The following is a 230686-nucleotide window of genomic DNA, read 5'->3' as shown; positions in this document are numbered from 1 at the left end:
GTCACTCATATTATAGTTTAAGGTATGGTACCATTGCGCCTGAAATGCTCTTAAAAATTGGGCATTATTATGGTGTAAAGGCTATGGCGTTAACCGATATTAATACGACTTCGGCTTGTTTGGATTTTGTGCGTTTATCTTCAAATTACGGAATAAAACCCATTATTGGTGTCGATTTTAGAAATGCAGCCAAACAGCATTTTGTGCTACTCGCTAAGAATAATAAAGGCTTTAAAAATATAAACGATTATTTGTCGAATCATTTGCATCATGATTTGTCTTTTTCAGAGCGGCCACCATCTGTTTCCGATGTTTTTGTTATTTATCCGTATCAAAATGCTATAGATGTTAAGGCTTTGAATAACAACGAATTTATAGGGGTTTCTGCAAAAGACCTGAATAGATTCAGGTTTTCAAAGTATGTAAACCATTTAAATAAAGTAGTAATTCTTGAAACATTATCTTTTAGGGATAAAAAGGATTTTAACACCCATCGCTTATTGCGAGCCATTGATAATAATACACTTTTAAGTAAACTTCCGTTAGATCAGCAAGGTTCTGTGCATGATATAATGAAACCACCTGACGCCATTATAAGGGCATTTAAGGATTTTCCTCAAATAATAACAAATACAGAAAGGTTGTTAGAGGCCTGCTGTATTGATTTCGATTTTTCACAGCAAACACCAAACAATCAGGAATCGTATACCGGAAATGTTTCTTTAGATTTCAGGTTGCTTAAAAAATTAACTTATGAAGGTGTGGCTTATCGATATGCTAAGGTGAATGATGCTTTGTTGGACCGTATCACTAAGGAGCTTAATATTATAAAAGAAAAAGGTTTTGTTTCTTATTTTTTAATCAATTGGAAAATTTTAAAGTACGCCCGAAGTAAAGGGTATTTTTATGTGGGGCGAGGTAGCGGCGCTAATAGTGTTGTCGCTTATTTGTTGCGTATTACCGATGTTGATCCTATTGAACTCGATTTGTATTTTGAGCGTTTTATTAATCTTTACAGAACCAATCCGCCCGATTTCGATCTCGATTTTTCCTGGACTGATAGAGATGATATTACCCATTTTATTTTTAAACGATTTAAGCACACGGCACTCATTACAGTTTATAATACATTTAAGCACAAAGCAGCTATACGCGAATTGGGTAAAGTGTTTGGTTTACCAAAGCACGAAATTGATGTCTTGGCTTCGGGGCGTTTTAATTATAATACTTTAGATGAGTTGTCGAAGCTGGTTATTGTTTATAGTGAGCGCATACAAGGTTTTCCCAATTACTTGGGGATTCATGCAGGGGGGATTATTATTTCAGAAAAACCAATTCATTATTATACGGCCACATTTATGCCGCCTAAAGGGTTTCCAACAACGCAATTTGATATGGTAGTTGCCGAAGATATAGGCTTGTATAAATTTGATATTTTGAGTCAGCGTGGCTTGGGTAAAATTAAAGACGCTGTAGAAATAATAAAGTATAACAACCCAGAGGATGCTCCTATAGATATTCATGATATTAAGCGGTTTAAAGAAGATGAAGCCATAAAATACTTGCTAAAAAATGCCAAAGTCATTGGTTGTTTTTACGTAGAGTCGCCAGCCATGCGTATGCTGTTAAAAAAACTTCAGGTCGATGATTATTTAGGGTTGGTGGCGGCGAGTTCGGTTATTAGGCCCGGGGTGGCAAAGTCTGGCATGATGCGCGAATACATTATGCGGTATCGATATCCCGATCGACGTCGCGATGCGCATCCGGTTTTACTCGAAATTATGCCCGAAACGTATGGGGTTATGGTATATCAGGAAGATGTTATTAAAGTGGCACATTATTTTGCAGGTTTAAATTTGGGTGAAGCCGATATGCTGCGTCGCGGGATGTCTGGTAAATTCAGGTCGAGAGACGCGTTTTTAAAAGTGAAAGATACCTTTTTTGAAAACTGTAAAAAATCGAATAAGGCGCTAAGTTTAACCAAAGAGATTTGGCGGCAAATTGAAAGTTTTGCGGGCTATGCGTTTGCCAAAGGGCACTCGGCGTCGTATGCGGTAGAAAGTTATCAGAGTTTGTTTCTTAAGGCGTGTTATCCTTTGGAGTATATGGTGGCTACTATAAACAATTATGGGGGATTTTATCAAACCGAATACTACGTGCATGAAGCCCGAATGCATGGCGGAATTATTGAAGCTCCTTGTGTAAATAGTAGTAGTGTTGATACTGTAATTAAAGGCAAGTCAATATACATCGGTTTTAAATTTTTACATGCTTTCGAGCATAAAATAGGGAGTAAAATTGTTAAAGATCGACAGGCAAACGGACTGTTTTTCGATTTAGACGACTTTATAGATCGGGTGGCTATTGGTATCGAGCAACTTATTATTTTAATTAAAATTAATGCCTTCCGTTTTACGGGAAAAAATAAAAAGGAATTGTTGTGGGAGGCCCATATGAAAGTGAGTAAAGCAATCGATAATGAGCATGAGATAACATTATTTAAGCCCAGACGAAAAGCATTTGTACTTCCCGAATTACGGCAAAGTCCGTTAGAAGATGCTTTCGACGAAATGGAACTTTTGGGGTATTCGTTATGTAGTCCGTTTGAGTTGCTATTGGAGCCATTAAGTCATCCTATGCGCGCGTTCGATTTAGTAAATAATATAGGTAGGGTTATTACTGTTCATGGGTATTTAGTAACCGTAAAACGCACCAGTACATCTAACAATAAAACGATGTATTTTGGAACCTTTTTAGATGTTGCGGGCGATTTTATAGATACGGTGCATTTTCCGCCGGTGGCAACAAAGTATCCATTTCGAGGTAAAGGTATTTACAGTATTACAGGAAAAGTGATGGAGGAGTTCGATTGTTTATCGGTTGAGGTGATTAAAATGGAACGCTTACCCATTATTGAAGATCCCAGATATTCAGACAAAAATATAAGTGCATGATAAATAACAGGTCAATTGTACATATGGATTTAGATACATTTTTTGTGTCTTGCGAACGTTTGTTAGACAGCAGGCTTATAGGAAAACCTGTACTTATTGGTGGGACATCCGATCGCGGTGTTGTAGCGTCTTGTAGTTATGAGGCGCGTAAATTTGGTATACATTCGGCCATGCCTATGCGTATGGCAAAGCAACTATGTCCTGAAGCTGTTATTTTAAGAGGAAACTCGGGGGTTTATACCAAATTTTCTAATGCCGTTACCGAGATTATTAAGGAATGTGTTCCTCTTTATGAGAAGTCTTCCATCGATGAATTTTATATCGATTTAACAGGAATGGATAAGTTTTTTGGTTGTCTTCAGTTGGCTTCCGAAATAAGATTAAGGATAATTAAGGAAACAGGTTTACCTATTTCTTTTGGGTTGTCGGCAAACAAAACGGTTTCTAAAATAGCAACGGGCGAAGCAAAGCCTAATAATCAAATTCAAATAGCTAATGGGCATGAAAAAGTGTTTCTTTCGCCGTTATCGGTAAAAAAAATTCCTATGGTAGGTAGTGTTACCTATAAGGCTATGTGCGATCTTGGGATAAAGCAAATACAAACCATTCAAAAAATGCCTATGGAAATGATGCATAAGGTGTTTGGTAAGAATGGTATTGTAATCTGGAAAAAAGCAAACGGAATTGATAATAGTCCCGTAGTTCAGTATCGCGAGAGAAAGTCTATCTCAACCGAAAGAACTTTCGATAAAGACACAACAGATATCAATAAACTTAAAAGTATCATTATCGCTATGGCCGAAAATTTAGCGTATCAATTACGTCGGGGTAATAAGTTAACGGCATGTATTACGTTTAAAATCAGGTATTCCGATTTTCAAACGTATACCCAGCAAAAACGTATTCCATACAGTTCGGCCGATCATCATATTATTCCTGTGGTTATGGAGCTTTATAATAAGTTATATCAGCGTCGGTTATTGGTGAGGTTAATAGGGGTTAAGTTTAGCCATTTGGTAGAAGGCGGGCATCAAATAGATTTGTTTGAAGACGACGATAAAACTATTAGACTATATCAGGCACTCGATAAAATGCGTGAGCGTTATGGCGACAGGGCTGTTATTAGAGCCTCTGGTATGGGGGCAAAAAGTATAAGCCGATGGAATCCTTTTAATGGCGATGCACCTCCTTTGTTAGCTAACAGGAGGCAATAGTTTTATGTGTGCTATTGAAGTTTTTTTAAAAAATCTAAAATAGATTCATTTTCGTTTAACTCTAGTTTTTTTCTAAGTCTGTGGCGTGCCACTTTTACAGAGCTTAAAGAAATGCCAAATAGGGTTGCCATATTTTGAGAGGTAAACTCCATTAAAATTAAAGCACATAATTTTATTTCTCTTTCGTTAAGCTGCGGATTATACGTTTTTAAGTTTTCAATAAAGCTGGGGTGAATTTGATTAAATAAAGAGTAAAAATGGTCCCATTCCTTGTCTAACATAAAACTATCATCAATATGGCTAATTAATTTTTTTAAGTTGTCCTTGTTTATATCTTTATGTCTAACCTCTTTTTTTAAGTTTTCCTTTATGTCGTTTAAAAGATCGTTTTTGTGAACTGTTCTTAGGGTGTTGTTTGTAAGTTCTTTTGTTTTGAATGCTAGCTCTCCTTCCAGCTTTTTTTGTTGTAATTCCTGGTGTTCTTTCTCTATTTCAAGAATTTTTATTTTGTTTTCAGCAATTTTATTTTGTTGCTGTTTAACTTCTTCAGCTCTTTGGTTTAGTAAAATGCTAAGATTTTCTTTTTGTTTATTAATTGAAGAGATACGCCAGGTAATTATAAAGTAAATAAGTACCATGGCGAAAATAATTATAACAATTTTAAACCACAGGCTTTCCCATAACGTAGGTAGTACTTTAATGTTTAAAAATATGGTGTGCTGTCCCCATTTACCGTTTTTATTGGCGCCTCTTAGCGCTAAAGTGTATTTTCCTGGTTTTAAATTAGAGAATGAAATTGACTGTTGCTCACCTATGGAGTGCCAGTAATTATCGAGTTCTTTTATTTTGTAAGCGTAATTTATTTCTTCATTAATAATAGGGTCGGCACACGCATATTTAATATTAAACATAATATTCTCGGGATCTATTTCGAGGATTTTATTTTTGTTGTTTTGATATTCAGCTAGGTGTGTTGATGATAATTCATGTATTGAATCTCGGTTAATAAGGTGTGCTGAGGTAAAGTTTATTTTAAAGTTTGTTGGTGTCGGGTTTAAGTCTTTAGGGCTAAAATATGAAAGACCGTAATTTCCCGCCATTAAAATTTGACCTTTATGGTCGGTAATGGCCGCGCCACCAGTAAACGGGTAAACACCATCGTTTTCTTCGAAGCTGGTTGCAGTCCCCGAAGAATCTATTTTTACAAGGCCTGAAAGCGTACTTAGCCAAATATTATTTAACTCGTCAGGAAATATACCTTGGGTAACCGATGCTTTCCCGTTTAATTCATCGAGTCTCTCAAAGTTATTATGGGTTCTATTGTATTTATTAACTCCATGGCCGTGAGTCCCTACTAAAATTGATAAATCATTACACTGGCCAATGGAAAGAATATGGTTATTGCTTATCGTGTTAGCGTTGGTTTTGTCATGAATATATTTGTGCTTTTTTGTGTATTTGGTATCATAATCATATTTGAACAATCCATTAATGGTACCAACCCACATATCATTATTTATGTCTTTAAAAATTGCTTTTGTGCTATTGGCTAAGATATTGGTTTGAGATACGGGGCTTAGTTCTTTTACGATATTTAAATCGCTATCGTAAATCGTAATTCCAACCCGGTTACCTACCCAAATGTTGCCATATCCATCTTCTTTAATGTTCCAAACTGAATTAAATTTTTTAGTGTCGTAATCGGTAATAAACTCATCCGAATTTAAATCGAGAATATTTAAACCGCCGCGAAATGTGCCAATCCATAGTCTGTGTTTTTTATCCTCGAAAAGTGATAATACAATATTACCGTTAAGCCCTGGTTTGTTGTTTGTTTGTTCGGTATAAGTTTTCGAGGTTTTTGTTCTAGGAGTATACCTAAGTAGTCCGTTCCGGCCCGCTGAAATCCAAAGATTATTATTGCTGTCTTCTAGAATAATAGAGCCCTGTTGGTCAACATGAGTAAACCCTAACGTTTCGGGAGGGATATTTTTAATGGCAAATTCGCTTTTAAATATAGAAACGCCACCGTGCACAGTACCTAACAATATATTATCGTTAAGTCCCTTTTTTACCGAAAGTATAGAATTGTCTGAAATAGATTTTGAACTATTATCTTGAATGAAATAACTAAATGAATCTGTTTCGTATTCGTATAAATTTAATCCGCCACCATCAGTACCTATCCAAAGATGGTCTTTACTGGGTAGTAAGGATAGTACTATATTATTGTTTATTGATTTATTAGTTTGGGCAGCATTATTATAATAGGTTATGTTTTTGTCGGATAAGTTGATTCTTATTAAACCTTGAATGTTAGATCCTATCCAAAGATTGTTTTTATAATCCTCGCACAAATCGTTAATGGCTTTTATATCGTATTCGGTTTCAGAGAACGCCAGAGAAATAGAATCGTCCTTTAATTTATAAATCGAACCTGTATTGGTGCCTAGCCAAAACGAATGGTCCTTGGCTTTTGATATTTTTGTTACATGCCCCACAAAACCATTCGGTGTTTTTAATGTTTCGAAACTATTTTCTATAATGTAATTTTCAGGATCATATAAAAAACGAGCTATAATGCCTTTTTTAGTGCTGAAATAAATCCAGTTGTCTTCAGCTTGAACAATACTCGTGATGTTTTGATTAACAATTTGGTTGTTTTTAATGAGGTATTCGCTTATTTTTTTAAAACTATTTTCGGATTTGTTAAAAACAAAAAGGCCATTTAGGGTGGCTGCCCAAACATGATCCGAGTTGTCTTCTAATAGTTGATTAATGGTGTTGTTAATACCTAAATCGTATGGAGTTGTGTTTTCTCCGTCAAATCGGTCTACAGCAATTTGACCACCAATCCATATAATGCCGTCTGAAGTCTGAAGTACATCAGAAATTCGACTATCGGATAATCCTTGTTTATGATTTAAATTTTTAAACTGCAACTGGTATTGTTGTGCACTAACAAAGGAGTTGTATACAAGGATTGTAAGTAAAATTCTAGTGAGGTATTTAATATGCATAGAGTAACCTAGTATTTTTTAAATATGATTTTCGAATTTCGAGGTTAAATGTCTTGAAGTCCCTGTAAAATATGAATAAAAAAATGTTTTACTTTTTACTGTGTAACCTTAATGTAATGCAAATGTAACCTTATTGTAACTAATTGTGCTAATTTTTTTTTGGTTTTTCATCTAGGTTTGAGGGGTTGTCGCTTGCGGCAAATTAATTGTATTTACCTAATGATGTATAATTAGTTGGCCGGAGCTTAAATCGAAAGGTAGTTAATAAACTATAACTGTAGCGATAGTAGGCTATTATCTGCTTTTTTGTTTAACATCTTTAAATAACTCCAATTAAATTTAAAACTATGGGAAAAACTAATGGACTAAAGTATAAGAATGCTTTAGTTTCAAAATTTGATTTAAGAACTGGCCTGGCTGGTGTCGCACTTTTATGTTGCGTAACACAAGGTTTTGCCGGTGGTTTATCTAATACTTATAAAGAAGGTATTAATAATGCTAAAGTGAGTGTCTTGCCTCAGGAAAAAATTGATATTCAAGGGGTTGTTAAAGACGAAAAGGGGATGCCTTTACTTGGAGCAAATGTTTTGGAAAAAGGCACAGTAAATGGTGTTCAAACCGATTTTGACGGAAACTTTTATTTAAGTGTTTCTAATGAAAAAGCAGTTTTGCAAGTGTCTTTCATGGGGTACAAAACACAGGAAATAGTTGTCGGAGATAAAACAACTTTTGAGGTTGTACTTGTAGAAGATACAGCGGCTTTAGAGGAAGTTGTTGTGGTTGGTTATGGTACGCAAAGCCGACGTACTGTGACGTCATCTGTAGCTTCTGTAGATGTAAGCGAAGCTGTAAAAGCACCTACATCATCAATCGCGCAATCTTTAGGTGGACGTGCTGCAGGTCTTAATGCGAATATCAATTCGGCGCAGCCTGGAGGTTCGGTAAATTTACAAATTCGTGGATCGGCAACGGGGCGTTCGCCATTAATTGTAATTGATGGGATGCCTACTTCTGGTTTTTCACCAACATCAGTTGGTCAATACGGAACAGGGTCTTTAGATGGTGTGTTATCGTCTCTAAACCCAAACGATATCGAGAGTATCGATATTTTAAAAGATGCTTCGGCAACATCTATTTACGGATCTAAAGCAGCGGGAGGTGTTATTTTAATAACTACTAAACGCGGTAAAAAAGGAGGAGAAGCCTTAACAGTAAATGTAAACGCTAGCTCTGGAGTACAGAATTTTTATAATCTTCCTGAAATGCTTAATGCGTTAGATTATATGAATGAAACGAATCGTGTTAACTATGAAAAATGGTTATATGATAGTAGGCAAAATATTTATGAACTTGTTCCAAAACCTAATGGCTGGACGAATCCAGGGGCTTACACGCCAATATACAGTAACGCTCAAATCGCCGAGTATGAAAATGGAACAAAACAAGGTACCGATTTCCTTGGTGCTGTATTGCAAACAGGGGCGGTAAATACCTATGATTTATCGGTTAGTGCTAGCCAAAAGAACACGCGTTTTTATTCTTCCTTTAGTGCATTTGATCAAAAAGGAGTTATCAAAAATAACGATTATTCAAAATATACAGGTCGTGTTAATGTCGATCAATCTTTTGGCGATAAAATGACTGGCGGCGTTACTATTAATTTCAGCCAAATTAATACTGATAACATTTCAATTGGTAATGGAGGAACAACCGAAAACAGTGGTATTCTTACCAGTGCATTACAATTCGATCCTACCTTGCCTATTAGAAACGAGGATGGTGGATATCAAGTAAATATCAGACAATCTAATTTTCCGAATCCGGTATCGTATTTAGATATAACCAATAAAACGAAAATGGAGCGTTTTTTCGCCAATGCTTATTTGGAATATAAATTTTTACCAGAATTATCGCTTCGCACCCAAGTTGGTTTTGATAGAAACCAAAGCGAAAGTTACGGTTATGTGCCTACTAGCACCATCGCAGGTTTAAGTTTTAATGGGCGTGCCGACAGAGCAGGTAATGAAAATACAAATAGACAATTTCAAGCTTTGTTAAACTATCGTGATACGTTTGGCGATAACCATCATGTTTCAGGGACTTTAGGTACAGAGTATATGAGTTATAAATGGGAAAATTTAGGTGTAAGAGCAACTAATTTTCCTTACGATGGCGTGTTATGGAATAATTTAGGCTTGGCAGCCGATCGTGCAAATGTTTGGTCTGGTGGTGGAAGTTCGGAGTTAATTTCGTTCTTCGCGAAAACCAGTTACGATTTCAATCTTAAATATTTTGTAAACGTAAATTTAAGGGTTGATGGATCTTCTAATTTTGCACCTAACCATCAATATGGGTTTTTCCCTGGAATTTCTGTGGGATGGGATGTAACACGTGAAGATTTTATGCAAGGATCAAGCAACTGGTTAAACCAATTAAAGCTTAGAGCGGGTTATGGTGAAACAGGGAACGATAATATCGGAACGGCCTTTTCAGATTATTATGCGCCAGGAGCGAATACTATGTGGGGTAATCAAATTATTTCAGGAGTTCAGTTAGCAGGCTTAGGTAACCCAGATTTAAAATGGGAGAAACAGGTTGATATAAACTTTGGTATCGATTTCTCGATGTTCGATAATCGTGTTTCCGGATCTATTGAATACTTTAACAGAGAAATTAGTCGTATTCTTGGACAAAAGGATTTATTAAGTTCTAATTCTATCGGCCAAGTAGCCTATAACCTAGATGCTAAAAAGCGTACTTACGGTACCGAATTAACATTAAACACCAGAAATGTTGAAACCAAAGATTTCAACTGGAATTCTACTGTAACTTTTACATACTATCGCGATCAATGGTTAAAACGTGATCCTAGTTTTGTTTTGGGAATCAACCAATCACCTAGACAGTATTTTGGTGAAATCTGGAGATATAAATCGGATGGTTTGGTTACTTTAAATACAACCGATGACCTAAACCAAATTCCAGGAACGGTTAAGATTTTAGACGTTAATGGATATTTATTAGATGCCGATGGAAATCGTGTGCTCGACGAAAACGATAAACCACAGTATTCAGGTGCTCCAGATGGAATTATTGATGCTGCCGATTTAGTAAAAGTAGGTGTAAACACGCCATACACAATTGGTTTTAACAATGTATTTAATTATAAAAATTTCGACTTATCTATTTATACCTATGGTGTGTTTAACCGATGGAAAGAAAATGCTACCGAAGTTAGTTATGGAGGGCCTGCCGTAAACAAAATGTTGGCAAATGCGTCCAATATGCAAACTAATATTTTAGACAGATATAACAGTGACAACAGAAGTGGAACTGGTGTGTCTTCTTTACAAAATTATGCGAAGTATGGTACTGGCGATTTCTTCTTAGAGGAAGCCTGGTTTGTACGTGTTAGAGATATTACTTTAGGGTATACATTACCATCAGATATCTTGAAAAAGATTCATATGAATAGGCTTAGAGTTTACGGTAATGTAATGAATCCATTCTTGTTTACACCTTACACAGGTATGGATCCAGAAACCGACGCCTACATTGGAGCATATCCAAATCAAAGAACATTTAGTTTAGGTTTACAACTAACATTCTAATTTAAAAATTCGAAGAAATGAAAATCAAATATATAATATATGGTCTTCTTGCAGTTTTTTTAGCGCAAAGTTGCGAGCTGGAACGCGAGGAGTATAATAAAATTACCCCAGATAACTTTTATAAAAATGAAGCAGATGCTGAGCTGGCAATCGCGGCATTATATTTTAATTCTATTACCAAAGTTGCTATCTGGAGTCCGGGGTTGTTTGTGCAAAATATTAACTCTGTAGTGATGACTGCCGACGTCGCCGCAGGTGATGTAATAAAATGTTCGTACGGTCCTAACCCTTGGGAGTTTTTAAGAACCCACCAGTGGACGCAAGAACAAGGTTATGGAACGAACCGATTATTTCGTTATTACAATCATATCTCGAATGCGCGTTTAGTTATTAAGCAACTTCAAGGTATGGACAATTTACCAGAAGCTAAAAAAAATGCTTTAGTGGCAGAAGCTAGCGTTATTGCTGGATGGAAAGCATTTTATTTATACAGTTGGTATGGTGCAGTACCATATCCAACCGATGATATGTTAGCAAACCCTCAGGAAATTGAATATCCCGAAAGACCATCTAACGAAGAGTTTGTTAGTATTATTGAGAATTTCCTTATTCAAGGTGAAAATTTACCTAAAGCCGATTTTGGTAGCAATTTCGGACGTGTAAATTCTGATATCGCCAACTTTGTTTTAATGAAATTATACATGTTAGAGGCTGGTCGAACCGGAGACACAAGTTTTTGGGTGAAAGCAAAAGAACGTGCCGAAATGATTATCAGCGGTGGTTCTTTCGAGCTATTAGAAAATTACAGCGATATTTTTACCGTAGCAAACAAAAGAAATAAGGAGATTGTGTTTGCTTCACCTTCTGATTATAGTTTTAATACGATGATGTATCACGCTGAAGCGTTACCAAATAACTACCCTAGTAAGATAGCGAGAGAAGCTGGTACTTGGGGAGGTTATAAAATTCTTTGGGATTTCTATGATACTTTCGATCAAAAAGATATGCGTTTATCTGGAATATCGGCAGCTTACACTACCGATTCTGGGGTAGAGGTAACCCGGGAAAATCCGGTGAGCAACAGACATGGTTTAGGTGATGGTGCTATTCCTGTGAAGTATGAAATAGATGATAATCAGGTTGGTTTCTTCCAAGGGCAAGATTTTATCGTATACCGTTATGCAGATGTATTATTGTCATTAGGTGAAATTTTAAATGAACTTGGACAAACCTCAAGTGTAAGTGCTCCTGCGGTTACTAAAGTAGATCAAGATGGAATTATGCAAACCAGCGATGGTGGTAACACGGCTTTATCGTTTGTTAATGCTGTAAGAGTAAGAGCTGGTTTACATCCTTGGAGTGGATTATCAAAAAGTCAATTACGAGATAGCATTTTAGCCGAGCGTTCACACGAATTATACTGTGAAGGAACCAGACGTGACGATTTAATCAGATATCAAAGAGTGACTGGTGGTACAGGTTACAAAAAATTTGATGACGATGTAAATAAAATGTTATTCCCGATTCCTGTCGGATTTATTAACGAATACAAGGGTAATTTAAAACAAAACCCAGGGTACTAATACTTGGTATATACCATAAAAATAAACCAAAGCATTTGCTTTGGTTTATTTCAATTTTAATAAGATTAAATAGTTTAACAAAAAAAGTAATGAAAAGAAATTTATTGACATATGTCAGAAAAGGTTTTTATACTTCATCATTGTGCTTAATGGCGATAGTAGCTCTTGGGTGTAGTAAAAATGAAGATACAGAAACCGACAATGGAGGCGAAGAACCGATAGCTGAATTGCCTGTAAAGACCTATATAAACAGCACCTTGTCTGATCCAGGTTCATACCGTTCAAATTTATCGGATGAGAGAAACTTAGTAATGGCTAAAGGAGAAATTGAAAGTTTCCAACTAGCCCTAGAGTTAGATCAGTTAGAAAAACTAGAATTTATTAAAACTAGTGCAAACAATTTATTAAATTTTACCATTAGTGAAGTGCTTTACTTTAATGGAGAAAGAGAAGTTATTGTTCCTATAGACGAACCAGAGTTTGCGCCTACTAATAAAGTGTTAACCCTTTTAGTAACATATGAGGCAAACCGAGACATCGATGCGGGAACCTATGTTGACGAGCTAACTATAAAATCGTACAGAGGTGAAAAAACCTTAACTTTTACAGTAGATGTGAAAGATGTTACCATTCCTGTAACGCCGTCAATTCCATTAGCTTTCGGTATTTATCAAAAAGTGTTAACCAATTCAACGAATATAGAAGAGATTTATAGCAAAAGAGAAGAATATTTCGAATTGTGTTTTAAAAATCGTTTATCGCCTTACCTTGTAAATTGGGGGCCACCGCATCGTCATCTAGATGTACAATCTACGCCTTATGACTGGAACGATCCTAGAACAGCAGAATATCTTAAAGATCCTCGATTTGCAGCCTTAGCTTTGCCATTTTATGATCGTACAGACCAGGAGTTATTAATGTTGTATAACGAAGTTGAAACTGCAGGACTTCTAGATAAGTCATATGTGTATTATTACGATGAACCAAGAAGCTATGAAGATCATGCTAAAGTTTTAGAATATGCAGAAAAGTTAGCTCAATTATCTCCGGAATTGAAAATACAATTACCTATTTTTTGCGGTATGACTGCTGAAAGCAATAATATTTTTGAGGTTTTTGATTACTATAAAGATTACCCTTTAATTATTAATACAGGATATTATCCTTTACAAAGTAGTGAATCAAGAGCCGCACAATGCCTTGCTAAAGAATATGAAAAGCAAGAATGGTGGACATACACTTGTTGTGGAGTTAAACCAGGTTTTACCTTTAACACCTCGCCAGTTGGAACCCGTTCTATGATGTGGAGAAGCTGGAAAGAACAAAGTAAAGGCTTTTTATACTGGGCCGTAAATAATTATGAAAGTATTGATCCCGATATTATTCCAACATGGACCAAACCAGGCGATGGTCATTTAGTGTATCGTGGTCATGAATTCGGTAAAGATTACCCAGTTGCAACTTTACGTTTAGAGCGTTTTAGAGATGGAGAGGAAGATTATGAGCTTCTTAAAATGATTGAAGAAAAATATGGTCGTGCAAAAGGGTTAGAATTGCTTAGTAAGGTATACAGAGGTCCTAATCAGCAGGTAGATAATGCAGCTGTAGTAGAGGCGTTCAGGGTAGAAATGCTAAACCTATTAGCGTCAAATTAAGTGAAGATGTATTTCCCTAGTTGTTATTAGTAGCTATTTATTTTAGCAGAGAAAAAAAGGTCGAAAACTAAAGTTTTCGACCTTTTTTTTCAGTTTAAATTATTAATAATCTGTATTAAATCTTCTGGGAACAACTATTTAAGGTATGTATGATATTGTTAAGATTGAAAGTCCATTTGGCATTGGAGAAAACCCTTTATTAAAATTGCTTCGGGAGGCTTTAATATGTATTCAGGTTTAATTCAATATGATTGTTTGTAATTGATTTATTGGGACGACACGGATTATTGTCACGAACTGTTTTATATCCTAAATGTCATTCTTAACATTCTTTGCTTGAAACATAAATTAATAGCAACTAAGTTTATTTAATGCTTCGTATTTGGTAAAATGAAAGTAACCCTTTTATAAAGCCAATGTTTTAAAGTTTTTTTATTAAAGATTTTTTAAGTGACTTATTAATAGTCTTTTGTGTTTTGTGTTTTTGTAAAAGTAACCCTTTTGTAATGCAAATGTAACCCTATTGTAACTTCTTTTTTAGGGTCTGCTTTTTACTTTTTAATAGGTTTGGAAACCAAATAATGTGCGGGCTTAGCAAAAAATTCAATCCCCGAATTTAAATGCTATTTAAACGCATATTATTTGAATACAGTTGAGTTATAGATTTTTTGAGTTAGTTAGGATGTCACATTTATGTAAATCTTCTTTTACATAAAGTGGCCATCCTTTCGAAAATAAGTAACGGAGCTGTAAACATATAATCACTAATTAATTTACTAACCTAAAAACAAAAAATTAAAATGAAAATGAGTAAATTTTATGCATTAAGCATTGCTGTATTATCAACATTATTTTCTTGCTCTAGCGGAGGAGATGAAGAGGAAAAAATTATGCCTATGGCTGATTTCGAATTTGTTGTAGACGGTGGAAAAGTTGAATTCGTAAACAATTCTGAAAATGCCGATATCTTTTTATGGCAGTTTGGAGATGCTTCGCAATCTCAAAGTGTATTAGATAACCCTTCATTTACTTATACACGTCCAGGAAGTTATGATGTAACAGTAACACTTACTGCTACCGACAGTGAAACAGGAGAAGTTAGCATGGTAGAAAAAGTAGTGTCTTTAGCTGATATTCCTGCATCTATTGCAATTGATGGAGATTTCACCGATTGGGCAGAAATTCCATTTGTAGATAATGTTACTGGAGGTGGAAGTTTACAAAAAATTAAAGTAAACGGTTCAGGAGACCTTATTAGTATTTATTTAGAAGGAACTTCTGATATGTCAATTTACATGCCAGAGTGGTTTATTAATACTGATGGAGACGTTGCAACTGGTCAGCAAATGGATACTAAATTTTATCCGGTTTCAGGATGGGATATTAAAGGAGCAAACCCTACAAGTGATTTTTTCCACTGGACTACAAAATGGAATTGGTTAGCTGACGCGCCGGCATGGTGGTTCGAATCTGAAATAGTTGATTTAGGTGGCGGTAAATTTGCTGTAGAAATGGGAATGTCTAAAGCTCATATTGAAGAATATGCTACGTTGTCTGGAAATGGCGTTTATATGGCTATTTATGATTGGGCTCAAGGATGGGCTTTAAAAGGGTCTATGCCGGAAAGAGAAAGTGGGCAGTCACCAATTTTCATAGAAATATACTAAAATCATAACTTGTTTAAAGATCAGCAATTGACTTTGAACAAGTTTTAGTTTAATTTTTACAATGTGAAAAACTAGATATCTTAAATGCAGGGTGTCTAGTTTTTTTATATACAATAGTTTTCGTTATTGGTAAGGTTAGTTTTAGTAAATGATTGGTTAGCGAAATAAACTAATAATTATTAAGGGTTTTTCTTTTTTAAAGCGTTATTAGAATGAAGGGTTTGCATATTGATTGATTTTTCCCCTTTTTGTGGTAAAAAAGAAGACATCTTAAAATTTTAAAATGGATAGATTTGTTAATTCATCAATTTAAATTCAAATAAAAAATAAAAAGTATCAAAAATATATTGTTATGAAGCGTAGAGAGTATCTTAAAACCATAGTGTTGGGTTCGGTATTACCAGTAGCCTTTTCAAGTTATGGTTTGTCGCCTTACATAGAAGAATTGTGGGATTCCAAAAAGAAAGTAAAATTTAAAAGTGAATGGGACAAATTTCAGGATATGAAATGGGCCGGGCCCGAGTATTGGGGTAACCGACTTCAGGACTGGGAATTACGAAATGGAGCCGTGGAGTGTGTGGTAGCAGGAAAAGAGCGCAACCTGCATTTGCTTACGGTAATGCATCAAAATGGCGATTCGGCTTTAGATCTAGAAGTTACCATCACTACAAAAGGCGATTTGCAAAAATACAAGAAGGGATGCGTAGGCATGCTTTTAGGAGCTAAGGGTAAATTTGAAGATTACCGCTCGGCAGCCGTATTTGGTAAAGGTCTTGAAATAGGTTTAAATCCTAAAGGACAGTTGCAGGTTGGCGACCAGGAAATAGAAACGCCGTTTTCAGCAATTCCAGAATCGTTTAAACTGGCAATAAAAACAAAACCAGCCAAAGGTGAAGTTCAGGAAATGGTTGTTAGAATTCTTAATCCTGAGAATAACAAAAAACTTTTTGAAAGCTCAAAACTTGATATTAAAAATGACGCCTTGGCAGGAACCTTTGCCTTATTGTCTAATATCGATTTAGGCTGGAAGGTAGAAGACCAATCTACTTGTGCTTTTAGCGATTGGAAAGTAGAAGGAGACGCGCTGCAAGAAAACGAAACGCAATTATTTGGTCCAATTTGTTTTGCGCAATACACATTAAATAAGGGAAAACTAAAATTAATGGCGCAATGTTCACCATTTGAAAATTTAAGTGGACATGCTGTGGCACTTGAAATTTTTAAAGCAGGTAAGTGGGAACGAATTTCCGCGGGTGAATTGGTAAACGATGGTCGTACTAAGCTTTTTGAAGTAAGCAAATGGACTGAGGAAAACGATATTCCTTATCGTGTTTGTGCCGAATTACCTCAGTCTAATGGAGTGAAACGCTATTATTATGAAGGAACAATAAAAGCCGAACCGAAAGACAAGGAAGACTTAAATGTCGCAATTCTAAACTGTAACATGCATTATGGATTTCCCGATCAGGATATTGTAGATAGTTTAAACGAATTGTCTTACGATATGTGTATGTTTTTAGGCGATCAGTTTTACGAAGGTACCGGAGGTTATGGTGTACAGTATGAAGGTGAATATGATAAGCGTTGTTTAGATTTCTTAAGAAAGTGGATGATGTTTGGCTGGTCGTACCGAGAAGTATTTCGTCATCATCCGTGTGGGGTTATTACCGACGACCACGATGTGTTTCATGGTAACCTTTGGGGATGCGGGGGAACACATGCCGATACCAGTTTAGGTTTTACATCGGCAGCTCAAGATACTGGTGGTTACAAAATGGATGCCGACTGGGTAAACATGGCACAATTCACACAAACAGGGCATCTTCCAGACCCTTATGATGCGACACCCGTAAAACAGGGAATTAACGTGTATTATACCGAGTGGAATTACGCAGGCGTAAGTTTTGCAATTTTAGAAGATAGAAAATTTAAATCGGCACCACTTAAGGTATTGCCTAAAGAAGCCGATGTGTTTAATGGCTTTATCAGAAACAATGAATTCGACATAAAAAAATATAAAGATCTGGATGCCGAATTGCTGGGAGAGCGCCAGGAAACCTTCTTAAAAAATTGGGTAGACGACTGGTCTAACGACACCAAAATGAAAGTTGTATTATCTCAAACCAATTTTGCTACTATAGCAACATTACCAAAAGGAGAAACCAGTGATTCAATTGTTCCGAAACTTACCATGCCAGAAATTGGAGAGTACGTTAAAGGAGACGATTTTACTGTGGATATGGATTCCAATGGCTGGCCACAAAAGAAGCGAAATGAAACACTGGAAATTATTCGCAAAGGCTTTGCATTTCATATAGCAGGAGACCAGCATTTAGGAACTTTTGTTCAATATGGTGTGGACGAACATGGCGATAGTGGTTTCGCGTTTACTGGACCGGCATTAAATAATTTATGGCCGCGTCGTTTTTGGCCAGAGGCGGGTGCAGGTAAACCACATTCTCCGGAGAAACCAGCTTTTGCAGGAGATCACGAAGATGGGTTTGGAAATAAAATTACTGTCCATGCGGTGGCTAATCCTTATAATAGTCATAAAGAACCAAAAATTTTACACGATCGATCGAATGGTTTTGGGTTAGTTTCCATAAACAAGAAAAACCGAACGATAACCAGTTCATGTTATAAAAGGTTTCACGATGTAAAGGAACCCGATGCACAATATCCAGGATGGCCGATAACGGTTACACAACAAGATCAGTTGTTTTCAAAAGCGAAATACATGCTTCCTGAGATAAAAATTGCGTCGGAAGTTCTGCCAGTGGTAAGAGTTTTAGATGAGCAGGGAGATTTAGTATATTCGTTACCGCTTTCAGAAAATAAGTTTATTCCTAAAGTTTATAAAAAAGGAAATTATAGTATAGAGTTTTTGGTTGAAAACGAAATTAAAAAGCAAATTAAAGCAGAAGCCACAACCGAGAATATTGGAGCTATTACTGTTTGGATTTAAAATGTTTTAACAATGAAATTAGTATCTAAATTAGGGGTGTTATTTTGCCTAGGTTTATCGTTTGCTGTATCAGCACAGCAAAAAAACACATCAAAACCCAATATCATTTTTATATTAACCGACGATTTAGGTTATGGTGATATTGGTGTGTTTTATCAAAATGAACGAAAAGCAAGAGATAATCGTGCAGAACCATGGACAAGCACACCTAATTTAGATCAAATGGCTCATGAGGGTGTTATGCTTACGCATCATTATGCTGCTGCACCGGTATGTGCTCCATCAAGAAGTTCATTATTAACAGGATTATCTCAAGGGCATGCCAATGTTCGAGACAATCAATTCGATAAAGCATTATCTGATAATTATACTATTGGAAATGTAACGCAAAAATTGGGCTACGCTACGGCTGCAATTGGTAAGTGGGGTTTGCAAGGTAGTCGAGAAGAAGGTTGGCCTAGCACTCCTAATAAGCGTGGTTTTGATTATTTTTATGGCTATATGCGTCATCGTGACGGACATGAGCATTACCCTGTTGAAGGTATTTATCGAGGGGCTAAAGAGGTTTGGGAAAATGAAACCGAAGTTTCAAAAGGATTGGATAAATGCTATACTACCGATTTATGGACGGCTGTTGCAAAAAAATGGATTGTAGAGCAGGCGAAAGCCGAAAAGCCTTTTTTTATGTTTTTAGCGTACGATACACCACATGCCGTATTAGAATTGCCAACACAGGAATATCCTATTGGCGGAGGTGTTGATGGAGGTGTACAATGGCTTGGAACATCTGGTAAAATGATTAATACAGCTTCGGGAAAACCAGATTCGTATATGCACCCAGATTATGCTAAGGCCACTTACGACGATGATCATAATGAGAACACTCCGGAAGTTGCATGGCCTGAAACTTATAAACGATATGCGACCAGTGTTAGGCGTATTGATAATGCGGTAGGTGATATCTTAAAATTGCTGAAAGACTTAGATATTGACGATAATACTATGGTTATTTTTACTTCCGATAATGGTCCGTCAGCAGAGTCGTATTTACCAAAAGGTTATGTAGCTAATACCCCAGATTTTTTCGATAGCTTTGGACCGTTCGATGGGCTAAAACGCGATGTGTTAGAAGGGGGAGAACGCCTGCCGTTAATAGCGCGTTGGCCGGGTAAAATACCTGCAAATTCCAAGGTAAAGACATCTAATATTTCTCACGATTGGTTGCCCACATTTACCGATGTGGCGGGCTGTAAAGCGCCGGCCATTAGTGATGGCGTTTCTTTGATGCCAGCTTTAACAGGAAAAGGAAAACAATTAGAAAGTTTAGTATATTCAGAATATGTTTTTCCTGGGAAAACACCAGGGTACGACGATTTTTCAATTAACAATCGGAATCGGAATCGTAATCAAATGCAAATGATTCGCTTTAATGACATGGTTGGGATTCGTTATGATATTCAATCGGCTGATGATGATTTCGAAATTTACGATGTGATAAACGATACCCATCAATCTCAAAACCTTGCTAAAGATGGTCATTTAGCCGATCTTCAAAAAAGAATGAAAGCCGAGGTATTGCGCATGCGTCGTACGAACCCTACTGCTAAAAGACCATATGACGAGGCTCCTGTGCCAGCACTTAAAAAAAGCGTATCCAAACTTGGATTTAAGTGGCAGGCCTTTACAGGTGATTATCCTTGGTTACCTAATTTATCAGTGATGAAACCTACCAAATCCGGAAAGGTTTCTAATTTAGAAAAAATTGATTTTCAGAAACGGGAGGAGAGCTTGTATTTAATTAACGGATATATAAATATACCAAACACCGGTACTTATACGTTTCACTTTAATACGGTACACAAGGCAGTCGTAAAACTACATAAAGCTTTATTGTTTGATGCCGATTATGGCTATCAATCAGGGGATGAAAAAAGTACAACGATGGTACTCGAAAAGGGAGTGCATCCGATTAAAATTTATTTAAGTAATCCCAACCAAGCTAAAATACCTTTTAGTTTAACCTGGAAATCCAACACTTCTAGAGTGTTTAATAGTAGTGATATTTACCGCTAGAATAGTTTTGTGACATAATTTATAAAAGGGTGCTATTGTTAAAAATAGTGCCCTTTTTTGTTTTTCTATTTAAAAATTACTTATTTTACAAACCAGAACAGAACAGAACGGATTATGGTTTTTGAATTTAATTTTAATAGTGATATTCCAAAATATCAGCAATTGGTAAACGCTGTAAACGATGCCCTGGCGAATAATAGCATTGGTAGCGGAGACCCTTTGCCTTCTGTTAATAGCATGGTTAAAGAGTATAGCTTGTCTAGAGATACCGTATTTAAGGCATATTCAATATTAAAAGAAAATGGTGTCATCGAATCTGTTCCAAACAAAGGGTATTTTGTCGCAAACGATACCAAAAAAGTGTTACTCGTTTTAGATACCTTCAAAGCATACAAAGAAGTGTTATATCACGCATTTGTAAATAATTTACCTAAAAACATTATTGTTGATGTGCAGTTTCATCATTATAAAATTAATAACCTCAAAACTATTTTAAATAATAGTAAAGGGAAGTATTACAAGTATGTGGTGATGGGGTTTGACAATAAAGGGGTAGCGCCAATTCTGGCAGATATTGAAAAAGACAAATTGCTACTAATAGACTGGAATATAAACGCCGATTCAGATTATAATTATGTCTTTCAGGATTTTGGACAAGCTTTTATGGAAGCTTTAAAACCTGCTCTACCGGCTTTAAAAAAATATAAGCGTTTAGTTTTTATTTATCCTTCTTTTACAAATCATCCTTACGAAACCGTAACCTATTTTAAAGCGTTTTCTGAGGCTAATAATTTAAATTTTAAAATTGTTACAGAAGCCGAAGCGTTTGTAGTGAAAAAAGGGGAAGCTTATGTTAGTGTGAGTGACCGTATTTTGGGAACATTCTTAGAACAGTGTAGGTTAAAAAACTATGAACCAGGTACCGATGCCGGCTTTTTGTCGTATAACGAAACGCCTATGAAGCCTTTTATATATAAAGGTATTTCGGTGATATCGACCAATTTTAAAGCTATGGGGGCAGCGGCGGCATCGTTTATTAATACGGATAAATCATTACAACTATATATACCAACACAATTAACATTAAGGGATTCGTTATAACATGTATTATTTAGGATTAGATATAGGAAGTTCGTCTATAAAGGCGGCTTTAGTAGATATAAGTTCAGGGAAGAGTATCGACGTTGTTCAGGAGCCAAAAGAAGAAATGAGCATGCATGCGGAAAAAAACGGCTGGGCGGAACAAGATCCCGACCATTGGTGGCAGCATGTCTGTAAAGCAATTTCACGTTTAAAGTCTGAAAACAAAATTGAAGCTAACCAAATAAAAGGTATTGGTATTTCTTATCAAATGCACGGTTTGGTAGTTGTTGATAAAGACGGTAAACCTTTGCGGAAAAGTATTATTTGGTGCGATAGTCGTGCCGTTGAAATAGGTAATAAGGCTTTCGAAACCATTGGAGAAGAAGTATGTACTAACAATTTATTAAACTCTCCAGCAAATTTTACGGCGTCTAAGTTGAAGTGGATTAAGGATAATGAACCAGATGTTTTTAGCAGAATACACAAGTTTATGCTTCCTGGAGATTATATCGCCTATAAATTTTCGAATATCATAAACACGACTATTTCAGGATTGTCTGAAGGCATTTTTTGGGATTTTAAAACCAATAGTATTGCCGATTTTCTTCTGGAGTATTATGGTGTTCATCAAGATATGGTGCCTGATATTGTTGCGACCTTTGGTTTGCAATCGGTGGTCGATAAGCAAGGCGCATTAGAAAGTGGGCTTATGGAAGGCACACCAATTTATTATCGTGCAGGCGATCAGCCAAACAATGCACTGTCTTTAAATGTATTTAATCCGGGAGAAGTCGCCTCAACAGGAGGAACGTCAGGTGTAGTATATGCTATTACCGATAGTTTATCGGTTAAAGAAAGTTCCCGCGTTAATAATTTTGCCCACGTAAATTATACTAAAAACGAGTCGGCCAGAATAGGAAAATTACTTTGTATAAACGGTGCCGGGATTCAGTATCGCTGGATGCTGAATAATTTGGCAGTGAATAATTATGAGGAGATGAATGTTTTGGCCTCCGAAATTCCAGTGGGATCCGATGGCGTTTGCTTAATTCCTTTTGGAAATGGAGCCGAACGCATGCTTAACAATAAAGATGTTGGTACGCGTATTTTAAATCTAAATTTAAACAACCACCATAAAGGGCATTTGTGTCGCGCAGCTCTCGAAGGCATTGCTTTTTCATTTGTGTACGGCATGGAAATTTTAACTTCCGATGGCATCAAACCCACCGTTATTCGTGCAGGAAATGATAATTTGTACCGTTCCGAAATCTTTGCCAATACCGTAGCAACTTTAATCCATCAGGATATTGAAATTTATAATACAACAGGAGCTATAGGAGCAGCTCGTGCCGCCGATTTGCATAAAGGCGATTTTGAAACTTTTGGAAAACGTATTATGGAAAACGATTATGTGATGACTTATAAACCATTAGAAAATAAAGCCGTTTACCAGGACGCTTATAACGCCTGGAAAAAAGAATTAGAAATAATATTACAAAACAAATAAACATTAAAAATCATGGCATTAATAGGAAATAAAGAATACTATAAAGGTATTCCAGAAATTAAATTCGAAGGCAAAGAATCAGATAACCCTTTGGCTTTTAAATACTACAATCCAGATCAGGTTGTTGCCGGGAAAACCATGAGAGACTGGTTTAAATTTTCGGTAGCTTACTGGCATACGTTCTGCGCAAAAGGAGGCGATCCATTTGGTACAGATACGATGCGTTTTGAATGGGATAAAGCTTCAGACCCTGTTCAGGCAGCAAAAGATAAAGCCGATGCAGCATTCGAATTTATTACAAAAATGGGATTCGGATATTATTGTTTTCATGATGTCGATCTGGTTAGTGAAGGAAATTCATTAGGCGAATTAGAAAGCCGGTTAGCAGTTATAACCGATTATTTAAAAGAGAAACAAGCAGCCTCAGGAGTTAAATTACTTTGGGGAACGGCGAACTGTTTTTCTAATCCGCGTTATATGAATGGTGCAGCAACCAACCCAGATTTTAATGTGGTAGCTCGTGCCGGTGGACAGGTGAAATTAGCCTTAGATGCTACTATCGCTTTAAATGGAGAGAATTATGTGTTCTGGGGCGGTCGTGAAGGTTATATGAGTTTGTTAAACACCGATATGGGCCGTGAGTTAGACCATATGGGACAGTTTTTAACCATGGCAAGAGATTATGCCAGAGCCCAAGGTTTTAAAGGAAACTTTTTTATCGAGCCAAAACCCATGGAGCCAATGAAGCATCAGTATGATTTTGATACCGCTACAGCGATTGGTTTTTTAAAGGAATACGGTTTAGATAAAGATTTCAAAATTAATATTGAAGTCAATCACGCAACTTTGGCGCAACATACCTTTCAACATGAAATAGAAGTGGCTGCAAAAGCAGGCATGTTAGGAAGTATGGATGCTAACCGTGGCGATTACCAAAATGGTTGGGATACCGATCAGTTTCCGAATAATGTTTTAGAAACAACTGAAGCTATGTTAGTGTTCTTAAAGGCTGGTGGTTTACAAGGTGGTGGTGTGAATTTTGATGCGAAAATCAGAAGAAATTCTACCGATTTAGAAGATGTCTTCCATGCACATATTGGAGGGGCAGATACGTTCGCAAGAGCTTTATTGACTGCTGATAAAATTATTACCTCGTCGCCTTATGAAAAATTGAGACAAGAACGTTATGCGTCGTTCGATTCTGGCAAAGGAAAAGCGTTTGAAGAAGGAAAATTAGATCTTCAGGATTTGTATCAAATCGCTCAGGACAATGGAGAATTGCAATTACAAAGTGGCAAGCAGGAATTGTTTGAAAATATACTTAATCAATATATTTAATGCATGTAGCTGAATGAAACTAAAAAAGACTGCCTATACAGCAGTCTTTTTTAGTTTAAAAGAAATCGGTATTTATATTTTAATTCGTAATTTTTTTCACTTCTTTTTCAACGGCATCATTTGCGTCGTTTATTGCTTTTTCAACACTTTTAGCAGCATCGTCTACCGTTTCTTCTGCTGATTTAGCTGTTTTACTAACGGCATCGCTGGTAGATTTAGCGGCATTATCAATGGCTTTTTCTGCATCGTCAATGGCATCGTTTACGGCGTCGTCAGCATCATCCAAAGCATCATTTACTGCATCAGTAGCGTCGTTTGCTCCTTCTTCAATAGCATCACCGGCATCATTGGCGCCTTCCTCAATGGCATCACCAGCATCGTTCATGGCGTCCTGAACATCGTCTGCTGCATCATCTAGAGCATCGCCAGCATTATCCATAACTTCTTCAAGTGATTCAGCTTTTTTTGTGTCTCTACAAGATGTAAAAACTAAGCATAGAGTTAGTAATAGCGCTGTAGTTAAAAATAATTTTTTCATTCGTTTTTAAATTTTATGTTAATGATTAGTTTGTTGACATTTAACTTAAAATTTATTTGGTGTACAGGGTAATTATTAATAAACGTCGTTTAAATATACGTATTATATACGAAAAATTATTAGTATTAAACTGAAAATAAGACTTATATGTTTAAATACTGTGTGATAGTATTTACGGCACCTTTGTGAGATTTAATAAACGTTGCATTTTTGGATCCTGCCAGTTCCCGATCTTTTTTGTTTTCTATTAAACGGGTTAAAATCGTGTTGAATTCTTGTTGATTTGAAATAGAAAACGTACCGCCATTCTCTATAAGGGCATTTGCTTCCGGGAATTTATCATAATGGTTTCCAATAATAATAGGCACACCGAAAACTGCAGGCTCTAAAGTGTTATGTAATCCCGTTGAACCGAGTGCACCTCCAACATAAGCGACATCGGCATAATTGTAAATTTTGGTTAATATTCCTATGGTGTCAACAATGAATACCTTAGCCGTATCTAAAGAAGCACTTTCTTTTTCTGAAAATAAAACACATTTAACCTTTAGTTTGTCTTTAAGATTAGCTATTTGGTTAGGTTTTATATTGTGCGGTGCTATTATAAATTTTATATCGTTTAAGGCATGTTTATTAATAAAATTGATAAATAAAGCCTCGCCTTCTGGCCATGTGCTACCAGCAACGACACAAAGTTTGTTTTGCTTGAATTGTTCGATGAAATTTAGCGTATTATCCATTTCCAATTGACTCGAAACGCGATCGAAACGCGTATCGCCGGAAACGGTAACATTATCGTAACCTATAGCGCGTAAAAGTGTTTTAGAGTTTTCGTTTTGAGTGAATATATGTTCGAATGAAAAAAGAGCATTTCTAAAGTGTTTACCATAAAAATTAAAGTAAGTTTGATTCGGTCTAAAGGCTGCAGAAATAAGTATTGACTTAAAGTTATGTTTTTTTATTTCACTTAAAAAATTAGGCCATATGTCGTACTTTACGAAAACTGTTAGTTCAGGTTTTATAAGGTCTATAAAACGCTTCGCATTGCGCTTTGAGTCTAAAGGAAGGTAAACAACAATATCAGCAATTGGCGAATTTTTTCTGATTTCATAACCAGAAGGCGAAAAAAAACTGAGGACTATTTTATGCGCCTTGTAATGCTCACGAAGTGCTTTGAATACGGGTAGTCCTTGCTCGTATTCGCCTAAAGAAGCACAATGAAACCACAGTGTTTTGTCGTTTGAGTATAGATTTTCTTTTAATACAGAAAAGGTTTCGCGACGCCCGACTACTCCTTTTTTTATTTTTTGATTAAAAGGCGCTATACATGGTAATACAGTTTCAGCTAATTTAATGCCAATATTATAAATAAAACCCAATGCTAAATTTGTTTGTCGCAAAAATACATTTCTTTAAACTAAATTCATTGGTTACCGAGCACTAATTTCGTAATTTCGTGACCTATTAACTAAGACTATAACATGTTTTAAAAAATAGAAGGGTTTATTTTTTAAAACTTGTATGCAGTCTCAATTTTTATAGATGAAAAGCATTCAAATGGTCGACCTTAAAGGTCAATATAATGAGATTAAAGAAGAGGTTAATTCTTCGATTCAGGAAGTTTTAGAAACCTCGGCATATATAAATGGACCTAAGGTTCATGAGTTTCAAAAGAATTTAGAGGATTATCTAGGAGTTAAGCATGTTATTCCCTGTGCTAATGGAACCGATGCGCTGCAAATAGCCATGATGGGTTTAGGGTTGCAACCGGGAGATGAAGTTATTACTGCCGATTTTACTTTTGCTGCAACAGTTGAAGTTATTGCTTTATTGCAGTTAACTCCTGTTTTAGTCGATGTTAATGAACATGATTTTAATATTAATATTGAAGCTGTAAAAAAAGCCATTACTCCAAGGACCAAGGCGATAGTTCCTGTGCATTTGTTTGGACAATGTGCCAACATGGAAGCCATAATGGAGATTGCTGAAACACACAATTTATTTGTTATTGAAGATAATGCGCAAGCTATTGGAGCTAATTACACATATAGTAATGGAACAAAAGCAAAAGCGGGTACGATAGGACATGTGGGAGCGACTTCGTTTTTTCCTTCTAAAAATTTAGGTTGTTATGGCGATGGCGGAGCTATTTTTACCAACGATGATGCTTTGGCTAATACCATTAGGGGTATTGTAAATCACGGTATGTACGTGCGTTATCATCATGACGTTGTTGGTGTGAATTCCAGATTAGATAGTATTCAGGCTGCGGTACTAAATGCGAAGTTACCTAATTTAGATACTTATAATAAAAAGCGACAAACAGCAGCAATAAAATATAATGCAGCTTTTGAAGGTATTAAGAATATAATTACTCCAAAATTATCAAACGGTTGTAATAATATTTGCGACACTTGCGATTGTCATGTGTTTCACCAGTATACACTACGATTAATAGATGTAGACCGCGATGCTTTGGTAAAGCATTTAAACGAAAAATCTATTCCTTGTGGGGTGTATTATCCAATTCCACTTCACAAGCAAAAAGCGTATGCCGACGATCGTTACAATGAAGCCGATTTTACTGTAACAAACCAATTGGTACAAGACGTGATTTCTTTACCAATGCACACCGAATTGGATGATGAACAAATAGCTTACATAACTTCAACAATAATAAACTACATTAATGAGTAAAATTTTAGTAACAGGTGGATTAGGTTTTATCGGATCGCACACCGTTGTAGAATTACAAAACGAAGGCTACGACGTTGTCATTATAGACGATTTATCGAATTCATCGGAAAATGTGCTTGATGGTATTACTGCCATAACAGGAAAAACTCCAGTTTTTGAAAAATTAGATTTAAAGGACAAAGCAGGAGTAGAAGCTTTTTTTGCAAAGCATAACGATGTAAAAGGGGTAATTCATTTTGCTGCAAGTAAAGCAGTAGGAGAGAGTGTTCAAGAGCCTTTATTGTATTACGAAAATAATATTGGTACTTTGGTTTATATTCTAAAAGAATTAAAAAAACTGCCATCCGCGTCGTTTATTTTTAGTTCGTCCTGTACAGTTTATGGTCAGGCTGACGAATTACCAATTACTGAAAACGCTCCTGTAAAACAAGCAGAGTCACCTTACGGAAATACTAAGCAAATAGGAGAGGAAATTATTAAAGATACCTGTAAAGTAACCCCATCTTTAAAAGCGATTGCTTTACGTTATTTCAATCCAGTTGGGGCACATGAGTCTGTTGAAATAGGAGAATTGCCAATAGGAGTACCACAAAATTTAGTGCCATTTATTACGCAAACCGCTATCGGTCTTCGTGAAGAGTTATCTGTTTTTGGAGATGATTATCCTACTCCTGACGGTACTTGTATTCGTGATTATATTCATGTGGTCGATTTAGCTAAAGCGCATGTTGTAGCTTTAAAACGTTTACTGGATGGTAAGAATAAGGAAAACTATGAAACCTTTAATTTAGGAACAGGAAAAGGTAGTTCTGTACTCGAAGTGGTTCAGGCTTTTGAGCGTGTTTCTGGTGAAAAATTAAAATACAAAATCGTTGGTAGACGTGAAGGTGATATTATTTCAGCTTATGCCGATACTAATAAAGCGAATAACGAATTGGGTTGGAAAACCGAATTAACACTTGACGATGCCATGCGTTCGGCTTGGAATTGGGAAAAAAAGGTTAGAGGAAAATAATTCAACCGTATAGAAAAAATAAAAAAGGCTGCTAGTTTTACTGGCAGCCTTTTTTTAATTTATTCGGTTTCTTTCTTTTTCTTCTTACTTAAACTTACAAATAGTAAAATAAACATTCCGGTGGTTACCGATACATCTGCCATATTGAAAATTCCTGTTCTAAATATGCCTCCTAAATCAATATAAAAAAAGTCGGTAACAGAACCATAAACAATACGGTCGTAAACATTCGCTATTCCGCCTCCAATAATGCTGGAAAAAGCAAATAATGACCAAGGGTCTATCGTTTTGTCTGTTAGGATATGACGCAGTACAAACCCTAAAACTACAATTGGTAAAATTAGTAATACTATAAGTCGAAGAGTTGGGTTTAAGTCACTCCCCATTCCTAAAAAAGCTCCTGTATTTTCAACATTCATCAAGATAAACATATCCTCTATTACAGGAATACGTTCGCCTATGCTAATTTCGGTTCTTGGTTCTATCGTTTCTCTTACAATAATTTTAGATACCTGATCGACCACTATGGTAATCGTGATAACTAAAAATATGTAAAGGGTACGTTTTGTGAATTTCATTTATATTGTGTTTATATATATGTATAAATGAATTATACGCTGGCCGATTCAGTTTCAGCAGCTCTGTCTATTTTTTTAACTAAACCTTGTAGCACTTTACCCGGACCAACTTCTGTAAACAATGAAGCGCCGTCGGCAATCATTTGTTGTACCGATTGTGTCCAGCGTACAGGAGCAGTTAATTGAGAAATTAAGTTCGCTTTGATAGCACTTTCATCAATAACGGCATTGGCAGTTACGTTTTGGTAAATCGGACAATTGGGTTTGCTAAACGTTGTATTTTCTATAGCAGCAGCTAATTCTTCACGAGCAGGCTCCATTAAAGGTGAATGAAAAGCTCCACCAACAGGTAATACCAAAGCACGACGTGCCCCTGCTTCTTTTAATGATTCACATGCTCTATTAATCGCTTCAATTTCACCCGAGATTACTAATTGTCCTGGGCAATTGTAATTTGCCGCAACTACTACGCCTTCAGTAGAAGCGCATACTTTTTCAACTACGTCATCTTCTAAACCAAGTACGGCTGCCATAGTACTAGGTTGTAATTCACAGGCTTTCTGCATAGCTAAAGCACGTTGAGAAACTAACTTTAATCCGTCTTCAAAATTTAAAGAACCATTGGCCACTAGTGCCGAAAATTCTCCTAACGAATGTCCTGCAACCATATCTGGTTTAAAGCTTTCACCTAAAGTTTTTGCTAAAATTACCGAGTGTAAAAAGATAGCGGGTTGTGTCACTTTTGTTTCCTTAAGGTCTTCGGCAGAACCTTCGAACATAATATCGGTTATGTTAAATCCGAGTATAGTGTTGGCTTTTTCGAATAATTCTTGTGCTAAAGGTGAGTTTTCATAAAGATCTAAACCCATTCCTGTAAATTGTGCTCCTTGACCTGGAAATATATAAGCTTTCATGTGCGTATTTTTAATTTTAGTGCTGCAAAAATAGTAATTATTAATTTAGTGGTTGTTTATGGTTTTAATAATTTTAGCAGGGTTACCAGCGATAACAACATCACTCGGGAAACTTTTAGTTACAACGGCTCCTGCTCCAACGACTACATTGTTTCCTAAGGTAACGCCAGGGCAAATAGTGCTGTTGCCTCCTATCCAAACATTATCGCCAATACTAATAGGTTTTGCTAGTTCTTTACCACTATTTCTGGCTTTATATTCAACGGGGTGGGTGGCAGTATATATTTGAACATTTGGAGCTATCATGCAGTTGTTGCCAATAGTTACCCTTGCAGCATCCAGGATACAGCAGTTAAAATTCATATACACATTTTCGCCTAGAATAATGTTTTTGCCGTAATCGCAAAAAAATGGCGGTTCTATATATAAATTATTACCTGGGGTTGTAAAGAGTTTGGTTAGTATTATTGAGCGCTCTTCAAAATGATCTTCATTAAGATTATTGAATTCTTGAAATAAAAGTCGTGCTCGGTATCTGGCTTCTGTTAATTCTGGATCCGAAGGCTTGTAAAGTTTGCCAGTTAGCATTTTTTCTTTTTCAGTACTCATAGACAAGTGTTACATATTTTTTACCGCAGCTTCTGCACAGCGTTCTCCATCCATGGCTGCTGAAACAATTCCCCCAGCATAACCACCACCTTCACCGCAAGGAAATAAGCCTTGAATTTGTGGGTGTTCTAAATTTTCATTTCTTGGGATACAAACAGGTGATGAGGTGCGAGATTCTACACCAACAATATTAGCTTCGGCCGTGTAATAGCCTTTCATTTTTTGTCCGAAAGACGAAAATCCTTTGCGTAAACGACTGCCAATTAATTTAGGTAATAAAGAATGTAGCGGCGATGTATTTAATCCGGGTTGGTAGGATGTAGGGTTTAAATCTTCCGAAAGTTTTCCTTCCACAAAATCGGTTAAACGTTGTGCAGGTGCGGTTTGACTTCGTCCACCCGCTGTAAAGGCCATACGTTCTAAATTCTTTTGGTATTCCAGACCTTTTAAAGGTCCGAATTTTTCATATTTGGGTAAGTCCCTATTAACGTCAATTTCAACAACAATCCCCGAATTAGCAAATAAGTTATTGCGTTTAGAAGGCGACATACCATTTACAACCACCTCGCCATTGGCTGTTGCTGCCGGAACAATAAATCCTCCTGGGCACATGCAAAATGAATATACACCACGACCATTAACTTGCTGTACCAAACTATAAGAAGCCGCTGGTAATAATTCGTGGCGTTCGCCACTGCAATGGTATTGAATGCTGTCTATAATGTGTTGTGGATGCTCAACGCGCACTCCCATGGCGAATGATTTAGCTTCTAAAGCTATTTCTTTTTTGTGGAGTAAGTAAAAAATATCCCTTGCCGAGTGCCCGGTAGCTAGAATGACCCGATTCGCTGCCATTTCATCATTACCATTTAATTGAATAGCTTGAATTGTATTGTTTTTAATGATGAAGTCTGTAACACGGGTTTCGAAATGAATTTCGCCACCAAATTTTAAAATGGTTTCGCGAATGTTTTGAACTACTTTAGGCAATTTGTTGGTTCCAATATGCGGATGCGCATCAACCAATATTTGATCGGTAGCGCCATGATAGACTAAGTTTTCAAAAATACGACGAACATCACCACGTTTTAAGCTACGAGTATAAAGTTTGCCGTCGCTGTAAGTGCCTGCTCCACCTTCGCCAAAGCAATAATTGGAATCTTCGTTTACAACATGCTGCTGATTTATGGCTCTTAAATCGCGTCGGCGATCCTGAACATTTTTACCACGCTCTAATACCACAGGTTTATAGCCAAGTTCTATGCAGCGTAATGCGGCATACATTCCTGCTGGACCAAAACCTATAATATGAATGGGTTTTGCTTTAGACACATCTTTGTAATCGAATTGATACTCTGACGATTTTGGTAAGGCTTCACGAATATAAACAGCTACTTTATAGTTAAAGATAATTTTTGGTTTACGCGCATCAATAGATTTACGTAATACTTTTACACCAGTAATATCACTTTTGTCGACAGCTAAAGCTTGCGCCGATTTTATAACCAAAATATCCTGTTGCTGTTCCTCCGAAAGGGGAACACGAAGTTGTATTTCTTTAACCATGCTGCGAAATTAGTGAAAATTGCTTTGCGTTTTTTAAAAAGGAATACATATAACCATTTAATGTAATCTAGATCTTCTCTTTTTTATAGTCGCTATATAGTTTAGATAGGCTTAAGGATTTTGCATAATCATCATGAATAATGAGCCTGTAGTTTAGAACTGTGGGTTTTAAGTTGGATAGATTTACAGGTTTAGAACCAGGGTAGGGGTAAACTGCATTTTGCATGCTGCGCTTTTTTCTTAAAATCCACCGATTGGTTTTACCAGGGTTTTTCGGATGGCAAAATATTGTTAATCCACTTGCCTGAGAATAATTTGTTAGTGATCCAGAAATATCCATCCAATTACCAGCTTTTATAGGTAGGTTTTTAGGCGCCACATGTTTATTATTACTTATAAACGATACGTTGTCTGGAAGTTTAATTCGTGTTGAAAATCCACCATAGCCCTTTTCGTTTTCAGAACCACCAATTCTGACATCAGGTACTAAAGCTGTGAGTTCAATTTTTATGTCAACTTTTCTATAGTTATCTTCTTTAGGAAAAACACGTATGGTTGTTGTTTCTTGAATAAAAGGTTTTTCATGTCCGTTGGCATCCAACCATAAATCGGAAGTCCAAAATACTTTTGCTTGTATCGCTTTCGCTGAATATTTTGTTGTAACTTCTTTTACAGTATCAACATCCCAGCTTATATGTTGTAACTCCCAACTATCACCAACAAGCTTATTTCCAATTAGTATTTGATGCCAAGCCCAGAAAATGCCACGATGGTGCGGGTGGTCTTCTGGAAAATCTTCTGTTAAAATGGTTCCATTTAGTGCGTAAAGCGGATGAATATAATTACAACGTTTGTAATTTCCATTAAGTGATGTTTCTGCAATTTGGTAATTTAAAATGGGCATATCATCTTGCGAGAAATAAACAACATCATTTTGTATGTTGATGTTTACTTGTTGCGCCACGCTATTTAATGCAAAAAGCAATAAAACATATAATATGTAAACCTTATTCGGCATGGTTACTAAATTAAAAAGGCTTTAACAAATTACATAAAATTACTGTAAGATGTTAACCCCTTTTATAAATTATAGTGCAAACGGAAATGCCTTTTTACTTTCTTTCGTAGGTTAAAAATGTAAAATCGAAATCGTTCTTTTCACTTTTTTCATGAAATTCATGAGCCGTTTCCTTCCAGATAGATTTATCAATTTCCGGGAAAAAGGTATCGGCGTCAAAAGTAGCATGAACCCGAGTTATTTCAATCTTATCTGCTACTTCCATAGCTTGTTTATAAATTTCACCACCACCAATTATGAAAGGTTGGTCGTCATTTTTGGATGCTGCAATAGCATCTTCAAGGGTGTTTACAACAATGACACCTTCAGGTGCTTTATAATCTTCTTGTCTTGTAATTACAACGTGCGTGCGGTTAGGTAATGGTTTAGGGAAACTTTCAAAAGTTTTTCGTCCCATTATTACATGGTGTCCGCTGGTTAAACTCTTAAAACGTTTTAAATCATCACTAATGTGCCAAATGAGTTTGTTGTCTTTTCCAATGGCATTGTTTTCGGCCGCAGCAACGATAATGGTTAGGTTGTCGCTTTTAGTAAATGTTGTATTTAGTTTTTTAAGTAAACTTTCATCTGAAGGTAAATCGGCTTTTAGCTTTTCAATCCGTTGGTTTTGTTTATCTACCAGTTTCGCAATTTGTTTTTCTTCCCATGCTTTATCCATAAATTTATGCGTCACAAAAACCGAAAACGCGTGATAGCATAAAAAGAAAGCCCAGATTACTATAGCTATTACAAACCAGTCGACTCCAAGAAACTTAAACTCTTCACCTATACCCATACCTATGTTGGCCACAATAAAAAAAACAGAAGCAATTAAGAAAATAACAAAGTGTCGATATAAAGCTTTTTTCTTTCTAACACGACGCTGCGCATTTTCAATGAGCTCTAATTGTTCCTTGTCTATCTGAGGAACTGATTTCTTTTTACCAAACATATTAGTGGGTTTTATACTGCGTAAAGTTAAAGTTTTTTGTTGATTTTCCTTTCATTTTATTAAGCATTAATTAATAGTAATAATGATTTGATTGTTATAAAAATTGATAAAATTGATGAGAAATTTGCATTGAAAAACTTACGATTACAAAAAATTGCTAAGGGATAAAATATGAGGTTTAAATTTTGATATAGTTATTATTATTAAATTGATAATTCTTTGCCTTAAAGCATGTTAGAATGTAACCTTTGTTAATTACTTTGCTATTTTTGTTTTAATAACAATTGATAAAACTTATATTATGGCTATTTCAAAACAGTATTTAAAAAGTAAACCAGTTTGTAAAGTTACATTTTCTATTCTAGCCGAAGATGCTAAAAAAGTTTCTCTTGTAGGGACCTTTAATGAATGGAATACAAAAGCAACACCACTTAAAAAATTAAAGAATGGAACTTTTAAAGGCGTGGTAGATTTAGATAAAGATAGTTCTTACGAATATAAATTCGTAGTTGATGGAGATTATATAAACGACGATGCAGCCGATGCTTATGTATGGAGCGATTATGCTGCGGCAGATAATAGTGTTGTTACTGTATAATAATCTCGATAATTAATAAAAATAGAAAAGGCTTTCTGTTTTTCAAAGAAAGCCTTAAAATTTTATAGTGTTTATACGGCAACCACGCCTTTTATGTGCGGATGTGGATTGTAATTTTCTAGCGTAAAATCTTCAAACTTAAAGTCGAAAATATCTTTTATTTCCGGGTTTAATGTCATTTTTGGTAATGGTCTGGGATCACGCGAGAGTTGTAATTCAAGCTGTTCCAAATGGTTGCTGTAAATATGTGCGTCTCCAAATGTGTGGATAAATTCTCCAGGTTGGTAACCACAAACCTGCGCCATCATCATAGTAAATAGTGCGTAGGACGCTATGTTAAAAGGAACACCTAAAAATATATCGGCACTACGTTGATATAGTTGACAAGATAACTTACCATCAGCGACATAAAATTGAAAAAAGGCATGACAAGGTGGTAAAGCGGCTTTTCCATTGGCTACATTTTCCTCAAAACTTTTAGATGTGTCTGGTAAAACAGAAGGGTTCCATGCCGAAACTAACATGCGTCGGCTATTTGGGTTATGCTTTAAAGTGTCAATAACTTCTTTTATTTGATCGATTTCATCACTATTCCAGTTACGCCATTGATGTCCGTAAACAGGGCCTAAATCGCCATTTTCATCTGCCCATTCATTCCAGATTCTAACGCCATTTTCGGTTAAATATTTAATGTTGGTATCTCCCTTTAAAAACCAAAGGAGTTCATATATTATCGATTTTAAATGTAGTTTTTTTGTGGTAACCATCGGAAAACCTTCATTTAAATCGAAACGCATCTGGTATCCGAAAACACTTTTTGTGCCTGTTCCTGTGCGGTCTCCTTTTTCATTGCCATGTTCTAAAACATGCTTAACTAAATCGTGATATTGTTTCATAATGAATCTGGTAAAAGAAAATAATCGAGAATAAAAAATGACTTATTTTCACGGCATAAAAATAGAAAAAAGCCAGCAGCTGAGGTGTTGAATTCCTTCAAATTTATACTAAAGTTATTAACTATATGTTGATGGTTCTTAACCAATAATCATTCCTGCAATTGTAGCCGATACTAAGGAAGCTATCGTTCCGCCAACTAACGCTTTCATGCCAAATTTAGAAAGGGTTTTGCGTTGCCCTGGAGCTAAGGAGCCAATGCCGCCAATTTGAATACCAATAGATGCAAAGTTTGCAAATCCGCATAGCATATAAGTCGCCATGATTATCGATTTCTCGTAGGTTAAATGTGTTGCGTTGCTTAATTCTTTTAAATCGCGAAGTTGAATATAGCCTATAAACTCACTTGCAGCTAATTTAATGCCTAACAATTGTCCCATGAGCATCATGTCTTCTTTTGCAACGCCAATGAGCCACATAAGTGGGGCAAATAAATAGCCTAAAATTAATTCAATAGATAAACTTTTGTAGCTGGTATTTTCAATGATCCACGAGTTAAAAGTTGTTACGTTTCCGAGCCAACCCAGTATCCCATTAAACATCGCGATAAACGCCACAAAAACCAGTAGCATAGCACCAACATTTACGGCTAATTTTAGCCCTTCGGTAGTACCATTGGCAATGGCATCTAAAAAGTTAGCGCCTATTTTTTCTTGAGAAACCGACACATCGGTATTCACTTCTTCGGTTTGTGGATATAATATTTTGGAAATTACGATGGCTCCTGGTGCTGCCATGACTGATGCCGCTAAAAGGTGTTTTGCATAAAATAAGCGCATGACTTCATCGTCCCCACCTAAAAAACCTATATAGGCCGCTAAAACAGCACCCGCAACAGTTGCCATGCCCCCAATCATAACCAAGAGCATTTCAGATTTATTCATTTTTTCTAAATAGGCCTTAATTAATAAGGGAGCTTCGGTTTGCCCTAAAAATATATTTCCGGCGACACTAAGGCTTTCTGCTCCAGAGATTTTTAATGCTTTTGAGAGTAACCAAGCCATGGCTTTTACAACGTTTTGAATAACCCCTAAATAGAATAAAACGGAAGTTAATGCTGAAAAGAAAATTATGGTTGGCAATACCTGAAACGCAAAAATAAAACCGAAGGTATCCATATCGACAACCAGGCCTTCAAATAAAAATTTACTACCGGCTTTAGTGAAGTCCAAAACTTCAACAAAAAGGCCACCTATAAATTCGAAAATAGCCTTTATAAATTCAACTTTTAATACACCAATAGCTATTAATAACTGAAATGCCAATCCTATACCAACAATTTTCCAGTTTATGGCTTTTCGATTACTGCTAAAAAGAAAGGCTATAAAAACTAAAGCCATCATGCCAAGAGCCCCGCGCCACAGGCTTTGTATTGAAAACCCTTGACTCGGAATAATTGCAACTTCAGTCGTTTCTTGAAGCCCTGTAATTAGTTCCTTATTCTTTGTTTCGGTACTATCCGAATTTGAAACAGCTGGGATATTGGCAGTATCAGATAGCTTAAATTCGGTATTTAAACTATTGGTTGTTGTATTTTTGTTTTGTACTAAAGCCGTTGAAGTTAGAAATGATAAGCATAAGGCAATAGACAAAAATACATGTTTCATAATGATTATATGTTAACCGGGGTTATTCCCTTTTCGATATTTCATCCCTTATATGTGCTGCTCGTTCGTAATCTTCATTAGCAACAGCTTCGTCTAATAAGGTTTGTAGTTCTTTAAGTGATTTTCCAGAAAAGTTTTCGCGCGGTGCCGAGCTTGACGATTCAACTTCATCCGCCAGAAGGTCGTCAACCAAAATACTGTCTTGTGTTTCGTCGTTTTCCTCGTCTTCCTTTTTAGGGTTAACTTTAAGATAGATGCCTGCTTTATCTAAAATATTTTTATAAGTAAAAATGGGGGCATCAAATCGTAAGGCTAAGGCAATGGCATCGCTCGTTCTGGCGTCAATGATTTCCTCTATATTATCTCTTTCTGAAATTAAGCTCGAATAAAAAACACCATCAACCAATTTATGAATAATAACCTGCTTGACCACGATATCGAATCGATCGGCAAAATTTTTAAACAAATCGTGAGTTAATGGTCTTGGTGGTCGAATTTCTTTTTCTAAAGCAATGGCAATGGACTGTGCTTCGAAGGCTCCAATTACAATTGGAAGTTTTCTGTCGCCGTCTACTTCGTTTAAAATCAATGCGTAAGCGCCATTTTGTGTTTGGCTATAAGAAATTCCTTTTATATTTAATCTTACTAAACTCATATGTTATATAAAACGCAAAGAACTGCTTAAATTAGGACTTTAGCAACTGCCGTGGATAGTTTTACTCGATATTTGAGTTTTGGCTGCCCCGGCTGGTCCTGATAAACAGGTTGAGTTCTTTGTTATTGCCCTGTGGATTTTCCTCAGGGTCATTTACCAAAAAGTGCCAATTTAAGCAGTTCTTTAGAACTATACAATTTATAAAAAATAATTTATTGTTGTGCTTTAAACGATTTTAATTTTTCTATAAGTTCTGGCACAACTTGAAAGGCATCGCCAACAACACCGTAGTCGGCAGCTTTAAAAAATGGTGCCTCTGGATCGGTATTAATAACCACTTTTACTTTTGATGCGTTTATACCTGCTAAATGCTGTATTGCTCCCGATATACCAATAGCAATATAAAGGTTAGACGCTACAGGCTTACCAGTTTGTCCAACGTGTTCGGCATGTGGTCTCCAGCCTAAATCCGATACTGGCTTAGAGCAAGCGGTAGCTGCCCCTAGCACCTCGGCTAATTCTTCAATCATTCCCCAGTTTTCTGGGCCTTTAAGTCCGCGTCCACCGGACACAACAATTTCGGCATCAGCAATACTTACTTTGTCGGAGGCTTTATCAACAGATTCTACCTTAATACCTAAATCGGTAATTGACGGAGAAAATGTTTCTTCTGAAGCTGCCCCTGAGTTTTCAATTAAGCCAAAAGCATTGTTGGAAACGCCTATGATTTTTACATCTGTATTTATTGAAATTTCTTCGAATGCTTTATTGGTAAAAGCACTTCGTTTAACGGTAAACGGAGAAGTACTGGATGGCGCTGCTATAACGTTTGACGCATAGCCCGCATTTAGATAGACAGCTAAAAGTGGTGCTAAATATTTACTGTTGGCACTCGAGCTTAAAACGACAACCTTGCTTTCTTCTTTTTCAGCAGCCTGATGAAGAACCTCGGCAAAGCCTTTAGCGTTAAATGTTGACAATTCACTACTGGTTACGGTTAGCACTTTATCTACACCATAATTGGACAAAGGTGAAGTGTCGTCTGCATTTATCGTGATGGCTGTAACCGTAGTCCCTAATTGTTCTGCTACCGCTTTTGCATACGAAGCCACTTCGAATGCTGTTTTTTTAAGTTTTCCTTGTTCTGATTCTGTATATACTAAAACTGACATATTTTTTTAAATTTAAAAATTACAACTAGCAAACTCGAGAGTATTCGGTTTTAATATTGTAATTGTGTTGTTGAAAAATTACGCTTAAATTACTTTCGCTTCGTTGTGAAGTAAGTTTATTAATTCGTCTAAATTATCTGGAGATACTAATTTAACAGCACCTTTAGGAGCTGGTTTCTCGAACTTCACCGAATTGGTTTCTGCGTTTGCAGCTACAGGCTCAGTTACAGTTAAAGGCTTTTGACGAGCCATCATAATGCCACGCATATTTGGTATACGTAAATCGCTTTCTTCAACGATACCTTTTTGTCCGCCAATAACTAAAGGAAGTGTGGTAGAGACCGTTTCTTTACCACCATCAATTTCTCGAACAGCGGTTACTGAGGTACCTTCAATTTCTAAATTTATGCAGTTGTTAACAAAGTTAGCATTAGTAAGCCCCGCAATCATGCCAGGAACCATGCCTCCATTATAATCAATAGATTCTCGACCAGCAATAACTAAATCGTAATTGCCGTCAGTTACAACTTGTGCTAGTTGTTTAGCTACTGAAAAACCATCGGTAGCTGGTGTGTTTACTCGAATAGCAGCATCGGCACCAATCGCAAGCGCTTTTCTAAGCGTTGGTTCGGTTTCCGGTCCGCCAACATTTACCACGGTTACATGTGCACTTTGCTTTTCTTTAAACCACATGGCTCGCGTTAAACCAAACTCATCGTTCGGATTAATTACAAACTGAACACCGTTGGTGTCAAATTTTGTGTCACCATCGGTAAAATTAATTTTAGAAGTTGTGTCTGGAACATGGCTAATGCATACTAATATTTTCATCCGTAAGTATTTTAGTTGTTTTTAAAAAAAGTCAGATGGAATTCGCCTGATATCAGAGCCGTTTTTAGTAACTTTCTGTTCTGGCGTCTTTCATAATAATTTCTATTTAATAAGTCTATTTTGGTTGCGGCTACGAAGTTAAATATTTTATTCTGAATATTTACTATGCACGCATAGTAAATTTTAAATAATTCTTTAATAAGAATATAGCATTTATTTCTATTTTTGTGACTCGAATTAAAATAGATTTAATGAAGACCATACAATTTAGAGAAGCTATTTGTGAAGCCATGAGTGAAGAAATGCGTCGTGATGAAAGCATTTACTTAATGGGTGAAGAAGTAGCAGAGTATAATGGTGCATACAAAGCATCAAAAGGAATGTTAGATGAATTTGGGCCGAAGCGTGTTATCGATACGCCTATTGCTGAACTTGGTTTTGCAGGTATTGCTGTAGGATCTACAATGACAGGTAATCGTCCTATTGTTGAGTATATGACGTTCAACTTTTCTCTTGTTGGAATTGATCAGATTATTAATAATGCAGCTAAAATCAGACAGATGTCTGGTGGACAGTTTAAATGTCCGATTGTTTTCCGTGGGCCAACCGCTTCGGCAGGACAATTAGGAGCAACGCATTCGCAAGCTTTCGAAAACTGGTTTGCAAATACACCTGGTTTAAAAGTAATCGTACCATCTACTCCTTATGATGCCAAAGGATTACTTAAAGCAGCTATTCGCGATGACGATCCTGTAATTTTCATGGAAAGTGAGCAAATGTACGGTGATAAAGGTGAAGTTCCTGAAGGGGAATACATTTTACCTATTGGTGTGGCCGATGTAAAACGTGAAGGTAGCGACGTTACTATTGTTTCTTTTGGTAAAATTATTAAAGAGGCATTTAAAGCTGCAGATGAATTACAGAAAGAAGGTATTTCTTGTGAAATTATCGATTTACGTACCGTTCGTCCTTTAGACAAAAAAGCTGTTTTAGAGTCGGTTAAAAAAACAAATCGATTGGTTATTTTAGAAGAAGCCTGGCCTTTTGCAAACGTTTCCTCTGAAATTACATATATTGTACAATCTGAAGCATTCGATTATTTAGATGCTCCAATCGTAAAAATCAATACAGCCGATACGCCAGCCCCATATTCACCGGTGTTATTAGAAGAATGGCTTCCTAATAGTAACGATGTAATTAAGGCGGTTAAAAAAGTATTGTATAAATAAAATATTATTTTTTGCGTTATATAAACTTCATCGGCAAACATGTTGATGAAGTTTTTTTTATTATGAACTTAAGACTACTTTTTATATATTTTTTCTTGGGAATGATTACGGCCTTTGCTCAAACAAAGGTTAGCGGGTATGTATTCGATGAGTACGAGCAGCCGGTTTCATTTGCCAATGTTATATTTCAAGGTTCTACAAAAGGCACCATTACCGACGAAAATGGTAAATTTTATTTAGAATCCGATGATACATACAATGAACTCACAGTGTCTTTTATCGGGTATCAAACCTTAGTTATTCCTCTGGAAAAAAAAGTAAGTTATAATTTAAAGTTCATCCTAAAAGAAGAAGCTGCTCAACTCGATCAGGTAGTCATTATCTCTGGCAAGCAGTCTAAAAAGAACAATCCAGCTATCGATATTCTTCGAAAAATTTGGGAGCATAAACGCAAAAACGGTTTGCGACTTTACAACCAATATCAATACGATAAATACGAAAAAGTAGAGTTTGATATCAATACCATAGACAGTGCTTTAATAAAAAGCAGATTGTTTAGAGGTATGGAGTTTGTGTTTGATGAGGTTGATACTTCAAATGTAACAGGAAAAACATACTTGCCCATTTTTATCAATGAAGCCGTTTCGACTGTTTATGGTGATAACTTAATTGGCAAAGAAAAAGAAGTATTAAACGGAAATAAAAATTCTGGATTTAGCGATAATCAGGTAATTATAGATTTTGTAGACGACCTGTATTCCGATTATAATATTTACGACAACTACATGAAGTTTTTCGATAAAAGCTTCGTTAGTCCTTTGTCCAGAACGGGCATAAGTACCTATAATTACGTATTAAACGATAGCAGCTTTATTGATAACAAATGGTGTTACAACATTATTTATTACCCGAGGCGCAAAAATGAATTAACTTTTAAAGGAGATTTCTGGGTTGCCGATACTACATATGCGATTAAATCTATAAACCTACAAGCTTCTAAAAGTGCCAATATAAACTGGGTAAAAGATATTTATATAGAGCAGGAGTTTGAAGTTGTAAACGACTCTATTTTTCTTGTAAAGCGTGATTATATGATGTCAGATTTCGCCTTTAAGAAAAAAGAAAAGGCTCGAGGCGTTTACGGTAAGCGCACGACTTTATTCAATAATTACAAGTTTGATATTGAAAAAGAGAAAAAGTTTTACGAAGCCGAAGTTTTCGATTACGATCAAGAGGTGTATTATCGCGATGATGCCTTTTGGGAAGAAAACCGAATGGAGGCATTAAACAAAGATGAAAAAGGGGTTTATAAAATGTTGGATACCCTTAAAACTGTTAAAAAGTTTAAAAACCTATATAATCTAGGAAGTATTTTAACCTCAGGATATATTGAGTTTAATTCGTTGCCCTTGGATTACGGGCCTATTTTTTCATCTTTTGGCTATAACGAAGTAGAAGGCATTCGCATGCGAACAGGTGGGCGAACCTATTTTGGTAGAAATGATATGTGGCGTCTAGAGGGGTACTTGGCATATGGGTTTAAAGACGATAAGTTTAAATATGGGATTTCAGGTAAATGGTTATTAGATAAGAAAAACCGATTTATTATCTCTGCAGGAAACAGGCGAGACGTAGAGCAAATAGGTGTTAATTTAACCACCAATACCGACGTTTTGGGACGAAGTTTTGCCTCATCAGGGCTTATTACTACCGGACCCAATGATAAATTGACCGATGTTAATTTAACCAGTTTGTATATTGAAACCGAGCCGATCCGAAATGTGGTTTTTAAAATTGGAGGAAATTATAGAACGCTGGAATCGGCATCTCCAACATTCAGTTTAGATTACAATACACCCGAAGGTGTGGCTTCCGAAATAAAACAATTTGAATCCACGTTTTCGGTGTCATATTTCCCGAAAAGGAAAATGACAGGCTACGGCGTTGAACGTCTTCATGCCAACGATGATTATGCCAGTTTGTTTGCGCAAATTACGCGAGGAGATAAGGACTTTTTGAATAGTGATTTCGATTATACAAAACTTCAGTTTTCATATACTCAGCCATGGCAAATAGGAGGCTTTGGTAGATTAACAACGGTTGTTGAAGCTGGTAAAACAATAGGAGAAGTTCCTTTAGGGTTACTAAGTGTTGTACCTGGAAATCAATCGTATTTTTCAATTTACAATACTTTTTCTCAGTTAGATTTTTACGAATTTGTAACCGATACTTACGCGTCTTTTCATGTAGAACATAATTTTAATGGTCGATTATTTTCAAGAATTCCATTTCTGAGAAAATTAAATTTACGTGAAATTGTTGGGTTTAGAAGTGCTTGGGGTGACATCTCTGATGAAAACGTTGCATTAAATACAACCAGTAATCCAAATACAATTCCATTGGTAGCTCCAAACAACGAAATATATTATGAATACAGCGTCGGTATAGGAAATATTTTTAAAGTTTTTAGAATTGATTTCAATTTTAGAGGTAATTATTTAGATAATCCTGATGCCAGACCCTTTGGTGTAACTGGTACTTTTGGTTTTCAGTTTTAAAACCTAGAGTTTAAAAGCATCAATAAATATATTTTTAGTAATTTTTGGTGGTAAAAATATAAAAATCACAGAAAAAAGGCCATTAACAATTATTTAAGCCTAGCAATTTGCTTAAATGTTTTTCGTGATATAGTTTTGTTCTTCTGAATGAAAAAAGCAATTTTTAAATATTTACTTTTTCTACTGGTATTCGTCTTAAACGGATTTAATCAGGCACAAGCTGATGTAATTTCTTTAGATGAGAGTTCGTTATATACTAATTACTGCCATGCGAACCAAGTTATTTCGGGTAATCCATTAAATATATCTTACGCAAGTACAGATGGGGTATTGGATTTAAAAGTAACCGAGATAGAAATTGAAGAAAGTGAAGAGTCAATTTCAAAAAAAGTCGTTCAAGATAAAGGGTTTAACGTATTTTACCTGACTGCAGAACGTCTTTTCAAAATTAGTAACAAAAGCCTTATATCTGCTGGGCTTTTTTGTAACACGCTTTTTAGCAAGCGTCACATCTTATTCCAAGTTTTTAGAATTTAGAATTAATCGAGGCAGTAAATAAAACTGTCTTGTTATCGGCATGCTTATGCCTATTAAGTCTTTTTCAATTTGAAAAAGAATAGTTATTGGTATTTCTATATCCATAAAATAAGCAAACCAAATTATTTATTATACCGAATCCTCCGGAACAACATACTGCAAGGTGTTTTGTTGTTCTAGCTATGGAGAATTCCATTCTTATTAAACCCTATAAAATGACACGAAAGTTATTGCTTGTAACTGGCTTATGTGCTGTGTTGCTATCTGTTAGTTGTGAATCTAAACAAAAGAAAAAGGAAAAAGAAGTTGCGTTTTTAGTAACTAACCCCATAGTAATTGATACTACAATTACGAAAGATTATGTCTGTCAAATTCACTCCATAAGGCATATTGAATTAAGAGCCTTGGAAAAAGGATATTTAAAAGGAATACATGTTGATGAAGGACAGATGGTAAAAAAAGGACAAAAAATGTTCGATATTATGCCTAACGTTTATCAGGCCGACTTGCAAAAAGCAAAAGCGGAAGCCGAAGTTGCTGAAATTGAATATAAAAACACAACAATGCTTGCCGAGAATAATGTTGTTTCTGCCAACGAGTTAAGCATGAGTAAAGCGAATTTTGATAAAGCTAAAGCCGAAGTCGCCTTGGCGGAAACCCATTTAAGTTTTACTAAAATTCGTGCACCTTTCGATGGTATCATGGATCATTTGCATGTACGTGAAGGCAGTTTGTTGGATGAAGGAGAATTATTAACTTCTTTATCTGATAATAGTAAAATGTGGGTGTATTTTAATGTACCCGAATCAGAGTATTTGGATTATATTACTAATAGGTCCAAAGAAAGCGCTAAAGAAGTAACTCTTTTGATGGCTAATAACAAGCCTTTCCCACACGAAGGTATTGTGGAAACTATTGAAGCAGAGTTTAATAATGAAACAGGAAACATTGAATTTCGAGCCACATTTGATAACCCAGAAGGAATATTAAGACATGGTGAAACAGGCAGTATACTCATGAAAGTGCCTTATAAAGATGCTTTAATTATTCCGCAAAAGGCTACTTTCGAAATTTTAGATAAAAAATATGTTTTTGTTATTGACAAAAACCATGTTGTAAGGCAACGTGAAATTACCGTAGAAGCCGAATTACCACATCTGTTTATTGTTCAAAATGGATTGTCAGCTAATGATCAAGTTCTTCTTGAAGGCATTAGAATGGTAAAAAATGGCGAAAAAATTCATACTAAGTTCGAAAACCCTAAACAGGTAATGGCAAGTCTAAATATGTATGCCGAGTAATTTTTAAATTCTTACAACATTATGTTTAGTAAATTTATAAAAAGACCGGTATTGGCTATCGTCATTTCGGTTATAATAGTTTTTACAGGATTACTAGCTATTAAGCAGTTACCCATTTCACAATTTCCTCAAATTGCTCCAACCACGGTAAATATTTTTATCGCTTACCCTGGGTCTAGTGCCGATGTATTAGTGAACTCCACACTCATTCCCTTAGAAACCGCGATTAATGGGGTGCAAGGTATGCGCTATATTGCTTCCGATGCTACAAGTGCGGGTGAAGGAACACTTCGCGTGATTTTTGAACCGGGTACCGACCCGAATCAGGCCGTAGTTAGAGTAAAAACAAGGGTAGATCAAGTTATGCCATTATTGCCAGAATTAGTGCAACGCGAAGGTGTTATCATTACTCCTGTGCAACCAAGCATGCTTATGTATGTTAACTTGTTTAGTAAGCAAAAAGACAATGACGAGAAGTTTCTTTATAATTATGCCTACACTAAAATTATTCCTGAAATACAGCGTATTAACGGTATTGCAAGTGCTAAAATTTTAGGGAGTAGAAAGTACGCGATGCGTGTTTGGTTGAAACCAGATCGTATGCGTGCTTATAATATTTCAGCAGAAGAAGTGCTGGAAGCCATGCAAGATCAAAGTATTTTAGCTAGGCCTGGGCGTTTAGGTCGAAGCTCGGGGATCGCCTCTCAATCGCTTGAGTATGTGTTAACATACGAAAATCGATATAACGAACCTCAACAATATAAGGACATTATAATTCGCGCAAATGAAGAAGGCGAAACTTTAACCTTGGCCGATATTGCCGATGTTAAATTAGGAAGTGAGTTTTTCGATATTTATTCGAATTTAGATGGCCATCCTTCGGCATCCATTGTTTTAAAACAAACCTTTGGCAGTAACGGTAACGATGTTATTGATGCTGTAAAAGACAAACTAAAAGAATTAGAAGAAGATTTGCCACCTGGAATTGATTATAAAATTAGCTACGATGTTTCGAATTTCTTGGACGCATCGATAGAGCAAGTGCTTCATACATTACGTGATGCCTTTATTTTAGTGGCTATTGTGGTGTTTTTGTTTTTAGGAGATTTACGTTCCACATTAATTCCTATTATAGCTGTTCCCGTGTCATTAATTGGAGCCTTTTTTGTTATGCAACTATTTGGACTCTCAATAAACCTAATTACGCTATTCGCCTTAGTATTAGCAATTGGAATTGTGGTCGACGATGCGATTGTGGTCGTGGAAGCGGTCCATTTAAAAATGGAGGAAGAACACCTTACGCCATATCAGGCTTCTTATAAAGCCTTAAGTGAAATTGGAGGGGCAATTGTAGCAATTACTTTAGTCATGGTATCGGTATTTTTGCCCATATCATTCATGAATGGGCCAGTTGGGGTGTTCTATCGTCAGTTTTCAATTACTATGGCTGGATCCATCATAATTTCAGCTGTTGTGGCTTTAATATTAACACCGGTATTGTGTGCTATGATGTTGAAAAATAACCACGGGAAACCAAGAAAATCTCCGATTGATAAATTTATAGATTGGTTTAACAGAGGCTTTGAAAAACTAACAGGACGTTACGTTAAGGTATTAAATAAAATTGTAGCAAGACGCGTGGTAACCTTCGGTATGTTAATTGCTTTTTGTGCGGGTATTTTCTTTACTAATAAAACCTTGCCAGCAGGATTTATTCCTAGTGAAGATCAGGGGATGATTTATGCCATTATTCAAACGCCTCCTGGGGCAACTTTGGAGCGTACCAATGAAGTAGCCAAAAAACTTCAAAAAATATGTGAAGAAACTGAAGGAGTAGAGTCTGTTTCATCTTTAGCAGGTTATGAGATTATGACCGAGGGTCGCGGATCTAATGCGGGTACTTGTTTAATTAATTTGAAGCCATGGCGTGAGCGTCATCATTCAGTTCATGAAATTATGGAAGAATTAGAGGAAGAAACCAGAGATTTAGGAGCGGTGATAGAGTATTTCGAGCCGCCGGCAGTTCCTGGTTTTGGGTCTTCAGGTGGATTTTCCATGCGTTTGTTAGATAAAACCAATTCTACCGACTATCATGAATTTGAAAGGATTAATAATACATTTTTAGAAGCTTTATCTGAACGCAAGGAATTAAATGGATTGTTTACATTCTATTCGGCAAATTATCCACAATACCATCTAAAAATAGACAATAAAAAAGCCATGCAAAAAGGAGTAACCATTGGTAAGGCCATGGAAAACCTAAATATTTTAATTGGTAGTACCTACGAGCAAGGATTTATTCGTTTTGGTCGCTTTTTTAAAGTTTATACACAAGCTGCTCCAGAATATCGAAGAATTCCATCCGATTTAGAAAAGCTTTACGTAAAAAATGAAGAAGGTGATATGGTGCCTTATTCAGCCTTTATGACTTTAGAAAAACAATTAGGTCCTAACGAAATTACTCGTTATAATTTATACAATTCAGCAGCTATTCGTGGATTGCCAGCAAAGGGTTACACTAGTGGAGATGCCATAAAAGCTATAAAAGAAGTTGCCGAAGAAGTTTTACCTCGTGGCTATGATGTTGCTTGGGAAGGTTTAACCTACGATGAAGCAAATCGCGGAAACGAATCAGTTTACATTTTTGCTATTGTATTAATATTTGTGTATTTCGTACTTGCGGCACAATACGAAAGTTTTTTATTGCCTCTGGCAGTTATCTTATCCTTACCAGTCGGTATTTTCGGCTCATTCTTACTTCTTAAAGGTATGGGGCTGGCAAACGACGTGTATGCTCAAATTGGACTTATTATGCTGGTTGGGTTGCTCGGTAAAAACGCGGTGTTAATTGTAGAGTTTGCTGTACAGAGACGACGTGAAGGGGCCACTATTTTAGATGTAGCAATTGATGGGGCGAAAGCCCGTTTTCGTCCTATTTTAATGACTTCTTTTGCGTTCATCGCGGGCTTAATTCCATTAGTTATTGCCACAGGAGCCGGAGCTATTGGTAATCGCACCATCGGAGGCTCTGCTATGGGAGGAATGATTTTAGGAACGGTTTTCGGAGTAATTATTATCCCTGGCCTCTATTTCATTTTTGGAACTATGGCTGATGGTAAGAGTTTGATTAAAGATGAGGATACCTCTACCATTACCGAAGAATTTATGAAATACAGTGAAAGCGAAAGTAAATTGAAAATACAACTTCGTAAAATGAATTTATTGATTAAAAAATTAATGAAGCGATCAGATAACGAAGAATAAAAAAATAATAGATATGTTACATTATAAAAAAATAACATTAATCGGTGTAATCGTTTTAACTACTCTTTTTTCTTGTGTGCCTGCTATAGATGTGGTTAAAGGGCATAAAGATGTTCCGGAGCAATTTACAAATCAACCGGTCGATACTGTCAATACTGCCCAGATAAAATGGCAAGAGTATTTTATCGATCCGTATTTAAATGTTTTAATTGATACTGCTCTTAAAAATAATCAGGAGTTGAATATTACGTTGCAGGAAATAGACATTGCCCGTAATGAGGTTAGCGCTAAAAAGGGAGAATATTTGCCTTTTGTGAATTTTAATGCGGGTGCTGAAGTTGAAAAAGTGGGGCGCTATACGAGTCAGGGAGCCAACGATGCTACTACCGATATAAGACCAGGAGAAGAATTTCCTGAGCTTCTGCCAAATTTCGGATTAGCACTTCAGGCACGTTGGGAATTGGATGTCTGGAAAAAATTAAGAAACGCAAAGAAGGCTGCTTATAAGAGGTATATTGCTTCAGTAGAGGGGCGAAATTTTCTGGTAACCAATTTAATTTCAGAGATAGCGAAGTCGTATTATGAGTTATTAGCGTTAGATAATCAATTAAAGATTGTTGAAGAAAATATCAAAATTCAAACCAATGCCTTAAAAATTGTAAAACTACAAAAACAGGCAGCCCGCGTTACCGAGTTAGCAGTGAAACGCTTTGAGGCAGAGGTTATGCACACACAAAGTTTACAATTCGATATTAAACAGCAAATTGTAGAAACAGAAAATAATATTAACTTTTTGGTTGGTCGATTTCCGCAGCCAGTGTTACGAAGTTCAGAGTCTTTTTATGATTTAATACCTGAACATTTAGCAGTGGGTGTACCTACTCAATTGTTAGAAAACCGTCCGGATATTCGTCAGGCAGAAATGGAGCTCGAAGCAGCCAAGTTGGATGTAAAAGTGGCTAAAGCGAGGTTTTATCCATCACTTGGTATTTCGGCAGGTATATGTTTAGAGTCCTTTAAACCTTCATTATTAACCGAAACGCCAGAATCGTTATTGTATTCTATAGTAGGGGATATTGCGGGGCCGTTAATTAACAGAAATGAAATTAAAGCAGCCTATTATAATGCGAATGCCAAACAAGTACAAGCGGTTTTTAATTACGAGCGTGCCGTTTTAAATGCGTATCTGGAAGTGGTAAATCAGTTGTCTAAAATTGATAATCTTGATAAAAGTTACGCTTTAAAATCATCGAAAGTGGATGCACTTACCCGTTCAATTGATATTTCGAATACTTTGTTTAAATCGGCGCGTGCTGATTATTTAGAAGTGTTGCTGGTGCAACGCGAAGCATTAGAATCGAAGTTTGAAATGGTAGAAACTAAAAAAGAACAAATGAATGCCATGGTTAATATGTACCGTGCTCTCGGGGGTGGCTGGAATTAACCCTCCCTAATTGGTTAATAGTGTTTGATTGTAAACCCCAAAAAGCTTTTACTTTTTGGGGTTTTGTTATTTTTTAAGAAGAAATTTTTTTGGTTAAATAATATTCTACATTAATAATTTCTATAGAATTTGATACACCTAAATCTAATGATGCTTCTTCGTCGTAACTTAAAGTGCACGATGAGTTTGCATCGAGTTTATAACAATTATTAGGTGACTTTGAAGCATAATAATTCGATGAAAATTCTAATTCGGGAGTTTTCATGGTTATAACAGGAACACCTTCAACAGCAAAATCGTTATTGTTTATTAATTTTATTTCAAACTGTAACCGAGATGTGTTATTGCCTGTGTCTTTGGTATAAATAAAGCTAATAATTTCATAAGTAAAGTTATCTAAAATAGGAATGTCAATTTCTACAGGTTCAGGATCAGGAAAGTCGCAAGGGATTTCAATGGTACTTTCATAGCTATAGGATTGATTGTTAACGTAGTAATAATTTGTAATTTTTGCTTCTTTTGTACAGTCATCATCTTTCGCTCCACCACAATTTTGTAATAGAATAAAACAAGTGAAGATGAATAATAGTTTTAAAGGTTTAGTGTTCATATAATTTGGGATTTGTTTAATTAGATCTCAGATTTTCCTTAAAACTATCGAAATCCGATTTATTTTCTGTTTTCGGAAAACTGTTGTTGGTCATATCGGTATCAGCAAATTCAAAATTTGGGTCTAAATTCAGGGATTTAACTTCTTTTTCTTTGACAAAGGTTTTAGTAACTTCGTATTCATTAAGACGCCAAATGTCGGCAGGTAGTTTTTCTATTTCAGAAGTTCCATCCGTATATATCCATTCAATGGTAACGGGCATGATTAGGCCTCCTATATTCTTTATAGTAACGTCGTAAATGTTTTTATTTTTAAGTTGTTTGCGCACTTCAGCATCATCAAGTCTGGATAAAAACCCTCCATATTCACCATCAGACGAATTTGTTACGGTAATAGTATCAGGTCCGTTCGAAAAGTCTTTTGCTTGTTCTGCGACACTGTTGCCTTCTATTTTAACCGATTTTTTCTTTTGTTGGTCTTCAATGTTTAGGTTTTCTTCATATACTTTGTACCATTTTACGTTGCTTAATTCCATGTCTACGTGGTCTGTAGTAAAAAACCAACCTCTAAAAAACCAATCTAAATCGGTTGCGGTAGCATCTCCAAGGGTTCTGAACAAATCACCAGGATTGGGGTGTTTGTATTTCCAGCGATTCGCATACTCTTTGAATGCCTGATCAAATAATTCTTTACCAATTATAGAATGGCGCAGCATTTGCAGTCCCACTGTAGGCTTTTGATAAAAGTTGTTTCCAAATTGCTTTAGTAATTCATTGTCGGAAGTTGTCATTATTGGGCGTAGAATATTTTTATCACCACTCATAAACGGTACAATACTTTTGGGTGTTGTATGGCTGAATTCTGGATAGCGTTCGGCTATGGTACGTTGGTGTAAAAAGGTATTTAAGCCTTCGTCCATCCACATCCATTTGCGCTCATCGCTGCTTACAATCATAGGGAACCAGATATGTCCAACTTCATGAACAATTGTTCCTATCATACCTTGTTTTGCGGCATCACTCATTTTACCATCTTTTGGTCGTCCACCATTAAAACTTATCATAGGGAATTCCATGCCCACATTAGAAGTGTTTACCGAAATAGCAACAGGGTACGGGTACTCGAAAGTAGCTTCGGAGTACACTTCTAAAGCATTTTTAACCGCCTTAGTCGATTCTTCGTGCCATACAGGAAGACCTTCTTTCGGGAAAAACGACATGGCCATAACCGTATGGGTTTCAAGTTTAACAGCCTGTGCATCCCACATAAATTTTCTGGAGGATGCAAAAGCAAAATCTCTAACATTTTTGGCTTTAAATTTCCATGTGATAGTTTTTGAACTCCTCTTTTTTTCATTGGCCTCGGCTTCACCTTTATTGATGATTAGAAGTGGTTTTTCAAATGATGATTTCGCTTTTTCTAACCTCTGGCGTTGTGTTTTTGTTAAAACATTTTCAGGGTTTTGAAGCTCTCCTGTTGCTGCAATAATATGATCGTCGGGAACGGTTATTTCAACATCGTAATCTCCAAATTCTAATGCGAATTCTCCAAGTCGCCTGAATTGCTGATTTTGCCAGCCTTCGGTATCGTTGTATACGGCCATTCTAGGAAACCAATGCGCGATTAAGTAAATAGAATTGTTGTCTTCGGGGAAGTATTCATAACCCTCGCGAGACAGTAAAAACATGCTTCTGTCGGTAATCGGGTAAGACCAACCTAAAGAAAAACTCATGGAATCCCCCGATTTTAAAGGTGTACTAAGAATAACTTTCATCATGGTGTTGTTAACCAATGCTTTTAAAGGATTTCCAGAAGCGTCGTTAATATATCGTATAGAATACCCGGCAGGAAAATCGATAGCTCTGGTAAGAAACTGCATTTGTCGGGCACTCATATTCTCCTGAATATTTCCTTTAATATCTCCAAAATCTGGATTTTCTTTTTTATTGATATTTTGCTCTAACTGAATCCATAAATAATTTAAGTCATCGGGTGAATTATTATGGTAGGTTATAGTTTCGTCGCCGGTAAGTACGTTAGTTTTTTCGTTAATGGTTGCTTTAATTTGGTAGTCTGCGCGTTGCTGCCAGTAGTCATGCCCCGGAGCACCACTCGCAGTTCGATAGGTGTTTGGCGGAGCTATCATATGATCAATAGGCTCAAATTTGCCTTGCCATGGTTTAGTTTGTGCATACGTACTAAAGATTGTACAAACTACACTTATTATTAAGTAATGTAAACGCATAATAATTTAAATTAGTCACAATGAAACTACAATATAATGAATTGTTTTAGTTGTTTAGTAATGATTTGAAAAGCAATTATTACAAAAATTTATAAACTATTATTATGAGATTATATTCATGAATAAAATATTGAATTCTATAAGAAAAAGAGTTCAAACGTTTTAGTTTAAATTATCATTATAAATACTAACGAATTGTTGCTTAATGCATCAGTGTTCAGTACATTTGCACGACTAAATACGAATTATAATGAGTAACGAGCAAGTAACATTTGATGTTTTAATTGAAATCCCTAAGGGAAGTAGAAATAAATACGAGTACGATTTTACATTACACAAAATCCGATTTGATCGCATGTTGTTTTCATCTATGATGTATCCTGGTGATTACGGTTTTATTCCAGAAACTTTAGCATTAGATCAAGATCCTTTAGATGTTTTAGTATTAGGACATCAGCCAACATATCCAATGGTGGTTATGGAAGTTAGACCAATTGGTGTGTTTTACATGACCGACGAAAAAGGGCCGGATGAAAAAGTTATTTGTGTACCTGTATCTGATCCGATTTGGAGTAAAAAGATGGATATCAGTGATTTAAATCCGCACAGATTAAAAGAAATTGAGCACTTTTTTCAGGTTTACAAAGATTTAGAAAAAAAGAAAGTAGATACAGGTGGATGGGGTAATGCCGAAGATGCCGTTAGAATTTATCACGAGTGTGTAAAACGTTACGAGGAAAGCGATCATAAGAAAAAGAGAACGTTTACTATCTAGTATTATTAGATTAATAATATTTCCTATCATTATATGAGCCATCTTTAATTAAAGGTGGCTTTTTTTATCACTTATATTTTCCTATTTTTAGCGGAATTAAAAATTTTTATTAACTAAAACCAACGAACTAATATGGAATTAATAGTGAACTTTCTACCGCTTTTTGGGGTATTGGCATTAGTATTTGTATTTATTAAAAGTGCCTGGGTCTCGAAACAGGATCAGGGCAATGAAAAAATGATTAAAATCGCCAAAAATATAGCCGATGGGGCTATGTCTTTTCTCAAAGCTGAATATAAAATATTATCAGTATTTGTTATTGCAGTTGCCATTTTGCTTTTCTTTAAAGGAAGCTCTGAAGAAGGCTCCAATGGCATGGTTGCAGTTTCATTTATTGTCGGAGCCATTTGCTCTGCTATGGCCGGTTTTATAGGTATGAAAGTAGCTACTAAAGCAAATGTAAGAACAACGAGTGCAGCAAGAACGTCCTTAGGTAAAGCGCTTGAAGTAGCCTTTGCAGGAGGTGCTGTAATGGGCTTAGGTGTAGTAGGGCTTGGTGTACTAGGATTAAGTGGCTTATTTTTGATTTACAGCGAAATGGGCTGGGGTATAAATGAAGTGCTTAATGTACTTTCAGGCTTTTCACTTGGAGCTTCATCTATCGCATTATTTGCGCGTGTTGGTGGAGGTATTTATACCAAAGCTGCCGATGTGGGCGCCGATTTAGTAGGTAAGGTTGAAGCTGGTATTCCAGAAGATCATCCTTTGAATCCTGCAACTATTGCCGATAATGTAGGTGATAATGTGGGTGATGTAGCTGGAATGGGGGCCGATTTATTCGAATCGTATGTAGGATCTATTATAGGTACTATGGTTCTTGGGGCTTTAATAACAACAACCGATTTTAATGGCCTTGGTGCTGTGTATTTACCTTTGGTATTGGCTGCTATTGGAATTTTAATGTCAATTATAGGGACCTTTTTTGTGAAAGTAAAAGAGGGAGGTAATCCACAATCAGCATTAAATATTGGTGAGTTTGGCTCTGCGGGCCTAATGGTTGTGGCGTCGTATTTTATAATTAATGCCCTTTTACCAGAATCGTATGTGTTTAAAGGTATAGAATATACAGCCATGGGTGTGTTTTGGGCTACTATCGCAGGATTAGTTGCTGGATTACTAGTAGGTAAAGTAACAGAGTATTATACAGGAACGGGTAAAAAACCAGTAAATTCTATTGTTAGGCAATCTGAAACAGGGTCGGCAACCAACATTATTGCTGGTTTAGGTATAGGTATGATGTCTACCATGATACCTATACTTTTAATTGCTGCAGCAATTTTAGTGGCACATTATTTTGCGGGGTTATATGGTATTGCTATTGCAGCCGTTGGTATGTTAGCCAATACAGGAATTCAGCTTGCAGTAGATGCATACGGGCCAATTTCAGATAATGCTGGAGGTATTGCCGAGATGGCTGAATTACCTAGCGAAGTACGTGAACGTACCGATAAATTAGATGCTGTGGGTAATACAACTGCAGCTATTGGAAAGGGATTTGCTATCGCTTCCGCAGCTTTAACGGCATTAGCTTTATTTGCGGCGTTTATGGAAACGGCAAATGTTACTGCTATCGATGTATCTCAGCCAGATATTATGGCGGGATTATTAGTTGGTGGTATGTTGCCATTTGTGTTTTCAGCGTTATCAATGAATGCTGTAGGGCGTGCGGCTATGGCTATGATTGAAGAGGTGCGTCGTCAGTTTAGAGATATTCCTCAATTGAAAGCGGCATTAGAAGTGATGCGTAAATACGATTCAGATATGACTAAGGCTTCTGAAGCTGATAGAAAAATATTTGATGAAGCCGATGGTTTGGCAGAATACGAAAAATGTGTGGCTATTTCAACCCAAGCCTCAATTAAAGAAATGGTTTTACCTGGTTTACTAGCTATTGCTGTACCTGTAGCTGTTGGTTTTATTGGAGGAGCCGAAATGCTTGGAGGTTTATTGGCAGGTGTAACCACTTGTGGTGTGCTTATGGCCATTTTCCAGTCCAATGCTGGTGGCGCATGGGATAATGCTAAAAAGACTATTGAAGAGCAAGGAAGAAAAGGAAGTGATGCACATAAGGCTGCTGTAGTAGGTGATACTGTAGGAGACCCGTTTAAAGATACATCTGGCCCGTCATTAAATATTTTATTAAAACTGATGAGTGTTGTTGCATTGGTTATTGCTCCTAGTATTGCGTTATCATTAGATGGTGATACCGCTTACGCTGAAAACCAATTAGATGCAGCAAAAGAAATAAATGTGAGTATGACGGATAACGAAGATGGTACTGTTAAAGCTATAGTAACTACTGTGTCGACTTCAAATGGTGAAACATCGACAACTTATGAAACTTTCGAAGGAAGTGAAGCTCAGGTTCAAGCCAGTATCGACGAGTTATCTAATAATGAAGCACAAGCTATTCATGTAAAAAAAATAAGTAAAGAGATTGAAATTGAAGCTGAAGGTTAATTTGTAATCTTAATTATATAAAAAAAAGCCACACCTTTTTAGGTGTGGCTTTTTTTTATATATTTTCACCTTAAGAATTGGTGAGTTTTAACGTTTTCTGGGTATGTCGATGTTAATCTCTTTTATGTCTGTATCAGTAACTTCAACGCCTAATAAATGTTTGCTGAAATAGTCGGCTTTTAACCAAAAGAAATATTCATACATATAGCTAAAGCCATGACGCTGTCCTGGCATAATCATAAAATCGAATCTTTTATTTGCTTTTATTAAAGCATCAGCAACACGAATGGTCGAGGCGGGGTGTACATTATTGTCAATATCACCTGTTACAAGCATGAGTTTACCCTTAAGATTTCTGGCCAACGACTGATTTTTGTCTATGTCGTATTTAAAAGAAATGTTGTCGCCTTTTCCTTTTACTTCTTTAATACCATGATGCGTTTCACTCCACCAACTGTTGTAAATGGTGTTGTCGTGATTACCTGCAGAAGATACAGCTACTTTAAAAAAGTCAGGGTATACCAGCATGGCAGCAGTAGACATAAATCCACCTCCAGAGTGACCGTATATACCAACTTTGTCGATATCGATGTAGCTGTATTGGTCGGCTAACTGCTCGGCTACGTATTTCTTATCTTCCAAGCCATAATCTCTTAAATTGCCGTAACCATAGGTGTGATACCATTTTGAACGTGATGGGTGTCCACCACGATTTCCAACGGTAATTACAATAAACCCTACTTGAGCCATACGGTCGGTATTATGCATGCTAACTGAAAAAGATTTGTTTACTGCTTCGGTTTGAGGTCCTGGATAAACATATTCCAGAATTGGATAGGTTTTGGTTTCATCGAAATCGAAAGGTTTGTATATAACCCCGTATAAATCGGTAATGCCGTCGGCAGCTTTTACCTTAAAGGGCTCTGGGAATTTGTATCCTGAAGCCATAAGTTGCGATAAATCGGCTTCTTCTAAATTCAAAATAACCGATCCGTTACTATTTCTAAGTTCCGATTTTGGCACCGTATTTACCCTAGAGTAGTTGCTAACAAAGTATTGGTTAGATGCAGATAAGTCGATTTCTGTGTTATAGTCGCCTTCGTTTAAACATTTAAGGCCACTGCCGTTAAGATTTACTTTGTATAAATGTTCGTAGTAAGGATCTTCATCTTTATTGACTCCTGTGGCGGTAAAGAATATTTGACGCGTATTTTCATCAATTCCCAGGAAATTTTCAACATGAAATTCTCCTGTGGTTACTTGGTTTTTTAATTTACCGCTGGCATCATATAAATAAAAATGTGCCCATCCGTCACGTTCCGACCAGTGTAGTATTTCAGATTCGTTATTTAGTAAAACAATATCTTTTTTATCTACAAATGTGTTAAAATGATCTTCAATTAAGGTTTTTACTTCTCCTGTGTTTATATCGGCGACGTGAATGTCAAGCTTTTTTCGGTCGCGACTTACCGAACTAAAATAAATTTTATCTTTTTTAGATAACAATAATCGAGGTTTATGTTCCGATTTATCGTTCTTCTTGTATTTATGGGAATAAACGGCAAGGGTTTGCTGCGTCGTGCTATCGGTTTGTACTGTTGTAATATCTTTAGAAGCTATGTCGAAAATTAACAATTTGCTTTTATAAAATTCAGGCTCGCCAGCCATGTGATATTTGTAGGTTTCTAGTGTTGGTCGTCCTTTGGCAACCGAGTTGATTACCCATAAATCTTTTATGTGTCTGGAATCGTTTCTCTTGAAAATAAATTTTTTCGAGTTGTGCGACCAATAACCAGAAATAGCTTCCTTTTTGGTCGTGTCTGTTGGTTTTGTTGGATTGCTTTCTTCCTTGTCGCTGCCTCCATAACCATAATATCTAACACCATCGGTGGTCCACTGGTGTTCTACTACTGTCGTATCTTTTGGGTTTTTAACTATTTTTAGAAAGTTTTCTTTGTCCATCCAATACAAATTGTGGTTTTTTGAATATAAAACCACTGTACTATCCGGAGCGACATTAGCCCATTTTTTCCATGGTTCTTTTTTGTCTTTTTCGTTTTCTAAAATTGTTAAACCATTAGCTCCTAATTTGTATTCTAAATAGTATTTTTTCTTCTCCATTTTTGGAGCTTTCTTTATTTCTTTTTTAGATTTTAAAGAGTCTGTTTGCGTGGTGTCTGTGTTTTTTGTTTGTTTTTCCTCTTCAACAACTTCAACCTCTTCATTTGAGGTTATCTTGAAACGTATTGCAGTATCGTTGTCAACAAATTCAAAATTAAATCGAGGTAAATGCTTCGCATCGTAAGGGTCTTTTGTAATCTCGGTTAACCATTTGGCCATTTTAGCATTATCGAAGAGTTTCTTTTTGGTTTTTTTGTCGGCATCAACAATGTAATAATTTGAGCCTTCGGTTGTCTTGTATTGGTACCAAAAGCGATTGCCGTTCTCCAGCCAATGCGGGCTCACTTTTGTTGAATGTACCATTTTGGCAAGATTTCGTGGTGAAAACTTGGTGGCTAATTTGTAATTGGGCGTTGGAGTTATTTTTTCAGTCTGATCCTGAGCCCTAGCAATGTTTGCTATTAAAGCAAACAAAACCATTAGTGTAATTTTTTTCATGGGTTAAATTAATCGAGTGTTTAATAAGCCACGAAAATATTAATTCGCTAACGTTAAAAATGGTAATTAAATGTTAAAACCTTAATAGTTAGTAGATAATTGGTTTGAAGTGTTGTCTAAAATAAACCGTTTATTTCGGCATCAATAGTGTTTATAACATGCCCTAAGTCTTCAGGGTTCGATACAAAGTCTAATTTGTCGACATCAATTATTAATAATTTGCCTTTGTTATAACCGTGTATCCAGGCTTCATAGCGTTCGTTTAATCGACTTAAATAGTCAATGCTGATAGAGTTTTCGTATTCGCGACCACGTTTTTGGATTTGAGATACTAAATTAGGAATAGAGCTTCTTAAGTATATTAAAATATCGGGGCCCTGAACTAAGGATTCCATTAAATCGAAAAGCGAACGGTAATTTTCAAAATCACGATTTGTCATTAAGCCCATAGCATGAAGATTAGGCGCAAAAATATGTGCATCTTCGTATATGGTTCGGTCTTGTATAATATCTTTTCCGCTTTCACGAATTTGTAATATTTGACGGAAACGACTGTTTAAAAAGTATACTTGTAAGTTGAAACTCCAGCGTTCCATTTGGTTATAAAAATCGTCTAAATAGGGGTTGTCTACAACATCTTCTAGTTGTGCTTCCCAATGGTAGTGTTTTGCAAGTAATTTTGTAAGTGTGGTTTTTCCAGCGCCAATATTTCCGGCAATAGCTATATGCATAACTTTAGTTGATTTTTAAATGGTATTCGTGTAGGGTTTCGTTGTTGTAAATATACAAGGTTTCATTGGTTACATAAAACTCATTTATTAACAAATTTGGTAATTTAACAGGAATAATTTCATCTGATTCATGCTCCAAATAAAATAGAGCATTGTCTTTCTTTAAAGTTATATTTTCGTTGCTTTGTTGCAAGATACTGAAGCCTTGGTTGTTAATTTTTTTTATGAGGCTTCCAAAATAATTGTAAACATATAAATGCGCTTCGGTTAAAACCCAGCACGTATTGTAGTTGCTTTTAATATCTAAAACAGGACTTTGTATAGGAGTCGATTTTACGCGTGTTGTAAGTGTTTTATAATCGAATAATTCCAGCTGTTGCGTGTTTTGGTTAAATACCCATATCGTGTTATCGAAACCAGTTGAAACATGGGTAACATATTTTTGTTCTTTTAAACTATTAAAATCAATCTTGTATATTTCAGCCATACGATTATCAAGAATTATTACCGTATTGAAATCTTTGTAGAATAAGTTTATTTTTAAAGGATTAAATGTGTTCACAGAGGTAATGTTTCCTAACTGGAAATTATTATAGCCTACATCAATGCCTTTGGAGTTTTTAGCTTTTTTAAAAAGCACATTGTCATATATATAATAGGTGTCTTCAAAATTACTTACACCAATAAATCTGTCGGCTTCTAAAGGTATCTCTTTAATAAATGATGAATTAATAAATTCTTGTGAAAATGTCGATAGCGTTATAAAGGTGAGCAGGTATTTGAGGTGTTTCATTTAATGTTTATTGTTTAGTAGTTTGGTAAATATTACAATTGATGGCGCGTATTTACCATGTTTAATTTTGTGTGGAGAGTAAAAATACAAAAAAAGGTAAGTTTTTCTATAAATTATAACAGCTACTGGTTTGAAGATAAATAACTAGCCACATAGTTTAGGGATAATTTAACACAGTTCGATTAAACTTAATTCTATATTTAATGTCTTACTAAAAAACCTAATTCAATAGTAACGTATGAAAAAGAATCATTTAAAAATTATATTTCTTGGGTTGGCCTTAGTGTTCATGCAAAAGTCTATGGCGCAAAAAGATTTTCAAGCCATCGCTTATTATTCGTCCAGTACAAGTATAGATCCTACTCGTTTTGGTGATGGTAATATGGATCCGGAGCGACAAAAACGTATTGTAGAGCGCATGAAAAACATGCTAGATAAATCTTATACATTAATGTTTAATCAAACCGAATCTATGTATAGGCAGGTGGAAAATGAATCATCTGAAGGTAATCGTTGGCGGGGTATGATGAATAGTTTTAATAACGGCCCTAAATACAAGAATACAAAAGAAAATTTATTGGTTCAGGATCAAGAGTTTTTTGGAAAACAATTTTTGATAAAAGATGAATTGCCAAAATTGGAATGGAAAATGACCAATGAATCGAAGAAAATTGGCGATTATATATGTTTAAAAGCTACAGCAAAACGTATGATGCCTAACATCGGGTTCGAAAGTTTTAGAAGAAACTCTGAAGGTGAAGAGCCTAAAGAAATGAAGGAAGTTGAGGTTGAGGCGTGGTATACCTTGCAATTACCGGTAAATATGGGGCCAGGTGATTATTGGGGGTTACCAGGTTTAATTCTAGAAATAACAGAAGAGAATAAAACTTTATACTGCAATAAAATAGTAATGAATCCTCCGGAAGGAATAGATTTAGAAAAACCATCAAAGGGAAAAGAAATTACACGAGAAGAGTTTGATGCCTTAAAAATTAAGAAAACCGAAGAAATGAGGGCGCAATTTAGAGAGCGTCGTGGTGATCGCAGGTTTTAAGAGGTGAGGAATTGGGCAAAGTTGAAAAAAATGAATTTCTAAACTGTTGTTAATTATGGTTTTGAATATTTTTTTTAAAATGCATGAAATTTGTGTTGTTTAATATAATAATCTGTGATATATTTGCAGCCGGTTTTGGGAAGATACTCAAGCGGCCAACGAGGGCAGACTGTAAATCTGCTGACTATGTCTTCGCAGGTTCGAATCCTGCTCTTCCCACAAAACTGAAAAGCCTGCTCATGCAGGCTTTTTTATTTCAGTAAATTTAGATTTTTAATCCGTATAATAAAAAACGCCATCAGAATACTTCTAATGGCGTTTACATTTTTTTATGAAATTAAATTATAGGTTAAAAGCTTCTTTTATTTTATCCACATAATCTAATTTTTCCCAAGTAAATAACTCTACATCCAAAGTAACACTTTCGCCTGTTGGCTGCGAGAATGTTTTTGTTACGACCTCATTGGTGCGTCCCATGTGTCCGTAAGCAGCAGTTTCACTATATATAGGGTTTCTAAGTTTTAAGCGTTCTTCTATAGCGAAAGGTCTCATGTCGAAAATTTCAGAAACCTTTTCAGCAATTTCACCATCCGTCATGTTAAACGGGCAAGTGCCGTAGGTATTAATAAAAATACCCATTGGTTCAACCACACCAATCGCATAACTTACCTGAACTAAAATTTCATCGGCAACACCTGCAGCAACTAAATTTTTCGCAATATGGCGTGTTGCATATGCAGCACTACGGTCTACTTTGCTTGGGTCTTTTCCAGAAAAGGCTCCACCTCCGTGTGCGCCTTTACCGCCATAAGTGTCCACAATAATTTTACGTCCCGTAAGTCCGGTGTCTCCATGAGGGCCGCCAATTACAAATTTACCAGTCGGGTTAATATGGTATTTAATATCTTCATTAAATAATGCTTGAATTTGTTCTGGTAATTTAGCTACCACGCGAGGAATTAAAATGTCAACTATATCTTTTCTAATTTTCGCAAGCATGGTATCATCATCGGCAAAATCATCGTGCTGAGTGGAAACTACAATAGCATCAATGCGCTGTGGAATATTATCGTCACTATACTCTATGGTTACCTGACTTTTAGAGTCGGGTCTTAAATAAGTAATATCTTTATTTTCTCTCCGTAATTCAGAGAGTTCTTTTAAAATTCTATGCGATAAATCTAAAGCTAAAGGCATAAAATTTTCGGTTTCATTAGTAGCGTAACCGAACATCATGCCTTGGTCTCCTGCGCCTTGTTCTTCTTTTGAAGCGCGGTCTACACCTCTGTTAATATCATCAGATTGTTCGTGTATGGCCGAAAACACACCACATGAATTACCATCAAACATATATTCGCCTTTGGTGTAACCAATGTTATTAATGGTGTCTCTTGCGATTTTTTGAACATCTAAATAGGTATGCGATTTTACCTCGCCGGCTAAAACCACCTGACCTGTTGTAACTAGTGTTTCACATGCTACTTTAGATTCCTTATCGAAAGCTAAAAAATGATCGATTAAAGCATCACTAATTTGGTCTGCGACCTTATCTGGGTGCCCTTCAGAAACACTTTCCGAAGTAAATAAATATGCCATAAAACTGTTTTTATACTTAGATTTGACGGATAAACGTCGAAGGAAGTTTACACTGCCTTTAGCATTTTTCATGCCGTATGTTTAACGGCATCTCAAATACAACTTTGTTATATTTGAAAGAGGTTGCAATCAGTCAAATCTTTCCTCTGTTATTTTAGAGGGCAAAAGTAAAAAAAATAAAAAGTAATAAGGCCTTTGTTTTGTTTTTTTTAAGGATTTAATTGGTAGTTAAATAAAATTTTTAAATATTTGCTGCTTTAAGCATTATGAAAAACCAAATTTTAATTAGCATTTCTATTATTGTCATTGTGATTATTTCACAAGGATAGGAAGGCTATATTTAAAATGTTTATAAGAATATATAGAGCCTTCCAGAATTGGGAGGCTTTTTTTGTATGAATATTTAAATTTTTGAACATCATAAAAATTTCAGTCTAAACAACTGAAAAACAAATATTTATGTGTTTTTTGGTTGTAATGAATTTAACCTTAAAAATGAATGAAAATGAGATATAAAAACCTAAAGAGTTACTTTCGAAGCTTAGTTTTACGGGTGTATTATCTCTAAAATAAATCTTAAATATATAAAGTATCAAATATAATAAAGGATAGATTGTAGAATATCTTTAATAAAAATGAAAGAACTTAATAAATACAGTAAGCGACTTACACAGGATGAATCTCAACCAGCTTCTCAAGCCATGCTTTATGCAGTAGGATTGACCGATGAAGATATGAATAAAGCTCAAGTGGGTATTGCAAGTACCGGTTACGATGGTAACCCATGTAATATGCATTTAAATAATTTAGCTAAGGAGATTAAAATTGAATGTAATATTGCCGGATTAGTTGGTTTAGGGTTTAATACCATTGGTGTAAGCGACGGTATTTCTATGGGAACTTCAGGAATGAATTATTCTTTAGCTTCTCGCGATATCATTGCCGATTCTATTGAAACAGTTATGAATGCCCAAAGCTATGACGCATTAATCTCTGTGGTAGGTTGTGATAAAAATATGCCAGGTGCTATTATCGCTATGCTGCGATTAAACCGTCCGTCTATTATGATGTACGGCGGAACTATTGCCTCAGGAAACTACAAAGGAAGAAAATTAAATATTGTTTCTGCTTTTGAAGCTTTAGGACAGAAAGTTGCAGGTGAAATAGATGAAGAAGAATACCGTGAAATTATTAAACGCGCCATTCCTGGTGCAGGTGCTTGTGGAGGTATGTATACTGCTAATACTATGGCTTCGGCTATAGAATGTATGGGGCTTGCTTTACCTTACAATTCATCTATTCCAGCCGAAAATCCTAATAAATTATCGGAAAGTGAGCGAACAGCCATAGCAATTAAAAACCTACTAGAGCTAGATCTAAAACCATTAGATATTATTACAAAAGAATCTATTGAAAATGCCATTGCGATTGTAAATGCGTTAGGAGGTTCTACAAATGCTGTATTGCACTTCTTGGCTATAGCCCATGCGGCCGATATAGAATTTACTTTAGAGGATTTTCAACGTGTTAGCGACCGTACTCCTTTAATTGCCGATTTAAAGCCAAGTGGTAAGTATCTTATGGAAGATGTACATGGTGTAGGAGGAACGCCAGCGGTTATGAAATATTTATTGGATAACGGCTATTTACACGGTGACTGTATGACTGTTACAGGAAAAACATTGGCTGAAAATTTAAAGGACGTAGAGCCAATTTCTTTCGAAAATGATCAGGACGTTATTTATCCAAAAGATAAAGCTTTAAAATCCTCAGGGAACTTGCAAATCCTTTACGGAAATTTAGCCGAAGAAGGAGCCGTAGCAAAAATTTCTGGAAAGGAAGGTTTAGTTTTCGAAGGAAAAGCGGTTGTGTTTGATGGCGAGCAGGCAGCTAATACTGGAATTTCTAACGGAGAAGTAGAAAAAGGAGATGTGGTCGTTATTCGTTATGTAGGACCAAAAGGAGGGCCAGGTATGCCAGAAATGTTAAAGCCAACCTCTTTAATTATGGGAGCTGGTTTAGGGAAATCGGTGGCCTTAATTACCGATGGTCGTTTTTCTGGTGGAACTCACGGTTTTGTGGTTGGACATATTACTCCAGAGGCACAAACTGGAGGCACCATTGGATTAGTGCAAACTGGCGATAAAATAAGAATTAGTGCAGAAGACAACTCGATTAATGTGTTGATTTCTGAAGAAGAATTAGCAAAACGAAAAGCGGCTTGGGTTGCACCTGAATTAAAGCACAAGAAAGGAATATTATACAAATATGCAAGATCGGTAGCTTCGGCTTCAAAAGGCTGTGTAACCGATGCATTCTAGTTTCTGCAAAAGCGGAAATCTCATAAAATTTAATTGGGAATATGGATTCACAAATAATAAAACAAAATAAAACGGAAACAAGTAAAACCATGCGTATCTCAGGAAGCGAAGCCGTAGTACGAAGTTTAATCGCAGAAGGTGTTGATATTCTTTATGGGTACCCTGGTGGTGCTATCATGCCAGTTTACGATGAATTATTTAAGTTTCAAGATCAAATTCATCATGTATTAACGCGACACGAACAAGGGGCTGCGCATGCTGCTCAGGGGTATGCACGTATTTCGGGTAAAGTTGGTGTGGCCATGGCTACTTCAGGACCGGGAGCCACAAACTTAGTAACAGGTATTGCCGATGCACAAATAGATTCTACACCTTTGGTTTGTATTACAGGTCAGGTGTTTTCTCATTTATTAGGAAGCGATGCTTTTCAGGAAACCGATATTGTTGGTATCTCTACGCCGGTTACAAAATGGAATTGCCAGGTAACCAAAGCAGCCGATATTCCTAAGGCTTTGGCTAAGGCCTTTTATATTGCAAAAAGCGGACGCCCAGGGCCAGTACTTGTTGACATTACTAAAGATGCACAGATTGGCGAATTAGATTTTGAATACGAGCCATGTAAAGGTGTGCGTAGCTATATTCCAGTGCCAAAAACAAACCCTGATGATGTTAAGGCTGCGGCAGAGTTGATTAACTCAGCTAAAAAACCAATGATCGTTTGGGGGCAAGGTGTTATTTTAGGTCAGGCCGAAGAGGAGCTTAAAACGGTAATCGAAAAGGCCGGAATTCCTGCAGCTTGGACTATTTTAGGGGCTTCAGCGATTCCTACCTCACATCCTTTAAATATTGGAATGGTGGGAATGCACGGTAATTATGCGCCAAATAAATTAACCAACGAATGCGATGTACTTATTGCGATAGGAATGCGTTTTGATGACCGTGTAACTGGAAAATTAGATACCTATGCTACTCAAGCAAAAGTCATTCATTTTGATATAGATCCGGCCGAGATTGATAAAAATGTGAAAACCGATGTGGCTGTAGTTGGCGATTCTAAAGATAGTTTAGCACAGCTAATTCCACTATTGGAAGCTAAATCGCACGATGCTTGGTTACAAAAATTTAAAGACTTGTATGCTATTGAATTTGAAAAAGTAATTAAAGGTGATATTCACCCTGTTAAAGAAGGTTTAACCATGGGTGAAGTATTAAGACAGATAAATGAAGAAACTAAAGGTAAGGCAGCTATTGTTTCCGATGTTGGTCAGCACCAAATGATTGCTTGTCGCTATGCCGATTTTAATGTGACAAAAAGTAATATCACTTCAGGTGGATTGGGTACCATGGGATTTGCTTTGCCAGCAGCCATAGGTGCAAAAATGGGTGCGCCAGATCGTGAAGTTGTTGCTATTATTGGTGATGGAGGCTATCAAATGAATATTCAGGAGTTGGGTACTATTTTTCAAACCAAAGTTCCGGTGAAAATTGTGGTTTTAAATAATGAATTTTTAGGAATGGTGCGCCAGTGGCAACAATTATTTTTTGATAAACGTTACGCTTCAACCGAAATGACAAATCCTGATTTTGTAACCATAGCAAAAGGGTATCATATCGATGCAAAGCGTGTAACAAAACGTGAAGAATTGGCCGATGCTGTTAAAGAAATGATTGCTTCGAAAGACTCGTATTTCCTTGAAGTATGTGTAGAAAAAGAAGATAATGTATTCCCGATGGTGCCAACAGGAGCGTCGGTTTCAGATGTACGTTTAAGTTAAAAAGTGGTTAGACGTTAGAATTTGGAAAATTTAGCTAAAAAAATATAATAAAAGAATTATAACTAAAAGATGAAGATGCGTTTTTCTAAAATCTAATATCTTAATCTAATATCTTTAAAAAATGAACGAAGAAATAAAATCATATACCATATCACTATATACCGAAAATAACATCGGTCTATTAAATCGCGTTTCTGCTATTTTTCAGCGTAGACACATAAATATTGAAAGTTTAACTACCTCACAATCTGAAATCGATGATGTGTTTCGATTTGTAATTGTGGTGAATATGACAGAAGCTCAGGCAGCAAAAATTGTTAAACAATTTGAAAAGCAGGTTGAGGTTATTCGTGCCTATTATCATACCGATGAACAAACCATTTATACCGAGTCTTGTATGTTTAAGATTAAATCGGATTTATTGTTTGAAGAGCCTCAAATTCAAAATATTATAAAAGAAAGCAACTCAAGAATTGTAACCGTAAACAAAGAATTTTTTGTTTTAGAGAAATCGGGTAGACGACACGAAATTGAGGCGCTTCGCAGAGATTTAAATGTATTTGGAATTATGCAGTTTGTTCGCGCAGGTCGCATTGCTGTAACCAAAGACGAAATGAGAGTAACCGATATGCTATTAGCATTCAATAATCATAATAACTAGAAATTAAAAAATGGGAAATTATTTTAACACACTTTCGTTAAGAGATAAATTGGACCAATTATCGAAGTGTAGATTTATGGACTCTTCAGAATTTGAAGATGGTGTAAATGCATTAAAAGGCAAAAAAATTGTTATCGTTGGGTGTGGAGCGCAAGGATTAAACCAGGGATTAAATATGAGAGATTCTGGTTTGGATATTTCATATGCTTTAAGACCACAGGCCATTGCCGAAAAACGTAAATCTTACGTAAACGCAACCGATAACGGATTTAATGTAGGTACTTATGAAGAGTTAATTCCAACAGCAGATTTAGTATTAAATTTAACTCCAGATAAACAACATACTAATGTTGTAAAAGCGGTGATGCCTTTAATGAAAAAAGGAGCAACATTATCCTATTCTCACGGATTCAATATCGTTGAAGAAGGAACGCAAATTCGTGAAGATTTAACCGTAATCATGGTAGCGCCTAAGTGTCCAGGTTCAGAGGTTCGCGAAGAATATAAAAGAGGATTTGGTGTACCAACTTTAATTGCAGTGCACCCTGAAAATGACCCAGAAGGAAAAGGATGGGCACAAGCAAAAGCTTACGCAGCGGCAACAGGTGGAGACAGAGCTGGTGTCTTAGAATCATCATTCGTAGCTGAGGTGAAATCAGATTTAATGGGTGAGCAAACCATTTTGTGTGGGTTATTACAAACAGGATCGATTCTTTGTTTCGATAAAATGATTGAAAAAGGTATTGAACCAGGATACGCTTCAAAATTAATCCAGTACGGGTGGGAAACCATTACCGAAGGTCTTAAATATGGTGGTATCACTAACATGATGGACAGGCTTTCCAATCCAGCTAAAATTAAAGCGTTCGAACTTTCTGAAGAATTAAAAGATATTATGCGTCCTTTATTCCAAAAACATATGGACGACATTATGGAAGGTCGCTTTTCTAGTGGTATGATGGAAGATTGGGCTAATGGTGATGAGAAATTATTAACATGGAGAGCAGCAACTGCTGAAACAGCTTTTGAAAAAACTCCGGCTGGTGATGTTGAGATTTCTGAGCAAGAATTTTATGATAACGGTGTGTTAATGGTAGCTATGGTAAGAGCTGGTGTTGAGTTAGCTTTTGAAGCTATGACCGATTCTGGAATTATCGATGCATCGGCTTATTACGAGTCGTTACACGAAACGCCGCTTATTGCAAATACTATTGCCAGACGTAAATTATACGAAATGAACAGTGTGATTTCTGATACGGCTGAATACGGTTGTTATTTATTCGACCATGCATGTAAGCCATTATTAGCAGATTTCATGACTAAAATAGACACAGATGTTATTGGAAAAGCATATGCTACAGATAATGGTAAAGGTGTAGATAATGCTAAGTTAATTGCTGTTAATAAAGCCCTAAGAGAACACCCAGTAGAAAAAATTGGAGCTTTCTTAAGAGCATCGATGACGGCAATGAAGCCAATCGTTTAATTTAATTTGCGATAGCAAAACATTAAAGAAATTATATATGGAAAAGGGGAAAACCACATATTTTCCTAGTATAGATAATGTTAAAGTAGCTGCCGATACCATTAAACAGGTATCGGCAGTTACGCCTTTAGGCCCTGCCTTTAGGTATTCTAAACAATTCGATGCGAACATATTTTTGAAGCGTGAAGACCTTCAGCAGGTTCGTTCATATAAAATTAGGGGGGCTTACAATAAAATAAGCTCTTTAACCGAAGAAGAATCGGCTAATGGTGTGGTATGCGCCAGTGCTGGAAATCATGCGCAAGGGGTAGCATTGTCTTGTAAATTATTAAAAATTAAGGGAAGTATTTATATGCCTGCACCAACGCCTAATCAAAAGGTACAGCAGGTTAAAATGTTTGGCGAAGATTACATTGAAATCAAACTTATTGGTGATACATTCGATGATGCCAATAATGCAGCGATGAAAGAATGTGAAGAGCAACAAAAAACATTTATACATCCTTTTAACGATGAAAAAGTTATTGAGGGGCAGGCTACCATTGGCCTTGAAATTTTAGAGCAAACCACCGTGCCCATTGATTATGTTTTTATTGCTATAGGTGGTGGTGGATTAGCATCTGGACTTTCAACGGTGTTTAAAACTTTATCGCCGAATACCAAAATTATAGGGGTTGAACCCGAGGGCGCTCCTTCTATGAAAGTCTCTATTGAAAATGGTATTAATACTGAATTAGAAGAAATTGAAAAATTTATTGATGGAGCAGCTGTAAAGCGCGTAGGTGATTTAACCTTTGAAATCTGTAAAGCTAATTTACACGATGTTATTACAGTGCCGGAAGGTAAAGTTTGCGAAACCATTTTAGAGCTTTATAATAAGGATGCAATAGTTGTAGAGCCGGCTGGCGCACTAAGTATTTCTGCTTTAGATTTTTATGCTGAGCAGATTAAAGGTAAGAACGTAGTTTGTGTAGTGAGTGGAAGTAATAATGATATTACACGCACCGCTGAAATTAAAGAGCGAGCCTTGTTATATGCCAATTTAAAACATTATTTTATCGTGAAGTTTCCGCAGCGTGCCGGAGCACTGAGAGAATTTGTAGTTGATATTTTAGGGCCAAACGACGATATTACTTTTTTTCAATATGCGAAAAAAACCAATCGGGAAAACGGGTCTGCAGTTGTGGGTATTCAATTGAAATCCTCATCTGATCTGGAGCCTTTAATAGTCAAAATGAAGCAACGTAATTTCTTTGGAGATTATTTAAATAATAAACCTGATTTGTTTCAGTTTTTAGTGTAAAAAAAGAGCGGTTTTTAAACCGCTCTTTTTTTTAATGATTACTATTTACTAGATTTTCTATCGCTTCAATTTTAAATTTATCGATTTCTGCTGTTGTATGTTCTTTTTTAATTATTTCGAATAAACGCTCAACAATTTCGGGATGAGCTTCAGCAATATTGTTTTCTTCTTTAAGGTCGTTACTTAGATCGTATAATTCTACATCGGTATTTCCTTTTTTTATGTTTTTCCATATTAATTTCCAGTTACCTATTCTAATGGCAACTTGTCCATTATATTCTGGGAATTCCCAATATAGATAGTCGTGTTTCTTTTGATTTTTATTTTCAACAAGTGTGTTGTAAAAACTAATGCCATCTATGTTTTCAGGTGTTTTTATTTTTGCAATATCACAAAAAGTAGGTAGTACATCCCAGAATGCAGAAATATGATTTGATTTAGTGTTTGGGGTGATTTTTCCCGGCCAAGAAGCTATCATAGGAACCCGAATACCGCCTTCATAAAGAAAACCTTTCCCACGTCCGTATTCGCTGTTAAATGGTCTGGCACTATCAAACCAAGGTGAATCAGTCCCGCCATTATAGGTTGGCCCATTATCGGAAGTGAAAATGATTAACGTATTATCGTATTTCCCCGTTTCTTTTAAATGCGAAATAAGTTTACCTACATTTTCATCTAAATACGAAATCATGGCTGAGTAAGTTGCTTTAGGATATCTGTTAGGGAAATAACCTCTGTTTCCTACATACGGTTCTTCAGTTCCAAATTTCTTAACGTAATAATCTACCCAACGTTTTGGTGCTTGTAATGGCATATGCGGAATTGGTGATGCCCAATACATGAAAAAAGGTTCATCTTTTTTAACTGAATCCAAGAAGGAAATCATTTTGTTATAAGAAATATCAGGGGCATAAAATGGTTGTGTGTATTTATTGTAGCTGGCTTCATTATTTGGGTCGGCACCTTTGTCAAGTTTAGTGTTTGGAGCGACTGTATCATTAGCCAAGTGATATCGCTTTTCGTTTTCGTAAAGGTGTAGCGGTGTGTAGGTATGTGCTTGACGCTGACAATTATAACCGAAAAAATAATCGAATCCCATATTCGTTGGGATAGAATGTGTATGAGGGGCACCAAGTCCCCATTTGCCAAACATCCCGGTTTTATATCCTGCTTCTTGTAATAATGTGCCTAATGTAATAGTGTTTTCAGGTAATGGTCGTTGTCCCTCTAATGTAGAATCTGCAGCCACTTTTCGGTAATTCCAAACATCACCAGGTTCTCCGCGTTGCCATTCGTCGTTACCTCTAATATATGAATGTCCTAAATGGGTACCTGTTAATAACGATGAGCGAGCAGGGGCGCATACTGGAGCACCACTATAATGTTGGGTAAACAGCATTCCGTTTTTTGCCAGCAAATCAATGTTTGGTGTTTCGATATGCTCTTGCCCGTAGGCACCTAAATCTCCATAGCCAAGGTCGTCTGCCAGAATATAGATAATATTGGGAGGGGTTGTTTCAGCTTTTTTATCGTTAGTATTACAAGAAAATATAGTAAAAAGAGTTAGGAGATAAACGTTGAATTTTATCATAATAGAAAAAATTTGGTGTTAGAATTAGTTGGCTTGCAATATACAAGTAATTAAGATATTCTAACAACGAAATTAAATATATGTGGGGGTTGTTATTGTAGTTTTAACATTCGAAAACGATATAGCTATATGGTTTTTTTGAAGATTTAATTTTAATCTTAACTATAATTTATTTTTGGTAGGATATCGATTAAATCGAAATGGTTTTCGCTATTTTATAATTACCTTTAATCTAGTTTTTTAAACTAATAAAATTAGATTATGGAGACAAAAACAGCTGAAATTCCCGACAACTATAAAATCACAGGACTTACTCATCAAAACAGTTATTTGGTGTCAGGTGAACTTAAGGAATGGCATGGCGAAACTGCCGAAGTTTATTCCACGATTTCTTCAACCGAAACCTATAAACCCACACTTTTAGGTACTATACCTCAATTGGGTGAGGAGGAAGCTCAATCAGCCTTAAATTCTGCTTTGGAAGCATTTGATAAAGGTCAGGGACTTTGGCCAACCATGAAAGTTGAGGATAGAATCGTCTGTATGACCAAATTTGTAGAGCAGATGAAAACCAAGCGCGATGAAGTGGTTAAGCTTTTAATGTGGGAAATAGGTAAGAACCTTCCGGATTCGGAAAAGGAATTCGACCGAACCGTAGATTATATCTATGATACTATTGAAGCTTACAAGCAAATTGATAGAGACTCCGCGAAGTTTGAAAAAAATGATGGGGTCTATGCCCATATTCGTCGTGGACCACTAGGGGTTGTACTTTGTTTAGGCCCTTATAATTATCCTCTTAATGAAACCTTTTCTTTGCTTATACCTGCATTAATTATGGGGAATACCGTAATTTTTAAACCTGCAAAACACGGTGTGCTATTAATTTCGCCGTTACTGGAGGCTTTTCAAAGTAGTTTTCCCAAAGGAGTTGTGAATGTGGTTTACGGGCGTGGTCGTGTTTTGGCTACTCCAATCATGCAGTCAGGCAAAATAGATGTTTTGGCCTTAATTGGGAATAGTAAATCGGCAAATGCCTTACAGTCGCAACACCCTAAAGGTAACCGACTTCGTATGGTTTTAGGTCTGGAAGCCAAAAATCCAGCAATTATCTTACCAGATGCTGATTTAGACTTGGCAGTCGACGAATGTATTGCGGGCACACTATCGTTTAACGGGCAGCGTTGTACGGCGTTAAAAGTGATTTATGTACATGAATCTGTTGTAGAAGAATTTAATAGGCGTTTTTCATATAAAGTCGATCAATTAAAGTTTGGAAATCCATGGGAAGAAGGGGTTAAGTTAACCCCGTTACCCGAAGTTGATAAGCCAGCCTATATTCAAGAATTAATTGATGATGCTGTAGAAAAGGGTGCAGCAATTTTAAATGACAAAGGCGGAGAGGTTACTGAAAATTTTATTTACCCTGCAGTTTTATTTCCTGTAAGCAAAGAGATGCGCGTATTTCAGGAAGAGCAATTTGGACCGGTAATTCCAGTGGTGTCTTTTAAAGATATTGAAGAGCCATTAGATGATATGGCCGAGTCTAATTATGGACAGCAAGTAAGTTTGTTTGGAAAGAATGTACACACGTTAGCGCCATTAATTGATACCTTGGTGAATTTGGTGTGTCGGGTAAATCTTAATAGTTCTTGTCAGCGAGGGCCAGATGTTTATCCTTTTACAGGAAGAAAAGATTCTGCTTATGGAACATTGAGTGTTCATGATGCTTTACGCTCTTTTTCAATAAGAACTTTTGTGGCATCAAAGGATAACGCATACAACAAAGCGATTTTAAATGAACTTCTGGATAAAAAGGTGTCTAATTTTATTAGTACCGATTATATTCTGTAAAAGAGAGTCTATTAAGTTTAAGCACAACTTTAGTAAGTTCAATGAAAGAATTGTATTTATAATTTTTTCATTGAACAATTTTATACAAGAAATTTCGGTTATTTAACTATCTTCCGAAAGAAATATGTTTATAACTAAATTGAGATAAATTAAAACCCTAAAAATGAAATTGATTAAGTATTTTTTGGTTTCTGTATTATCAGTAACCGTGTTGGTATGTTGCAGAGGAAAAGAAGAAAGGAAAAAAGAAGGCTTTTCATATGAGGAAAAAACTGAAGAATCTAAAAAGTCAGTAGAGGAAGATGTCAATAATGTGGTGATTTCAGGTGATGATTTAATGAAGTTTGATAAATCTGAAATTCGAGTAAAAGCCGGTAAAAAAGTAAAATTGACACTTAGGCATACCGGTAAATTGGATAAAAATGTAATGGGGCATAATTTTGTGCTTTTAAAACAAGGTGCTGATTTAGAAGAATTTGCTATTGAGGCTTTAAATGCTAGAGCTACAGAGTATATTCCGGTAGATTATGAAGATCAGGTTATAGCCCATACAAAACTTATTGGTGGAGGAGAAACAACTACTATTGAATTTGAAGCTCCTGCTTCTGGAGAGTATGCTTTTTTATGCAGTTTTCCAGGGCATTACACGATGATGAATGGTAAATTTATTGTTGATTAACACTTTTACTTTTATTAAACATAGAGCCGTAAGTTATAATGACCAACCGGCTCTGTACTCTCTTTTTACAAATTGGTTGGCCTCATCGAAATTTGTTATTTTCATCTGTTCTCCATTCCATAACAGTCTTTTTCTACCAGGGTAATCAACCTTATTGTCTCCTTTAGGTTTGGTTAGCATATAACTTCTTATAGCTAAATTTCCCATTAAAACAGTTTCAGTAAGGGGGCCGGCATAATCGAACGAGGAGGTTAAAGCCTGGTGCTTTTCTTTTCCATAACCTTCTTTACAGGCTTCTATCCAGGCGGTATGATGACCATGTTCGGGTAAAATATTTGTTCCTAAATCATTTGGTGTTAAAACATCTCCATTATTTAAATAAACTTTTGGATTTCTTCCGTATGTTCCACAGGTCATAATGCCTTTGTCTCCTATCATAAGCACGCCATTGGAACTATTGTTTTCTCCAATAGGATGGTCTGCTGGTATGAGTTCAGGATGGAACGGTCTTAAGCCGCCGTCGGTCCATGTTAAAGTTACATCCGATTTATTTTTAGTGGTAGCAGAGAATTTTAATTGTGTTCTTGAAGACGGTGGACAGGATTCTGGATTATTTTCTGGTTCCCAAAGTTTTTTATAGATAGCCCCAACACTACTTTCTACTTCTGTAGGGTAGCCTAGTCCCAGGATTCTGTAAGGTGGATCCATTAAATGGCATCCCATATCTCCTAAAGCACCGGTGCCGAAATTCCACCATCCTCGCCATTTAAATGGATGATATGACGGATGGTAATCTACCCATTGGGCTGGACCAATCCAAGAATCCCAGTCTAAACTATTTAAAAGTGTGGGTTTCTCAGTTGGAGGCTCAATACCTTGTGGCCAAACCGGTCTGTCTGTCCAAGCCTGTACTTCACTAACGGTTCCAATAAGACCAGCGTCAAACCATTTTATCATTTGTTTTACACCATGGCCTGAAGCGCCCTGGTTTCCCATTTGGGATACAATTTTGTATCGGTTTGCTGCATTTGTAAGGGTGCGTGCTTCGTATATATTATGAGTTAATGGCTTTTGAACGTAAACGTGCTTGCCTAATTGCATTGCAGCCATGGCTATAACCGCATGCGTGTGATCGGGAGTTGAAATGGTTACCGCATCAAAATCGTTATTGTCTTCAAATAATTTTCGAAAATCTTTATATTTTGCAGCATTAGGAAACTTATCCATGAGTCTTTTAGACTGTCCCCAGTCTACATCACATATGGCTGTTATGTTGTTTTTATCATTGTTCCAAGAGTGGATAGCGTCGGTGTACCCTTTGCCACCACCACCAATTACCGCAATGTTTAACTTGTCGCTGGGGGCTGTAAAACCCTTGCCTAGAACACGTCGAGGTATAATAGTTATGCCTATTCCGGTTAAAGCGGTACGTTTTATAAAATGTCTACGGTTAATAGCGTTTTTATTATTTTTCATAAAATTTAGGCTTTTTGGTTTAAACTTATTAAGTCTTAAAAAAGTATTTAAAAATTATCAGAATCCTTGTAAACCGCTATAACTTTTAATTCTCCTTCTTTACCTTTCATGGAGTTTCCATGTTCCATACCTAGCACACCATTATACTTTTTAGAATGAATAAATTTGAACACATTTTTGTAATTGATTTCGCCAGTAGTAGGTTCTTTACGTCCCGGGTTATCACCTATTTGAAAATAGGCTATTTCGTCCCAGCATTGTTCAATATTCGGAATTAAATTTCCTTCTTGAATTTGCTGGTGATATATGTCAAAAAGAATTTTGCAAGCAGGAGAATCTACAGCTTTACAAATTTGATAGGCCTGAGGTGATTCGCTTAAAAATAGCCCTGGATGATTTCTGAAATTGAGAGGTTCTAAAACCATGGTTAAGTTGTGAGGTTCAAGAATATCTGAAGCTTGTTTTAAGCTTTCAATAACATTTTGCGTTTGGTAGCTCATGTTTTGTCTTAAATCTAAATGACCGGGAACTACTGTCATCCATTTGGCGTTTACCCGTTTAGCAACTTCAACAGATGTTTTAATGTCGTTTAAAAATTCTTCCCGCTTATCCAGATTGCCACTAGTAAGTGTAGGTTCTTTCCAGTAAATTTGATGCGCAACAAATACACCCATGGTGATATTTCGTTTGGTCATGGTGTTGGCCATTTTTTCTTGAGTGTCTTTCGATCGGTTTTTCATACCGTTATCTTCGAAAGCAGTAAAACCTTGATCGGCACAAAAATTTAATTGATCTACGGGGTTATTTCCGGCAAGATTTTGAAACATCCCCAGGTGTGGTGCGTATTTTAGTTTAAAATTATGGCTCCCGTTGTTGGTTTTGTTTGTTTCTGTAGCATGAAGACCTGTTAATCCTGCACCTAAAATGGATGTTGCCGTAGCTGTTTTTTTTATAAAATCTCTTCTTTCCATAAATTGCGATGTTTTAATAAAATGTCGTTTTTCCTGGAACAGGAATTGGGTAATTACCATCTGCATCTGGAACCACAGGCGGTGTAGTGCTGAAGTCTAATAAATCTTCATTTGGAACCAATTCTAAATTCGAATCCATGGCTTCATCCCATGTAATAAGTTTTCCCGAATAGGTTGCCATACGTCCCATTATAGCGGTCATGGTACTATTAGCTCCAATTTCAGCGTCATTAATTATTTCTCTTTTGTTTCTTATGGCGGCAAAAAGTCGATTGTGTTCTACCTGGTATGGGTTTTCATCATGCTCGCCATTATGTTTATAAATGGTATTCCCACCGTAATCTTTTAAAATAGCCGTGTTACCTCCTCCGGTATAAGAATTTCCTAGTGTGGCCTGAAATGTTTCTGAAACTTGGCTAAAACAACCAGGTTGATGTCTGCATTGGCTTGAAATTATGGCTCCGCTAGGATAGGTAAATTCAACGAAATGATGATCGAATATTTGACCGTGATCTTTTCCGTTTCTTACTTGTCGTCCTCCCATGCCTTGTGCTTTAATGGGATGTTCTCCTATAAACCAATTGGCTACGTCTATATTGTGAATGTGTTGTTCTAAAATATGATCGCCACATAACCAATTAAAATAATACCAATTTCTCATTTGATACTCCATTTCGGTCATGCCAGCTTGTCTGGGGCGAACCCATACACCTGCGCCGTTCCAATAAACTTGTCCGGAAAGAATATTTCCTAAGTCACCATTATTAATACGTTTTTTAACTTCTAAATATTCTGCTTGATAGCGGCGTTGTAAACCTACAACAACATTTAGTTTTTTGTCTTTAGCAAGTTTGGCTGCTTCCAATACCTTTTTTATCCCTGCAACATCTGTAGCTACAGGTTTTTCCATGAAAACATGTTTGCCTTGTTTAATGGCGTATTCAAAATGTAAAGGTCGGAATCCTGGAGGTGTTGTTAATATAACAACATCAGCTTCATCTATAGCTTTTTTATAAGAACCAAATCCTACAAACTTTTTATGAGGTTTTACTGCTAAACGGCTGTTATCGTAGATTTGAGACAAACTAGAAAGCGATTTTTCAATTTGATCTTCAAAAGCATCGGCCATAGCAACTAATTTTACATTGTCGTCGGCTTTAAGGGCTTGGACAGCCGCACCAGTGCCTCTTCCGCCACAACCAACAAGTGCAAGTTTTAAAGTTTTTTCTTTTTTAAGGTTTAAGTTTGCTGCAAGAACTGAAGTGCTAAGTAAAATACCGCCCGTTGCTAAAGAAGTTTCTTTAACAAAGTGTCGTCTGGAAATTTTTTTGTGTTGCATTATTGTGGTGTTATTTAGTTTGTTTTAAAAGTCGGGTATGGCTTTAAGCCAATAGGTTTTTATTTCTTCTTTTGAAGGTTGTATTTTAGGTCTAACAACTCTAAATCCTATAAAAGGTGCGTCGGTATGCCACCAGTTACTTTTAGGGATCTGTGGGTCTCTGCGTTTCCATTTTGGGTTTGATGCCTGTCTTGATGTACAACATATCTTGTCTGATGTATCTTTCCAAGAGCCCCCTCGCAATACTCGTGAATATAGTTTTGTAGGCTTATTCCAAGGGTTATCTTCTGTGGAGTTTTTATAATAATTTTCATCATATTGATCTAAAACCCATTCGGAAACGTTGCCAAGTAAATCATAAATACCTAAGTTGTTAGCCGATTTGCTACCAGTTTCATGATATTTTTCTTCACTATTACCGTCGTACCAGCTTATGTCGTTTAGGTTGTCTTTTTTGGTATTACTAGTTTTACAAACATACTCCCATTCGGCCTCTGTTGGTAATCTGTAAAATATACCTGTTTTGGAGGTAAGCCATTTACAAAACATTAAGGCGGCGTATTGGGTCATGTTTACCGCAGGGTGTGTGCCTTTCCCCATATTAAAACTCATATCTACATATGGCGGAGTGGCTCCTGAAATGGCGTCGATCCCTAAAGCTTCTAGTTTCGATTTGTCTTGAAATTGAGAATCTTCAAATGTGGCATAAACAAAAGCATCGTATTGCTCCCAGGTGATTTCATATTTGCCCATCCAAAGGTCATTAACGGAAACTTTGTGAACGGGTTGTTCGTCTAAATTGCCATTGGCATTTCCCATGTTGAATGTGCCACCAGAGACAGCAACTAGCTCTATGGCAATCTCTGTGCCTGGAACAGATTGAGAATAGCTTTGGAAAACTTCAGCTTGAGCAAAAAGATTATAATTCGAAGTCCAAACAAATAGTAAGATGATTAATAGCTGTTTCATAGGTTATAGTTCTAATAGCTCAATGTTTTTAAACTCTACTGGGTGACTTTCACTTTGTAAAGAGATATAACCTTTTTTGAGAGGTGTATTTTTTAGGGCGTTCCAGTAGTTTTTGTTGTAATCAACAGCACCGCCAATTTGTGGTTTTGTATATGACAAGACCTTTTCTCCGTTGATAAAATGCTTGATAATAGAGTCATTTCTGACTTCAATTTCTACCGTTACCCATTGGTCTCCATTATAGGTTTGAGAAGAAGAGTTGATACAATGTGGTGTGTATAAAGAATTGTCGATAACGACATGTGTTCCTGGTGTACATAGGTTACCTGTAGGGCGTTCACCTGCATCTAAACCGCCAAGAAGTTGCACTTCGATTGATACTGGAAAATCTTGATCGATACCAATATTTTTTGGGTCTTCACAATGAATCATAACGCCACTGTTCCTTTTCGCCCAACCCGCACCGCCTTGTAATTGTTCTCCGGTAAAGCGGTATTGCATTCTAAATTTATAGTTACTGAACGGTGTTTTGTAGTAAATGTGTCCAAATGCATTGTTAAAAGAATCATATACTTTGTAATTAACTTTCATGACGCCATCTTCAACAATAAAGGTGTTATTATAATTTTCTCCCAAGGGGTATCCTTTAATTTTTACTATCCAATCATTTAAGTCTTTGCCATTAAATAGGGGTTGCCATTTGTTAATCTGTTGTTTTGGTTTATAATGACAGTTTGTAATACTTACTATTATTGTTGTTAGCAATAACGTTTGTTTTAAGGTTTTTATGAAGTTCATTTGTTGTAATAGTGTTATAATGACCAACTGAAGCCATTGGTGAGTTCTTCTAAATCACTGCAGTAGAAGGTTCCCGGGATAGGGTCGTATGCGAGTACTTGCTCACCTATAAATTCGGAAGTTCGGTAGGCATTAATAGTCATGGATTTCAATGTATTTAGAAATTCAGATGTTGTAAATCCTAAAGCTTCAGGCTTGGCTTCGCGCTCTTGGTCGATCTCATCTTTTGTAAGTAAATATTCATTTAAAAGGACTTTGTAGTTTTCAATCTTGACTTCTTCTATAGAGGAAGTTTCACTGGGTTTTAATAAATGAATTATATGATTAAGTGCAGTGTTGAAATGGATTTGATTTTCTTCTGTAAAAACCTCCAAGATATATTTGTCTATAAACTCTGGAATATTAAGCTCTGATGCCGATGGTAAGCCTTTGGTTTTTGGTAAAATAATATCTGAAAATATAGTCAGCGCTGTTCCTTGTTCTTTACTTAAAAAAACAGGAATCCAGGATTTTACATCGGCAGTACAACTTTGTAATAAGTTGATAACGGTTGGTGTCACGGCAAAAAATGCGCTTGTTAATCCTATGTTTTTTAAAGCTTCTCTACGTTTCATAATATGGGATTAAAGTTTGTTTTTTTTATAGGCGTCGGCCGCATAGTTTGCTGCTCTTGCTGTAAAAGCCATATAGGTTAACGAAGGGTTTTGGCATCCGGCTGAGGTCATAAAAGCACCATCGGTAACAAATACGTTTTTGCAGGCATGTATCTGGTTGTGTTTGTTTAAAACTGAAGTTTTTGGGTCGTGACCCATACGGGCAGTTCCCATTTCGTGAATGCCAAGCCCCATGGCTCTTCCCTCTTTTTGATCATATCCTTGAACATCGTTATAGCCTGCAGCTTTTAAAATTTTTACAGCTTCATTTTTCATGTCTTCACGCATGGCTAGTTCGTTCTCGCCAAAATCTGCATCGAATGTAATTGTAGGAAGCCCCCATTCGTCCTTTTTATCGTAATTTAAATACATACGATTGTTATGGTTTGGAAGTGTTTCTCCAAATCCGATTAAGCCAACAGACCATGTTCCTGGTTTTAGGATTTCTTCTTTTAACTGTTCGCCGTATTTTATCTCTGAAACTAATTCGCTTAAACCGTTTCGCGACGCACCGCCTTGATAACCGTAGCCGCGCAAAAAATTAGACGTATTTGTTTTTCCTCCTATATTTCTGAATCGAGGAATATAAATACCATTAGGACGACGACCTTTATTGATTTTGTCTTCAAAACCTTTTACTGTCGCTCTGGCACCTACTCTAAAATGGTGGTCCATAATATTGTGGCCAAGTTCTCCACTGTCGTTTCCTAAACCGTTAGGGAATCGTTTTGATTTTGATTGTAACAAAATTGCTGCAGAAGCCATTGCGGAGGCACATAAAAAAATGATATTCGCTTTAAATATATGTGCTTCTTTAGTTTCGGCGTCAATAACTTTAACACCTGTGGCTTTACCTAAGTCATTATCGTAAATAACTTCACTAACAACAGAATTGGCTTTTAAGGTCATATTTCCTGTAGCTTCAGCTGTAGGTAGTGTTGATGAATTGCTACTAAAATATGCACCATAAGGACAACCACGCATACAACGACTTCGGTATTGACAAGTGGTTCGACCAAGACCAGGTTTCGTGCCTTCGGTGACATGGGCACAACGTCCTATAGTTAAAACACGATCGTCGAAGTGTTTGGCTATTTTTTCTTTTAAATCTTTTTCCACGCAATTGAGTTCCATAGGTTTTAAGAACTCACTATCTGGTAACTGTTTTAGTCCAAGTGCTTCGCCACTAACACCAATAAATTTTTCAATGTGGCTGTACCAGGGAGCAATGTCTTTGTAGCGTACAGGCCAATCTACACCATGTCCATCCTTTTTATTAGCTTCAAAATCAATATCGCTTAGTCTATAGCTTTGTCGTCCCCACATAATGGAGCGGCCACCAACGTGGTAACCTCTAATCCAATCGAAACGGCGATCTTCATTGTAAGGGTGCTTGAGGTCGTCAACAAAATAATGTTGTTGCGCTGTATACATGATATAATTGCCTGAACGTTTTTGTTTGTGCTTTCTTTTAAGCTGCTCTTGAGTAGGGGCACCTGCGTTAGGTAAATCCCAGGGGTCGAGGTGGGCTGTGTGGTAATCCGTTGGGTGATTAATCATTTTTCCACGCTCAAGAACTAGGGTTTTTAATCCGTTTTCGCAAAGTTCTTTAGCGGCCCATCCTCCAGATATTCCTGTTCCTACAACGATTGCGTCGTAAGATTCTCCGGAAGCATTTAAATTATTTAAGCTCATTATTGGTTTTAGTTGGAATTTGTTGAAGTGAAATTTTTATTTATAGGCAAAATAGTTATTTTGCACATAATTAATGTTCATTTTTTTTCAGTGAAAGTAAATATACAGGAAATAGCTCCATTTGAAGCTGAAGGTGTGGTGTATCATGCCGATACGTGTTTGCCTTTGGTTGACGCCGTAAATAGGAATAAATTAAAGTTTAAAGCTTTGGCAAGATATACCTATCCTGGCGATCGTTTAACTGAGGACACCTTAGGTTTGAATAGTGTAGGGTATTGGGATGCTAATGAGCCTCAGGATTGGGGTTTGGATTGGCATAGAAATGAGGGGGTTGAAATACATTTTTTAGAATCTGGTACTATGCCTTATTCTCAGGAAGGTAAAGATATGGTGTTGCGTCCCAATAGTTTAACGATTACCAGGCCTTGGGAAATGCATAAGGTTGGTAATCCGGAGATTGGTATGGGGAAATTTTATTGGGTCATTTTGGACTTAGGTGTTCGCAGGCCGCATCAAAAATGGGTTTGGCCAGACTGGATTGTGTTAGCACCAACTGATTTGGAGCGCTTAACTGCTATTTTACGTCAAAACGAAAAAATTCACTGGAAAGCCGATAGTAGAATTCGAGATTGTTTTAAGCAAATAAGTTATTTAGTTAACACTGATAATCAGGGTAGTAATGCTTCTTATTTGCGTTTGCAAATTAATTATTTGTTGGTTTTGTTGTTAGATCTATTAAATGCCGATGACGTTAAGTTAAATGATGAGCTAATTGATAGTTCTAGAAGTGTGCAGTTGTTTTTGGATGAACTGGAGAAAAATTTGTCCGATGATTGGACAATTGGTAAAATGGCCGAATCGGCAGGTGTGGGTTTAACCAGATTTACACATCACTGCAAGCGATTAACTAATTTAACACCAATGCGCTATTTGATGATGCGACGTTTAGAGTGGTCTAAAAAACTACTTGTGGAAAACGCAGGTTTAAGTGTTTCTCAAATTGCTTTTAGTTGTGGGTTTTCAACAAGTCAGTATTTTTCAACGGTATTTAAAAAGCATGAAAAATGCACGCCTCAGGAATATCGAGAAAATTATTTTAGAGTAAGTAATACGGCTTAAAGAAAGAAGACGTGTTGTTTTTTTAGTTGTATAAATTCTTTCACTGAATAAAAATAAACAGAAATTGGTTGTTGATTTTTTATTTTCACAATAATTAATGTAAATAACCAATGGATATAAATTTCTTAAAAGTACAAGCTACAGTCGTAATGTTATTAGCATTAAGTCTTTTTTCTTGTGGAGAGCTAAAGAAAAAAGAAGTAGCGAATAAAGAGCTGGATGCTTCGAGTGCAAATAATACTTCCTTTAAAATTTCTTTAGCACAGTGGTCCTTGCACAAAAAAATACATAGTAAAGAATTGAGTCCGTTCGATTTTGCCAAGGAAGCCAAGATATTGGGGTTTGAGGCTATTGAATATGTAAGTGCATTATATAATGGAGCAATCAAAGATATTGGTATGGATGCGGTAATTGACAGTCTCAAAACCGAAAGTGAAGCCCATGGTGTGAAAAATTTGCTGATCATGGTTGACGGTGAAGGGAATTTAGCTTCTAGTAGTGTCGAGGAACGTCATAAAGCAGTCGAAAATCATAAAAAATGGGTTGATGCCGCTGTTGCTTTGGGGTGCCATTCGATTAGAGTTAATGCTAAAGGTGATGGTGGTTACGAAGCTCAAAGGGAACAGGCCGTTTCAGGCTTAAGTCAATTAGCAACTTATGCAAAAGAAAAAAATATAAATGTTATTGTTGAAAACCATGGCGGTTTAACCTCGAACGGTAGTTGGTTGGCTGAGGTTATGTTAAAGATTAATATGTCTAATTGTGGAACCCTTCCAGATTTTGGGAATTTTTGCATGAAAGGTAATGTGCATAATTGTGAAGATGCATATGATAGATATAAAGGTGTTAAAGAATTAATGCCCTTTGCAAAAGCAGTAAGTGCCAAATCTTACGATTTTGATGCTAATGGAAATGAAACTAAAATTGATTTTGATAAAATGCTTAAGATTATAAAGGATGCTGGATATTCAGGCTATATAGGTGTTGAGTATGAAGGAAGTCGATTAAATGAAGTCGACGGTATATTAGCTACGAAAGCCTTGCTCGAAAAACTTATAAACAACTAACGCACCACGACTAAATAAGCATTGAATGAATACAATTAATAAAAACCGACTTTTTGTTGCTAGCTGTATCGCTTTAATAGTAACAGCCATGACTTTTGCTATTAGGGCAGGTATATTAAGTCAACTAGGAAGTAATTTTCAGTTAACAGATACGGAGTTAGGCTGGATAAATAGCATGGCTTTTTTGGGGTTTCCAATAGCTACAATTTTCGGAGGACTGGTATATAATTCTTTAGGAGCCCGAAAACTTATGGTTATCGCTTTTATATCGCATTTGTTAGGGCTTGTATTAACTATTCTTGCGGGAGGTTTCTGGACATTACTTATATCAACATTTTTTATTGGTTTTGCAAATGGATCCGTTGAAGCAGCCTGTAATCCTCTTATTGCAGATATGTTTACCACTAACCGTACAACTATGCTGAACAAATTTCATGTATGGTTTCCGGGAGGGATTGTGTTAGGTGCTTTGGTTTCAAAATTTATGACCGATTTGAATATGGGTTGGCAATACCAAATAGGAATTATGCTAATTCCAACCTTGCTTTATGGGCTTTTATTTTTCGGACAAACATTTCCTAAAAATGAAAATATGGTTTCTGACACAAAAGTCAACATTAAAAGCCTTTTGTCTCCATTGTTCCTTTTCATGGTGTTGTGCATGACGCTTACGGCTACCACCGAATTAGGGACACAACAATGGGTTGAAAAAATATTAGGCAATTCGGGAGCAAGCCCCATGCTTATATTAGCAATGGTAACTGGGTTAATGGCGGTAGGCCGTTATTTTGCAGGACCAGTAATTCATAAATTAAATCCACCTGGTGTATTATTAATGTCGGCGGTAATTTCAACGTTAGCTATATTTTTAATGAGTACGGCGACAGGAAGTATGGTGTATGTTGCAGCCATATTATTCGCGGTTGGAGTATGTTATTTTTGGCCAACCATGATTGGGTTTGTTAGTGAGTATATTCCAAAAACTGGTGCTTTAGGAATGTCGTTAATTGGGGGAGCAGGTATGTTCGCAACAAGCATCTGGCAACCGGTTATAGGCTCTTGGTTAGATAATGCCAAAGCAACCGCGTTAGAATCTGGGTTAGGATTAGATCAAGCCGAACTACTTGCGGGTCAGATAGCTTTAGGTAATATAGCGTATTTTCCAATGGGGTTAATTTTATTGTTTGGTATTTTATTTTTGAATCGAAAAAAATTGGAAAAGTTTAGAGTTTAATCGTGTTTTTTAAATAGTATAATTTAAAATAAATGTAGTGTGAGAAAATTAAGAATGGGAATGATTGGTGGCGGCCAGGGATCGTTCATAGGAGATGTGCATAGAAAAGCGGCTTCTATCGATGGGTTGATAGAATTGGTATGTGGGGCCTTTAGTAGTAATGCCGAAAAGTCGAAAGCTTCGGGAAAGGCTCTTTTTCTTCCTGATAATCGTTGCTATGGCAGTTTTCAGGAAATGATTTTAAAAGAAAAGGAACTTCCTGAAGATGAAAGAATGGATTTTGTTGCTATTGTCACCCCTAATCACATGCATTATCCACCAGCAGAAATGGCTTTAAAGCATGGTTTTCATGTGGTATGCGATAAGCCAATGACACTAACTTTAGATGAAGCATTTCAACTTAAAAGCATAGTAAACAAGAGCGGTAAGTTATTTGCACTAACTCATAATTATACCGGGCACCCGATGGTTAAACAAGCAAAAGCTATGATTGCCAACGGAGATTTAGGTGCCATTAGGAAAATACAAGTTCAATATTTACAAGGATGGTTATCTACCGCCTTGGAAAAATCAGACCATAAACAAGCAGCATGGCGAGTTGATCCCAAAAAATCTGGTATTGGAGGAGCTTTAGGTGATATTGGAACACATGCTGAAAATTTAGTAGAATACATTTCTGGTCTCAAAATAAATGAATTGGCTGCCGATCTTGGTCGTTTTGGTGAAGGTAGAGTTCTAGACGACGATGGTAATGTGCTTATCAGGATGGAAAATGGTGCGAAAGGCACTATGTCGTTTTCTCAAATTGCCTTAGGTGAAGAAAATAATTTAGCCATAAAGATTTATGGTGAAAAGGGGAGTTTAGAATGGCACCAGGAGAACCCTAACGAATTAATTACGCGATGGCTGGATAAACCTAAAAAAATCTTTACACCACAAGGATTTGATTTATACCCTGAAGCTGTTACAGCTTCAAGAATTCCGGCAGGACATCCAGAAGGGTATTTAGAGGCCTTTGCAAATATTTATAAAAACTTTGCAAACCATTTACAAGCATATTTAAAAGGAGAATCTGTTAATGCACCAGATTACCCTTCTGTGGATGATGGGGTGCGAGGAATGAAATTTATTTATGCCTCTGTTGAAAGTGACAAGAAAAATGCAGACTGGGTAATAATAGATTAAAAATCTACAGCAAAATGAAAACAATTAAAGGACCAGGAGTTTTTTTAGCACAATTTACGGGTAACGAATCGCCTTATGATAGTCTGGATGGTTTATGTCAATGGGCCGCTAATCTTGGATACAAAGGCATTCAGATTCCTACTTGGGAACCGAAACTCATCGACATAGATAAGGCTGCCGAAAGTCAAATGTATTGCGACGACCTAAAAGGTAAAATAAACGCTTATGGACTTGAAATTACAGAGCTTTCAACGCATTTACAAGGTCAGTTGGTCGCTGTAAATCCATGTTACGATGTTATGTTTGACAATTTTGCGCCAAAAGAAGTCAAAAACAATCCTAAAGCGAGAACCGAATGGGCTATAAATGTGGTTAAAAATGCTGGTACTGCAAGTAGAAGGTTAAACTTGAATTCTCACGCCACATTTTCGGGAGCTTTACTTTGGCACACCATGTATCCTTGGCCGCAAAGACCACACGGATTAGTCGAAAAGGGATTTGAAGCTTTGGCCAAGCGTTGGATGCCTATTTTAAATCATTTTGATGAACAAGGGGTCGATGTTTGTTATGAACTTCATCCAGGAGAGGATTTACATGACGGAGTTACTTTTGAGCGTTTTTTAGAGGCAACTAATAATCATAATCGCGTGAATATTCTTTACGACCCAAGTCATTTTGTTTTACAGCAATTGGATTATTTAGCTTTTATTGATTTCTATCACCAGCATATTAAAGCGTTTCATGTTAAAGATGCCGAGTTTAATAAAACAGGAAAGCAGGGCGTTTATGGTGGTTATTCAGATTGGATAGACAGAGCTGGGCGTTTCCGTTCTCTAGGTGATGGACAAACCGATTTTAAAGGGATTTTTTCAAAGTTAACGCAATATGGCTGCGATGTTTGGGCTGTTATGGAATGGGAGTGCTGTATAAAATCATCTGAACAAGGCGCTAAGGAAGGAGCAGCGTTTATTCAAAACCACATTATTGAAGCTGCAAAACGCAGTTTTGATGATTTTTCGGGAGGAGATGTAAATGAAGATAATTTAGATAACATTTTAGGACTTTAAATAGATGGTAAGGATGACAAAAATAAAGATATTAGTTTGGTTAGTGATGGGCTTAGTGGCCTGTAAGAATCAAAAAGATAATGAGGCTAAAATTCAAAACGAAGTCATGGGTGTGGTGATAGAACATGGAAAAGAATCATATCAAACGAGTAAGTGGGAAATTCTTTTTGATGGAACTTCGATGGATAGTTGGCGAGGGTATTTAATGGAACAGATGCCTGAGAGCTGGACTATTGAAGATGGAGCTATGGTTTTTATGCCTAAAAAAGGCGGAGGGAATATTATAACCAAAAAGAAGTATACCAATTTTGAATTATACTTAGAGTGGAAAATATCTGAAGGAGGAAATAGCGGTTTTTTTTGGGGAGTTTCTGAAGACGAGGCTTTTAATCAGCCATATCAAACAGGACCAGAAATACAGGTGTTAGATAATGAACGTCATCCAGATGCGTTTAAGAATCCTAAATTCCATCAAGCGGGGGCACTATACGATTTGGTTCAGCCTAAATATGATGTATGTAAACCAGCAGGTCAATGGAATGCCTGTGTATTAAAAATAGATTACAACGCTAATCATGGTTCGGTTACCTTAAATGGAAAGGAAATCGTTGAATTCCCACTGAAAGGAAAACCATGGGAAGATTTGGTTGAAAATTCTAAATTTAAAGGATGGGAAGGCTTTGGTGTTCATCATACAGGACATATTGGACTGCAAGATCACGGTGATAAAGTATGGTATAAAAACATAAAAATTAGAGCGCTTAATTAAATTATAAAAATTATAAACTAAAAAAAAGAAGAGGTTATCTAAAAAGGACAACTTTAGTCAACCTGAACTTGATTCAGGTTCTCATTAAATATGATACTTAACGATATGAAATTCTGAAATAAATTCAGACTGACACAAGTTTTGCGACTTTTTAGATAGCCTCTTTTTTTGTAATTGTATTACAGTAAATCGCTGCTCATACCTGGTTCTTGAGGAACTAAGTAACGACCATTTTCTATAATTGCAGGATGCTTGAATTTGCCGCGTAAATGCGGAATATGCTCTAATAAAACTACGGGAAGATTCAATGAAATATGGTTGAACAACACCATGTGCTGATGAATCTGTCCCATATCGCCAACATGTGGCACTACTGGAATATTGAATTTTTTAGATAATAAACTGATTAAAATAAATTCTGAAATTCCACCTACCCTAACAGCATCAACCTGATTAAAAGACATGCAGCCACTTTGTATAAAGTTTTTAAATATTATTTTATTAGGAACATGTTCACCTAAAGCGATTTTTACTTGAGTTTTATTGGCTAAGGTTACATGTGCTAAAACATCGTCGGGGTGTGTTGGTTCTTCTACCCAGTAAGGATTTAATTGGTTTAATTCAGTACAAATATCAATAGCTTGAGGCAAGGTCCATTGCTGGTTTGCATCGAACATAATCGTAGCAGCATCTCCAGCTGTTTTTCTTACCAATTCAGCGCGGCGTAAATCGCGTTGTGCTTCCTTTGATCCAACTTTCAATTTCATTGCAGTGAACCCTTGGTCCATGGCTTTTTTTATATTCTCGACTACTTTTTCATCGGAATAATTAAACCACCCAATCGATGTGTCGTAACCTGGATATCCAGTTTTTAATAGGCGACTTCTATCTTTAATACCTTTTTGTTGCTCATTTAAAAGTGTTAAGGCTTCTTCTTTAGGTAAAATATCCTCATAAAATGAAAAATCGAGGGTGTTGACAATGGCTTCAGGTGAAAGGTCTATTAATAATTTCCATAAAGGTACTTGTCTGGATTTAGCCCATAAGTCGAAACAGGCATTAACAACCGCTGCCAAAGCTAAATGTACTACGCCTTTATGAGGTCCTAACCACCTAAAGTTAGGGTCGTCGGCCATAGCTTTGTAATAGGAGCCAAAATCGGCCATCAATTCCTCTATATCTTTACCTTCAACGTGTTTTACCAAATAGTCTATGGCATCGCATACCAGTTTATTTCCTGTGCCTAAAGTAAAAGCAAGACCCGTACCTTTAATGTTAGTGTTTGTTTCAAGGTTACAGATGGCGTAAGCATAAATTGGGGTAAGGTGAACGGCATCTGATCCAGCTCCATTTTCAAGAGGGAATCTCGTGTCTGAGGATGTTCCTTTTATAATTTTAATAGTACTCATTTTAGGTTTATTCTTTTATTTTTTTAGGATGTGTTTGTTTAAAAACACAAACTTTTTACAATTCGTTAATTTATTTTATAGTTTCAAATAGAGTGCCGCCCGAAGCATTTGAGATGTAAGCCGCTTCAACTAATTTCATTGTATCCAGTGCTTTATTAATACTATGTGGCATTGTTGTGCTTTTATCAATGCAATAATTTTGAAGCGTTGCCATAGTACCTATAAAAGCATGAGGAAACCATTTGCCTTCTAATGCAAGTTCCTGCCAGCCTTTTTCAGGCTCAGAATTGAGATAATACTCAAATTTAGGAGGTTTCCCATTTGGGTAGTCTAGTGAAACGCCAATTTGGATATAAATAGCACCTTCGGTGCCTTCAATTTTGAGATAAGAAGCTTGGTGTTTTGTGTCGAAATCATGCCCGTGATTTGTTATTATTCGGGCTTGAACATTATTTGGGTAATCTAAAATAGCTGTGGTTCGCGTTGAAGCCAGCTCTTGCATTTTTGGGTGTTTTCTGGTGCTGGCATAAACTTTTTCTGGATTGCCTAAAAATCCGCGTATCAGGTCAAAATAATGAATGCTGTGATAAAGAATTTCAACGCGAGGTAAATCGAATAGGAAATCCCATAAATGCCAAGGCGTATTTACGTTAACCATGAGTTCCATATCGTAAACCGTCCCAAGTGAGCCTTCGTTTATTAAGTGTTTGGCTGCTATTATATAAGGCGCAAACTGCAATTGAAAATTTACGGCAGCTGTTATGTTTTTTGCTTCGCAAAGAGAATGAATTTCCTTAGCGTTTTTTAAGGTTTCTCCTAAAGGTTTTTGTAGCAGTACTGTAGCACCTTTTGGTAGCATTTTTAGTATTTCCAAGTACTTCGATGCAGGAATCGCTATGTCGAATATGGCATTATGCTTAACAGCATCGTTTATAGCATCATCGACTGAGAGGTAGGCCTGATTAACTATTTCAAATGAAGATTGCAGCTCTTTAGCTTTACTATTGTCAATATCAAATATCCCCAAGACTTTAAATCCTGCTATCTCGTAGGCAGGTAAATGAGCATCTTTAATAATACCTCCGGCTCCAATTATTACGATAGGGCGAGAAGTGGTTGGTATATTGATATGTTGTTTAATATTCATTGATTTTTTGTATTGGTTTCATTATGCGCCACTTTTCCAGAATTTTTTCCTGATCATCAACATGTTGGAATTTTGAAACGTAGTTTTGCCATTCTTTTTCTCTGGGTAATGAGCTCCATTGCTTAAAAGCAGTATCTGCATTAAATTTTTCAATTGTAGTCATAATCATGAATACACGATATTCATGAAGGAAAAGTTCCATGTTCAAAACCCCCATGGTGTCCATGTTTTTAATAATTTCCTGCCAAACAGCTTCAGGCTTATGTATGTTAATGTATTCCTTTAAAAGATAGGGGTCTTGCTTTAATTTTAGGGTAAATACAAATGTTTTATTTTTTGTTACCAGATCTTTATTTATATCTGTTTCCGGCTTTTTAAATATACATTTTAATGGACCAAATACATCCAAAAAATAAGGTTGTAAATCGTTTTTTTTTGTTGTTATTGAAGTATTAATTACAAACGTAACATTTTCTAGGCAATAAGCGTTCAGGTCGTTTTGATTACCTGACCATTTTTCAAATTTTTTTTGTGGAGAATATCCAGCGTAACAATATTTATTAGTCTGTATATCTGTCATTTTTAGAAAAATATTGTATATATAATTAACATGATAACGACTAACGTAATGGCGGAAATATTTACTACAGTTGATGGGTTCTTTATTTTCAAGTAAAATTCGCCAGATACATTTTGGTTCGAGGTGTCAAAATAGGAAACGATAAAATAGATTGCCGAAGAAATTACAAAAAACAAATAGGTTTGTCTTAACCAGTTTATTCCAAGTCCTTCTGAATTTGAAATAAAATTTGAGATACCATTAATAGTGGCGTATTTTTCAATTAAGAAAACGGCTCCAGCAAACAAACTTCCAATTAAAAGTGTAGCAAATGACGCATTGGCTGTTCCTTTTCGGTAAATAATACCCCAAAGAAAAACAGCTACGATTGATGGCGCAAAAATGCTAAACATTTGGTTTATGAGTTCGAATATGGCGCCTAGATTTCCTAAAAAAGGTGACCAAATTGTCGCAAGTGTAAGTACTGTTACGCCTGTAATTCTTCCGATTTTTATTTTGGTTTTATCGTTTAGTCCTGGTTTTATTTTTTCAAAAACATCGTATACAATTAGAGTCGAACAACTGTTAAGGGCGGCGGCCACACTACTCATTACGGCAGCTAGCAAGGCGGCAATCATAAGTCCTTTAAGACCTAAAGGCATTAATTCCATAATCATAATGGGTAATACGTTCTTGGTGTCGTCTCCAATTTGATCATGAAATAATGCAAAAGCCAAAATGCCAGGAACAATCATTAGAAAAACTGGTAGAATTTTCAGGAAACCCGCAAATATGGCTCCTAGTTTTGCCTGTTGTTCTGATTTTGCTCCTAAAGCGCGTTGCACAATAGTTTGATCTGTACACCAATACCATATACCTAAAATTAGATGACCTAGAAGAATATCACTAAACGTAAAACCAGTTTTTTCAGGATTAAAACCTACGGCGTTCCATCGGTCTGGATCTACAGCTTCCTTCAATGCTTCGTAGGAATGAATTCCGATTTCTGGTAGTTTTAATATGGCCAAAATCAGGATAATTAAAGATCCAAAAATTAAAATAATCGTTTGTACAGTTTCTGTGATTACTACGGAAGATAAGCCGCCAATAACCGTATAAATACCGGTTGCTATAGCTATAATAAGAATAGATATCCAAATATCAATTCCAAAGATATAATCAAAAACTACTGCCCCGGCATAAAAACTTACACCAATGTGCATAAAGAGAGCAGCTAGAATACTAAAAATAGCCAGAATAATACGAGAGCGTCCGTCATAACGTTTTTCAAGAAACTCGGGCAGGGTTGTTATTTTGGTTCTAAGGTAGAATGGAATAAATACAAAGGCTAAGATTAAAAGTTCAAACGCCGAAAACCATTCGAAATTTCCCCAAACTAAACCTTCTCTAAATCCTGATTCGGCAAAACCAACCAAGTGTACGGTCGAGATATTGGAAGCAAAGAGCGACGCGCCTATAACAGACCACGTTAAAGTTTTGCCAGCTAAAAAATAGCCTTCGCTAGTTTTCTTTTTTTTACGCGAATACCAAAGGCCTATAAGTACTATGCCTATTATGTAAACAACAATGACTAGTAAGTCGAATATATGGATAGAATTCATTTAATTTAAAGTTTATGATATTTTAATTTACCTTTTTCAGTAAGATGTGGCAATACAAGCTCCCAGACGTAAGTTGCTAACCTCGGATCTTGTTCTGAAGTGAATTTTGGAAATATTTCTTGTTGCGAATTCCAAAAGGTAATAAGAATGCGAATCGTATGTTGGAGCCTTAAATAATTTCCGGGAATGATTTCATCTTTTAGATAGCCATAGGATTTAAAACGTTTGTAAAAGTGCGTCATTTGCGTGCGTCTAACTCTTAATGTGGATTTTAAAAGGTTATTTATATTCGGAAAATTCCTAGAAATTTCTAAAACATCTAAATTGAAAAATAGGTACTTCGACTGAAATGTTTCTAAGTGTAAAAGAAGCTCATTAAATTGTAAAATAGGATCTTTAGATATGTCTTCTATTTCGTAAACGATAGAAATTTCGTTTCGCATGTTTTCATAAATAGCCAATAAGAGATCTTCTTTTGTTGGAAAATGATATTCGAGGTTTCCATGGCTAATACCTATTTTTTTAGCAATATCTCTACTTGTAACATTGCGGAGACCAAGCTCATTATAAAGTGAAATTGCTTGGTTTATGATTTTTTGTTTTGTATTCATCTATGTTTAGGTGGATTAGGCAAATATATAAAAAAAAATACACTATTTAGGGCATTTGCCCTAAATAGTGTATTGCGAATTTAAAAGAACCTAATGTAAATCGAAGTACAAAGACATCAATCTGCTATATAATTTGGGTTTGGGTAGGGCATTAATGCTTCCACATTTTTTCGCCATTCATGTAGAAGCGTTTTAAGCTCTTGCATTTTTTTCGGGTATCGATTTACAAGATTATGCTCTTCACTTAAGTCTTGTTTAACGTTATATAATTCAATATGCATATCTTCATAAAATTCAATCAATTTATAATCTCCAAGCCGAACTGCGCCAGAAGGCGTGCCTCCAAGACCTCCACTATAATGCGGGTAATGCCAAAAAATCGGCCTTTCATTGATTGGTTTTTTACTTAACAGCGGTTTCAAACTAACACCTTCTATATCATATGGTATCCTGTTTTTTATGTTAGCTAAATCTAACAGGGTGGGGTAGTAATCTATACCAGAAACAGGTGTTTCACATATTTGACCTTTATATTTTTTCCCATTCTTAATGATAAGAGGTACGCGTATGCCGCCTTCATATAAATATCCTTTACCGGCTTTTAAAGGTAAATTACTTGTTGGAATATTGTCCGTACGATTGCTTGTTGCCATGCCGCCATTATCGGATGTGAAAAGGACTATAGTATTTTCATCCAGTTGAAGTCGCTTTAAAGTTTCCAAAATACGCCCTACATTTTCATCCATACTTTCGACCATGGCTGCAAAATGTGGCATATTTTGTTGCTGTTTTACCCATGTTTTACCATTTTTAACAAATTCTTCATTGGATTTATTAATTGTATTTAACTTCTGTTGGTATTTTTTAACTTTATCGGGTTTTCCCTGCATAGGTAAATGCACCGTGTAAAACGACAAATAAGCGAAGAACGGCTGTTTCTTATTTTGCTCAATAAAATGAATAACCTCGTCAGTTAAACGATCGGTTAAATATTCGCCTTCATAACCATCCGTTAGCTCTGGGTTTTTATAAGGTGAAAAATAACCTGCTGCAGGATGTCCTGTTTTATTACCGCCAATATTGATGTCAAATCCTTGAAATTGAGGATAGTATTTTTGTTCTTCGGCTAAATGCCATTTACCTGCCATCATTGTTTTGTACCCCGCATCCTTTAAGCATTCAGCAAGGGTGTATTCGTTTAATTCGAGATGTGTAGCAAATGGGTGGGAGGTTAACATCTGATCTTTATGTGGACCATAATGTCTGTTTCCTGGAAGATAATCTGTAAGGTTTAATAGTGCAGGCGTTTTTCCTGTCAAAATTGAGGCTCGAGCAGGAGAGCATACGGGGCAAGCAGAATAGGCATTGTTAAAAACAATTCCGTTAGCTGCTAAATCATCGATATTTGGTGTTTCGTAAAAAGAGCTTCCCGAATATCCTAAATCGGCCCATCCTAAATCATCAACTAGAATAAATACAATATTAGGTTTGTTTGCATTTGAATTTTTATTCTTTTGAGAAAAGCAGGATAAGGCTATAAATACTGATATAGTTGCCAACGCTATGTTCTTTGTCATCATACTTGGGTGGTGTTAAATCAGTTTATTCCTTTATGGCTTTCGCTACTATTTCAGCTATAGCTAGATAGCCTTTTTTATTTGGATGAACGCCATCTTTTACAGTGAAAAATTCAGGCTTATGATTTAATGGTGTGTTTAAATCTATAAAGTTAACTTGCTCTTTTTTAGCCACTGCCCGAATGATGCTTATTAATTTTTGTAAACGTGGTTTTCTAATAGTTAAGCCTTGTATGCGTTCGTTATTTAACCCTGGCGTTTCCAATACCATGGGGGTTGGTGCACAAATATAAATTTCAGGGTGTGAAGGGATTTTTTTAAATTCATGAATCAAATCAACGTAATCTGACTCAAATTCATCGTTATGCTCCCAGCATACTCTTGAGCCACAGGTGCCCATACCACAAGTGTCGTTGGTTCCTAAACTTATAACAACAAGGTCTGGCTGTGACTCTCTTATGTTTTCCAGCTGTTGCCAAACATTAGGGCTGCCTTTTCGAATAAGCGTGCAACTGCTTACTCCAAAATTAATGACGTTATAATTTGTTCCAAGCAGAGACTGTAATTTGGATGGATAAGAATCCTGAATTGGGTTTTCGAGTCTGGCTCCAAACGTAATGCTATCGCCAATACAGGCTATCGTTTTAGTTTTTTGCGGAGAGCAAGCTAGGAGCAGAAAAGCTACTAAACCAACTGGTATATATAGTAAACGTATTTTAAACATGACTTAATATTTTAGTCGGTAAGGTGAAATATCTCAAATGATTTTATTAAAGGTTTATCTTGAGCTGCGGTTATTTTTAAACGTACTTGAGAGACATCTATGTCATCGAATTTATGAATAAATTTATGTCCGATACATGAGCCTTCGAAAATAGTTTTCCAACCTTGTTTTGTTCTTCCTTCCAAAATAAACTTTCTAACACGTTCACCCTGAGTAATATCTTCAGTAAGTACAATTTGATTGATCTTCTGTGTAGAAGGTAATTTTACTGTGAGTTTCGTTTTGTTTCCTGAAGTGCGCGCTATCGGATTTGAAAAATTGCGTTTAATGTTGTCACCGAATTCTTTAAGACGTTTTACATCTGGTTCAGGAACAAGACCGTTTGGATCTGGAGTTATTCCAAGAATTAATGAAGAGTTGTGTCCCACCGAATTGTAATACATGTGCATTAAATTTTTCAGAGGAAAAACGTGAGCTTCGTCGTTTGGTTCCCAAAACCACTCATGGCGACCATTGTAGCCTCTTAACGGCGCATCACTCATAGCAGGCATGTAAAATTTTCCATTAGAATCTCCTGTTTTTAATAACTGAAAGTTGTTTTTAAAAATAACTTCTTGATTCGTTGAATGTGAGTAAGGAAACGGATAGTTACCCCAACAAGGGTAGGGCACAGTGCCAGATTCACTACCACCCCAACGAATATCAGCTCTTTGCGTATTGTGATAAAAAACAATGCTCTTTTGATATTTTTCTGCAATTGGTAAAATATCAGCGCCGCCTTTTTCCGGCCCATGGGCGCCGCCATCGAACCATACGATAGCTAAATCGCCATAACGAGACATTAGTTCATCTACCATGCCTTCGCACATGCGGTTATAGTATTCTTGTCTGTTTTTGGCAAAATCGCTGTCTCCTTCTACCATAAAGTCGTGAATCCCAAAAAATGAATTCCAACGAATTCCAATGTATATTCCTGGTTTTACACCATATTTTCTGCATGATTCTACAAAATCCTTTACAATATCACCTTTGCCATCTCTCCATTTAACTGCTTTTAGTGAATAAGGGTTAACGTCGCTTTGGTAAAGGGCAAAACCTGTTTCGTGCGTAGCTGTTAAAATGGCAATTTTACACCCTGCATCTTTAACCGATTTTATCCATTGGTCTGTGTCTAGTTGTTCTGGATTAAAAACATTAATGTCTTCTATAGGTGTAATTCTGTTTTCTTTCTGGTTGTACTTCTTATTGTCGAAAACGTGAAGATCGTAATGAAATACAGCAACCAATTCAGAGTTTTGCCAGTCTAATTGTGCTTGAGTGGGAATTGGAACTTTATAATCGTTTTGAGCTAACATACTGCTCGCAAATAATAAAATAAAATAAATACCTAAGGATAATTTTTTAGCCATGATGAATTTGTTTCTAAAGTATATTTTTCAATTTGAGTTGTTCTAATTTTCTTTGAATTTCAGAATGTAACTTACGGTGCAATCACCTCCAAAAATGTTGGTGCCTGATGGCATATATACATATGCAGGTTGGTTATTTTGAAATAAAATTTGAGGGCGTTCAAATTTTGCATAAGTTCTGTTTTTTGGGCCATAATGCACGGCAACGTCTTTCATATTAATGTTGGTATATTGGTTTATACGATGAAATCCTTTTTCGTAATCGTTAAAATGAATGCCATCATCAGATTTCCAAAGAATACCACCACCAGATTCAATAATGCCATGGTTGTCTGTTGTAAGTAGGCAAAACTGATTATTGTACACAAAAGCGTAACCATCTTCAATAGATTGGTTGTTGGCTGTTACAGGAAAAGGCATTTGGATGTATGGGCCTGAAAGGTTTTCAGCAATCGCTAAGCCCATTTTGGCTTTTTCAGATTTAAAATATAAAAAATAGCCGCCGTTAGGGTGTTGCAGCAGCGTAGGGTTATTTACGCCGTTAGTTGCCTTATAATTCCAATATTCGGGGTTATTAGGTGTGTCAAGTATTTTACCATTATCTCCAACTTTTTTCCAAGGACCATTTAAACTTTTTGAAACCGCCATACAGATATATTGATTTGATGGATGTTTTTCAATTCCGGTATTTACAATATAAAGTAGAGCATATTGGTCGTTAATCTTTTTAATCGTTGGATTATGAGGTGCGTATATTTTTTTTATAGATTGAGTAGATTCAGTTATAATATTAATATCGCCTTCTACTACTATATCTGAAAATTTAAAAGGACCTTCGGGATTGTCTCCTATATAATGAGCAATTTCACTATGCGTACGCCAACCTGGATCTACATTTAGTTCGCATGGCCATCTTGCAACGAACAAATGAACATGACCGTCTTCATCCATAATAGGTGATGTACCCCAAATAGTATATCCTGGTTCATTAATGGCAGTACCAATAAACTCCCATTGGTCGGCGAAGGATGTCATATTCTGGCCGTATACCATGACTGTAGTGAATATTGTGGCTATAGCGATTAAGAATTGTTTCAATGTACTGTATTTTGATTTATGTTTTTTGTTTGATAAAGCATAAGACTTCTAATTATCAATATCTGTACCGTAAACTTGAATCTTTTTAAGATGAAGTGCGGCTGGATTTGATGAGGTAACCACTATTTTTATAAATCTGGTCTCTACCCCTGGTAATTCAATGCCAGCATTAAATTGGGTTACAGGCACCTCCCAGTGATAAAAGCTACCTTTTTTATCTTCAACTTTTTTCCAGTTATTCCCATCTTTAGAAATAAGAACACTAAAATTAAGATCCTTAGTTAAATAATGTTTCTGATTAAAAATATCGACCCCCTTAACAGTATAATTTTTCCCTAAGTCGACGACGGTATAAGACTCTTTTTCTTCTTTCGTATGAAATGCAAAAGGACTATTAAAAAGTTTGTTTGAAAACAATAAACTATGGAATTTCGAATCATCTTCATCAGATTGAGAGCTTAATGTAAATGTTGCATTGTTAGATATAATGTTACCGTATGAAGGATCTGAAAATAACGAATTAGAAAGCTCAGAGCCAAACATACCAGTAATAGTCTTTTTGCAGGTAAGTTCAATAATAATCGTTTCTTCCGTTTTATTTACTTCTGAAAGATTAAATACTATTTCCGATTTATTTTGGGTAAAACTTATTTCGCCTCCAGTTAACACCTTAGCTTTTTTAATTTTTGAAGCTATCCCTGGTAGTTTTAAAGAATTAAGCGATTTATTGGTAATATGTAAATAAATGGTTTTGTTTTGGTAGGTACTGCCTCCCCATTTTTGAGGATACCACGGTCCGCCTTTTGTATTGTAAATCGATTGTCCGTAGCTTTTCATCCATTTACCAACCTCTTCCAGGCGTTCTACTTCATCCTGATCAAAAGCACCATCCCATTTTGATCCCCAGCTGAGGAGCATGTTGCCGTTTCCGCAGGCTGTAGAGGTTATCATTTTAATGATATTTTCTTTCGATTTCGGTGGTGTATCAGAATACGACCAAGAATGCGTTAAGGTGATACAGCTTTCCCAAGGTCGTTCTTGATACATGCCTATTTTTTGTTCTGGTGTATCGAAATCGCCAGGTATGGAAGCACGGTTGTTAATAATTATGCCTGGTTGTAATTCGCGTATCATTCTGGTAAGCGCTTCAGAATCCCACATGTCTGCGGTAAACATTCCGCCCCACCAAGAGGCATCGAACCAAAAAACATCTACTTTTCCGTAGTTAGTGCATAATTCTCTAACCACATTAAACTGGTATTCTTTATACTTTTCATGAGTTGGTCCAGGTAACACTTTATCAACTTCAGGTTTTGGCCTGTAATAAGGCGCTTCATTTTGTCTAACAACTAAAGAGGTGTCAATTGGGGCGTAATCGGGGTGATACCAGTCACGTTGTGAATAGTAAATACCAAATTTCATATTGGCTTCATGACAAGCATCAGCTATTTCTTTTAAATAATCGCGCCCAAAAGGTGTGTTAGTCACTTTAAAATCGGAATATTTCGTGTCCCACATATGAAATCCGTCATGATGTTTTGCTATGGTAACAATGTATTTCATACCTGCATCTTTGGCAATTTGCACCCATTTTTTAGCATCAAAATTTTTAAATTCGAATTGTTCAGGATAGGTAACCCAAACCGAGTCTGCAATCGGGCCATGACCTCCGTCAGGAGCTTTTCGGGTATAGCACATGCCCCAACTAAGGTCTTTTTTAATGTATGTCGATAGGCCGAAATGAATAAACATACCATATCTAGCATCGTTAAACCATTTCATGTCTTTTTCTGAAGCAAAATTACTGGAGTTCCAATCTTTATCGCTAAAAAATTGAATGTGGTTCCATCTTGCGTTTTTATCGGTTTTTGTTCCTTTAATAGACCATTGTGCATGAATGTTGCCAGCGCAAAATAAAATAACTAGAGTAAGGAGGTTTAAATGTTTCAATATCATTATTTCTTTTGTTTTTCAGATTCACTTTCAGGTTGTAAATATACTAAAATTAAATATTTAGGGCTAATGCCCTAAATATTTAATTTTAGTATATGGTTTCATAAAAAAAACGAGCACCATGCCGTAGCAAATGGTGCTCGTTTAAGAAATTAACTCAACAAATACTTATGTTATGGAATTAGTTGCTACCTCCCCAATTAGGGTTTTGCACTAAGTTTGGATTTAAATTTAATTCTCTTAATGGTAATGGGAACAAATAATGCTTGGAAGCATCAAAATTTCTAACACTACTATCTTCGGCAATTATAAATCCATCTGCGTCTAAATTAACGTCGGTTCCAACGGTTAAATTAGGATAATCCGATTGCTGGAATTTAGCGCCTAAAACAGCATTAGCTAGTACGTTTTCGGCTGTTTTCCATCTAATTATGTCATTATATCTAAATCCTTCACCAGATAATTCTATACGACGCTCTCTTCTAATTTCTTCTTTCATGTCTAAATTATTAATGGTAACATGGTTGTTTGTTAAATGAACCATCCCAACTCGGTCTCGTAGTTTATTAATAGAAAAGTCAAGATCGCTGTCGCTAATACTTCCATCTAATTCGTACGCTGCTTCAGCGTAATTAAGTAATACTTCTGCCAATCTCATGATGATAACATCGGTGTAAACAAATGTTACAGTCTGTGCAATTGGGTCTCCAGGTTTTTTAGGCCAGTAACCGGTAGAGGTACGGGTTAAATCTGGAACTAATGGTGAGTTGTCGAAAGTAGTGTAAGGCTCCCAAATTACAGAAGTCATTCTAGGGTCTCTGTTTTCGAACTCCGTGGTTAAGGAACCATAACCTTGGAAAAGTGGTGATTGATCTATTGGTAATCCGTCGGTACATAAAAAAGCATCTGCTAAGTATTTGGTAGGGTCTTGAACCGCATCGATAACATGACCTCTTCCTCTTGGAGATACATTGGTGTAACTTTCGTCATAAGCGATAGAAATAATAACTTCATCATTATCTTGATTCGCATCAAAGAAAATTTCGTCCAAAGGCGATTGGAAAACCGAATAGTTGGCCTCGCTTATTACCGTTTGTGCTGCATTTTTGGCTTTTGTTAATAAAGTGTTAGCATCGCTTCCTGAGTTGTGGTATTTGGCATGAGTACCTTCGTACAGTCCTATTCTGCTTAACATGCCTAAGGCAGCACCTCTAGAAACTCTTCCAGCAGCATCTGTTGCATTTGGTAGGTTTGCAGCGGCAAATTCAATGTCTTCAACAACTTTATTAATTACTGTTGCTCTGGAATCTCTTTCTGGTTCAAGCTCTGAAAAATCTAAGGTTGTTTCAACTAAAGGTACGTCTCCGTAACGTTGTACCAGTAAAAAGTGAGCTAATCCTCGAAAATAACGTGCTTCTCCAATGTAACGGTTCTTAATGGTTTCTTCTACTGTTGAAGTCTCTGCACTTTCTATTAGAAAATTAGCACGTCTTATTATAGCGTAAGCACTGTTCCAAACACCATCGGTATTTGGGACGTCGTGAGCCCCTCTACTCACATTGCTGTTCGAAAAGTAATCTATAGAGTTTCCGTCTGTGATTGAAATTAGATTGTAAGCCGAATATAAATCGTTGGCTACAGCTTTAAAATCGTTTTCGGTTTTCCAGAATACCGATCCAGATAGTTCGTCTTGTGGATACTTGTCTAATATGTCGTCACAACCTACAATGGTCATGTTAAGCACAAGTATCGCTAATATATATTTAATTCTCATTTTTTTCATGTTTAATTATTAAAGTGAAACATTAATACCTAAAGAGTAACTTCTGTTTAATGGATATGCTCGTCCATTTAAAGAATTTATTTCTGGGTCGAATAAAATCAGGTTGGTTTTTTCCCAAAGATTTTCACCACTGAAATAAATTCTAAAAGATTTAAACCCTATTTTGCTTAAATGCTTTTCTGCAAGATTATAACCTACTTGTAGGTTTTTAAGTCGGATGTAAGACGCATCCTGCATCCAGAAATCAGAGAATCTAAAGTTAGTACCACGGGCTAGTGGTCTTGGGTACTTGGCATTAACGTTGTCTGGTGTCCAGTAGTCACCTAGTTCTGCAAATGCCCAGTTGTCCCATGGGTTTCTAAATGGACCAACAGCATCTGCATTTAAATAATAATTGCGTTTACCTACGCCTTGGAAGAATGCCGAAAAATCAAAGTTTTTCCATTCAGCACTAAAGTTAAACCCGTAAACATATCTAGGTTTTAAATCGCCAATATAAGCGATGTCGTCTGGGTTGTTCGATACTTGACCATCGCCATCAATGTCTACGTATTCGATGTCTCCAAGTTCTTCAACGCCATTATTAAATCTAACACCGTTGTCGAATTGTTCCTGAGTTCGGTATATGCCGTTTGTTCTAAATCCGAAGATACCGTTTGAAGGGTAACCTTGAAGGTTTCTAATGCCTGTACCTAGGTTAACTGTTTCCTGATCAAGAGAAACAATTTTATCGGTTTGATCGAAAATATTAGCACCAATACTATATTTAAGGCCAATACTTTCAACGGTATCTGTCCAAGAAATTTGAGCATCCCAACCTTTAGTTTCTAACTCACCGTTATTATTAGTAGGTACACCAATACCTATAATTGAAGGTACATCGATGTTAATTAACATGTTTTCATTACGCTTAACAAAATAGTTAAATTCACCTTGTAATCTGTTGCTTAAAAAGCCTAATTCAATTCCGTAGTTAAAAGATTTAACGGTTTCCCAAGTTCGATCTTGAGATGCTAATTGAGGGTTTCTGTAAATGGGTTGAATACCTCCACCATCGGGTAATAATAAATTTCCTGTTGGAGTAATGGTGTTAATATGATCGTAAAGACCAATACCACTTTGGTTACCAGTTTCACCATAAGATGCTTTTAATTTCAAATTAGAAATAGCCTTTATATTTTGCATGAAAGACTCGTTGCTTACACGCCATGCAGCCAATACCGAAGGGAAGAATCCCCATTTATTTTCATCTGAAAATCTAGAAGAACCATCTCTTCTAAACGTTCCTTCAACAATGTATTTATTGTCGAAACTATAAACAGCTCTACCAAATTGAGATAAAATTCCCCATTCTCCAATACCAAAACTGTTTTGTGCCGTGTCAGGATCACCTAAATTTAGGGCGGCAAGTTCGTTTCCGTTAATATTAAAGCGTTGTGTAGAATTAGTTTCGTTATACGATTCTTCAGCAGAAGCACCCACCAATACCTCGATATTGTGTTTGTTGAATGACTTTTTATATCTGGCAATGGCCTGGGTGGTGTAAAACCTGTTGTAGCCGTTATTTAAAATAACACGGGTTGGCTGGTTTACCCATCTGGGCACACCATTTGGATCGACGATATCTCCTTCGGTGTTGTGTTTGTAATAACCACGGCCGAACAAGGTTCCTTTTTGCCATTGAATATTGTAACCTAATAAGGTTTCAACCGAAAACTCCTTTGTAACGTTCCAGTTCAGGCCTAAGCGACCTTCCATTCTGTGGGTTTTGTCTTCGTCAAATCCAGCTTCCTGTAATAATTGCAGGGTATTTTGCTGAAATCTGTATCGAGAATAGTTGCCATTAGGGTCATAAATTTCTTGATTTCTACCTGCTTGAAAAACACTCTGTATTACACCGGCTTGAAGTGAAGATTGTAGGCGGTCGTTCGATGTTAAGCTAATATTGGTGTTTAATGTTAATTTTTCTGGAATTAGTTTATTGCTTAAATTAACTCTAAAGGTATAGCGGTCGAAGTTATCTGGTCCCCATTTAGAAAAGTAACCATCTTGGTCTAACCAAGAAGCAGAAATATTATAGGTGTTTTGTTCACTACCACCAGCAATACTTAAGGAATGGTTTTGTTGGAATCTTGAATTGTAAAAATGCTCAGTCCAATCGAAATCGCCTGTAAAGAAGAAATCTCTGGTGTTACTCGTATTTGCAACAGCAGATACATTCGGGTCGTTTAACGCATCAAGAACATACTGAGGATACAACGTACCACGGCCAGCATTAGCAAATGCCAGGTTTCCGTAAATAGCAGAATCAATTGGATCTAGCTGTTTAGGTACAATGGTGGGGGTTTGAATTGCAGAATTACCATTGTATGTAACTGTTGTTTTCCCTGTTTTTCCTTTTTTTGTGGTTATTAAAATAACACCGCCAGAAGCGCGCGAACCGTAAATAGCAGCCGAAGCACCATCCTTTAGAACAGAGATCGACTCAATATCATCTGGGTTAACATTATTCAGGTTTCCCGGAATACCATCTACAATTACTAAGGCGCCTCCTCCGTTTAAAGATGATAAGCCTCGAATGGTAATAGCCGAATTTGCACCAGGAGCACCTCCTTGTGCTTGTACGGTTACACCTGGAATTTGTCCTTGTAATGCAGCAGAAACATTTGTTACAGGTCTTGATTGTAACTTTTCTCCTGAAATTTGAGAAACGGCTCCAGTTACATTTGCTTTTTGCTGCGTACCGTAACCTACAACAACTACTTCGTCAAGTACTGCAGAATCTTCTTCTAATTTAATGTTGAATTGTGTTTGGTTTCCAATAGAAATTTCCTGGGTTTTAAAACCAATATAAGATACTACTAAAACCGCATTGGGATTAGATATTTGTAGGCTAAATCTACCATCAAAATCACTTTGAGCTCCATTTGTTGTTCCTTTTTCAAGTACAGTAGCACCTGGTAAAGGTTGGTTATTAATATCGGTAATTATACCTGATATGTTTAGTTTTTGAGTAGAAACTTTTGTCTGGTTTTGCGCTTTGGAAGCAAAAGGAATGTTGTTATTAGTTAAATTCTCAGTTAAAATATTTGGTTTAGTCGGGTCTGAGGTTGTATTTGCTCGTGTGTTAAATATGAGCGTAAAAACGAAAAGCGTGGTTAGCTTGATTTTTAAATGGTGCTTAAAAGCGCCATGAAAGCGTCTCTTGGTTAGAGGTTGTTTCATATTTTTGTTTTTAGTGGTTAGTAATTATTAGTTAAACGAAAGTTTGTTTTCATTTTTCATAAATTTTTAATCAATTGGTTTAGGGATTATAAAATTTCTTTGTTCATAGGCTTATTGTTTTTGTTAATATTTAAACTTTGTAAGTTATATCTTTCGGTAAAATGATTGTGAATTCTTTAAAAGGTTAATGTGTTTTACATATTCCTTTATTTACGATTTCCATAAAAATATTTACATTTTATACAGTTTAATTCTTTTATTATTTTTCTTTTAAGTCAATAATAATAGGTGATTCGGGGTAATTCTTAGTTGTTAAACTACATTACTTTAGCGGTATAAAAATTGCTTCTTAATCGGTTTTTGTAAAAATTTTCTATTGGTAAATATATTAAAAAAATAAAAAATTAGGGCGAAAGCCCTAATTTTTTATGCTGTACATATAATGATTGCACTTTTTGTAGTATCCAGGCTTAAATAAAATGAGCGAGCAATTCGATTATTGCTTTATAATTTTATAAAGGAGCCTCTTGGCAGCGTTAGAAGAATTAGAAAGTAACATTAGAAAATTATTAATTCTGATATTTTGATATTTAGGATATCAAAATTGTTAGATTTTGAGTAGATATTTAAAGTATTAATCAAAAGATTTTATTAAGGTTATTTTGTGTAATATTCAGTTAAAGTGTAATCCAAGGGGTTTGTTTTAAACAAAAAATACAATTCGGAGGTATTTTAATAATTTTTATCAAAACATTTTGCTTTTTACTGTTTGTCGTGTTTTAGTTTAAAAAAAATGTGTAATATTGCAGTATCTAGTTAACGAAAGGGGCTTAGGCCGACGATTTAGAGTTACTATTATGAAAACGGCAAATTATATTTTTACACAGTTTAATGTTCAATTATTGAGCATATTTTCTAACGCGTTTATTCCTGCACGTCGTTTTCGCCGCCCCTTGAGGGTCTAATTTTTTATTTTGAAGTGGGTGAGTCCTGCTTCCCCGAGCGAAAAGAATCCATATTATACATTATCAGATTGTAAATTCACTTTAACAGTTTAAGGTGTTTAGGCTAAAATCTATTAATTTTATTCGGATTCAAAAACAAGCAAAATTTTAAATCATAATATTTTATTTATAACCTAGATTGGTTTATGAAAAACATCGAGGTAGTAATTGCCAATAAATCACATGCTATATACGCAGAGGATATCTGCGAAACCATTGCAGAATCAGCAGCTGTTAGAGGTACTGGTATTGCACGACGTACGCCCGAATATATTACTAAAAAACTAGAGAATGGTAATGCTGTTATCGCTTTAGATGGTGATAAATTTGCTGGGTTTTGCTATATCGAACTTTGGGGACATGGTAAATTTGTAGCAAACTCAGGATTAATTGTACATCCAGACTACAGGAACATAGGTTTGGCCAAGAAAATAAAACATAAAATTTTTAAGCATTCTAGAACAAAATTTCCTGATGCCAAGGTATTTAGTATCACCACGGGGTTGGCGGTAATGAAAATGAATAGTGATTTGGGATACAAGCCTGTTCCATTTTCAGAATTAACCGATGATTCTACCTTTTGGGATGGTTGTCAAACCTGTAGAAATTATGACGTTTTAACACGTACCAACAGAAAAATGTGTTTGTGCACAGGTATGTTGTACGACCCCAAAGCAAAAGAAGAGAAAAACAAAAAAATTAAAGAGAAGGTTTTCAATAGACTAAAACATATTAAGGAAACCATGTTCTTAAAAAAAAAAGATCAAAAGTAATTTAACAGATGAAAAAATTAGTTATAGCCTATAGTGGCGGTTTAGATACATCGTATTGTGCAGTAAGTTTGTCAAAAGACTATGATGTACATGCGGTAAGCGTAAATACAGGTGGTTTTACGAAAACTGAAATCGATAAAATAGAAGCCAATGCTTATAAAATGGGGGTGTCAACATATAAAAATATTGATGCCGTAGCCACATTTTATCAAAAAGTGGTAAAGTATTTAATTTTTGGAAATGTGTTGAAAAACAATACCTATCCGTTATCTGTAAGTGCAGAACGTATTGTGCAGGCGATAGAAATTATTGAATACGCCAAAAGTATTGGTGCTGAATATATTGCTCACGGGAGTACAGGGGCAGGAAACGATCAGGTGCGTTTCGATATGATTTTCCAGACATTAGCTCCAGAAATTGAAATCATAACACCAATCAGGGATCAAAAATTAACAAGACAGGAAGAAATCGACTATTTAAAAGCGAATGGTATCGATATGCCTTGGGAAAAGGCCAAATATTCTATTAATAAAGGACTTTGGGGAACGAGTGTTGGTGGATCAGAAACCTTAACATCTGAAAAGCCATTACCAAGTGAAGCATATCCATCACAGTTAAAGCACACCGAAGAAGAAAAGGTAAAACTATCTTTTGAAAAAGGGGAACTTGTTGCTGTGAATGGTGTAGAAAATGACCCTGAAATTAACATTGAAACCCTGAATAATCTGGCTTCGGCGTATGCTATTGGTCGCGATATACATGTGGGCGATACTATAGTGGGTATTAAGGGACGCGTAGGTTTTGAGGCAGGGGGTGCTTTAATTACCTTAAAAGCACACCATCTTTTAGAGAAGCATACGTTAACAAAATGGCAGCTTCAGCATAAAGAATATATAGCTAGTTTTTACGGCATGCATTTACATGAAGGGCAATATTTAGACCCAGTAATGCGCGATATGGAAGCTTTTTTACAAAGTAGTCAGGACAAAGTTAGTGGCGATGTAACAGTAAGTTTAAAACCTTATCATTTTACGTTAGATGGTATTTCTTCAGAACACGATTTAATGCGTGCGAAATTTGGAAGTTACGGAGAAGAAAATAAAGGCTGGACCGCCGATGAGGCTAAAGGATTTATTAAAATCTTTGGTAACCAAAATAAAATTTATCAACAGGTAAACTCTTAGATTATGATTCAAGTTGGAATTATTGGTGGTGCAGGTTATACTGCAGGCGAGTTGATTCGATTAATAATCAATCATCCCCAAGCAGAACTTAACTTTGTATACAGTACCTCTAACGCTGGAAATAAAATAAGTAAAGTGCATCAAGATCTTGTAGGAACTTTAGATTTAGAGTTTACCGATACAATTAACCCAGAAGTTGATGTTTTATTTTTGTGTCTTGGGCATGGTAATTCGGTTAAGTTTTTATCAAATAATAGTTTTTCTGAAAGCACAAAAATTATCGATTTAGGAAACGATTTCAGATTAGAAGACGATAAAGTTTTTGAGGGTAAAACCTTTGTTTATGGATTACCAGAATTGCAAACAGAAACTATTCAAAAAGCTAATTATATTGCAAACCCAGGGTGTTTTGCTACGGCTATTCAATTAGGGTTGTTACCATTGGCAAATGCTGGATTGATTAAGAACGATGTGCATATTAATGCTGTTACTGGTGCCACGGGTGCAGGAACTTCATTATCGGCAACGACGCATTATACCTGGCGCGATAATAATTTTTCTTATTACAAGCCGTTTACGCATCAGCATTTAGGAGAGATTAACCAATCGGTAAAACAATTACAGAATGATTTTGATTCGGAAATTTTGTTTATGCCTAATCGCGGAAATTTTTCAAGAGGAATTTTTGCAACCCTATATACCGATTTTGAAGGTACAATTGAAGAAGCAAAAGCATTATACAAGGCATTTTATCAGGATGCGGAATTCACTTTCGTTTCCGATGATGCATTGCACCTAAAGCAAGTGGTAAATACCAATAAATGTTTAATACACTTGCATAAACATAACGGAAAGTTATTAATTACGAGTATTATCGATAATTTATTGAAAGGCGCTTCGGGGCAGGCAGTTCAGAATATGAATTTAATGTTTGGATTAAAAGAAACCACAGGCTTAAATTTAAAGGCGACTTATTTTTAGTAAAATACGACCTTTAAGCAATGCCATAAAATAAAAATAACAACTGATTACTATGAAAATAGCAGTAATAGGAATAGGTAATTTAGGTAGTTCGATTGCAAACGGCCTGATAAAAAATAATACATTTTCGTTGTTTTTAAGTAGCCGAAAAGCAAGTAGTCTTGAGGCATTTAAAAATATAGATAATGTGACTGTAACAAGCGATAATGCCTGGGCAGTTGAACAATCGGATATTGTTATTTTTGCACTACAGCCCAAACATATTGATAAAGTTCTACAAGATGTTTCAAGTAAGATTTCCGATAAGCATCTAATAATTTCGGTAGCTGCAGGTGTTGAAATTCCTAGAATTGAAGGGATTATTGGTAGTGATAAAAATATAATACGTGCCATGCCAAATACGGCGATTTCTATTGGAAAATCGATGACCTGCATTTCAGCAAATGATAAAGCCCAAGACAAAGTTAGTCTGGCACAGGATATTTTTAATCAGTTGGGAACGACCTTAGTTATTCCAGAGGAATTAATCCAGGCGGCAACGGTTATTTGTGCCAGTGGAATAGCTTTCTGGATGCGTTTAGTTCGAGCGACAACGCAAGGTGCTATTCAGTTAGGGTTTGAAGCTCATGAAGCGCATGAATTAGCGACACAAACCTGCTATGGGGCTGCTAGTTTATTAATTGAAAGTGGGAAACATCCCGAACAGGAAATCGATCGTGTTACCACACCTAGCGGATGTACTATTGAAGGTTTAAATGCGATGGAGCACAACGGATTGAGTTCGGCTTTAATTCAAGGCATTGTTGCTTCATTTGAAAAAATTAATCAGATTAAAAAAAATTAAAATGCCATTATTTGACGTTTATCCATTATACAATGTAACACCTGTTTCCGCAAACGGAATTCATGTTTACGATGAAAATAATACAGAATATTTAGACCTTTACGGAGGTCATGCGGTAATTTCTATAGGGCACGCGCATCCCAAATATGTTGAGGCCATAACCAATCAAGTGTCTGCTTTGGGATTTTATTCTAATGCCATTCAAAATCCGTTACAGGTTGAGTTGGCTGATAAATTGGAAGCCCTGTCAGGATGCGATGGTTACAACTTGTTTTTATGTAATTCGGGGGCAGAAGCCAACGAAAATGCTTTAAAAGTAGCTTCATTTAAAACAGATAAATCACGAGTTGTTGCTTTTAAAAATGGATTTCACGGACGGACATCGGCAGCGGTTGCTGCTACCGATAACCCTAATATTATTGCGCCGATAAATGCTCAGCAAAAAGTTACCATTTTAGAGTTTAATGATATTGAAGGTGTTAAAACTGAATTAGAAAAAGGCGATGTTTGTGCCGTAATTGTGGAATTTATTCAGGGTGTAGGTGGTTTAGATCAGGCTACAGCCGAATTTTATGAGCAAGTTGACGCACTCTGTAAAGCGAACAACACGTTTTTTATAGCCGATGAGGTCCAATCCGGTTATGGGCGCTCAGGTAAGTTTTTTGCATTTCAGCATTATAATGTAACTCCAGATGTCATTTCAATTGCAAAGGGTATGGGGAACGGTTTTCCTATTGGCGGAATTTTAATTCACCCAAGTATAGAAGCAAAATATGGTATGCTCGGAACAACCTTTGGAGGAAATCATTTAGCTTGTGCCGCAGGTTTGGCAGTTTTAAATACCATTGAAGATGAAAATCTAATCGATAATGTGAATAACGTTTCAGAATATTTTAATTCAATAGCTAAAACCATTCCGCAAATAAAAAATATAAAAGGCCGAGGTTTAATGCTAGGACTGGAATTCGATTTTGAAGTAGGCGATTTAAGAAAAAAATTAATTTACGACCATCATATTTTTACAGGTGGTGCTTCCAATAAAAAACTCTTGCGAATTTTACCACCTTTAACTATCGCTAAAGAGCATGTCGATCAGTTTTTTAAAGCTCTAAAAAAAGAATTGGAGGCTGTTGAGGTTTAAAGACTAATAAAATAACATGTCGTTTCAATAGAATTGGTAATGACATAAGAAAAATAAAAATGAACACCTTATTATCCATAGAAACAAGAAATGCCGTTTTACTTAAAATGGCAGCTTTGTTAGAGCGTGAAAGAAACACTTTAATCGAAATTAATAAAGGCGATTTAGAGGCTTATAATGGCGACGATATTTCTATGTACGATCGTTTAAAAGTAAACGATGCAAAAGTAGATGAAATGATTGCTTCGGTAAGGCATTTGGCGTCGCAGAACGATCCTGTTGGTGTTGAGCGTTTTAGTTTTAAACACGATAATGGTATGCAGGTGTATAACAAGACAGCCTCATTTGGGACGGTTCTTATTATTTACGAATCCCGACCGGACGTAACTGTTGAAGCTGCTGGAATTGCTTTTAAGTCGGGTAATAAAATTTTACTTAAAGGCGGAAAAGAATCCACCAATTCCAATTTAAAAATTGTGGACTTATGGCACGAAGCTTTAAAAGAGAACGGCGCCTCAACCGAGTGGGTAGAATATTTACAATTTAATCGTTCTGAAACGCAGGCATTTTTAGAGCAGCCCACACAAAAAGTCGATTTAATTGTGCCTCGTGGTGGCGAGCGTTTAATTGCTTTTGTAAAACAGCATGCTACCTGCCCTGTTATTATTAGTGGTCGTGGTAATAACTTTGTTTATGTACATAAAGAAGCCGATTTAGATATCGCTTTAAGTGTAATTATCAATGCTAAAACGGCTAAAATTTCAGCCTGTAATGCCTTGGATAAAGTATTAATTGACAAAAATCTTCCTAATAAAAAAGCTTTTATTAAAGCTTTAATTTCAAAATTAAAAGCGTTCGATGTTAAGATATTGGGCGATGAAAATATAGTTGCATTTGAAGGTGTAGAAGCCATAAGTAATGATGCTATTTGGTATGAAGAGTTTCTGGATTTTAAAATTGCCATGGCTGAAATCGATTCAACACAAGACGCTATTGCTATGATTAATAAATACTCTGGTGGGCATTCGTCTTCAATAATAACAACAAACGATACCGATGCTAAAATGTTTATGGAAAATGTTGATACAGCTGCGGTTTACCATAATGCCTCAACCCGATTTACCGATGGGGGGCAACTTGGTCTTGGTGGCGAATTAGCCATTAGCACCGATAAATTACACCAACGCGGGCCAATAGGCTTACAGCATTTGGTAACCAATAAGTGGTATGTATTTGGTAACGGACAAATTCGATGATGAAAAAAAAACGCATATTACTCAAAGTAGGATCGAACACCTTAACTAAGGAAACCGATAATATTTCGAGAGGTAAAATAGAAGATTTAGCACATCAAATTTCACAATTAAAAGACACCTGTGAATTTGTTATTGTAAGTTCTGGTGCTATTGCTGTGGCTAAGCAATTTGTAAAGTTGGAAAGCAAACAAAAAGATGTGTTTGTAAAACAGGCTTTGGCATCTATTGGTCAGCCACATCTTATTAGAATTTATCAAGAGATTTTTAGGGAATATGGCTTGTTAACATCGCAGTGTTTGTTAAGTTATTCCGATTTCGAAAAAAAAGAAAGCCGTACTAATATTGTCAATACCATTAATGTTCTGGTTAACAATAATTATATTCCAATCATAAACGAAAATGATACCGTTGCTACCGATGAAATTAAGTTTGGTGATAATGATAAGTTGGGAGCCTTAACGGCATCGCTTTTAAAAGCTGATTTATTCATTATCGCTACAAATACAAATGGTATTTATACGAAAGTATCTATGGAAAACGGAACGCCGGAAACTATTAAAGTTGTTGAGGATTTTGAAGCGTTACAGAGTGAAGTGGTCAATTCGAAATCATCGCACGGTAGCGGCGGCATGCAGTCTAAAATTGAAGCGGCAGATTTGGCCAAAAAAGCAAATATAGAAACCTGGATTGTTAATGGATTGGAAGATAATTTTATATTAAATGCTATGGAAAATAAAGTGCCGTTTACTAAAATAAAATAAATAGAAGCCTTGATAGGTATCAAAATCTTAATGGTTTATAACAATAGGAAATCAAAATTAAAACAATGAAACATTACACCTCCATACACGATATCGATAACATCAATTCTTGGATTGAGGAAGCGAAAGCGTTGAAATTAACACCGTTAAAACATTTAGAATTAGGACGTAATAAAACCCTTGGGTTGTTATTTTTTAATTCCAGCTTACGCACGAGGTTAAGTACTCAAAAAGCAGCTTTAAATTTAGGCATGAATCCTATAGTTATGAATGTTTCAGGTGATGCTTGGGGCATAGAATTTGGAGATGGTACAGTAATGAATGGCAATACTGCCGAGCACATTAAAGAAGCTGCCGCAGTAGTGTCGCAATATTGCGATATAATTGCCGTTAGGGCATTTCCAACTTTAACCGATAAAGTGAAGGATGAAAGTGAAGAGGTGTTAAATGCATTTAAAAAATATGCCTCTGTGCCACTTGTAAATATGGAAAGCGCAACTGGACATCCATTGCAGGGGTTAACCGATGCGATTACCATTTCAGAACATAAGCAAAAAGAAAGACCTAAAGTTGTGCTTAGTTGGGCACCGCATGTCAAGGCTCTGCCCCATGCCGTGGCGAACAGCTTTGCTCAGGCTATGCAAAAAATGGATGTCGATTTTGTGATTACAAACCCCGAAGGCTATAATTTATCGCCAGAAATAGTTGGTAGTACCCCTATAATTAATAATCAAGAGGAAGCTTTTAAAGACGCCGATTTTATCTATGTTAAAAACTGGAGTAGCTACGACGATTACGGTAAAGTAAATAATACCGACCCGAATTGGATGATTACCAAAGAAAAAATAGGAGATGCCAAGTTTATGCACTGTTTGCCGGTAAGACGCAATGTAATTGTTGAAGATGCGGTTCTTGATAGCGATAGTTCTATTGTTATTCAGCAAGCTAATAACAGAACTTATGCCGCACAATTAGTGCTTAAAAAAATATTAGAAAATGCCTAAAGAAAAATTATCCATAGTAAAAATAGGGGGGAATATTATTGAAGATGCTTCGGCCTTGCAAGCATTTTTAAAACTGTTTGCAAACCTAAAAGGAAAAAAAATATTAGTTCACGGTGGCGGAAAACGTGCGACGCATATCGCATCAAAATTGGGCATTGAATCGAAAATGGTAAATGGACGCCGCATTACTGATGCCGAAACCTTAGAAGTCATTACCATGGTTTATGGTGGTCTTGTAAATAAAAATGTCGTAGCCCGATTACAGGCGTTAAACATTAATGCAATTGGATTAACAGGTGCAGATGCCAATAGCATTACCTCTGATAGGCGTCCTGTAAAAGACATCGATTTCGGCTTTGTTGGCGACGTAAAATCGGTTGACTCGCATTCGGTGAATAAGTTAATTGAAGCCAATTTTACACCTGTATTTTGCGCCATTACCCACGATGGTAACGGTCAGTTATTAAACACAAATGCTGATACCATAACATCGCAAATAGCGATTGGTATGAGCGAATTATACGAAACTTCTATTTATTATTGTTTTGAACTTAATGGTGTTTTAGAAGACATAAACGATAAAAATTCAGTTATTAAACACATTGACACTAAATTATACAAAGCGCTTTTAGAGCAAGGTATCATTGCCGATGGTATGTTGCCAAAAATGGAAAATTGTTTCGACGCGTTAAATCATGGTGTTTCCAATATAAATATGGGAAATACATCTATGTTAACGCAGGAAAATGATAATTTTACAACCATAACTTTGTAATATGACTCCCCAGGAATTAAAAATAGATGCAATCAATCTGTTAAAACAGTTAATAGAAACTCAATCTTTTTCGTCGGAAGAAGATCAAACAGCATTACATATCGAAGCGTGGTTTAAAAATTATAATATTGATTATAAACGCACCCAAAACAATGTTTGGGCTGTTAATAAATATTTCGATGCCAGCAAACCAACTTTACTGTTAAATTCCCACCACGATACAGTAAAACCTAACAGTAAGTATACAAAAGACCCGTTTAAGGCCATTGTAGAAGATGGCAAATTGTACGGGTTGGGTAGTAATGATGCAGGCGGTTGCTTAGTGTCGTTAATAGCAACCTTTACCTATTTTTACAATACTGAAAACTTAAAATATAACTTAGTTATTGTTGCCTCTGCCGAAGAAGAAAGCAGTGGGCCAAACGGACTGAACAGTATGTTGCCTATTATTCCTAAAGTAGAAGTGGCTATAGTTGGTGAACCCACCTTGATGAATTTGGCAATAGCAGAAAAAGGGCTTGTAGTTTTTGATGCCGTGGTTGAGGGAACGCCCAGCCACGCAGCGCATCCTAACGATAATAATGCCATTTACAACACTATAGAAGTTTTAAAATGGTTTAAAGATTTTAAGTTCGAAAAAAGTTCTGAAGCTTTAGGCGATGTAAAATTAACCGTAACACAGATTAATGCTGGCTCGCAACATAATGTTGTGCCAGGTCATGTCGATTTGGTGGTTGATGTTCGGGTGAATGATGCTTACAGCAACGCCGAGATAGCAAAAATTTTACAGGATCAATCGCCTTGTGCCAGTATTAAGCCAAGAAGCTTACGATTAAATTCATCAAGTATTCCAGTAGATCATCCATTAGTAAAAGAAGGTGTTGCGATGGGAAGAACCACTTATGGGTCGCCGACCTTATCGGACCAGGCAGTATTAAGTTGTCCGTCGTTAAAATTAGGACCTGGCGATAGTACCCGTTCGCATTCTGCTGATGAATTTATTTATCTAAACGAAATTGAAGAAGGTATAGATATTTACATAGAATTGTTGAATAGGGTAATTGTTGAATAGAGTAATGAACCAAGAAGAAAATGTCAAGACAAATTAGTCTTTAATCTATAAGCGAAGCGGTCTTGATTCTTGCTTCAAATGTTTAAGAATTAAAAATTTACAGAAATGAAACTTTGGGATAAAGGCATATCAATCGATAAAAAAGTAGAACAATTTACCGTTGGAAACGACAGAGAAATCGATATTCATATTGCAAAATACGACGTTATAGCATCGAAAGCACATGCTAAAATGCTTCATAAAATAGGTATACTAACCACGATAGAATTGGAGCAACTCCTAGGTGGTTTGGAAGTATTGGCCAATGAAATTGAAGCCGGAGAGTTTGTTATAGATGACCAGTTTGAAGATGTACATTCTAAAATTGAATACGAATTAACTGCTACTTTGGGCGATGTTGGTAAAAAAATCCATACCGCGCGTTCCAGAAACGACCAAGTTTTAGTGGCATGTCATTTATATTATAAAGAGAATTTAAGCTTAGTTAGAGAAAAGGTTAAAACACTTTTCGATACCTTACTGAGTCAAGCCGAGGTTTATAAAGATAAAGTTTTACCGGGTTATACGCATTTACAGGTGGCCATGCCATCGTCCTTTGGTTTGTGGTTTTCGGCGTATGCAGAGCAAATGATAGACGATGTGTTTTTAATTGATGCCGCCATTAAAACGGTAGATCAAAATCCGTTAGGTTCGGCGGCAGGTTACGGAAGTTCATTTCCTATAGATCGAGAGTTTACTACTAAAGAAATGGATTTTGCGACGCTAAAATATAATGTGGTAGCAGCACAAATGGGTAGAGGCAAAAACGAGCGTACCATTTCGGTAGCATTGGGCAGTTTGGCTAATACTTTGGCTCGTTTTGCTATGGATACTTGTTTGTATATGAGTCAGAATTTCGGGTTTATTTCTTTTCCAGATGAATTAACAACAGGAAGTAGTATTATGCCACATAAAAAGAATCCGGATGTTTTTGAACTTATTAGAGGCAAATGCAATAAAATTCAGGCGTTACAAACCGAGATGGTTTTAATTACTAATAATTTACCAAGTGGTTATCACAGAGATTTTCAGTTATTAAAAGAAAATATGATTGCTGCTTTTGAAGAAATTAAAGATATTCTGGATATTTACAATTATTCCATTCAGCAAATCATTGTAAAAGATGTTGATATTAACGACGAGAAATACAAATATTTGTTCACAGTAGATAACATCAATACCCTCGTTGTTGAAGGTCAAACTTTTAGAGAAGCATACCAAAAAATAGGCGGACAGGTTCAAGATGGGACTTATGTGCCAGATACCTCAAAAAAGCATACCCACGTTGGTAGTATACATAATTTAAGTTTGGATAAAATTCAGGCGAAGTTTCCGAAGTAATTTTTAAAAGTCATATTAAGAGTAACGAAAAATCACATTAAGCAAAACGGGTTTGATGTGATTTTTTTTGTTTGAAATAAAAGGTTCATTCTTAAACTACTTTTCACTAGAATTTACTGTATTTAAATACTTTTTTTCCTTTCTATTTTCATTATAAAAAGAAAACGCAACTATGGCTATGCTTTATTTTCTAATTCATATAAAGAAAAAAAATCATCATTTTGTTTTGCAGTAATTTCTAATAAGAAATGGTACAATGTAAGTTTATGTTCGTTGTCTAAAACATTAACAACTTCAACATTACTTTTTAATTGAATAGAGAATTAGTGAAGTTTTCCAGGAAAGCCTATAAATTTTATTCTTTTATCGCATTTAAAAAATTAGTCATCAATATTTTATTTCAATATCCATTCTATAATTATATTTAAGCCTTGTCTTACATGAATTTAAAAAAATACTTTCAATAAGGTAGTAGTAATAATATTTAGAAATGTCGGGTTAATGTCGTTAATAATACCGTACATATTTTTTGAAAAGTTTCAAGTTCAATATAAATTGGTCATAAATAAAATTAGAATGGCAAAACTAAATTTTGGAAAAAAGTTAATTGAGGTAAGGACTTCAAAGGGATTGACTCAAGAAGAAGTCGCTGAAAAATGTAATGTCTCAGTTCGAACAATTCAGCGTATTGAATCGGGTATTGTAAAACCAAGAGCTTATACAATTAGAAAAATATCTAATATTCTAGAATTTGATTTTTTCGAAATCTCAGAACAAAATTGCGATGAAGACAATGAAAGTTTAGAGGTTAATAAACATTCTATTTTATGGTACATCAAAGATTTATTTAACTTAAAAACAAATACCATGAGAAAATTATTGATTTTAACAGCACCTTTATTCATTTTTTTATGTCTTTTTGGTTTAAATGCTAGCTGCCAACAAAAGGAATTACTCGCAGAAATCGAAGGTACTTGGCAGCTTTGTGGAAAGGATAGTCTTATTTCTACAAATGTTGAAGGGTTTGGCAAGAGTCGAATTAAAGTGATTTCTAAAGGAACTTTTACAGTAACAGAAATGAAAGTTAAAGACAGTACTCTTTTTGCAGATTTTGTGGGTTCTTACAAAATTGAAAAGAACATTTATATTGAGAAAATATTATATACCAATCCTGCGTTGCGAAATTATAAAGGAATTACAAACTCTTTTGAATATGAAATTAAGGACGATTTATTATTTCTAAAGGGTGTTAATAATATATATGATGAAATTTGGAAACGTGTAGAGTTTAATTAATGCCCCAACGGATGCATAGTGGCTACTGCAGCTCCAATTAAACCGGCATGATTACCTAATTCCGCAGGCGTAACAGGTGTGTCAATTTTTATCCACTTTTTAAATTCGTCAAAATCCTTCGATGTCCCACCGCCTAAGATAATATGGTCTGGACAAAAAATAGTTTCAACAAGTTCTAAGAAAATATTAAAACGTTTTCCCCATTTTTTAAAACTTAAGTTTTTGCGTTCCTTTATGGAAGCAGCCGCATAAAGTTCTATCTTTTCATATTTTTTATAAGGAATTTGTCCTAATTCGAAATTTGGAATTAATTCGCCATTAAAAAATACGCCACTTCCCAATCCTGTACCTATGGTAATCATTATTACTAGGCCAGTCATGTCTTTACCAATACCGTAATTCATAACGGCATATCCCGCCGCATCGGCATCATTTATTACGGTAACGGGCATGCTTATTGTTTCAGAAAATAGCGTTTCAGCATTTATACCTAGCCAACTTTTATGAAGATTTCCATGGGCATGACAAATACCTTTTTTAACAATAGTTGGAAATCCGCAGCCTACTGGGCCTTTATAATTAAAATGCTCAACAATGGCCTTAAATGTTTTTGCCATAGCTTCTGGTTTACGAGATTTTGGCGTAGGTATACGATGGCGTTCAGTAAGCAATTCACCTGTATTAGAATCTATAATTGCACCTTTCATTCCAGAGCCGCCTATGTCAATGCCTAATATTTCCATTTTTTAATTTTTTAGTTGGAGTGAAAAAGATACAAAGTTAAATTGAAATAAAAAGCGGATGACAACTAATATTCCCGCTAAAAAAAAGTAAAGCGCATAGATTCTATGCGCTTTACAGGACTACAAAAAGTTTAATTTTTGGTGACTAACTCAAAATAATTAAATAATTGTCGATTGCCCTAAATGTATATTGGTAAAGTTTAAGTTGGTTTCATCTGGATTATTAATAAAATCTTCAATGAAATCGCCAACTTTGGTCGTAGTTATATGGTCGTATTTTGTGTTTAAATCAGGGGTTGTAATTTGAAGCTTAATTGATTTATCTACACCTTCTCTTACTAATGCTGCTTCATCATCTAATCCAAAATGTTCTAAAAGCATTGCTGCAGATAATATAGATGCGATGGGGTTAGCAATTCCTTTATTTGCGCCTTTAGTATATGCTCCGTGAATTGGTTCAAACATGGCATGTTTTTCACCTATCGATGCGGAAGCAAGTAAGCCAATAGAACCAACAATAACACTGGCCTCTTCAGATAAAATATCGCCAAACATATTTTCGGTTAATATCACATCAAACTGTCTCGGATTAATTATAAGTTCTACGGCTGCGTTATCGATAAATAGGTAGTCTACATTTACATCTGGATATTGTGGAGCTAATTCTTGCACAACTCGGCGCCATAGACGAGAACTTTCAAGTACATTGGCCTTGTCTACTAGAGCTAATTTCCCTTTTCTGGTTTGAGCTGCTTTAAAGGCTAAATGAGCGATGCGTTCAATTTCGTATCGATTATATTCGCAAATGTCACTGGCTTTGTTACCATCTTGCGATAATATCTTGTCACCAAAATAAATACCACCTGTTAATTCACGATAAATAAGAATATCGGTATCCTTAATTTGTCTTTTTTTAAGAGATGATTTATTCAATAAATCTTCATAAGCAATTACGGGTCTTATGTTTGCGTACAAGCCTAAAGATTTTCTTAATCCCAATAAACCTTGTTCGGGTCTGATTTTTGTGTTTGGGTCTAAATCATATGATGTATTTCCAATAGCACCGAATAAAACAGCGTCAGAATTTTCACAAAGGGTAATCGTTTCTTCAGGAAGTGGCGACCCAGTTTTATCTATAGCAGAGGCTCCAACAATGCCGTTAGTGAAATTAAATACATGATTAAATTCCATAGCTATAGCTTTTAAGACCTTTACGGCCTGCGCTATAACTTCGGGTCCTGCACCATCGCCAGGTAAAACAGCAATATTTAATTTCATGTTGTTTAAATGTGTTGTGTTTATAAAATGGAATGACCTATTTTTTTAAGTTGTTAGATTACAACCTCTCGTAGGTCATTCCATTTTATTAAGCAGAAATTATTTCTTTATAAATTCTGCTATTTTCTATAATATAATGGATGTCGTTATCTTCAACTTCCTTTTTCTTATCGGCAAAATCTAAAAAGTTCTGATAGATTTCATCCAACTGAAGTTTAGTTAATTCATATCCGATGTTTTTTGCTCTATAAGCTAATGCTGCTCTACCGCTTCTGGCAGTTAGTACGATGGCAGATTCCGTAACACCGACAGCTTTCGGGTCTATAATTTCGTATGTTTCACGATTTTTAATTACCCCATCCTGATGAATACCTGAACTGTGCGCGAATGCGTTAGCACCTACAATTGCTTTATTAGGCTGAGTATAAATACCCATGTTATCCGAAACTAGTTGGCTTAATCCATATAGCATTTCGGTATTTATATTGGTATCTAAACCTAAATAAGGGTGCTGCTTTAAAATCATAACAACCTCTTCTAAAGCTGTATTTCCTGCACGCTCTCCAATACCATTTATAGTACACTCAATTTGTCGAGCTCCATTTATAACTCCTTCAATAGAGTTGGCAGTTGCTAGCCCTAAATCGTTATGGCAATGGCAAGAAATTATGGCCTTGTCGATGTCTTTTACATTTTCTTTTAAATATTTAATTTTTGCACCATATTCACTAGGTAAACAATAACCTGTTGTATCTGGAATATTAAGTACTGTTGCTCCTGCTTTTATCACTTCCTCACAAACTCGCGCTAAATAAGCATTATCGGTTCTTCCAGCATCTTCAGCATAAAACTCTACATCCTCTACAAAAGATTTGGCATAGCTTACTGCTTTAACAGCACGCTCTATAATATCTTCTTGATTCGATTTAAACTTATATTTTATGTGGGAATCAGAAGTTCCGATACCTGTATGAATTCTTGGTTTTTTAGCGTATTTTAGTGCTTCGGCAGCAACTTTAATATCGTTTTCAACAGAACGTGTTAAACCACAAACTGTAGCATTTTTTACAATTTTAGAAATGGCTTCTACCGATTTAAAATCGCCTGGACTAGAAACAGGGAAACCAGCTTCAATAATATCAACACCCAATTGATCAAGCTGTTCTGCTATGATTAATTTTTGTTCGGTGTTTAATTTACAGCCTGGTACTTGCTCGCCATCGCGAAGTGTTGTGTCAAAAATTTGAACGTTTGTATTAGTCATTTAGTAAAATAAATTTTCATTTTGTATTACGAATGTATACTTTGGTTTTTTAAAAGGATAATAGGCCAATATTATTTTACGATGTTTAACTGAATACTAGTTTATTTATTTAACTGAAAATCAGTATTTTAAAACTGTTTTTATAACTATGACAAAAGAACAAAAAGATAATTTGTTTGTATTGGTAAAATCGCTTTCTAAGTCAGAAAAACGCCAGTTCAAGCTATATGTTGGTCGATTGGGAGTTAATGAAGACTCTAAATTTTTAACCCTTTTCAATATTCTCGATAAATTGCCCGCTTACGATGAAGCTGCGATTCTTAAAAAAGGAGTAGTAAAAAAGGAACAGCTTTCTAACTTAAAGGCGCATTTATACAAGCAAATTTTAATTAGTTTAAGATTAAACCCTTCACATCAAACCATTCGTATTCAAATTCGGGAGCAGTTAGATTTTGCAACCATTTTATACCATAAAGGGTTGTATAAGCAAAGTTTAAAAATTCTTGATAAGGCGAAAAATCTGGCCATTGTTAACGAAGAAAAAAATGTGGCTTATGAAATTGTAGAATTTGAAAAAATAATAGAGTCGCAATACATAACACGAAGTTTAAGTAATCGAGCCGATGAGCTTGCTATACAAGCTAAGGAGTTGAGTCAGCAGAATGTAATTGCTAGTAAATTGTCAAATTTATCACTGCAGCTCTATGGTCAGTTTTTAAAAACAGGTTATGTAAAAAATGCTAAAGAAAGTACCCGAATTATTAAGTACTACAATGCCCGAATGCCAAAATTTGATATTGAAAAATTGGGTTTCAGAGAAAAATTATGGCTGTACAAAGCAAATTTATGGTACAGTTTTTTAATGCTCGATTTTCTATCTAGTTATAAATATGCCACCAAATGGGTTGACTTGTTTTATGATAACCGCGATATGATGGTTTTAAATCCTGTGTTTTTCTTGAGAGGGAATCATTATTTGCTCGAGGCTTTATTTTATTTAAGACATTATGATAAATTTAAAGAAACTTTGGAGCGTTTAGAGTCGATTACTAAAGAAAAATGGTTTCCGATAGACGATAATGTAGATGGCCTAACATTTCTTTATGTGTACAACAATAAATTTAATTTACATTTTATTGAAGGTAGTTTTAAAGAAGGTTTGCCCCTAATAGATGAGGTGCTTGATAAATTAAAAAATTATAAGGATCGAATAGATGAACACCACGTAATGGTGTTTTATTATAAAATAGCCAGTATGTATTTTGGTGCTGGTGAAATTAAAAAATGCATCTACTTCCTCGATAAAATTATAAGTAATAGGTCATTACAGATGCGAGAGGATTTATTGTGTTTTTCAAGAATTTTAAATTTAGTAGCCCATTACGAAGCCGGGATGGATTATAATTTAGATGCTTTAATACGAAGTACTTATAAGTTTTTAATAAAAATGGAAGACTTATATGAAGTTCAAAAAGAGTTTATTAAATTTTTACGCGGCTTGGGTGATATTTACCCTCATGAGGTTAAAAATGAATTTATTAAACTTCATAAAAAATTAAAGCAATATGAAAATGACCCGCATCAAAGTCGTGCGTTTTTATATTTGGATATCATTTCATGGTTAGAGTCTAAAATTCAAAACAAGCCAATAGGTTTGGTGATTCAGAAAAAATTCGAGGACATGCGAATGAATCGTTAATGTTGGTTGGCCTTTGGTAAAAAAATAAAAAAAAATAAAAATTCTTTTAAAAAAATTAGGTTTTTCCGTTTTGATAATTGAATATTTGCATATATAAAGTTCAAAAACTTATTGAAATGTTATCAAGAAAGGTGGAGGGATTAGACCCATTGAAGCCTTAGCAACCCTTTACCTGTAAAGAAGGTGCTACATTCTACCCAATTCTAAAATTTACTATTTTTGGAATATTTGGATAGATAACGTAAAAAATTACATCCGTAATTTATATTTCTTATAACATTTTTCTAAATAAGTACATCAATAAAATTTGATGCATTTGGCTTTTGGTTTAATTATTTATTAACTAAAAAAATTAGAAAAATGAGTACACAAAAATTAGAAACTAATGCTTTGCATGCAGGGCACGATTTTAAAGCAAATGGAGGAACAAGAGCTATACCTATTTATCAAACTTCTTCCTATGTTTTTAATAATTCCGATCATGCGGCTAACTTGTTTTCGTTAAAAGAATTAGGGTTTATCTATACCCGACTTAATAATCCAACAAATCAAATATTACAGGAGCGCCTAGCAGCATTAGAAGGTGGTGTTGGAGCCGTAGTATTTGCTTCGGGTACATCAGCAATATCAACAGGTTTATTAACCCTTTTAAAGGCGGGAGACCATATTGTAGCTAGTAGTAGCTTATATGGTGGAACTTATAATTTACTTAAAGTAACTTTGCCTAGATTAGGTATTACAACAACTTTTGTAGATGCCGATAATCCTGAAAATTTTGCTGAAGCAGTACAAGATAATACCAGAGCCTTTTTTGTAGAATCGTTAGGAAACCCGAAATTAGACGTATTAGATTTAAAATCGATTTCAAAACATGCCAAAGCTGCGGGCGTACCATTTATTGTAGATAATACCGTTGCTACACCTGCTCTTTTAAACCCGATAGAACATGGCGCTAATATCGTTATTCATTCGTTAACTAAATATATTGGCGGACAAGGCACGTCTTTAGGTGGTGCTATTATCGATGCTGGTACGTTCGATTGGTCTAGCGGAAAATTTCCTGAATTTACAGAGCCTTCAGAAGGATATCACGGATTAAAATATTACGAAACCCTAGGAGCAGCATCTTATACCTTTAAATTAATTTTGGAAGGATTAAGAGATTTTGGCGGAGCTTTAAGTCCGTTTAATGCCTTTCAAATATTACAAGGGTTAGAAACGCTTCCTGTTCGCATTAAGCAGCATAGTGAAAATGCCTTAGCATTGGCAAAATGGCTGGAACAACAAGACGAAGTGGCATGGGTAAATTATCCGGGATTGGAATCGAGTAAATATAAAGCTTTATCGGAAGTATATTTACCAAAAGGACAAAGTGGAATCGTTACCTTTGGAGCTAAAGGTGGGTTTGATGCAGCTAAAGCCATTGCTGATAACTCAAAGTTATTTTCATTGTTAGCAAATATCGGAGATACCAAATCTTTAATTATTCATCCAGCAAGTACCACCCACCAGCAGTTAACAGAGACAGAGCAAGAGTCGGCTGGAGTAACCGCAGATTTAATACGATTGTCTGTTGGAATTGAAAATATTGAAGATTTAAAAGCCGATTTAAAGGAAGCTTTCAGCAAAATTTAAAAACTATCAAACTTTGAAAAACAGCCTTCAACATATAATAGTAAATAATTATTCTACGTACAGTGGTGTAGAGGTTCCCGAGATAAAACTAAGTTATCAATTATTTGGTTTGCCTTTGGGGACGGCTCCAGTAGTTTTGATTAATCATGCGCTAACAGGTAACAGTAATGTGTCTGGTGAAGATGGATGGTGGAAAGAATTAGTAGGAGACGATAAAGTTATCGATACTAAATTATATACTGTTTTGTCGTTTAATATCCCTGGTAATGGCTACGACGGATTTATAATTGAAAACTATAAAGATTTCGTAGCACGAGATATTGCCAATCTCTTTTTACTCGGGTTAAAAGAATTAAAAATCACAAAGCTTTTTGCTATAGTAGGAGGTTCTTTGGGTGGTGGAATAGCTTGGGAAATGGCGGTATTAAGTCCTGATATTGCCGAAAATTTAATTCCGGTAGCTACCGATTGGAAATCGACCGACTGGCTAATTGCCAATTGCCAGATCCAGGAACAATTTTTAATTAATTCAAAAAATCCGGTACACGATGCGCGAATGCATGCCATGTTGTGTTACCGAACCCCCGAATCTTTTAAAGAACGTTTTCAGCGGTCAAAGAATGAAGAACTTGAAATTTTTAATGTTGAAAGTTGGTTGCTGCATCACGGGAAAAAATTGCAGGAACGTTTTCAGCTTTCTGCATATAAATTAATGAATCAGTTGTTAAAAACTATTGATGTAACTAAAAACAGGCCAACCGATTTTAATGTGTTGGAAAATATTCATGGCAATATTCATATCGTAGGAGTGGATTCGGATTTGTTTTTTACGGCAGAAGAAAACAGGCAAACACACAAGCAACTTGCTGTTACAAACCCGAATGTGACCTATAATGAAATCCATTCGGTACACGGGCATGATGCCTTTTTAATGGAATATGAGCAATTAGAAAAAATAGTAGAAGGCATTTTTGTGCCGAATTCTAAAAAAAGAAGAATGAAAGTATTAAAATTTGGAGGGAAATCTTTAGCAAATGGTAACGGGTTAAATACCGTTATTTCAATTATTAAAAATAAAATTAATAATGGCGAAAACATTACAGTAGTTGTATCGGCCAGAGGTTCGGCAACCGACGATTTGGAGTCTATTCTTGAGCAAGCCGTGAAAGGAAAGTCATACCATACCGATTTGGAGGCATTTAAAGCCTATCAAACGGAGCCTTTAAAATCCATCGATTTTTCTAAGGAATTTGCCATTCTAGATAAGTTGTTTGAAGGGGTTAGTTTGCTTGGTGATTACAGTAAAAAAACTAAGGATGAAATCTTAGCGCAAGGCGAGTTACTTTCTGTGAAGTTAATTTCTAGTTTATTAAATGAAAAGGGGGTAAAAGCGGCAGCTGTCGACTCCAGGACTTTAATTAAAACCGATGGTGTTTTTGGTAACGCTCAGCCTATTTCGCAGGTTTCAAAAGATAATGTAAAAAACTTTTACAAAGCCACACCAAAAGATACCGTTAATATTGTAACTGGATTTATAGCTTCTAATAAAAGTAACGAAACGACCACTTTAGGAAGAAACGGAAGTAATTATTCTGCGGCTTTACTTGCGAATTTCTTAGATGCCGAAGAACTGGAAAATTATACGCATGTAAATGGCATTTACACCGCAAATCCAGATTTGGTTGAAGATGCTAAAAAAATTAGAGAAATGTCCTTTAGCGAGGCTAACGAATTGGCGAATTTCGGAGCTACCGTTTTGCATGCAAAAACCATTATCCCTTTAGTTGAAAAAAATATCAACTTACGTATTTTAAATACCTTTAATGCTGACGATGAAGGTACATTAATAACCGCAAAACCAAATTCAAAAGAAGTAACTTCACTATCTGTTTTAGATGACGTGGCGTTAATTAATTTGGAAGGTCGCGGATTGTTAGGAAAAAGTGGTGTTGATGCGCGTATTTTTGGGGCATTGGCTAATAAAGATATTAGCGTAAGTATCATTTCTCAAGGATCTTCAGAGCGTGGTATAGGGTTAATTATTAATGCAAGTCAGGCTACTAACGCGGTATTGGCATTAGAGCGTGAGTTTGAAAACGATTTTTATTCGCAAGATGTTAATAAAATTGGTGTTGTCGATGATGTTTCGGTAATTTCGATTATTGGAATTGAGTTAAGTTCATTCCATAAACCTTTTAATGCATTAATTAGAAACCAGATTACACCTTTACTCTTCAATAATACGGTAACTGGAAAAAATGTGAGTTTGGTTGTTAAGAAAGACCAATTGCATAAAGCCATGAACGTGATTCACGGTGAAATCTTTGGAATTTCTAAAAAGATTAACATTGCCATTTTTGGCCATGGTGGTGTTGGTGGCGCTTTAATTAATCAGATTTTAAAGTCGAAAGAAGATATCGAAAAACGTAAAGGCGTATTATTAAATGTATTCGCTATCGCAAACTCTAAAAAGTTACTGTTAAATAAAAAAGGCGTTGGTCAAGATTGGAAAGAAGCTATTAAAAAGTCACCTTTAGAGAGTTCTATTGAGGATGTAATTACGTTTGCAAAGAACAATCACATGGAAAATTTAATTGCCGTTGATAATACAGCGAGCCCAAGTTTTCACGATAATTATGTTCCTTTTGTTGAAGCAGGTTTCGATTTGGTGTCGTCTAACAAAATAGCGAATACCATTTCTCATCAATTTTATTCCGAATTAAGAGCACAGCTTAAAGCCCATAACAAAGAATATTTATATGAAACGACCGTTGGTGCAGGTTTACCGCTTATCGATACCATAAAATTATTGCATGAATCTGGAGAAAATATTACTAGAATACGTGGGGTATTTTCAGGAACATTAAGTTATTTATTTAACAATTTTTCAGTACAGGATAAACCTTTCAGCGCAATAGTTCAGGAGACCATTGATAAAGGGTTTACCGAGCCAGATCCGCGTGAGGATTTTTCAGGAAATGATGTGGCTAGAAAATTATTGATTTTAGCTAGAGAACTGGATTTGAAAAATGAGTTTGAAGACGTGGCTGTTCAAAATTTAATTCCGGAAGCCTACAGAGATATTTCTGTTCAGGAATTTCTTGGCCAACTCGAGGTGCTAGATGACGAATTCCAAAAGGTGAAGGATAATCAGGAGGAAGGACATGTGTTGCGTTATGTGGGTGATTTATCGGGCGATTTATCTCAGGATAAGGGGACTCTTGAAGTTAAATTAGTATCCATTCCCGAAGATAGTACCCTAGGACATGTAAAAGGCAGCGATGCGATTTTTGAGATATTTACTGAATCCTATGGCGAGCAACCTATCGTAATACAAGGTGCAGGCGCAGGCGCGGAGGTAACCGCACGTGGTGTTTTTGGTGATATTTTGCGATTGTCGAAACATGTAAATTAGTTCGAGTAAATTTTTGTTGCCAATAGAATCTCGTTTGCGAAAAGAGATGAATTATATTTAAAATTCAAAACAGGGCAAAGTAAAATTATTAGTCTTTGTAACTTTGAGAAATCTAACTTACAAATCAAAATAAACGTATGTATTTGTGAAAACGAATGCAGATGTAGAAAAAATTATAGAAATGAGTAAAAAATTTGAAACTTTAGCTATTCGAACACAAACGGAAACGACGCAGTTTTCTGAACACTCTGTTCCGTTGTATTTAACCTCGGGGTTTGTATTCGATGATGCCGAAGAAATGCGAGCGTCTTTTGCTGAAGAAAAACAACGAGATTTATATAGCCGCTACAGTAATCCTAACGTTAACGAATTTGTCGATAAAATTTGTGCTATGGAAGGCGCTGAAAGTGGTTATGCTTTTGCAAGTGGTATGGCAGCAGTGTTTTCAACTTTTGCCACGTTGTTAGATGCTGGCGATCATGTGGTGTCTTGTAGTTCTGTTTTTGGGGCAACTCACGGTTTGTTTACTAAATATTTTCCAAAATGGAATATAGAATGTTCGTATTTCAATATTGACGAAGTTGAAACTATTGAAAATTTAATTAAGCCAAATACAAAATTTATATACGCCGAAACGCCTACCAATCCAGGCGTTGATGTATTAGACTTAGATTTTTTGAGTGCCATTTGTAAGAAGCATAACATACTTTTGGTTATTGATAACTGTTTTGCGACTCCATATTTGCAAAACCCTATTAAGCATGGCGCCGATTTGGTGATACATTCTGCTACTAAATTAATAGATGGTCAAGGTCGTGTTCTTGGTGGTGTTACTGTAGGAAAAAAAGAATTGATACGAGAAATATATTTATTTTCAAGACTTACAGGGCCTTCCATGAGTCCTTTTAATGCTTGGGTACTGTCTAAATCACTGGAAACATTAGCGGTAAGAACAGAAAAGCATTGTGAAAATGCACTGAAAATAGCAGAGTATTTAGAAAACCATCCAAAAGTGAAATGGGTAAAATACCCATTTTTAAAGTCGCATCCCAAATATGATGTAGCTAAAAAACAAATGCGTTTGGGCGGTACTATTGTTGCTTTTGAAGTAGAAGGAGGGGTTGCAGGTGGACGTGCCTTTTTTGATAATATAAAAATGTGTTCATTATCTGCTAATTTAGGAGATACCAGAACCATTGTAACACACCCAGCAAGTACCACTCATGCTAAAGTAGAGCCTGAAGTAAAAGCAGCTGTTGGTATTACCGATGGATCAGTCCGTATTTCTGCGGGGTTAGAACATATTGACGATATTATAGCCGATTTAAAACAGGCTTTGGGATAAAAATTGTAATTTAATAAATTAGAAAAGGCGTTACTTTTTAATCGAGTAACGCCTTTTTTATGATAGAATTTTTATATCTAATTTTTATAATGGTCTCTTACCACATCAGGGTTACTACCCCATATTTTTACGCTCGTCCATGGCTCAGGCTTAGAAGTCCAGAAAGTATGATCTTCAGGCAAGCCTAAAGCTAAAAAGCCTAAAGACGTTAAATAAAGGCTTCCTGTGTTAATATATGGTTCTGCCATTTTAGGCTGATGCCCCACAACACCCAATTTTAGCCATCCTTTTTTATCGTAAGTACCATCGGCTTGCAGTATCCGTTTTAAAACAGAAGTTAAGGCAGCACGCACTTGTCCTTCAGAAATGTCAGATGGTAATTGTTCCAGAAGTGCTATTTGAGACAATAACTGGAAACTCCCAAAGCGGTAAACCGACGACCTTCCAATAATAGGAAAAGTGCCTTCTGGTGAAATTTGGCGTTCTAAAATTTCAGCATAACGCTGCGCACGTTTTATAACATCGTCATTTAGCTTTTTGTACGGGTGATTCGTTTCCTTTAAAACTCTAAATACATCAATAAGCATAGGGTGAATAACAAATGAATTATAATAATCCCAATGGTAGTATTTTCCATCCGAATATAAGCCGTCACCCACATACCATTCCATGTGTTTATTTAAGGCATATTCAATTCTTAAATAATCGGCATCATCGGTAAATTTTGCTAGAAAGGCTTCAACAGTAGCTGCAAACAATAACCAGTTGTTATAGGGAACATTTTTAATAGTTCTCGATTTTTTAAAGGCATTAACAACCATTTGTTTAGTTTCATCGGGAAGGGGTTCCCATAATTGCGTTGGAGCTCTTAAAAATCCCTGAGCCAAAAAGGCAGCATCAACCAGAGGTTGTGCCCCTTTATTAAAATTCAAATAATCGTCAGATTCAGGATTAACCGCATTATATATAGCTTCATGGGTTAATTCGATATATTTTTGACGAAGTTTGCCTTCTTTAGTGTCGCCCGGACCTAATTCTAACCACGGAGCAATACCAGCTAAAAGTCTACCAAAGGCTTCAAGGCCGGCGAAATTACTTCGGTCGCCATAATCAAAGCTACTTTGTTCAGTAGGCATTGTTTTTTTTAATTTGTCTTTGGCTAAAGCTGTTAAAACAGGGTCGGATAATTTTGTAAGCTCGTTAACCCAAAGTTCTCTGTCTGACTGAGCTGTAATAATATTAATAGTTAGTAAAAATAGAATAAGAGCGCTTATTGTTTTTTTCATCTGTATGTTTACTTATTTAATTTTGTTGTCTGTATAAGGCTTCTAAAAAATAGTAGTCGGCATAGTTTAAAGGTGTGTCAATTTCTACGCCATGCGGAAGACTTCCAACAGAGTGTTTAAGCAAGAAACCATTATTCGTTCCTGTTTCAGCAAAATAGGCGGGGCTGCTAAGAGATTTGATAATATCATTAGCAAAAGTGTTATAGATGTTGCTTTTTTCGGTACTTAAATAACCAGAAAGCTCCAATAATGCTGAAGCTGTAATTGCTGCAGCCGAAGCATCTCGAGGTGTATTTTCGTCTACAGGTGCATTATAATCCCAATATGGAATGTTGTCTTCTGGAAGATTAGGGTGATTTTTAATGAAATCGGCTATTTTCAATGCTTGGTTTAAATAGTTTTCATCTTTAGTTACGCGATAGCAAAGGGTAAACCCGTAGAGCCCCCAAGCTTGACCACGTGCCCAAGCCGAATCGTCGGCATATCCCTGATGGGTTCTTTTTTCTAATACTTCACCAGTTTCTGTATCATAATTTAACACGTGGAAAGACGAGTTGTCGGCTCTAAAATGATTTTCCATGGTTTTATTGGCGTGAGAAACGGCTATATTGTAATATGTAGAATCACCGGAAATTTCGGTAGCATGGAATAATAACTCTAAGTTCATCATGTTATCAATGATAACCGGACAATTCCATTTTTTGCTGGAATCCCAAGATTGAATAATGCCAGCACCTGGATGAAAACGCGTCGCCAAGGATTTTGCAGTTTGCACAATTACAGAATCAAATGCTGCCGAAGCTTCCTTTTTTAAGGCATTACCATAGCTGCATTCTATCATGAAACCAACATCATGATTTCCGGTCCAGTACTGAATGGTGTCTAATTTTTTAGTGTATTCTAAAGCAAGATTTTCCCATTTAGAATCGTTGGTTAATAAATTTAAGTACCATAAAGACCCAGGGTAAAAACCACTCGTCCAATCGTAAATACCTGTTAAACCTGTTTGGCCGTTTTTACCAATATTTCTTGGCATCATGCGTTTGGTATCTAAAGCTGATTTGATACTATCAGAAAGAAAAGTATACTGGTCGGTACATTTTTCAATAATGGTTCGAGTATCTTCAACAGGTTTTTCGGTTTTGTTCTTGCATCCTGTTAAAACAAGAGCAACTATTAAAAGTTGACATGTTTTCAATAATATTTTCATAGGTTTAAAAAGTTTGCTGTTTTTGGAAAAGGGTTAAAAATAATACTATTGATTCAATTTATCCTAATTAAATTTTCTTTATATAATTTTTTGAACTACTGATTAAGCTTTAACAATATTCAAGTTAATTAATTATATTTACCCCATGCTTTCTAAAAAAACAAAATACGGACTTAAAGCACTTACCTTTATCGCAAGACAGGAAGATGATGTTCCTGTGCAGGTAGGTGAAATCGCAAAAGGAGAACAAATACCGCAAAAATTTTTAGAAAGTATTCTTCTTACCTTGAGAAAAGCAGGCGTTTTAGGCTCTAAAAAAGGTAAATATGGCGGTTATTATCTAAGGCATACACCAGCTGAAATTAATATGGCTGATGTGATGCGTGTTCTTGAAGGACCTATTGCTATGGTGCCTTGCGTGAGTTTGAATTTTTATGAAAAATGTGATGATTGTGTTGATGAGCAGGAATGTAGTGTGCATAAACTCATGATTCAGGTACGTGACAGCAATCTTAATGTCTTTAAAAATACAACTTTAGCCGATCTTTCTTTTTCAGAATAGCACATTTTTAATAATATCTCTGGTTTTTTTTAAAGATATTTTCAGTTTATCCTTGAAAATATTCCATTATTCGAAAAAGTTGCATTAAGCACTTTTTTATGTTATAAAATATTTTACTTTTGTAATTCCTATTAAATCGATAGGAATAATATAAAAAGTAAAAAATGATTGAGCAAGTGTTAACAAATTCAAATCAAAAAGAGAAAACTACTTTTAAAACAGATACCGCTTCAGAGAAACCGATAAGAAGCGTTGTAAAATCTTTAAGTTGGAGAACAGTTGGAACTTTAGATACTATTTTAATTTCATGGATAGTAACAGGAGAATTAACCTTGGCCTTTTCAATTGGTTCTATAGAACTGGTTACCAAAATGGTGCTTTACTTTTTTCATGAGCGTATTTGGAATTCTATAAAATGGGGAAAATAATTTGGTGCTATGATTTCAGAAGATACATTAAAAGAACTAAATAAAACTTATAAAGACGCAAGTCCGTCTGATATAATTAAAAAAGCTTTAGAGTTAAACAGTGAAGCAGTGGTTACCACAAACTTCAGACCATACGAAGCAGCTATTTTACATGCAGTAACTCAGGAAGCTCAGGATATTTCTGTGATTTGGTGTGATACGGGATACAATACACCACAAACATATAAGCATGCCGAACAAGTGATAAAAGATTTAAGCTTAAACGTTTACTTATATGTTCCTAAACAAACCGCTGCACATCGTGACGTAGTTATGGGTATACCAAGTGTTGATGCTCCCGAGCATGCCGCGTTTACCGAACAGGTAAAACTGGAGCCTTTCAAGCGAGCTATGGCAGAACATAAGCCAAAAGTTTGGTTTACAAATTTGCGTCAAGGACAAACGGCGTTTAGAGATAGTATAGGGATTTTCAGTGTTAGTAAAGATGGAATTTTAAAAGTAAGTCCGTTTTATTATTGGTCAGACAGCGATTTAGATACTTATTTGGAAAATCATAATTTACCCAATGAGTTTAAATATTTCGACCCGACCAAAGCATTAGCTAATCGCGAGTGTGGATTACATGCATAAACAAGAAATAAGATTAAAATAGAGCACTTACAAATGCGTATTTGTGGCTAAATAAAATATAAAATGAAAAAAGACACATCAAATATCAATTCATTAGAAAACGAAGCGATATACATTATGAGAGAAGTAGCAGCACAGTTTGAAAGACCTGTTCTGCTGTTCTCTGGAGGAAAAGATTCTATAACCTTAGTGAGATTGGCTGTTAAAGCGTTTTATCCGGCAAAAGTACCTTTTCCTTTAATGCATATTGATACGGGGCATAACTTTCCTGAAACAATTGAATTTAGAGATCGTTTGGTTGAAGAATTAGGTCTAGAACTTATTGTTAGAAATGTTCAGGATTCTATTGATGAAGGTAAAGTGAAAGAAGAAACAGGTCGTTACGCCAGTAGAAATCAGTTGCAAACAACAACACTTTTAGATGCTATTGAAGAATTTAAGTTTGATGCTTGTATTGGTGGTGCACGTCGTGATGAAGAAAAAGCGAGAGCTAAAGAGCGTATTTTTTCAGTTCGTGACGATTTTGGTCAGTGGGATGAGAAAAACCAGCGCCCTGAATTGTTCGATATGTTAAACGGGCAAATTGATTTAGGACAAAATGTACGCGTGTTTCCAATTTCAAACTGGACAGAATTAGATGTGTGGTCTTATATAGAGAAAGAAAAAATAGAAATCCCTTCTATCTACTTTGCACATAAGCGAAAAGTGTTTTTACGAGATGGTATGATATGGTCTGCCGATGATGAAGTGGTTTATCGCGACGATCATGAAGAAGTTGTTGAAGAACTGGTGCGTTTTAGAACCGTAGGCGATATGAGCTGTACAGCGGCAGTTTTATCTGAAGCCACTACAATTTCGAAAGTAGTTGAAGAAATTCGAGAAAGTACTATTTCGGAGCGCGGAGCACGAATAGACGATAAACGCTCGGAGGCGGCTATGGAAAAACGTAAGCAGCAGGGGTATTTCTAAAAACAAATTACAGTTATTTCCGTAAAAACGGAAAACTTAAAAAAATAAGTTCAAGGTGTTAAGCCTACAACATAAAGCATTAAAAACAAAATGGAAGTATTAAAAATAGCAACAGCAGGAAGTGTCGATGACGGTAAGAGTACGTTAATTGGTCGTATATTATATGATACAAAATCGTTAACTACCGATAAATTAGAAGCTATAGAAAAAACAAGTAAACAACGTGGATACGATTACTTGGATTTCTCGTTAGCGACCGATGGTTTAGTGGCAGAAAGAGAACAGGGGATTACTATAGATGTAGCTCATATCTATTTTTCAACAAATAAAAAAAGCTACATTATTGCCGATACACCTGGTCATGTGGAGTATACACGAAACATGGTTACGGGAGCATCAACGTCTCAGGCTTCTATTATTTTGATTGATGCAAGAAAAGGGGTTATCGAACAAACTAATCGTCATTTCTTTATCAATAATTTGTTAAGAATTAAAGATGTTGTTGTTGCTATTAACAAAATGGATTTGGTTGATTATTCGGAAGAGGTTTATAATAAGATTAAAGCCGATTTTGAAGAATTGATGAGTAAGCGCGATTATCAGGATCAAAAGATAACTTTTATCCCGGTAAGTGCACTGAAAGGAGACAATGTGGTTCATAAATCTGAAAACACCCCTTGGTATAAAGGAGAAGCATTACTGGAGCATTTAGAACAATTGGATAAAGCCGATATATACAATGTGGGTACCCCTCGTTTTCCAGTTCAGTATGTTATCCGTCCAAAAACGGAAGATTTTCATGATTTTAGAGGGTACGCAGGGAAAGTATACGGTGGTAATTTAAGCGTAGGCGACGACGTTATTGTGTTGCCATCTAAAACAAGATCGAAAATTAAAGATATTTATTTTTATAACGAAAAATACGAAACCGCATCTAGACGTTCTTCGGTAACCATCACTTTAGAAGACGATATTAATGTTAGTCGTGGCGATATGATCGTAAAAGAAAACGATTTGCCAACCATCGACAAGCAATTTACAGCTAACGTGTGCTGGATGGATGCAGAACACCTTAAGCCAGGAACTAAATATGTAGTTCAGCATGGAGTTAACAAGGTGTTAGCAAAGGTTGATCGAATCAATTATAAAATACACCCAGATTATTCAGGAGTTGAAAATAATGTTACCGAACTAAAAGTGAACGACATTGCTTCGGTAACCTTCAAACTAAATAAGCCGATTTTTTACGATCAATTTAAAAATCACCGAACCAACGGATCATTTATTTTAATTGATTCGCAATCAAACAATACCGTTGGAGCCGGGTTTATTCAATAAAAGCAAGTTAAAAGTTACAAGGTCGAAATTTGGAAATTAACGTTTTATTCAGTTTTCGATTTTAAACAATCAAACTTAAAAAAAGAGATGCAAAGTTTTAGAACAGAAATAGAGAATCCAGTTGTAGAAAAGGATATTATTGAATTGGCAAAAAAAATTGAGCTATTCAATAATGGCAAAATAGATGAAGAGAAATTCAGAAGTCTTCGTTTAGCTCGTGGTGTATACGGTCAGCGTCAAGAAGGCGTTCAAATGATTCGTATAAAGTTACCCTATGGAAAAGTTAAAAGTAATCAGCTACGAAGAATTTCTGATGTTAGCGATGAGTATTCTCGTGGACGTTTACATATTACAACACGTCAAGATATACAAATTCATTACGTCGATTTAAATCGTACCCCAGAACTTTGGGCTGAGCTTGAAAAAGACGATGTAACCTTACGTGAAGCTTGTGGTAATACGGTACGTAATGTAACAGCTAGCGAAACAGCTGGTATCGATGTAAATGAACCTTTCGATGTGTCTCCATATGCTGATGCGCTATATAAATTCTTTTTAAGAAACCCGATTTGTCAGGAAATGGGACGTAAGTTTAAAGTTTCGTTTTCTTCAACCGATGAAGATACAGGGTTGGCCTATATGCATGATTTAGGTTTTATTGCTAAAATTGAAAATGGGGTACGCGGATTTAAGGTGATGATTGGAGGCGGACTAGGGTCGCAACCACGTCATGCCGATGTGCTTTACGATTTTCTTCCAACAGATAAAATTATTCCAGTCATGGAAGGGGTGTTGCGTATTTTCGATCGTTATGGCGAACGTAAAAGTCGTGCAAAAGCCAGAATGAAATTTTTAATTAAGGATATTGGTTTAGAGGCTTTCAAAGAGTTAGTGGCTGCCGAACAAAATGCAATAGAGTTAAAAACTGTAGCTATTGATGCCGATGCTTACCAAGCTTCGATACCTGTATCTGTTGAAGCCCCAAAGGTTGAAATTAAAGACGAACAAGCATACCAAACATGGGTGGCAACAAACCTTATTCCACAAAAGCAGGAAGGGTATGTGGCGATAGGTATTAAAGTGTTGTTAGGTGATTTTTATACTGATAAAGCACGTTTGTTAGCTGATTTGGTTGATAAATATGCCGCTGGAGAAATCCGTTTAACACTGCGTCAAAACATAGTAATACCTTTCGTTAAGGAAGATTTAGTTCCGTTTTTCTATACTGAATTAGAGAAGTTGGGTTTTGTAGAAGCTGGGTATAATAAGGCAGTAGATATTACGGCTTGTCCAGGGACCGATACATGTAATTTAGGAATTGCAAGTAGTACCGGTATTGCCGATGAGTTGGAGCGTGTTATTAAGGCCGAATATCCACAATATGTAAACAACCAGGATGTGGTTATCAAAATTAGTGGTTGCATGAATGCCTGCGGTCAACACAATATGGCAAACATAGGTTTTCAAGGCATGTCTGTACGTACGCCAGATAAATTAGTAGCGCCTGCCTTACAGGTTTTACTTGGCGGTGGTAATTTAGGTGATGGTAATGGATTGTTTGCCGATAAAGTGGTAAAAGTACCAAGTCGTAGAGGTCCAGAAGCATTACGTCGAATTTTAAATGATTTCGAAGCAAATTCAAACGGAAAATCGTTTATTGAATATTATAAAGCCACAGGAGATCGTTATTTTTATGATTTGTTAAATGATCTTCAGGATGTCACTAATTTAACACCTCAAGATTTTATCGATTGGGGAAATGAAGAAAAATACGAAAAAGAAATTGGCATAGGGGAGTGTGCAGGTGTTGTTATCGATTTGGTTGCTACCTTGTTTTTAGAAAGTGAAGAAAAAATAGAAAATGCACAGGAGTCATTAAATAATAAAGTGTATTCTGGTGCAATTTACCATGCATACAGTTCATTGGTTAATTCGGCGAAAGCGATTTTGTTATCCGAGAATAAAAAAACCAATACGCATGCAGGTATAATAAGTGATTTTGATAAACTATTTGTTGAAAGTGGAAAATTGAATTTAGGTAGTTCATTCTCTGATATCATATATCAAATTAATAAATTTGCTCCTACTGAGGAATTTGCTGTAAGATATATTGAGGAAGCCAATCAGTTTTTAGATAAAGTAAGAGCTTTTAGGGAAGAAGAAAAAAGTATTGTAGCCTAAAGCTTTAAAAATAAAATAGAGCTATGAGTATATTAACCCCAAAATTAACGGTTGTAGGCGCTGGTCCTGGCGATGTTGAGCTAATCACTTTAAAAGCTATTAAAGCTATAAAATCGGCTCATGTGATTTTGTACGATGCCTTAATTAATGAAGAACTTTTAAAGTATGCTTCAGTAGATGTTGAATTAATTTTTGTGGGTAAACGTAAAGGTTGTTATGCGTTTCAACAGGAACAAATTAACGAGCTCATTGTTGCTAAAGCCAAGGAAAAGGGGCATGTAGTACGCTTAAAGGGCGGAGACCCATTTATTTTTGGTCGCGGTGCAGAAGAAATTGATTATGCACGTGAATTTGGTTTGGAAACTTTTGTGGTACCAGGAATTTCATCGGCTATTGCAGTGCCTGCTTATCAAGGTATTCCATTAACAAAACGTGGGTCATCTGAAAGTTTTTGGGTGATTACGGCGACAACTAAAAACCATAGCTTATCTACCGATGTGCACTTGGCAGCAAAGTCTACTGCGACGGTAGTTATTTTAATGGGGATGCATAAATTGGAAAAAATAGTTGACATTTTTAAAGGCGAAGGCAAACAGGATACACAAATGGCAATCATTCAAAATGGAACCAGAATCGATGAAAAAGTTGGTGTCGGAACCGTTAGCACAATTCAATCTATTGTTGAAGAAAAGCAACTAAGTTCGCCTGCGATTATCGTAATTGGCGATGTTGTTCAAAACCGTGTTGCGTTGTCAACAATTAGACACGAAGTTAATAAACTAGCATAGGCTGTACTATATGGAAAGAAATAATTTATATCCTATTTTTTTAAAAACTAGTCAGTTAAAGGTGTTAATTGTAGGTGGAGGAAACGTCGCTGAAGAAAAGTTAAATTTTTTATTAAAATCAAGTCCAGATGCTCATGTAACAATGGTGTCCCCAATGTTTAGAGAAGGTACAATGGCATTAGCTGAAAAAGGCGATGTATCATTAATAGAATCGAAATATAAAAAGCGTTTTTTAAAAGGCCAACATATGGTTATCGCAACGACCGACGTACCTGAAGTTAACGTGAAAGTGCATAAGCATTGTCGTAAGCGCAGTATTTTAATAAACGTTGCCGATAATCCGCCGTATTGCGATTTTTATATGGGAGGTATTGTTACAAAAGGTAACGTAAAAGTAGCGATTTCAACAAACGGAAAATCGCCAACAACAGCCAAAAGACTACGTCAGTTTTTCGAAGATGTTATTCCGGAAAATGTAGACGATTTGGTAAAAAATTTAAATGAATATAGAAAAACAATAAAAGGGGATTTCGAACATAAAGTGGAAACGCTAAACGAATTTACCAAAGGATTAATTGAAAAAAAAGAGTCGTAAAAATGATTAAGACAGATATACTAATAATAGGTGCAGGACCAACTGGATTATTTACAGTTTTTGAGGCAGGATTGTTAAAACTTAAATGTCATCTAATTGATGCGTTGCCACAACCTGGAGGTCAGTGTTCAGAGATTTATCCTAAAAAACCCATTTACGATATTCCTGGTTTTCCAGAAGTATTGGCAGGCGATTTAACAAAAAATCTTTTAGAACAAGGTAAGCAATTTGAGCCTGGTTTCACCTTAGGTGAACGCGCTGAAACTATTGAAAAGCAAGACGATGGTTCATTTATTGTGACAACAAATAAAGGAACAAAACATCATGCTCCTGTGGTGGCAATTGCTGGAGGATTAGGGTCGTTCGAGCCTAGAAAACCAGCCATTGAAGGTTTAGCCGATTACGAAGATAAGGGTGTTGAATACATGATTAAAGACCCTGAGGTTTATCGTAATAAGCGTGTGGTTATTTCTGGAGGAGGTGATTCAGCATTAGACTGGAGTATATTTTTAGCGGATGTGGCTTCAGAAGTAACATTAATTCACAGAAGAAACGAATTTAGAGGCGCATTAGATTCTGTTGAAAAAGTAGGAGAACTTAAACTTTTAGGTAAAATCAACTTAATTACACCAGCCGAAGTAACAGGGTTACATGGCGATGGAAAAATAGAGGCCGTAACAGTAACTAAAGATGGTGAAGAATCTCGTATAGAAACCGATCATTTTATTCCGTTATTTGGGTTGTCGCCAAAATTAGGTCCTATTGGAGACTGGGGATTAGAAATTGAAAAGAATGCGATTAAGGTAGATAACTCAAGAAATTATCAAACTAATATCGAAGGTATATTTGCTATTGGAGATGTTAATACCTACCCAGAGAAATTAAAATTAATTCTTTGTGGATTCCACGAAGCCACATTGATGTGTCAGGCGGCGTATCGAATTATCAATCCTGGTAAGAAGTATGTATTAAAATATACAACGGTTAGTGGTATTGATGGTTTTGATGGTTCTCGTAAAGAAGCGCCAAAAGCAGTGGTTCAAGCCATTCAGTAATTCAGAAATGCGTATCTTGAAGCTGTAAACTTTAAGATGAAATAGCGACAAAACTGAAAAACATAATCTTTTAAAGTGCAATTCCGATAGTTAAGACATTCATATTGAAAGAATCGATTAATTATGCGAATTGCATTTTATCATTAAAAACAAAGTTTAATGAAACCGTGTAAAGAATTAAACGATAAATTGATTGGTAAAAAATACAATGTACGCCTAAAGGATGTTGTAGAGAGCTTTACTAAAAACTTATTTTATTATTTGTTCGACGCTCACGATGATGAGCTGGAATGCTTGAAAACAACTTTTCTAGAAATCGCTGACAATTTTCAAATTGATAAAGGAGATAGGGTTTGGGATGAGTTTCAAGCTAAATTTCCACTTATTAAAGAGAAATTGGAACTGGATGCTGTAGCGGTGGTAAATTTTGATCCGGCAACAAAAAGTTTGGAAGAAGTTTACTTGGCCTGTCCTGGGTTTTACGCTATTTGTGTTTATCGTTTAAGTCATGAATTATATGTGCAACAAGTACCGATTATTCCTAGAATGATGAGTGAGTATGTACATGGAATTACAGGCATCGATATACATCCTGGAGCAACTATTGGAGAATCTTTTTTCTTAGATCACGGTACAGGTATTGTTATAGGTGAAACTTCTATTATAAAAAATAATGTAAAGATTTTTCAAGGGGTAACATTAGGTGGTATACAAGTAAAAAAGAGTATGGAATCTACAAAGCGGCATCCAACTATTGAAGATAATGTTACAATTTATGCTAATGCAACCATACTTGGAGGCGATATAGTTATTGGAGCGAATAGTACCATTGGAGCGAACGTTTGGATTACACAATCTGTTCCCGAAAATTCATTAGTAACGTATCAAACCGAAATAAAAATCAGACCCAAAAAGAATGGCATCCGTTAAAGGAATTTTAGATCACATAGGAAACACACCACTTATTGATGCAAGTCATTTGGTGGGCAAAGAAAAAGTAAAGTTGTATTTAAAGCTGGAAGGAGATAATCCCGGGGGCAGTGTAAAGGACCGTGCAGCGTTTAATATGATTAATGAAGCACTAAAACGTGGCGATGTTAAGCCAGGAGGTACTTTGGTGGAAGCCACTAGTGGAAACACCGGTATTGCATTAGCCTTAATAGCAAATTTATTCGGGCTTAAAATGGTCTTAATCATGCCTGAAAACTCTACCGAAGAACGCGTAAAAACAATGCGAGCATATGGCGCTGAGGTTATTTTAACTTCGGCAGCCGAGGGTATCGAAGGTTCGCGTGATTTAGCATTTAAGCTTCGTGATGAAAAGGGATATGTGCTTCTAAATCAGTTTGAAAATAACGATAACTGGAAGGCACATGTAAAAACCACCGGACCAGAAATTTGGAGAGATACCGATGGAGAAATAACACATTTTGTATCAGCTATGGGAACCACAGGAACCATAATGGGGGTGTCGACATTTTTAAAAGAACAAAATGAAAACATAACTATTGTAGGAGCACAACCTGAAGATGGAGCTAGAATTCCAGGCATTAGAAAATGGCCGGAAGCTTATGTTCCTAAGTTTTTTGATCGATCAAAAGTCGATGTGGTTATTGATGTGAGTGAATCAAACGCCAAAGCAACCACACAACGTTTGGCAAAGGAAGCCGGTGTTTTTGCAGGCATGAGTAGCGGGGGCGCCGCATTTTGTGCTTTAGAAATTGCTAAAACAATTCAGGAAGGCGTTATTGTTTCTATAGTATGTGATCGTGGCGACCGGTATTTGTCATCAACGTTATTCGAATAATTAGGTGATTTTGGAATTTAATCAATCCAAGTCCAGACGATAGGATTCGTGTCGCTAGAATCTATGGATTAAGAAGGTTTTATGTTTTAATAAGCAACAAGACGTTTACAGTAACAATTTTCTTTAATTCATGAGGATAAAAAAAATATATATAGTATTTTTGCTTCCCTAGTTCATAAACTTAATTTGTAATGTTATCCAGAAAGGTAGAGGGAATAGACCCGATGAAGCCTTGGCAACCCTTTACTTTTAAAGAAGGTGCTACATTCTACTAATGTAATTTTTATATTAGAAAGATAACGGAAAGTCTTTTTTTACTTTTCTTGATGACATACAGATAAACGAATATTAAATTAAAATTCGTCAAACTGAATTTGTTTAAGCTTTTCATAGGTGTTTTTTTTTTAACATCATAATGAGATTCAGAAGCGTATTCAGTAGACGGTTATCATATCAAAATGTCAAACATACAAAAAGCCTTAAAGGAACGTATTTTAGTGCTCGATGGTGCCATGGGTACTATGCTACAGCGCTATAAATTTACTGAAGATGATTTTAGAGGCGAACGTTTTAAAGATTACCAAATACCATTACAGGGTAATAACGATTTATTATCTATTACGCAGCCAAAAGCTATTAAAGAAGTGCATGCGAAATATTTTGAAGCAGGAGCCGATATTGTAGAAACCAATACCTTTTCGGGTACAACTATTGCTATGGCCGATTATGAGATGGAAGACTTGGTATATGAGTTGAATTATCAATCTGCAAAAATAGCTAAAGAAGTAGCAGATCAATTTACGGCAAAAGAACCTCATAAACCTAGATTTGTAGCTGGTTCAATCGGACCCACAAACCGTACGGCGAGTATGTCGCCCGATGTAAACGACCCCGGATATCGTGCTGTGACTTTTGATGAATTACGCATTGCTTACAAACAGCAAATAGAAGCATTGTTAGATGGTGGTGCTGACTTATTATTGGTTGAAACCGTGTTTGATACTTTAAATGCAAAAGCAGCTTTGTTTGCAATAGAAGAGGTGAAAGATGAACGTCAAATAGATGTACCAATCATGTTAAGTGGTACAATTACTGATGCTTCAGGAAGGACTTTGTCAGGGCAAACGGCTGAGGCTTTTTTAATTTCAGTATCTCATATCCCACTACTATCGATTGGGTTTAATTGTGCTTTAGGCGCAAATTTATTGCAACCGCATTTAGAGGCTATTGCTAATAAAACCGATTTCGCCATTTCGGCGCATCCCAATGCCGGACTGCCTAATGCTTTTGGTGAATACGACGAGTCACCAGAAGAAATGGGGGAACAAATTGAGGAATATTTAAAGAAAAATTTAATAAATATTATAGGTGGCTGCTGTGGAACTACACCAGAGCATATTAAAGTGATTGCAGATATTGCCGCTAAATATAAACCACGCCGTCATGCTGAAGTTGTTTCAGCATAACATTAAAAGTTTTTGATGAAAGTAAAGCAAACAAAATACATGAAGCTTTCTGGTTTAGAACCATTGGTTTTAAATGAGAACAGTAACTTTATAAATGTAGGAGAACGAACCAATGTTGCCGGATCAAGAAAATTTTTGCGCTTAATTAAAGAGGAAAAATTTGATGAAGCTCTCGATATTGCACGCCATCAGGTAGATGGAGGTGCACAAATTATCGATATTAATATGGACGACGGACTGATAGATGGAAAAGAGTCTATGGTACGTTTTTTAAATTTGATTGCGGCCGAACCCGATATTTCCAGGGTGCCTATAATGATTGATAGCTCCAAATGGGAGATTATCGAAGCAGGCTTGCAGGTGGTACAAGGAAAATGTGTGGTTAACTCTATTTCTTTAAAAGAAGGCGAAGAGAAATTTATCTGGGAAGCCAAACAAATTAAACGTTACGGTGCGGCGGTTATAGTCATGGCGTTCGACGAAGTTGGTCAAGCCGATAATTACGAACGACGTATTGAAATAGCAGAGCGGTCTTACCGAATTTTAGTAGATAAAGTAGGTTTTCCTTCTGAAGATATTATTTTCGATTTAAACATATTTCCTGTGGCAACAGGAATGGAAGAACACCGAAGAAATGCCATCGATTTTATTGAAGCCACCCGTTGGGTTCGACAAAATCTGGAGAACGTAAGTGTGAGTGGCGGTGTGAGTAACGTGTCGTTTTCGTTTAGAGGAAATGACACCGTTCGTGAAGCCATGCACTCGGTATTTTTATATCATGCCATTCAGGCTGGGATGAATATGGGCATTGTAAACCCGACCATGTTAGAGGTTTACGACGATATTCCGAAGGATTTACTAGAACATGTTGAAGATGTAGTTTTAGATCGGCGTGATGATGCTACCGAGCGCTTATTGGAATTCGCAGAAACGGTAAAGGGAACAAAAGCCGAAAAAACAGTCGATTTATCATGGCGTGAGAATCCAGTGCAAGATCGTATTACTCATGCGTTAGTAAAAGGAATCGATGCTTTTATTATTGAAGATGTAGAAGCCGCGAGATTAGAGTCAGAAAAACCAATTGATGTCATTGAAGGGCACCTTATGATTGGTATGAACGTGGTTGGCGATTTATTTGGAGCAGGAAAAATGTTCTTGCCTCAAGTGGTAAAATCCGCACGTGTCATGAAAAAAGCCGTGGCGTATTTAAATCCGTTTATTGAAGCCGAAAAAACAGAAGAATCGGAGCCAGTTGGTAAAGTGCTTATGGCAACCGTAAAAGGTGATGTGCACGATATTGGAAAAAATATTGTAAGCGTGGTTTTAGCCTGTAACAATTACGAGATTGTTGATTTGGGGGTCATGGTACCGCCAGAAAAAATTATAGAAACGGCTATCAAAGAACGTGTTGATGCTATTGGTCTTTCAGGTTTAATTACGCCATCTTTAGATGAAATGGTGTACTTAGCTAAAGAAATGCAGCGTGAAAACTTTAATGTACCCTTGTTAATTGGTGGGGCAACTACCTCCAAAGCGCATACGGCAGTTAAAATCGACCCGCAATATGAAAATGCAGTAGTTCATGTAAATGATGCTTCGCGTGCAGTAACTGTGGTTGGTGATTTATTAAACAAGAAAACAAATAACGAATACGTAGCCAAACTAAAAAAGGATTACGACGAATTCAGAACCAAGTTCTTAAAACGCGGTAAGGAGAAATCGTATATTTCTATAGAAGAAGCTCGTAAGCGTAAGTATAAAATTGATTGGGAAAATGCCGATATTGTAAAACCTAAAGAATTAGGTGTTCAAATGCTGAAGCAATTGAGTTTAAAAGAATTGGTTCCCTATATAGATTGGAGTCCGTTTTTTAGAAGCTGGGATTTACATGGTAAATTTCCCGATATTTTAACCGATGAAGTGGTGGGAGAGCAAGCGACAATTATGTATCAGGAAGCACAGGACATGATTGAAGAGATTATTGCGAAACAATCGTTAAAACCAAAAGCTGTTTTCGGGTTGTTTGAAGCAAATAGCATTAACGACGATGATATTTCGGTACAGAAAAAAGGTAAAGAAATAGCGGTATTTAGAACCTTACGCCAGCAGTTAAGCAAGCGCGAAGGAATTCCTAATCATGCGTTGGCCGATTTTATTGCACCTAAGGCGAGTGGAAAAACGGATTATATTGGTGCGTTTTGTGTAGGTATTTTTGGAGCTCAGGAATTAGCTGATGATTACAGGTCTAAAGGCGATGATTATAATGGCATTATGGCACAAGCCATTGCCGATCGGTTTGCTGAAGCGTTTGCCGAGTATTTACATAAACAAATAAGAACGAAGCATTGGGGTTACGCTGCTGATGAAGATTTAACAAACGACGATTTAATTAAAGAAAGTTATAAAGGTATTCGTCCGGCGCCGGGGTATCCAGCTTGTCCAGATCATTTAGAGAAGGAGACCATTTGGGAACTTTTAGAAGTTGAAAAAATAATAGGCGTAAGACTGACCGAAAGTTTAGCCATGTGGCCGGCAGCAGCTGTTTCGGGTTATTATTTTGCAAATCCGGAAGCAAAGTATTTTGGATTGGGTAAGATTACCGATGATCAGGTAACGGATTATGCAAACCGAAAAGGAATCGATAAAGCCAAAGCAAGCAAGTGGCTGCATCCTAATATTGCAGATTAATTTGCGCTAGCGATTGCAACGGCATCCTTTTTTTGAGGAACGATAAAAAAGATAAAGAGGAAAGCGCGACCCGAAGTATAAACGAAGGGTAACGCCCAAAAAATAAAGATAAGACTTAACAATTTGTTTCGTTTTTCCTAACAAATGAAATGAACTTAAATAAGACATTTGCAGCAAAATTATAATATGAAAAAGATTCAGAACGAGGCTTTTGTTTTTTTCTTTCAGCTTTTTATTTTGGGTTTGGCTGCATTAACAGTGGCTTATTTTACTTAGAATAAATTACTGATTGAAATTCAGAAAAAATGAAAGTAACAGACCATATTAAAAAAGCTAACGGAAAAACTTTGTTTTCTTTTGAAGTAATTCCGCCGCAAAAAGGTAAAAATATTCAGGATTTATATAATAATATTGATCCATTAATGGAATTTAATCCACCGTTTATTGATGTCACAACCTCTAGGGAAGAGTATGTGTATGTCGATAAAGGCAATGGACTTTTAGATAAGCGTATTACTCGTATGCGCCCCGGTACAGTAGGAATTTGCGCTTCAATTATGCATAAATATAATGTGGATGCTATTCCGCATTTATTATGTGGTGGTTTTACAAAAGAAGAGACCGAATATGTTTTGGTCGATTGTCATTATTTGGGTATTGATAATGTTGTAGCATTACGTGGCGATTCGAGAAAGGATGAGTCTTATTTCGTGCCAACTCAAGGGGGACATGCTTTTGCTAGTGAATTGGTACAGCAAATTTCGAGTCTTAATAAAGGAAAGTATTTGCACGATGACATTGAGGTAGAACACAATTATGATTTTTGTGTAGGTGTAGCAGGTTACCCTGAAAAACATATGGAGGCCCCGTCCTTAAATACTGATTTAAAGCGTTTAAAGGAAAAGGTTGATGCAGGAGCCGATTATGTGGTAACTCAAATGTTTTTCGACAACAAAAAGTACTTCGATTTTGTTGAAAAAGCCAGAGCGATTGGAATAACTGTGCCTATCATTCCCGGTATAAAACCAATTGCAGTAAAACGCCATTTACAGATTTTACCGCAGGTATTTAAAATAGACTTACCAGAAGATCTTATCGATGCCGTAGAAGGTTGCAAAGATAATAAGGCTGTTAGGCAAGTTGGTATTGAGTTTGCTATTCAACAATCGAAAGAGTTGAAAGATGCTGGTGTGCCATTTTTACATTATTACTCAATGGGTAAAAGTGATAATATTAAAGCCATTGCTTCAGAGTTATTTTAAAATAAATAATTATAGATTATATCATGAGCACGCTTTTTATGCGTGCTTTTTTTATACTTAATTATAATGATTTTTTAGGTTTATATGGAAAAATACCCTCTAAACGAATGATTTTTGCACATTCGTTTTACTGAAAAATTATAAATTACATCTCAAATAACCAACCAAATTTAAGTATGAAAGAAAAAGTTCTATTCTTATACGAATTTGTAAATCCTATTAAAATTAAACGTCAAGTATTAAAAAATCAGTTTTTGGCTTTAGCAATTGGTTTAGTCTATTTATGGTTTGGCGGATTAAAATTCTTTGATCATTTAAGTCCTGCTGAAGATTTAGCTAAAAACACCATGGATGTGATTACAATGGGTTTAGTGCCTTCTAATTTATCAATTATTTTACTGGCAATTTGGGAGACGACTATTGGAATACTTTTAGTATTAAATATTTTCAGGAAGCCTGTAGTTTTATCTGCTTTGTTACATATGTGTTGTACCTTTCTACCGTTTTTTATATTTCCTAATCAATCTTTTTCTGGTTCGCCAATAGTATTTACACTACTCGGGCAATATATTTTTAAAAATATAATTATTGTTGCCGCACTGTTAACCCTATACAAAAACACAATTTTTACTGAATAAATTATTTGTATGAAAGTTATTAAGATGGATATAATGTTGGGATGCTTTAAAGTGATTCATTTAATTGACTTGATTGTTTAAATATTCTATTACTTTTGCTGTTTAAGCAACAAATTTTAAATGAGGTCCTATTTAACCTACATCTTTTTATTGTTTTTTTTGGTTGGTTTTTCTCAGGATAAAACACATACCTCTTACATTGATTTAAATTACTTTAAAGGAAATATAGCTTTACATAACAATGATATATTACATCTAATAGAGGGGCATCCGGAGGGTTATATTTTAAGTTGGAATAGGAAAACTTTTGGTTATAACAATTGGGAACAGCGTTATAATTATCCTGATTATGGAGTGACTTATGTTTATCAGAATTTAAAAAGTGATGTACTAGGAACTGTATCATCAGCATATGCGCATTTTAATTTTTATTTTCTGAAACGGCATATGATGCTTCGAGTCGCACAAGGGATTGCTTATACCGATAATCCGTATGATAAGACTGAAAACTACCGAAATATTGCATATGGTTCGAAATTGTTAAGTAGTACGTTTGCCATGCTTAATTACAAAAAGGAACGCATTTTTAATCGTTTTGGTTTACAGGCAGGGTTGTCGTTAATTCACTATTCCAATGCAAACGTAAAAGCACCAAATTTAAGCACGAACTCGATAGCATTAAATATAGGGGTTACTTATAATATTGATGATGTCGATCCTGTATATAAATCCAATTTAAAGGACGTAAAAGAAAAATTTACCGAACCAATTAAATATAATTTGGTTTTTAGAACAGGTATAAACGAAAGTGATGTTGTGGGAAGTGGTCAGTTTCCGTTTTATATAGCCTCGGCCTATGCCGATAAACGTATAAATGTAAAAAGTGCTTTACAGTTAGGGGCAGATGTGTTTTTCTCTAAGTTTTTGGAAGAATTAATTTACTATCAAAGTGTTTCCTATCCTGAAGAAGATGTGAGTGGCGATGAGGACTATAAACGCGTTGGTGTTTTTGCAGGGCACGAATTATTTATTAATAAATTTTCAGTGCTAACTCAGTTTGGGTATTATGTGTATTATCCGTTCGATTTTGAAGGTAGAACATATGTGCGTATAGGTTTAAAACGCTATTTTGGAAAGAAGATTTTTGGAGCCATGACATTAAAATCTCATGGAGCGAAAGCCGAAGCTGTTGAATTTGGTATTGGTATTAGACTATAAATATGAAGCAATTTTTTTATATACTTTGTTTGGCGTTAATTTTTGCTTGTGATAGCGAAAATGCGGGTGATTGTTTTCAAAAAACAGGTGAAATTATTCAACAAGATTTTACAGTTGAAACTTTTACAAAAATATTAGTAAATCGCGATATCGAATTAGTTATAAAGGAAGGCTCAGAACAAAAGGTTGTTGTACAAACCGGAAAGAATTTACTAAACGATGTTCAAGTTATAGTTGAAGATGGTAAATTAATTTTAACCGATAATAATACTTGTAATTATATAAGAGACTATGGTGTGACTAAAGTGTTTGTAACATCGCCAAACCTAACGGAAATTAGAAGTTCTACGCAGTATGACATTAGCTCCGATGGTGTTTTAACATACCCTAGTTTAGCTATATTGTCTGAAAGTTTTGGCGCTCCCGAAACCTTTACCTCGGCAAATTTTTATTTGGAACTGAATAATACAAGTTTTCGAGCGGTGTTTAATAATGCATCGAATTGTTATGTTTCTGGGCAAACGAATAATTTAAATGTCACTTTTGCTTCAGGAACCTCGCGTTTTGAAGGCGAAAATTTGGTTGCTCAAAATGTAACACTTTGGAATAGAAGCTCTAACGATATGATTTTAAATCCGAAACAATCAATAAAAGGAAGGATATCTGGCGTTGGAAATGTTATTGCGGTAACCAAGCCAGATATTATTGATGTTGTTGAGCAGTATAAAGGGCGATTAATTTTTAAATAAATCAACTGCTTGTTTTGCTATTTCTAGTTCTTCATTGGTAGGAATAACCAAAATTTTTACCTTAGATTCTTTCGTATTGATTTCTCTGATGGTTTTTGAACGAATATTATTTTTTGTTTCATCTAAATGAATACCAAAGAAGTCCATGTGTTTACACACTAGTTGCCTAATGGTTTGAGAATTTTCTCCAATACCGGCAGTAAATACAATAGCATCCAATCCGTTTAAAACGGCAGCATAACTTCCTATATATTTTTTAATACGATAGGCATTCATATTTAAGGCTAGTTGACAATCTTTATTGCCTTTTGCAGCCATTATTTCTATGTCTCTTAAGTCGCTGTATCCGGTAAGACCCAACATGCCACTTTTCTTATTTAATAGGGTATTGATGTCTTTTAAATTATAATCTAATTTATCTTTTAAGTGGAAAATAATTGAGGGGTCAATATCGCCCGAACGCGTGCCCATGATTAAACCGGATAACGGTGAAAACCCTAACGAATGATCGATGCTTTCCCCATTTTTAACTGCGGTCATACTACAGCCATTTCCTAAATGAATAGTGATGATTTTTGATTCTTTTTTATCTAAATAATCAATAGCTTTTTCGCTAACATACTTATGACTAGTGCCGTGAAATCCATATAGTCGAATGCGATTTTCGGTTAGAAACTCGTTTGGAATAGCATATTTGTATGCGTGCTCAGGAATGGTTTGGTGAAATGCTGTGTCGAAAACGGCCACTTGTTTAGCTTGCGGAAAAATATCTTCAGCAACATCTATGCCCTCTAAATTCGCTGGATTATGAAGCGGAGCTAACGGAATAAGTTTCTTAATTTTCTCTTTAACAACTTTAGTGATTTCAGTGGTGTCGCTAAATGAGCTGCCACCATGCACTACTCGATGCCCGACAATTGTAATTTCTTCCGGTGATTTAATAACACCTACATCCTTGCTTAATAAATGTTGAGAAACCAGTTTTAAAGCAGCCCGGTGATTTAAAATTTGAGCTTCAATCTCGATAGATTTTTTGTTGTTGTTATAGTTAAACAAGGCATCGTTAAAACCGATACGCTCTACCACTCCAGAACAGATAATGGTTTCTTCCGGCATGGAAAACAATTGAAATTTTAAGGACGAACTTCCCGAGTTTAATACTAATACTTGCATATATTATTGTTCTTGAGCTTGAATTGCTGTTATAATTACTGTACTGTAAATATCTTCTACGGTACAGCCTCTACTTAAGTCGTTAACTGGCTTGTTTAAGCCTTGAAGCATAGGGCCAATAGCTAATGCGCCTGTTTCACGTTGAACCGCTTTGTAGGTATTGTTGCCCGTATTTAAATCAGGGAAAATTAACACACTGGCCTGGCCGGCAACTTCGGAATCTGGAAGTTTACTTTTTCCAATGCGCATATCTACCGCAGCATCATACTGAATTGGTCCTTCAATTTTTAATTCAGGATTTTGTTGTTTTACAATTTCGGTGGCTTCACGTACTTTGTCGACATCGGCTCCTTTACCTGATGCTCCCGAAGAATAAGACAGCATAGCTACTTTAGGTTCTATGCCGAAATTCTTAGCACTTTCTGCCGAAGACATGGCAATTTCTGCCAATTGGGTAGCATTCGGATTTGGATTAATGGCGCAGTCACCAAATACCGAAACCCGATCTTCTAGGCACATAAAGAAAATAGAAGATACAATGTTTACACCTGGTTTTGTTTTAATAAATTGTAAAGCTGGGCGTAACGTGTGTTGGGTGGTATGTACAGCACCCGAAACCATACCATCGGCATGACCTTTATATATCATCATGGTGCCAAAATATGAGACGTCGGCCATGGCATCTCTGGCCATTTCGAGGTTTACATTTTTGTGTTTTCTTAATTCGTAGAAGGTATTAACATAGTCGTCGTAATACGATGAATGTATGGGAGATACTATGTTGATATCTTTAACATTTAATGGGATATCTAACTTTTCAATACGTTCCTTTATTTTGTCTTTGTCGCCAATTAATGTAATATCAACAACCTGTGCATTAATAAGTTTAGCCGTTGCTCTTAATACGCGTTCGTCGTAACCTTCTGGTAATACAATGTGTTTTTTATTTTTTAAAGCGCGTTGTAATAAGTTATACTGAAACATTCTTGGCGTGAATATTTCAGATTCGAATGTAATTAATTTATCGGCTAGTATATCAGTGCTTGCGTATTGTTCAAATGTTGAAATCGCCGAGGTTATTTTTTCGGTGTTTTCAGCATAAATACGGGATTTTGTTTTTCCTATACGATTGGTTACAGAGTACGTGCCTTCCTTCACACTTATTATCGGGACAACACTGGATAGACCTTCGATTAACTTTAAAATTGGCTCTTCGGGAATTAATCCACCGGTGAGAACAATGCCAGAAATTTTTGGGTAATTTTTTGAGATATTAGCTTGTAATGCTCCCAAAATAATATCGGCACGATCGCCTGGAGTAATAACTAGCGAATTGTCTTTTAAATGCGTTAGGTAATTACGTAATTGCATGGCGCCCACACTATAATTTTCAATTAGATTATTGAGGTGTTCCTTTCCAAAAATAACATTGCCATCAAGTAATTTAACAATTTCCTTAACCGTAGGACTGGCAAGGCTTGGTATTTTTGGAATGATGGTAATATCTGTATTTTCAGTAATTCGAGATTGTAATAACTCCTTCAAAGGTTCTGCATCATTAGCTTCAACCTTATTCGCAATTATTGAGAGTACATCAGCTTCTTGCTTAAAGGTGCTATAAGCTAATTGTACGTTATCTATAATTTCTTTTATGTGTTTACGTTCACCTTGAGTGACAATAATTACTGGTAAACTCAAATTTTTAGAAATGAGCATGTTGATGTCTAATTCTAAGGTTGAGTTTTCACTAGAAAAATCGGTGCCTTCAACTAAAATATAATCGAAACGTTCTTCCAGGTATTTATACTTTGTAATTATCTGATCGATAACATCGCCCGCTTTTCCTTGATTATAAAGTTCTAAAACTTCGTTTCGAGTAAAAGCGAAAGTGTTTTTGTAATTAATATCGATTTCAAAATACGAAAGCACGGTATTTATATGAATGTCGGGTTCTCCGGATTTTGGATTATCGATAATTGGTCTGAAGTAACCTACCTTTGCCGTTTTTCCTAATAGCATACGCATTAAGCCTAAAACGATTACAGATTTTCCACTGTTAGGTTCTATGGTTGCGACATAAATTCCTTTACTCATGGTGTGTGTTTTTCGTTTGTCAAAAAGTTTAATCTTTTGTGATTAAATTCTTATGCAAAATTAATATCTAAAAACTTAACTAATATGATATTTATCATGCTTTTATTTTATGTCAGAATAAGCGTAAGTAATTTATGTATTTTTAATGAGAAATCAAATCTTAAGTATTAGTTTGTCAGGTCTCTGAATAAGTTTTCTAAGCTGCTGTTTTTTTGATTTAACTGCAATATTTTTAACGCGTTGTCGTGTGCGAAGTCAAAAACATGAGAGCGCATATCTTGAGTCGTATCAAAAGTAATTTCGTATACAAAATCGTGTGTGTTTTTTACCTGGTTTACCTTAGGTAGTTTTAATAAAAAAGCATCTTCTACACGGTAATCGAACTCTACAATGACCACTTGTTGTTTTTCATTGCGAAGTTCTTTTAATTTTTTGTTGGCAACAATTTCACCTTTATTAATAATGATAACACGATCGCACATGGCTTCTACTTCTTGCATAATGTGAGTAGATAACAGTATGGTTTTGGTTTTACCAATGGTTTTAATAAGGTTTCTAATATCGATAAGTTGGTTTGGGTCTAAACCTGTAGTTGGTTCGTCCAGAATTAAAACATCGGGGTTGTGCAATATGGCATTCGCCAACCCTACACGCTGGCGATATCCTTTTGAAAGCTGTCCGATTTTTTTATGAGCTTCGGGAGTTAATCCTGTTAATTCTATAACTTCATTGATGCGTTGTTTTTCTATTTGATAAACTTCCGCATTAAATGTTAGGTATTCCTTTATATACATGTCTAAATATAAAGGGTTGTGCTCTGGCAGATAACCAACGCTTTTTTGTACCTGCTGTTTGTTTGTGTTTACATCAAAACCATTCACTATAGCATGCCCTTCATTAGGACTAATATAGGTGGTTAGTATTTTCATCATAGTAGATTTACCAGCTCCGTTTGGTCCAAGAAAACCGACAACTTCTGGTTTTTCTATTTTAAAAGATATGTTGTTTAATGCTTTTTGCGAGCCGTAAAGCTTTGTGATACCCGAAACCTCTATAGACATATTAAAAAAAATGTTTGTTCAAAAATAATGATAATCTAACATAAAGTGTGTTTTGCTGTAAAATCTTTAAAATTTTTATTAATGCTAAAAAAAAGGTTTTATTGTATTTTGATTTCTTAAAATATTATTTACTTTAGCGATGTAATTATGACAAGAACAGTATATTATACATATTTTAGCTTTTGGTTTTATTTCTTTTTTAGCAAGAGGAACGAGGCGTAGTATGTATAATTTATAAGATAAATTTAAATATAAGTCTCGGTGAAAATCGGGACTTTTTTTATACATGATAAATACAGTTGCTATACAAGGCGTAATCGGGTCTTTTCATCATATTGTATCACAGCAATACTTTGATGAACCGGTTGATGTAATTGAATGTTTAACGTTTGATAGGGTGGTAGATTCTTTAATTACAAGGGAATGTGATGCTGCTATCATGGCTTTAGAAAATTCGATTGCTGGTTCCATTATACCTAACTATGCATTAATAGATAAATATGCATTACACGTGGTAGGAGAGCATTATTTGGACATACAGCATAACTTGTTGGCTTTGCCAGGGCAGAATATTAAAGAAATAAAAGAGGTGTATTCACATCCTATGGCTTTGTTGCAATGTAAAGAGTTTTTTAAGCTTCATCCACACATTAAATTGGTTGAAGATAAAGACACCGCTGAAGTTGCGCAACGTATTCGTAAGCATGAATTAAAAGGAATTGCGGCCATTGCAAGTGTTACGGCAGCTGAAATATTTGAGTTAGATATTTTAGCAAAAAGTATACAAACCATTAGCCATAATGAAACTCGTTTCGTTATCGTAAAACGGAGTAATTCGGAGGTCGACGAAACCTGTATTAATAAGGCCTCGATTAAATTTGAAGCCGATCATAAACGTGGTAGCTTGGCAGCTATTTTAAATGTTATGAGTGATTGTAAATTGAATTTAACAAAAATACAATCATTACCCATTGTGGAAACACCATGGAAATACGCTTTTTTCGTAGATGTTACATTTGAAACCTATGACGACTATAAAAAAGCAAAATCGATAATTAGTATTATGGCACATGGATTTAAAGTGCTTGGAGAATATAAAAAAGCAAAAGTATGATAGAAGTTGCTGATAGGCTGCAAACTGTTGAAGAATACTACTTCTCTAAAAAATTAAGAGAGGTTAGTGCGTTAATAGCAAGTGGGAAACCTATAATTAATTTAGGAATAGGGAGTCCTGATTTACAACCACCACAAAAAGTAATTGAAGCTTTGGTTGATGGGTTGTCAAATCCTAATGCGCATAAATATCAAAGTTATCAGGGATTACCTGAGTTAAGACAAGCCATTTGTGATTTTTACAGAACCCATTTTTCGGTAAGTTTAAGTCCGTTAACCGAGGTGTTACCTCTTATGGGAAGCAAGGAAGGTATTATGCATATTTCTATGGTCTATTTAAATAAAGGTGATGCTGTTTTAATTCCAAATCCAGGGTATCCAACCTACCAATCGGTAACTAAATTGGTAGAGGCCGAACCTGTATTTTACGAATTGGATGCGGCAAACAACTGGCAGCCTGATTTTGAAGCTTTAGAAAAACAGGATTTAAGTAAGGTGAAACTCATGTGGGTAAATTACCCGCACATGCCTACTGGTGCTGTTCCCGATGCTAAAGTATATGAGAAGTTAGTGGCTTTTGGAAAAAAACATGATATACTAATTGTGAATGATAATCCGTATACGTTTATACTAAATAACGACCCCAAAAGTATATTAAGTGTAGAAGGAGCTAAGGAGGTGTGCCTGGAGTTAAATTCGTTAAGTAAAACTTTTAATATGGCAGGATGGCGTGTAGGAATGTTAGTGGGAGATGGTAAGCATATTAGTAATGTCCTCAAAGTTAAAAGTAATATGGATTCCGGTATGTTTTACGGGATACAAAAAGGAGCTATCGAGGCTTTAAATTGCTCAGAAATGTGGTTTAGTACTTTAAATAGTGTTTATAAAAAACGACGCCGTTTGGTTTGGCAACTTGCCAAAGCATTAAACTGTACATATGATGAAAATGCGGCAGGTCTTTTTGTTTGGGCAAAATTACCTGAGGGATTAGAAGCAGAGCCCTTTATAGATAAAGTGTTAAAAGAAAATCACTTGTTTATAACCCCTGGAACCATATTTGGAACCAAGGGTGAAGGCTATATAAGGTTTTCATTATGTGGGTCGACCGAAGATTTAGAAGAAGCTATTGCAAGATTTAAGTAATGATGAATAATATATACATAATAGGAGTAGGTTTAATTGGCGGGAGTCTGGCTATCGATATTAAAAAGAAAAATCCAAAGGCGGTTATTCATGGTATTAGTAGAAAGGAATCGACACTTGATGAAGCCTTAGCCTTAAATCTAATCGATAAAAAAGCGACTTTAGATGATTTGGATAAAGCCGAATTAGTTATTGTTGCCATTCCTGTAGATGCTACCGTTAAAATATTGCCGACTATTTTAGATAAGATTTCTGATAATGGTTTGGTGGTTGATGCAGGCTCCACAAAACAAGATATATGTAAAGTGGTTGAAAATCATCCAAAACGCAGAAATTTTTTAGCTATGCACCCTATTGCGGGAACCGAGTATTCAGGACCAAGTGCAGCTATTGAAGGGCTTTTTGTTGGTAAAACCAATATTGTTTGTGAAGTCGAGAAGACAACATTTAAACTTCAGGAAAAGGCGCTGAAACTATTTTCAGATATAGGTATGCGCATGCGATATATGAATCCTGAAGCTCATGATAAACATATAGCTTACGTGTCGCATTTATCGCACATTAGTTCGTTTATGTTAGGCAAAACAGTAATTGATAAAGAAAAAAACGAACGCGATATTTTTGATATGGCAGGTAGTGGATTTGCATCAACTGTGCGTTTAGCAAAAAGTTCTCCTGAAATGTGGACCCCGATATTTAAACAAAATAAGGAGAATGTTATAGAGACCTTAGAAGAATACATAAATAACCTCACACAATTTAAAGAGCTAATGAAGCGCGATGATTTTGAGGCTATTTTTAATGAAATGAAACAAACCAATCATATTAAAGACATACTAAACGGTATTAGTTAAACACAATAAACAACAGTTAAAAATCTAAATTCCAATGACTTAATTTGGAATTTGGAATTTGGAATTTGAATTTTTACAAGATTATGGAAAACAAAAAAGAAATGAGAACCTGGTTAGATGATTTAAATTTAAATCATCCATTAGTAATCGCAGGACCATGTAGTGCAGAAACAGAAGAGCAAGTATTGAAAATAGCTCACGAGCTAAAAGATACGGATGTTAGCTATTTTAGAGCTGGTATTTGGAAACCTAGAACACGCCCAGGTATGTTTGAGGGAGTAGGAGCCTTAGGTTTAAAATGGTTGCAAAAAGTTAAAGAGGAAACCGGTATGAAAGTTTGTACTGAGGTAGCAAATGCAGCGCATGTAAAATTGGCTTTAGAGCATGATATCGACTTGCTTTGGATTGGAGCACGTTCTACGGTTAGTCCGTTTATCATGCAGGAAATAGCAGATGCTTTAGAAGGTACAGATAAACCGGTATTAATTAAAAACCCAGTGAATCCCGATTTAGCCTTATGGTTAGGAGGTATAGAAAGAATTTATAATGCAGGTGTTAAAAACATTGGTGCTATACATCGAGGATTTTCAACTTACGAAAAAACGAAATATAGAAATAATCCGGAGTGGCAATTGGCTATCGATTTTCAAAATAAATATCCAGACATTCCATTAATTAACGATCCGTCGCATATTACAGGAAAACGCGATATGATTTTTGACGTGTCTCAGGCGGCATTAGATTTAAATTTCGATGGGTTAATGATTGAAACACATTACGATCCTGAAAACGCTTGGAGTGATGCTGCTCAACAAGTAACACCTTCTACGTTGGTACAGATTATGAAAGATTTAAAAATTAGAAAAGAGACCGATACCGAAGCGGAATATAATAAATCTCTTGATAATTTAAGAGCACAAATTGATGTGATTGATAATCAAATTATCGAGGCGTTAGGAAAACGTATGAAGGTTGCCGATGGTATAGGAACGCTTAAGAAACAAAAGAACGTTGCGGTATTACAATCCAAACGTTGGAATGAGATTTTAGGGAAAATGGTGTTAGAAGGCGAAGCTCACGGTTTAAGTGAAGAGTTCGTTCTAAAAATGTTTAAAGCGATACATCAGGAATCTATTAATCATCAGGAAAAGATTCTTAATGGATAAAACTAAAAGAGGCTTGCTATTAGCAAGCCTCTTTTAGTTTTAAAATATTCTTATTTGCTGTCAAAACTTTCAGCAATAGCCTTAACATATTGGTTTGAAGCTGATGCTGCATCAGCAGGATCTTCCAGTTTCGAGGTTACAACACCTATAAGTTGTTTGTCTTCAGGTTCACTTAAATTATAAATAACCGTTTCTAAGATGTAATTTTTAGAAGTGTAAGTGGTTGAGGTTTCAGGAACATAATTGCCAAGAGTAGAATATGCCATGGGGTGGTAATAGTATCCGTAAAAGCCATGATAATATCTAGGGTAATACCCGTAATAGGTGCTTCCGGCGTAGTAGCCCCCATCGGTTACGGTTTTAGTTAATTCTTGCGTGTCCTTTATAATGGTAAGTACAACACCTTCGTAGCCATTTGCTTCGATAATCGATTTTATCTTTTTCTCGTCTTCCTGGGTTATTTTTTTATCAGGATTTAGTTCAGGAGTTTTATTAAAACTCGTAGCAGCTTTAATACCACGCTTCGATAATTCATCAACTATAGCGTTTTCAAAAGCAATTCTGGCAGCAGTATTATTGGTTCTGGCAATAACCAAAACATTTTCATCTCTTATAGAATTAATATTATCGCCTTTCCATGAGTTTAAAACCTTTACACTCGAACAGGAGGACACAATTAGAGTTGCTAAAAAATAAGAGCATAAATAAAAAATCTTTTTCATATTGAATTTATAATTAGTTAAATGTATTAATTGTTGAATTTAAAAATATAACGGGTTATGAAGATGCCTTGGCCATCATCTTTACCGCTATCACTTTCTACTGCGCTGGTAACAAAGGCAAGTTCCCAGCCTTCTTTAATCATCGCATTAATTTTTGAGCTTACTACAGCGTCGTTTGCGGCAATGTTTTGGAAACGGATGCCTCCAATATTATAAAAGTTTAAAAGTTTTGTTTCTTCAAAATCTTTAACCCGAATATCGCCTCGGTCAGATTTATTTCTTGTTATATCATCTTCAGTCTGTTCCGTTGTGAAGTCTTCATAATTTTTATCTTCCACAGCAGAAATTATGCGAGAGCGACCTAAGCCGCTTGGCACGATCGATTCTACGGAGGTAATTACTTTATACTCCGTTTGGGCGTAAGTTTGGCTTGCGATTAGAAACACCAACATCCCGAAAAATAAAATAAGTTTCATAAAACTAATGGTTACAGGGTTTAAAGATTTAAATATAAATATATTCTTACTGAGAAAATAATTTTTTTCAATTACTTTTGAACCCAATATGACAGGACTCGTTTATAAATCTACAGGAAGCTGGTATACGGTAAAAACCCATAGTGGTGAAACCTACGATTGCCGTATAAAAGGTAAGTTTCGAATTAAGGGTATTAAAAGCACCAATCCTATAGCTGTTGGCGATTATGTAGATTTTGAATTAGAAACGAATAATAATCAGGTTTCTGGGGTAATTCACAACATTCACGATCGAAAAAATTATATTGTTAGAAAGTCTGTAAATCTGTCTAAACAAACCCATATTATCGCCTCTAATATCGATCAGGTGTTTTTAATGATTACCATTAACAATCCACCAACCTTAACAAGTTTTATCGATAGATTTTTAGTGACTGCCGAGGCTTATTCAGTTAAAACGATTTTGTTATTTAACAAGATTGATACCTATGATGAGGAAACTTTAGATGAAGTTAGGTATTTGGCACACGTATATCGAAAAATAGGTTACGAATGTATTGGAGTTTCAGCAAAAACAGGTAAAAACGTAGAAAAAGTAAAGGGTTTAATGCAGGATAAAGTGAGTATGTTTTCCGGACATTCTGGTGTAGGGAAATCCACTTTGGTTAATGCCATAGAGCCAGGATTAAATATCAAAACGAAGGAAATATCGACGCTTCATAGTCAAGGACAGCATACAACCACATTTGCAGAAATGTTTGATTTAAGTTTTGGAGGGCAAATAATTGATACCCCGGGAATTAAGGGTTTTGGAGTGGTTGATATGGATAAATATGAGGTAGGCGATTATTTTCCTGAAATTTTTAATTTAAAACAAGATTGTAAGTTTAATAATTGTCTTCATATTAAAGAACCTAAATGTGCTGTAAAAGCAGCTTTAGACCAAGATGAAATAGCCTTTTCAAGATACCGCAGTTATTTGCAAATTGTTGAAGGCGACGAAGAACATTACCGAACCGATAATTACGAACAGGATTAGATATGAAAGTAGTAATACAGCGGGTTACCAATGCAAGTGTTAGTATTTCCAACGAAAAAGTAGCTCATATAGATTATGGTATGTTGGTTTTATTAGGTATTGTAAATGAAGATACTCAAGACGATATTAACTGGTTATCAAAAAAAATTGCAAACCTTCGCATTTTTGGTGATGAAAATCAGGTGATGAATAAGTCGCTATTAGATACTGACGGCGAGGTGATTGTCGTGAGTCAGTTTACTTTACACGCAGCTACCAAAAAAGGAAATAGACCAAGTTATATTCAGGCAGCAAAACCCGATGTAGCCATACCGTTATACGAAGCTTTTGTTAATCAGTTGGAATCTGATTTGGGTAAAAAGGTGCAAACTGGACAATTTGGAGCAGATATGCAAGTGTCTTTGGTAAATGATGGACCTGTTACAATCATTATAGATTCAAAAAATAAATTATAATTAAATTTTTTTTCTTCCTACATTCTTTTGAAATAGTGGTTGTTAATAACTACAAGTCTCTTTAAATCTCTCAAATCCTGTATGAATTTAATTAGGAATTTTGTAGATTTTTTTTATTTTTGATGTTAAGAGACTTAATTAAACTTACTCTTAGCTAATTCTCTTCTAATAAAAATTTCTTAATTCTTTCCGCATATAATGTGGCTAGTCAAAACATTAAAAATAGAGAATTGAATAAGTTTATTTATACAAATACATTCCTTTTTTACTTGGTTTTATTATGTTCATCGTCTGGATTTTCGCAGGAAAAAGTATATACCAGTAAAAGTATTCCCGACGCATTAACCGATGGAGCAAACGCGGTTGTACGAAATGATGAAACACGCATAATACTTGAGGATGTCGACGAGATGCTTGTCTCTCAAAAGCGAATTGTTACGGTGCTTAATAAAAGTGGAAACAAAACTCTGGATGCTATGGTGCATTACGACGATAATGTGAAAATTAAACATTTGGAGGCTGTTGTTTACAATAAATTTGGAGTAATCATTAAAAAAATTAAAGAAAAAACTTTTTTAGACGTTAGTGCTGTCCCTGGAGGAACCTTATATTCAGATTCTAGAGTAAAGTATCTTAATTACAGTCCTTCAGACTATCCATATACTATAGAATTTACCGTAGAGTATAGAACCAGTAATACGGCATTTATTCCTTCATTTTTACCAGTTAATCATTATCATTTAAGTGTTGAAAGGAGTAGTTACACTGTGAGTAGCCCCGAAAATATTGAGATAAGAAAAAAGGAAAAGCGACTCAGTGGAATCGATCTGGAAAAAAAAGAAGATGTGGGTGTTTTAAGTTACATTGTGAAAAACATACCAGCTGTAAAACCAGAAGAGTTTTGTCCAACATTTGTAGAATTGGTTCCAAGGGTTTTAATAGCCGCAAAGCAGTTTAGTTTGGAAGGTGTTAATGCTGAAGTTGAAAATTGGGAAGGCTTTGGTAAATGGATGTATAACGACTTACTATTAGATACGGCCGACTTATCAGAGAGTACAATAGCAGAAGTTAGAGCGTTAGTTGAGAATGAGACCACAGCTATTGAAAAAGCTAGAAAAATTTATCAATATGTTCAGGACAAAGTAAGATACATTAGTGTGCAAGTGGGCATTGGAGGCTGGAAACCCTTTCATGCATCAAAAGTAGACGAATTAAGTTATGGCGATTGTAAAGGCTTAACCAATTATACTATGGCATTACTTCAGGCGGTTGGTGTAAATTCTAATTACTGCGTAGTTTATGCTGATAGTCCTCGAAGAAATATAGAAAAGGATTTTGCTATTATGCAAGGTAATCATGCGTTTTTACTAATTCCATCATTGGAAAATCAGGATGATATCTGGTTAGAATGTACCAGTCAGGATGTGCCTTTTGGATTTATAGGAGATTTTACCGATGACAGGGATGTTTTAGTTATTACACCGGAAGGCGGAAAGATAAAGCACACAAAAAAATATGAGACATTAGAAAACAGCCAGAAGACTAAGGGAAGTTATGTGATTAACGACGATGGTTCAATTCATATTGAGGCTTCAATAGCTTCTAGAGGAATTCAGTATAACAACAAGTATTGGTACGAAAAAATAGAACGGCGCGATCTTGATGTAAAGTATAAAGAGAATTGGGACTACTTGAATACTATTACCATTAATAAGATGGAATTCGATAACAATAAAAATGACGTTGTATTTACTGAAAAGATACATCTATTCGTTCCCAATTACACAAAAAAAGCGGGTAATATCATGTTATTACCTGTAAATGCTTTAAATCGAAATTCGTACGTGCCAGATAAATACAAAGAAAGAAAATACCCTGTTATTTTTAAACGTGGATTTATAGATGAAGATGAAGTAGAAATCAAGTTGCCAAAAGATTATTTGGTTGAAGCTTTGCCTGAACCATTAATCATTGAAAATAAATTTGGGAGTTATCATGCTTCTTGTGTTGTACAAAGTGATAATACTGTACTTTACAAAAGAAAATTTATGATGAAAGACGGCAAATACCCTAAAGAAGATTACGATAGTTTTAGAGAATTCTTCTTAGAAGTTTCTAAATATGATAATGCTAAAATAGCTCTAACTAAAAACCAATAAACCCCTTATGAAATTATCTGCTATTATTCTTTTTTTATCTGTTTCCCTTTTTGGATTTTCACAAGATTACAAATTTGGAAAAGTATCAAAAGAAGAACTTAAAGAACAAATTTGTAATATAGATTCTACGGCAAACGCAGCCTTCTTGTATAAAAACCGGCATACTCATGTAGAGTATGAAGAAAACCAAGGTTTCTTTTATGTGGTAACCGATATCCATGAACGTATAAAAATTTATAATAAAGAAGGGTTCGATTATGCTACTAAAATTATAGACCTGAATGTTAGTGGTAGTGATGAGGAATCAATACAAGGGCTCAAGGCATATACTTATAATTTGGATAACGGAAAAGTAGAAGATGTAAAACTAGAAAAAGACGGCATCTTTGAAACCGAAAAGCATAAGTATTTAAAACAGTTGTCCTTTACCATGCCTAACATAAAGGAAGGTTGTGTGATTGAATATAAGTATACTGTAATGTCACCTTTCTATTGGAGGGTAGACGATTTTTATTTCCAGCATGACATCCCTGTTAAAAAAGTAGAAGCCAGATTTGATACTCCAGAGTATTTTAATTTTAAAATGGTATCAAAAGGTTATTTGCCGTTAGCGCCAGATATATCAAGAAAATCAGATAGATTTACATTTAACAATAAGGTAAGAACGAGTAGTAATTATAATTCAACAACTACATTTGAGTCTAATACAATAGATTATATGCGCATTTATAATAATTATAATTTTAAAAATGTGCCGGCATTAAGAGATGAGTCTCACGTAAATAATATTAATAATTACAGGTCTGCAGTTTTGTATGAATTGTCGTACACTAAATTTCCTCAAGCGCCTATAAAATATTATGCAACAACCTGGGAAGATGTGGTTAAAACTATTTATGATAGTCCTTCGTTTGGCGACGAACTTAAAAAAAATAATTTTTACAAAGATGATATTGATGCGTTATTAGCTGGAGTTACGCAACCAGAGGCTAAGTCTGCTAAAATCTTTCAATATGTTAAGTCTAGAATGAGGTGGAATAAGTTTATTGGGAAATACACCCAAGAAGGACTTAAGAAGGCTTATGCAAAACAAGAGGGTAACGTGGCCGATATAAATTTAATGTTGGTTTCTATGTTGCGCTATGCGGGTTTACAGGCTAACCCTGTATTGCTAAGTACCAGAGATAATGGTGTTCCTATGTTTCCAACACTTAATGGCTATAATTATGTTATTGCGGCCATCGAAATTCAAGACGGACTGGTGTTATTAGATGCGACATCTCCCAATGGCTTACCAAATGTTTTACCTATTAGGGCATTAAACTGGGTAGGGCGATTAGTAAGAGAAAATAAAAGTTCGACCACGGTAGATTTATATACGAAGCAAAAATCGAAAAGTAATGTTTCGTTGTTGGCAGATTTATCTAGTACAGGTGAATTAAATGGAAACATAAGGTTTATGAGAAGTAATTACTTAGCCATGGATTATAGAAATCATTACTTCGAATCAGATCAGGAGACCTACCTAGAAAGCCTCTCTAATAGATTTAAAAATATTGAAATTTCAGATTTTAAAGTGACCAATGCAAAGAATATTTCTAAACCTGTATCCGAAACATTTAAGTTTACTTTGGAAAGTCAAGCCGATATTATAAACGATAAAATATTTTTTTCACCGTTATTCTTTTTAAAACAAAAAGAGAATCCTTTCAAACTCGAAAAAAGAGAATTCCCAGTAGATTTTAGTTACCCTACTAGCAAGCAATATAAGTTAGCTATTAAAATTCCTGAAGGGTATAAAATAGAAAGTCTTCCAGAATCTGTTCACTTGTTATTACCTGAAAATTTAGGAAGTTTCAAATTTATTGTTCAAACTAGTGGCGATGGAAAAATTATCCATATAGTTTTAGATAATGTAATGAATGAATCTATAATATCACCATTATATTATGCCGATTTAAAAGCGTATTTTAGCAAACTTATTGAAAAACAATCAGAGCAAATCGTTTTAACTAAAGTATAAATGAATATTCAAAACGCACAGAAAGAGGTAGACGAGTGGATAAAAAATCATGGTGTTCGTTATTTTAACGAGTTAACAAATATGGCGCAACTAACAGAGGAAGTAGGTGAAGTTGCGCGCATTATTGCCAGACGTTATGGAGAACAAAGTGAAAAAGAAAGTGATAAAGACAAAGATTTAGGTGAAGAATTAGCCGATGTATTGTTTGTTGTTTTGTGCTTAGCTAACCAAACAGGAGTCGATTTACAGGCTGCATTCGATAAAAGAATGGATAAGAAGGGTAAACGCGACCACGATAGACATCATAATAACGAAAAATTAAAGTAAATTAGCGCCCTCGTTAATTACAGACCAACTTATTATGCACATCACACTTCAAAAATCTGAAATCGCTAAACAGTGTTCAGTCCAAATAACAGGTTCAAAAAGTGAATCAAACCGTTTATTACTTTTAAAGGCGCTATATCCACAATTTGAATTGGAGAATATTTCCAATTCCGATGACAGTAATTTAATGACGAAAGCTTTGGCTTCTACCGACGCTATTGTCGACATTCATCATGCGGGTACCGCTATGCGATTTTTAACAGCGTTTTTTGCTATTCAGGAAGGTCGAGAAGTGACACTAACAGGGTCGAAGCGTATGAAGGAACGCCCAATTCAGATATTGGTTGAGGCACTTCAAAACTTAGGAGCTGATATTACATACGAAGAAAATTTCGGTTATCCTCCAATAAAAATCAAAGGCAAAAAGTTAATAAAAAACAAAGTCTCGTTACAAGCTAATGTTAGTAGTCAGTACATTTCGGCTTTGTTATTAATCGCATCCCGATTGGAAAATGGTCTGGAATTAACTCTAGAAGGAAAAATAACTTCCGTGCCTTACATTAATATGACGTTAAGTTTATTATCGGAAATAGGTATTGAAAATAGTTTTAACGGAAACACCATTACTGTAAATCCAAGTACTCAAAACCCAAGACCCAAAACGCTTGTAGTAGAATCAGATTGGTCTTCGGCATCCTATTATTTTAGTTTGGCGGCGTTAAGCAGCGTTGGAACCGAAATAACTTTGTCATCTTATAAGAAGGATTCGTTACAGGGGGATTCAGTTTTGGTTGAAATTTATAAACATTTTGGTGTTGAAACCCAATTTGAAAATAATACGATTATTTTAACTAAAACGAATAAAGAAGTAGGGCCGTTTTCTTTCGATTTAACTCATGCGCCAGATATAGCACAAACCATAGCTGTTACTTGTTTTGCATTAAAAATACCATGCGATTTAACAGGGCTTCATACCCTTAAAATTAAAGAAACCGACCGCTTGGTTGCTTTGAAAACCGAAATTGAAAAGTTAGGAGGACAGGTAGATATAACCGATGCATCATTGCATTTACACAAAGCAGAAACTATAAAAAGTGATGTGTCTATTGCTACTTATAACGATCACCGAATGGCTATGGCATTTGCACCTATAGCGCTTAAAACCTCTGTAATTATTGAAGATGCCATGGTTGTGTCTAAATCATATCCAACTTTTTGGGACGATTTAGGGGCCATCGGATTTAAAATAACTAAATAATAATCACCCAATTACTTGACAAGGCCTATGTGCAGATTGTATATTTGCACGCTTCATGTTATGAAGACTATGTAAAAAACTAAAATATTAGGTTAGAATATTTTGGTTGCCATTGAAAAACAAAAAAAATTAAACAGATGAAATTATCAAACTTTGGTTTTAACCTACCAGAAGAATTATTAGCAGAATACCCGGCAGAAAACAGAGATGAGGCTCGCCTTATGGTGCTTGATAGAAAGAATCAAACTATCGAGCACAAAATGTTTAAGGATATTGTTGATTATTTTGATGAAGATGATGTTTTAATTCTTAACAACACCAAAGTGTTTCCAGCGCGTCTTTACGGAAATAAAGAAAAAACGGGCGCTAGAATTGAAGTGTTCTTGTTAAGAGAACTAAATGAAGAGCAACGTCTTTGGGATGTGCTTGTGGATCCAGCTCGTAAAATAAGAATTGGTAATAAATTATATTTTGGTGACGACGATACTTTAGTAGCTGAGGTTATTGATAATACAACGTCCAGAGGACGTACGTTACGATTTTTATATGACGGTTCATATACAGAATTTCGCAGAAAATTAAATGAATTAGGAGAAACGCCACTTCCAAAATATATCAAAAGAGATGTAGAGCCTGAAGATGAAGAGCGTTATCAAACCATTTATGCCAAAAACGAAGGTGCAGTTGCAGCGCCAACAGCAGGACTTCACTTTTCTAAACATTTATTAAAACGCCTGGAAATTAAAGGTGTAAATTTTGCTGAAGTAACTTTACACGTTGGTTTAGGGACTTTTAATCCGGTTGAGGTTGAGGATTTGTCGAAACACAAAATGGATAGTGAAGAGCTTAAAATCGACGAAAAAGCTGTTGAAACCGTAAATACCGGAATTCGTAACAAAAAGCGTGTGTGTGCTGTAGGTACTACAGTAATGCGCGCCATTGAAAGTTCGGTATCTTCAAACGGAGAGCTTAACGAATTCGAAGGTTGGACTAATAAATTTATTTTCCCTCCTTACGATTTTAGTATTGCGAATTGTATGATTACCAACTTCCATACACCAAAATCGACTTTATTAATGATGATTTCAGCATTTGCTGGTCACGATTTTATGAAAAAAGCATATGACGAAGCCGTAAAAGAAGGCTATAAATTTTATAGTTATGGCGACGCCATGTTAATTATATAAAAATTCAAGCCTCGCTAAATAGCGGGGCTTTTTAGTTTTTGGGCGTTACCTTTTGAGTCGTATTTTCCACACCCGCTTTTTTGTTGCACAGGCACAAAAAGATCTCAAATAAATGCTGCACTCCTTAACGTAAATTCAGAGTTCAGAATAGCATTTAGCGAATTCTTGTAATTTGGATTTTAACTTCCGTCTTCGGTCTTCGGTCTTCGGTCTTCGGTCTTCGGTCTTCGGTCTTCGGTCTTCGGTCTTCGGTCTTCGGTCTTCCGTCTTCTGTCTTCTGTCTTCGGTCTTCGGTCTTCCGTCTTGGGTCTTCCTGATTCACGAATCTATAACAACATCACACCAAAAATAGCAATACCTAACATCAAAATTCCTATTTTTGCACCATCTATGGCAACAACAAAAAAAGACATCCGCGCACTAACCAAAGAGCAATTACGAACTTTTTTCGTCAACCAAGGCGAAAAGGCGTTTCGTGGTAATCAGGTTTACGAATGGCTATGGCAAAAGGCAGCTTATTCTTTCGACGATATGACCAATATCTCTAAAGAGACGCGCCAGAAATTGGAAGATAATTTTGTTATAAATAACATAAAGGTCGATACGATGCAGCGCAGTAGCGACGGTACTGTTAAAAATGCGGTGCGTTTGCACGATGGCTTGGTGGTAGAGTCGGTATTAATTCCAACACCTACCAGAACGACAGCTTGTGTGTCCAGTCAGGTAGGTTGCAGTTTAGATTGTCGGTTTTGTGCCACTTCGCGTTTAAAACGCATGCGAAATTTAAATCCAGACGAAATTTACGATCAGGTGGTCGCTATCGATAACGAAAGTAGACTATATCACGATCGTCCATTAAGTAATATTGTATTTATGGGTATGGGCGAGCCACTTATGAACTACAATAATGTGATAAAAGCCATCGATAAAATTACAAGCGACGAAGGTCTTGGCATGTCACCAAAACGCATAACATTATCAACTTCGGGCGTGCCAAAAATGATTAAGAAAATGGCCGATGATGAAGTTAGATTCAATTTGGCAGTTTCGTTGCATTCGGCAGTCGATGTGGTTCGAACCAAAATTATGCCGTTTAATGAAACCTTTCCTCTTAAAGATTTACGCGAAGCATTAGAATATTGGTATGCGAAAACCAAACGTAGAATAACTTACGAGTATGTCGTTTGGGATGGTATTAACGATACCCAAAATGATATCGATGCTTTTGTGAAATTTTGCAAGTATGTACCGTGCAAAGTCAACATAATTGAATATAACCCCATTGATGACGGCGAATTTCAGCAAGCTTCAAACCAAGCCTTAGAAAATTATATTTCTTCATTAGAAAAAAATGGTATTGTTGTAAATGTTCGTAGAAGTAGAGGGAAAGATATTGATGCTGCATGTGGACAATTAGCAAATAAAAGTTAGAAAATAAACTATAAAACCTATATTTGAACCTCTTTAGTTTTTAGCCTTTTGAAAATAGTAGAGCAAATAAAACAACCTATAGCCTTTGAGATGGATCTTTTCGAGCAAAAGTTTCTGCTTTCAATGTCTAGTAAGGTGGCCTTATTAAATCGCATAACAACCTATATTGTAAACCGAAAAGGGAAGCAAATGCGTCCCATGTTCGTTTTTTTGGTAGCCAAAATGGTGTCAAATGGCGAAGTTAAAGAGCGTACTTATCGAGGGGCATCGGTTATCGAATTAATTCATACGGCAACATTGGTTCACGACGATGTGGTAGATGATAGTAATCGTCGTCGCGGATTCTTTTCGGTTAATGCGCTTTGGAAAAATAAAATTGCCGTTTTAATAGGCGATTACCTTTTGTCTAAAGGATTACTTTTAAGTATTGATAATAATGATTTCGATTTACTTAAAATTATTTCTGTAGCTGTTCGCGAAATGAGTGAAGGCGAATTACTTCAAATAGAAAAGGCACGAAAACTCGATATTACCGAAGATGTTTATTATGAAATAATCCGCCAGAAAACAGCGACGTTAATCGCTGCCTGTTGTAGTCTTGGAGCAGCATCAGTAAAGCCAGAATCTGAGCATGTAGAGAAGATGCGAAAATTTGGTGAACTTATTGGGATGGCTTTTCAAATTAAAGATGATTTATTCGATTATAGTGATGATCAAATAGGTAAGCCTACAGGTATTGATATAAAGGAACAAAAAATGACATTGCCTTTAATTCATGTTTTGAATAATGCTGATAAAAAGGATAGAAAATGGCTAATTAATTCTATTAAAAATCATAATAAGGATAAAAAACGCGTTAAAGAGGTAATTGCCTATGTAAAAGCCCACGGTGGATTGGATTATGCTATTAGTAAGATGACAACATTCCAGAATGAAGCTTTAGATATTTTGAACAACTATCCTGATTCTAATTATAAAACATCTTTAGAACTTATGGTGAATTACGTTATTGAAAGAAAAAAATAGTTAAGCCTGTTGTTGCTGTTGCTGCTGTTGCTGAATGCGCTCTAAATGACGCTTGTAGCTGTTGTTTTTAGTACTAGACATTGGTGTTTCTGGCAGTTCAAGCGTTTCTTCATTTTGTTTTGCTTTACTAACATGAACTTTTACGAATAAATCGGCGGTTGCGTTACCCTTAAATACACCTTTCACAGGAGCACAATCATTGTAATCTCTTCCTACGGCAAGTCTGACATGATTTTCGTTTCCGATAATATTGTTAGTTGGGTCGAAACCTAACCAGCCATAAAAGGGAATATAAGCTTCAATCCAGGCGTGTGTAGCGCCTTCACCTCTGGTAATATCATCGTTTGGACAAATGTAGCCACTCACGTATCTGGCAGGAATACCACACATCCTGACCATTTGCAACATGATATTTGTAAAGTCCTGACAAACCCCAGCTTTTAAACTCCAAACCTCATCAATAGATGAGTTGACATTGGTTACGCCTTTGGTGTATTTTATTACATTAAAAACGTAATCGCAAAGCTCAAGCAATGCTTGAAACACTGATTTTTGTTTAATATTTTTATTTGCGATTACTGCCGACAAATCGTTGGTTCCGGTAAATGGCCGATGGATTAAAAAATTAACATACGGTTCTGTGTATTTTAAGTTTTCTAGTTCTTTCCATTGATTATTTGGAGGTATTGTGTCCTGTGGTAGTTCTTTTTTAAAAGTATTCACTTCTATGTTAGATTCTATGTAGAGCTCTGTAATGGCATCGGTAATCATAAATGACCCCACAACATTTTTGTTATAATCGGTATGGGTTTGCACATGGGCATTATTGGTAATTATTAGATAATGCGATATCACTTGTTGAAATTCATCATTAATAGGATGAAGCCTTATTTGATTAGCTGCGTCTAATACCGGATGGTCGTATACGTATTTAGTAATATGCTTTATGTAATAGGTTTCCATGATGTTAATTAGTTTGATTGTAGTACACAGAATTGATATTGGCAGAGATATCACGGATATCTTGTTTGATTCCTTCAATAAAATTATTTAACCCTAAAGTTTTTATGTTTTCTATTGTGGTGTATTTAATAGTGCTTTCCAGTTTTCCTAATAGAAATTGCAAGTTGTTTTTTTCAAGTTCGCCGTTTTCAATTAGCGCTGTAATATGTGCGTTTAATTTATGAATACAATAGTAAACAGATCGCGGAAAATATTTGTCTTTAAAAATAAGATCCACAATATGGTCTTCATTAAAAGTAGATTTATAGGTTTTCAAATACTGTTGATAACCTCCAATAACCAGAAGTAAATTTCGCCAATATAATCCTTTTTCCAGAGCATCGGTAGCTTCGCTAATTTCCTTTAGTTTTAAGGTGGTAAAATCTGAAATTAGAATAACACGTTCCAGATACCTGCCTACATTCATGAAATAGTACGCTGGTCCTCGCTCTTGCGTAATATCGTGTGTGCCGTAATAGATTAAATGATGATTTAATAATTCTTCCAATAATCGAACGGGGTCTTGTTCTTTTAATTTTTTTCTTAAATCGTTATTGGTTAGATATAAGTAATAATTGTTGATACTTAGCCAGCTTTCACGCGAAATGTGTTCCTGTACGCTTCTGGCATTTTCTCTGGCTCGTGTAATAATATTTACGATTGAATTATCGTTGCTTACATCAAAAATCATGTAGTCGATACACTCCAGGGCATCTTCGGTTTGAAATTCTACATCTGAGGATGCAAAGTTTTTTATAATGGGAGTCCACGAGAACAATTCCGGTGAATCTTGATTGGCATAGAAGTTTATTCTTAACAAACCGAGAATACCGTTTCCGCGTGCCATGTACCTATTCATCCAAATGAGGTTATTCGCTACTCTACTTAGCATATATTATATGTTTATTTGTTTTTTAATACCCAGGTGTCCTTGCTTCCGCCACCTTGAGAGCTATTTACTACTAACGAGCCTTTTTTTAGCGCTACTCGGGTTAAGCCGCCCGGACAGATGTCGATACCATCGGTACCAGTTAAAGCAAAAGGTCTGAGATCGATACAGCGTGGAGATAATTTTCCATCAATAAAGCAAGGTGCTGTAGAAAGTTTTAAAATAGGCTGAGCAATAAAGCCGTCGGGTTTTTTGTTAACATTGTCCAGATAGTCTTTTATTTCTTCTTCGCTCGCTTCATGCCCCATTAACATACCGTAGCCACCACTTCCATCGGTTTTTTTAATAACCATTTCTTTAATATGCTCGGTAACATATTTTAACTCATCAGGTTTACCTAACTGATACGTTTTTATATTTTTTAAAATAGGTTCTTCATCTAAATAATATTTAATCATGTCTGGCACGTAAATGTAAATCGCTTTATCGTCTGCAATTCCGGTTCCTGGGGCATTAACAATAATAACATTACCCTTACGGTAGGCTGCCATAATTCCGGCAACGCCTAAAACGCTTTCCGCTTTAAATTCAAGCGGGTCTAAATAATCATCATCAACCCGTCTATAAATAACATCTACTTTTTTAAGTCCGTTAGTGGTTTTCATATAAACAAAATGATCTTTAACAACCAAGTCACTACCTTCTACAAGTTCAATTCCCATTAATCGAGCAAGGGTGGTATGTTCGTAATATGCCGAATTATAAATACCTGGCGTAAGCAGCACAACATTAGGATTAATGATATTAGTTAGCTCTTTTAATTTTTTGTATAAATAATTGGGGTAGTTTGATACCGATCTTACTTCGTTTTTTGGAAGAATACCAGGAAATAACCGTTTAGATATTTCTCTGTTTTCCAGCATGTAACTTACTCCGGATGGCGTTCTAAGGTTGTCTTCAAGAACATAAAATTCGCCATCTTCATTTCGAATCAGGTCGACCCCCGATATATGTACATAAATATCGTGAGGTACTTTTACTTCTTTCATTTCTCTTAAAAAATAAGGGCATGAGTAGATTAATTCACCAGGAATTACGCCGTCTTTTATTATAAATTGGTCGTGGTAAATATCTTTAATAAAGAGGTTTAATGCTTTTAAGCGTTGCTTTATACCACGCTCAATTTTATCCCATTCTTCCGCAGTAATTATTCTGGGAACAATATCGAAAGGAAATATTTTTTCTATTCCTTCATTGTTATTATAAACAGTAAAAGTTACACCTTGACTCATAAAAAGTTGCTTAGCAAGCTCTTCTTTATTTGATAAATTCTCAGGAGAAGTGCTTTTAAGGTATTCTATAAATACGTCGTATTGTGACCTAAATTCTGCATTGTCGTTATACATTTCATCCCAAGTATTGGGAAGCTTATCGTAAGAGGAAAATAGATTGTTCTTGCTCATAAAATATTCGTCTGTATTTAAATATAAGCATTTATTGAAGAAAATTTAAAAAACTAAGTAGTTATGTGTTTTATTGGAGGTGTTTATTCGTTTTTGTTAAAAATAATTGTAAATAATAGAACGCTTCGTAATTTTAATATGTGTTAATTATATACTTATTAATAGTATTTTAATGCAAAATTTAAGTCATCTTAAATTTTATCTTATGTAAATTTTGTATTGAAATATGGCATCACGTTATATTTTGGTTAAATGATTTATTACGTTGTTTTTTTAATAATCGAAAAAAAATATTTACTCAGGCAACCTTTTTTAATTTATTAACGTCTATTAAAATATAAGAACCAATGACATCTTTTTTGAAAGTTATTCAACTTCATAAAAACGAAGCGACGTTAATACAGCGAGCGATAAAACATAACCGTGAAGCACAGCAATTGCTTTACGCACAGTATGCGCCAAAAATGTTAAGTGTTTGTCGATATTATATAAGCGATTTACAATATGCTGAAGATGTTATGTTGCGTGGGTTTTTTAAAGTTTTTGCCCATTTAAAAAGCTTTAAAGGTGAAGGAAGTTTTGAGGGCTGGATAAGAAAAATAATGGTTCGAGAATCGATAAATTATTTAAGGAAACAAAAGTTGGTAGAATTTGCAATTGAAGACGTCGAAATTAAAACAGAAATCTCAGATGATACTTTAGAGGTGGGTATTGAGGTTGAACAGTTACAGCAATTAATTGACGAATTGCCAGAGGGGTATAAAATGGTGTTTATTATGTATGCCATTGAAGGGTATAAACATCAGGAAATTGCAACCTTACTTAAAATATCTGTAAGTACTTCAAAGTCACAATTATTTAAGGCTAGAAAGTTACTGCAGGAAAGAATTAAACATTTAAACAAAACAAGTTATGGGACAAACTGAGTTTGATAAAGATATAAAAGGAAAGCTTGAGCAAAGATTATTGAAGCCATCAGAGCATTCGTGGGATAAACTATCGAATGATTTAAAAGCAATTGAAGCTAAAAACAAGAAAACAAATTTAAAAAGAATGCTAGTTGCTGCTGCTGTTATAGCTGCCTTGTTTGTGGTGTATTTTAATGTAAGCAAAAACAAGGAAGTTCCAATAATTGTTAATGTACCTACCGATGTCGAATCAAATAATGAGCATATCCAAGGTATTACAAAGCAGGAAGACATTAAGGTTGTTGTAGAAACAATAATTGAGCAGACTCCAAAATCAACAAGTCAAAAAATCACTTTACCAAAAAATGCAGACAAAGTGGTAAATAAGATAGATTCAGAAGTAAAACCAGAAGCAATTAAAGTAGAATTAAATCAACTAGAAAAAACCGTAAGTATAGAAGATCAAAAGGTCAAGGAAGTGGTGGCTCAAATAAACGAATTAAAAAAACTAAATAAAGAGGTAACCGATGAGGAAATAGAAATGCTTTTACTTGAAGCGCAACGCAGTATCCATGCCCAAAAAATAATGCAACAATCTTCTGGTATGGCTTCTGCCGACGTGTTATTAATGGAGGTGGAAACCGAGTTGGATCAATCGTTTAGAAATAAGGTATTCGAGGCTATAAAATCGAGTTTCGGAACTGTAAAAACCGCTGTTGTTCAGCGCAACAATTAATCATCAATCAAATCAATAATAATTTAATACTGTAAAATTTACAGTTTAAAAAACGAACAGTTATGCAATTAATTTTAAAACTATTGGTGCTTTTGGCACTGAGTTTATGTGGGCAATTTATACAGGCTCAAGACACGATTCCCAATATAGAAAAACAGAAAGTTATAGAAAGGCTGGAAAACTTGAAATCTCAGGTTAAAGCCGATGAAAAAGATAAGTTAAAAGAAGCGGTTATAGCCATCAATAATCGCTTTCAAAATGCCGAAATTACAAATGAAGAATCCGATAAATTGAAGAAAGAAGCGGCTGAAAAGGCGGCTCTAAATATCGAAAATCGCATTGCAATTATAGACAACCGAATAGCTTTAATTAATAGAAATGATTATGAATTGGAAATACAAGAGGAGAAGCAAAATTTAATTGGGCTAAATATTTCTAACAGAACGTTTAACGTAAAAACCCAAAAGACTCCTGTTAAGTACGATATAAAAACAGGTAACCAATTGTTGTTTGCTATTGGATTTAATAATGCCATTATAGAAGGCGAAAAGTTGGATGATTCGCCATATAAATTTGGAGGATCGGGATTTGTGGAAATTGGTTGGTTATGGCAAACGAGACTGTTAAAAGAATCACCGTTTTTAAGGTTAGAGTATGGTTTGTCATTTCAATGGAATAAATTGAATCCTGTTGATAATCAATATTTCGTTGAAAATGGCAATGTAACGAGTTTAGAGACATATCCAATACAGTTAAAAAAATCGAAATTTAGAGTTACTAATTTGGTGTTTCCGGTGCATGTAGAATTTGGCCCAATGCGTAAGTTGGACAGGGAAGATCGTCTTAGGTATGTGAACAATAATAAGTTTAAAATGGGGCTAGGAGGTTATGGCGGCTTTAATTTAAGGACTAAACAAAAGCTAAAGTACTCTGATGATGGCAGGTCGGTAAAAGACAAACAAAAGAATAGTTTTAATACATCTAACTTAGTGTATGGCTTAAGTGGCTATGTAGGCTTTGGTGATACTGCATTATATGTTAAATACGATTTATCACCAATTTTTAAGAATCAGCAAGTAAACCAAAATAATATTTCTGTAGGACTTCGGTTTGATATCGATTAAACAGAAAGAGCGGTGAGTATTTTGCGCTGCTTTTATTTGGTGTTAAATCCTCGGCGTAATAGCCAAAAGGTAAAAGACATTTCGCCAATAATACTAGGAATGGCAACAAGAGTTAAGAATATCGAGCTGTAATTTTGGTAATTTTCCATTAGAAAATGAGCACAAGTATCTGTGATATACATAATCCCTGCAAGGAATAAGAAAATGGCAATAAACTTTGGCTGTTTAATAATACAACTTAATAAGATGAGATGGAAACCAAAAAAGAAAAGTCCGATAAGCCATAAGTTGTTAAAGTTGTTCACAACTTGTTGCACATCTTCAAAATTAGAAGATTTTAAAGTTTGAGGTAAATTGAAAAGAGCGACTGCCATAATAACGGCATGCGCTATTCTAAAATAAGTACTTAATCTTGATAAGTAATGACTTTTAAACAGTGCAAATAAAGCCCAGGCAACAATAATGTCGAATACCGCTGTAATTAAAAAAGCAATAATGCCTAATCGAACCATAAAATGATTCTCCTGAATAACTTCAAATGAGGTTTTTAGTATACCTTCAATAACAAAAAAGTTAGCAAAAATGGCAGAGAAGAATATAATTAAATAGCTTAGGCCTGCTATTAAAGATAGCTTTTTTGATGTTATTGGTTTCATTTATTCAATTAGGTTTATTTTAGAGACGAACCTTTCGTTAATTTGTTACTTATAATTAACCAAAAATCTAATTTAATTTTGCTCGAAATTTTGTTATTTTGGGGTTCGCAATAATAGTGTCAGGCTTAACATTTTCTGAGTTTTTTCATTTTCTAAAATAATAATAATAAGTTGATTTCTCAAGCATCCATAGATTTGGTATTCGAAACCGCCCGAGTAGAGGAGGTTATTGGCGATTTTGTTCAGCTTAAAAAAGCAGGAAGTAATTTTAAAGGTTTAAGCCCATTTAGTGATGAACGATCACCAAGTTTTATGGTGTCTCCTGTAAAACAAATCTGGAAAGATTTTTCAACAGGAAAAGGCGGGACAGTAGTGTCATTTTTAATGGAACATGAACATTTTACCTATCCCGAAGCTATTAAATATTTAGCAAAAAAGTACAATTTAGAAATTGAAGAAACCGAACAGAGCAACGAGCAAAAGGAAAAAGCTAACGAAAAAGAAAGCTTGTATTTGGTAAGTGAATTTGCAAGTTCTTATTTTAAAAATATTCTCCATAAAACAGATCAGGGAAAATCTATTGGACTAAGTTATTTTAAAGAACGGGGCTTTACCGAAGAAACTATAAAAAAATTCGATTTAGGCTATTCATTAGATGAGTGGCAAGCATTTACCGACGAGGCTTTAAAGCAAGGTTACAATATAGATTATCTTGAAAAAACAGGTCTTACCATTGTAAAAGGCGAAAAACGTTTCGATAGATTTAAGGGACGCGTTATGTTTCCTATAAAAAGTATGAGTGGCCGAATTTTAGGATTTGGGGGGCGAATTTTAATTAATGATAAAAAGGCGGCGAAATACTTAAATTCTCCCGAAAGTGATATTTATCACAAGAGTAATGTGCTTTACGGGATTTACGACGCAAAACAAAGTATAGCAAAGGAAGATAATTGTTATTTGGTTGAAGGATATACCGATGTTATCCAATTTGTTCAAACTGGAGTTACCAATGTTGTGTCTTCATCGGGAACCGCTTTAACGTCAGAACAAATTAGACTAATAAACCGGCTAACAAAAAATATAACGGTACTTTTTGATGGGGATGCAGCAGGTATGCGTGCATCTTTACGCGGTATAGATTTAATTCTGGAACAAGGTATGAATGTTAAAGTATGTACGTTTCCAGAGGGAGAGGACCCGGATAGTTTTGCTCGGCAAAATACCTTTGAGGAACTGAAGGACTATTTAGAGAATAACTCTAAAGACTTTATTCAGTTTAAAGCCTCTGTATTATTCGAAGAATCTAAAAACGACCCGATAAAAAAGGCGGAAACAGTAAGAGATATTGTTAATAGCATTGCTAAAATTCCTGATCAAATAAAAAAGGAAATTTACATACAGGAATGTGCCCGTATTATGGATATTAGTGAAGATGTTCTATTTTCGACCTTGGCGCAAATTAACAATAAGGATTTAAAAGATGATAAAAAAGGAGGCAAAGGTGATTATAAGGCCTTCGATGTTATAAAAAACAAGCAGCAACCTGCCCAGGTGAAAAAGGTTGATGTACAGTATTTGTTGGAGCGTAAGATTATTGAAATTTTATTGCTTTACGGAAACAAAACGGAAGAATTTGAAGACCTCGTTTTAAAAGAAAATGATAAAGGCGATTTAGAGTTAGAGCCAGTAATACATCAAGCTAAAGTATTTGAAAAAATATATTTAGATCTTCAAGATGATGAAATGCAATTTGGTAATCCGCAGTTTAAGACTATTTATTATACTTTAATTGAGACCTTAAATCAAAGTGAAAATTTTGAGCTGAAGAACTTTATAAACACCGTTGACCCAGATATGGGTTACGAAATATCTAATATTTTGATGGAAGACGAAAGGTATTCCCTAGATAATTGGCAACGCATGGATATTTTTCCAAAGGAAAAACAACACAGCGTCGCCCAATTAGTTAGTGAGACTATACTTAATCTCCGTTGTTTTTTAATAGACCAAAAGGTGAAACAATTTCAACAAGAAACATTGGAAAATAAAGCCAATGTGAATAAAAATATTCTTGAAGAAGTTAAAGACTACTCTGGTTTAAAAATGTTACTCTCTCGAAAATTAAACCGGGTGTTATAAGGATTCTTTTAGTTTAGCTTGATTTACTAAATCAACTAAGTTAGTAACTTTTAATTTACGCATTAAACGTGCTTTATAAGTACTAACGGTCTTTTCGTTAATGTCTAACTCCTGTGAAATTTCTTTGTTTTTTCTACCAATCGTTAGAAGTTTTAATACTTCTGCTTCTCGAGTAGATAATTTTTTGTAGAAAGATCCGGATTTGTTTGATCGACTTCCAAAAGCTAACTGTTGCGTTAATTCATTACTTAAATAAATGCCTCCCTCGTATACTTTCAGGATGGCTTCATTTATTGTAATAACATTAACAGATTTATGTAAGTAACCGTTGGCGCCGGCTTTAATGGCGTTAATGGCGTATACTTCTTCTGGTTCACCGCTAAAAATGATAGTTTTTACGTCTGGATAATCTTTTTTAAGATATCGTAAAATGGTTAAACCATTTAATTTAGGTAAATCTGCCTCAGTTAAAAGGATGTCCACTGGATTGTTTTTGATGAATTCCATCACGGCTTCGCCGTTATCTACACTACCAACAATTTTTATGTTGGAAGAAGAAGAAAATAGAACCTCAAGACCCTTCCTAGTGATAGGGTGGTTGTCTGCTATTAATACTTTTACCATAATTTTAAAGCTTTATTATAATTTAAGTTAGAGTGGTTATTATAATTGAGAGAATAAGCTTATTACAAAAGTAGGTAAATTTTATGTGATTTACAATAGTTACAGTAGATTGTTAGGAATTTCACAAACAGGTATAGGAATCATCTTATGTTTATTAGCAATATTTAAGCGCTTATAAATTTTATATACAATTTGCTCTCTACCTGAAAAGTCGTTTGCAGTTTTTCCAAGCTTATCCATTTCCATGGCCCATTCCAGTTCTGGGTAAGAAGCTCCAATTTGATCTTCATCAGTACGGTCGTCGCCCCAAAGTCCGTCGGTAGGCGCAGCGTCAATAATTTCTTGGTTTACTCCCAGGAATTCTGCAATCTCGTAAACCTGAGTTTTGTATAAATCGGCAATCGGACTTAAATCTACACCACCGTCGCCGTATTTGGTGTAAAAACCAACACCAAAATCTTCTACCTTATTTCCTGTTCCTGCAACTAGTAATTTATTTAAAGCGGCAAAGTAATAGAGTGTTGTCATACGTAGTCGTGCTCTGGTATTTGCTAGCGACATAAAGCGATCTTCTTCATTGTCTACTGAAGGCAGCGATTCAATTAAACTATCAAAAACTGGAGTTAAATTTACTTGAGTCATTGATACCTCCTTAAAATTAGTCTTTAACCAATCAATATGATTAAGAGCCCTGCTTACCTGATTTTCGGCTTGATGAATAGGCATTTCCAAACATAAAAGAGGTAAACCGGTCTTGGCACAAAGTGTAGATGTTACTGCTGAATCTATACCTCCAGATACGCCAATAACGAAGCCTTTCACTCCCGCTTTTGTAGCGTAATCTTTTAGCCAACTTACTATATGATTTACAACTTTTTCTGTTTGCATATTAAATGAATTTAATTCTAAGAATAGTACCTTTGCAAACAAAAATAAGCGAATCGACCAATTTATAAAAATTTATAGCGTTTTAGTTTTGTGAAACCTTTGTAGTTAATTTACAGTTAATAAAATAATAAAACAAACTAGATTCAAATAACCAAAACCTCAATGTTAATATGAAACAAGTATTAGTAATTTTTGTTATTATCAGTATGCTTACATCTTGTAAAAATGACAATAAGTTTGAAGACGATATAGCAAAAATTAAAATCCATACTAATATAGAACGTTTCGACACGCTTTTCGCAGCGGTAACATCGAGTACTTTGCCTAAGTTAAAAAACGATTACCCTTTCATGTTTTCTAAAAAGTATACCGACTCGTTTTGGCTGGACAAAGTTACCGATACTTTACAAGTAGAATTGTTTAAGGAAGTAGCTAAAACTTTTAGTGATTTTGAAGAAATCGAAAAAGATATAGAATTACTTTTTAAACACTTAAAATATTATTTCCCTGAATTTAAAACCCCCCGTGTCATCACTGTAACCAGCGATGTAGATTATCGTAATCGTGTTATTGTAACCGATACGATTGATTTAATTGCTTTGGATAATTATTTGGGACCAGATCACGACTTTTACCAGAGTATTCCCGTTTATATTCGTGAAGATTTTAGAAAGGAACGCATGGTAGTTGATTTAGCAGGTGAATATGCCAAGCGTTACATTTATCCTGTAGCAACTAAAACTTTTCTTGATGAAATGATATATTATGGTAAGTTGTTATATTTTAAAGAGCGTATGGTGCCATTTGTAAGTGAAGCTGTTCGACTAGGTTATACCGTAGATGAATTAGAATGGGCTCAGGTTAATGAAAGTGAAATCTGGCGTCATTTTGTAGAACATGAAATGCTTTACAGTACCGATTCAAAACTGTCAGAACGATTTATAGAAGCTGCTCCATTTTCAAAGTTTTATTTAGAAGGAATTGATACGGAATCGCCAGGTCAGTTAGGGCAGTATATAGGCTTGCAAATTGTTAGAGCATATATGGATAATAATGAGGTGTTAATGAAAGATATGCTTATCACTCAAACCGATGAAATATTTAATAAGTCAAAGTTTAAACCAAGAAAATAAATGTCTAAAAATCATACTTCAAAAATAGAACTTCAAGTGGAACTTGATGAAAACCGAGTGCCTGAAAAATTATTCTGGACGGCTCAGGATGGGGGAATAACTAATGAGGAAGCCAAGGCGGTATTGCTTTCGGTTTGGGACTCAAAAGCTCAGGAAACGCTTCGTATAGACTTGTGGACAAAAGATATGCCTGTTGATGAAATGAAAGTGTTTTTCCATCAAACCCTTGTGGCTATGAGCGATACGTTTAACCGTGCAACTCAAGATGAAAAGATGACCGCAACAATGAAAGATTTTTGTGATTATTTTGCAGAAAAGTTAGAGTTAAAGAAATAAGAACCTAGGTGGCGTCCTCTACCTCTTCCGATAAATGATCGAGGTACAGGATGCCATTTAAATGGTCTATTTCATGCTGAAAAATAACAGAAGTAAATCCTTCAACTGTTTCAGTTAAGTGCTTGCCTTCCAAAGTGTCGTAAGAAATTTTAATACTAAAGGCTCTTGTTTTTAAAGTGTCACTGCGGTTGGGTATTGACAAACAACCTTCTCTGCAAACCTGCTTTTTTATAGAGTAAATTTTAATTTTTGGGTTTAAATATACTTCAAAGGGAAAATTTTCCTTATCGAAACGTTGCACCCAAATAATATTTTTAAGTATTCCAACTTGAGGTGCTGCAATTCCAACGCCTAAAGACATACTGTCTGTAACGGTTGCATAAAGTCTTTTAATAAAATGTTGTAACGTAGGATCGTTAGGGGAAGCTTTAATATTCTTGCTTTTTGTGCGCAGTAACAATGAGTCTTTTGAATTGGTTATTTTGAAAACACGCATTGGCGCTGTATCGGGTGATGCTAAAATTAATTGTTCTTGATCCTTTAAAAATCGGCTATGAAAAATACTTTTAAAACTCGAACAAGATTGAACAGTTATTACTAATAGTAAAATGAAACCAATTCTTTTCATCATTTAGTGTCTTGGGTGTTTTATTACCATTCGTTAATTCTGTTAGAATCTAGTTTTATAAATATAAAAATTAAAATAGTAAAAGCCCAAAGTCCTGAGCCACCGTAACTAAATAAGGGCAACGGTATACCAATTGTAGGTATTAACCCCATTACCATTCCTATATTTATAAAGAAGTGAACAAAAATAATAGATGCCACACTGTAACCATAAATTCGACTAAACTGCGATTTTTGAATTTCAGCAAGGTGAAGAATACGAAGGAGTAGTAAAACAAATACAATAATGACCATAGAACTTCCCAGGAACCCCCATTCTTCCCCTACTGTACTAAAAATATAATCGGTGTGTTGTTCAGGTACAAACTTACCTGTTGTTCGCGTGCCTTCCATAAAACCTCTTCCGGTAAACCCTCCTGAACTTATTGCTTTCTCAGATTCATTTAAGTTATAGGCAAACGTTTTTTTCATTTGCTCGAGCTTATCGGGGTCTTTCTCTAATCGTAACCATAAACTAATTCGGTCTTTTTGGTGAGGCTGGAGTAAGGCATTATAAAAGAATTTAATTCCAAAGGAAATGCCAGCTGAAATCAGGAATATTAATATTAATAGGAAAACATTCGATTTCCGCTTAATCAACAGATAATATCCCAAAATAAGTAATGCTGCTACAATTGATGTGACGAGACCTCCAAATTTTAGGGATAAAATAGAAATAACAATCAGGGATATACCAATATTTAGATAATATTTTGGAAGCCCCTCTCTGTATAAGACAAAAAAGAATGCGCCATAAACAATAGTACTCCCAGTGTCATTTTGCAAAAGTACTAATACAGCTGGTATTAATATAATAATGAAAACCTGAATTTGGTCTTTAAAATTTTTAATGTTTGTATTTAAATCGCTCACAAACTTAGCCACAGCCAAAGCGGTAGCAGTTTTAGCGAATTCACTAGGTTGTATGGTCATGCCACCAATACCATACCATGATGTAGCACCGTTCACATTTTTTCCGAAAAGAAATAACCCCATCAAGGAAAGCATAGAAATGATATAAATAACACTAGAAAATCGTTCATAAAACTTAGCATCTATTGCTAGTAATAGAATGATAAGTATGAAGGTTAAAAATATGAAAATGAGTTGTTTACCATACGATTGAGAAAAATCGAAGTAATTTATTTCTTCACCAACATGAGAAGCCGAAATAATATTAATCCAACCAAAACCTGCCAAAAGCAGAAAAAGAATAATGGTTATCCAGTCAAATTTAAAATGTCTGTGCGTGTTTCGGAGCATTAATATTTTTGTTGTTAAGTTTGGCTAATTGCTTTTTTAGTGCTTTGTACTCTTCAGGACTAACTTCTTCTACAACGGCATTTCGGTTTATACCGAAAGCTTCACCGGAATAAGGTTTAGCATACTCTGGCTCTAATGTATGTTTTAGTAACCAGTCCTCTAAATCGGTACGGGTAATAGTGCCTTTTATATGTTTTTCTATAAGCAAACTTGCTACTCTTCCTGCAAATCGGCTTCCCCAATAGCCATTTTCAACAAAAACAGCTAAGGCTATTTTAGGGTTGTCTTTGGGGGCAAAAGCTACAAATATAGAGTGGTCTGTAAGCTGGGTTCTAACACTGTCTATTTTTATAAAGTTTTCAACCGTACCTGTTTTACCGCAAATCTCAATATCTTTCACTTGTAAAGCAGAGGCGGTCCCTTGTTTGTAAACTTGCAACATACCTTCAATAACGGGCTCGAAATTGGCCTTGTCTATTGTGGTGTGTTTAGGTGTTGTGAAATTTTCAGGAATGTCCTGTCCTTCAATTTTTTTTATGATATGAGGTGTATAATAATAACCTCGATTAGCAATGGCAGCGACCATGTTAGCCAACTGAATTGGTGTTGTGGCGACTTCACCTTGACCAATAGCGTTTGAAATAGTATAGGTGGAGTAAAAGGTATTTGGGTAAACGTGTTTGTAATAATCTCTATCAGGAATTCTTCCTTTTTGCCCCACATGTAAATCGTTATTTAAGAAGTTTCCTAAACCAAAGCTTTTAGCATGAGCACTCCATTTGTTTATGCCATCAGATGCATTTCCATTTTTATCAAGAATTTTTCGGTAGGCTGTGGCAAAGTAAGCGTTACACGAATGCATGATACCACCAACCATGTTGTTTCTTGTGCCGTAAGCACAGTGACAGCCCATTATTCGACCACCGTATCTATACCCCCCAGAGCAAGTTACAATTTCTTGAGGAGTGATAACGCCTTCTTGAAGCGCAATAAGTGCATTCATTAATTTAAAAGGCGACCCCGGTTCGTAAACGCCTTGTATACTTCGGTTGAATAGGGGCTTTGCAATGGTGTCTATAGATAATTTGTAATAGTTTTTAGTCCGTTCACGCCCAACCAGTAAATTGGGGTCGAAAGTAGGCGCAGCAATCATCGCAAGAATTTCACCAGAAGAAGGCTCTAAAGCAATCACGCCACCACGTTTATTTTCCATGAGCAATTCCCCGTAAGCTTGTAGATCGGCATCAATGGTTATGGTGATGTCCTTTCCCTGTTCTGGAATGGTATCATAAATCCCGTCTTTATAAGGGCCAATGTTTCTGTTAAAACGGTCTTTTTGAATAAATTTAATGCCTTTTACTCCGCGAAGGATATCTTCGTAAGAGGCCTCAACACCTTCCTTACCTTTTAAATCGCCACGCTTGTAATAGGGGTCTTTCGCAATATCCCCGGGCGTTACTTCGCTAATACTTCCTAGCACGTTGGCACCAATCGTGGTTTGGTAATGTCTTAATGACCGTTTTTGAATATAAAACCCCTCGAATTTCCGCATTTTTTCCTGTAAAACGGCATAGTCGGCTTTTGAGAGTTGCGGGATAAATACTGAGGGCAGCCTTGGGGAATAGCTATAAGCTTTTTCAAACTTATCCTTAAATGCTTGTTTGTCAATTTTTAAAAGAGAACAAAATTCCAAAGTATCTAAAGGCTTTACTTCTCTGGGAATAACCATGACATCGTACGACGGCTGGTTAGATACCAATAGTTGGCCGTTACGGTCGAAAACAAAACCGCGCTTCGGATAATCGTAAACTTTTCTAATCGCATTGTCTTCAAATAAATTATTACTATTAGGGTTGTAAATTTGAAGATAAAAGAGCCTAGAAATAAACAATAACCCTGCTAAAACGATAACGATGTAAAGCAAAAACTGTCTCATTTATTTTTTTCTACTGAAAATAATGGTTGCCAGAATACTCAATAAAATAGTAAATATACTAGAGAATAACGTTTTTTGAAGCACTAAAATTATTTTTGAAGCATTAAATATTTCTAGCGAGAACATAATAAAGTGATGAATTAATGTCATGATAGAAATGTAAGTGAACTTCGACCCGTATTCAACATTGTCAAATTTAATGGTTTGATGTTCGTACATCATACCAAATGTAGATTTTAAAATTAAGGGTCTTATATAGGCAATACATACTGAAGCAGCCGCGTGAACACCACCTGAATCCTGAAACATATCTATGGTTAGGCCTAATAAAAAGCTTAAAAATATGATGGTCATTCGGTTGTTTTTTACAGGAAAAAGTAAAATAAACAGAACGTAAGGGTAGGGGTTAATATATCCTAAAAAATTAATATGATTGCAGATAAGTACCTGAACTAATACCAATATAACAAAGCGGGTGATATTGTTGTAAAGGGTATTATTCATTAAGGTTACCGTTTAAAAGGTTTGTAATTTCATTTTTGTCAGCGTTTTCAATGATATAAATATGCTCTAGGTTGGTCATATCATTAAAAAGTTTCACATTAATCTCATAAAAATTTTCTGCTCTATCCAATTTGAAATCTTCTACAATACCTATTGGAATTCCTTTAGGAAATATAGAAGACATACCCGATGTTATAATTGTGTCGCCTTTAGCAACAGGAGCAATTTTTTGGATATCTATAAGTTGCGTGTAAGCAGGGTTTTTACCATTCCATACAAGTGACCCGTAATGGTTTGTTTTTTTTAGCTGCGCACTTATTTTAACGGTCGAATTTAAGACTGAAATTACTGTTGCATAATTTTTGCTGGTTTCATTAACAATTCCTATAATTCCGTTTGAAGAAATAACACCAAAATCTTCTTTTATGCTGTCTTTGGAGCCTTTGTTAATAAGTAATATATTGTCCGTGGCAGAATAGTTGTTTCGAATAATATTTGCCGTTGTATATTTGTATAGTTTCTCGTTAGCTAAAGTATCTAAAAAAACGCTGTCTAAATTTTGATTAGCATTATAAAGCATTTGCTTTAAACGGTTATTTTCTTTAGCTAAGATCTCATTTTGCGATTTTAAATTAAAATAGCCACTTATATTACTTACGGAATTGTAAACGCCACCGGTTAAAAAGTTTGCCGAATTGATAAACTTGCTTTTGTGGTAGGAATGGGACTGAATTGTAAAAAAAATAGAAATTCCAAACAGCAACAAGAACAACAAAAAGTTTTTGTTTCTTATTATGAAATTAATAATCTGTTGCATGTGTTATGGGCCTATTTAATCAATACGCTTTTGTATTTAGGTAAATTTTTAAGTGTAATGCCTGTGCCACGAACAACGGCTCTTAATGGGTCTTCGGCAATGTAAACTGGTAAATCTGTTTTTTGCGACAGACGTTTATCTAAGCCTCTTAACATAGAACCACCTCCGGCTAAGTAAATTCCGGTGTTGTAAATATCGGCAGCTAATTCAGGAGGTGTTTGCGAAAGGGTTTCCATAACGGCATCTTCAATTCGCAAAATGGATTTATCTAATGCTTTTGCAATTTCACGGTGTGAAATAGATACCTGTTTTGGTTTTCCTGTTAACAAATCACGCCCTTGAACGCTCATGTCGTCAGGTGGTAATTCCAAATCTTCGGTGGCCGCTCCAATTTGAATTTTAATTTTCTCAGCAGTACGTTCACCAACATATAAATTGTGTTGCGTACGCATGTAATATACTATGTCGTTTGTAAAAACATCGCCCGCAATTTTAACCGATTTGTCACATACAATGCCTCCTAAGGCAATAACTGCAATTTCGGTAGTACCACCACCTATATCCACAATCATATTTCCTTTGGGTTGCATAATGTCTACGCCTATACCAATAGCAGCGGCCATTGGTTCGTGTATTAAGTATACCTCTTTACCATTTACACGTTCGGCACTCTCTTTTACAGCACGCATTTCCACTTCGGTAATTCCTGAAGGAATACAAACTACCATACGTAATGCTGGAGTAAAAAATCGTTTTTTTAATGCCGGAATGTTTTTAATAAACATACTTATCATTTGTTCCGAGGCATCGAAATCTGCAATAACGCCGTCTTTTAATGGACGGATGGTTTTAATGTTTTCATGGGTTTTTCCTTGCATTAAACTGGCTTCTTGTCCTACGGCAATAATTTTACCAGAAACTCTGTCGCGAGCAACTATAGAAGGCGCATCAACAACAACTTTGTCGTTATGAATAATTAGGGTGTTTGCAGTACCTAAATCTATTGCAATTTCTTCGGTTAGGAAGTCAAAAAATCCCATGGGCAGTTAAATAATTAATGAGGTTTAAAACGTATCCCGTAAATGTAATAAAAGTTAATAAATATTAAGGTTTAAGTACAATCAATTTTCAATACTTAAATTCAATTATAGTTTATACGTAAGTAATTGAATTTTGGTCGTACCTAAACCCGTATAATTTTAAATTAATGTTTGAAGTGACGTGTGCCAGTAAATACCATTGCTACATCATTATCATTACAATAATCGATGCTAAGTTGGTCTTTAATCGATCCGCCTGGCTGAATGACTGCTTTAATGCCTGCTTTATTAGCAATTTCAACACAGTCTGGGAAAGGGAAAAACGCATCACTAGCCATAACCGCACCACTTAAATCAAAGTTGAATGAATTGGCTTTGTGAATGGCTTGTTCTAAGGCATCAACACGGCTTGTTTGTCCGGTTCCTCCAGCACATAATTGCTTGTTTTTTACTAATATTATGGTGTTGGATTTTGTGTGTTTACAAATTTTTGAAGCAAAAATTAAATCTTCTAATTCGCTTTGCGAAGGTTTGTTATTGGTAACATAAGTTAAACCTTTTATTGTATCAGTTACATTATTTCTATCTTGAACAAGAATACCGTTTAAACAACTTCTAACATTGGTTTGTGGTAATTCTACATCGTTACGTACAAGAATAATTCTGTTCTTTTTGCTCTTTAAAATCTCAACAGCGTCGTCTTCGAAAGCTGGAGCAATAACGACTTCGCAGAATAAACTGTTAATTTCTTCAGCAGTCGCTTTGTCAATAGTTGTGTTACTTATTAAAACACCTCCAAAGGCCGAAACAGGATCTCCTGCAAGGGCGTCAACGTAGGCTTGATGGATGGTTTCGCTTTGAGCAAATCCGCAAGCATTATTATGTTTTAAAATAGCAAATGTTGGTGCTTCACCTTTAAACTCGTTTATCAAGTTTACAGCAGCATCTACATCTAAAAGGTTATTATAACTTAATTCTTTACCATTAAGTTTAGTGAACATAGCATCGAAATCTCCAAAGAACGATCCTTTTTGGTGTGGGTTTTCTCCGTAACGCAATGCTTTACCATTTGTTTCACTAATTTTTAAAACAACCTCTTCATTATTCTGATTGAAGTAATTAAAAATAGCAGAATCGTAATGTGATGATACATTGAAGGCTTTAGTAGCGAAACGTTTTCTGTCTTCTAACGAAATACTTCCATTATTTTTAGATATGATTTCTAAGAATTCGGCATAGTCATTCACAGATGCTACACAAGTAACATCGGCAAAGTTTTTTGCGGCAGCACGAATTAATGAAATCCCTCCAATATCAATTTTTTCAATAATATCTTGTTGGCTTGCACCAGAAGCAACGGTTTTTTCAAACGGATATAAATCAACAATTACGACATCGATTTGTGGGATATCAAAATCCGCTAATTCTTTAACGTCGCTTTCATTATTTTGTCTGTTTAAAATACCTCCAAAAACTTTTGGGTGTAAGGTTTTAACGCGTCCTCCAAGAATAGATGGGTAAGAGGTAATGTCTTCAACAGGAACCACATCGATTCCTAAATCGTTAATGAATGATTGAGTTCCTCCTGTAGAATAGATGGTTACACCTTGCTCGTTTAGTTTTTTCACGATTGGCTCTAAACCGTCTTTACTAAATACTGAAATTAATGCTGATTTTACTGTTTTTTCGTTGCTCATTTTTCTAAACTAGTTATAAATTGCAAAAGTAGTTATTTTTTGCACAATAACAGGGTTAGAATTATTGAAAAAACAATCCGTTTATTTGTTTGAAATATGGAAAGGTCTTACGGTGTATTTGTAAGGTGTAAATCTACTATAATATGCTGGCTACTTTTGCACAAACAAACTCTAAAAAACGTTCGTCTTTATCTGTGAATGGGTCCGGGGTATTCGAGTCGATATCTATCTGGCCAATGTTTTGTCCGTTCACAAAAATAGGAATTACAATTTCGGCTTTTACAGTTATACTACAGGCAATGTAATTGTCTTGAGCTGACACATCGGGAACTACAAAATTTTCGTTGCTCACAGCCACTTGCCCACAAATCCCTTTGCCGAATGGAATAATAGTATGGTCTGTTGGTGCGCCAACATAGGGACCTAATTTTAATTCTTCTTTATCGCCATTTTTAAAATAAAATCCCACCCAATTGTAGTAACTAATGTTTTCTTCCAGTAATTGACAAACCTTTAATAGGCGTTCGTCTACAGTTTTTTCTGTACTTTCAATAATTGCTTCTATTTTGGTTTTTAGGATTTCAAAAATCATAATTAAAAAATTTTCGTAAAAGTATTTAAAAAGCTGTAATTTCGATACACACAGGAACAGAATTTTTTCGAAATAATTGAAAGCATTATTTATAAAATATCGGTTGGTAATACGGTTTATAATTACCTTTTTGTTCGCCTATCTGATTTTATCAATGGGTTATAAGTTTTATTTAGAATTGTCTGAAGGTTATTTGTATTATCCTGATTATTTGACTTATATAGTGGGAGAACAAAGCAAAGATTTGTTACAAGTGCTGGGGTTTCAGGTTAATATGTTGCCGCACCCTAATGAACCTTCGATTAAAGTCATTATAAATAATCAATATGTGTCTAGAATTATTGAAGGCTGTAATGGGTTTAGTGTGATTATTTTATTTGTGTCTTTTATCGCTGCATTTGCGTCAGATTTCAAAACAACTACTCTTTATGCTTTTATTGGAAGTGTGTTTATTTATGTGATTAATCTTTTTCGCATCGTATTGATAAATATTGGTCTGTACCATTATCCTAAATATCAGTCTTTATTGCACGAAATTATTTTTCCTATAATTATTTATGGGATGATGTTTTTATTGTGGATGATATGGGTAAATCGATTTTCTAAAATGAAAGATAACCATGCCTAAGATGCTGAAATATTTTTTCATTTTTCTCCTATTTATCTTGTTGGTTTTAATACGAGCATACGAGAATCAATTATTTTACGATCCGTATTTAACATTTTTTAAAAATGATTATCTGTATATTGATAGTCCGCGACGGGAAGTGTTAAAACTGGTGTTTTTTACGAGTTTGCGGTTTTGGTTAAATACGGTTATTTCTTTAGGTATTATTTATTTGTGTTTCACGGATTGGTCTATCATCAAATTCTCAATATTATTATACGCAGTATCTTTTTTGGCTTTAATTGCAGTATTTTTATATTTTGTAATTAACCCCGAACAAGACGATTATTATTTATTTTTTAATTTCAGAAGATTTTTAATTCAGCCAGTATTATTAATCTTGTTATTGCCAGCGTTTTATTACTATAACTTAAACAAGTAAAAGGATTATTAGTATTTTTTTCAGTGGAAGAAACAAAAAAAACGCCTCAAAATTAATTGAAGCGTTTCTTTTATAATGTTTTGTCTGTCGAGGCTCTCGACTACATCATGCCTGGCATTCCGCCACCACCCATTGGAGGCATAGCAGGAGCATCTTCTTTAATGTCAACTAAGGCACACTCGGTAGTTAAGATCATTCCAGAAACAGAAGCAGCATTTTCTAATGCAACGCGAGTTACTTTCTTAGGATCAATAATACCAGCTTTTAGCATGTCTACGTAAGCTTCAGACTTAGCGTCGTAACCAAAGTTGTCTTTTCCTTCTAAAACCTTATTTACTACAACACTTCCTTCACCACCTGCGTTTTCAACAATAGTACGTAAAGGTTCTTCAATGGCACGAGCTACGATTTGAACACCTGTAGTTTCGTCTAAATTTTCAGTTGTAAGCGCTTCTAAAACAGCTTTAGCACGCACAAGCGCAACACCACCACCTGCAACGATACCTTCTTCTACGGCAGCTCTAGTTGCATGTAAAGCATCATCAACACGATCCTTTTTCTCTTTCATTTCAACTTCACTAGCGGCACCAACGTAAAGTACAGCAACACCTCCAGCCAATTTAGCTAAACGTTCTTGTAATTTTTCTTTATCGTAATCGCTCGTCGTAGTTTCAATTTGAGCTTTAATTTGGTTTACACGCGCTTTGATTTGATCGGCATCACCAGAACCATTTACAATCGTTGTGTTGTCTTTGTCGATAGTCACTGTTTCAGCAGTTCCTAACATGCTTAAATCGGCATTTTCTAATGTAAATCCGCGTTCTTCAGAAATAACAGTACCACCAGTTAATATGGCAATATCTTCTAACATAGCTTTACGTCTGTCACCAAAACCAGGAGCTTTAACAGCAGCAATTTTTAAACCACCACGTAATTTGTTTACTACTAAGGTAGCTAAAGCTTGACCATCTACATCTTCAGCAACGATTACTAATGGGCGACCAGATTGAGCAACTGGCTCTAAAATTGGAAGGATTTCCTGTAAGTTAGAAATCTTTTTATCGAATAATAAAATGTATGGATTTTCTAAATCGGCAATCATTTTATCGGTGTCGGTTACAAAGTAAGGAGATAAGTATCCTCTGTCGAATTGCATACCTTCAACAACATCAACGTAAGTGTCCATACCTTTGGCTTCTTCAACAGTAATAACGCCTTCTTTACCAACTTTAGAGAAAGCTTGCGAAATTAATTCACCAATAGTATCATCGTTGTTTGCTGAAATGGCAGCAACTTGTTTGATTTTTTCTGACGAATTACCAACTTCCTGAGCTTGAGCTTCAAGGTCTTTAGTTATGGCTTCAACAGCTTTATCAATACCACGTTTTAAATCCATTGGATTCGCACCAGCAGCCACGTTTTTTAAACCTTCTTTTACAATAGATTGCGCTAATACTGTAGCTGTAGTTGTACCATCACCAGCTAAGTCGTTAGTTTTAGAAGCAACTTCTTTTACCATTTGAGCTCCCATGTTTTCAAGAGCATCTTCTAATTCTATTTCTTTTGCTACAGAAACACCATCTTTTGTTACATGAGGTGCCCCAAAACTTTTGCTGATAATTACATTACGTCCTTTAGGACCTAAAGTTACTTTCACTGCATTTGCTAATGCGTCTACACCACGTTTTAAACCGTCGCGTGCTTCAATATCAAATTTTATATCTTTTGCCATTTTGTTTTTAAGTTTAATGTTCCAAGTTTAATTAAAATTGGAATGATTTTTTACAATGTATTAATAATGATTTTTTCTGTTTTCGGAAAGACAGAGGGCTAATTAGATAATTGCTAAAATGTCACTTTCGCGCATAATTAAATAATCTTTCCCTTCTAATTTTAATTCGGTTCCAGCATATTTACCATATAAAACGGTGTCGCCAACTTGTACAGTAATAGGTTCGTCTTTGGTACCTTTTCCGGCAGCTATAACTGTTCCTCTTTGTGGCTTTTCTTTAGCGTTGTCTGGAATAATGATTCCTGAAGCAGTTTTAGTTTCAGCTGCAGCTGGTTCAATAAGAACACGGTCTGCTAATGGTTTAATGTTCAATGCCATTTGTATATATTTTTAGATTTAAAAAAATTAATGTTATCGCGAGTATTATATTCGAAAAGTATGCCAATAATGAGTAACTGACAAACTTGCAGCAATAAAAAATGCCAACTTGAAAAGTTGGCATTTTTTATATAGTAAATTAGTATGTTTTACTCAGTAGCGTCGTCAGGAGTAGCAGTGTCGTCGGTAGTTTGTACCGGATTAGGTAATGCCTGTTCCGTGGTTGCATCAGCATCTAAAGCTTTAGAGTCAGCCGTACCGTCGCCTCTGTTAATTGCCATGTTAGATAATAGGATTAAAGCTAATAAAAGAGTAGCTAAAGTCCAGGTGCTTTTATCTAAAAAGTCGGTAGTTTTTTTAACACCTCCTAATTGTTGTGTGCCGCCACCACCGAAAGAAGATGATAACCCGCCTCCCTTAGGATTTTGTACCATAATAACTACGATTAGTAAAAACGCTACTAAAACGATTAATGCTAAAAATATTGTAAACGTGCTCATTATTCTAATTTATTTTGTTCTTGTAATTGTTGTACTGCTTTAATTTGGTTTGCAAAGAAACTATTTTTTTCTGGATATTTCAAACTTAATATTTTATAAGATTGAATTGCCTTTTTGTAGTTCTTTTGTTCGACATAAATTCGAGCTAAAGTCTCTGTCATTAAGGCTTCAGGCTGTATCATTTGTGCCTTGGCTAAATTTCCTTTATTGGCTGAGGATTTAGTAGGGTTAATTTTAGGGTTTTTTTGAATGAATTTATCAATTAATTCAAATTTCTTTTCGCGTTCTAAATCATCTGAAGTATTGATTTCGCTTACAGATTCTGTGGCTAAAGGTTTCTCCTGTTCTGTTTTTATGTTTGTTGATTCTTGTTTGCGCTGAATTGGTTTAAAGCGCGTGAGCTGCAACCATTCATTAAACGAATGGGTTTCGTTTTTGTTAAATTGCAGGGGCTTGCCTAGATTGAGTATTTTTTCGGGTGTGTTATTTTCTGCTGTAGATTCAGAAGGTATTTCTTTTTTTGTGTTTGATTGATGCTCTTGATTTTTTACAGGCTCAAATAAAGCTGGGTCTAATACTCCAGTGGTATCTTTAACTTGTTGCTGTAAATTATCATCAAATTCAACACGTCGGTTTACTGAAATATCTTCATATTCCACTTCAATATTCCAAACATTACCAATGTTATGTTTTATAGATTCCGAAATTTCATTTTGTTGAAACACCTCAGAAGTAATAAACTCGAATAAAATACTTCGGTTCGTTGTGTAGGCCGCCGTAGTTTTAAGCTCTTGATTGTATTTGAAACTACTTTGATCCTTAAGACCTTTTAGGTAAACGGCACGTGCCGGTTGAAAATATGGAAATTCCTCTAATATAGATTTTACAGCTTCGGTTTGCTCGAATGTAATAGACTGCGGGTTTTGAAGGATGTATGTAAAATCGTTTTGGTTCATTAGAATACCAAATTTAAAATTTTTTTCAATTTATATTGGGCTGTTGTAAAACAGTAATTTTAAATGGTTACCATTTGGCAAGGGTAGCATTTAAAATATCTTGTGTTAAACGGTCAAATATTTCTTCGTGAGCAGTGGCTTTTTGTGCTCCAACTAGTTGGGCTGCCCCGTCGTAATCATAGAAAAATGAAAAACTTTGGTCTAAATCGTCATCTTCTTTTTTCTTATTGAAAAACCTCACTTTTACAGTAATGGTTAATCGGTTTTGTGCCGCTGTATTTTGTGAGGTTGCTGTTGTTGGAGAAATACGGTAATTGGTTATTTCACCTTCATAAGTTAAATCGCCATTGGTGGTAACTAAACTTAAATTCGTTTGGTTTTGTATTAAATCTTGTAATGCGTTTTGAAACTGTAAATCTAAGCCAGGCTCAAATAATAGCGATGTGTTCTCAAAACGATTTACCTGAAACGTTTTAACGTCTGGAGAAATTGAAATTCCAGAAAACGAATAAATACCGCAATTAACTAAAGTAAAACTAAAAGTTAAAAGTAAAAGATGGATAATATGTTTTTTCATATAATTTTAACGCTCCTCTATAAATCGTATTGTTTAATTTTCCGATATAATGTACGTTCGCTTATGCCTAATTCGGCTGCGGCTAATTTACGTTTTCCACCGTGACGTTCAAGCGATTTTTTAATTAATTCTAATTCTTTGTCTTGTAAGGATAAGGTTTCTTCTTCCTCAATTTCTTCCGCAAAATGATACTTATCGGTCACAGGGTCTGGTGCTTCACGATGAATTGTATGCTCAGGAATAGATAAAACTTCACTGCTATGCGCCGTTTCTTCTTCGTAATCGGCTTCATCGTCGTTCGATTCGTTACCGTATATTTTTTGAATTAATCCCTCATGGCTTTTTTCAACATCTTTTGTGTTGCCACTTTTCATTAATTCGAGGGTTAATTTCTTTAAATCATTTAAATCGCTTTTCATATCGAAAAGGACTTTGTATAATATTTCACGTTCACTGCTAAAATCGCTTTCCGATTTTGATGTTTTTATAACGGCAGGTAGATTTGATGAACTATTAGGTAGGTAGCTCATTAGTGTTTCAGCCGAAATCGTTCTGTTTTGCTCCAATACAGACAATTGTTCAGCAATGTTTCGAAGTTGTCTAATATTACCACTCCATCGGTGCTTTATTAATACCTGAACGGCAGAATCGCTAAGTTTGATGGTTGGCATCTTGTATTTTAGAGCAAAATCGCTAGCAAATTTTCTAAACAATAAATGAATGTCTTCCTGACGCTCGCGTAAAGGAGGCAAATGGATTTCAACTGTGCTTAAGCGGTAATATAAATCTTCCCGGAATTTTTCTTTTTCAATAGCTTCAAACATATTTACGTTTGTTGCAGCCACAATACGCACGTTTGTTTTTTGAACTTTACTCGATCCTACTTTTAAAAACTCACCATTTTCAAGCACACGAAGTAAACGTACCTGTGTGGTTAATGGCAGCTCGCCAACTTCATCTAAAAAAATGGTTCCGCCATCAGCAACTTCAAAATACCCTTCTCTAGTTTGTGTGGCTCCGGTAAAGGCGCCTTTTTCATGGCCAAACAATTCGCTGTCTATTGTTCCTTCTGGTATGGCGCCACAGTTCACAGCAATATATTTGTTGTGTTTTCTGTGTGATAACTGATGAATGATTTTAGGAATACTTTCTTTACCAACACCACTCTCGCCAGTAACTAAAACCGATATGTCGGTAGGTGCTACTTGTATGGCTTTTTCGATGGCTCGATTTAGTCCAGGCGTATTTCCTATAATGCCAAATCGTTGTTTTATAGCTTGAACAGATTCCATAGTTGCTTAGTTGTTATGCTGAAAGAAACAAGAAAAAAGACGACGTGTAATATCAATCTTTTTTCTTGTAACTTAATTCTAAAAATGTTAATTATTTTCTGAATAGCCTACCGCCTCACCAATTAATGTGGTGCTGGTACAATCGGTGATTTTTACATTTACAAAATCACCTGGTTTATAGTTGCCTTTAGGGAAAACAACTACTGTGTTTTGGCTATTTCTTCCCGACCAGTGTTCGTTTGAGCGTTTCGAAGGTTTTTCGATGAGTACCTCTTCAACTTTTCCAACATGTTCTTTGGTGCGATATAGACTATGTTCTTGTTGTAATTCGATGATTTCCTGTAAACGTCGTTTTTTAGTAGCTTCAGGAATGTCGTCTTCCATTTTTCTTTCTGCTAATGTTCCTGGGCGTTCAGAATAAGCGAACATGAAGCCGAAATCGTATTTTACATATTCCATTAAACTTAGTGTATCTTGGTGATCCTGCTCGGTTTCGGTAGGGAAACCAGAAATCATATCCTGAGAAATAGCACAGTCTGGAATTATTTTTTTGATATTATCGATTAGTTCGAAATACTCTTCTCGTGTGTGTTGGCGGTTCATCGCTTTAAGGATGTTGTTACTACCGCTTTGTACAGGAAGATGAATGTATTTGCAAATGTTTTTGTGTCTGGCCATAGATTCGATAACATCTAACGTCATATCCTGTGGATTAGATGTAGAAAAACGGAAACGCATTTTTGGGAATGCTGTTGCACACATATCTAATAGTTGTGCGAAGTTTACTGCTGTAGCTTTTTGTATATCGCTGGCTTTATCAAAGTCTTTTTTTAGTCCGCCGCCATACCAAAGGAAGCTATCAACATTTTGGCCCAATAAAGTGACTTCTTTAAAGCCTCTGTTCCATAAATCCTGAATTTCTTCAATAATACTTTGTGGGTCTCTACTGCGTTCTCTTCCGCGAGTAAATGGTACTACACAAAACGTACACATATTATCACAGCCACGAGTAATAGAAACGAAAGCAGTTACACCATTGGTGTTTAAGCGAACGGGAGCGATATCGCCATAAGTTTCTTCTTTAGAAAGAATAACGTTAATCGCGTCTCTTCCTTCTTCAACTTCGGCCAACAAGTTTGGTAAATCTTTGTAAGCATCCGGACCAACTACCAAATCTACTATTTTTTCTTCCTCTAAAAACTTGGTTTTTAAACGCTCTGCCATACAGCCTAAAACACCAACCTTCATGCCTGGGTTGTGTGATTTTTTTACCGCATTATACTTTTCTAAACGTTTACGAACGGTTTGTTCGGCTTTATCTCGAATCGAACAGGTGTTAACCAAAACTAGATCGGCATCTTCCAAACTTTGCGTCGTATTGTACCCTTGCTCGGTAAGAATTGATGCTACAATTTCACTGTCGCTAAAATTCATTTGGCAACCGTAGCTTTCAATAAAAAGTTTGCGTTTGTTGCCTTCTTTTTGGTTTAAAACCAACGTTTCGCCTTGTTTCTTTTCGTCTATAATTTTCTCCATAACTGTCTTGAACACACGTGTCTCTCAATAAGCATGCAAAGATACAATTAATTTATTGTTTATGACAAAGTGACAGTTTAATTTTATGTTCAATTTAAGAAAAGGAATTGTTTTTCTAACTACTGTTTGTTTTGGGCTTAATCAATAAATGAAGAAATTGAGTTTTCTAGGTAAGGAAATTTACTTGTTAGAGTTTCAAGTTGTACTTAAAGGAAATTTTAATCGTGTGGCTTTTAGTTGGTGATTTTTAATCTTTGCTTTCGGTGTTTTAAAATGACGTAATTTTTGTTAAATACATAGGAAAAGTGTTATTTTGAAGCTCATACTAATCAAAATTACTTAATGAATACACTTTCAAGTTTATCAGAAAAAATAGCTAAAGCCCAAACCTTGGATTTCGGTCAGATATTTAGCGATGCCTTAGAGTTGTATAAAAAAACCTGGTTGCAAGGGTTTTTAATGCAACTGTTCGCATTGATTGTTATGCTGCCTATACTTATAATATTTTATGTGCCTTTTATAGGTGTCATTATAGCGCAACAAAATAGTGGTTATGCCGATACAGAAGCTTTAGAAAACTTTATGTCTAGCATGTCGGTGCCTTATATTATTTTATTAGTGGCTTGTGTTATTGTTTTAGGGACTTTAACATATGCCTTAAATGCAGCTTTTTTTAATATTATGAAAAAACTGGATTATAATGAACAAAGTACAACTTCCGATTTTTTAGCATTTTTTAAAATGCCTTATTTGATTAAAATATTTTTATTGATGCTTGTTGCGGTGTTAATAGCAATACCTTCGGCTTTGTTATGCTATATACCGCTTATTTACACTATAGTGCCTATGTCGTTTTTTATGGCAGTTTTTGCTTTTAACCCAGATTTAAGTGTGGGCGATATAATATCCGTTAGTTTTAAATTGGGTAATAAAAAGTATTTCCTAAGCTTAGGTTTGCTTGTGCTTAGCTATTTGTGTATTCTGGTATTGTCATTTGTAACTTGTGGGGTGGGAGGTTTGTTTATTCAATCGTTCTTGTTTCATCCTACTTACTTAATTTATAAAAATGTTATAGGATTTAACGAAGCCCATGTAATTGATCAAATTGGGGAGACAACAGAGTAAAAATAATGCATATAAAGCAGGTTTATTAATTGGAACAAATCTGCTTTTGTATATTTAAATGGCTTAGAAATGGTCTGAAATTAGGTAGATAAACTTTTTTTCACATACATTTGTAGCCTCAAAAAATGGAAGTATGGCGAAGAATTTAGTAATCGTAGAGTCACCTGCTAAGGCAAAAACTATCGAAAAATTTTTAGGTAAAGATTTTAAGGTAGAGTCAAGTTTTGGGCATATTGCCGATTTGCCTTCTAAAGAATTAGGGGTAGATGTGGATGGTGATTTTAGTCCGAAATATGAAGTTTCTAAAGATAAAAAATCAGTTGTTAAAAAACTGAAAGACCTAGCTAAGGGAGCCGAAATGGTTTGGTTGGCCAGTGATGAAGACCGCGAGGGAGAGGCCATAGCATGGCACTTGGCGGAAACTTTAAAATTGGATAAAAACAAAACGAAACGTATTGTATTTCATGAAATTACTAAAACAGCGATTCAAAAAGCCATTGAAAACCCGAGAGGAATAGATTACGATTTGGTAGATGCGCAACAAGCGCGACGTATTTTAGATCGTATTGTAGGGTACGAATTATCTCCAGTGCTTTGGCGTAAGGTTAAAGGAGGTTTGTCGGCTGGTCGCGTGCAGTCGGTGTCGGTACGTTTAATTGTTGAACGTGAAAGAGATATTCAAAACTTTACACCTGAAGCTTCATATAGAATTGATGCTGAATTTTCAAATGAAAATGGACAGGTTTTTAAAGCGAAACTTCCAAAAACATTTGCGACAAAGGAAGAGGCTCAGGCCTTTTTAGAGTCTAATGCCACAGCCGATTTTAAAGTCGATAATTTAGATAAAAAACCAGCTAAAAAATCACCTGCAGCACCATTTACTACGTCAACCTTACAACAGGAAGCTTCGCGAAAACTTTACTTTTCGGTAAGCAAAACCATGACTTTAGCACAGCGTCTCTATGAGTCGGGGTTAATAACATACATGAGAACCGATAGTGTAAACTTATCGGATGAAGCTCGAAAGGGTGCGCAGGAAGAAATTGAAAAAGCGTTCGGGTCTAAATACAGTAAACCTAGAAATTATGTAGGTAAAACTAAAGGGGCACAGGAAGCTCACGAAGCTATTAGGCCTACAAGTTTTGCTACGCATTCCGTAGATTTAGATAGAGATCAAGCGCGGTTATATGATTTGATCTGGAAACGTGCTATTGCTTCGCAAATGAGTGAAGCACAATTAGAGCGTACCAATGTTAAAATAAGCGCAACAACACATAACGAGTTGTTTACGGCAAACGGTGAGGTTATAACATTCGACGGATTTTTAAAAGTGTATTTAGAAGGTACAGATGACGAAGACGTAGAACAAGATGGTATGTTGCCAGCTATGCGCGAGGGAGAAGCCTTGTTAAATAAGTACATTACAGCTACCGAACGTTATTCGCGTCCACCAGCACGATACACAGAGGCTTCTTTGGTTAAAAAGTTAGAGGAGTTAGGTATTGGACGCCCCTCTACTTATGCGCCAACTATTTCAACAATCCAAAATCGTAACTATGTAGAAAAGGGAACGGTTGATGGAACGGAACGAGATTATACACAAATAACATTAACAGACGGCTTAGTAAAATCAAAAGTGTTAACAGAAAAAGTGGGATCTGATAAAGGTAAATTAGTGCCAACCGATATTGGTATGATTGTAACCGACTTTTTAGTAAATCATTTCGAATATATTTTAGATTATAATTTTACGGCAAAAGTAGAAGAGGATTTTGATGATATTGCTGAAGGAAAAGTAGATTGGTCTAAAATGATGAAAGATTTCTATAAGGACTTTCATCCGCAAGTACAAGATGTTCAGGAAAATGCCGACAGAGAATCCGGAGAGCGTATTCTAGGGGTTGATCCAAATACAGGAAAACAAGTAAGTGTACGTTTAGGGAAATTTGGACCAATGGTTCAAATAGGAACTGCCGATGATGAAGAGAAACCGCAATTTGCCAGCTTAAGTCCGGATCAGCAGTTAAATACCATTACTTACGAAGAAGCTATGGATTTATTTCAGCTTCCAAAAACATTAGGGACTTACGAAGGTGAAACTATAGAAGTTAATAATGGACGTTTTGGGCCTTATGTGAAATTTGGTTCTTCGTTTGTTTCGCTTCCTAAAGGGCAAGACCCGTTAAGTGTTGAGCTAGAAGATGCCATTGAACTTATTAAGGAAAAACAAAAGGCCGACGCGCCAATCTATCATTATAAAGAATTACCGGTGCAAAAAGGTAAAGGTCGTTTTGGGCCATTTATAAAGTGGAACAATATGTTTATTAACGTAAACAAAAAGTACGACTGGGATAATTTATCAGAAGAGGATATTGTAGAACTTATCGAAACCAAAATTCAAAAGGAAATAGATAAAGTGGTGCATAACTGGGAAGACGAAGGTATTAAGGTAGAGAAAGCACGTTGGGGCAGGCATAACGTTATAAAAGGTAAGATTAAGGTTGAGTTGGCTAAAACCGTAGATGTTTCTGAAATGACTTTAGATGAAGCTAAAGCTATAATAGAGGCTAATGCTCCCAAAAAGAAAACTGCTAAAAAAACCACAAAGAAAAAAGCAAGTACCAAGAAAAAGTAAGCTTAAGGTTAAGTAAAATATAATTATCAATTTCTTAGTTCGATAAATTATAATTATTGGTAGTTTATTTTTATGTTTACAATGTAGAATAATTCATTTATTTAAAGATATTTGTAAGTATTCTAATAAAAATAACTAATCAATACCCTACTTTGCCCGCATGACCTTGGATTTTTTCTCGCCTGTTTCAGATTTAGTTTTGGCTCATAATGAGTTGTTATCTCCACAGGCGTTAGGTAAAAAGATTAAAATTCATTCTGAAAAGAAAGGCTTTCCTGAATTAGGAGATGTTAGTATCGTTGTTTTTGGGGTTCTCGAAAATAGAAACGATGTTAATTACATAGGAGAGGTTTTTCAGTTAAACGAAATCCGTAAAATATTTTATAGCTTATTTCCTGGTAGTTGGAATACGGTAATTGCAGATCTCGGCGATATTAAGGCTGGCGAAACTGTTGAAGATACATATTTTGCTTTAAAAACTACAGTTTGTGAGCTAGTAAAGCAAAACATTATTCCTGTTATAATAGGAGGAAGTCAGGATTTAACCTATGCCATGTATCGCGCCTACGATACGTTACAGTCTATGGTAAACTTAGTGAGTGTAGATGCTAAGTTCGATTTAGGTGATTCTTCAAAGCCAATGAAAAATAATAGCTTCGTTGGAAAAATTATTCTGGATGAGCCATACAATCTTTTTAATTATGCTACGGTAGGTTATCAAACTTATTTTAATTCACAGGAGGAAAAAGATTTAATGGATAATCTGTATTTCGAGTCGTATAGATTGGGAGAGATTTCCAATAACGTAACTTTAGTTGAGCCGGTTATGCGTGATGCGAATGTGGTGAGTGTCGATTTAAATGTAGTACAGGGTTCAGAAGTGAGTTTGAAACAGAAATTTTCGCCAAATGGACTTAATGGTAAGGAAATATGTGCTGTTGCAAGATATGCTGGTATAAGTAATAAGGTGTCGTCGTTTGGAGTATTCGAATATAAACCCTCTAAGGATGATGAAATGACCAGTATGTTAGTTTCTCAAATATTATGGTATTTTATTGAAGGAGTTAATTGTAGAATTAACGACGAAGATTTTTCAGATGATAGGTCTTATCAAAAGTTTATAACATTGGTAGAGGATCAGGAATTAGTGTTTTATAAAAGTAATATGACTGGTAGATGGTGGATTGAGATTCCTTTTTTATCAAATGTTAATAATAAATTAAAAAGACATACGTTATTACCATGCATGCATCAAGATTATATTGATGCGTGCGAAAATAAAGTTCCGGAACGTTGGTATAAGGCGTTTCAAAAGAATAGTATTTAACATTTTTAACTAGTTAAACGACTCAATTCATCGTTGAAATGCTAAATTTTTACGATGAAACGTAAATTTTTCCTGTAAAAAGTTGTTTTTTAAAAAATATATAGATATGTTTACGCTTTCAAAAATGAAGCTTATATAATTAACCTCGAGTTTTCTATGGATATGAAGAAGTTTATTTTATTAACCGCAGTAATGACTTTGCTTGCTAGTTGCGGCTCTAACGATAAGGGTGAGCTAGTGGGTGTACAAGGGAAAAAATGGCATCCAGAAAAGCCATATGGTATGGAATTAATTCCAGGTGGTGCATTTATTATGGGTAAAGCCGACGATGATTTAGCTGGTGTTCAGGATGCTCCTGCAAAAACAGTTACCGTTCGCGCTTTCTATATGGATGCAACCGAAATAACAAATAGCGAATATCGTCAGTTTGTGAACTGGGTTAGAGATTCGATAGTGAGAACCAAGTTAGCTATTTTAGCAGATGAGGTTGGTAAAGTGCCTGACGATGGTGGTATTGGTGAGTATGCATTTAAAGATGCCGATACAGCTAATATGACGGTTTACGAAAAATATATGTTCGAAAACTACACTGGTTTAGGTCCAACAGGTTATGAAGGGCGTAAATTAAACAAAGACATCGATTTAGTTTACGATACATCTGAATATCCTGATGAATTTTACGCAGAGGTTATGGATACCATGTATTTGCCAATGGAAGAATCGTATAATGGTCAACGTACCTGGGATGTAAAGAAATTTAAATTCCAATATAATTATATGGATATTCAAGAAGCGGCTCAAAATAGAGGTATTAAGCGCAGCGATGTAATAAAGAAAGAAGAAATTGAAGTATACCCCGATACTACGGTATGGATTAGAGACTTCGCGTATTCTTATAATGAACCCATGCATAACGATTATTTCTGGCATGATGCCTACAGCGATTACCCAGTTGTGGGGGTTACCTGGAAGCAGGCAAAAGCATTTTGTGAATGGAGAACAATTAATAAAAATTCTTATCAAAAGTCGAGAAGTGGTGCTCAAATGGTAAACCGATTTAGATTACCATCGGAAGCTGAGTGGGAATACGCTGCTCGTGGAGGTCTGCAAGCTGCAACTTATCCTTGGGGTGGTCCATATACAAAAAGTGATAGAGGTTGTTTCATGGCTAATTTCAAGCCGGTACGTGGCGATTATGCTGCCGACCAGGCCTTATATACTGTAGAAGCTAAATCTTACGAGCCTAACGATTACAATCTATATAATATGGCAGGAAATGTTGCCGAGTGGGTAAATGCATCATACGATCCTTCGTCTTACGAGTATACATCAACTATAAATCCAAATGTTAACGATTATAATAACCAAAGAAAAGTAGTTCGTGGCGGGTCTTGGAAAGATGTAGCGTACTATTTACAGGTAAGCTCAAGAGATTTTGAGTACGCAGATTCAGCTAGAAGCTACATTGGTTTCAGAACCGTTCAGGATTACATGGGAACTCAAGTAACAGGTAAATAATAAAGTACTATATAAACTTAATTAACTAATCATTAATATCAACCTTTTAATTAACCTACTTAAGTAATTTATTACTTAACAAAAAAATCAAAATTATGGCACAGTCAAAAGCAAGTAAAAAGTTCATGAATATGGCTTACGGATTAGGAGCGGCAATTGTAATTATTGGAGCCCTTTTCAAAATTACACACATGGAGTTTGGACCTATAACAGGTAATTTAATGTTAACCTTGGGTCTTGTTACCGAAGCTATTATTTTCGCATTATCAGCGTTCGAACCCGTAGAGAGTGATTTAGATTGGTCGTTAGTTTACCCTGAATTAGCAGGTGGAGAATCGACAACTAAAGGAAAGAAAGACGAAAGCGCTCAAGGCTTATTATCTAAAAAATTAGACGATTTATTAAAAGAAGCGAAAATAGACGGCGAATTAATGTCTAGCTTAGGAGAAAGTATTAAAAATTTCGAAGGTGCTGCAAAAAGTATGTCTTCTAGTGCCAACGGAATCGAAGCTTCTAAGAAATACAGTGAAGAATTATCGTTAGCTGCAGCTCAAATGGAATCTTTAAATAGCCTTTATAAAGTGCAATTAGAAAGCATTAGTAAACAAGCTACTATTAATCAGGAGCAAGTAGAAAATGCAGCTAAGTTAAAAGAGCAAATGCAATCTTTAGCGTCTAACTTATCTTCATTAAATGGAGTATATGGCGGGATGTTATCTGCAATGAACAAAAACTAATTAGGGGAATCTAATTTTTAATTAACCAAAAACCTAATTAGATATGGCATCAGGAAATTTATCACCCAGACAGAAGATGATTAATCTGATGTATTTAATCTTCATTGCGATGTTAGCATTAAATATGTCAAAAGAAGTGCTTTCTGCCTTCGGATTAATGAACGAAAAATTAAGCGAGTCTAACGAAGCAACTACTATGCGTAATGCAAGTTTTATGGCGAGCTTAGAGCAAAAGGCAACAGATCAAAAAGAAAAATATGAGCCTTTAAAAATAAAAGCTCAGCAAATCGATAAACTAGCTTCAGATTTTGATAGCTATTTAGAAGAGCTTAAAAGTAAAATGGCCGCGACTGTTGATGATCCAACCGATTATGAAATTATGGATAAAGGAGATTACCTAGATCAAAATTTCTTTAAAGGCGATAAACTTAAACCAGAAGGTGAAGAGTTTTTAAATCAAATAGCTACTTTTAGAGACGGTGTTGTAGGCGTTTTAGAAGGGCAAGCAGGAATGGAATCCGTAATTAAAGATGTAAAAGATAAATTTAATACAGATCCAGTAAAAAACCGGGACGGTATAAAGATCGATTGGTTAGATTATCACTACAAAGGTTTCCCTCTTGTAGCATCATTAACTAAAATGACTCAGATGCAAGCTGATATCAAAACAACCGAGTCTGAAATGTTATCTAAAATGTTGCAAGGAACTTTAACAGCTGAGGTGTCTATGACCAATTATACAACTCTAATGGAAACTTCAAAAGCCGCTTATTTTAACGGTGAAACATTTGATGGAGCTATTGTATTAGGTCGTAAAGATGCAACAACAAAGCCAAGTAGAGTTGAGTTAACTTTAGATGGTGTTAAATTAACAGAAAATCAGTATTCAATAGAGGATGGTCGTGTAAAATTAAATGTTGGAACAGGAAGACCAGGAGAACATAAAATTGAAGGAAAATTAATTTTCGCTCAAGATGGCGAAGATATTGAAGTTCCAGTATCACAATCGTTCGCAACTGTTTCTAAACCTAATGCAGCAACTATTTCGGCCGATAAGATGAATGTGGTTTATCGTGGTGTTAAAAACCCAATGACCATTTCGTTTGCTGGAATCGCAGATAATAATGTAAATGCTTCGGCACAAGGTTTAAGCCGTGTTAGTGGTAGTAAATATGTAATGGATGCTACAAGAATTCAAGGTAGAGAAGTTACAATTAACGTATCAGGTACATTGCCGGATGGTCAAAAAGTTGGAGATAGAGCAACCTTTAGAATTAAAGATTTACCAAAACCTACAGGAACGGTTAGGGGAGAAGATGGAGCTATAAAAATGCAACGTCAATCTTTAGAGATATCTACCATAGGAGCTAAGTTCGACGATTTCGATTTCGAATTACCATTACGCGTAACAGGATTTATGTTTAAAGTTCCTGGACAACCTACAATTAATGTAAGTGGAAATAAATTAGATAGTAGAGCTAAATCTGCATTACGTAAAGCTAAGCGCGGATCAGATGTTCAAATATTCAACATCGAAGCTAAAGCTAGTGGTGTAAGTGTGATTCTTAAAAAAGTATCGCCTGTAATTATTGAGCTTACTAACTAATTAATAGTTAAAAATATCATATCATATCCATATGCAAGTATGGATATGATATAAAATAAAGAGCCTAGTTGAATTTCAACTATTGAAAAATAAAACCAAAGCGCATGAATTTAAAAAGTTTTTTATTAACCGTAACAACTGTTTTTACAGTGTCGAGTGTATTTGCTCAAGCAAATATCCTTAATGCAAAAAGCCCCGAAGAGATAGGAGTAAGAACAGAAGCTCAAAAAGCTATTGATAATGATAAGCCCTTAGAATATGGTTATGTAGACGATAGAGACATACTTTATTCGAAAATGGTTTGGGAAAAAATCGTGCTTGACGAGCGCGTTAATTTTCCTTTATATTATCCGATAGATACTAATAATATTGGTAGTGATAGACGCTCATTATACGATGTGCTTATGAAGAACATTAAAAATGGGAGAATAAAAAATATCTACGATGATTCATACTTTAAATCTAAGCGTACCTTAGATGATATTCAAGCAGCATTGGCTAAAGTAGATACTACAGAGTTAGGTATCGAACAAATTAATGCGGGCGAAGAATTATCTGCAGAATATATTGATAGACGAGATATAACTGCGGCCGATATAGTTGAGTATCGTATTAAAGGTCTTTGGTATTTTGATAAACGTCAGGCAGAGTTAAAATACCGTTTATTAGGTATTGCGCCTGTGGCTCCGGATGTTAATTTTATAGATTCTGAAACACCTGATTTAGTAGAGTTGTTCTGGGTTTTCTTCCCAGATGCTCGAGAGGTGTTACACGAAGCCAAATCGTTTAATAACAAGAATAGTTCGATGCCATTCTCGTTTGACCATGTTTTAAACTCTAGGCGTTTTAATGCAATAATTTATAAGGAAGAAAACGTACAACAGGATAGGGCTATTAACGAATATGTAACCGATAATGCGCTGATGCAGTTATTAGAATCTGAACGTATAAAAGAAAAAATTCGAGATTTTGAATTAGATATGTGGACGTATTAATTCACATCACAATAAAATAAAGAAGCCTGCTTATTTAAGCGGGCTTCTTTATTTTTATATTCGCAGTATGAAGCAAGTCGATTATATAGTTGTTGGAATTGGTTTGGCAGGTGTAAGCTTTTGTGAAATGCTTAAAGCCAATAAAAAATCATTTATGGTGTTCGATAATAGGTCGCAGTTATCGTCTACAGTTGCCGGCGGGTTGTATAATCCTGTTGTATTAAAACGCTTTACGCCTGTTTGGAAGTGTAAGGAGCAACTAGAACTAGCTTTACCAATGTATAAGCACCTAGAAGAAGCTTTTGGCGTAACTTTAGATTATAAAATTCCGGTTTATAGAAAATTCGCATCTTTAGAAGAACAGAATGATTGGTTTACGGCCTCCGATAAACCTGTACTTTCAGAATATTTGTCTTCAAAAATCATAAAAAATACAAATATATGTGTCGATGCTCCATTTGGTTTTGGAGAAGTACTGGAAACGGGTCGCATTGATGTTAAGGTTTTAGTGGATACGTATAGAGGAGCACTACTTGAACAGAATCTGCTTTTAGAAGACCTTTTTGATTACGATGAATTATCTATTGTTAACAATGAAATAAAATACAATGAAATAAATGCTAAGCATATTGTGTTTTGCGAAGGTTTTGGAATAAAGGAAAATCCTTTTTTTAATTATTTACCGTTAAACCCAGCTAAAGGTGAACTATTAACCATATATGCGCCAGAATTAAAGATAAATTATGTCCTTAAAGCAGGAGTGTTCTTAATCCCGTTAGGTGATGATAGGTATGTGGTAGGAGCAACTTACGAGTGGAAAAATTTAACTAATGCTACTTCCGAAGCCGCGAAGGAGGAACTAACAGAAAAGCTTAAAAAAATAATACATTGTCCATTTACCGTTGTGGGGCAGGTAGCAGGAGTGCGACCTACCGTTAAAGACCGAAGGCCTTTGGTAGGCAGGCATTTTAATTTTAAAAATATGTTTGTACTAAATGGACTAGGTACTAGAGGAGTAATGATTGGACCCTACGTTGCAAAAGAACTTTACAATTACATAGAAAATCAAAAACCATTAGATGTCGAAATTGATATAAAACGATTTGATTAATTAGTTTTTCTTTTTAGAAAACGATTTATCATAATGGATAAAGAAATTAATCCAGATGTTTCTGGATAGTCTTAAAATGATTGGCATGAATACGACTAAAGTAGCTATTATAGATAAGAACATTGCATTCAGTCCGGCATCAAATACAAAATAAGAAATCACAAACGCAGCTACAGCAAAGGCGATACCAACGGCATAGCTAACATACATGGAGCCGTAAAAAAATGAAGGTTCTATTTTATATTTTGTACCGCAATTGCTACAGGTGTCATGCATCTCTAAGGCTTCCGAAAGAACATATGGATTTTTGTTTTTAAACATGGATTCTTCATGGCATTTTGGACAAGTACCCGTAATTATACTATATAATTTTGAACCTTTTGAAAACATATTATTTAATGTATTTTTGCATTCTTAATCTTTCAGAACAAATATAAATTTTTAATATCTAAGGTTCTGTTATATATGTTACAATTCTATGCTAAATATTCATAATTTATCCATTTCTTTTCAAGGCGAATACCTATTTGAAGATATCACGTTTAAACTCGTTAATGGCGACAGGGTAGGGCTTATTGGTAAAAATGGTGCTGGTAAATCGACCATGCTTAAAATATTGGCAGGAGAGTTGGAGCCTGACACAGGGCAAATAGCTTCAGATAAAGATTTAAAAATAGGTTTTTTAAAGCAGGATATAGACTTTATTTTAGGACGAACGGTGCTTGAAGAATCGTATCAGGCATTTACTGAAATTAAAGACTTGGAGGCTAAAATGGAAAAAGTGAATTCTGAATTGGCCGAACGTGCCGATTATGAAAGCGATGCGTATCATCAATTAATGATTGATATAAACGACTTGCAACATCAATACGAAATATTAGGAGGATATAATTATCAGGGAGAAACCGAAAAAATACTTCAGGGTTTAGGGTTTAAGCGTGAAGATTTTAATAAGCTTACAGACACCTTTTCTGGTGGATGGCGCATGCGAATAGAGTTAGCGAAATTATTACTTCAAAGTAACGATATACTGTTATTGGATGAGCCTACGAACCACTTGGATATTGAATCTATTATCTGGTTGGAAAGTTTTTTAAAATCGTATCCGGGTGCTGTTGCTATTGTGTCGCACGATAAAATGTTTTTAGATAATGTTACTAATCGAACCATCGAAATTTCATTAGGTCGCATTTACGATTATCCGAAACCATATTCACAGTATCTGATATTACGGGAAGAGTTAAGAACACAACAGCTGGCATCACAAAAAAATCAGCAAAAACAAATCGAGCAAACCGAAAAACTTATAGAGAAATTCCGGGCAAAAGCCTCGAAGGCTACCATGGCACAGTCGCTTATTAAAAAGCTTGATAAAATAGAACGCATCGAGGTGGATGAAGATGATAATAGTGTTATGACCTTAAATTTCCCCGTTTCAGTAACTCCAGGAAAAGTTGTAATTGAAGCCGAAAAAGTTTCAAAAAGTTATGGCGATAAAAACGTATTAAGTGAAGTAGGTTTAATGGTTGAGCGCGATAGTAAAACCGCTTTTGTTGGACAAAATGGACAAGGGAAATCTACGCTCGCAAAAATTATAGTTGGTGATATTAAATATAGTGGCCATTTAAAGTTAGGACATAATGTACAAATAGGGTACTTTGCTCAAAACCAGGCCGAATATTTAGATGGTAATAAAACCATTCATGATACGATGATTGATGCTGCCAATGAAACCAATCGTAGTAAAGTACGTGACATTTTAGGATCGTTTTTGTTCAGAGGGGAAGAAGTTGATAAGTATGTACGTGTGCTTTCTGGTGGAGAACGAAACCGATTAGCGCTAGCAAAATTAATGCTTCAACCCTTTAATGTTTTGGTTATGGATGAGCCCACAAACCATTTAGATATTAAATCTAAGAATGTTTTAAAGGAGGCGCTAAAACGATTCGAAGGAACCTTAATTTTGGTTTCGCACGACCGTGATTTTCTCCAGGGATTAACCAATAAAGTATACGAATTTAAAGATCACAAACTTAAAGAGTATTTAGGAGATATAGATTATTATTTGGAGCAACGTAATGTTGAAAATTTAAGAGAAGTAGAAAAACGTACCGTTGTTAAAGAAGAGCCAAAAGAAAGAAAACAGCAATCATACGAAGATCAAAAGAAACTAAAATCACTAAATAACAAGCTAAGTAATGTTGAAGCTAAAATAAATGATATAGAGCGGAAGATTAAAAAAATCGATAAAGAGCTAGAGGTTAATTATGAGGAAGTTACATCGAAAGACAATTTTTTCAACAATTACCAACAATTAAAAAATGATTTAGAAAGCTTGATGGAGCAGTGGGAAACCGTTCAAATGCAAATTGAAGCCTTTGATTAAGCTTGTTTGTTAAAATTTAGTGCATTTCATCGAATAAAAAAGCTTTTCGTCTTTTTTTGTCTTATATTCGTGTCAGAATTAACCCCAATCAATTCTGTCATGAAAAACATTTACTTATTATTAATTACTTTTTTTGTAACTACATTTTCGTTCGCGGAGGTTTCTCCAAACGAAAAGGACGCTTTAATAGCACTTTATAATGCAACAAACGGAGTAAGTTGGAATTCTACATGGAATTTGGATGCTTCAGTCGAAAAGTGGTACGGCGTTAAAGTGGAAGATGATAAAGTAGTAGAGGTGAATTTACAATTCAACAATTTACAAGGAACATTGCCTTCGGAAATAGGTAATTTAGTTAATCTTAAAAAATTAAATTTAGGATTTAATAAATTAACAGGAACGATTCCTTCTTCAATCAAAAATCTACAGGAATTAACATCTTTAGAGTTATTTATGAATGGTTTTGAAGGTTCAGTTCCAGAGGAAATAGGTCAATTAAAAAAATTAGAATCATTAAAGCTTTATAGTAATAAGTTTTCAGGAAGAATCCCAAAAGCAATAATGGGCCTAACCAATTTAAAAGAATTGCTAATGGGGAGTAATTATTTTATAGGGACTATTCCAACCGAAATAGCAGCTTTAACAAACTTAGAAAAGTTAAGCTTAATGGATAATAAGCTTGAAGGTGAAATTCCAGCCGAAATGGCGCAGTTAAGAAATTTAGAAGAGTTAGTATTATCAACAAATCAGCTAACAGGAGATTTGCCTTTAGAATTTATGAATTTACCAAAATTAACCACACTAATGGTTAGCGACAATAATTTGAATAAGGAATATGTAACGGTATCAGGAAATAATCCTCCAGGGTTAATGTATTTGGATTTACAAAATTCTACCGCCACAATGGACATTGAAAAAGAGTAGTAAGTTTTTGTTTAATTTATAATAGTTTGAAGTCGGGATGGTTAGCATTACCGACTTTTTTGTATCTTAAGCTAAGCTATGGAGGAACACTTTTTTACCTGCCCTTACTGTTGGGAGCGTATTTCTATGCTATTAGACAATAGTGTTAATAGCCAACAGTACATTGAAGATTGTGAGGTGTGTTGCCAACCGATTCAAATTAAATTAAAATTTATAAATTTAGATTTGGTTGACTTTCAGGTAAGTAAAATTTAATATAAATATTTTTCGAAATTAAGTTTGTATAAGTTAAAAAGGATTGTATATTTGCACACGAAATATCGCGGGATAGAGCAGTAGGTAGCTCGTCGGGCTCATAACCCGAAGGTCACAGGTTCGAGTCCTGTTCCCGCTACTAAGCTGACAAAGCAGTAAAATCAACGGTTTGACTTTCTCAAATCGTTTTTTTTATGTCTAATTTGAGCGAATTACTTACATTTGAATACGAAAGTGAATACGAAAGTGCATACGATTTGTCTTTAAAAAGAAATTTTTCAGCCCCTAAAATTTACACCGCAAATAACGACTTGAGTAAGCGGTGGTATGTCTATTTTTCATATCGAGACCCAGTTAGTGGTAGGCTAAAACGTCAAACTCCGGTATACGGGGAAGCCAACAAATGTAAAACTAAAGAAGATAGGATGGCAATCTTATCTGTTTATAGAAAAGTGTTGTTAAAGCTGTTAAAGCAGGGTTATAGCCCTTATGAGGATAATAAGTCTCTTTATATGGAAGTTAATACAAATAAAAAGGCTTCAGGTAATAATGCAGAAAAGGTTCAGGAGAAAGTACCAGATGTAAAAAGTGTGCTTGTAAAAGAGTCAATACTATTCGAGGAAGCTTTTGCATTTGGTCTTAAGTTGAAAACAAAGCTTATAAACCAAACAACTAAGCGAAGTTTTGAAAATCGTTTAAAGAATTTTTCTGAATGGATTAAGGAATTCCACCCTAGTGTAAAAGGAATACATGAGGTTGATAAAAGACTTGTAATAGATTTTTTAAACCATATGTTGGAAAAGACTAGTGCGAGGAATAGGAATAATTATAGAACAGATTTAAGCAGTATCATGCAGGTTCTTGAAGATAATGATGTTGTCGATTCAAATTTTGTTAAGCAAATCCCAATATTAAAGACAGTGCCAAAACGTCATAAATCGTATTCAAACGAAGAACAAGAATCTATATTTAAGTATTTAGAGCAAGAGGACCCTAATCTGTTGTTGTTTATTAAATTTATCTCTTATAACTTTTTAAGGCCAATAGAGGTATGTAGACTTCGAATTAAAGATATTGATATAAAGAATAAGCAAGTTAAGTTTCAAGCTAAAAATAGCCTGTTGAAAACGAAAATTATTCCAGATGTTTTATTTAAAGAATTACCTGATTTGTCTAAATTAAATAAGAATATGTTTTTGTTCACCCCTGAAGCCATAGGAGGAGAGTGGGATACTGAGTTAACTAATAAACGAGATTATTATTCTAAGCGATTTAAGAAGGTGGTTAAGGATAAGTTTAATCTAGGTAAGGATTATGGTTTATATAGTTTTAGGCATACATTTATAACGAAGCTATACCGTAAAATGCTTTCTGAATCATCACCTTTTGAAGCAAAGAGTAAGTTAATGTTAATAACAGGTCATACATCTATGTCGGCACTGGAAAAATATCTTAGAGATATTGATGCAGAATTACCAGCAGATTATTCAGCTATGATTACTTCTTAAATTTATGGACAAACAACTAGATGCTATTTATACTGAATTAGGAAACCGCTTGATAATGCCAATGCTGTTTTATTTACCAAAGCATTTGTGGTTAAAAGCCGATCCGGATACCTTTCAATATCCTAAGTATGATGAGTATTTTGATTGTGTTATACTTATTGAAACTTCAGGGAAAAATTATGTCTTGGAAGAAAAGCATTCATATATTCATCTGATGCAAAAGCTCCATCAACTAGATATGAATATGGCTAAGCTTATTCAACTGAAGGAAGATTTGGAACAGCAATCGTTCAAGTTTTTTCTTGATAAATATTACCAACAATTAAGTTTTTATGTTCACATAAGTGGATGGCTAAATGAAAATGTGACTAAGGATATAAATGGTGTTTCCGAAGAGACCTTAAACGCTTTCAAGCTACAAAATGATTCATTTATTTCTCACATAAAAGAATTTGAAAATTGTTTTCTAAAGACTTATAGTATAAAGGCTGTTGAAGAAAAATTTGAGAATATTGATATTTCTAAATTTAACCCATTAAAGTCAATTAATATACCTGATGCAATGGAGGAAAAAGTTGAACCTACTTCTAAAAGGATTAAAAAGCCTAAAAAAATATTAGTGACAGAAGAAAAGGCAGAAGCCTTTCTTTTAAAGAGTGTGTTTAATTTAGAGGTTGATAACTAACTATATTTTGTGTAAACATGAGTAAAAAATACCCAATAAAGAATAGTGATCCTTCAGTTAACTTACGTCTTTCTAAGGAGCTGAAGGAAACCATTCAAGCCGAAGCAGCTAAAAGGAATGTAACTGTTTCAAAATACTTAAGAGAATTATTAGAATTGATTTATAGCGGTGATTATTGTAGGTATGAAGTCTTAAATGATAAGGTTGAAAACTTTTTGTTTTCTAAAGACTTTATTCAGCTTGTGGTCTGGATTTATAGCAAGCGATATAAAAGAGAAAAAACCGAGTCTAGTGAAGAGTTAGATAGATATATTGCAACCTTAAAAAAGGTTCACTTTCATGTTCCAGATCATCTTGCCAGAGAGTTTGATAAAGTGTTACAAGATGTTATGAAGGTGAGGTATGATGAAAGCAAATATACAACATCATTTTTTTGGTTTTTAGAAAGTGGTTTGGAAAAGGAAAAGTTTAATTTAAAGCTCTTAGAACAGTTTCTTTTAGATAATAGAGCATTAAAAGAGTATGTGTTAGAAGAGATCAACGACTTGAGTTGAAATACATCGAATAAAAGCCAAAATAAGCAATAAAATAATTGTGATATTTTGTGTGATAAATTTGTGATAAAAAAATATCACAAAAATAAAAGTGGTGTGGTTTAGATGATAATTGTAGTCAAAAAACATTATGTTTACTAGGTTTTTTCGGGTGTATGAAAGTGTAATAACTATAGTTGGTGTAAAATATTTTTGTGATAAAATTTTTATTTTGTGTGGTTAATTACGAAATGGAAATGGAACAATATATTGGTTAAATATAAATATGTATGTCTACTGATAATTTATCTAAAATTTCTTAATAAAATCTGTGCTTGTAAATAGGTTTTTCCAGTTTTAAAGTTGGTTTTCTTTTCGAAGTTTAAACTGATTATTTCACCAAACTTAGTTTTTTGTTCTATAATGTAAATAAGTTGTATTATGGTTTTATAATCACCTTTTACTGTAAATTGATAGGTGCTTATTTTTAAATTTTTGAGACGAATAATGTGAGGCTCAAAAAAATTAATAATTTTTAAATCGGTAGAGTCACAAGTACTATTTATGGTTTTCAGAAGATTGGTTTGTAATGAACCTTTATTTATTTGATACTTCTTTAAAATGGAGTCATAATATGATTTTTGTTGTATAAGTAGAGCAAGGTTCTTGGTTGCAGAGTTGAATTTATAGGTTTCTTTTTTTAGGTTTATATACTCATTTTTTAGGCTAATGGTTTTCGAAATAGCACCTCTATAAGATATTATACAAACAGCTATAAAACCTAAAACAGTAAAAATATATTTTGTTTTATTTTTCACGAATCATATGTATTGTTAAACCAAAAGAAGATGTTGATGTTGTCATGGAGTTACTTTTATAATTTGAAATTTCGATACTTTCAATCCAGCTTAAATTTTCCAAGTTAAGAATCCATTTTGAAAAATTTTTACTTTTACTAGAAACACCTGATATGTATATTGTTTTAGTATTTAGATCGATAGTTTTTCCTTCTTTAATGCCCATTAAAAGGGGTTGGTAGTTATAGCTTTCTAATAAAATGTTTGATGGTATTTTATCTATAATGCAGTTGAGGTAATAGGAGCTTTTGGAAGTGCCATTTTTCAGTAACCCTTCAGTTAATTGTCTTGAAGTATTTATTTTTTCAGTTAAATTTTGAAGTGTCCTTTTATCTGCTTGATTTATTTCATGGGATTGCTTTAGTTGTTGAACTTTGCTGTAATATTTGTTAAAGACAAAGAAATTTATTAGCAAGCCAAATAAAACGAAAAACAGCGCTATTTTAAGAGAAAAATAATAATAGCTAGTTTGTATATACTCATTTTTGAGCCAATGTTTAAGGTTATTTAAATTACCAACAGGTTTTGAACTCTGTAGTACACTATCTAAAGCTCCTGAAAATGAAAGTAGATATGGGTTGTCTATAATTAATCCATTTATTTCATAGCTAGTTGTGGTTAGATCTTCTTTTTTTTCAATCTTGATTATTTCTTCGTTAATAATTTTTAATTGTGCATTTGAAGTACGTATGATATTATCTTTAAGGTATGGTATAGTTGTGCTTAGTATCTGATTACCAATGGACAAATTTATAATCGGAATGCCTAGTTCTTTGTATTGTTTTAGTAAGTTATCTATGTAAGATTTTCTACATATTGATAAAAGATTTTTGTTTTTAAAAGAACTAAATTGATAATAAAATTCATCAATGTTAATGTTAGGAAAGCTAAGTGATATGGTATTTAAAGTTGTTTTTTGATTACTTTCAATAAGTTTTGTCAATACTTGATCAGTATTTACCACCAAAAATATAGGTGTATTTTTGCTTAAGATTGACCTAATTTCGATTGGTTTTTTAATTTCAAAATTCCCATCTATTATCAATTTTTTTTTTTGTTTTTTTAATTTGGTTATATAAATTACAGTTCCTTCTTTTCGAAAGGTATGTTCTATTCCGCAAAAACGATTGTTAAATTCCAAAAATGTCTTAACTTTAGCTATCATTTAGTAAATTACTGTTGGTTTTATTAGTACGGTTAATTTAGCCTTTGTGTCTTCTCTTATTCTGGTGCTAAACAACCATTTGATAATAGGTATTTTTGCTAAAAATGGTACTCCTGAGCCTGAATCATTTTTAGTTTGTTCTTCTAACCCTCCCAATACGACAATATCCTTATCTTGAACACGTATGATAGAGCTAAACTCTCGTGAATTTAAATCAGGAGGGGCATCATCTGCAATTCGTAGGCCAAAACTGGATTGGATTACAAATATGTCTAGTGTAACTTGACCATCACCTGAAACTAATGGTTTAATCGTTAGTCCTAGTTTGGCATCAATAGGTTCGTAATTTGTTATCTCTGAGGTTTGAGGATTGTCAGTTCCATAAATATTACGCTGGGTAATTGCATAATAGGAGGTTTGTCCGTTAGAAAATGTAGCACGGTGTCCATTTAGGGTTGAAAGTTTTGGAGTGGAACGTATTTTAATGTTTCCATTGTTTTCCATGGCTTTTATTGTAGCAAAAAAGTTAGGAACCACTTTCCCCAAATTAATATGACCAAATCCATCAAAACCATTGAGTACCTTATTTATGGTTTGAGCTCCTAGGGTTAAATTTGTTTGTGGGTATAGGTTACCAATGGTTTTCGCCTCTTTTTCACCAAGTCCCCAACTAACTCCAGCTTCAATAGTTGAATTTCGATTTACTTCAATGAGCATGACTTCAATGAGTATCACTGGAACAGGTTTGTCGATTTGCTTAATAAAGGATTTAAAACGTTGAATTTTTGCACTTGGCCCCACAACATAAAAACTGTTCAGTTCAAAATCTACTTTTATTTCAAGGTTTTGTTTAACATCTGCTGGAAGTACACTGAGCAGAGCTTCAACCTTTGTGTTTGTATTGCCAAAAGTAGAACGCCCGGTGGTACTAATTGGTTCACGGTTATTTCTATTTATACCTGACCTATTATCAAATTGATTCGTATAGTTGTACGAAGTGTAACTGCTGTTGTAGCCGTTTTGACTTCCGTAGTTTCGATTTTCCATGTTCATGTAGCCGCTATTAGATCCTGAAGGATCAGTGAGCAATTCTACCGATCTGTGCTGTAAATGGATGATTTCGACACTGCGAACAATTAGCTGGTTTTCCTTACCAAAGTAATATGTTTTACCTTCTTTTTTAAATGTAAAATCATACTGGTTTCCTCGGTTTTGATTAGAGTTTGTTTCGTTCAGATTAGAATTCCCATTTGGAGTGTTTAGTAAATTATTATTTGAAGAGTTTATTGATGTTTGTTTCTGGCTTTCAAAAAGCTTAGTAAGCAAATTGTCTAAAGTAATAGAATTAGTTTTAAAGGTAATCTTTCCAGCTTCCTCGAGCGGTGAGGCCGTGAAAATATTAAGTTCAAATGCTTCAGCTACTCTATTAATAATTGAACTTATAGGGGTGTTTCTAAAATCCACTTCCAACAGTTGTTGATAGTTGTCTAAAATCTTAAAATCTTCGTTGTTAAAATTATTGATATAGGGTTTACCATTTGAAACCTCTTTATTGTTTTCTTGAAATGCATAAAAACCATCCGATGTTTTTTCAACAAGTAAATTATTGGATATGGCTAATTGTTGTAAGGCTATATCAAAAGGCATATTTTTAATATAGGCATTAATGGGTTTGTTTTCCATGCCGGGTGTAAATACTAGATTTTTACCACTTTCATCCATTATGTATCTAAACACCTCTGAGAGCTTATCTGATTTGGCATCAAGACTGATAGTACTTTCCATAGGGTTATAGGATACATGAATCACACTAGTAGCTACTTTTACTTCAGGGGAATTGTAGGGTTTAACGGATAAGATATTACCTGTGAAATCAATTGTTAAGTTATATTCTTTGCACAAAAAAATTAGAACATCGGAAACAGAAACGTTGGAAAAGTTGTTAACCAAACTTATCTGTTTCAATTCTGGAGATACATTAATGTTTATCTCATGCATATTAGATATAGCCAGAAGCAAATTGGAAAGGGTTATGTTACTAACGGTGATATCTGTTTTAACCTGCTGTGTTAATCCTTGGTTGTCAGTGGATAGTATGTCAAGTTGGTTTTTAAGGGATTGAATCCGTGAATCGTTTTGAGAATATATCCATTGGAAACCAAGTAATAGGAATATGTAAATTAATTTTTTCAAAGCTATGCTGTAAGTTTTTTGGTTTAATCAATTAATAAAGGGTAAACCTCTTCAATAGAGCTAGTGCCTTGTCGTATGAGATTAATAGCATTGTCTCTTAATGTTGTAATTTGGTTTTGTTTTAGGTAATTGTCGATTTCTAGATCGTTTTTTTTAATATGACTGATTAATGTTTTACTAATTGGGATAATCTCATAAATAGCTTTGCGTCCGTGAAACCCTGTATGGTAGCACGTGTTGCATCCAGCTGATGTATAATGATATTCAAGGTCTTTAGGGATTTGAAAATGTATTGGAAATAAAGTTTTATTTATAAGATTTTTTTGCTTGCAATCTGCACATAGTTTTCTTATTAATCGTTGAGCTACGCTAACATTCAGGGTACTTGCTATGAGAAATGGAGGGATGCCCATATCTATAAGTCTTGATATTGTAGCCCACGCGGAGTTAGTGTGAACAGTGGAGAGTACCATATGCCCAGTCAGAGCTGCTCGAATGGCCATATTAGCGGTGTTGACATCACGAATTTCACCAACCATTATTATATCTGGATCTTGTCGTAAAAAGGTTCGTAGCGTACTTGCAAAATCTAACCCTATGTTTTCTTTTAGCTGGACCTGATTAACGCCCTCCAAAGTGTATTCAATGGGGTCTTCTATAGTCAGAATATTTGTTTTGTCATCGTTTAAAATTTTGAGGGTCGCATATAAAGTAGTGGTCTTTCCTGATCCTGTGGGGCCAGAAATTAGAACAATACCATTAGGTTTTTTTATAGCCTCGTTATATACGTGGAGTTCTTTTTGAGTGAAACCTAAATCTTCAAGTTGAATATTATCGGTATCCTTACTAAGAATTCTAAGTACTAGTTTTTCTCCATGAAGAGTTGGCAAGCTAGAAACTCGAATATCAAATTCATTTTGAGAGGTTTTTATAGTGATACGACCGTCTTGAGGTAAACGCCTTTCAGAAATGTCCAAGCCAGCTCTAATTTTTATTTTGTTTACAATAACTGGGTACTGGTCAAGATTAATACTATACTGTTCTTTTAATTTACCGTCGAGCCTAAAGCGTACCCTACAGCGATTTTCAAATGGTTCAAAATGAATATCACTACTTCCAATGTTTTTAGCATTTAGTAGCAACTTTTCTAAAAAATCATTGGTGTAGTGTAAATCCTTCTGTTTAGCGCGATCTTGATTTCTAAAATTCGTGGTTAGGTATTGTTTAATGTTTGCTTCACTATCCGAAATAAGTTTTACTTTTTTACCTAGTACAATTTGTAATTCCTGTTTTAAGTTTTCCGTAGGATTATCAGTTTTGAACACCAAGGTTTTGTCCTCTTCCCTTATCGGAATAATATTATAATGGAAGGCTTGCTCACTACTAATGAATTGAGTAAGGGAAGTTGGGATATTAAAATCTTTAACAATCATAAATGAGATAGGTTATAAAATATAAACAGATGAAACCAACCCACACCAATATCCGATATAGCTGATGCCAAAAAATACACTCATATATCCAGCAAGTGGAACGGTAATTTCTTTCTGATGATATTTTAGAAATAAATGGAGTAATAGCGAAAATATTAGGGCGCTAACAAAAATGAACAGGAACGACACCGTTGAAAAGGAGAGTGAAACCGCCAGAAAAAATAATATATCACCTATTCCAAAAGATTCATTGAAGCTAGCCTTTAGTTTGAATTTACTATAGAAAAAAACAGATAATAAAACAGCACAGACAAAAAGTAAATTAGTTATTGTTGAAATAATAAAATGAATACTAGATGTATTATGAAAAAAAAGATAACCACAGCTAAATCCTAACACAGGAAACAAAACTGTATAAACCATACGTTGTTTTAAGTCCTGATAGAAAATTAGGCCCAAAGTTATAAGTAAGATAAATTTTATTAATATCATTTAATCTTTAACGGTTTGTTGAGGATTACCATTTTGGTCAATCTCCCAAATATTAAATACGCCATCTCCATCAAAATCCGTAACAGCTGTTGCCCTTACCTTGAAATCGTTATTTGTAGCCTGTATTACTTCATATTCATAGTTAGCCGTCCCGTTTTCCTTTACGGTTTTTGGTGGCATGAAATCAATTGCACTTAGGTCATTAGAATATTTGGAATACTGATATCGGTAACTAGTCTGTGAATTATATATGTACTTAAGTTGAGTTTGTGCTTCAATGCTTTTGGCCTTGCTAATTAATGGCATGAGATTAGGTAATGCTAAAAGAAGGAGAATGCCTATAATAACAAGAACAATTAGTATTTCCTGTAAATTGAATGCAGGTAATTTTATTTTTAATTTTTTATTTTTCATTTTGCGTGTTTTACAAGAATCCATACTCTTTAGCAAGTTTTAATAGGTTTTTGTCATTTTTCTTTTCATTGTTAAATATTAGATTTAGCCTACGTTTTCGATTTTCTATTCCCGATATGGATAGGTGAACTAGGTTAGGAAGTTCTTTGGTTTTTGTGCCTAAGGATAGATGATAAAGTATTTGTCTGTCAATATTATCTAAATTAAAATCGTTTGAAATATGTTGCCTAACTAATTTCAATATGGGACTACTATAAAAAGGAATGTCGTTTAATATATTTAAAACACCATCGGTTAAATTTTTAAATGTTAGTTCATTTTTAAGTAGCAATCCATTTGGTTGAATTGTTTTTAAAATATTAACCAGTCTATAATTGTTTTCTAGGTGGGTTGCAATGATAATTTTAACCATAGGAAATGATGCTCTTATTTTTATACCTAAATCGTCACCAGACAAGAACTTTCTGTCATTTGAAGCTGGGAGACTAATGTCTAAAAAAACTAAATCAAGAATGTTATGGTTTAAAGCGTGTTCGATTTCAAGTATGGCTTCGTCACAATTTTTAGCTGTGGAAATGTTAAATGAATAATTGCCTTGTGATTTTGAAATGTGTTCCAGTACTCTAGTATATCCTTCCATAATAAATGGATGATCTTCAATGATTAAAGTTTGATAAGTATTATTCATAAACAATGATTTAATGGTAGTTTAGGACTAAAAACATCAACCATTTAAGTATTATCTCTTGGTGTTTTTCAAATATATTTATACAAAAAAAAATAATTGTAAGGTAAAACCTTAGATGCATTGAGGTTTTGTAAGGTTGATAAAAAAGGAGGTGAAAGCTACAGATAATTAAGGTTTTTGATTGAAAAATAAGGAATTTTTATCAGAAATTTAGTCTTTATAATTCAATGGTTAATCCTTAGTTTTAAATAGTTTCGAGGTGGTAAGTTTGTAAAAATAACTAATGATATTCTTACATAACCATGATAGGACTTAACACGACCACAAAATTCAAAGTTTTTAAAATTCTATTTTTTTTATCTATTAGTAATTATTTATTACATGCGCAATCACTAGAATTACCCAAGGTAAATAGTTTAGTTAGTGTCCCGAGCTCTCCCGAAGCACAAGCTTTTACCAAGTATGGAGATATGCCTGTTTCATATTATGCAGGTAAACCTGAGATTTCTATTCCTATTTATACAATTCAAGGAAGGGAGCTTTCTGTGCCTGTTTCAATTACATATGATGCCTCGGGAATAAAAATTCAATCGTTAGCAACGAGTGTAGGAGCTGGATGGAATTTGAATTCTGGGGGAATGATTAATAGACAAATAAATGATCTTGCTGATGATATGATATCTGGCAAGCCCTCAAGAGAAATTTTTGATAGTGATGTTAGGTCCTTTAATACATATCTTAATTCGTTAAGAAATCCCTCGAATGGATATTATTCTCATTTTGAAAATTATGAACATGCTTTACTTGATATAATTGATTTTCAAGCCATAAAATCGGATCAGGCAATTGGGGATGCAGACCTCATGCCAGATATATTTTCTTTTAATGCCCCAGGTCTTTCTGGTTCTACAATTATTAACCCAGATACAGGAAACGCTATAAGTATTGATGATCCTGATATTTTAGTAAATTATTCAAAAAATGCGGGTGGCAGTATTATTTCTTGGACGATTACAAGTGTCAACGGAACTATTTATTATTTTCAAAAGGCAGAAGAAACAACTGCATCTTATTCAAGCGATGCTTCAGAGGGTACGCGTATTTATAATTCTGCCTGGCATTTAACAAAGATAGAGTCACCATCGAAAAGGGATGTTTTTGAATTTGTGTATTTGGATCAACCCTATTGGAATCAGTTTCAATCTTATCACAATCGCACCATAAAACAAAATAGACTTACAGCATGTGGCGAGATTAATTATGATCCTTCATTGGCTACAAATACCTACACCATTACAAATAACTTAAACGATTATAAGATTAAACAGCCTATAATAAATGTTATTAAGTATAACGGAACCGAAGTTATGAGGTTTGGTTACAGTGGAAATCGTTTAGATTTATCAGGAAGAAATAAATTATCTTCTATTGATATAAAATATGGTTCAGAGGTATTAAGGACATTCACATTAAATCACTCCTATTTTATGTCCTCAAACCCAATCTCAGAAGAAGATTATCGATTACGCCTAGATTCTATTGAACTACAAGGGTATTATAACCTTCAAGTAGGAGAGACAAATGCACCTCCTCAGATATACAGTTTTAATTATTACGGAAACGGTATTCTTCCTGGTAGAAATTCCCTGGCAATAGATTATTTAGGGTACTACAATGGAAAGACGACAAACAATACTCTTGTGCCTAAACATATAGACATATATGGGAATAACTTTTCAGGAGCAGACCGTAATGCAGATTTTAATTACGCACAGAAAGGAATGCTAAAAGAAATTATTTATCCTACAGGAGGAGCGACTGAATTTGTTTATGACGGTTATTTACAGACAGATGTAAGTACTCAGGTTAAAACTTTTTCAGATCATTTAGGAACTGTAATAAGTGGGGCTGACCCCAATGCAGATTCTTCGGAATTTGACTGTGATGATGGTTTTTGGTATTTACCTCATACTGTAACTACAGGATTTACAGTAGATAGTAATAACATAGGTTCGAGTTCATTTAATTATGGTGTTAACTCATCTGGAAATTATAGCCAATCGGGAAGGGTGTTTTTTGTAGCTATTTATGAAAGTAGTTTTACAAAGACATTTTGTGATATTCAGACTATGATTCAAAATGGAGATAGTAAACTTAAATATTATTCTTATGCTGTCCCTTCAAATGGAAATAGTTTTAGTTTAAATTTACCTGCTGGAAGTTATAAAATTTATTTAGCTAATAGTCTTCTTGGAAAAAGTTTTAGCGTAAATAGAGTTTACGATAGCAATATTGAAGTTTCTGAGGTATATGCTTCTACTCCGGTAATATCTGAAATTATTGACAAAACGAACGATGGAGAAAGTTATACGCGAGCTTTCGAATATTTAGAAAGTAGTGTTCAGCAAAAAATACAATTTCATACTATAAAAGAAACTTACGATAATGGCGTAAGTTCTAATTGTAGGGAATATGAAACTTTAGAACGCTATTCGGCAAATTTATATTCACAAACTCCTTTTGAAGTGACCTTTGGTAAGGTTAAGGAAATTAGAAAGGATGATAGTGGAAACAATATCGGATATTCTATCTATGAGTTTTATAATCAAAATTTCTATACAATTGATCAAGTTAACCCTTACCCTATTAGTGGTGTATATGTTCCAAAAATTGGGGAGCCATATATTAAGACTTATCCTCTTAATGGGAAATTAAAATCAGTCACGCATTATGATAATCTAGATCGTAAACTAAAGGAAGAACAAAATACATACGATTTTGAAGCTTTACTAGTCACTTCTGGTACCACTTTTTATGGAATGGAAAGTTTTTCCGATGCTTGTGTGGTTGCTGTAAGTGGAGAAATTAATACTAACTTAAAGAAATTAACATATGTAACATCCACTAATTCTCCCAATAGGACATGCTCTAATCATAATGGATTTACCGTAATTAATAGTTGGAAAAATGTTAGTCCAAATTCCGATTCGAATATTCGATTTCATAGTTTTAAAACCCAGTTGTTGCAAAGCAGTGTGAAGGATATCTTTCATGATGGTTTTCCAAGTATTCCAAAAACATTGGAAAAGGTTACAACCTATAGTTATGGACAGGAACATAATCTACCGGTTTTAACTACAACTGAAAGTAGTAATGGAAATACGGTAAGTATTAATACTAAATACCCAAAAGATATTGTATCAAGGACGGCTCCTGAACAACTACTAGTCGATCAACACAAGATCTCAAATCCAATAAATATAATAACCACAGTCTCTGAAAATAGTACAGAACTGGCTAAATACGAGGTTAATAATATTTATAAAAATTGGGGAAGTAATTTGGTTTTACCAGAAAAAATACAACATTCAAAAGGTAATGTTGGGTTAGAGGATAGGGTTTTATTCAATGACTATGATAATAAAGGAAACCCACTAGAAGTTTCTCAAAAAAATGGGGTTCCTATAAGTTATATTTGGGGCTATAATCAAATGTATCCAATAGCAAAAATTGAGAATGCTACTAGAGCTCAAATAGAAAATTTATCTGGTTTTGGAACAGACTTTAATTCTGGTAGCGGGGGACTTACTACAGCACAGGAATCTACCCTTAGAGCGAGTTTAACCAATGCCATGGTTACCACTTATACCTATGATGAGCTAATAGGTGTTTTAAGCACAACCGACCCTTCTGGTTACAGGTCCCATTTTCAATATGATACTTTTGGAAGACTGAAATATGTTAAGAATGATGCTGAAGATGTCTTAAAAGAAGTTAAATATTTATATGGTTTAGAGGAGATTGTAGGAGAAACCACTTCTTCTTCCACATCGGTTGTAAGTGGTGAATCCGTTACTCTAACCACAACGGCCTCAGGAGGAACAGGTGATTTTCAATATAATTGGACAGTTAGTAATGGAATAATAAACCAAAATTATACTAATACTTCTGGAGTTTTAACCATTACAACTACTGATAATCATGCACCTAATTTTACCGTTACCTGTCAAATTTTGGATACTCAAACCAATGATTCGGTAATTACAACTAAAACTATTAATGTAACTGCGAGTTATTCGGCACTTTCAGTTATTGGCGTTTATTTTTCCCCCAATGGTTTTAAATCGGTAGGAGATAGTGTTAATTATTCGGTTAATGTTTCTGGCGGATCTGGGAATTATAGTTATGACTGGAGTAAAACAAATAGCCAGTCAACAACCAATTACAGTGAGAATAGTTCATCAATTTCTAAAACTGTTGTAAGCAGTGATTGTACTAGCTTCAGCGTAAAGTGTGTTGTTACTGATAATGTGACCAATGAAGTAATAATAAAACAGGCTTTACTATTGGTAAATTCAGGATGTCCAAATAATTAAAATAGAAAGAGATGAGACAGGCAATAACAACAATAATATTTTTTT

183 protein-coding genes, 2 tRNA genes and 2 riboswitches (1 of these 187 cut by a window edge) are annotated in these 230686 nt (G+C 35.3%); of the genes, 107 read left to right on the top strand and 78 right to left on the bottom strand.

Annotation, left to right across the window (positions count from 1 at the left end; all coding sequences use genetic code 11):
• Both ICJ83_RS12725 and dinB read left to right on the top strand, forming a co-directional pair.
• Window positions 1-2954 carry the 3' portion of a DNA polymerase III subunit alpha gene (locus tag ICJ83_RS12725; RefSeq protein ID WP_188230777.1) on the top strand. The gene continues 13 nt to the left of window position 1, outside the view, so the window shows 2954 of its 2967 coding nt (coding positions 14-2967); the start codon falls outside the window, past its left edge; it ends in the stop codon at window positions 2952-2954.
• Window positions 2951-4168, top strand: coding sequence for a DNA polymerase IV (dinB, locus tag ICJ83_RS12720; RefSeq protein WP_188230776.1), 1218 nt, complete (start codon window positions 2951-2953; stop codon window positions 4166-4168). Before ICJ83_RS12725 ends, dinB begins: the two co-directional genes overlap by 4 nt.
• Before the next feature lie 11 nt (window positions 4169-4179).
• On the opposite strand, the gene ICJ83_RS12715 is transcribed toward dinB, so the two are convergent.
• Entirely contained in the window at window positions 4180-7188 is a 3009-nt protein-coding gene (locus tag ICJ83_RS12715) for a two-component regulator propeller domain-containing protein (protein WP_188230775.1), read from the bottom strand.
• 347 nt (window positions 7189-7535) lie between these two features.
• Here ICJ83_RS12715 and ICJ83_RS12710 point away from each other — a divergent pair, with 347 nt between their 5' ends.
• The 9 genes from ICJ83_RS12710 to xylA all read left to right on the top strand — a co-directional run bounded on the left by ICJ83_RS12710 (window position 7536) and on the right by xylA (window position 24670).
• The gene (locus ICJ83_RS12710; protein ID WP_188230774.1) at window positions 7536-10799 is read left to right on the top strand and encodes a SusC/RagA family TonB-linked outer membrane protein; all 3264 of its coding nucleotides are present in this window, start codon (window positions 7536-7538) and stop codon (window positions 10797-10799) included.
• A 17-nt stretch (window positions 10800-10816) separates the two neighbouring features.
• Entirely contained in the window at window positions 10817-12382 is a 1566-nt protein-coding gene (locus tag ICJ83_RS12705; RefSeq protein WP_188230773.1) for a RagB/SusD family nutrient uptake outer membrane protein, read from the top strand.
• An 89-nt stretch (window positions 12383-12471) separates the two neighbouring features.
• A complete protein-coding gene (locus ICJ83_RS12700; protein ID WP_188230772.1) occupies window positions 12472-14037 on the top strand; it encodes a glycoside hydrolase domain-containing protein in 1566 nt (521 codons plus the stop codon).
• Between the two features lie 806 nt (window positions 14038-14843).
• Window positions 14844-15704, top strand: a complete 861-nt coding sequence (locus tag ICJ83_RS12695) for a PKD domain-containing protein (protein ID WP_188230771.1) — start codon at window positions 14844-14846, stop codon at window positions 15702-15704.
• Window positions 15705-16056: 352 nt separating this feature from the next.
• The gene (locus tag ICJ83_RS12690) at window positions 16057-18669 is read left to right on the top strand and encodes an alkaline phosphatase D family protein (protein WP_188230770.1); all 2613 of its coding nucleotides are present in this window, start codon (window positions 16057-16059) and stop codon (window positions 18667-18669) included.
• 12 nt (window positions 18670-18681) lie between these two features.
• Entirely contained in the window at window positions 18682-20742 is a 2061-nt protein-coding gene (locus ICJ83_RS12685; protein WP_188230769.1) for a sulfatase-like hydrolase/transferase, read from the top strand.
• Between the two features lie 57 nt (window positions 20743-20799).
• Window positions 20800-21843 (top strand): GntR family transcriptional regulator, encoded by a 1044-nt coding sequence (locus tag ICJ83_RS12680; protein ID WP_317173291.1) that lies wholly within the window; start codon window positions 20800-20802, stop codon window positions 21841-21843.
• A gap of 1 nt (window position 21844) precedes the next feature.
• Window positions 21845-23332, top strand: a complete 1488-nt coding sequence (locus ICJ83_RS12675; protein ID WP_188230768.1) for a xylulokinase — start codon at window positions 21845-21847, stop codon at window positions 23330-23332.
• Window positions 23333-23344: 12 nt separating this feature from the next.
• On the top strand, window positions 23345-24670 hold the full coding sequence (gene xylA, locus ICJ83_RS12670) for a xylose isomerase (protein WP_188230767.1): 1326 nt from the start codon (window positions 23345-23347) through the stop codon (window positions 24668-24670).
• Window positions 24671-24749: 79 nt separating this feature from the next.
• Here the strand turns inward: xylA and ICJ83_RS12665 are convergent, their stop codons facing one another.
• Window positions 24750-25208, bottom strand: coding sequence for a hypothetical protein (locus ICJ83_RS12665; protein WP_188230766.1), 459 nt, complete (start codon window positions 25206-25208; stop codon window positions 24750-24752).
• Between the two features lie 143 nt (window positions 25209-25351).
• Entirely contained in the window at window positions 25352-26608 is a 1257-nt protein-coding gene (locus ICJ83_RS12660; RefSeq protein ID WP_223154775.1) for a 3-deoxy-D-manno-octulosonic acid transferase, read from the bottom strand.
• Window positions 26609-26750: 142 nt separating this feature from the next.
• Between ICJ83_RS12660 and ICJ83_RS12655 the strand changes: the two genes are divergently transcribed.
• Together ICJ83_RS12655 and galE are read left to right on the top strand one after the other, a co-directional pair.
• Complete coding sequence (locus ICJ83_RS12655; protein WP_188230765.1) at window positions 26751-27905, top strand: DegT/DnrJ/EryC1/StrS family aminotransferase; 1155 nt, start codon at window positions 26751-26753, stop codon at window positions 27903-27905.
• Window positions 27898-28920, top strand: coding sequence for a UDP-glucose 4-epimerase GalE (galE, locus tag ICJ83_RS12650; protein WP_188230764.1), 1023 nt, complete (start codon window positions 27898-27900; stop codon window positions 28918-28920). Before ICJ83_RS12655 ends, galE begins: the two co-directional genes overlap by 8 nt.
• A 59-nt stretch (window positions 28921-28979) precedes the next feature.
• Here the strand turns inward: galE and lspA are convergent, their stop codons facing one another.
• From lspA to ICJ83_RS12620, 6 genes are all read right to left on the bottom strand, one after another.
• Window positions 28980-29498: a signal peptidase II gene (lspA, locus tag ICJ83_RS12645; RefSeq protein ID WP_188230763.1), complete on the bottom strand. Its 519-nt coding sequence runs from the start codon at window positions 29496-29498 to the stop codon at window positions 28980-28982.
• Window positions 29499-29530: 32 nt separating this feature from the next.
• Window positions 29531-30412, bottom strand: a complete 882-nt coding sequence (gene fabD, locus ICJ83_RS12640; RefSeq protein ID WP_188230762.1) for an ACP S-malonyltransferase — start codon at window positions 30410-30412, stop codon at window positions 29531-29533.
• Window positions 30413-30457: 45 nt separating this feature from the next.
• Window positions 30458-31021, bottom strand: coding sequence for a sugar O-acetyltransferase (locus tag ICJ83_RS12635; protein WP_188230761.1), 564 nt, complete (start codon window positions 31019-31021; stop codon window positions 30458-30460).
• A gap of 9 nt (window positions 31022-31030) precedes the next feature.
• Window positions 31031-32587: an NAD(P)/FAD-dependent oxidoreductase gene (locus ICJ83_RS12630; RefSeq protein WP_188230760.1), complete on the bottom strand. Its 1557-nt coding sequence runs from the start codon at window positions 32585-32587 to the stop codon at window positions 31031-31033.
• 67 nt (window positions 32588-32654) lie between these two features.
• A complete protein-coding gene (locus tag ICJ83_RS12625; RefSeq protein ID WP_188230759.1) occupies window positions 32655-33605 on the bottom strand; it encodes a DUF6807 family protein in 951 nt (316 codons plus the stop codon).
• 94 nt (window positions 33606-33699) lie between these two features.
• Window positions 33700-34596 (bottom strand): dihydrofolate reductase, encoded by an 897-nt coding sequence (locus ICJ83_RS12620; protein WP_188230758.1) that lies wholly within the window; start codon window positions 34594-34596, stop codon window positions 33700-33702.
• Window positions 34597-34897: 301 nt separating this feature from the next.
• Between ICJ83_RS12620 and ICJ83_RS12615 the strand changes: the two genes are divergently transcribed.
• Complete coding sequence (locus ICJ83_RS12615; RefSeq protein WP_188230757.1) at window positions 34898-35194, top strand: isoamylase early set domain-containing protein; 297 nt, start codon at window positions 34898-34900, stop codon at window positions 35192-35194.
• A 71-nt stretch (window positions 35195-35265) separates the two neighbouring features.
• Here the strand turns inward: ICJ83_RS12615 and ICJ83_RS12610 are convergent, their stop codons facing one another.
• The 5 genes from ICJ83_RS12610 to ICJ83_RS12590 form a co-directional block, all read right to left on the bottom strand.
• Window positions 35266-36090, bottom strand: coding sequence for a thymidylate synthase (locus tag ICJ83_RS12610; RefSeq protein ID WP_188230756.1), 825 nt, complete (start codon window positions 36088-36090; stop codon window positions 35266-35268).
• A gap of 138 nt (window positions 36091-36228) precedes the next feature.
• Complete coding sequence (locus ICJ83_RS12605) at window positions 36229-37755, bottom strand: NupC/NupG family nucleoside CNT transporter (RefSeq protein WP_223154774.1); 1527 nt, start codon at window positions 37753-37755, stop codon at window positions 36229-36231.
• Between the two features lie 22 nt (window positions 37756-37777).
• Window positions 37778-38410 carry a bifunctional nuclease family protein gene (locus ICJ83_RS12600; protein ID WP_188230755.1) on the bottom strand — a complete coding sequence of 211 codons (633 nt, stop codon included), beginning with the start codon at window positions 38408-38410 and terminating at the stop codon, window positions 37778-37780.
• A gap of 212 nt (window positions 38411-38622) precedes the next feature.
• Window positions 38623-39582 carry an electron transfer flavoprotein subunit alpha/FixB family protein gene (locus tag ICJ83_RS12595; RefSeq protein WP_188230754.1) on the bottom strand — a complete coding sequence of 320 codons (960 nt, stop codon included), beginning with the start codon at window positions 39580-39582 and terminating at the stop codon, window positions 38623-38625.
• Between the two features lie 84 nt (window positions 39583-39666).
• Window positions 39667-40413, bottom strand: coding sequence for an electron transfer flavoprotein subunit beta/FixA family protein (locus ICJ83_RS12590; protein WP_188230753.1), 747 nt, complete (start codon window positions 40411-40413; stop codon window positions 39667-39669).
• Between the two features lie 251 nt (window positions 40414-40664).
• On the opposite strand from ICJ83_RS12590, the gene ICJ83_RS12585 reads away from it, so the two are divergent.
• The 6 genes from ICJ83_RS12585 to ICJ83_RS12560 all read left to right on the top strand — a co-directional run bounded on the left by ICJ83_RS12585 (window position 40665) and on the right by ICJ83_RS12560 (window position 50746).
• Window positions 40665-41642, top strand: a complete 978-nt coding sequence (locus ICJ83_RS12585) for a pyruvate dehydrogenase complex E1 component subunit beta (RefSeq protein WP_188230752.1) — start codon at window positions 40665-40667, stop codon at window positions 41640-41642.
• Between the two features lie 62 nt (window positions 41643-41704).
• On the top strand, window positions 41705-44200 hold the full coding sequence (locus ICJ83_RS12580; RefSeq protein WP_188230751.1) for a DUF5686 and carboxypeptidase-like regulatory domain-containing protein: 2496 nt from the start codon (window positions 41705-41707) through the stop codon (window positions 44198-44200).
• A 147-nt stretch (window positions 44201-44347) separates the two neighbouring features.
• Window positions 44348-44737 (top strand): hypothetical protein, encoded by a 390-nt coding sequence (locus ICJ83_RS12575; RefSeq protein WP_188230750.1) that lies wholly within the window; start codon window positions 44348-44350, stop codon window positions 44735-44737.
• Window positions 44738-44952: 215 nt separating this feature from the next.
• Window positions 44953-46038, top strand: coding sequence for an efflux RND transporter periplasmic adaptor subunit (locus ICJ83_RS12570; RefSeq protein WP_223154773.1), 1086 nt, complete (start codon window positions 44953-44955; stop codon window positions 46036-46038).
• A 21-nt stretch (window positions 46039-46059) separates the two neighbouring features.
• Window positions 46060-49302 (top strand): efflux RND transporter permease subunit, encoded by a 3243-nt coding sequence (locus tag ICJ83_RS12565; RefSeq protein ID WP_188230748.1) that lies wholly within the window; start codon window positions 46060-46062, stop codon window positions 49300-49302.
• 13 nt (window positions 49303-49315) lie between these two features.
• Entirely contained in the window at window positions 49316-50746 is a 1431-nt protein-coding gene (locus ICJ83_RS12560) for a TolC family protein (RefSeq protein WP_188230747.1), read from the top strand.
• Window positions 50747-50819: 73 nt separating this feature from the next.
• On the opposite strand, the gene ICJ83_RS12555 is transcribed toward ICJ83_RS12560, so the two are convergent.
• Window positions 50820-51356, bottom strand: a complete 537-nt coding sequence (locus ICJ83_RS12555) for a hypothetical protein (RefSeq protein WP_188230746.1) — start codon at window positions 51354-51356, stop codon at window positions 50820-50822.
• A gap of 16 nt (window positions 51357-51372) precedes the next feature.
• A complete protein-coding gene (locus tag ICJ83_RS12550) occupies window positions 51373-53601 on the bottom strand; it encodes a M1 family metallopeptidase (protein WP_188230745.1) in 2229 nt (742 codons plus the stop codon).
• Window positions 53602-53851: 250 nt separating this feature from the next.
• Here ICJ83_RS12550 and ICJ83_RS12545 point away from each other — a divergent pair, with 250 nt between their 5' ends.
• A complete protein-coding gene (locus ICJ83_RS12545) occupies window positions 53852-54376 on the top strand; it encodes an inorganic diphosphatase (protein WP_223154772.1) in 525 nt (174 codons plus the stop codon).
• Window positions 54377-54508: 132 nt separating this feature from the next.
• A complete protein-coding gene (locus ICJ83_RS12540; RefSeq protein ID WP_188230744.1) occupies window positions 54509-56896 on the top strand; it encodes a sodium-translocating pyrophosphatase in 2388 nt (795 codons plus the stop codon).
• Window positions 56897-56983: 87 nt separating this feature from the next.
• Here ICJ83_RS12540 and ICJ83_RS12535 read toward each other — a convergent pair whose 3' ends face one another.
• The 3 genes from ICJ83_RS12535 to ICJ83_RS12525 all read right to left on the bottom strand — a co-directional run bounded on the left by ICJ83_RS12535 (window position 56984) and on the right by ICJ83_RS12525 (window position 61039).
• On the bottom strand, window positions 56984-59515 hold the full coding sequence (locus ICJ83_RS12535) for a S9 family peptidase (protein ID WP_188230743.1): 2532 nt from the start codon (window positions 59513-59515) through the stop codon (window positions 56984-56986).
• Between the two features lie 116 nt (window positions 59516-59631).
• Window positions 59632-60246, bottom strand: coding sequence for a deoxynucleoside kinase (locus ICJ83_RS12530; RefSeq protein WP_188230742.1), 615 nt, complete (start codon window positions 60244-60246; stop codon window positions 59632-59634).
• Between the two features lie 4 nt (window positions 60247-60250).
• Window positions 60251-61039 carry a hypothetical protein gene (locus ICJ83_RS12525; RefSeq protein WP_188230741.1) on the bottom strand — a complete coding sequence of 263 codons (789 nt, stop codon included), beginning with the start codon at window positions 61037-61039 and terminating at the stop codon, window positions 60251-60253.
• A 238-nt stretch (window positions 61040-61277) separates the two neighbouring features.
• Between ICJ83_RS12525 and ICJ83_RS12520 the strand changes: the two genes are divergently transcribed.
• A complete protein-coding gene (locus tag ICJ83_RS12520; protein ID WP_188230740.1) occupies window positions 61278-62093 on the top strand; it encodes a GLPGLI family protein in 816 nt (271 codons plus the stop codon).
• Window positions 62094-62230: 137 nt separating this feature from the next.
• Window positions 62231-62312, top strand: a tRNA-Tyr gene (locus tag ICJ83_RS12515).
• 123 nt (window positions 62313-62435) lie between these two features.
• Here ICJ83_RS12515 and metK read toward each other — a convergent pair.
• Complete coding sequence (gene metK / locus ICJ83_RS12510; protein WP_188230739.1) at window positions 62436-63689, bottom strand: methionine adenosyltransferase; 1254 nt, start codon at window positions 63687-63689, stop codon at window positions 62436-62438.
• A gap of 635 nt (window positions 63690-64324) precedes the next feature.
• On the opposite strand from metK, the gene ilvD reads away from it, so the two are divergent.
• The 5 genes from ilvD to ilvA all read left to right on the top strand — a co-directional run bounded on the left by ilvD (window position 64325) and on the right by ilvA (window position 71235).
• Window positions 64325-66010, top strand: coding sequence for a dihydroxy-acid dehydratase (gene ilvD, locus ICJ83_RS12505; protein WP_188230738.1), 1686 nt, complete (start codon window positions 64325-64327; stop codon window positions 66008-66010).
• A 41-nt stretch (window positions 66011-66051) separates the two neighbouring features.
• Window positions 66052-67785, top strand: coding sequence for a biosynthetic-type acetolactate synthase large subunit (ilvB, locus tag ICJ83_RS12500; RefSeq protein ID WP_188230737.1), 1734 nt, complete (start codon window positions 66052-66054; stop codon window positions 67783-67785).
• Between the two features lie 121 nt (window positions 67786-67906).
• Window positions 67907-68446: an acetolactate synthase small subunit gene (gene ilvN / locus ICJ83_RS12495; RefSeq protein ID WP_188230736.1), complete on the top strand. Its 540-nt coding sequence runs from the start codon at window positions 67907-67909 to the stop codon at window positions 68444-68446.
• 10 nt (window positions 68447-68456) lie between these two features.
• Complete coding sequence (ilvC, locus tag ICJ83_RS12490; RefSeq protein WP_188230735.1) at window positions 68457-69932, top strand: ketol-acid reductoisomerase; 1476 nt, start codon at window positions 68457-68459, stop codon at window positions 69930-69932.
• A 37-nt stretch (window positions 69933-69969) separates the two neighbouring features.
• On the top strand, window positions 69970-71235 hold the full coding sequence (gene ilvA, locus ICJ83_RS12485) for a threonine ammonia-lyase IlvA (protein WP_188230734.1): 1266 nt from the start codon (window positions 69970-69972) through the stop codon (window positions 71233-71235).
• Window positions 71236-71266: 31 nt separating this feature from the next.
• On the opposite strand, the gene ICJ83_RS12480 is transcribed toward ilvA, so the two are convergent.
• Window positions 71267-72826 carry an arylsulfatase gene (locus ICJ83_RS12480; RefSeq protein WP_188230733.1) on the bottom strand — a complete coding sequence of 520 codons (1560 nt, stop codon included), beginning with the start codon at window positions 72824-72826 and terminating at the stop codon, window positions 71267-71269.
• A gap of 261 nt (window positions 72827-73087) precedes the next feature.
• Between ICJ83_RS12480 and ICJ83_RS12475 the strand changes: the two genes are divergently transcribed.
• Window positions 73088-74680, top strand: a complete 1593-nt coding sequence (locus ICJ83_RS12475; RefSeq protein WP_188230732.1) for an NADP-dependent glyceraldehyde-3-phosphate dehydrogenase — start codon at window positions 73088-73090, stop codon at window positions 74678-74680.
• A 163-nt stretch (window positions 74681-74843) separates the two neighbouring features.
• Complete coding sequence (gene azu, locus ICJ83_RS12470) at window positions 74844-75359, top strand: azurin (RefSeq protein ID WP_188230731.1); 516 nt, start codon at window positions 74844-74846, stop codon at window positions 75357-75359.
• A 33-nt stretch (window positions 75360-75392) separates the two neighbouring features.
• On the opposite strand, the gene ICJ83_RS12465 is transcribed toward azu, so the two are convergent.
• The 7 genes from ICJ83_RS12465 to ICJ83_RS12435 are packed head-to-tail and all read right to left on the bottom strand — an operon-like array spanning window position 75393 to window position 83260.
• Window positions 75393-76835, bottom strand: coding sequence for a Gfo/Idh/MocA family protein (locus tag ICJ83_RS12465; RefSeq protein WP_188230730.1), 1443 nt, complete (start codon window positions 76833-76835; stop codon window positions 75393-75395).
• Between the two features lie 47 nt (window positions 76836-76882).
• A complete protein-coding gene (locus ICJ83_RS12460; protein ID WP_188230729.1) occupies window positions 76883-77806 on the bottom strand; it encodes a hydroxypyruvate isomerase family protein in 924 nt (307 codons plus the stop codon).
• A 13-nt stretch (window positions 77807-77819) separates the two neighbouring features.
• Complete coding sequence (locus ICJ83_RS12455; RefSeq protein WP_188230728.1) at window positions 77820-79145, bottom strand: Gfo/Idh/MocA family protein; 1326 nt, start codon at window positions 79143-79145, stop codon at window positions 77820-77822.
• Between the two features lie 24 nt (window positions 79146-79169).
• Window positions 79170-80114, bottom strand: coding sequence for a formylglycine-generating enzyme family protein (locus ICJ83_RS12450; protein WP_188230727.1), 945 nt, complete (start codon window positions 80112-80114; stop codon window positions 79170-79172).
• A gap of 3 nt (window positions 80115-80117) precedes the next feature.
• Window positions 80118-80912 (bottom strand): 3-keto-disaccharide hydrolase, encoded by a 795-nt coding sequence (locus ICJ83_RS12445; protein ID WP_188230726.1) that lies wholly within the window; start codon window positions 80910-80912, stop codon window positions 80118-80120.
• A 14-nt stretch (window positions 80913-80926) separates the two neighbouring features.
• Window positions 80927-81526: a gluconate 2-dehydrogenase subunit 3 family protein gene (locus ICJ83_RS12440; RefSeq protein ID WP_188230725.1), complete on the bottom strand. Its 600-nt coding sequence runs from the start codon at window positions 81524-81526 to the stop codon at window positions 80927-80929.
• Window positions 81527-81535: 9 nt separating this feature from the next.
• Complete coding sequence (locus ICJ83_RS12435; protein ID WP_188230724.1) at window positions 81536-83260, bottom strand: GMC oxidoreductase; 1725 nt, start codon at window positions 83258-83260, stop codon at window positions 81536-81538.
• Between the two features lie 90 nt (window positions 83261-83350).
• On the opposite strand from ICJ83_RS12435, the gene ICJ83_RS12430 reads away from it, so the two are divergent.
• The 6 genes from ICJ83_RS12430 (at window position 83351) to ICJ83_RS12405 (ending at window position 89701) form a co-directional block, all read left to right on the top strand.
• Window positions 83351-84379: an AraC family transcriptional regulator gene (locus tag ICJ83_RS12430; RefSeq protein ID WP_188230723.1), complete on the top strand. Its 1029-nt coding sequence runs from the start codon at window positions 83351-83353 to the stop codon at window positions 84377-84379.
• A gap of 110 nt (window positions 84380-84489) precedes the next feature.
• Window positions 84490-85446, top strand: a complete 957-nt coding sequence (locus tag ICJ83_RS12425) for a sugar phosphate isomerase/epimerase family protein (protein WP_188230722.1) — start codon at window positions 84490-84492, stop codon at window positions 85444-85446.
• A 25-nt stretch (window positions 85447-85471) separates the two neighbouring features.
• A complete protein-coding gene (locus ICJ83_RS12420; protein WP_188230721.1) occupies window positions 85472-86680 on the top strand; it encodes an MFS transporter in 1209 nt (402 codons plus the stop codon).
• Between the two features lie 39 nt (window positions 86681-86719).
• Window positions 86720-87865: a Gfo/Idh/MocA family protein gene (locus ICJ83_RS12415; protein ID WP_317173289.1), complete on the top strand. Its 1146-nt coding sequence runs from the start codon at window positions 86720-86722 to the stop codon at window positions 87863-87865.
• A gap of 14 nt (window positions 87866-87879) precedes the next feature.
• Window positions 87880-88932 carry a sugar phosphate isomerase/epimerase family protein gene (locus tag ICJ83_RS12410; RefSeq protein ID WP_188230720.1) on the top strand — a complete coding sequence of 351 codons (1053 nt, stop codon included), beginning with the start codon at window positions 87880-87882 and terminating at the stop codon, window positions 88930-88932.
• Window positions 88933-88945: 13 nt separating this feature from the next.
• Window positions 88946-89701: a 3-keto-disaccharide hydrolase gene (locus ICJ83_RS12405; RefSeq protein ID WP_223154770.1), complete on the top strand. Its 756-nt coding sequence runs from the start codon at window positions 88946-88948 to the stop codon at window positions 89699-89701.
• 179 nt (window positions 89702-89880) lie between these two features.
• Here the strand turns inward: ICJ83_RS12405 and ICJ83_RS12400 are convergent, their stop codons facing one another.
• From ICJ83_RS12400 to ICJ83_RS12345, 12 genes are all read right to left on the bottom strand, one after another.
• A complete protein-coding gene (locus ICJ83_RS12400) occupies window positions 89881-91110 on the bottom strand; it encodes an enolase C-terminal domain-like protein (RefSeq protein ID WP_188230719.1) in 1230 nt (409 codons plus the stop codon).
• 70 nt (window positions 91111-91180) lie between these two features.
• Window positions 91181-92257, bottom strand: a complete 1077-nt coding sequence (locus ICJ83_RS12395) for a Gfo/Idh/MocA family protein (protein ID WP_188230718.1) — start codon at window positions 92255-92257, stop codon at window positions 91181-91183.
• Window positions 92247-92837: an L-rhamnose mutarotase gene (locus ICJ83_RS12390; protein WP_188230717.1), complete on the bottom strand. Its 591-nt coding sequence runs from the start codon at window positions 92835-92837 to the stop codon at window positions 92247-92249. The genes ICJ83_RS12395 and ICJ83_RS12390 overlap by 11 nt, the downstream gene beginning before the upstream one ends.
• Before the next feature lie 2 nt (window positions 92838-92839).
• Window positions 92840-94438 (bottom strand): sodium:solute symporter family transporter, encoded by a 1599-nt coding sequence (locus ICJ83_RS12385; protein WP_188230716.1) that lies wholly within the window; start codon window positions 94436-94438, stop codon window positions 92840-92842.
• 5 nt (window positions 94439-94443) lie between these two features.
• Window positions 94444-95049, bottom strand: a complete 606-nt coding sequence (locus ICJ83_RS12380) for a TetR/AcrR family transcriptional regulator (RefSeq protein WP_188230715.1) — start codon at window positions 95047-95049, stop codon at window positions 94444-94446.
• A gap of 116 nt (window positions 95050-95165) precedes the next feature.
• Window positions 95166-96629 carry a sulfatase gene (locus ICJ83_RS12375; protein ID WP_223154769.1) on the bottom strand — a complete coding sequence of 488 codons (1464 nt, stop codon included), beginning with the start codon at window positions 96627-96629 and terminating at the stop codon, window positions 95166-95168.
• Window positions 96630-96651: 22 nt separating this feature from the next.
• Entirely contained in the window at window positions 96652-97350 is a 699-nt protein-coding gene (locus ICJ83_RS12370) for a DUF459 domain-containing protein (protein WP_188230714.1), read from the bottom strand.
• Window positions 97351-97361: 11 nt separating this feature from the next.
• Entirely contained in the window at window positions 97362-98759 is a 1398-nt protein-coding gene (locus ICJ83_RS12365) for an alpha-L-fucosidase (protein WP_188230713.1), read from the bottom strand.
• 42 nt (window positions 98760-98801) lie between these two features.
• Window positions 98802-99857, bottom strand: a complete 1056-nt coding sequence (locus tag ICJ83_RS12360; RefSeq protein WP_188230712.1) for a glycoside hydrolase family protein — start codon at window positions 99855-99857, stop codon at window positions 98802-98804.
• 48 nt (window positions 99858-99905) lie between these two features.
• On the bottom strand, window positions 99906-101813 hold the full coding sequence (locus tag ICJ83_RS12355) for an alpha-L-fucosidase (protein ID WP_188230711.1): 1908 nt from the start codon (window positions 101811-101813) through the stop codon (window positions 99906-99908).
• A 178-nt stretch (window positions 101814-101991) separates the two neighbouring features.
• Window positions 101992-103584: a RagB/SusD family nutrient uptake outer membrane protein gene (locus ICJ83_RS12350; RefSeq protein ID WP_188230710.1), complete on the bottom strand. Its 1593-nt coding sequence runs from the start codon at window positions 103582-103584 to the stop codon at window positions 101992-101994.
• 18 nt (window positions 103585-103602) lie between these two features.
• Entirely contained in the window at window positions 103603-106818 is a 3216-nt protein-coding gene (locus ICJ83_RS12345; RefSeq protein WP_188230709.1) for a SusC/RagA family TonB-linked outer membrane protein, read from the bottom strand.
• Window positions 106819-107977: 1159 nt separating this feature from the next.
• On the opposite strand from ICJ83_RS12345, the gene ICJ83_RS12340 reads away from it, so the two are divergent.
• From ICJ83_RS12340 to ICJ83_RS12285, 12 genes are all read left to right on the top strand, one after another.
• Complete coding sequence (locus tag ICJ83_RS12340; protein WP_188230820.1) at window positions 107978-108595, top strand: GNAT family N-acetyltransferase; 618 nt, start codon at window positions 107978-107980, stop codon at window positions 108593-108595.
• Window positions 108596-108603: 8 nt separating this feature from the next.
• On the top strand, window positions 108604-109779 hold the full coding sequence (locus ICJ83_RS12335; RefSeq protein WP_188230708.1) for an argininosuccinate synthase: 1176 nt from the start codon (window positions 108604-108606) through the stop codon (window positions 109777-109779).
• A gap of 3 nt (window positions 109780-109782) precedes the next feature.
• Window positions 109783-110760 (top strand): N-acetyl-gamma-glutamyl-phosphate reductase, encoded by a 978-nt coding sequence (argC, locus tag ICJ83_RS12330; protein WP_188230707.1) that lies wholly within the window; start codon window positions 109783-109785, stop codon window positions 110758-110760.
• A gap of 52 nt (window positions 110761-110812) precedes the next feature.
• The gene (gene proC / locus ICJ83_RS12325) at window positions 110813-111604 is read left to right on the top strand and encodes a pyrroline-5-carboxylate reductase (protein WP_188230706.1); all 792 of its coding nucleotides are present in this window, start codon (window positions 110813-110815) and stop codon (window positions 111602-111604) included.
• Window position 111605: 1 nt separating this feature from the next.
• Window positions 111606-112745: an aspartate aminotransferase family protein gene (locus tag ICJ83_RS12320; RefSeq protein ID WP_188230705.1), complete on the top strand. Its 1140-nt coding sequence runs from the start codon at window positions 111606-111608 to the stop codon at window positions 112743-112745.
• Window positions 112746-112804: 59 nt separating this feature from the next.
• On the top strand, window positions 112805-114001 hold the full coding sequence (locus ICJ83_RS12315) for a glutamate-5-semialdehyde dehydrogenase (RefSeq protein ID WP_188230704.1): 1197 nt from the start codon (window positions 112805-112807) through the stop codon (window positions 113999-114001).
• Window positions 114001-114762, top strand: coding sequence for a glutamate 5-kinase (gene proB, locus ICJ83_RS12310; protein ID WP_188230819.1), 762 nt, complete (start codon window positions 114001-114003; stop codon window positions 114760-114762). The genes ICJ83_RS12315 and proB overlap by 1 nt, the downstream gene beginning before the upstream one ends.
• Before the next feature lie 65 nt (window positions 114763-114827).
• A complete protein-coding gene (locus ICJ83_RS12305; RefSeq protein ID WP_188230703.1) occupies window positions 114828-115766 on the top strand; it encodes a Rossmann-fold NAD(P)-binding domain-containing protein in 939 nt (312 codons plus the stop codon).
• Complete coding sequence (gene argB, locus ICJ83_RS12300; protein ID WP_188230702.1) at window positions 115759-116541, top strand: acetylglutamate kinase; 783 nt, start codon at window positions 115759-115761, stop codon at window positions 116539-116541. The genes ICJ83_RS12305 and argB overlap by 8 nt, the downstream gene beginning before the upstream one ends.
• Before the next feature lies 1 nt (window position 116542).
• The gene (locus ICJ83_RS12295) at window positions 116543-117613 is read left to right on the top strand and encodes a M20 family metallo-hydrolase (RefSeq protein ID WP_188230701.1); all 1071 of its coding nucleotides are present in this window, start codon (window positions 116543-116545) and stop codon (window positions 117611-117613) included.
• A gap of 105 nt (window positions 117614-117718) precedes the next feature.
• Window positions 117719-118993, top strand: coding sequence for an argininosuccinate lyase (gene argH / locus ICJ83_RS12290; RefSeq protein ID WP_188230700.1), 1275 nt, complete (start codon window positions 117719-117721; stop codon window positions 118991-118993).
• A 576-nt stretch (window positions 118994-119569) separates the two neighbouring features.
• Entirely contained in the window at window positions 119570-120289 is a 720-nt protein-coding gene (locus ICJ83_RS12285) for a helix-turn-helix domain-containing protein (protein ID WP_188230699.1), read from the top strand.
• Here ICJ83_RS12285 and ppgK read toward each other — a convergent pair.
• The 3 genes from ppgK to ICJ83_RS12270 form a co-directional block, all read right to left on the bottom strand.
• Complete coding sequence (gene ppgK, locus ICJ83_RS12280; RefSeq protein WP_188230698.1) at window positions 120286-121032, bottom strand: polyphosphate--glucose phosphotransferase; 747 nt, start codon at window positions 121030-121032, stop codon at window positions 120286-120288. The genes ICJ83_RS12285 and ppgK overlap by 4 nt on opposite strands.
• A 159-nt stretch (window positions 121033-121191) precedes the next feature.
• Window positions 121192-122310: a 3-isopropylmalate dehydrogenase gene (gene leuB / locus ICJ83_RS12275; protein WP_188230697.1), complete on the bottom strand. Its 1119-nt coding sequence runs from the start codon at window positions 122308-122310 to the stop codon at window positions 121192-121194.
• Window positions 122311-122398: 88 nt separating this feature from the next.
• Window positions 122399-123574 carry a 2-isopropylmalate synthase gene (locus tag ICJ83_RS12270; RefSeq protein ID WP_188230696.1) on the bottom strand — a complete coding sequence of 392 codons (1176 nt, stop codon included), beginning with the start codon at window positions 123572-123574 and terminating at the stop codon, window positions 122399-122401.
• 148 nt (window positions 123575-123722) lie between these two features.
• Here ICJ83_RS12270 and ICJ83_RS12265 point away from each other — a divergent pair, with 148 nt between their 5' ends.
• The 4 genes from ICJ83_RS12265 (at window position 123723) to ICJ83_RS12250 (ending at window position 131668) form a co-directional block, all read left to right on the top strand.
• A complete protein-coding gene (locus ICJ83_RS12265) occupies window positions 123723-125273 on the top strand; it encodes a metallophosphoesterase (RefSeq protein WP_188230695.1) in 1551 nt (516 codons plus the stop codon).
• A 116-nt stretch (window positions 125274-125389) separates the two neighbouring features.
• A riboswitch (SAM riboswitch) is annotated at window positions 125390-125516 on the top strand.
• A 117-nt stretch (window positions 125517-125633) separates the two neighbouring features.
• The gene (locus tag ICJ83_RS12260; protein ID WP_188230694.1) at window positions 125634-126908 is read left to right on the top strand and encodes an O-acetylhomoserine aminocarboxypropyltransferase/cysteine synthase family protein; all 1275 of its coding nucleotides are present in this window, start codon (window positions 125634-125636) and stop codon (window positions 126906-126908) included.
• Window positions 126909-126921: 13 nt separating this feature from the next.
• The gene (gene thrA, locus ICJ83_RS12255) at window positions 126922-130323 is read left to right on the top strand and encodes a bifunctional aspartate kinase/homoserine dehydrogenase I (RefSeq protein WP_188230693.1); all 3402 of its coding nucleotides are present in this window, start codon (window positions 126922-126924) and stop codon (window positions 130321-130323) included.
• Window positions 130324-130504: 181 nt separating this feature from the next.
• Window positions 130505-131668: a trans-sulfuration enzyme family protein gene (locus ICJ83_RS12250; RefSeq protein WP_188230692.1), complete on the top strand. Its 1164-nt coding sequence runs from the start codon at window positions 130505-130507 to the stop codon at window positions 131666-131668.
• Between the two features lie 77 nt (window positions 131669-131745).
• Here the strand turns inward: ICJ83_RS12250 and ICJ83_RS12245 are convergent, their stop codons facing one another.
• Complete coding sequence (locus tag ICJ83_RS12245; protein WP_188230691.1) at window positions 131746-132954, bottom strand: DUF2264 domain-containing protein; 1209 nt, start codon at window positions 132952-132954, stop codon at window positions 131746-131748.
• 16 nt (window positions 132955-132970) lie between these two features.
• Window positions 132971-134164: a glycoside hydrolase family 88 protein gene (locus tag ICJ83_RS12240; RefSeq protein WP_188230690.1), complete on the bottom strand. Its 1194-nt coding sequence runs from the start codon at window positions 134162-134164 to the stop codon at window positions 132971-132973.
• A 145-nt stretch (window positions 134165-134309) separates the two neighbouring features.
• Here ICJ83_RS12240 and ICJ83_RS12235 point away from each other — a divergent pair, with 145 nt between their 5' ends.
• From ICJ83_RS12235 to ICJ83_RS12155, 17 genes are all read left to right on the top strand, one after another.
• Window positions 134310-134726 (top strand): RrF2 family transcriptional regulator, encoded by a 417-nt coding sequence (locus ICJ83_RS12235; RefSeq protein WP_188230689.1) that lies wholly within the window; start codon window positions 134310-134312, stop codon window positions 134724-134726.
• Window positions 134727-134890: 164 nt separating this feature from the next.
• A complete protein-coding gene (locus ICJ83_RS12230) occupies window positions 134891-135154 on the top strand; it encodes a DUF2061 domain-containing protein (RefSeq protein ID WP_188230688.1) in 264 nt (87 codons plus the stop codon).
• A 9-nt stretch (window positions 135155-135163) separates the two neighbouring features.
• Window positions 135164-135784, top strand: coding sequence for a phosphoadenosine phosphosulfate reductase domain-containing protein (locus tag ICJ83_RS12225; RefSeq protein WP_188230687.1), 621 nt, complete (start codon window positions 135164-135166; stop codon window positions 135782-135784).
• Window positions 135785-135847: 63 nt separating this feature from the next.
• Complete coding sequence (cysD, locus tag ICJ83_RS12220) at window positions 135848-136753, top strand: sulfate adenylyltransferase subunit CysD (RefSeq protein WP_188230686.1); 906 nt, start codon at window positions 135848-135850, stop codon at window positions 136751-136753.
• Window positions 136754-136843: 90 nt separating this feature from the next.
• Window positions 136844-138091, top strand: a complete 1248-nt coding sequence (locus tag ICJ83_RS12215) for a sulfate adenylyltransferase subunit 1 (RefSeq protein ID WP_188230685.1) — start codon at window positions 136844-136846, stop codon at window positions 138089-138091.
• 87 nt (window positions 138092-138178) lie between these two features.
• The gene (locus tag ICJ83_RS12210; RefSeq protein WP_188230684.1) at window positions 138179-140272 is read left to right on the top strand and encodes a HEPN domain-containing protein; all 2094 of its coding nucleotides are present in this window, start codon (window positions 138179-138181) and stop codon (window positions 140270-140272) included.
• 23 nt (window positions 140273-140295) lie between these two features.
• A complete protein-coding gene (cobA, locus tag ICJ83_RS12205; protein ID WP_188230683.1) occupies window positions 140296-141060 on the top strand; it encodes a uroporphyrinogen-III C-methyltransferase in 765 nt (254 codons plus the stop codon).
• A gap of 10 nt (window positions 141061-141070) precedes the next feature.
• Entirely contained in the window at window positions 141071-141655 is a 585-nt protein-coding gene (locus ICJ83_RS12200) for a precorrin-2 dehydrogenase/sirohydrochlorin ferrochelatase family protein (RefSeq protein WP_188230682.1), read from the top strand.
• 2 nt (window positions 141656-141657) lie between these two features.
• Window positions 141658-142710 (top strand): NAD(P)/FAD-dependent oxidoreductase, encoded by a 1053-nt coding sequence (locus tag ICJ83_RS12195; RefSeq protein WP_188230681.1) that lies wholly within the window; start codon window positions 141658-141660, stop codon window positions 142708-142710.
• Window positions 142711-142869: 159 nt separating this feature from the next.
• A complete protein-coding gene (epsC, locus tag ICJ83_RS12190) occupies window positions 142870-143640 on the top strand; it encodes a serine O-acetyltransferase EpsC (protein ID WP_188230680.1) in 771 nt (256 codons plus the stop codon).
• Entirely contained in the window at window positions 143627-144517 is an 891-nt protein-coding gene (cysM, locus tag ICJ83_RS12185) for a cysteine synthase CysM (RefSeq protein WP_188230679.1), read from the top strand. Before epsC ends, cysM begins: the two co-directional genes overlap by 14 nt.
• A 191-nt stretch (window positions 144518-144708) precedes the next feature.
• Window positions 144709-144820, top strand: a riboswitch (SAM riboswitch).
• Window positions 144821-144975: 155 nt separating this feature from the next.
• Window positions 144976-145983 carry a homocysteine S-methyltransferase family protein gene (locus ICJ83_RS12180; RefSeq protein ID WP_188230678.1) on the top strand — a complete coding sequence of 336 codons (1008 nt, stop codon included), beginning with the start codon at window positions 144976-144978 and terminating at the stop codon, window positions 145981-145983.
• Between the two features lie 15 nt (window positions 145984-145998).
• Window positions 145999-148671: a methionine synthase gene (gene metH / locus ICJ83_RS12175; protein ID WP_188230677.1), complete on the top strand. Its 2673-nt coding sequence runs from the start codon at window positions 145999-146001 to the stop codon at window positions 148669-148671.
• A 305-nt stretch (window positions 148672-148976) separates the two neighbouring features.
• Window positions 148977-149933, top strand: a complete 957-nt coding sequence (metF, locus tag ICJ83_RS12170; protein WP_188230676.1) for a methylenetetrahydrofolate reductase [NAD(P)H] — start codon at window positions 148977-148979, stop codon at window positions 149931-149933.
• Window positions 149934-150109: 176 nt separating this feature from the next.
• On the top strand, window positions 150110-150571 hold the full coding sequence (locus ICJ83_RS12165) for a hypothetical protein (protein ID WP_223154767.1): 462 nt from the start codon (window positions 150110-150112) through the stop codon (window positions 150569-150571).
• A 120-nt stretch (window positions 150572-150691) separates the two neighbouring features.
• A complete protein-coding gene (locus tag ICJ83_RS12160) occupies window positions 150692-151789 on the top strand; it encodes an acyloxyacyl hydrolase (protein ID WP_188230675.1) in 1098 nt (365 codons plus the stop codon).
• 2 nt (window positions 151790-151791) lie between these two features.
• Window positions 151792-152538, top strand: a complete 747-nt coding sequence (locus tag ICJ83_RS12155) for a head GIN domain-containing protein (protein WP_188230674.1) — start codon at window positions 151792-151794, stop codon at window positions 152536-152538.
• On the opposite strand, the gene ICJ83_RS12150 is transcribed toward ICJ83_RS12155, so the two are convergent.
• From ICJ83_RS12150 to gldA, 3 genes are all read right to left on the bottom strand, one after another.
• On the bottom strand, window positions 152524-153711 hold the full coding sequence (locus ICJ83_RS12150) for an acetate/propionate family kinase (RefSeq protein ID WP_188230673.1): 1188 nt from the start codon (window positions 153709-153711) through the stop codon (window positions 152524-152526). The genes ICJ83_RS12155 and ICJ83_RS12150 overlap by 15 nt on opposite strands.
• A 3-nt stretch (window positions 153712-153714) precedes the next feature.
• On the bottom strand, window positions 153715-155805 hold the full coding sequence (pta, locus tag ICJ83_RS12145) for a phosphate acetyltransferase (RefSeq protein ID WP_188230672.1): 2091 nt from the start codon (window positions 155803-155805) through the stop codon (window positions 153715-153717).
• A gap of 167 nt (window positions 155806-155972) precedes the next feature.
• Complete coding sequence (gene gldA, locus ICJ83_RS12140) at window positions 155973-156866, bottom strand: gliding motility-associated ABC transporter ATP-binding subunit GldA (RefSeq protein ID WP_188230671.1); 894 nt, start codon at window positions 156864-156866, stop codon at window positions 155973-155975.
• Between the two features lie 286 nt (window positions 156867-157152).
• On the opposite strand from gldA, the gene ICJ83_RS12135 reads away from it, so the two are divergent.
• From ICJ83_RS12135 to ICJ83_RS12120, 4 genes are all read left to right on the top strand, one after another.
• A complete protein-coding gene (locus ICJ83_RS12135; protein ID WP_188230670.1) occupies window positions 157153-157980 on the top strand; it encodes a prephenate dehydratase in 828 nt (275 codons plus the stop codon).
• Window positions 157977-159122 (top strand): pyridoxal phosphate-dependent aminotransferase, encoded by a 1146-nt coding sequence (locus ICJ83_RS12130; protein WP_188230669.1) that lies wholly within the window; start codon window positions 157977-157979, stop codon window positions 159120-159122. Before ICJ83_RS12135 ends, ICJ83_RS12130 begins: the two co-directional genes overlap by 4 nt.
• Window positions 159123-159124: 2 nt before the next feature.
• The gene (locus ICJ83_RS12125; protein ID WP_188230817.1) at window positions 159125-159976 is read left to right on the top strand and encodes a prephenate dehydrogenase; all 852 of its coding nucleotides are present in this window, start codon (window positions 159125-159127) and stop codon (window positions 159974-159976) included.
• A gap of 83 nt (window positions 159977-160059) precedes the next feature.
• The gene (locus ICJ83_RS12120) at window positions 160060-161142 is read left to right on the top strand and encodes a bifunctional 3-deoxy-7-phosphoheptulonate synthase/chorismate mutase type II (protein ID WP_188230668.1); all 1083 of its coding nucleotides are present in this window, start codon (window positions 160060-160062) and stop codon (window positions 161140-161142) included.
• Window positions 161143-161192: 50 nt separating this feature from the next.
• Here the strand turns inward: ICJ83_RS12120 and ICJ83_RS12115 are convergent, their stop codons facing one another.
• Window positions 161193-161864: a hypothetical protein gene (locus tag ICJ83_RS12115; protein WP_188230667.1), complete on the bottom strand. Its 672-nt coding sequence runs from the start codon at window positions 161862-161864 to the stop codon at window positions 161193-161195.
• A gap of 26 nt (window positions 161865-161890) precedes the next feature.
• On the bottom strand, window positions 161891-162316 hold the full coding sequence (locus ICJ83_RS12110; protein WP_394354314.1) for a hypothetical protein: 426 nt from the start codon (window positions 162314-162316) through the stop codon (window positions 161891-161893).
• 112 nt (window positions 162317-162428) lie between these two features.
• Here ICJ83_RS12110 and rsgA point away from each other — a divergent pair, with 112 nt between their 5' ends.
• The 9 genes from rsgA to ICJ83_RS12065 all read left to right on the top strand — a co-directional run bounded on the left by rsgA (window position 162429) and on the right by ICJ83_RS12065 (window position 173245).
• On the top strand, window positions 162429-163379 hold the full coding sequence (gene rsgA, locus ICJ83_RS12105) for a ribosome small subunit-dependent GTPase A (protein ID WP_188230666.1): 951 nt from the start codon (window positions 162429-162431) through the stop codon (window positions 163377-163379).
• Between the two features lie 2 nt (window positions 163380-163381).
• Window positions 163382-163834 carry a D-aminoacyl-tRNA deacylase gene (dtd, locus tag ICJ83_RS12100; RefSeq protein ID WP_188230665.1) on the top strand — a complete coding sequence of 151 codons (453 nt, stop codon included), beginning with the start codon at window positions 163382-163384 and terminating at the stop codon, window positions 163832-163834.
• A 230-nt stretch (window positions 163835-164064) separates the two neighbouring features.
• Complete coding sequence (locus ICJ83_RS12095) at window positions 164065-165993, top strand: DUF3857 domain-containing transglutaminase family protein (RefSeq protein WP_188230664.1); 1929 nt, start codon at window positions 164065-164067, stop codon at window positions 165991-165993.
• Between the two features lie 7 nt (window positions 165994-166000).
• A complete protein-coding gene (locus tag ICJ83_RS12090; RefSeq protein ID WP_188230663.1) occupies window positions 166001-168016 on the top strand; it encodes a DUF3857 domain-containing protein in 2016 nt (671 codons plus the stop codon).
• Window positions 168017-168343, top strand: a complete 327-nt coding sequence (locus ICJ83_RS12085; protein WP_188230662.1) for a nucleotide pyrophosphohydrolase — start codon at window positions 168017-168019, stop codon at window positions 168341-168343.
• Between the two features lie 34 nt (window positions 168344-168377).
• Complete coding sequence (locus ICJ83_RS12080; protein ID WP_188230661.1) at window positions 168378-169601, top strand: 3-phosphoshikimate 1-carboxyvinyltransferase; 1224 nt, start codon at window positions 168378-168380, stop codon at window positions 169599-169601.
• Between the two features lie 137 nt (window positions 169602-169738).
• Window positions 169739-170788: a tRNA preQ1(34) S-adenosylmethionine ribosyltransferase-isomerase QueA gene (gene queA, locus ICJ83_RS12075; protein ID WP_188230660.1), complete on the top strand. Its 1050-nt coding sequence runs from the start codon at window positions 169739-169741 to the stop codon at window positions 170786-170788.
• Between the two features lie 390 nt (window positions 170789-171178).
• A complete protein-coding gene (gene rlmN / locus ICJ83_RS12070) occupies window positions 171179-172219 on the top strand; it encodes a 23S rRNA (adenine(2503)-C(2))-methyltransferase RlmN (protein ID WP_188230659.1) in 1041 nt (346 codons plus the stop codon).
• 48 nt (window positions 172220-172267) lie between these two features.
• Entirely contained in the window at window positions 172268-173245 is a 978-nt protein-coding gene (locus ICJ83_RS12065; protein WP_188230658.1) for a polyprenyl synthetase family protein, read from the top strand.
• Here the strand turns inward: ICJ83_RS12065 and ICJ83_RS12060 are convergent, their stop codons facing one another.
• Genes ICJ83_RS12060 through ICJ83_RS12050 form a run of 3 tightly spaced genes read right to left on the bottom strand, consistent with a single transcriptional unit; the run spans window position 173246 to window position 176599 of the window.
• The gene (locus ICJ83_RS12060; protein WP_188230657.1) at window positions 173246-174208 is read right to left on the bottom strand and encodes a transglutaminase family protein; all 963 of its coding nucleotides are present in this window, start codon (window positions 174206-174208) and stop codon (window positions 173246-173248) included.
• A gap of 4 nt (window positions 174209-174212) precedes the next feature.
• Window positions 174213-175139, bottom strand: a complete 927-nt coding sequence (locus tag ICJ83_RS12055) for an alpha-E domain-containing protein (RefSeq protein WP_188230656.1) — start codon at window positions 175137-175139, stop codon at window positions 174213-174215.
• Between the two features lie 11 nt (window positions 175140-175150).
• Window positions 175151-176599, bottom strand: coding sequence for a circularly permuted type 2 ATP-grasp protein (locus ICJ83_RS12050; RefSeq protein WP_188230655.1), 1449 nt, complete (start codon window positions 176597-176599; stop codon window positions 175151-175153).
• Between the two features lie 347 nt (window positions 176600-176946).
• On the opposite strand from ICJ83_RS12050, the gene ICJ83_RS12045 reads away from it, so the two are divergent.
• From ICJ83_RS12045 to ICJ83_RS12035, 3 genes are all read left to right on the top strand, one after another.
• The gene (locus tag ICJ83_RS12045; protein ID WP_223154766.1) at window positions 176947-177525 is read left to right on the top strand and encodes an RNA polymerase sigma factor; all 579 of its coding nucleotides are present in this window, start codon (window positions 176947-176949) and stop codon (window positions 177523-177525) included.
• Window positions 177512-178243, top strand: coding sequence for a hypothetical protein (locus ICJ83_RS12040; protein WP_188230654.1), 732 nt, complete (start codon window positions 177512-177514; stop codon window positions 178241-178243). The genes ICJ83_RS12045 and ICJ83_RS12040 overlap by 14 nt, the downstream gene beginning before the upstream one ends.
• Window positions 178244-178305: 62 nt before the next feature.
• Entirely contained in the window at window positions 178306-179367 is a 1062-nt protein-coding gene (locus tag ICJ83_RS12035; RefSeq protein ID WP_188230653.1) for a hypothetical protein, read from the top strand.
• Window positions 179368-179399: 32 nt separating this feature from the next.
• Here the strand turns inward: ICJ83_RS12035 and ICJ83_RS12030 are convergent, their stop codons facing one another.
• A complete protein-coding gene (locus tag ICJ83_RS12030; protein ID WP_223154765.1) occupies window positions 179400-180023 on the bottom strand; it encodes a DUF4386 domain-containing protein in 624 nt (207 codons plus the stop codon).
• Window positions 180024-180194: 171 nt separating this feature from the next.
• Here ICJ83_RS12030 and dnaG point away from each other — a divergent pair, with 171 nt between their 5' ends.
• Window positions 180195-182162, top strand: a complete 1968-nt coding sequence (gene dnaG / locus ICJ83_RS12025) for a DNA primase (protein ID WP_188230652.1) — start codon at window positions 180195-180197, stop codon at window positions 182160-182162.
• On the opposite strand, the gene ICJ83_RS12020 is transcribed toward dnaG, so the two are convergent.
• Window positions 182157-182786 (bottom strand): response regulator, encoded by a 630-nt coding sequence (locus ICJ83_RS12020; RefSeq protein WP_188230651.1) that lies wholly within the window; start codon window positions 182784-182786, stop codon window positions 182157-182159. The two genes, dnaG and ICJ83_RS12020, sit on opposite strands and share 6 nt — an antisense overlap.
• Before the next feature lie 99 nt (window positions 182787-182885).
• Window positions 182886-183674 (bottom strand): NAD(+) synthase, encoded by a 789-nt coding sequence (gene nadE / locus ICJ83_RS12015; RefSeq protein ID WP_188230650.1) that lies wholly within the window; start codon window positions 183672-183674, stop codon window positions 182886-182888.
• A 170-nt stretch (window positions 183675-183844) separates the two neighbouring features.
• Between nadE and gldB the strand changes: the two genes are divergently transcribed.
• Both gldB and gldC read left to right on the top strand, forming a co-directional pair.
• A complete protein-coding gene (gene gldB / locus ICJ83_RS12010; protein WP_188230649.1) occupies window positions 183845-184807 on the top strand; it encodes a gliding motility lipoprotein GldB in 963 nt (320 codons plus the stop codon).
• A complete protein-coding gene (gldC, locus tag ICJ83_RS12005; protein ID WP_188230648.1) occupies window positions 184808-185143 on the top strand; it encodes a gliding motility protein GldC in 336 nt (111 codons plus the stop codon).
• A gap of 4 nt (window positions 185144-185147) precedes the next feature.
• On the opposite strand, the gene def is transcribed toward gldC, so the two are convergent.
• From def to ICJ83_RS11965, 8 genes are all read right to left on the bottom strand, one after another.
• A complete protein-coding gene (gene def / locus ICJ83_RS12000; protein ID WP_223154764.1) occupies window positions 185148-185774 on the bottom strand; it encodes a peptide deformylase in 627 nt (208 codons plus the stop codon).
• Between the two features lie 20 nt (window positions 185775-185794).
• Window positions 185795-187072, bottom strand: a complete 1278-nt coding sequence (gene rodA / locus ICJ83_RS11995; protein WP_188230647.1) for a rod shape-determining protein RodA — start codon at window positions 187070-187072, stop codon at window positions 185795-185797.
• Entirely contained in the window at window positions 187044-189008 is a 1965-nt protein-coding gene (gene mrdA, locus ICJ83_RS11990; protein ID WP_188230646.1) for a penicillin-binding protein 2, read from the bottom strand. The genes rodA and mrdA overlap by 29 nt, the downstream gene beginning before the upstream one ends.
• A complete protein-coding gene (locus tag ICJ83_RS11985) occupies window positions 189009-189512 on the bottom strand; it encodes a rod shape-determining protein MreD (RefSeq protein WP_188230645.1) in 504 nt (167 codons plus the stop codon).
• Window positions 189505-190329: a rod shape-determining protein MreC gene (mreC, locus tag ICJ83_RS11980; protein WP_188230644.1), complete on the bottom strand. Its 825-nt coding sequence runs from the start codon at window positions 190327-190329 to the stop codon at window positions 189505-189507. Before mreC ends, ICJ83_RS11985 begins: the two co-directional genes overlap by 8 nt.
• An 11-nt stretch (window positions 190330-190340) precedes the next feature.
• On the bottom strand, window positions 190341-191369 hold the full coding sequence (locus tag ICJ83_RS11975) for a rod shape-determining protein (RefSeq protein ID WP_188230643.1): 1029 nt from the start codon (window positions 191367-191369) through the stop codon (window positions 190341-190343).
• Between the two features lie 164 nt (window positions 191370-191533).
• On the bottom strand, window positions 191534-193066 hold the full coding sequence (gene purH, locus ICJ83_RS11970) for a bifunctional phosphoribosylaminoimidazolecarboxamide formyltransferase/IMP cyclohydrolase (RefSeq protein WP_188230642.1): 1533 nt from the start codon (window positions 193064-193066) through the stop codon (window positions 191534-191536).
• Window positions 193067-193202: 136 nt separating this feature from the next.
• The gene (locus ICJ83_RS11965; RefSeq protein WP_188230641.1) at window positions 193203-193658 is read right to left on the bottom strand and encodes a GAF domain-containing protein; all 456 of its coding nucleotides are present in this window, start codon (window positions 193656-193658) and stop codon (window positions 193203-193205) included.
• Between the two features lie 76 nt (window positions 193659-193734).
• On the opposite strand from ICJ83_RS11965, the gene xrtF reads away from it, so the two are divergent.
• Both xrtF and ICJ83_RS11955 read left to right on the top strand, forming a co-directional pair.
• A complete protein-coding gene (xrtF, locus tag ICJ83_RS11960; RefSeq protein ID WP_188230640.1) occupies window positions 193735-194286 on the top strand; it encodes an exosortase family protein XrtF in 552 nt (183 codons plus the stop codon).
• Window positions 194279-194707 carry an exosortase F system-associated membrane protein gene (locus tag ICJ83_RS11955; RefSeq protein WP_188230639.1) on the top strand — a complete coding sequence of 143 codons (429 nt, stop codon included), beginning with the start codon at window positions 194279-194281 and terminating at the stop codon, window positions 194705-194707. The genes xrtF and ICJ83_RS11955 overlap by 8 nt, the downstream gene beginning before the upstream one ends.
• A 100-nt stretch (window positions 194708-194807) precedes the next feature.
• On the opposite strand, the gene groL is transcribed toward ICJ83_RS11955, so the two are convergent.
• The 7 genes from groL to miaB form a co-directional block, all read right to left on the bottom strand.
• Window positions 194808-196439, bottom strand: coding sequence for a chaperonin GroEL (gene groL / locus ICJ83_RS11950; RefSeq protein WP_188230638.1), 1632 nt, complete (start codon window positions 196437-196439; stop codon window positions 194808-194810).
• Between the two features lie 102 nt (window positions 196440-196541).
• Window positions 196542-196817, bottom strand: coding sequence for a co-chaperone GroES (locus ICJ83_RS11945; protein WP_188216614.1), 276 nt, complete (start codon window positions 196815-196817; stop codon window positions 196542-196544).
• 149 nt (window positions 196818-196966) lie between these two features.
• A complete protein-coding gene (secG, locus tag ICJ83_RS11940) occupies window positions 196967-197317 on the bottom strand; it encodes a preprotein translocase subunit SecG (protein ID WP_188230637.1) in 351 nt (116 codons plus the stop codon).
• Complete coding sequence (locus ICJ83_RS11935) at window positions 197317-198273, bottom strand: hypothetical protein (RefSeq protein ID WP_188230636.1); 957 nt, start codon at window positions 198271-198273, stop codon at window positions 197317-197319. The genes secG and ICJ83_RS11935 overlap by 1 nt, the downstream gene beginning before the upstream one ends.
• Before the next feature lie 67 nt (window positions 198274-198340).
• On the bottom strand, window positions 198341-198850 hold the full coding sequence (locus ICJ83_RS11930) for an LptE family protein (RefSeq protein ID WP_188230635.1): 510 nt from the start codon (window positions 198848-198850) through the stop codon (window positions 198341-198343).
• 17 nt (window positions 198851-198867) lie between these two features.
• Window positions 198868-200142: a sigma-54 interaction domain-containing protein gene (locus ICJ83_RS11925; RefSeq protein ID WP_188230634.1), complete on the bottom strand. Its 1275-nt coding sequence runs from the start codon at window positions 200140-200142 to the stop codon at window positions 198868-198870.
• Window positions 200143-200229: 87 nt separating this feature from the next.
• Window positions 200230-201678: a tRNA (N6-isopentenyl adenosine(37)-C2)-methylthiotransferase MiaB gene (gene miaB, locus ICJ83_RS11920; protein WP_188230633.1), complete on the bottom strand. Its 1449-nt coding sequence runs from the start codon at window positions 201676-201678 to the stop codon at window positions 200230-200232.
• A 342-nt stretch (window positions 201679-202020) separates the two neighbouring features.
• On the opposite strand from miaB, the gene ICJ83_RS11915 reads away from it, so the two are divergent.
• The 8 genes from ICJ83_RS11915 (at window position 202021) to ICJ83_RS11880 (ending at window position 212732) form a co-directional block, all read left to right on the top strand.
• Window positions 202021-202803 (top strand): hypothetical protein, encoded by a 783-nt coding sequence (locus tag ICJ83_RS11915; RefSeq protein ID WP_188230632.1) that lies wholly within the window; start codon window positions 202021-202023, stop codon window positions 202801-202803.
• 133 nt (window positions 202804-202936) lie between these two features.
• Complete coding sequence (gene topA, locus ICJ83_RS11910; RefSeq protein WP_188230631.1) at window positions 202937-205438, top strand: type I DNA topoisomerase; 2502 nt, start codon at window positions 202937-202939, stop codon at window positions 205436-205438.
• A gap of 160 nt (window positions 205439-205598) precedes the next feature.
• Entirely contained in the window at window positions 205599-206765 is a 1167-nt protein-coding gene (locus tag ICJ83_RS11905; protein ID WP_188230630.1) for a formimidoylglutamase, read from the top strand.
• Window positions 206766-206927: 162 nt separating this feature from the next.
• The gene (porK, locus tag ICJ83_RS11900) at window positions 206928-208283 is read left to right on the top strand and encodes a T9SS ring complex lipoprotein PorK/GldK (RefSeq protein ID WP_188230629.1); all 1356 of its coding nucleotides are present in this window, start codon (window positions 206928-206930) and stop codon (window positions 208281-208283) included.
• Window positions 208284-208378: 95 nt separating this feature from the next.
• The gene (porL, locus tag ICJ83_RS11895; protein ID WP_188230628.1) at window positions 208379-209020 is read left to right on the top strand and encodes a type IX secretion system motor protein PorL/GldL; all 642 of its coding nucleotides are present in this window, start codon (window positions 208379-208381) and stop codon (window positions 209018-209020) included.
• Window positions 209021-209063: 43 nt separating this feature from the next.
• Entirely contained in the window at window positions 209064-210626 is a 1563-nt protein-coding gene (gene porM / locus ICJ83_RS11890) for a type IX secretion system motor protein PorM/GldM (RefSeq protein ID WP_188230627.1), read from the top strand.
• A 104-nt stretch (window positions 210627-210730) separates the two neighbouring features.
• Window positions 210731-211621 carry a type IX secretion system ring subunit PorN/GldN gene (gene porN / locus ICJ83_RS11885; RefSeq protein WP_188230626.1) on the top strand — a complete coding sequence of 297 codons (891 nt, stop codon included), beginning with the start codon at window positions 210731-210733 and terminating at the stop codon, window positions 211619-211621.
• Between the two features lie 67 nt (window positions 211622-211688).
• Window positions 211689-212732, top strand: a complete 1044-nt coding sequence (locus tag ICJ83_RS11880; RefSeq protein ID WP_188230625.1) for an NAD(P)/FAD-dependent oxidoreductase — start codon at window positions 211689-211691, stop codon at window positions 212730-212732.
• On the opposite strand, the gene ICJ83_RS11875 is transcribed toward ICJ83_RS11880, so the two are convergent.
• Entirely contained in the window at window positions 212733-213122 is a 390-nt protein-coding gene (locus ICJ83_RS11875; RefSeq protein WP_188230624.1) for a DUF983 domain-containing protein, read from the bottom strand. It lies immediately after the preceding gene.
• A gap of 88 nt (window positions 213123-213210) precedes the next feature.
• Here ICJ83_RS11875 and ICJ83_RS11870 point away from each other — a divergent pair, with 88 nt between their 5' ends.
• The 7 genes from ICJ83_RS11870 (at window position 213211) to ICJ83_RS11840 (ending at window position 219044) form a co-directional block, all read left to right on the top strand.
• Window positions 213211-215118: an ABC-F family ATP-binding cassette domain-containing protein gene (locus ICJ83_RS11870; RefSeq protein ID WP_188230623.1), complete on the top strand. Its 1908-nt coding sequence runs from the start codon at window positions 213211-213213 to the stop codon at window positions 215116-215118.
• A 99-nt stretch (window positions 215119-215217) separates the two neighbouring features.
• A complete protein-coding gene (locus ICJ83_RS11865) occupies window positions 215218-216042 on the top strand; it encodes a leucine-rich repeat domain-containing protein (protein WP_188230622.1) in 825 nt (274 codons plus the stop codon).
• Between the two features lie 78 nt (window positions 216043-216120).
• The gene (locus ICJ83_RS11860) at window positions 216121-216297 is read left to right on the top strand and encodes a CPXCG motif-containing cysteine-rich protein (protein WP_188230621.1); all 177 of its coding nucleotides are present in this window, start codon (window positions 216121-216123) and stop codon (window positions 216295-216297) included.
• A gap of 66 nt (window positions 216298-216363) precedes the next feature.
• Window positions 216364-216436, top strand: a tRNA-Met gene (locus ICJ83_RS11855).
• A 55-nt stretch (window positions 216437-216491) separates the two neighbouring features.
• The gene (locus tag ICJ83_RS11850; RefSeq protein ID WP_188230620.1) at window positions 216492-217805 is read left to right on the top strand and encodes a tyrosine-type recombinase/integrase; all 1314 of its coding nucleotides are present in this window, start codon (window positions 216492-216494) and stop codon (window positions 217803-217805) included.
• A gap of 4 nt (window positions 217806-217809) precedes the next feature.
• Window positions 217810-218490 carry a hypothetical protein gene (locus ICJ83_RS11845; protein WP_188230619.1) on the top strand — a complete coding sequence of 227 codons (681 nt, stop codon included), beginning with the start codon at window positions 217810-217812 and terminating at the stop codon, window positions 218488-218490.
• Between the two features lie 17 nt (window positions 218491-218507).
• Window positions 218508-219044 carry a hypothetical protein gene (locus ICJ83_RS11840; RefSeq protein ID WP_188230618.1) on the top strand — a complete coding sequence of 179 codons (537 nt, stop codon included), beginning with the start codon at window positions 218508-218510 and terminating at the stop codon, window positions 219042-219044.
• A 284-nt stretch (window positions 219045-219328) separates the two neighbouring features.
• Here ICJ83_RS11840 and ICJ83_RS11835 read toward each other — a convergent pair whose 3' ends face one another.
• The 6 genes from ICJ83_RS11835 to ICJ83_RS11810 form a co-directional block, all read right to left on the bottom strand.
• A complete protein-coding gene (locus tag ICJ83_RS11835) occupies window positions 219329-219841 on the bottom strand; it encodes a hypothetical protein (RefSeq protein ID WP_223154762.1) in 513 nt (170 codons plus the stop codon).
• Window positions 219831-221045 carry a PilN domain-containing protein gene (locus ICJ83_RS11830; RefSeq protein WP_188230617.1) on the bottom strand — a complete coding sequence of 405 codons (1215 nt, stop codon included), beginning with the start codon at window positions 221043-221045 and terminating at the stop codon, window positions 219831-219833. The genes ICJ83_RS11835 and ICJ83_RS11830 overlap by 11 nt, the downstream gene beginning before the upstream one ends.
• Complete coding sequence (locus ICJ83_RS11825; protein ID WP_188230616.1) at window positions 221046-223238, bottom strand: type II secretion system protein GspD; 2193 nt, start codon at window positions 223236-223238, stop codon at window positions 221046-221048.
• Between the two features lie 23 nt (window positions 223239-223261).
• The gene (locus tag ICJ83_RS11820) at window positions 223262-224671 is read right to left on the bottom strand and encodes a GspE/PulE family protein (RefSeq protein WP_188230615.1); all 1410 of its coding nucleotides are present in this window, start codon (window positions 224669-224671) and stop codon (window positions 223262-223264) included.
• A 492-nt stretch (window positions 224672-225163) separates the two neighbouring features.
• Entirely contained in the window at window positions 225164-225577 is a 414-nt protein-coding gene (locus tag ICJ83_RS11815) for a type IV pilin protein (RefSeq protein WP_188230614.1), read from the bottom strand.
• 10 nt (window positions 225578-225587) lie between these two features.
• The gene (locus ICJ83_RS11810) at window positions 225588-226265 is read right to left on the bottom strand and encodes a response regulator (protein ID WP_188230613.1); all 678 of its coding nucleotides are present in this window, start codon (window positions 226263-226265) and stop codon (window positions 225588-225590) included.
• Between the two features lie 302 nt (window positions 226266-226567).
• On the opposite strand from ICJ83_RS11810, the gene ICJ83_RS11805 reads away from it, so the two are divergent.
• On the top strand, window positions 226568-230641 hold the full coding sequence (locus ICJ83_RS11805; protein WP_188230612.1) for a hypothetical protein: 4074 nt from the start codon (window positions 226568-226570) through the stop codon (window positions 230639-230641).
• Window positions 230642-230686: the final 45 nt, after the last annotated feature.

It is taken from the genome of Aestuariibaculum sediminum (genome assembly GCF_014596945.1).
Lineage (GTDB): Bacteria > Bacteroidota > Bacteroidia > Flavobacteriales > Flavobacteriaceae > Aestuariibaculum > Aestuariibaculum sediminum.
Note: the sequence above shows the minus strand (reverse complement) of the source record. Positions and strands in the feature narration are given on the sequence as shown.

Coding starts and splice junctions, on each gene's coding strand:
- dinB (WP_188230776.1), top strand. CDS start 2,951: ATGATAAATAACAGGTCAATTGTACATATGGATTTAGATACATTTTTT.
- ICJ83_RS12715 (WP_188230775.1), bottom strand. CDS start 7,188: ATGCATATTAAATACCTCACTAGAATTTTACTTACAATCCTTGTATAC.
- ICJ83_RS12710 (WP_188230774.1), top strand. CDS start 7,536: ATGGGAAAAACTAATGGACTAAAGTATAAGAATGCTTTAGTTTCAAAA.
- ICJ83_RS12705 (WP_188230773.1), top strand. CDS start 10,817: ATGAAAATCAAATATATAATATATGGTCTTCTTGCAGTTTTTTTAGCG.
- ICJ83_RS12700 (WP_188230772.1), top strand. CDS start 12,472: ATGAAAAGAAATTTATTGACATATGTCAGAAAAGGTTTTTATACTTCA.
- ICJ83_RS12695 (WP_188230771.1), top strand. CDS start 14,844: ATGAGTAAATTTTATGCATTAAGCATTGCTGTATTATCAACATTATTT.
- ICJ83_RS12690 (WP_188230770.1), top strand. CDS start 16,057: ATGAAGCGTAGAGAGTATCTTAAAACCATAGTGTTGGGTTCGGTATTA.
- ICJ83_RS12685 (WP_188230769.1), top strand. CDS start 18,682: ATGAAATTAGTATCTAAATTAGGGGTGTTATTTTGCCTAGGTTTATCG.
- ICJ83_RS12675 (WP_188230768.1), top strand. CDS start 21,845: ATGTATTATTTAGGATTAGATATAGGAAGTTCGTCTATAAAGGCGGCT.
- xylA (WP_188230767.1), top strand. CDS start 23,345: ATGGCATTAATAGGAAATAAAGAATACTATAAAGGTATTCCAGAAATT.
- ICJ83_RS12665 (WP_188230766.1), bottom strand. CDS start 25,208: ATGAAAAAATTATTTTTAACTACAGCGCTATTACTAACTCTATGCTTA.
- ICJ83_RS12655 (WP_188230765.1), top strand. CDS start 26,751: ATGAAAAGCATTCAAATGGTCGACCTTAAAGGTCAATATAATGAGATT.
- galE (WP_188230764.1), top strand. CDS start 27,898: ATGAGTAAAATTTTAGTAACAGGTGGATTAGGTTTTATCGGATCGCAC.
- lspA (WP_188230763.1), bottom strand. CDS start 29,498: ATGAAATTCACAAAACGTACCCTTTACATATTTTTAGTTATCACGATT.
- fabD (WP_188230762.1), bottom strand. CDS start 30,412: ATGAAAGCTTATATATTTCCAGGTCAAGGAGCACAATTTACAGGAATG.
- ICJ83_RS12635 (WP_188230761.1), bottom strand. CDS start 31,021: ATGAGTACTGAAAAAGAAAAAATGCTAACTGGCAAACTTTACAAGCCT.
- ICJ83_RS12630 (WP_188230760.1), bottom strand. CDS start 32,587: ATGGTTAAAGAAATACAACTTCGTGTTCCCCTTTCGGAGGAACAGCAA.
- ICJ83_RS12625 (WP_188230759.1), bottom strand. CDS start 33,605: ATGCCGAATAAGGTTTACATATTATATGTTTTATTGCTTTTTGCATTA.
- ICJ83_RS12620 (WP_188230758.1), bottom strand. CDS start 34,596: ATGTTTGGTAAAAAGAAATCAGTTCCTCAGATAGACAAGGAACAATTA.
- ICJ83_RS12615 (WP_188230757.1), top strand. CDS start 34,898: ATGGCTATTTCAAAACAGTATTTAAAAAGTAAACCAGTTTGTAAAGTT.
- ICJ83_RS12610 (WP_188230756.1), bottom strand. CDS start 36,090: ATGAAACAATATCACGATTTAGTTAAGCATGTTTTAGAACATGGCAAT.
- ICJ83_RS12605 (WP_223154774.1), bottom strand. CDS start 37,755: ATGAAACATGTATTTTTGTCTATTGCCTTATGCTTATCATTTCTAACT.
- ICJ83_RS12600 (WP_188230755.1), bottom strand. CDS start 38,410: ATGAGTTTAGTAAGATTAAATATAAAAGGAATTTCTTATAGCCAAACA.
- ICJ83_RS12595 (WP_188230754.1), bottom strand. CDS start 39,582: ATGTCAGTTTTAGTATATACAGAATCAGAACAAGGAAAACTTAAAAAA.
- ICJ83_RS12590 (WP_188230753.1), bottom strand. CDS start 40,413: ATGAAAATATTAGTATGCATTAGCCATGTTCCAGACACAACTTCTAAA.
- ICJ83_RS12585 (WP_188230752.1), top strand. CDS start 40,665: ATGAAGACCATACAATTTAGAGAAGCTATTTGTGAAGCCATGAGTGAA.
- ICJ83_RS12580 (WP_188230751.1), top strand. CDS start 41,705: ATGAACTTAAGACTACTTTTTATATATTTTTTCTTGGGAATGATTACG.
- ICJ83_RS12575 (WP_188230750.1), top strand. CDS start 44,348: ATGAAAAAAGCAATTTTTAAATATTTACTTTTTCTACTGGTATTCGTC.
- ICJ83_RS12570 (WP_223154773.1), top strand. CDS start 44,953: ATGACACGAAAGTTATTGCTTGTAACTGGCTTATGTGCTGTGTTGCTA.
- ICJ83_RS12565 (WP_188230748.1), top strand. CDS start 46,060: ATGTTTAGTAAATTTATAAAAAGACCGGTATTGGCTATCGTCATTTCG.
- ICJ83_RS12560 (WP_188230747.1), top strand. CDS start 49,316: ATGTTACATTATAAAAAAATAACATTAATCGGTGTAATCGTTTTAACT.
- ICJ83_RS12555 (WP_188230746.1), bottom strand. CDS start 51,356: ATGAACACTAAACCTTTAAAACTATTATTCATCTTCACTTGTTTTATT.
- ICJ83_RS12550 (WP_188230745.1), bottom strand. CDS start 53,601: ATGCGTTTACATTACTTAATAATAAGTGTAGTTTGTACAATCTTTAGT.
- ICJ83_RS12545 (WP_223154772.1), top strand. CDS start 53,852: ATGAGTAACGAGCAAGTAACATTTGATGTTTTAATTGAAATCCCTAAG.
- ICJ83_RS12540 (WP_188230744.1), top strand. CDS start 54,509: ATGGAATTAATAGTGAACTTTCTACCGCTTTTTGGGGTATTGGCATTA.
- ICJ83_RS12535 (WP_188230743.1), bottom strand. CDS start 59,515: ATGAAAAAAATTACACTAATGGTTTTGTTTGCTTTAATAGCAAACATT.
- ICJ83_RS12530 (WP_188230742.1), bottom strand. CDS start 60,246: ATGCATATAGCTATTGCCGGAAATATTGGCGCTGGAAAAACCACACTT.
- ICJ83_RS12525 (WP_188230741.1), bottom strand. CDS start 61,039: ATGAAACACCTCAAATACCTGCTCACCTTTATAACGCTATCGACATTT.
- ICJ83_RS12520 (WP_188230740.1), top strand. CDS start 61,278: ATGAAAAAGAATCATTTAAAAATTATATTTCTTGGGTTGGCCTTAGTG.
- metK (WP_188230739.1), bottom strand. CDS start 63,689: ATGGCATATTTATTTACTTCGGAAAGTGTTTCTGAAGGGCACCCAGAT.
- ilvD (WP_188230738.1), top strand. CDS start 64,325: ATGAAAGAACTTAATAAATACAGTAAGCGACTTACACAGGATGAATCT.
- ilvB (WP_188230737.1), top strand. CDS start 66,052: ATGGATTCACAAATAATAAAACAAAATAAAACGGAAACAAGTAAAACC.
- ilvN (WP_188230736.1), top strand. CDS start 67,907: ATGAACGAAGAAATAAAATCATATACCATATCACTATATACCGAAAAT.
- ilvC (WP_188230735.1), top strand. CDS start 68,457: ATGGGAAATTATTTTAACACACTTTCGTTAAGAGATAAATTGGACCAA.
- ilvA (WP_188230734.1), top strand. CDS start 69,970: ATGGAAAAGGGGAAAACCACATATTTTCCTAGTATAGATAATGTTAAA.
- ICJ83_RS12480 (WP_188230733.1), bottom strand. CDS start 72,826: ATGATAAAATTCAACGTTTATCTCCTAACTCTTTTTACTATATTTTCT.
- ICJ83_RS12475 (WP_188230732.1), top strand. CDS start 73,088: ATGGAGACAAAAACAGCTGAAATTCCCGACAACTATAAAATCACAGGA.
- azu (WP_188230731.1), top strand. CDS start 74,844: ATGAAATTGATTAAGTATTTTTTGGTTTCTGTATTATCAGTAACCGTG.
- ICJ83_RS12465 (WP_188230730.1), bottom strand. CDS start 76,835: ATGAAAAATAATAAAAACGCTATTAACCGTAGACATTTTATAAAACGT.
- ICJ83_RS12460 (WP_188230729.1), bottom strand. CDS start 77,806: ATGGAAAGAAGAGATTTTATAAAAAAAACAGCTACGGCAACATCCATT.
- ICJ83_RS12455 (WP_188230728.1), bottom strand. CDS start 79,145: ATGCAACACAAAAAAATTTCCAGACGACACTTTGTTAAAGAAACTTCT.
- ICJ83_RS12450 (WP_188230727.1), bottom strand. CDS start 80,114: ATGAAACAGCTATTAATCATCTTACTATTTGTTTGGACTTCGAATTAT.
- ICJ83_RS12445 (WP_188230726.1), bottom strand. CDS start 80,912: ATGAACTTCATAAAAACCTTAAAACAAACGTTATTGCTAACAACAATA.
- ICJ83_RS12440 (WP_188230725.1), bottom strand. CDS start 81,526: ATGAAACGTAGAGAAGCTTTAAAAAACATAGGATTAACAAGCGCATTT.
- ICJ83_RS12435 (WP_188230724.1), bottom strand. CDS start 83,260: ATGAGCTTAAATAATTTAAATGCTTCCGGAGAATCTTACGACGCAATC.
- ICJ83_RS12425 (WP_188230722.1), top strand. CDS start 84,490: ATGGATATAAATTTCTTAAAAGTACAAGCTACAGTCGTAATGTTATTA.
- ICJ83_RS12420 (WP_188230721.1), top strand. CDS start 85,472: ATGAATACAATTAATAAAAACCGACTTTTTGTTGCTAGCTGTATCGCT.
- ICJ83_RS12410 (WP_188230720.1), top strand. CDS start 87,880: ATGAAAACAATTAAAGGACCAGGAGTTTTTTTAGCACAATTTACGGGT.
- ICJ83_RS12405 (WP_223154770.1), top strand. CDS start 88,946: ATGACAAAAATAAAGATATTAGTTTGGTTAGTGATGGGCTTAGTGGCC.
- ICJ83_RS12400 (WP_188230719.1), bottom strand. CDS start 91,110: ATGAGTACTATTAAAATTATAAAAGGAACATCCTCAGACACGAGATTC.
- ICJ83_RS12395 (WP_188230718.1), bottom strand. CDS start 92,257: ATGAATATTAAACAACATATCAATATACCAACCACTTCTCGCCCTATC.
- ICJ83_RS12390 (WP_188230717.1), bottom strand. CDS start 92,837: ATGACAGATATACAGACTAATAAATATTGTTACGCTGGATATTCTCCA.
- ICJ83_RS12385 (WP_188230716.1), bottom strand. CDS start 94,438: ATGAATTCTATCCATATATTCGACTTACTAGTCATTGTTGTTTACATA.
- ICJ83_RS12380 (WP_188230715.1), bottom strand. CDS start 95,049: ATGAATACAAAACAAAAAATCATAAACCAAGCAATTTCACTTTATAAT.
- ICJ83_RS12375 (WP_223154769.1), bottom strand. CDS start 96,629: ATGATGACAAAGAACATAGCGTTGGCAACTATATCAGTATTTATAGCC.
- ICJ83_RS12370 (WP_188230714.1), bottom strand. CDS start 97,350: ATGTTTAAAATACGTTTACTATATATACCAGTTGGTTTAGTAGCTTTT.
- ICJ83_RS12365 (WP_188230713.1), bottom strand. CDS start 98,759: ATGGCTAAAAAATTATCCTTAGGTATTTATTTTATTTTATTATTTGCG.
- ICJ83_RS12355 (WP_188230711.1), bottom strand. CDS start 101,813: ATGATATTGAAACATTTAAACCTCCTTACTCTAGTTATTTTATTTTGC.
- ICJ83_RS12350 (WP_188230710.1), bottom strand. CDS start 103,584: ATGAGAATTAAATATATATTAGCGATACTTGTGCTTAACATGACCATT.
- ICJ83_RS12345 (WP_188230709.1), bottom strand. CDS start 106,818: ATGAAACAACCTCTAACCAAGAGACGCTTTCATGGCGCTTTTAAGCAC.
- ICJ83_RS12335 (WP_188230708.1), top strand. CDS start 108,604: ATGAAAAAATTAGTTATAGCCTATAGTGGCGGTTTAGATACATCGTAT.
- argC (WP_188230707.1), top strand. CDS start 109,783: ATGATTCAAGTTGGAATTATTGGTGGTGCAGGTTATACTGCAGGCGAG.
- proC (WP_188230706.1), top strand. CDS start 110,813: ATGAAAATAGCAGTAATAGGAATAGGTAATTTAGGTAGTTCGATTGCA.
- ICJ83_RS12320 (WP_188230705.1), top strand. CDS start 111,606: ATGCCATTATTTGACGTTTATCCATTATACAATGTAACACCTGTTTCC.
- ICJ83_RS12315 (WP_188230704.1), top strand. CDS start 112,805: ATGAACACCTTATTATCCATAGAAACAAGAAATGCCGTTTTACTTAAA.
- proB (WP_188230819.1), top strand. CDS start 114,001: ATGAAAAAAAAACGCATATTACTCAAAGTAGGATCGAACACCTTAACT.
- ICJ83_RS12305 (WP_188230703.1), top strand. CDS start 114,828: ATGAAACATTACACCTCCATACACGATATCGATAACATCAATTCTTGG.
- argB (WP_188230702.1), top strand. CDS start 115,759: ATGCCTAAAGAAAAATTATCCATAGTAAAAATAGGGGGGAATATTATT.
- ICJ83_RS12295 (WP_188230701.1), top strand. CDS start 116,543: ATGACTCCCCAGGAATTAAAAATAGATGCAATCAATCTGTTAAAACAG.
- argH (WP_188230700.1), top strand. CDS start 117,719: ATGAAACTTTGGGATAAAGGCATATCAATCGATAAAAAAGTAGAACAA.
- ICJ83_RS12285 (WP_188230699.1), top strand. CDS start 119,570: ATGGCAAAACTAAATTTTGGAAAAAAGTTAATTGAGGTAAGGACTTCA.
- ppgK (WP_188230698.1), bottom strand. CDS start 121,032: ATGGAAATATTAGGCATTGACATAGGCGGCTCTGGAATGAAAGGTGCA.
- leuB (WP_188230697.1), bottom strand. CDS start 122,310: ATGAAATTAAATATTGCTGTTTTACCTGGCGATGGTGCAGGACCCGAA.
- ICJ83_RS12270 (WP_188230696.1), bottom strand. CDS start 123,574: ATGACTAATACAAACGTTCAAATTTTTGACACAACACTTCGCGATGGC.
- ICJ83_RS12265 (WP_188230695.1), top strand. CDS start 123,723: ATGACAAAAGAACAAAAAGATAATTTGTTTGTATTGGTAAAATCGCTT.
- ICJ83_RS12260 (WP_188230694.1), top strand. CDS start 125,634: ATGAGTACACAAAAATTAGAAACTAATGCTTTGCATGCAGGGCACGAT.
- ICJ83_RS12250 (WP_188230692.1), top strand. CDS start 130,505: ATGAGTAAAAAATTTGAAACTTTAGCTATTCGAACACAAACGGAAACG.
- ICJ83_RS12245 (WP_188230691.1), bottom strand. CDS start 132,954: ATGAAAAAAACAATAAGCGCTCTTATTCTATTTTTACTAACTATTAAT.
- ICJ83_RS12240 (WP_188230690.1), bottom strand. CDS start 134,164: ATGAAAATATTATTGAAAACATGTCAACTTTTAATAGTTGCTCTTGTT.
- ICJ83_RS12235 (WP_188230689.1), top strand. CDS start 134,310: ATGCTTTCTAAAAAAACAAAATACGGACTTAAAGCACTTACCTTTATC.
- ICJ83_RS12230 (WP_188230688.1), top strand. CDS start 134,891: ATGATTGAGCAAGTGTTAACAAATTCAAATCAAAAAGAGAAAACTACT.
- ICJ83_RS12225 (WP_188230687.1), top strand. CDS start 135,164: ATGATTTCAGAAGATACATTAAAAGAACTAAATAAAACTTATAAAGAC.
- cysD (WP_188230686.1), top strand. CDS start 135,848: ATGAAAAAAGACACATCAAATATCAATTCATTAGAAAACGAAGCGATA.
- ICJ83_RS12215 (WP_188230685.1), top strand. CDS start 136,844: ATGGAAGTATTAAAAATAGCAACAGCAGGAAGTGTCGATGACGGTAAG.
- ICJ83_RS12210 (WP_188230684.1), top strand. CDS start 138,179: ATGCAAAGTTTTAGAACAGAAATAGAGAATCCAGTTGTAGAAAAGGAT.
- cobA (WP_188230683.1), top strand. CDS start 140,296: ATGAGTATATTAACCCCAAAATTAACGGTTGTAGGCGCTGGTCCTGGC.
- ICJ83_RS12200 (WP_188230682.1), top strand. CDS start 141,071: ATGGAAAGAAATAATTTATATCCTATTTTTTTAAAAACTAGTCAGTTA.
- ICJ83_RS12195 (WP_188230681.1), top strand. CDS start 141,658: ATGATTAAGACAGATATACTAATAATAGGTGCAGGACCAACTGGATTA.
- epsC (WP_188230680.1), top strand. CDS start 142,870: ATGAAACCGTGTAAAGAATTAAACGATAAATTGATTGGTAAAAAATAC.
- cysM (WP_188230679.1), top strand. CDS start 143,627: ATGGCATCCGTTAAAGGAATTTTAGATCACATAGGAAACACACCACTT.
- ICJ83_RS12180 (WP_188230678.1), top strand. CDS start 144,976: ATGTCAAACATACAAAAAGCCTTAAAGGAACGTATTTTAGTGCTCGAT.
- metH (WP_188230677.1), top strand. CDS start 145,999: ATGAAAGTAAAGCAAACAAAATACATGAAGCTTTCTGGTTTAGAACCA.
- metF (WP_188230676.1), top strand. CDS start 148,977: ATGAAAGTAACAGACCATATTAAAAAAGCTAACGGAAAAACTTTGTTT.
- ICJ83_RS12165 (WP_223154767.1), top strand. CDS start 150,110: ATGAAAGAAAAAGTTCTATTCTTATACGAATTTGTAAATCCTATTAAA.
- ICJ83_RS12160 (WP_188230675.1), top strand. CDS start 150,692: ATGAGGTCCTATTTAACCTACATCTTTTTATTGTTTTTTTTGGTTGGT.
- ICJ83_RS12155 (WP_188230674.1), top strand. CDS start 151,792: ATGAAGCAATTTTTTTATATACTTTGTTTGGCGTTAATTTTTGCTTGT.
- ICJ83_RS12150 (WP_188230673.1), bottom strand. CDS start 153,711: ATGCAAGTATTAGTATTAAACTCGGGAAGTTCGTCCTTAAAATTTCAA.
- pta (WP_188230672.1), bottom strand. CDS start 155,805: ATGAGTAAAGGAATTTATGTCGCAACCATAGAACCTAACAGTGGAAAA.
- gldA (WP_188230671.1), bottom strand. CDS start 156,866: ATGTCTATAGAGGTTTCGGGTATCACAAAGCTTTACGGCTCGCAAAAA.
- ICJ83_RS12135 (WP_188230670.1), top strand. CDS start 157,153: ATGATAAATACAGTTGCTATACAAGGCGTAATCGGGTCTTTTCATCAT.
- ICJ83_RS12130 (WP_188230669.1), top strand. CDS start 157,977: ATGATAGAAGTTGCTGATAGGCTGCAAACTGTTGAAGAATACTACTTC.
- ICJ83_RS12125 (WP_188230817.1), top strand. CDS start 159,125: ATGAATAATATATACATAATAGGAGTAGGTTTAATTGGCGGGAGTCTG.
- ICJ83_RS12120 (WP_188230668.1), top strand. CDS start 160,060: ATGGAAAACAAAAAAGAAATGAGAACCTGGTTAGATGATTTAAATTTA.
- ICJ83_RS12115 (WP_188230667.1), bottom strand. CDS start 161,864: ATGAAAAAGATTTTTTATTTATGCTCTTATTTTTTAGCAACTCTAATT.
- ICJ83_RS12110 (WP_394354314.1), bottom strand. CDS start 162,316: ATGTTGGTGTTTCTAATCGCAAGCCAAACTTACGCCCAAACGGAGTAT.
- rsgA (WP_188230666.1), top strand. CDS start 162,429: ATGACAGGACTCGTTTATAAATCTACAGGAAGCTGGTATACGGTAAAA.
- dtd (WP_188230665.1), top strand. CDS start 163,382: ATGAAAGTAGTAATACAGCGGGTTACCAATGCAAGTGTTAGTATTTCC.
- ICJ83_RS12090 (WP_188230663.1), top strand. CDS start 166,001: ATGAAATTATCTGCTATTATTCTTTTTTTATCTGTTTCCCTTTTTGGA.
- ICJ83_RS12085 (WP_188230662.1), top strand. CDS start 168,017: ATGAATATTCAAAACGCACAGAAAGAGGTAGACGAGTGGATAAAAAAT.
- ICJ83_RS12080 (WP_188230661.1), top strand. CDS start 168,378: ATGCACATCACACTTCAAAAATCTGAAATCGCTAAACAGTGTTCAGTC.
- queA (WP_188230660.1), top strand. CDS start 169,739: ATGAAATTATCAAACTTTGGTTTTAACCTACCAGAAGAATTATTAGCA.
- rlmN (WP_188230659.1), top strand. CDS start 171,179: ATGGCAACAACAAAAAAAGACATCCGCGCACTAACCAAAGAGCAATTA.
- ICJ83_RS12060 (WP_188230657.1), bottom strand. CDS start 174,208: ATGGAAACCTATTACATAAAGCATATTACTAAATACGTATACGACCAT.
- ICJ83_RS12055 (WP_188230656.1), bottom strand. CDS start 175,139: ATGCTAAGTAGAGTAGCGAATAACCTCATTTGGATGAATAGGTACATG.
- ICJ83_RS12050 (WP_188230655.1), bottom strand. CDS start 176,599: ATGAGCAAGAACAATCTATTTTCCTCTTACGATAAGCTTCCCAATACT.
- ICJ83_RS12045 (WP_223154766.1), top strand. CDS start 176,947: ATGACATCTTTTTTGAAAGTTATTCAACTTCATAAAAACGAAGCGACG.
- ICJ83_RS12040 (WP_188230654.1), top strand. CDS start 177,512: ATGGGACAAACTGAGTTTGATAAAGATATAAAAGGAAAGCTTGAGCAA.
- ICJ83_RS12035 (WP_188230653.1), top strand. CDS start 178,306: ATGCAATTAATTTTAAAACTATTGGTGCTTTTGGCACTGAGTTTATGT.
- ICJ83_RS12030 (WP_223154765.1), bottom strand. CDS start 180,023: ATGAAACCAATAACATCAAAAAAGCTATCTTTAATAGCAGGCCTAAGC.
- ICJ83_RS12020 (WP_188230651.1), bottom strand. CDS start 182,786: ATGGTAAAAGTATTAATAGCAGACAACCACCCTATCACTAGGAAGGGT.
- nadE (WP_188230650.1), bottom strand. CDS start 183,674: ATGCAAACAGAAAAAGTTGTAAATCATATAGTAAGTTGGCTAAAAGAT.
- gldB (WP_188230649.1), top strand. CDS start 183,845: ATGAAACAAGTATTAGTAATTTTTGTTATTATCAGTATGCTTACATCT.
- gldC (WP_188230648.1), top strand. CDS start 184,808: ATGTCTAAAAATCATACTTCAAAAATAGAACTTCAAGTGGAACTTGAT.
- def (WP_223154764.1), bottom strand. CDS start 185,774: ATGATGAAAAGAATTGGTTTCATTTTACTATTAGTAATAACTGTTCAA.
- rodA (WP_188230647.1), bottom strand. CDS start 187,072: ATGCTCCGAAACACGCACAGACATTTTAAATTTGACTGGATAACCATT.
- mrdA (WP_188230646.1), bottom strand. CDS start 189,008: ATGAGACAGTTTTTGCTTTACATCGTTATCGTTTTAGCAGGGTTATTG.
- ICJ83_RS11985 (WP_188230645.1), bottom strand. CDS start 189,512: ATGAATAATACCCTTTACAACAATATCACCCGCTTTGTTATATTGGTA.
- mreC (WP_188230644.1), bottom strand. CDS start 190,329: ATGCAACAGATTATTAATTTCATAATAAGAAACAAAAACTTTTTGTTG.
- ICJ83_RS11975 (WP_188230643.1), bottom strand. CDS start 191,369: ATGGGATTTTTTGACTTCCTAACCGAAGAAATTGCAATAGATTTAGGT.
- purH (WP_188230642.1), bottom strand. CDS start 193,066: ATGAGCAACGAAAAAACAGTAAAATCAGCATTAATTTCAGTATTTAGT.
- ICJ83_RS11965 (WP_188230641.1), bottom strand. CDS start 193,658: ATGATTTTTGAAATCCTAAAAACCAAAATAGAAGCAATTATTGAAAGT.
- ICJ83_RS11955 (WP_188230639.1), top strand. CDS start 194,279: ATGCCTAAGATGCTGAAATATTTTTTCATTTTTCTCCTATTTATCTTG.
- groL (WP_188230638.1), bottom strand. CDS start 196,439: ATGGCAAAAGATATAAAATTTGATATTGAAGCACGCGACGGTTTAAAA.
- ICJ83_RS11945 (WP_188216614.1), bottom strand. CDS start 196,817: ATGGCATTGAACATTAAACCATTAGCAGACCGTGTTCTTATTGAACCA.
- secG (WP_188230637.1), bottom strand. CDS start 197,317: ATGAGCACGTTTACAATATTTTTAGCATTAATCGTTTTAGTAGCGTTT.
- ICJ83_RS11935 (WP_188230636.1), bottom strand. CDS start 198,273: ATGAACCAAAACGATTTTACATACATCCTTCAAAACCCGCAGTCTATT.
- ICJ83_RS11930 (WP_188230635.1), bottom strand. CDS start 198,850: ATGAAAAAACATATTATCCATCTTTTACTTTTAACTTTTAGTTTTACT.
- ICJ83_RS11925 (WP_188230634.1), bottom strand. CDS start 200,142: ATGGAATCTGTTCAAGCTATAAAACAACGATTTGGCATTATAGGAAAT.
- miaB (WP_188230633.1), bottom strand. CDS start 201,678: ATGGAGAAAATTATAGACGAAAAGAAACAAGGCGAAACGTTGGTTTTA.
- ICJ83_RS11915 (WP_188230632.1), top strand. CDS start 202,021: ATGAATACACTTTCAAGTTTATCAGAAAAAATAGCTAAAGCCCAAACC.
- topA (WP_188230631.1), top strand. CDS start 202,937: ATGGCGAAGAATTTAGTAATCGTAGAGTCACCTGCTAAGGCAAAAACT.
- ICJ83_RS11905 (WP_188230630.1), top strand. CDS start 205,599: ATGACCTTGGATTTTTTCTCGCCTGTTTCAGATTTAGTTTTGGCTCAT.
- porK (WP_188230629.1), top strand. CDS start 206,928: ATGAAGAAGTTTATTTTATTAACCGCAGTAATGACTTTGCTTGCTAGT.
- porL (WP_188230628.1), top strand. CDS start 208,379: ATGGCACAGTCAAAAGCAAGTAAAAAGTTCATGAATATGGCTTACGGA.
- porM (WP_188230627.1), top strand. CDS start 209,064: ATGGCATCAGGAAATTTATCACCCAGACAGAAGATGATTAATCTGATG.
- porN (WP_188230626.1), top strand. CDS start 210,731: ATGAATTTAAAAAGTTTTTTATTAACCGTAACAACTGTTTTTACAGTG.
- ICJ83_RS11880 (WP_188230625.1), top strand. CDS start 211,689: ATGAAGCAAGTCGATTATATAGTTGTTGGAATTGGTTTGGCAGGTGTA.
- ICJ83_RS11875 (WP_188230624.1), bottom strand. CDS start 213,122: ATGTTTTCAAAAGGTTCAAAATTATATAGTATAATTACGGGTACTTGT.
- ICJ83_RS11870 (WP_188230623.1), top strand. CDS start 213,211: ATGCTAAATATTCATAATTTATCCATTTCTTTTCAAGGCGAATACCTA.
- ICJ83_RS11865 (WP_188230622.1), top strand. CDS start 215,218: ATGAAAAACATTTACTTATTATTAATTACTTTTTTTGTAACTACATTT.
- ICJ83_RS11860 (WP_188230621.1), top strand. CDS start 216,121: ATGGAGGAACACTTTTTTACCTGCCCTTACTGTTGGGAGCGTATTTCT.
- ICJ83_RS11850 (WP_188230620.1), top strand. CDS start 216,492: ATGTCTAATTTGAGCGAATTACTTACATTTGAATACGAAAGTGAATAC.
- ICJ83_RS11845 (WP_188230619.1), top strand. CDS start 217,810: ATGGACAAACAACTAGATGCTATTTATACTGAATTAGGAAACCGCTTG.
- ICJ83_RS11840 (WP_188230618.1), top strand. CDS start 218,508: ATGAGTAAAAAATACCCAATAAAGAATAGTGATCCTTCAGTTAACTTA.
- ICJ83_RS11830 (WP_188230617.1), bottom strand. CDS start 221,045: ATGATAGCTAAAGTTAAGACATTTTTGGAATTTAACAATCGTTTTTGC.
- ICJ83_RS11820 (WP_188230615.1), bottom strand. CDS start 224,671: ATGATTGTTAAAGATTTTAATATCCCAACTTCCCTTACTCAATTCATT.
- ICJ83_RS11815 (WP_188230614.1), bottom strand. CDS start 225,577: ATGAAAAATAAAAAATTAAAAATAAAATTACCTGCATTCAATTTACAG.
- ICJ83_RS11810 (WP_188230613.1), bottom strand. CDS start 226,265: ATGAATAATACTTATCAAACTTTAATCATTGAAGATCATCCATTTATT.
- ICJ83_RS11805 (WP_188230612.1), top strand. CDS start 226,568: ATGATAGGACTTAACACGACCACAAAATTCAAAGTTTTTAAAATTCTA.